This is a genomic window from Variovorax sp. ISS6, assembly GCF_056523145.1.
The window spans coordinates 3,841,159-4,061,888 of record NZ_JAWRZC010000001.1; the positions used below are offsets into that span (position 1 = coordinate 3,841,159).

Below are 220,730 nucleotides of genomic sequence, written 5' to 3' on the forward strand. Positions count from 1 at the left end.
GCGCCACCAAGGCTGACGTGTCCGACGCCGGTTCCCTCGACGCGCTCGTCGATGCGCTGCGCCGCCTGCCGGGCGTGGGCATCAAGTCGGCCTCGCGCATGGCCTTCCACCTGCTGCAGCACGACCGCGAGGGCGCGCAGCTGCTCGCGCGCGCCCTGCAGCAGGCGGCGGGTCAGGTGCGCCATTGCGAGCGCTGCAACACCTTCACCGAGATGCCGGTGTGCAATGTCTGCCTCGACGTGCGGCGCGACCCGACCAAGCTCTGCGTGGTCGAGACGCCGGCCGACCAGGCCGCGCTCGAGCGCACCAACGCCTTTCGCGGCTACTACTTCGTGCTGATGGGCAAGCTCAGCCCGCTCGACGGCATCGGTCCCAAGGACCTGGGCCTGCAGAAGCTGTTCGAGCGCGCGCTCGATGGCACGGTGGCCGAGGTGATCCTCGCGACCAACTTCACGGCCGAGGGCGAAGCCACGGCGCATGTCATCGGCGATGCGCTGCGCCAGCGCGGCCTCACCGTCACGCGGCTCGCGCGCGGCGTGCCCGCGGGCAGCGAGCTCGAGTACGTGGACCTCGGCACCATCGCGCACGCGCTGGTCGACCGGCGCTGATCCCGCGGCGGCCACCGCCGCCGCGCATCCAAGAGATTCCGGAGACACCATGACCCTGTCGCTGCTCACCGTCGCCTACTGGTGCGTCTTCATCGCCTGCGGCCTGCCGTACCTCGCGGCCTGGATCGCCAAGGCCGGCGCCTTCCGGCCCAGCGACAACGCGCAGCCGCGCGACTGGGCCGCCAGGCAGGCGGGCTGGCGCGCGCGCGCCAACGCCGCGCAGGCCAACAGCTTCGAGGGGCTGCCCTTCTTCATCGGCGCGGTGATCATCGCGCACCAGCTCGGCGCCGCGCAGCTGTGGATCGACCGCCTCGCGATCGCCTACGTGCTGCTGCGCGTGGCCTATCTCGCGCTCTACATTCAGGGCATTCCGGCGCTGCGCAGCGCGGTCTGGGCGGCCGCCTTCGTGGTCAATATCGCGATCCTGTTCCTCGCGAAATAGCGCGGCTGAGAGCGGCCTTTTTCACTCTGTGAGAGGCCTTCATGCTTACGTGAAAACCCGCACGGGATGACCCCGATGCAGCGACCCTGCGCGCGCCCCTAAGCTCGATTCAGTTTCGACGAATTCCAGAGCCACCAGACGCCGCCGCAGGCCACGTTCCATGCTTCACCGCCGCACCCTCATCTCCGCCTCGGCCATCGCCGCCGCCACCATCGCGTTGCCGCGGGTGTTCGCGCAGCCGAAGCTGGAGAAAACCAAGATCTCGATCGCGGTCGGCGGCAAGGCGGCGTTCTACTACCTGCCGCTCACCATCTCCGAGCAGCTCGGCTACTTCAAGGCCGAGGGGCTCGACGTCGAGATCTCCGACTTCGCGGGCGGCGCGCGCGCGCTGCAGGCGGTGGTCGGCGGCTCGGCCGACGTGTGCTCGGGTGCCTACGAGCACACCATCAACCTGCAGGCCAAGAACCAGTTCTTCCAGGCCTTCGTGCTGCAGGGCCGCGCGCCTCAGATCGCGATGGGCGTATCGACCAAGAACATGTCGAGCTATGCCGGCATCGCCGACCTCAAGGGCAAGAAGATCGGCGTCTCGGCGCCGGGCTCGTCGACCAACATGGTGGCCAACCTCGTGCTCTCGCGCGGCGGCCTCAAGGCCAGCGACGTGAGCTACATCGGCGTGGGCGTCGCCGCCGGCGCGCTCACCGCGCTGCGCTCGGGCCAGATCGACGCCATCAGCAACACCGACCCCGTGATGACCATGCTCGAGCAGAAGGGCGACGTGAAGATCATCAGCGACACCCGCACGCTCAAGGGCACGCAGCAGGTGTTCGGCGGGCCGATGCCGGCCGCCTGCCTCTATGCGCCGGTCGATTTCGTGCAGAAGAACCCCAACACCTGCCAGGCGCTGGCCAACGCGATCGTGCACGGCCTCAAGTGGCTGCAGACCGCGGGCCCGGGCGACATCATCAAGACCGTGCCCGAGACCTACCTGCTCGGCGACCGCGCGCTCTACCTCGCCTCGTTCGACAAGGTGCGCGAATCGATCGCGCCCGACGGCATCGTGCCGTCCGAGGGGCCCAAGACCGCGCTGGCCGCGATCGCGAGCTTCGATACTTCCGTCAAGGCCGACAAGATCGACCTCGCGAAAACCTACACCAACGATTTCGCACGGCGAGCGAAGGACAGGTTCAAGGCCTGACCTCGATGTCCCGCGACCCGGCTTCGGCCGGGTTTTTTCTGGGGGACGCTCTTCGCTCGACATTCAGTTCCGCCATGTCCGACCACGCACTCGAACTCCTCTCGATCAGCTGCATCTTCCATTCGAAGGACGACCCCGGCCAGCGCTACACCGCGGTGGCCGACACCACCTTGCGCGTGCGCGCCGGCGAGTTCGTGTCGGTGGTCGGTCCCACGGGCTGCGGCAAGTCGACCCTGCTCAACATCGGCGCGGGGCTGCTGCAGCCCTCGTCCGGCACGGTCAAGGTGTTCGGCCAGCCGCTTTCGGGCATCAACGCGCGCGCGGGCTACATGTTCCAGACCGAGGCGCTGATGCCCTGGCGCAGCGCCATCGACAACGTGATGGTCGGGCTGCAGTACCGCGGCGTGCCTGATGCCGAAGCGCGCCGCGAGGCCGAGGCCTGGCTCGCGCGCGTGGGCCTCGCGGGCTTCGGCGACCGCTATCCGCACCAGCTCTCGGGCGGCATGCGCAAGCGCGTGGCACTGGCGCAGACGCTGGTGCTCGATCCCGACATCATCCTGATGGACGAGCCCTTCAGCGCGCTCGACATCCAGACCCGGCAATTGATGGAGAACGAGGTGCTCGACCTGTGGAGCGCGAAGAAGAAGGCCGTGCTGTTCATCACCCATGACCTCGACGAAGCGATCGCGATGAGCGACCGCGTGGTGGTGCTCTCGGCCGGACCGGCGACTCATCCGATCGGCGAGTTCGAGATCGACCTGCCGCGCCCGCGCGACGTGGCCGAGGTGCGCACCCAGCCGCGCTTCGTCGAGCTGCACACCCAGATCTGGGAGGTGCTGCGCGACGAGGTGCTCAAGGGCTACGCGCAGCAACTGAAGAAGGCCGCATGATGTCGCGCCTGGCCCTCAACGAACGCAACGCGCGCTTCTGGCAGCTGGTGCTGCTGGTCGTGATCCTCGTGGGCTGGCACCTGGCCTCGCGCAACCAGCAGGTGGCCTTCTTCCTCGGCGAGCCGATCCAGGTGGCCGGGCGCATCTGGAGCTGGTTCCTGCCCTTCGAGGTGCCGGCCAACCCGCTGTTCCCCGACGGGCTCAAGGGCAATGCCGACATCTACCTGCACCTGGGCACCACGCTGCTCGAGACCGTGTTGGCCTTCGGCATCGGCACCGTGCTGGGCCTGGGCTGCGGCCTGTGGCTCGCGCTCGCGCCCACCGCGAGCCTGATCCTCGATCCCTACATCAAGGCCGCCAATTCGATGCCGCGCGTGATCCTCGCGCCGATCTTCGCGCTGTGGTTCGGCCTCGGCATCTGGAGCAAGGTGGCGCTGGCCGTCACGCTGGTGTTCTTCATCGTGTTCTTCAACGTCTACCAGGGCGTGCGCGAGGTGAGCCCGGTGGTGCTCGCCAATGCACGCATGCTGGGCGCCAACCAGCGCCAGCTGCTGCGCACCGTCTACCTGCCGAGCGCCACCAGCTGGGTGTTCTCGAGCCTGCACACCTCGGTGGGCCTGGCCTTCGTGGGCGCGGTGGTGGGCGAGTACCTGGGCTCGGCGCGCGGCGTCGGCTACCTGATCCTGCAGGCCGAGGGCACCTTCGACGTCAACACCGTGTTCGCGGGCATCGTGGTGCTGACGGCCTTCGCGCTCGCGCTCGATGCGCTGGTGGGCCTGATCGAGAAGCGGCTCATGAAGTGGCAGCCGCGCAGCGGCGAGACCGAGAAGCTCTGAACCGCGCGGCGGCCCGAGAACGAGCTCGGGTGCGCTCAGGCGTTCTTGCCGTGCGCCTCGGTGTTCACCTGCACCAGCGCGCGGCCCGCGAAGATGCCGCCGGCCATCTCGAGCACCACGCGCTCCGCGTCGCGCCGCCGCAGCTCGTCGATCACCTCGTCGGCCTCGGTGTCGGAGGCGCCGAGCGCCAGCACGCCCTGGCGGCCGAAGGCCATCGCCGATTCGAAGGTCTCGCGGATCTGGAAGTCGACGTTGAGCTTGCCGATCTCGAGCATGTGCTCGCGGTCGTAGGCGCGCACCAGCAGCTGCGCATGCGGGAACTCGGCCTTGAGCAGCTCGACGATGCGCGTGGTGGCGGCCTTGTCGTTGACGCAGACCATGATCACGCGCGCGCCGTGGGCGCCCGCGGCATGCAGCACGTCGGCGCGCGAGCCGTCGCCGTAGTAGACCTTGAAGCCGAACAGGGCGGCATCGCGGATCACCTGGGTGTCGGTGTCGATGATCGCGATCGAGGCACCGCGCGCCAGCGCGCCCTGCACCGCGATCTGTCCGAAGCGGCCGAAGCCGATCACCAGCACGTTGCCGACCAGGTCCTCGGCCTTGTCGATGCCGTCCATGGACTCGGCCGCGGCCGGCGCGAAGCGGCGGTGCGCGAGCACCACCAGCGGCGTGAGCGCCATCGAGAGCACCACCACCGCCGTCATGTTGGCGTTGACCACCGGGCTGATCACGCCCGCGGCGAGTGCGGAGGAGAACAGCACGAAGGCGAATTCGCCGCCCTGGGCCATCAGCACCGCGCGGTCGAGCGCGTCGGCGCGCGAGCTCTTCGCGAGCCGCGCCACCGCGTAGATGCACAGCGACTTCACCACCATCATCGACAGCACGCCGGCCAGGATCAGCTGCCAGTTGCGCGCCACCACCGCGAGGTCGAGCGACATGCCCACGCCGATGAAGAACAGCCCGAGCAGCAGGCCGCGGAAGGGCTCGATGTCGGCCTCGAGCTGGTGGCGGAAGGTGGATTCGGACAGCAGCACGCCCGCGATGAACGCGCCCATGGCCATCGAAAGGCCACCGAGTTGCATCAAGAGCGCCGCGCCCAGCACCACCAGCAGCGCGGCCGCGGTCATGACCTCGCGCGCCTTCGAGTTGGCGAGCACGCGGAACAGCGGGTTGAGCAGCCAGATGCCGGCCGCCACCAGCGCCGCGAGCGCGGCCAGCGCGATGCCCACGCCGATCCAGCGCGAGCCGGCCTCGACGGCGTGCTGCGTGGCGTCGGGCGGCGCGATGAAGGCCACGATGGCCAAGAGCGGCACGATCAGCAGGTCCTCGAACAGCAGCACGGCGACGATCTTCTGGCCGCGCGGCGCCGCGATGTCGCCGCGTTCGCCGAGCAGCTGCATCACGATGGCGGTGGAGGTCAGCACGAAGCCCATCGCGCAGACGAAGGACACGGCGAGCGGGAAGCCGAAGGCCATGCCCACGCCGGTCAGCAGGAAGCCGCAGACCACCACCTGCAGGCTGCCGAGGCCGAAGATGTCGCGCCGCATGCTCCACAGGTGCGAGGGCCGCATCTCGAGGCCGATCACGAACAGGAACATCACGACGCCGAGTTCGGCCGTGTGCAGGATGGTCTGGGGATCGGTGAACAGGCCGAAGCCGAACGGGCCGATGGCCAGCCCCGCGGCCAGGTAGCCGAGCACCGAGCCGAGCCCGATGCGCTTGAACAGCGGCACCGCGACCACCGCGGCCCCCAACAGCGTCACGACCTTGACGAGATCGCCCGCGCTTCCTTCCACTGCCATGGCATGGCCCTCCTGATTTATTCGTTCGTGGCCGGCGCCGCGAAAGGCGATGCACCGGCCCTGCCGCCGCCCGGGCGCTACTTCAGCGCTTCTTCTTCGAGGGCGTGCCGCCGCGCTTCTCGCGCACCACCTGCTTGCTCGAGGCGCTGGCCGGCACCTTGCTCACGTTGCTGCCGCGCTTGACCTGCGCGACCGGCCGTCCGCGCGGACCGGCACCGCTGCCGACGCGCGCGGCCGGGGCGGCGCGCACCGGCAGGTAGACCACCACGCTGATGCCGCGCTTGAAGGCATGGTTGGGCTTGACGTCGTTCCACTCGGCGACGCTCGCGGGCTTGAGGTTGTAGCGGCGCGCGATGCTCGCCACGTTGTCGCTGCGGCCGGCCTTGACGGTGGTACGGCGCGTGACGATCTCGGGCTGGAAGCTCAGGTGGCCGCTGTCGGCCACCACCGCCGCCACGTCCTCCTTGACGCGCGCGCCGCGCGGCACGATCAGCGTGGAGCCGGCCCTGATCAGCATGCGCGGCGGCACGTTGTTGAGCGCGCGCAGGTCCGACTCGCTCATGCCGGCGCGCTGGGCGGCGTCGGCCACCGTCATGGTGTTGGGCACGACCCAGGCGGTCCAGCTCGCGTACTGGCCCTGCGTGTAGGCGTCGAAGTTGCGCTGGAACACGGCGGCGTTGTCCCAGGGCAGCAGGATCTCGGAGGTGCCCGCGGCGATCAGCACCGGCTTGTGGGCCGCCGGGTTGAGCGCGCGGAAGTCCTCGATGCGCACGTCGGCGAGCTTGGCGGCCAGTTCCACGTCGAGGTCGCGCGTGAGCGGCACGGTCTGGAAGTAGGGGTGGTTGGCGATCACCGGCAGCTCGGCGTTGAAGGCCTGCGGGTTGGCCACGATGTTCTTCACCGCCTGCAGCTTGGGCACGTACATGCGGGTCTCGGCCGGCATCGTGAGGTCGCTGTAGGTGGTGGGCAGGCCCAGGCGCTGGTTCTTGGCGATGGCGCGGCTCACGCTGCCTTCGCCCCAGTTGTAGGCGGCCAGCGCGAGCTGCCAGTCGCCGAACATGTTGTAGAGCTTCTGCAGGTAGTCGAGCGCGGCGCGCGTGGAGGCCACCACGTCGCGGCGGTCGTCGCGGAAGATGTTCTGCTTGAGGTCGAAGTCGGTGCCGGTGGCCGGCATGAACTGCCACATGCCGGCGGCGCGCGCGCTCGACACGGCCTGCGGGTTGAAGGCGCTCTCGATGTAGGGCAGCAGCGCCAGCTCGGTGGGCATGTTGCGCCGCTCGAGCTCCTCGACGATGTGGAAGATGTACTTGTTCGAGCGCTCGGTCATGCGCTGGATGTAGTCGGGCCGGCTCGCATACCACTGCTCGCGGTCGCGCACGAGGTCGTTGTCGAGGTCGGGCATCTTGAAGCCGCGGCGGATGCGGTCCCACATGTCGGCCGGCGGGGCCAGCGTGACCACGCTCTGCGAGCGCGCCTCGCTGCTGGCGATGGGGGCGAGCTGGCCGCTGGGATAGATGGGCGCGGCGCGGCTGGCGGCGAGGGAGCCGGTGCCGCCGGCGGTGGGGGGAGAGGAGGGGGAGGAGGAAGACGAGGAGGAGGGGTTGCCGGTGCCCGCGCAGCCGGCGAGCAACAGGATGCCTGCGAGGCAGGCGGCAGCGGTGAGTTTCATCGGAAGTCGTTTTTCCATTGGCGCAGCGCGGCGAACACGTCGGCTTCGCCCGCGTCGGGGGACAGCTCGGCGTGCGCGCGCACCGCTCGAAGGACAGTGGCTTCGCGGCTGCGAAGAAAGGGGTTGATCCGGCGTTCGAGGGCCAGCTGCGACGGCAGCGTGGGCTCGCCCTGGGCGCGCAGGCTTTCGCAATGCGCCCGGTACTGAGTCAGGTCGGTGTTGCCGGGTTCCACCGCCTGGGCGAAGCGCAGGTTAGAAAGTGTGTACTCGTGGGCGCAGCAGACACGGGTGTCGCCGGGCAGCGCGGCGAGCGCGTCGAGCGAGGCCAGCATCTGCGCGGGCGTGCCCTCGAACAGGCGCCCGCATCCGCCCGAGAACAGGGTGTCGCCGCAGAACAGCAGCGGCGCGCGGCCCTCGGCCGCGGGCAGGAAGTAGGCGATGTGGCCGGCCGTGTGGCCCGGCACGTCGATCACCTCGAAGCGCAGGCCCAGCGCGTCGGCATGGTCGCCCTGCACCAGCGGTGCGTAGGGCTCGGGGATGCGCTCGTGCCCGGGACCCCACACCGCGGCGCCGGTGGCGGCGCGCAGCTCTGCCACGCCGCCCGTGTGATCGGCGTGATGGTGCGTGACTAGAATCGCGGCCAGTTGCAGCTTGCCGCTTGCCAGTGCGTCGAGCACCGGCCGGGCATCGCCCGGGTCCACCACGATCGCGTTGGACCCGTCCTGCAGCATCCAGATGTAGTTGTCGGCGAAGGCGGGCAGCGGAACGAGGGTCATGAGCGGTCAAATTATAGGTTTGCAGGAGTGGTTCGCGACCCCCCCCGGACGCTACCTTCTCGCCTGGGAACAAGCCCAGTTCGACCAGGCCGTGGCCGACGTTTTCGGCTACCACGCGCTGCAGCTCGGGGCGGCCCAGGTCGAGGGCCTGCGCGCCAACCGCATGCCGCACCGCTGGCTGGCGCTCGACGACCCGGCGCACCTGGCGCAGGCGCCGCAGGCCGTGCTGCTGGCCGATTTCGCGGCCCTGCCGTTCGCGGCCAACAGCCTGGACCTGGTGGTGCTGCCGCATGCGCTCGAGCTCAGCCCCGACCCGCACGCCACCCTGCGCGAGGTCGAGCGGGTGCTGGTGCCCGAGGGCCGGGTGGTGATCTGCGGGCTCAACCCGACCAGCCTCTGGGGCATGCGGCAGCGCCGCGCGCACCTGTACCGGCGCCTGGGTTTCGGCGAACTCTTCCTGCCCGAGGGCGGCGAGTTCATCGGCTACTGGCGCATGCGCGACTGGCTGCGCCTGTTGAGCTTCGAGGTCGAGTCGGGGCGCTTCGGCGTCTACCGGCCGGCCGCACGCAGCGAGGCCTGGCTCGAGCGCAGCCGCTGGATGGACGTGGCCGGCGAGCGCTGGTGGCCGATCTTCGGCGCGGCCTACTTCCTGGTGGCGGTCAAGCGCGTGCGCGGCATGCGCCTCTTGAGCCCCGAGTGGCGCCGCGCCAGCGCCCGCGCCACGGCGCCGGTGCCGATCGCGGGCAAGGTGCACCGGCAGGGACGCCGCGCCGACCGCGAATGACGTGAATATCGACAGTGAAGAAATGAAGGAACAGAGAGCTTGAACGAAGTCGTGATCTACACCGATGGTGCCTGCAAGGGCAATCCCGGCCCCGGGGGCTGGGGCGCCTGGCTCAAGTCGGGCCCCACCGAGAAGGAGCTGTTCGGCGGCGAGCTGAACACCACCAACAACCGCATGGAGCTCACGGCCGTGATCGAGGGCCTGGCCGCGCTCAAGCGGCCCTGCAAGGTCACGCTCTACCTCGACAGCCAGTACGTGCGCCAGGGCATCACCGAGTGGATCCGCGGCTGGAAGGCCAAGGGCTGGCTCACCTCGACCAAGCAGCCGGTGAAGAACGTCGAGCTCTGGCAGCGGCTGGACAAGCTGGTGCAGGAGGGCGGCCACGCCATCGAGTGGCGCTGGGTCAAGGGCCATTCGGGCGACCCGGGCAACGAGCGCGCCGACATGCTCGCCAACAAGGGCGTGGACAAGGCCCTCGGCCGCGGCTGAGCGCGCGGCGACTACGGGTCAGCCCTCAGAGGGAAGCGGGGCCCGCGCGCTAGAGTGCGCGGGCAAGCCTCGGCAAGGGCATGGATGTTGCTTGAGGCGTTGCGACGGCCATCGAGAGATGGTTTCCAACCCTTCGCTCGCAGCATGCACCTCGACTACTCCACCGACACGGTCGACGACGGCCAGCGCTTCGAATACTGGAGCGACGTGGTGTGCCAGCACCTGATTCCGGCCAAGAGCGTGGTGCCCGACCGCGAGCATTTCAACGCGCGCTTCCGGCTGCGCTCGCTCGGCAAGCTCGCGCTGGCCGAGATGTCCTCGCCGCGCCATGTCTGGGAGCGCGATGCCCAGCACCTGCGCAGCGGCCCCAACGAGGACTTCATGCTGAGCCTGATGGTGTCGGGCCACGGCGTGCTCTCGCAGTCGGGGCGGGAAGTGGTGCAGCGCAACGGCGACATCGTGCTCTACGACGCCGCGCGGCCCTTCAGCTTCGACCTCGCGCCCGAGTCCACGCTGCTGGTTCGCATTCCGCGCCGGCAACTGCTGTGCCGCTTTCCCGAGGCCCACAACCTCACGGCGATGCACCTGGCCGAGGGCCATCCCACGGCGCGGCTGCTCGGCCACATGATCCGCGAGGCGGCGAGCCTCGAGCTCTCGGGCAGCGAGGCCATGGAGGCCAGCCTCGCGGGCTCGATGCTCGACATGCTCTCGGCCGTGCTGCAGGTGCAGAGCGACGGCGCCGAGGCCGCGCTGTCCTCGCATGCCCAGCTCTACCAGCGCACGCGCGAGTACATCGCCGCGCACCTCGACGACTGCGAGCTCGACGTGGAGCAGATCGCCGCGGCGCAGCACGTGTCGGCGCGCACGCTGGCGCGCGTGTTCGCCGAATACGGCAGCACGCCGATCCAGCACCTGTGGAAGCAGCGGCTCGAGGCCAGCCACGCGGCGCTCAGCGAAGGCCGGGTGCGGCAGGTCACGCAGGCCGCGTTCCAGCACGGCTTCAGCGACCTCTCGCATTTCTGCCGCGTGTTCAAGAAGGCCTACGGCGTGACGCCGCAGACCCTGTTGCGCCGCCACTGAGCGCGGCACTCCGCGGCTGGCGGTTCCAGCCCATCGCGATGGCAGGCGCAGCCAAGCCGCGAACCGCGTCGTTGCCTATCGTGAAGCCAGCCCCCAGACGGGCGCTTCACGCAAGGAAACGACGATGCCTTCCCCCTCATCCGCCCCCTCCGATGCCCCGCCGGCGATCGACACCGCCGCGCTGGCGCGCTGCGCCGGCCTCGACCTGAGCCCCGAGCGGCTGGCCGCGGTCGATGCCGTGCTGCAGGCCTGGATTCCCGCCGCCAATGCGCTCAGCGCGCAGATGAGCGATCCCGCGCGGCAGGCGCTGATGCCGGTCACGGCTTTCACGCATGCGCACGAGCTGCCGGAGGAGGGCGCATGAACGACATCGCGAACCTGGGGCTGGCCGAAGCGGCGCGGCTGGTGCGCGCGCGCAAGGTCTCGCCGGTGGAACTGGTCGAGGCCTCGCTCGCGCGCATCCGCGCCCACGATGGCGTGCTCAGGTCCTTCATCACCGTGTTCGAGGAACAGGCGCTGCAGGTCGCGCGCGCGGCCGAGATGCTGTCGGCCGCGGGCCACGAGCTCGGCCCGCTGCATGGCGTGCCGCTGGCGCTCAAGGACAACGTCGCGCTGCGCGGCAGCCGCACCACGGCCGGCAGCAAGCTGCTGGCCGACTGGGTGCCCGAGGCCGACGCCACTGTCGCCACGCGGTTGCGCCAGGCCGGCGCGCTGTTCATCGGCAAGACCAACATGCACGAGTTCGCCTGGGGCGGCACTTCGGCCAACCCGCACTACGGCGCGGTGCGCAACCCCTGGGACACCGATCGCTTCCCGGCCGGCTCCAGCGGCGGCTCGGCCGTGGCGGTGGCCGCGCGCCTGTGCTTCGGCGCCATCGGCACCGACACCGGCGGCTCGATCCGGCTGCCCTCGGCCATCAACGGCATCGTCGGGCTGCGGCCCACCTATGGCCGGGTCAGCAACCACGGCGTGATCCCGCTGGCCTGGAGCATGGACACGGTGGGCCCGATGGCCCGCAGCGTGGAGGACTGCGCGCTGATGTTCGGCGCCATCGCGGGCTTCGATCCGAAGGACGCGGCCAGCGCGCCGCGCGCGGTGGACGACTACCTGCAGGACCTCGAGGGCGGCTGCCGCCACCTGCGCATCGGCATCGTGCCGGGCTACTTCTTCGAGCACCTGCAGGCGCCGGTGCACGACGCCGTGAAGGCCGCGATCGCGGCCTTCGTCGAACTGGGCGCGCAGGTGGTCGAGGTCGACATCGGCCACATCCACGGCAACATCTCGGCCCAGCTCACCATCGAGTCGGCCGAGCCCAGCACCTACCACCAGCGCAGCCTGCGCGAGCGGCCCGGCGACTACGGCGACGACGTGCGCACCCTGCTGGAGGCCGGCGAGATGCTGCTGGCCACCCACTACCTGCAGGCGCAACGCTACCGCGCGCTGCTGCGCGCCGAGTTCCTCGAGGCCTTCCGCCGGGTCGACGTGTTCGTCTGTCCCTCGCTGCCCTTCGCGGCCACGCGCATCGGCGAAACCAGCGTGGAGATCGAGCCGGGCCGGCCCGAGGACATGCTGTCCGCGATCATGCAGTTCACCGGCGTGGCCAGCCTCACGGGCCTGCCCTCGCTCAACGTGCCCTGCGGCTTCGATCCCGACGGCCTGCCGATCGGCATGCAGCTGATCGGCCGGCCCTTCGCCGAGGCCGCGCTGCTGCGCGCGGCCCATGCGTTCCAGCAGGCCACCGATTTCCACCGCCGCGCGCCCGCGCTGGTCTGAAAGCGCCAACCCACCCATCGACTGGCCGCGCCAGCACATCGCGATGGCGCTGCGAGCCAAGCCGCGAAGGCGGCGCTTCTATACCTTCGATGTCGGCGTCTTCCTACAGGCCGCCCCCTTTTCCATCCCCAACGAACGGAGCCTCCACACCATGCCGAACACCGATCTGCAATACCTCGAACTGCTCGAAGTCGGCCGCCTGATCCAGTCGAAGGAACTCTCGAGCGTCGAGGTCACGCAAGCCCAGCTCGATCGCATCGGGCAGGTCGACGGCGGCCTGCGCAGCTATGTGCGCGTGATGGCCGATTCGGCGCTGGCCGAGGCCAAACGCGCCGACGCCGAGATCGCGCGCGGCGAATCGCGCGGCCCGCTGCACGGCGTGCCGGTGGCGGTGAAGGACCTGTGCTGGACCGCGGGCGTGCCCACGGCCGCCGGCATGACGCTCTACCAGGACTTCGTGCCCGAGGTCGACGGCACCGTGGTGCGCAAGCTGCGCGAGGCCGGCGCGCCGATCCTCGGCAAGCTGCAGCTCACCGAGAGCGCCTATGCCGACCACCATCCGAGCGTGTCGCCGCCGGTCAACCCATGGAACGCGGCGCACTGGCCGGGCGTGTCCTCGAGCGGTTCGGGCGTGGCCACCGCGGCGGGCCTGTGCTACGGCTCGCTGGGCACCGACACGGGAGGATCGATCCGCTTTCCCTCGGCCGCCAACGGCCTCACGGGCCTGAAGCCGACCTGGGGCCGCGTGAGCCGCCATGGCGCCTTCGAGCTCGCCGCCACGCTCGACCACATCGGCCCGATGACGCGCAGCGCCGCCGATGCCGGCGCGATGCTCGGCGCCATCGCGGGCGCCGACGCGAACGATCCCACCGCCAGCCTGCTGCCGGTGCCCGACTACCTGGCCGACATCGGCCGGGGCCTGGCCGGGCTGCGCGTGGGCGTCGACCTGCGCTGGGCCACCGAGGGCGTGGACGCGCCGACGCGCGAGGTCTTCGATGCCGCGGTTGCCGCGGTGAAGACGCTGGGCGGCGAACTGCGCGAGGTGCGCTTTCCCGATCCGGCGCAGGCGCTGGCCGACTGGTTCCCGCTGTGCGGCATCGAGGCCGCGGTGGTGCACGAGAAGACCTATCCGGCGCGCAAGGAGATGTACGGCCCGGCCGTGGCCGGCCTGATCGAGCTGGGCCTGGCGCAAAGCGGCACCGACTACCAGAAGATCGTGCTGCACCGCCACGACTTCAGCGGCCGCGTGCGCGCGATGTTCGAGGACATCGACCTGCTGTTGATCCCGGCCACCGGCATCGCCTCGCCGACCATGGAGCGCATGGCGCAGATGGGTGTCGACGCCGAGCTGATGGCCGCGATGCTGCGCTACACCTGCCCTTTCGACATGACCGGCAGCCCCACGATCACGCTGCCCGGCGGCTTCACGCCCGCGGGCATGCCGGTGGCCTTCCAGTTCGTGTCGCGCCACTTCGACGAGGCGCTGCTGGTGCGCGCCGGCGCGGCCTTCCAGCAGCTCACCGACTGGCACCGCCGCCACCCCGCGCTGTGAGCGCCGCGGGCTTCCCATTCCTTCGTTCTCCCTCGTTCTTTTTCTCTTCCCTCGAAAGCACCACCATGACACTACGCAATGCGCTTCTCTCCCTGGGCTGCACGCTGGCGCTGGCCACCTCGGCGATGGCCGCCGATCCGCTGAAGATCGGCCTGATGGAAGACGTCTCGGGCGACCTCGCCGTGCTCGGCAAGCCCAAGCTCAACGGCTCGCTGCTGGCCGTGGAGGAGATCAACAAGGCCGGCGGCATCATGGGCCGGCAGATCGAGCTGATCCATCTCGATCCGCAGGGCGACAACGCGCGTTACCAGGAGTTCACGCGGCGCCTCCTGAGCAAGGACAAGGTCGACCTGCTGATCGGCGGCATCACCTCGGCCTCGCGCGAGGCGGTGCGCCCGATCGTCGACCGCACGCAGACGCCGTACTTCTATACCAACCAGTACGAGGGCGGCGTGTGCGACGCCAACATGATCAGCATGGGCGCGGTGCCCGAGCAGCAGTTCTCCACGCTGATCCCCTACATGGTCCAGACCTTCGGCAAGAAGGTCTACGTGGTGGCGGCCGACTACAACTTCGGCCAGATCTCCGCCGAGTGGAACCGCACCATCCTCAAGGACCTGGGCGGCACCGTGGTGGGCGAGGAGTTCATCCCGCTGGGCGTGTCGCAGTTCGCGCAGACGATCCAGAACATCCAGAAGGCCAAGCCCGACTGGCTGCTGATGCTCAACGTGGGCGCGGCGCAGGACTCCTTCTTCGAGCAGGCCGCGGCCGCCAAGCTGAACCTGCCGATGGGCTCGTCGGTGAAGGTGATGCTGGGCTTCGAGCACAAGCGCTTCGCGCCGCCCGCGCTCAACCGCATGCATGCCACGGCCAACTGGTTCGAGGAGATCGACACGCCCGCGGCCACCGAGTTCAAGAAGCGCTGGCATGCCAAGTTCCCGAACGAGCCCTACATCAACGACATGGGCTACAACGCCTACAACGCGCTCTACATGTACAAGACGCTGGTCGAGAAGGCCAAGTCGACCAAGCTGGCCGACCTGCGCAAGGTGATCGCCGCCGGCGACGCCTGCATCGAGGCCGCCGAGGGCAAGGTCTGCATCGATCCCAAGAGCCAGCACGTGTCGCACCAGATGCGGCTGATCTCGGTCGACGACAAGCATGCGGTGAAGGTGCTCAAGGACTACGGGACCATCCAGCCCTACTGGCTCGGCCAGATCGGCTGCGACCTGACGAAGAAGAACGACCGCAAGCAGTACACGCCCTCGGACCTGCCGAAGAAGTCCTGAGCGCGTTTGCAGCAGCCAGCCACTGACCGGGAGCCGCGGTGTTCGCCGAAATCTTCTCCTTCCTCTACCAGTTCGCCGACGTGTTCGCGTTCCTCATCCTCTCGGCGGCCGGCCTGGCCGTGGTGTTCGGGATGATGGGCGTGATCAACATGGCGCACGGCGAGTTCATCATGTGCGGCGCCTACGTCACCGTGGGCCTGGTGCACGGCGGGCTGCCGCTGCCGCTCGCGCAGCTGTGCGGCACGCTCGCGGCCGGCCTGATCGGCATGGCCGTGGAGTGGAGCCTGGTGCGCAAGCTCTACAAGCGGCCGCTCGACTCGCTGCTCGCCACCTTCGGCCTGAGCCTGATCGTCACGCAGGGCATGCTGCTGGTGTTCGGCTCCACGCTCGCGGGCGTGGGCACGCCCGAAGGCAGCTTCAGCGTGGGCGGCTACAGCTTCTCGGTCTACCGGCTGGTGCTGTTCGCGGCCGCGGTGGCGGTGCTCGGCGGCATCTACCTGGTCTTCATGCGCACCCGCTTCGGCGTGCATGCGCGCGCCACCATGCAGAACGCCTCGATCGCGCAGGCCACCGGCGTGCGCGTGGGCCGCGTGTACGCGCTGAGCTTCGGCATCGGCGCCGGTCTCGCGGGGCTGTGCGGCGCGCTCTATGCGCCGACCATGACCCTGATCCCGACCATGGGCGCGGCCTTCCTGGTCGAGAGCTTCGTCACGGTGGTGGTGGGCGGCGCCAACGTGCTGCTGGGCACCGCGCCGGCCGGCATCCTGCTCGCGGTCATCCGCACCGGCCTCAACGGCTGGGGCGGCCAGATCGTGGGCCAGATCGGAATGCTGCTGGCGGTGATCGTGGTGATCCGCATCCTGCCCGAAGGGGTGTCGGGCTGGCTGGCCCGGCGCACCCGCTGAACGGCGTCTTCCCCTGCACGGAGTCCTTCTCGCATGTTCCAACTCATCAACGGGCCGCAGACGCTGGGCGCCAGCCGCGTCTTCTGGCTTCCCTTCCTCGCCGTGCTGGTCCTGGTGCTCGCGTACCCGGCCGTCGCCGATTCCTACGACGTCGGCAACATGGCGTACCTGCTGACCTGGACCTTCATGGCCATGGGCCTGTGCCTGGTCTGGGGCTACGGCGGCATGCTGTCCTTCGGCCAGACCTTCTTCTTCGGCGTGGCCGGCTACGGCTACGGCGTGCTGGCCACCAACCTGGGCGGCGAGTCGGGCACCACCTTCCTCGCGCTGGCGCTGGCCCTCGGCCTGGCCGCGCTGGCGGCGGCGGTGCTCGGCTACTTCATGATCTGGGGCCGCGTGGGCGGCGTGTTCTTCGGCATCGTCACCTTGTCGGCCACGCTGGTGCTGGCCTTCTTCCTCGGCCAGACGGCCGGGCCCGAATGGCACATCGGCAACGCGCGGCTCAACGGCTTCAACGGCATGAAGGACATGGCGCCGCTGAACATCCCGTGGTTCGGCGGCGAGCCGCTGTTCTTCGAGGGCGTGGCGCTGTACTACCTGGTGGTGGCGCTGATCCTCGTGGTCTACCTGGGCCTGCGCATCCTGCTGAACTCGCGCTTCGGCAACGTGGTGGTGGCGGTGCGCGAGGACCCGCAGCGCGCCGAGCTGCTCGGCTACGACGTGCGCAAGTACCAGCTCGCCACCTTCGTGATCGGCTCCGCGCTGGCGGGCCTGAGCGGCGTGCTCTACACCTCCTGGGGCCAGTTCATCACGCCCGCGAGCATCGGCCTGCCGGCCGCGGCGATGCCGATCGTCTGGGTCGCGTTCTCGGGCCGTGGCGACATCACGGCCACGCTGGTCGGTTCCTTCCTCGTGCTCTGGGCCTTCCAGGCGCTGACGGTCTACAGCCAGCAGGCGGCGCTGCTGCTGATGGGCGCGATGCTGCTGTGCACCGTGATGGTGGCGCCGCAGGGCTTCGTGATCGGCGTGGCGAACGTGGCGCGGCGGCTGTTCGCGCGGCGCGGCGCAACCAAGGCCGCGGCGCCGTCGAAGCTGCCCGAAGCCACGACCGCGGAGGTGCGCGCATGAGCGAGGTCTTGTTGCAGACCCACGGCCTGTCGAAGCGCTTCGGCGGCCACGCGGCCGTGTCGGAGGTCGACCTCTCGGTGCGCCGCGGCGAGATCCATTGCCTGATCGGGCCCAACGGCGCGGGCAAGAGCACGCTGTTCAAGCTGATCGTCGGCACCCACGAAGCGAGCGAGGGCCGCATCGAGTTCCAGGGCCGCGAGGTGACGGACGAGCGGCCCTATCAGCGCGTGCAGCAGGGCATGAGCATCAAGATGCAGGCGCCCAGCGTGTTCCGCGAACTGCCGGTGCGGCAGAACATCCACATCGCGCTGCAGCACCATGCGCGGCTGGCCGAGCTGCGGCGCGAGGAGGACCGGCTGCTCGAGCTGCTGGACCTCGCGGCCGATGCCGACAAGCCCGCGGGCGAGCTGGCCCACGGCCAGCAGCAGTGGCTGGAGATCGGCATGGCGCTGGCGCTCAAGCCGGTGCTGCTGCTGATGGACGAGCCCACGGCCGGGCTGTCGCCCGAGGAGACCTTCAAGACCGGCGAGCTGATCCAGAAGCTCAATGCCGAGGGCATGACGGTGCTGGTGGTCGAGCACGACATGGCCTTCATCCGCCAGATCGCGCAGCGCGTGACCGTGCTGCACTTCGGCAAGGTGTTCGCCGAGGGCTCGATCGCCGAGGTGATCGCCGATCCGCGCGTGGCCGAGATCTACCTGGGGAAGACGCATGAACACCACTGAGACCGTGCTCGAGATCCGCGGCCTGCAGGCCGGCTATGGCGCCACGCCGATCCTCCAGGGCGTCGACCTGGCGGTGGGCAAGGGCGAGATCGTGGCGCTGATCGGGCGCAACGGCGTGGGCAAGACCACCACCATGCGCTGCCTCATGGGCCTCTTGCGCACGCGCGGCGGCGGCATCCGCTTCCTGGGGCGCGACATCGAGACCCTGGCCAGCGATGCGCGCGCTCGGCTGGGCATCGGCTATGTGCCGCAGGGGCGCGAGGTGTTCCCGCGCATGACGGTGGCCGAGAACCTGATGGTGGGCGAGCTGATCGGCGGCCCGCGCGGCCGCAAGCAGCCCGAGCTGGTCTACCAGTACTTCCCGCGCCTGGCCGAGCGGCGCGACCAGCTCGCGGGCACCATGTCGGGCGGCGAGCAGCAGCAGCTCGCCATCGGCCGCGCGCTGGTGGGCAACCCGGCGCTGATGCTGCTCGACGAACCCTCGGAGGGCATCCAGCCCTCGATCGTGCAGCTGATCTGCGACGTGCTGCGCGCCATCCGGCGCGACCTCGGCACCACCATCCTGTTCGTCGAGCAGAACCTCGACACCATCCTCGACGTGGGCGAGCGCGCCTACGTGATGGAGAAGGGCCGCATCGTCGGGCGCATCGAGCCCGGCGCCATGAACGCGCAGGCGGTGCGCGAGCACCTCTCGCTGTGAAGCAACCAAGAAGGAGACCCAATCCATGAGCTGGCTCGAACGATCGATCATGCAGACGCGCGGCGAGGGCCGTGCGCGCAGCGTCGCCACCCACGAACTCACCGAGGCGAAGCAGGGCACCTACCACTTCACCATCGGTCCCTACACCCAGCCCGTGCTGACGGTGAAGCCCGGCGACCGCATCGTGGTCGAGACGCGCGATGCCTTCGACGGCAAGGTCAAGACCGAGCAGGACCTGCCCTCGAAGGTGCTGACCATGCCCTTCGTCAATCCGCAGAACGGCCCGATCATGGTCGAGGGCGCCGAGCCCGGCGACGCGATCGCGGTGCACATCGAATCGATGGCGCCGCGCGGGCCCAACCCGCGCGGCACCTGCTGCATGATCCCGGACTTCGGCGCGCTGAGCGGCACCGCCTTCACCGCGCTGCTGAACCAGCCGCTGCCCGAGACCGTGCGCAAGATCGATGTGGACGAGGAGGGCGTGTACTGGAGCAAGCGCGTCACGCTGCCGTACCGCCCGCACATCGGCACCCTGAGCTGCTCGCCCGAGCTCGATTCCATCAACAGCCTCACGCCCGACCAGCACGGCGGCAACATGGACCTGCCCGACATGGGCCCGGGCAGCATCACCTACCTGCCGGTGCGCACGCCGGGCGGGCGGCTGTTCATCGGCGACGCCCATGCCTGCCAGGGCGACGGCGAGGTCTGCGGCACCGCGGTCGAGTACCCGAGCCTCACGACCATCCGCGTCGACCTGATCAAGGGCTGGAAGCTCGAGTGGCCGCGGCTGGAGACCGAGGCCATGATCATGGCCATCGGCAGCGCCCGCCCGCTCGAGGACGCCACCCGCATCGCCTACAAGGAACTGGTGCTGTGGATGGAGGCCGAGTACGGCTACGACCGCTGGGACGCCTACATGATGCTGAGCCAGTGCGGCAAGGTGCGGCTGGGCAACTTCGTGGATCCGAAGTACACGGTGGGGGCGGGGATCTCGAAGGAGTATCTGGCGCCCTGAGTCCCCTCAGGCCGCGGGCCTGGCGCGCCGCCTCGGCGCCATCGTCGCGGCCGCGCGCCGCACCGCCTCGGCGAACTCGGCCAGGATCGGCGGGCGCTCCATGCCGTCGCGGCGGAAGAACAGCCCGAAGGACGGCAGGCTCACCTTCGGCGCGATGGCGAGCCGGCGCACGCCGCCGCGCGCGATCTCGTCGATCGCATGCTCCAGCCGCACCGCGCACAGCAGCGACGGATCGCGCCGCAGCACCGCGCCGACCGTCACCGACGACAGGGCCTCGACGACCGGCATCGGCGGCGTCGCGCCATCGTTGAGGAAGGCCGTCATGAAGGCCTGCCGCACCAGCGTTTCGCGCGGCGGCAGCACCCAGGAAGACTGGGCCAGGTCGGCCCAGCGCAGCTTGCGCCGGGCGCCGTCGTCGTTGCCGGCGTAAGCGGTGGATGCGAGCACGCAGAGTTCGTCCTCGAGCAACACCACGGGCTCGAGCCGCGGCGCGATGTCGCTCGCGGACAGCTCGGGCGTGATGGCGCCGAAGACGCAGTCGAGCTCGCCCTCGAGCAGCCGCTCGATCAGTTCGTGGACGCGGCCCTCGCGCAGCAGCACGGCGGCGCCCGGCAGCCGCCGGCGCAGCTCGGCGATGGCGGCGGGGATGGTGGCGGTGACGGAGGGCGCGCCGACCCGCAGCACCGCCGCGGCGCCGCCCTGCAGCGCGTCGACGTCCTCGGTGGCACGCGAGAGTTCGTTGAGCACCGCCCGCGCGCGGAACACCGCGCTCGCGCCCAGCGCGTTGGCGTGAATGCCCTGGTGGCTGCGCTCGAACAGCCGCGCGCCGAAGCAGCCCTCGATCTCGCCGAGCATCTTGCTGATCGCGGGCTGGCTCAGGTGCAGCCGCGCCGCCGCGCCGCGCATGGTGGCGGTCTCGGAGAGCGCGGCGAGCAGTTCGAGGTGCCTCAGGCGAAGCTTGCGCACGAGATGGTGGGTCTTGGCGTCCATGGGCGGTCCCGGTGTCGGAGGCGATAGCTGATCGTGATCGCTCCCTCACGATTATCGAATTTTCAAGAATAGGGGAAGGGGATAAGGTCCGGGCCGATGAATACCGAGACAACGACAGAGACAACCGGTCCGGCGGCACCGCTTTCGGGCGTACGCGTGATCGACATGGGACAGTACATCGCCGGCCCGGGCGCGGCGATGGTGCTGGCCGAGCTGGGCGCCGAGGTGGTGAAGATCGAGCCGATCGCGGGCGACCAGGCGCGCCACATCGGGCGCTACGGCGAGTCGATGATCCGGGCCTACAGCCGCGGCAAGCGCTCGATCGCGCTCGACCTCAAGAGCGAGGCCGGGTGCGCGGTCGCGTGGCGGCTGATCGAGGGCAGCGACGTGCTGATCCAGAACCTGCGCCCGGGCGCGGTGGAAGCCCTGGGCTTCGGGCCGGAGCCGGTGCGCGAGCGCTTCCCGAGGCTGATCTACCTCTCGATCTCGGGCTTCGGCAACCGCGGGCCCTCGAGCGCGCGTCCCGGCTACGACGTGGCCGCGCAGGCCGAGAGCGGGCTGATGTCGGTGACGGGCGAGCCGGACCGGCTGCCGCAGAAGGTGGGCGTGCCGGTCATCGACGCGGCCGCGGGGCACCTGGGCGCGCAGGCGGTGCTGGCGGCGCTCTATGGGCGCACGCGCACCGGCCGGGGCGAGACGCTGCGCACCTCGCTGCTCGAGGTGGCGCTGCACCTGCAGGCCACCACCTGGTGCGACTACCTGGGCGGCGCGCCCGAGCCGACGCGCATCGGCGACGGCCAGCCGAACAACGCGCCGGCCGCGGAGGTGGTGCCCACGCGCGACGGACACATCGTGCTGTCGGCCTATGCGGACGAGCACTGGGCGCGCTTCTGCCGCGTCGTGGGGCGCGAGGCGCTCGCGGACGATCCGCGCTTTCGCAGCAACGCCCTGCGCGTGCGGCATCGCACCGAACTGCGCGCGGTGCTGCGCGAATGCCTGTCCGCGTTCACGAGCGAGGAGTGCGTGGCGCTGCTGAGCCGCAACCAGATCGTCGTCGGCGCGGTGCGCAGCTACCGGCAGGTGCTCGACAGCGAGGACGTGCGGGCCAGCGGCATGCTGGTCGACGCGGTCGCGGCCGACGGCAGCCGCTACCCCTCGCTGGCGCTGCCCTACAGCCTGGGCGAGGCGCCGCGCGCCCGGCCGCGCGCCGCGTCCGCCTGTGGCGAGGACACCGACGAGGTGCTGGGCGCGTTGGGCTTCGGCGCGCAGGAAATCGCCCAACTGCGCCGCGATGGCGCCGTGGCCTGAGCGCCGGATGAGAGAGGAAAACGCCATGGACACGTTCACGCAAGAAGGCGAAGCCGCCGTCGTCCAGACGCTGCCGCTGTTCGAGATGATGCGCATGCGCGCCGCGACCACCGCGCGCCGCCATCCGCGGCTGGGCTTCGCCGCGACGGAGCCCGGCACCGGGATGCGCTGGGTCAACCAGTTCACCCACACGCACCGCCGCCTGGGGCCGGAGGACCGGGAGGTGGTGAGCCCGAACAACGACACCGTCTACAGCAACGCCTGGCTCGACCTCCGCGAGGGGCCGGTGGTCATCGAGTCGCCCGACATGGGCGAGCGCTACTGGACGCTGGGGCTGCTCGATGCCTGGACCAACCCCTTCGCCTACGTGGGGCGGCGCACCACCGGCAACCGGGCGCAGCGCACGCTGGTCCATGGGCCGGGCTGGCGCGGCACCGTGCCCGCGGGCATCACGCACACGATCCGCGCGGCCGGCGACGACGTCTGGCTGATCGGCCGCATCCTGGTGGAGGACGACGGCGCCGATGCCGAGCGCGTGCGCGCGCTGCAGGCGGGCTTGCGGCTCGTGCGCCTCGATGGCGCCGACGCGGCGATGCGCGTGGACACCGTGCTCGACGGCCGCGACACGCGCATTCCCGCGCCCGACCTGTATCGCCAGGTCGTGGACGCCGCGCTGCGGCGCAATCCCGTGCCCGAGGGCGAGCGGCTCGCATGGCCGCCCGCGGCCGGTGCGCTCGAGGCCGCGCTGCCGGCCGTCTACGAAGGCCTGCGCAACGCCGGCCAGCCGCACGACCTGGGCGGCGGCTGGGCCATCCCGGTCATGGTGCGCACGCACTGGGGCGACGATCTGCTGACGCGCTCCCGCATCGCGCGCAACTTCATCGGTGCGCTCGGCATCGACGAGGCGATGTACCCGACGGCGGAGGTCGACGCGCGGGGCGAGCCGCTCGATGGCTCGCGGCGCTACGAGCTGCGCTTCGCGCCGGGCCGGGCCCCGAAGGTGGGCGCCTTCTGGTCGCTCACGATGTACCGTCGCAGCGACTGCCTGTTCGTGGCCAACCCGATCGCGCGCTACTCGATCGGCGACCGCACGCCGGGCCTGCGCCACGAGGCCGACGGTAGCCTCGCGATCCGGCTGCAGGCCGACGATCCGGGGTCGGGCGCGAACTGGCTGCCCGCGCCGCGCGACGAGCGCTTCTATGTCGTGCTGCGGCTCTACCAGCCGCATGCCGACCATCTGGCGCTGCGCTTCGACTATCCGCCGATCCGACAGGCCTGAGACGCGACGAACGAACACACTTAGAAAAATGGAGACGACACGCATGACGACCCTGAACCGCCGCCATCTTCTCGCCGCGGCCGCCGGCCTGGCGCTGCCCTGGAGCGCGCCGGCTTTCGCGCAGGCCTGGCCCGCGCGGCCGATCCGCATGATCTCGCCCTACGGCGCGGGCGGCTCCAACGACATCCTCACGCGCGTGCTCGGCGACTTCCTCGGACGCCGGCTGGGCCAGGGCATCGTGGTCGAGAACAAGGCGGGCGCGGGCACGCGCATCGCCAACGACTTCGTGGCCAAGGCGCCGCCCGACGGCTACACGCTGCTGCATGCGGCCGCGCCGATCGCCATCGGCGAGGCGCTGTACAAGGACCTGCCGTACGACGTGCACAGGAGCTTCGCCGCCATCGCCAGCACCGCGATCGCCCCGCTGTTCCTGGTGGTCAATGCCCAGGCGCCATATCGCACGCTGGCGGAATTCGTGAAGCATGCGAAGGCGCAGCCCGGTGGCGCCACCTTCGGCTCGCCGGGCGCGGGCTCCGCGCCGCACCTGACGGCCGAGCTGCTGCTGCGCGCCGCGGGCGCCAAGGGCGTGGTGGTGCAGTACCGCGGCGACGCACCGGCCTACACCGAGCTGCTGGCCGGGCGCATCGACGCCACGCTGACCGCCATCTCGACCGCGGTGCCGCACATCCAGGCCGGCAAGCTGCGGGTGCTGGGCGTGGCCAACGAGGAGCGTTCGCCGCTGTACCCCGATGCGCCCACGCTGCGCGAACAGGGCCTGCCCTCGGTCGTGGGCTACGGCTGGTACGGCATGCTGGCGCCCGCGGGCACGCCGGCGGCGGTGGTCGAGCGGCTCAATGCCGAGATCAACGCCGCCGTGGCCGACGCGGACGTGCGCCGCAAGGCCGAGGCCGCGGGACTGCAACTGCGTGGCGGCAGCGCCGCCGAGTTCAGCGCGTTCATCGGCAGCGAGACGCGCAAGTGGGCCCAGATCATCAAGGCCGCGAACATCACGGCCGAGTGAGCTAGACCACGCCGTCGAACATCATCACGTCGACCTCGTCGCCCGCCGCCACCGGGCCCTGGTCGTGGTGCAGCACCACGAGCCCGTTGGCCTCGACCATCGAACTGAGCACGCCCGAGCCCTGGTTGCCCGCCACCCGCACCTCGGGCAGCGCGCCGGGCACCGACTGCACGAAGCCGCGCTGGTACTCGGTGCGGCCCGGCTTCTTGCGGATCGGCCCGAGGCTGCGCGCGCGCAGCAGCGGCGGGTGCGCGGCGGCCGCGGCATGGCAGCCCATCATGCGCAGCAGCGCGGGCCGCACGAAGGCGAGGAAGGTGACCATCACGGCCACGGGATTGCCGGGCAGGCCGAACAGCACGGCCGCTTCGTGGCCCTGGGGCTCGCGCGGGATCAGGCCCACGGCCATCGGCCGGCCCGGGCGCATCGCGACGCGCCAGAAGGCGATGTCGCCGAGCTGCTGCATCACGTCGCGCGTGTGGTCGGCCGCGCCGGCGCTGACGCCGCCGCTGGTGACGATGGCATCGGCCTCGCGCGCCGCGCGCTGCACGGCGGCCGCCAGCGAGGCGGGATCGTCGCGCACCAGGCCGAGGTCGATGACCTCGCAGCCCAGCCGCTCGAGCAGGGCGGTGACGGTGTAGCGGTTGCTGTCGTAGACCGCGCCCTCGCGCGGCGCGTCGCCGACCTCGAGGATCTCGTCGCCGGTCGACAGGCAGGCCACGCGCAGCCGCCGCAGCACCGGCACGCCGGTCAGGCCCAGGCTCGCGACCATGCCGAGCGCGGCCGGCGACAGCCGCTGGCCGCGGCGCAGCGCGGGCTGGCCCTGCATCAGGTCCTCGCCCGTGAGGCGCCGGTTGTCGCCGCGGCGCACCACGCGCGCGGGGAAGCTCAGGCGATCGTCCTCGACGCGGCAGAACTCCTGCGGGATCACGGTGTCGAGCCCGGCGGGCATGACGGCGCCGGTCATGATGCGCACCGCGTCGCCCGCGGCCAGCGCGCCGCGCCAGGTGGCACCGGCCAGCGCGGTACCGACGATGCGCAGCGAGACCGAGGCATCACTGGGCGCGTCGTCGCGCAGCAGCGCGCCGTCGAAGGCGAAGCCGTCCATGGCGGAGTTGTCGTGCGGCGGCACGCTGACGGGCGAGACGATGTCCTCGGCCAGCACCCGGCCGAGCGCCTGGCGCAGGCCGAGCTGCTCGCGCTGGGCGACGACGGCGCCCTCGACCAGCCGCTCGATGAAGCCGCGCACGCCGTCGACGCCGAGGTCCTGGGGGTCGTGGCAGGCGAGGCCGGCGGCGATGTCGGCGATGCGGCCCATCGGTGCGCTCATCCGCCGATGTAGCTCATCTCGACGCGGCGCTGCGCCTGGGCGCCGCCGTCGTCGGGGCCGCGCAGCGCGCGCAATTCCGAGTAGCGGTCGGCGCGGCCCTGCCAGACATGGCCGATGGCCGAGGCGATCTCCTCGTCGCTGGCGCCGCCGCGCAGCAGCGGGCGCAGGTCGTGGCCGGCGCTCGCGAACAGGCACAGGTAGAGCTTGCCTTCGGTCGACAGCCGCGCGCGGCTGCAGTCGCGGCAGAAGGCCTGCGTGACGCTGCTGATGACGCCGATCTCGCCGCGGCCGTCGGCATAGGCCCAGCGCTGGGCGGTCTCGCCGGCCACGCTGGCCTCGAGCGGGCGCAGCGGGAATTCGGCGCCGATGCGCGCGACCACCTCGGCCGAGGGCAGCACCTCGTCCATGCGCCAGCCGTTGGTGGCGCCGACGTCCATGTACTCGATGAAGCGCAGCACGACCCGGCCGTCGAGCCGGTCGCGGAAGTGGCGCGCCATCGGCAGGATCTCCTGCTCGTTGGTGCCGCGCTTGACCACCATGTTGACCTTGATCGGGCCCAGGCCCGCGGCATGCGCGGCCTCGATGCCGGCGAGCACGTCGGCGACGGGAAAGTCGACGTCGTTCATGTGGCGGAACACGGCGTCGTCGAGGCTGTCGAGGCTCACGGTCACGCGCTGCAGGCCGGCGGCCTTGAGCGCGGCGGCCTTGCGCTTGAGCAGCGAGCCGTTGGTGGTGAGGGTGAGCTCGAGCGGATCGCCCGCGGGCGTGCGCAGCGCGGCCAGTTGCTCGATCAGGCCCTCGATGTTCTTGCGCAGCAGCGGCTCGCCGCCGGTCAGCCGGATCTTGCGCACGCCGTGCGCGGCGAACTGGCGCGCCAGCCGCGTGATCTCCTCGAAGCTCAGCAGCGCGCTGTGCGGCAGGTACTGGTAGTCCTTGTCGAACACGTCCTTCGGCATGCAGTAGCTGCAGCGGAAGTTGCAGCGGTCGGTCACGCTGATGCGCAGGTCGGTCAGCGGCCGGCCCAGGCGGTCGTGCAGCGCGCCGGTGGCGGGCAGCGCGATCCCGGGCACGGCGAGGGCCGCGCGCTGGCGGCCGATCTCGGCGATCGGGATGACGGTGCTGTGGCTGCTGCGGGTGTTCATGGGGCGGAAGCTCCGATTTTGCGCCATGGGCCAAGGGCCCGTGCCGCGCAGGCTACTGGATCGCGCCGCCGCGGACCTTGCCCGCGGTCAAGCTTCGGCGATTCGGGGCCGGTTCAGCCGCGGCAGAGCTTGAGGTTGGTGCGGGTGGCGCGCACCACGGGCAGGTAGATCTCGGCGTCGGCCGGCGGGTACTCCTCCTGGATCTTCTCGTCGCTCTTGCCCGCGCTCTCGGCCAGCGGCGCCAGGGTCCGCAGGCAGGCGGCGCGGTCGCCGAGCTTGTACTGGGTCAGCGCGAGGTCGTTGCGCATCCAGCCCTTGCTGATCCAGTCCAGGGTCTTGTCGCATTCGGTGAGCACCGGCGCCAGCGTGGTGAGGGCGGCGGCGTAGTCGCGCGCGTCGTAGCGGCGCTTGAAGCCCTGGCGCGAGGCGGCCACGGCCTTGTCGGTGCAGGCCGGGGCCGGGCGGGTGTAGGTGCCCTCGAAGGTGGCGCGGGCGCCGCAGCTGTCGCGGCACTGGTCGGCGCCGTTGGTGCCGACCTTGACGGTGCCGCCGTCGACGCTGAAGTTCACCACGCAACTCGAGTCGTCGAGCTTCGCCGTGCCGCGCGCCAGCGTGCCGTCGAGGGCACAGGTGTGGGCGTTGGCGCCGATGGTCGTGATGTCGAAGTGGCCGTTGGGCTTGATGCGCAGCGCACCGTTGCCGCCCTGGTAGATGTATTCGCCGGGCGGCGGCGAGGCGAACTCGGCGCGGGCGAGGCCGGCGGCGGCGAGCGCGAGCACGGGAAGGAGGCGGACGAAGGGCAGGGGGCGTGGAGCGTTCATCGGGCGTTCTTTGCGCAGGCGGCGACGGCCCGGCCAGTGTATCGGCCGCGCCCCGCCTGGCGGGTTCTCGCCATTCCCATACAGCCTGTCTGGACATGGACAATGCGAACAATTATCATTTGTACGCCTGAGTACGTAGCGAATGGACGACGCAAAGGGCTTCTTTCAACCAGGAGCTTTGTCATCGTGCCCTACGTTCTTCCCGCCTTGCCCTATGCCTTCGACGCGCTCGAGCCCCATATCGACGCGCAGACGATGGAAATCCACCACGGCAAGCACCACCAGACCTACGTCAACAACCTCAATGCCGCGCTGAAGGACACGCCGCACGAAGGCCAGCCGGTCGAGGCGCTGATCGCCGGCGTCGAGCAACTGCCCGAGGCCCTGCGCGCGCCGGTGCGCAACAACGGCGGCGGCCACGCCAACCACGGCCTGTTCTGGACCGTGATGGCGCCCGTGGGCCAGGGCGGCGGCGGTGCACCCGAAGGCGAGCTCGCCAAGGCCATCGATGCCGACCTCGGCGGCTTCGAGGCCTTCAAGGAAGCCTTCACCAAGGCCGCGCTCACGCGCTTCGGCAGCGGCTGGGCCTGGCTCACGGTCACGCCCGCCGGCAAGCTCGCGGTGGAGAGCAGCGGCAACCAGGACAGCCCGCTGATGCGCGGCATCGGCTCGGGCAACGTGCCGATCCTCGGGCTCGACGTGTGGGAGCATGCCTACTACCTCAAGTACCAGAACCGCCGCCCCGAATACATCGCGGCCTTCTACAACGTCGTGAACTGGGCCGAGGTGGCCCGTCGCCATGCCGCGGCGCTGCGCGGCGGAAATTCCGGCGCATGAACCCCGACAGCTCCGAGCAACCGGCCGCGGCCCCCGCCATGCACGGTCCGCGTCCCGCCCGCAGCGCGCGCGAATGGCTCGGGCTGGCGATCGTGGCGGCCGGCGCGGTCGTCGTCGTGGCGCACTTCTGGCGTTTCGTGACCGCCGACCCGGTGGTCTGGAACGCGTTCCTCGGCGGCTCGGTGGCGGCCTTCGCCACGGCGCTGGGCACCACGCCGGTGATCTTCTCGCAGCGCCTGCCCGACCGCGTGCAGGACACGCTGTTCGGCTTCGGCGCCGGCGTGATGCTCGCGGCCTGCGCCTTCTCGCTGATCATTCCGGGCCTCGCGGCGGCCAAGTCGATCGGCGTCTTCGGCGGCGGCGACTGGGCCGCCGGCGGCGTGATCGGCGGCGCGATCCTGCTCGGCGGCATCGCGCTGATGGTGATGGACCGCGTGCTGCCGCACGAGCATTTCATCAAGGGTCGCGAAGGGCAGGCGGCGCGCCAGATCCGGCGCACCTGGCTGTTCGTTTTCGCGATCGCGCTGCACAACGTGCCCGAGGGGCTGGCAATCGGCGTCGGCTACGCGGCCAACAATGGGCTGCGCGCCGACGCGCTGGCCACCGGCATCGCGATCCAGGACGTGCCCGAGGGCCTGGTGGTGGCGGTGGCGCTGCTGGCCGCGGGCTACAGCCGCAGCTTCGCCGTGCTGATCGGCATGGCCTCGGGCCTGGTCGAGCCGTTGGGTGCGGTGCTCGGCGCGGCCGTGGTCGGCCATTCGGCGATGCTGCTGCCCTGGGGCCTGGGCTTCGCGGCGGGCGCGATGCTGTTCGTGATCAGCCACGAGATCATTCCGGAGTCGCACCGCAAGGGGCACGAGGCCTTCGCCACCGGCGGGCTGATGGTCGGCTTCGTGCTGATGATGCTGCTCGACACGGCGCTGGGCTGAGCCGCTTCGGCGCGCAAGAAAAAAACGCGGCGGGCCTGGCGGTCCGCCGCGTTTTTTCCTGAAGGGAGGCGATCTCAGCCGTGCTTCACCGCCACCGTCTTCAGCGTGGTGAAGCCGTACAGCGCCTCGAAGCCCTTCTCGCGGCCATAGCCCGAGGACTTGACGCCGCCGAAGGGCAGCTCGACGCCGCCGCCGGCGCCGTAGTTGTTGATGAACACCTGGCCGCTGCGCACGCGCCTGGCCATGCGGAACTGGCGCGCGCCGTTCTCGGTCCAGATGCCGGCGACCAGGCCGAACTGGGTGGCGTTGGCGAGCGCCACCGCTTCGTCTTCATCGGCGAAGGCCATGGCGGCGAGCACCGGGCCGAACACTTCCTCCTGCGCGAGGCGGTGGGTCACCGGCACGTCGCGCAGCAGCGTGGGCGCCTGGTAGAAGCCGGTCTCGGGCGCTTCGTCGACCACGATGCCCTGCGCCACCATCGGGATGCCGGCCACCTGCGCGTCGCTCAGAAAGTCCCACACGCGCTGCTGCTGGGTCTGTCGGATCAGCGGGCCGACATCGAGGTCCATCGCGGCCGGGCCCACGCGCAGTGCCTCGAAGGCATGGCCCAGGCGTTCGAGCAGCGGTTCGTAGATGGCCTGCTCGACCAGCACGCGCGAGCCGGCCGAGCAGGTCTGGCCGGCGTTCTGCACGATGGCGTTGATCAGCACCGGGATCGCGGCGTCGAGGTTGGCGTCGGCGAAGATGATCTGCGGGCTCTTGCCGCCGAGCTCGAGCGTGACCGGGCAATGGCGCTCGGCCGCCACCTGCTGGATCAAGGTGCCGATCTTCGGGCTGCCGGTGAAGCTGATGTGGTCGATGCCCTCGTGGCGCGCGAGCGCGTCGCCCACCTCGTGGCCGTAGCCCGTGACGATGTTGAGCGCGCCGGCCGGGAAGCCCACCTCGGCCGCGAGTTGCGCCACGCGGATCAGCGACAGACAGGCGTCCTCGGCCGGCTTGACCACGCAGACGTTGCCGGCCGCGAGCGCGCCGCCCACGCTGCGCCCGAAGATCTGCATCGGGTAGTTCCAGGGGATCACGTGGCCGGTCACGCCGTGCGGCTCGCGCCAGGTGAAGACGCTGTAGCCGTCCTGGTAGGGGATGGTCTCGCCGTGCAGCTTGTCGCAGGCGCCGGCATAGAACTCGAAGTAGCGCACCAGCGCGAGCGCATCGGCGCGCGCCTGCTTCACGGGCTTGCCGCAGTCGCGTTGCTCGATGGCCGCGAGCTCGTCGACGTGTTCGGCGATCTTCTGCGAGAGCTTGAACAGCAGCCGGCCGCGGTCGGCCGCGCTGACCTTGTGCCACACGCCCTCGAAGCAGTCGCGCGCGGCGCGCACCGCGCTGTCGATGTCGGCGGCATTGCTGCGCTGGATTTCGTCGTAGGGCTGGCCGTCGGAAGGGTCGATGACGGGGAGGGTGCGGCCGGAGGCCGAGGGAACGTCGGCGTTGGCGATGAAGTTGAGCTGCATGGGCCGGGATTCTGCGCGAAGCGGCGAAACCCCGCGCGGCGGTCAGCGCCCGGCCGCGGCCCTGGGCAGCGCCTTCACCGCATCGAGCATGCGCTCGACATGCTTGTCGGGATTGAGGTTCTGGTAGTAGGAGGCGACCTTGCCGTCGGGCGCGATCACGTACGACAGCCGGTTGGCGAAGTCGGGCCGGGTCTGCATCACCGCGTCGAAGGACTGGATCACGCTCTTCGACTCGTCGGAAGCCACCGGAAAGCGGCTCTGGCAGGACTTGACCGAGAACTTCGACAGCGTGTCGATGTCGTCGGCCGAGACGCCGATCACCGTCGCGCCCAGGGCCGCGAACTGGTCGATGGCCTCGGCGAAGGCATGGGCCTCGATCGAGCACTCGTTCGAGTCGGCGGCCGGAAAGAAGTACAGCACCACCGGGCCCTTGGCGAGCGCATCGGCCAGCGAGTAGCGGAAGGTCTTGCCGCCGAGCGCCGCGGTGGCGGTGAAGCGGGGCGCGGGGTCGCCGATGTCGAGCGCGGCGTGGGCGGGTGCGCAGAGTGCCGCCGCGGCCAGGGTGAGGGTTCCGAATGCCGCGCGCGAGAAGGTCGGAAGTTGCATGGCGGTGTGCTCCGGTCGCTGTGGGGGCGGATTCTAGGACGATGCCGCCGCCGAAACCGGCGCGGCGTGCGCGCCGTACCCGCTGCAGGGGCCGCGCTCGAAAAGAGGGAAGATGCGGCCCCGGGAGCGCGCTCATCGCGCCGATGGTGGGGAAGGACGGAAGAAATGACGAATGCCTGGATCCGGCGCGCGCTGCGCCTCGTGTACGCCCTCGGCGTGGCCGCGGCGCTCGCCGCCTGCGGTGCGCTGCCGCCCGCGCGCGAACGGCCCGCCGAGCATGCCGCGGCCTTCGATCCCTCGACCCGGCTGGCGAGGATCGCCGAGGCCTCGACGCCGCCCGGCGAGCACTCGGGCTTCCGGCTGATGCCGCTGGGCGTGTATTCGCTCGACGCGCGCATCCAGCTCGCGCAGCGGGCCCAGCGTTCGCTCGTGGTGCAGTACTACCAGCTCGAGAACGACGCCACCGGCCGGCTGCTGCTGCGTTCGCTGCGCGAGGCGGCCGCGCGCGGCGTGCAGGTGCGCCTGCTGGTCGACGACCTCTACACCATGAAGAGCCAGCAACTGCTGCTGGCGCTGGCCGCCGTGCCCAACGTGCAGGTGCGGCTGTTCAACCCCTTCTGCTGCGGGCGCGGCGGCGGGTTGCTGTCGCGCTTCGCGGCCTCGCCGCTGGAGATCGCGCGGCTCAACCACCGCATGCACAACAAGCTGTTCATCGCCGATGGCGCGATGGCCGTGGTGGGCGGGCGCAACATCGCCGACGAGTACTTCGTGCTCAGCGAGGCGCAGAACTTCATCGACATGGACGCGCTGGTGGTCGGCAAGGTGGTGCCGCAGCTCGAATCGATCTTCGACACCTACTGGAACAGCCGGCAGGTCTGGCCCGTGGCCGAGATCGTGACGGGCGAGGGCGGCCGGGCGCCGGCGGCCGCCGATTTCGACGCCTGGATCGGCATGGCCGCGCCGCCGCCGAAGATCGTGCTGCCGCCGGTCGACATCCTCGGCTACGGGCCGATCGCCGAGGAACTCGACGCGGGCCGCATGGGCCTCCTGTGGGGCGAGGCGCGCGCCATCGCCGATCCGCCGACCAAGCCGACCACCATGACCGCCGAGGAGGCCATCGCCACCAGCGTGACGATGAAGGTCTGGACCCTGATGCTCGACGCGCAGAGCGAGGTCGACCTGACCTCGCCCTACCTGGTGCCGGGCGAGCGCGGCATGGCGGCCTTCGAGGAGCTCACGAAGCGCAAGGTCAAGCTCACGCTGCTGACCAACTCGCTGGCCGCCAACGACGAACCGCTGGTGCACACCGGCTACGTGCGCTACCGCGAGCGGCTGCTGCGCAGCGGTGCCGACGTCTACGAGCTGAGCCCCAAGCGCACCAGCGCGGGCGAGCGCTTCGGCATGTTCGGCAAGTCGCTGGGCCGGCTGCATGCCAAGACCGCGGCCATCGACAAGCGCCGCATCTTCATCGGCTCGATGAACCTCGACCCGCGCTCGGCCAGCCAGAACACCGAGATGGGCGTGGTGGCCGACAGCCCGCAGCTCGCGCGCGAGATGCTGCGCGTGATCAACATCAGCAAGCTGCAGAACTCCTACCGGCTGCGGCTGGCCAAGGGCACGGGCACCCTGGAATGGCTCACGACCGATGGCGAGAAGGAGCTGATCCTGACCGCCGAGCCCGAGTCGGATTTCTTCCAGCGCTTCTACAACATGCTGATCGCCCCGATCGTGCCCGAGATGCTGCTGTAGCCTCGGGGGATGGCGCAGACCTTCACGTCCCTTTCCGCCCCGCAGGTGATGCTGTGGGGGCTGCTGTTCTTCGGCGGCATCTACCTCGGCTTCGGCGCGCTCAATGCCCTGCTGACCCGGCGCGTGCTGCCGGCGCTGGGCATCGGCCGGGTGCTCGACCCGCGGCCGCTGCAGCCCGGGCAACTGCGGCGCGAGCTCACGCAATCGGGCATCTCGGTGCTGATCTTCGGGCTCGGCATGGTGTTTCCCTGGGGGCTGCTGCAGCTGGGCTGGGCGCGGCTCGATCCCGATGCGGGCTGGCGCCAGGTCGTGGCCGAGATCGTGGTGCTCGCGCTGTGGAACGACGTGCACTTCTGGCTCAACCACCGGCTGCTGCACACGCGCTGGCTGCGGCGCTTCCACGGGCCCCACCACCGCTCGTTCGTGACCACGCCCTGGGCCACCTACAGCTTCCATCCGCTGGAGGCCGCGATGCTCGGCAACGTGATCCTGCTGCCGATGGTGCTGCACGACTTCAGCTTCTGGTCGCTGGCCTCGGTGCCGGTGTTCAGCCTGTTCTTCAACAGCGTCGGGCATTCGAACTACGACTTCTTCCCGCGCGTGTCGTACAGCCACTGGTTCGCGGCCAGCCGCCGCCATCACCTGCACCACGCCTGCCACAACGGCAACTACGGCTTCCAGTTCACCTTCATGGACCGGCTGTTCGGCACCCGCATCGCGGCCGACGCGGCCGAGCCGCTGTTCCGGGGCTTTCGCGACAGGCAGCGCGGCCGTGCGGCCACGCACGATGGCAGGCCGGCCTGAGATGCCGCGGCTGCGTCACTGGCGCGACTGGCAGAGCCTGTTCTATCTGGCGGCCTTGCCGGCGCTCGCCGCCTGGCAATGGGTGCATGGGTTCAGCCTCTGGCTCTATGCGCCGATGCTGTTCCTCACGCTCGGCGTCGGCGTGATCCACCACAACCACGTGCACCTGCGCATGTGGCGCGGCCGGCGCATGAACCGGTTGACCGACTTCTGGATCACGCTGCTGCAGGGCCATCCGACCTTCGTGTTCTGGCCCGCGCACGTGGCCAACCATCACCGCCATCGCCATGGCCCGAAGGACGTGGCGCGCACCTACCGCTTCGGCGGCGACACCAACCACCTGCGCGGCTACCTGCTGCATCCGTTCCAGGCGGTGTGGGTGCTGTTCCCGCTGTTCATGGCGTGGCTGGGGCGGCTGTATCGCCATCGGCGCGGGGCCTGGCGCTACTGCATGGCGCAGTACGCGCTGTGGCTCGCGAGCTGGGCCGCGCTGCTCGCGCTCGACTGGCGCAAGGCGCTGGTGTTCGTGATCCTGCCGCAACTGCACGGCCTGCACTGGCTGCTGGCCACCAATTACCTGCAGCACGCGCATGCCGACGGCCGCCGGCCCGCACGGGGGGCGCGCGGCGATACCCCGGGTACTCCGCTGAACTACGCGCGCAATTTCGAGGGCTGGGTCAATCCGCTGCTGTTCAACATCGGGCTCCACACGGCGCACCACGAGAATCCGCATGCCCATTGGTCCGAGCTCACGCATCTGCATCGCACGCATTACCGCGCGCGCGTCGATCCGTCGCTCAACGAGGGCGGGCTGGTGCCGTACATGGCGCGCGTGTTCGTGCTCGGCGCGCTCTGGCCGCGATGGCGCAGCCGACCGCTGATGCCGGGCGATTCCTTCACTTCCTGACACATGCCAGTTCCCTTCCAACGCGTCTACCTCGAAAGCGCCGGCTACTTCATGCCGGGCGACCCCGTGCCCAACGAGCGCATGGACGACTTCATCGCGCCGCTCAACCGGATGTCCGAGCGCATCAAGCGCCGCATCCTGGCCGAGAACGGCATCCGCACGCGCCACTACGCGATCGATGCCGAAGGCGCGACGCGCCACACCAACGCGCAGATGGCGGCCGGCGCGATCCGCGACTGCCTGCGCCGCGGCGGCGCCGAGCTGTCGCGCGTGTCGCTCTTGGCCAGCGGCTCCTCGGGCGGCGACACGCTGATGCCCGGCTTCGCCAACATGATCCAGGGCGAGCTCGCCGCAGCGCCGATGGAAACGCTCGCGGTGCACGGCATCTGCGCGGCCGGCGTGTCGGCGATCCAGGCCGCGGCGCAGGGCATCGAGCTGGGCGCGCACCGCTCGGCGCTCGCGGTGGCCAGCGAGATGCCCTCGCGGCTGTTCAAGCGCTCGCGCTTCGCGGCGCGCGGCTACGAGACCGACTTCGACTCGCACTTCCTGCGCTGGATGCTGTCGGACGGCGCCGGGGCGCTGCTGCTGTCCGATGGCGCGCCCGCGCTGGCCGGCTCGCCGGGCCTGCGGCTGCGCCTGAAGTGGGTGCACCAGCGCTCGTTCTCGGGCGACTACCCGGTCTGCATGCAGCTGGGCCTGACCGAGGACCGCGCGCGCGGCCACCTCGACTTCGCCTCCTGGTCCGAGGCCGAGGCGGCCGGCGCGCTGTCGCTGCGCCAGGACATCCGGCTGCTGCCGCACCTGTTCGACATCGGCATCCACGAGTACGCGGGGCTGGTGCGCGACGGCTGGCTCGATCCGAAGCGCGTCGACCATTTCCTGTGCCACTACTCGTCGGAGAAGTTCATCCCGGTGGTCGAGGACCTGATGGCCAAGGCCGAGCTGTCGATCCCGCGCGAGCGCTGGTGGAGCAACCTCGCGTGGCGCGGCAACACCGGGGCGGCGTCGATCCTGGTGATGCTGGCCGAGTTCCTCCACACGCGAGCGCTGAAGCCCGGCGAGCAGGTCTTCTGCTACGTGCCGGAGTCGGGGCGCTTCATGGCGGCCTACATGCTGTTCGAGGTGGAAGCGGTGGAGGCGTCGCCCGTGACGGTGGCGCCGCGCGCCGCTGCAGCCACGGCCGACGACGAGCTCGTGATCGCGCCGCCGCACGACCCGGCCGCCGCGCCCGAGGGCCTGGGCGCGCTGCTGACCGAACTGGCCGCCATCTGGCACGACTACCGCTCGCGCGTCTGGCGCACGCCGCTCGTGCGGCAGATCCGCGAGCGCCGCTTCGCCGTGCCCGACTACCTGAACTGGATGGAGCAGTGGGTGCCGCAGGTGCGCGAAGGCAGCCTCTGGATGCGCGAGGGCGCGGCCTCGCTGAGCGAGCCGTACCAGGCGCTGTCGTCGTTGATCGGCGTGCACGCGGGCGAGGAGCAGAACGACTTCCAGATCCTGTTCAGCGACTACCGCAAGGCCGGCGGCACGGTCGAGCGCATCGAGGACCTGCGCCGCAACCCGGGCGGCGAGGCGCTCAACGCCTACCTGCATGCACTGGCCGCCACGCGCGACCCGATCGGCCTGCTGGGCGCGATCTACATCATCGAGGGCACGGGCCAGCGCATCGTGCCGGCGCTGCTGCCGCTGCTCAAGGCCAGCCTGCGGCTGCCGCCCGATGCCTTCCGCTTCCTCGAATACCACGGCCACAACGACGAGAACCACCTGAACCGCTGGCTGCTCGCGGTCGAGATGGTGATGGCCGTCGAGGGCCAGGCGCGCGCCGCGCGCCAGATCGCCGACACGGCGCGCCATACGGCCGCCCTCTACCTGATGCAGTTCCAGCACATCACCGAGCGGATTTCCCATGCGAACGCCTGAATTCCTGGCCCGCGGGCACGACGAGCGCGATCCCAGCCCCTGGCTGGCGCTCTACCTCGACCAGAGCACGCCGCTGCCCGACGAGGTCAAGGCGGCCTGGCTCGCCGATTCGAGCTCGGGCTCGCGGCAGTACCTGCTGCCGTTCCTGCGGCCGATCGCGCGCGCCACCATCATCCTGATCCAGGTCGTGAAGGTGTTCGTGCCGCGCAACTGGTCGCACTCGCGGCTGCTGCACCGCATCCTGGCCTGGGGGCTCCAGCATTTCGTGTCGCCCGAGGCCAACTGGCTGATCCTGCGGCACTTCCACCTGGGCTCGCAGGTGCTGGCCTTCATCGGGCGCAATTCGCCGGCGCCGGTCGCCACTTCGCCGCTGGAGCCGCCGGACATCGAGGCGCTGAAGGACGACATGTTCCTCAAGCACGACCTCAACCTGTTCAATTTCGTGATCCGGCTGAACCAGGCGCTGCGCGACCGCGGGCTGGCGCTGGGCAAGGCGGAGGCACCCGATTTCTCGATGATCCGGGAGCCCGCGTTGCGGCTGGAAGACATGCCGCGCGGCCGCCTCAACTTCCTGGACCTGCAAAGCGCCATCGAGCTGTTCACGCCGCTCTACCAGCTGATGCTGACCGACAACGACTTCTGGCGCGCCGCCAACTCGCTGCAACTGGATGAAACCATCGGCATCTATGCCGCCACCATCCTCGCGGCGCCCGAGCACCTGATCCTGGTCAACAACAAGCACCCGCTGGTGCCGTTGTCGACCCTGCGGGCCGGGCACCGGCTGGTGATCCACGGGCTCTCGACCGAGATGCTGCACAGCCTGCTGCAGCGCATGAAGGCCGCAAGGCACGGCGAAGGCGGCGAATCCGGCTTCGTCCCGGCCGGGGAAGGGGCTTCGGCCGACACCCCGCCACTTGCATAGGGGTATGCTGTCCCCAGATGCAGACCATGAACACGACCCACACTCCGTCCCCCAAGACCGATCTGTCGGTGACCCATGTGCTGGCCCAGTTGCTCGAGCGGCTGGATCACAGCAAGGTGCCCGTCGGTGCCGAGCAGTACCGCTCGGTGGTCGCGCACCTGGTGCACGAGTTCGAAGACGTCGAATCGGGCGCCGACCTCAGTCGCCTGCTCGACGCCTATCCGGCCGCCGCCGAGGTGTACGAGAACCTCAACTACCAGCACGCCGGCCTGTGCCGCTCCGCGCTCGACGCCTCGCTGGCGGCCGAGACCCGCGCCAGGGAAGCGATCGCGCGCGCCATGCGCCGCCCCGAACCGAAGAAGAAGGAAGAAACCGATGGCCAAGGCTGAGGTGAAGACTGCCGTCCTGGAAGACGGCCTGCGCTACAAGTCGAAGACGCCGGGGTCCCCGTTCCGCGCCTCCGCGTCGTTCAGCGGCGCCACCATGTCGTGCTTCATGTGCGGCAAGCACCGCGTGCGCTCGCAACTGCGCACCCGCCAGGTGCTCGGCAAATCCCAGACCGTCTGCGCGCCGTCCTGCAAGGCGCTCGACGAGGCGCTGGAAGCCGCCGCGGCCGCGCCGTCGTCGCCCGAATGACGCAACGCCCGCAAGGGCGTTATTCGGCGCGTCTCGTCTAGCACGGCGGGGCGACGCCTTGGCGACATGCCCGTGCGGGCATCGCGTCGTGCGACTTCCATGATGGCCGCAATAGTTATACAGTTAGAAACAATTGATGCATGTAATTGCATTGGTAAAAAAGTTCTAATTTCAGGCCGACATCAGATGATTTGCAGCAAGGCAATGGGTGCTTTTGGCGTAGTGCGGCCGTCCGCGCGCGCAAAAGGAAGCTGCCGTGGCTAAACCGCGTCACGTCGTCATGCAGGTGGTCAAGCGGTCCTCGGGCAGCGCGTCGCACCATGTGGAATTCGTGATGGACGACAACTTCGCCGAGCGCCTGCGGCAGTTGCGTTCGCTGGTGCCGCCGCTGGGCAGCCTCAACAAGCAGCGCGACCTGGTCATCGACAAGGTGCGGGTGCGGCTGCCCAACGCCATCTGGCGCTCGGGCCATGGCACCGACAGCAGCGTGGACGGTTCCTGCATCGTGATCGCGGCCGAGGGCTCGTTCAACTGCGGCGGCAAGGACCGCCTGACGCGCGAGAAACTGGTGACCTACAACTTCTCGATCGCGCGCCTGGTCGAGCTGCACGGGGAGCGCCCCGAGGGCGAGACCTTCTACATCCGCGACGGCACCTTTGCCAACGACGAGCCGGCCGAGTCGCCGGCCGGCCGCTGGGTGGCCTCGATGCATGAGCTCGAGGCCGTGATGCGCGTGCCCGATGCGCCCTCGGACTTCGACACCCTGCACGAGGTGCCGCTGCGCGTCGATCCGCAGCAACAGGCGAGCGGCACGGTGCCGCAGCACCGCACCAGCTTCTTCTGAAGGGCCGCGCTCAGGCCGCGGCGGCTTCCGGCTGCGCCGCGGCCGCGCCGACCGGCACGTAGGCCGCGCGGTTGTCCACGAGCCAGCGCTCCGACAGGCTGCTGTCCTGCTGGGCGGGATGGAAATCGGCGCGCAGGTAGCGGCGCCACATCGCGTAGTTGCCGCGCAGCAGCCCGTCGCGCGCGAGCAGGATGCGCGCGGCGCTCTTCCAGGTCGACCACTTCCACAGCTGCTTCTCGTGCCGCAGGTTGGCCAGCGTCTGGTGCATCAGGTCGCCGAGGAACATCAGCGTGACGCGGCGGAACCAGCGCGTGCGCCATTCGTCGGAGCCGCCCGCAGCCCGGTAGACGTCGAAGGCCACGCTCTTGTGCTCGAGCTCCTCGGCGCTGTGCCACAGCCACATCGTGCGCAGCCGGGGCTCGGCGCCGTCGAGGATCTGCGGATGCGCGAGCAGCCACTCGGCGAACATGGCGGTGAAGTGCTCGGTGGCGGCCGTCACCGCGAGCGCATGGCGCGGGTCGGCGCCTTCCATCAGCGACAGCCGCTTGCTCGCGCGCTCGGTCCAGCGGTCGACCAGGCCCTGCTTCTCGAGGTGGGCGTTGAACAGCGAATGGATGCGCCGGTGCGTCGCTTCCTGGCCGATGAAGCCGCGCACCTCGGCGCGGTACTTGTCCTGCGTCTCGGGCGGCAGGGTGGCGACGGCGTCGCGCACCGCGTCGATGAAGAACTGCTCGCCGAAGGGAAAACTCATCGACAGGGCGTTGAAGAAGGCGGTGGAGAATGCATCGCCGCCGCACCAGTCGCGGGCAAACGGGGCCTGGAGATCGATCAGAAGGCGGCGGACGACGAGTTCGGTGCTCATGAAGACAATCCTCGTGAATCCGGAATGGTGGTGGCAAGGGGTGTGGTACAGATGCGTACCGCAATGCCTGCATGGTGCCTCCGGGTGCTTGGTACTGTCAAGTACCAGCGCGTAGGAAAATGTTCCGTTCATGAGTGCCGTCACCGACAACACCTCCCAGACTCCGGCCGAATCGCGCAACGAGCACTACCACCGGCTGCTCGAGGGCATGGCCCGCGCGGTGGCCGCCAAGGGCTACGCCGACACCACCATTGCCGACATCGTGCGCGAGGCCGCGGTGTCGCGCCGCACCTTCTACGAGCATTTCGCGACCAAGACCGAATGCCTGATCGCGCTCTACGAGGCAGCCAGCCACCTGGCGCTGCAGGCGGTCAGCGAGGCTTTCGACCCGGTGCAGCCCTGGCATGCCCAGGTGGAGCGCGCGATCACGGCCTATTTCGACTATCTGGCGCAGGACCCGGTGCTGCTGCGCACGCTGTTCGTCGAGATCCTGGGCCTGGGCATGCCGGGGCTGGTGGCGCGGCGCCGGGTCAACGACGAGATCGCGAACTTCATCCAGGCCGCGATCAACAGCAGCGGCACGACCGGCCCGGGCCCGCAGGCGCACCTGACGAGCGAGATGGCGATGACGGTGGTCGGCGGCATCAACGAGCTGGTGCTGCAGGCCATCGAGCAGGAGCGCGCGGGCGACCTGCGCGAGCTGGTCGCGCCGGCCACCCGGCTGGTGCGCGCGGTGGCGGCGGAGAGCCAGCGCTAGGCGGGTGCCGCGCGCCGCGGCGTCGCCCCGAACCACAGCGCCAGCAGGCCCGCGATCAGCAAGGCCAGCAGCACGCCCAGGTGCGGCAGCACGTCGTGCAGCGGCGCGCCCATCTGGTTGAGCCGCAGCGAGGCCTGGATGCCGGCCGTGCTCGGGAACAGCCAGCGCAGGGCCTGCAGCGGGGCGGGCAGGGCCTCGACCGGCCACGAGAAGCCCGACAGAAAAGCCATCGGCAGGGCCGTGAACAGCAGCACCTGCAGCGCCCGTTCGCGGTCGCGGAACCAGCAGCCCAGCAGCAGGCCCAACGTGCAGATCGCGGGCACGTAGAAGGCCAGCAGCATCAGCGCGCCGAAGGGGTTGCCGCCGCGCGGGTAGTCCTGCAGGAAGAACACCCAGCCGAAATAGAAAATCCCGCTGAGCACGCCGAAGCCCGACAGCGCCGCCAGCCGGCCCAGCCAGGCGCTCATCGAGGCGCGCAGCCGCCGCGCCTCGGCCCAGGTGCCGGCCAGCATGGCGGTGCCCATCAGCAGCGTCTGCTGCAGGATCAGCAGCGCCACTGCCGGCACCACGTAGCTGCCGTAGCCCTCGGTGGGATTGAACAGCGCCACCAGTTGCGTGACCAGCGGGCTGCGGCTGCGCGCCGCCTGCACGGCGCTCTGGCCGCCGGCCTGCAGCTTGCGGATCTCGACCCCGGCCGAGACCGTGCCCACCGCTTCCGAGAAGCCGTAGAGCACCGCCTTGTTGAGCAGCGCATAGGCGCCGTTGCCCTCGATGCTCACCACCGCCGGCAGTCCGCGCAGCACGCTGCGCTTGAGGTCGGCCGGCAGCAATGCATAGCCCTCGATCTCGCCGCGCCACAGGGCCTGCTGCGCCTCGTGCACATCGGCCGTGACCAGGCGCACGTCCAGCCGCGGATTGGCCATCGCGAAGCGCGCGATCTGGCGCGACAGACCGGTGTGGTCCTGGTCGACCACCGCCACCGGTACCCGGGTCACGGCCTGCGTGCCATAGGGCCAGGGGTAGAAGAAGCCGTAGATGATCGGCGCCAGCAGCATGATCAGCAGCACGCCCTTGTCGCGCAGCACGGCCAGCGCGGTGTCGCTCCAGGCGGCGCCGAAGCGGGCGAGGGCGCGGTGGTGGTCCATCAGCGGCCGCCCCACGAATCGGGCGCGCGCGCCGCGCGGCCCAGCGCGGTGGCCGTCGCGGCCAGCAGCACGGCGGTGCCGACCACCATCCACAGCGGCGTCGCGGCCGAATAGGCCAGCGGCGCGCCCATCTGCAGTTGCTCCATCTGCACGCGGACGTAGTGGGTGTAGGGCAGCAGCGCGGCCCACAGCTGCGCCAGCGCGGGCATGGCCACCAGCGGGAAACCCACGCCGCCGAACGCGAAGGCCGGCGCGGTGATGAAGCCGGTGGCCGACAGCGCGGTGCGCAGCGAGCGCGTGAGCGCCGCGACGAAGCCGCCGAGCGCGATCGACAGCGCGAGGAACACCACCAGCGCGAACAGCGTCCAGCCGAGCGAGCCCACCGGATGCCAGCCACGCCCGGCCGTGATCCACAGCATGGCGGCGATGCCGACCAGCGACAGGCTCGCGAACGGCAGCGCGAGCTTGCCCGCGAGTGCGGCCAGCGCCTCGTGCCAGCGCGGCGCGGCGCCGAGCCAGCCGCCGATGCTGCGGTCGCGCAGCTCGCGGCCCACGGCCCAGGCGCCTGCGGTCATCGCGAGGATGTGCAGCAGCGCCGGGATCAGCGCGGCGCCGAGGAACTGCTCGTAGTCGCCCGAGGTGTTGAACAGCGCGACGGTGCCGGCCTTCAGCGGCTCCATGGTCGCGCGCGCGGCGATCATCGATTCGCCGCGCTTGTTGCGCACCGCGAGCTCGACCCCGCCCGAGACCGTGGCGACCACCGTGCGCACGTCGCGCTGGATCAGGCTCGAATGGGTGCCGAGCTGGGCGTTGTGCAGCAGCACGACCTGGCCTGCTCGGCCCTGCTTGACCTCGCGGTTGAGATCGCGCGGCAGCTGCACCGCGGCATCGACCGCGCCGCTGGTGAGCGCGCGCGCCATCGCGCCTTCGTCGTCGAAGCGCTGCACCACGCGCAGGCCCGGCGTGGCATCGAGGAAGCGCACGATCTGGCGCGACAGCGCCGAGCGGTCCTGGTCGAGCACGCCGATCGGCAAGCGCTCGGGCAGGCCGGCCGAGAAGATCCACCAGATCAGGAGCACCGCGAGCAGCGGCACCCAGGTGATCATTGCGAGGTCCCAGGGCCGCGCGCGCAGCAGCGCGAACTCGCGCCGTGCGCTGGCGGTGGAGAAGCCGCGAAGGCTCATGTGCTAGTCGACCAGCACGCTCATGCCGGGCCGCGCGCCCTCGATCGGCTGCAGCGGCCGCGCCCGGACCTCGAAGGTGCGCACGTCGAAGCCGGCGCCGCCGCGGGTGGCGCGCCAGGTCGCGAAGTCGGGCAGCACGCCGCTGTAGTAGACCTTGAAGCGCGCCGTGCGCCGGTCCTCGGCCAGCGCGGGCAGGCGGGCCTCGAACTCGCTGCCCATCGCGAAGCGCGGCAGCCGGTCCTCGCGCACGTTGAGCACCACCCACTGTTCGGCCAGGTCGACCACCGTGACCACCGCCACGCCCTGCGGCGAGAGTTCGCCAACCTTGGCGAGCACCTTCGCCACCTCGCCGGCCACCGGGCTGCGCAGCTCGGTCTCGGCCTTGGCGGCTTCCGCTTCCGCGACCACGCCTGCGACCTGGCGCGCCTGCGCGCTGGCCGCGGCCTGGTCCTCGGGACGCGCGCCGGCGCGCGCCATGTCGTACTGCGCCCTGGCGGCGATCGCCGCGTCGCGCGAGGCCTTCCAGTTGGCCTCGGCCTCGTCGCGCTTCTGGTCGGCCACCAGGCCTTCGCGCGCGAGGCCGTCGACGCGACGGAACGAGGTCTGCGCGAGCTGGGCCGCGGTCTCGGCGCGCTGCCATTGCATGCGCGCCATCTCGATCTCCTGCGGCCGTGCACCGTTCTGCGCCTTCTGGGCCACGGCCTGCGCGGCCTGCTCGGCGGCGGTGGCCTGCGCGAGCTTGGCGCGCACCTCGGGGCTGTCCATGCGCACCAGCACCGCGCCGGCCTGGATGCGGTCGCCTTCCTTCACCAGCACCTCGGCCACGCGCGCCGTCACCTTGCCGGCCACGTCGGTCTCGCGCGCCTCCATCTGGCCCTGGAACACCTCGGGCGCGGGCCGCGAGGCGCGCCAGAAGCCCCAGGCCAGCAGCGCCAGCACGAGCAGCGCGGCCAGGATCGCGATCAGTTTGCGGGTCTTGGCACTCATCATTCAGTTCACCTTCACGTCGGCACGCGCGATGTAGTCGGAAAAGCGGTCGGACAAGCCCGCGCTCTCGAGCAGCTGGGCCAGCGCCTGCACGTACTCGTTGGCGGCCTGTGCGCGCTCGGTCAGCACCTTGGCCTGGTTGGTCTCGGCGTCGATCAGGTCGAGCGTGGTGCTGGTGCCTTCGCGCAGGCCCGAGGTGCGCAGCTTCAGCACCTCGCGCGCCAGTTCCACCGAGGCCTGCATCTCGAGGTACTGGCGGCGCGCGTTGTCGAGCGCGCGCCAGTTGCGTTCCACCAGCAGCGAGATGTCGCTGCGCGCCTGCGCGCCGGTGCGTTCGGCCTGCTCGACCTGCTTTTGCGACGCGGCCGAGAGCGCATCGCGGTCGACCGAGTCGTACAGGGTCCAGCGCACACCCAGGCCCGCGACCCAGTCGGCATTGCCGCTCTTGAGCTGGCGCGTGCCGAAGGCGATCACCTGCGGGCGGCGCAGCGCTTCCTCGCCCTCGTGCAATTGCTCGGCCTGCAATTTCTTGGCCGCGACCTTCTCGAGGCCCGGGTGGCGGTTGAGCGCCGAATCGATGAACCAGCCCAGCGGCTCGACCGGCGCGCTGATCACGAACAGCGGCGTCTGCGGCGCCACGCGGCCCTCGGCGCGCACCGTGCGCGCCAGTGCCACGGCCGCGAGCGCGGCGTCGTTCTCGGCCTTGCGTGCGTTGCGGCGCGCCTCCTCGTAGGCCGCGCCGGCCTGCAGCCGTTCGACGCGCGAGATCACGCCGGCCGCGAGCATCTTCTGCGCCGCCGCGTCGTGTTGCGCGATGGTGCGCTCGGCCTGCGCGCGCAACTGCGCCGCGCGCTGCGCGAGCTGGGCGCCGAAGTAGCGCTGCACCAGCAGCGTGTCGACCTCGTGGCTGGCCTGTTCGGCATCGGCCTCGGCCTCGCGCGTCTGCGCCGAGACGAAGCCGCGCACCGCGTCGGTGGCGCCGCCCAGGTAGATCGGCCAGACCGCCGACACCGAGGCGTTGGAGCCGGTGTCGTGCCGGTTCAGGGTGTAGCTGTTGGGCAGTTGCGGTATCGGCACGCGCGCGATGAAGCTCTGGATCGAGGGCGGCAGCGCCTGCCCGATCTGGCCGAGCTTCTGGTTGAGCGGATCGAGGTCGAGGTTCAGGTTGGCGTTGTACGCATAGGCCAGGCCCGACACGCTGACCACCGGGCCGCCCAGCCGCTTGAGGCCATCGCTCTGCAGCTGCTTGGCCTCGACTGCGGCGCGCGCGGCGGCCAGCTTGTCGGAGCGGTCGAGCATGCGGGCGCGCGCGGCGTCGAAGCTCAGGGAGGTGACGTCGTCGGCTGGCGAAGGCGCCTGTGCGAAGGCCGTGCCGCCGGTGGCCGCGAGCAGCAGCGGCGCCAGGGCCTGGACGAGGGCGTTGCGAAGGTGAAGGTGTGTCATCGGATTCGAAATGCCTGGCGCGCAAGCGTAGCGGGCCGGCGCGGCCCGGTCACGCGAAACGTGGCGCGCGCACCTCGCTTCGATGGGGTGCGTTTTCCGGCGCGCAAGAAAAACGGGGCGACGCCGATGCAGCGTCGCCCCGTGCGGAATGGCGTTTCAGTCGGGCGCGAGCCTCAGGACTTCACCTTCACCTCGACGCGCCGCGCCTCGCCCGCGGGGCCGTCGGCCTGGGTCTGCTCGGGCTTGGCGAGCTCGATCTTGTCCTCGGGCGCGCCCGCGGCCTTGAGCGCATCGCCGACCGCCATCGCGCGCTGCTTGGCGAGCTCGGCGTTCTTCGCGGCGTCGCCGGTGGCGTCGTGGTAGCCGCTCACCAGCACCGTGTTGCCGCTCTGCACCGCCTTGATCACGTCGGCCAGTGCCTCCCTGGCATTGGGCGCGACCTCGGCGCTGCCGGTGGCGAAGTAGAACTTGACCACGCCGTTCTCGACCTTGACCGCGGCGGCTTCGGCCGCGGTCACCGCGCCCGAGGCCACGGCACCGGCCGGTGTGCTGACCGCGGCCGGTGCCATGGCGGCGACCGGTGCCGGGGGCGGCACGGCGGCCGTCGCATCGCCGGCATGGAACTTCACCACCAGCGGCACGATGAGCAGGGCCACGATGTTGATGATCTTGATCAGCGGGTTCACGGCCGGGCCGGCCGTGTCCTTGTAGGGGTCGCCCACGGTGTCGCCGGTGACGGCGGCCTTGTGCGTGTCGCTGCCCTTGCCGCCGAAGTGGCCGTCCTCGATGTACTTCTTGGCGTTGTCCCAGGCACCGCCGCCGGTGCACATGGAGATGGCGACGAACAGGCCCGTGACGATGGTGCCCATCAACAGGCCGCCGAGTGCCTTCGGACCGAGCAGCAGGCCGACCACGATCGGCACCAGCACCGGCAGCAGCGAGGGGATCATCATCTCCTTGATGGCCGCGCCGGTCAGCATGCCCACGGCCTTGCCGTACTCGGGCTTGGCGGTGCCTTCCATGATGCCGGGGATGTCGCGGAACTGCCGGCGCACTTCCTCGACCACCGAGCCCGCCGCGCGGCCCACGGCCTCCATCGCCATGGCGCCGAACAGGTAGGGGATCAGGCCGCCGATGAACAGGCCGACGATCACCATCGGGTCGCTGAGGTTGAAGCTGATGTTCAGGCCGAAGCTCTCGAGCTTGTGCGTGTAGTCGGCGAACAGCACCAGCGCCGCGAGGCCGGCCGAACCGATGGCATAGCCCTTGGTCACGGCCTTGGTGGTGTTGCCCACAGCGTCCAGCGGGTCGGTGATGTCGCGCACGCTCGCGGGCAGCTCGCTCATCTCGGCGATGCCGCCGGCGTTGTCGGTGATGGGGCCGTAGGCGTCCAGCGCCACCACGATGCCGGCCATGCTGAGCATGGAGGTCGCGGCCACCGCGATGCCGAACAGGCCGGCCAGCGCGTACGAGGCCAGGATGGCGATGCACACGAAGATCACCGGCCAGGCCGTCGAGCGCATCGACACGCCGAGGCCCGCGATGATGTTGGTGCCGTGGCCCGTGGTCGAGGCCTGCGCGATGTGCTGCACCGGCTTGTATTGTGTGCCCGTGTAGTACTCGGTGATCCACACCAGCGCCGCCGTCAGCGCCAGGCCCACGAAGCAGGCGCCGAACAGCTTGAGCTGGCTGCCGCCGGCGCCGAGCGCGTTGTCGGGGATGAGCCAGCTGGTGACGAACCAGAAAGCGATCAGCGACAGGATGCCCGCCACCGCCAGGCCCTTGTAGAGCGCCGGCATCACGTTGGTCATGCCCGGCGAGGCCTTGACGAAGAAGCAGCCGATGATCGACGCGACGATCGACACGCCGCCCAGCGCCAGCGGATAGAGCACCGCGTTGACCGGCGCCGCCGTGACCATCAGCGCGCCGAGCACCATGGTCGCGATCAGCGTCACCGCGTAGGTCTCGAACAGGTCGGCCGCCATGCCGGCGCAGTCGCCGACGTTGTCGCCCACGTTGTCGGCGATCACCGCGGGGTTGCGCGGATCGTCCTCGGGGATGCCGGCCTCGACCTTGCCCACCAGGTCGGCGCCGACGTCGGCGCCCTTGGTGAAGATGCCGCCACCGAGGCGCGCGAAGATCGAGATCAGCGAGGAGCCGAAGGCGAAGCCGATCAGCGGATTGAGCAGCGCCGCCAGCGCATGGTTGCCGCTCGGCAGGCCCCTGGAGGCCAGGAACCAGTAGAAGATCGAGACGCCCAGCAAGCCCAGCCCGACCACCAGCATGCCGGTGATGGCGCCGCCTCGGAAGGCCACGTCGAGTGCCGGCCCGATGCCTTGGGTGGCGGCCTGCGCGGTGCGCACGTTGGCGCGCACCGAGACGTTCATGCCGATGAAGCCGCAGGCGCCCGAGAGCACCGCGCCGACCACGAAGCCGACCGCGGTCGTGAGGTCGAGGAAGAGGGCGATCAGGATCGCGAGCACCACGCCCACGATGGCGATGGTGCGGTACTGCTTGGCCAGGTAGGCCGCCGCGCCCTGCTGGATCGCCGCCGCGATCTCCTGCATGCGCGCGTTGCCCGCGTCCTTGGCGAGGATCCAACTTCGGGCCCAGATGCCGTAGGCCACGGCAACGAGGCCGCAGACGATGGCGAGGATGAGGGGGGTGTTGCCATTCATGCGTTGCTTCTCCATTCGTTCGTTGTGACGTGGAGACGGAAAGCGCGAGGATCCGTTGCGTGCAACGCGCGGGAGTCGAGATTTCCGCCGCGTTGCTTCCTCGAAGCTCGCTGCATCCCGGGGAGCCGGGGTGCGGAGCCGATTGGCCAACGGCTGCAATTTACAGGCAAAAACGAAATCGCGTGCGACGGGTCCATGACACGGAAAGTAAACTTCGGGTTTGTCCGCATCCCTCTCATACTTTTCAACTACTCGATAACGACATGGCCTTCGACAAAGTTTCCCCCGGCAAGAACGTTCCCGACGACTTCAACGTCGTGATCGAAATCCCGATGAACGCCGACCCGATCAAGTACGAGGTCGACAAGGAATCGGGCGCGATCTTCGTCGACCGCTTCATGACCACGGCCATGTACTACCCGGCCAACTACGGCTACGTGCCGCAGACCCTGTCGGGCGACGGCGACCCGGTCGACGTGCTGGTGATCGCGCCGTACCCGCTGCTGCCGGGCGTGGTCGTGCCCTGCCGCCCGCTGGGCATCCTGATGATGGAAGACGAAGCCGGCGTGGACGGCAAGGTGCTGGCCGTGCCGACCGACAAGGTGCTGCCGATCTACAGTCACTGGAAATCGGTGGACGACGTGAACCCGATGCGCCTGAAGGCCATCAGCCACTTCTTCGAGCACTACAAGGACCTCGAGGCCGGCAAGTGGGTCAAGGTGCTGGGCTGGGAAGGCATCGACGCCGCCCGCAAGGAAATCCTCGACGGCATCGCCGCGTACAAGAAGTGATGCGGTAGGCGCGTGTCGGTCGCTCCGGGGCAGTCACTCCTGCTCGAACGGCGACCGGCGCGCATCGCGCACGAAGGTGCCGGCCGTCGACGGGCTCGTGCATTCCGCGGCGCCCGCGGGCGTGTCGGTCACCACGATGCGGTCGGTGCCGAATTGCAGGGTGCGGGTGCAACGCCCGCCGAACGGCACCACCAGCCGCTGCCGCTCGTCGAGCCGGCCACGGCCTTGCAGCAGCATGTTGCCGCGCGCATCGGGGCAGATGTAGAGCTCGATGTCGAGCCCGCCGTCGTCCGATGGCGTCACGTCCAGGAAGCGCCCGTCTTTCGGACAGCGGCCCTCCACGTAGCGGCCGGTCCAGTGCAGCAGCGGCTCCGCCAGGTAGCGGATGCGCCGCTCGTAGTCCTCCCGCAGGCATTTCACGTCGGCCTTGCAGTGCCGGTTGCGCACCGCGAGCCAGTCGCGCTGGTCGCGCTTCAGGTAGGCGGCCCATTGGCCGGCATCGGGTGTCGCAAGCTGCTTGCGATAGAGGTCGGCCATGCTCTCGTCCTGCAGCGAGAGCGCTGGCGTGGCGCAGATGGTCTTCTCGGTCGGGTTCGAGGCCTTGGCGCAGTCGAAGCTGGCGGCATGGGCCGGGACGCAGGCGAGGGCCGCGAGGCCCAGGGCCATCGCCCATGGGAAGAAGGGGCGGATCGATGCGGGCATGCGGTGCTCTCCTGCGCGCCGGGCTTGCGCGATGGCCGCATGCTCGTTCCCGCGCCGACCGCTGTCGATCTGCCGAACGGCAGGGCCGGCTATGCCCTTGGTCGGAGCCTCGGGCTCGACCTCAGCCGCGGGCCGCGTCGCCGGCCAGCCGCATCCATTCGCGGTTGACCGAGCGGGCGTGCGAGTTCCAGTGGCGCGCGGCCTGCTGGAGCTCGTCCCACTGGCGCTGCGCGGCGGCGCCGTCGCCCTGCTGCGCGAGCCAGGCCACGTAGCGCGCCCGCGCCTCGACGGTGTTGTAGAGGCTCAGGGTCGATTCGAAAGCCTGGCGCGCCTCGTCGTTGCGGCCCTCGGCGGCCAGGGCGCGGGCCACCAGCAGCGCGACCTCGTCCTTGCGGTAGTCGTCGCGGGTCGAGCGCAGGCTTTGCAGCGCCTGCATCGCTTCGCTGCCCGCGCCGGGACCGCCCGCGGCCAGCAGCGCGCTCGCGAGGCCGAACTGCAGCTCGGGATCGGAGGCCAGCGGGCCCTTGAGCGCATCGCGGTAGTGCCCGACCGCCTCGCCGGCCTGGCCGCGGTCGAGTGCGGCCTTGGCGAGGCGCAGCTTGTTCTGCGCCGTGGGCGCGAGGTCGTAGGCCTGCTCGGCCGCGCGGTACTCGCGCTCGGGATCGATGAAGCCGATGGCCGCGCTCGCGACCTTGCCCGCGGTGCGCTGCATGCGCGAGGCGGGCAGGTACTCGACCACGAAGTAGACGATGCTGCCCAGCAGCGGAAAGCTGAACAGGATCAGCAGCCAGTACATCTGCTTGCCGTGGCGCATCGCGTGCACCGCGAAGAACAGCGCGATCAGGATGTGCAGACCCAGGCCGACGAATGGCATGACTTTTTCCCCTTGTTGTTGGCGATCTGCCGGGGTTTATAGCAGCCGTGTTTGGCCGTGGCCTGACGCGGGCCCACCGTCGCTTTCAGGCGGCCTTGAACGGGCTGCGCTCGCCCAGGTGGTCCATGTAGTTCTCGATGCCCTCGCCCTCGCGCTCGAGGAAGCGCTCGACCGCGTCGGCGAAGGCCGGATGCGCGAGCCAGTGGGCGCTGGTGGTCTTCACGGGCATCAGGGCGCGCGCCATCTTGTGCTCGCCCTGCGCACCGCCCTCGAAGCGCTGCACGCCGTGCGCGATGCACCAGGCCAGCGGCTGGTAGTAGCAGGCCTCGAAGTGCAGGCAGTCGACGCGCTCGACCGCGCCCCAGTAGCGACCGTAGGCCACGAGCGGCCGACCGGTGCCATCGTCGGTGGCCAGCGCGATCAGGCTGGCGGCGATCGGTTTGCCCTCCCGCTCGGCGACGAACAGCAGCCAGGCCTCGGGCAGCGTGTCGGCCATGCGATGGAAGAAGTCGCGCGTGAGGTAGGGCGGGTTGCCGTGCTCGCGGTAGGTGCGCGCGTAGCAGCGGTAGAAGAAGTCCCAGTCGGCGCGCGTGATGTCGGTCCCGCGCGACCAGCGGAAGCTCACGCCGGCATCGGCGACCTTGCGGCGTTCCTGGCGGATCTTCTTGCGCTTGTCGTGCGAGAGGCTCGCGAGGAAGGCCTCGAAGTCCGCGTAGCCGGGCGCCGGGTTCTGCCAATGGAACTGCACCGTGTGCCGCAGCATCAGCCCGGCCTCGGTACAGGCCTCGATGTCGGCCTCGGCACCGAACAGCAGGTGCAGCGACGACAGCTCGCTCTCCTTGCACCAGGCCACCAGCGCCTGGGCCAGCAGCGCGCGGCCGGCCGCGTCGCGCGCGAGCAGGCGCGCGCCGGGCACGGGCGTGAACGGCACTGCGACCGTCGCCTTCGGGTAGTAGGCCAGGCCGTGCTGCTGGTAGGCGTTGGCCCAGGCCCAGTCGAACACGTACTCGCCATAGGAATGGTCCTTGACGTAGACCGGGCAGGCGGCCTCGAGTGTGTCGCCGCGCCAGAGGGTGAAGAACTGGGCCGTCCATCCGCTCTCGGGCGTGGCGCTGCCGCTCTCGTGCAGCGCGGCCAGGTACTCGTGGCGCATGAAGGGCGAGGGTTCGGCCTGCGCGGCGAGCAGCGCGTTCCAGGCCTGCGGGCTCACGTCCGACGGCGACGCGACAACCCGAATGACATAATCGTTCAAGCCTGTTTCTTCCTTCCGTATGACGCTCAAGCTCGCCATCGCGCAACTCAATTTCGTGGTGGGCGATCTCCCCGGCAATGCCCGAAAAATCGTGGCGGCCGCGCGCGAGGCCCATGCCCAGGGCGCTCGCCTTCTGCTGACGCCCGAACTCTCGATCGCCGGCTACGCGGCCGAGGACCTGTTCCTGCGGCCGGCCTTCACCGAAGCTTGCGATGATGCCGTGAAAGGCATCGCCGCCGCTCTGGCCGACCTCAAAGACATGGTCGTGGTGGTGGGGCATCCGAGCGGCGGCAGCCTGCGCGGGCGCTCCGTGTCGGTGCAGTTGCGCCACAACGCGGCCAGCGTGCTCAAGGAAGGCCGCATCCTCCAGACCTACGCCAAGCGCGAGCTGCCCAACTACCAGGTGTTCGACGAGCGCCGCTACTTCGCGCCGGGGCAGGGCACCTGCGTGTTCGAGGCCGGCGGCGTGTCGGTCGGCCTGCTGATCTGCGAGGACGCCTGGTTCGACGCGCCGGCCGAGCTGGCACGCGCCGCCGGCGCCGAGGTGCTGGCCGTCATCAATGCCTCGCCCTACCACGTGGGCAAGGAGGGCGAGCGCGTGGCGCGCATGGCCGATCGCGCGCGCGCCGTGGGGCTGCCGCTGGTCTATGCCCACCTCGTGGGCGGGCAGGACGAGGTGGTGTTCGACGGCGCCTCCTTCGCGCTGCAGGCCGATGGCGCGCTCGCCATGCAGGCGCCGGGCTTCGAGGAGAAGCTGGTGCTGGCCGAGCTCGAGCGTGCACCGTCGCAGGGCGTGCGCTTCCTGCCCGAGCCCATCGCCGCGCCGCGCGACGCCGAGGCCCGGCTCTGGGATGCGCTGGTGCTCGGCGTGCGCGACTACGTCGGCAAGAATGGCTTTCCGGGCGCGATCCTCGGGCTGTCGGGCGGCATCGACTCGGCGCTGGTGCTCGCGATCGCGGTCGATGCGCTCGGCAAGGACAAGGTGCGCGCGGTGATGATGCCCTCGCCCTACACGGCCGACATCAGCTGGATCGATGCGCGCGACATGGCGGGGCGCCTGGGCGTGCGCTACGACGAGATCTCGATCCGCCACACCTTCGAATCGTTCAAGGCGGCGCTGGCCCCCGAGTTCGCGGGCCGGCCCGAGGACACGGCCGAAGAGAACATCCAGGCCCGCATCCGCGGCACGCTGCTGATGGGGTTGTCGAACAAGTTCGGCTCGATCGTTCTCACCACGGGCAACAAGAGCGAGATGGCCACCGGCTACTGCACGCTCTACGGCGACATGGCGGGCGGCTTCGCGGTCATCAAGGACCTGTTGAAGACGACCGTGTTCGCGCTCGCGCGCTGGCGCAATGCCCACGATCCCTATGGCACCGGCACCGAGCCGATCCCCGAGCGCATCATCACGCGGCCCCCGAGCGCCGAGCTGCGGCCCGACCAGACCGACCAGGACAGCCTGCCGCCCTACGACATCCTCGACGCGATCCTGGCACGCTACATGCAGGACGACGAGGGCATCGACGAGATCATTGCCGGGGGCTACGACCGCGCGGTGGTCGAGCGGGTGGCACGGCTCATCAAGATCAACGAATACAAGCGGCGCCAGGCGCCGGTAGGCATCCGGGTGACGCACCGCAGTTTTGGCAAGGATTGGCGTTACCCTATCACCAGCAAATTCAACGAAACCGCCGGAGCACGCAAACCATGAAGCAGATCACCGCCATCGTCAAACCCTTCAAGCTCGAGGACGTACGCGAGGCCCTGGCCGAAGTGGGCGTCACCGGACTCACCGTGACCGAGGTCAAGGGCTTCGGCCGCCAGAAGGGCCACACCGAGCTGTACCGCGGCGCCGAGTACGTGGTCGACTTCCTGCCGAAGATGAAGGTCGAGGTCGTCGTCAACGAGGGCGACGTCGAGCGCTGCATCGAGGCCATCGTGAATTCGGCGCGCACCGGCAAGATCGGCGACGGCAAGATCTTCGTCACGGCCGTCGAGCGCATCGTGCGCATCCGCACCGGCGAAGAGAACGAGAACGCGGTCTGAGCTGAACCGCAGGGGCCGGCGCTCGCCGGCCTTTCACAAGAGGTTCAGAGGTTCTCGGCCAGCCGGTCGTCGCGCGGATGGCGCGGCACCTCGGCACGCAGCGCCGCGAGCAGCGGCTCGGCCTCGGTGCCGGTGCGCACCAGGCTCATCTGCCAGTCGCCCATCAGGCCGTCGCGCACGCTCTGGGCAAGGAATTCCAGCAGCTTGTCGTAGTAGCCCGCGCTGTTGAGGATGCCGACCGGCTTATCGTGGTAGCCGAGCTGGCGCCAGGTCCAGATCTCGAACAGCTCCTCGAAGGTGCCGATGCCGCCGGCCATGGCCAGGAAGGCGTCGGCGCGCTCGCCCATCATCGCCTTGCGCTCGTGCATGGTGTCGACCACGTGCAGCTCGTCGCACAGCGGGTTGGCCAGTTCCTTGTCGACAAGCGCCTTGGGGATGATGCCGACCACGCGTCCGCCCGCGGCGCGCGTGGCCTCGGCCACTGTGCCCATCAGGCCGGTGCGGCCGCCGCCATAGACCAGCTGGCCACGCTGCTGGCCGATCCAGCGGCCTACCGCCGTGGCGGCTTCGGTGAACTCGGGACGCTCGCCGGGGCGCGAGCCGCAATACACGCAGATCGAAAATTCAGGGGTCATCCCCCGATCATGCCTCGCGCGGCGGGCCCGCTCATGACACGAAGCGCGTCCACAAGGCGGCGGCCCAGATGCAGGTGCACAGCGACAGCGACAGCAGCACCGCGGCGCTGCCCATGTCCTTGGCGCGCTTGGAGAGGTCGTGCCATTCGGGGCCGATGCGGTCGATGGCCGCTTCCACGGCCGTGTTGAGCAGTTCGACGATCATCACCAGCACCGCGCTGCCCGCGAGCAGGGCGATCTCGACCCAGCTGCGGCCGAGCCAGAAGGCGGCGGGGATCATGACCATCGACAGGATGGCCTCCTGCCGGAAGGCCGGCTCGCCCCAGCCGGCGCGCAGGCCGTGCAGCGAGATCAGCGTGGCGTGCCAGACGCGATCGAAGCCCTTGCGGGCCTTCTGCGGATTGACGGCGGGATCGGGAAGTTCGGGCAGGGCGCTCATCGGCGGCTCATGGGCTTGGAGGTGACGAGCCGGGTGCCGGCCCAGGCGTCGTGCCAGAACTGGCGTTGCGGATGGAAGCGCGCCAGCAGCGCCCAGATGGCCACCCAGCCGAAGACGAGCACCGTGACTTCGGGGCCCGACAGTTTGAAGGGTGCGATGGCGGCGAGCGGCGGCAGGAACCAGATCCAGCTCAGCAGGTAGCGCGCGAGCGCGCGGCGCTGAGTGACCGGGTGGCCGTGCGTGTCGACGATGCGGATGTTCCAGGTCTTCATCGCCAGCGTCTGGCCCTTGGCCCAGAACCAGACGAAGTAGACGCCGAACACGATGAAGAGGAAGGCCTGGAGCAGGTGGCGCCGCTCGTCCATGGCGTCGCGCATCTGGCCCAGCGTGCTGAAGAGCCAGCCCGAGACGAACACCACCGCGAACAGCAGCATGCCTTCGTAGAGCCAGCAGGCCATGCGGCGCCAGAGTCCCGGGGCTTGTGCGATGGAAAGGGAAGCGTCAGATGCGGCAGGGGCAGGCGAATCCGACTCCGAAATTTCGGAAGGGCTGGAAACCATCGAGACCTTGGGTCAGGGGGCGGGCGATTGATCGACCGCGCGCCCCGCGGAAGTGGAAGACGGTGTGGAGGATACCGAAGTCGACGGACCGGACGGTGAAGTGTACGGAGACGGCACCTGGGCTTCGGCCGGCACCGGCTGAGGCGTATAGGTGGCAGGGGGCGCGACGGAAGGCGCTGCGGGTGCGGTGGTGGCCGTCGCGGTTGCGGCGGTACCGGGCACGGTCGCCGGCGGATTCGCGACGACGGCTGCCGCCGGCACGATGGCTGGGGTTGCGGGCGCCGCGGGTGGCGCGAGCTGGATGCGGGGCGTGTGCTGGCCGGCCGAAGTGACGGCCGGAACGGCGACGAGCTTCTGCGAGGACACCGGCCGCACCGGGATGGCTGCGCCCTTGGGCTTGGCCGGCGCGCGTTCGGCGAGCTTGCGCTTTTCCTCTTCGCTCAGCGCCTGGTACTGCTCCCACTTGGCCTTGCGTTCGTCGGCCGGCACGCGCTTGACCTCGGCGAAATTCAGCCGGGCCTGGACGCGTTGCTGGTTGCTGAGCGCGGCCCATTCGATCATGCGGCTGCGCAGCGTGATCTGGTCCTCGGCCGGCAGCGAGGCGTAGTTGCGCGACAGCGCGAGCCACTTGCGCTTCTGGCCGACGTTGAGCGTGTTCCAGTGCGGAGCCAGCGGTTGCAGCGCTTGTTGCTGCTCGGCGGTGAGCTCGGCCCACAGCGGCTTGGTGAGCTGCGCCGGCTTGGCGGCGGCGGACGCGGCCATGGTGCCGGTGGTCGTTGCCTTGGGCGTATCGGCGCGGACCGCTTCCGAGCGCACGGGCGTGGTCTGCGCGACCGCGATCGTCAGTCCCAGCGCCGCGGCGGCCACGATGCCGGCCCCGGCGAAGCGAGCCGCCACGCCTTGCGACCACGAGCGCGAGGAGCGGGGCGAAATCGCGGGGGGCTGGGTGCGGCGTGGCATTCGGGTGATCGGTCGGAGGGAGGCGTGGGGGAGGAGCAGGAGGAGCCAGGACGGAAGCGGCAAGGCCGCTTGCCGTCAATCGGAGGCGCCGTCGGACTTGAGGAACTGCGCGAAGCCCGGGTCGGTGTAGGCGGCTGGCGGCAGGTCGCCGGTGAGCAGTGCGGAATCGACCTCGGCCAACTCGCTGGCGCGGTCCTCGTCCTGCATCACGCTGATGGTGATCAGGCCGGCCACCAGTGCCACGAGCGGCACCACGGTGCCGATTCGGGTCCACCAGCCCCAGCCACCGCCGCCCAGGACGGCGGTGCTGCCCGACTGCACCACCGCGGGCGCCGCACGCAGCTGCGGTGCCTGCTTGCGCTGGGCCACGGCTTGCGCACGCGCCACGCGCAGGCGTTCGCCGATGTCGTGCGGCAACGCTTGGTTGCCCGCCGACAGGCGCGCGGCCACGCGTTGACCGAACTCGTTTTCGGCGATGGAAGAAAGAGGAACCTTAGTATTCATAGCGAAATTCCCTTGGCTTTGAGCGCCTTGCTCAGAGCGTGGACGGCGCGCGAGCAATGGGTTTTGACGCTGCCCTCGGAGCAGCCCATGGCGGCGGCCGTCTCAGCGACGTCCATTTCTTCCCAGTAACGCATCAGGAAAGCCTCGCGTTGACGGCCCGGCAATGCCGCGATCTGTTCTTCGATCTCATGCAGGACCTGTGCCCGGCGCGTGGTGTCCTCGGCGCTCTCGGTCTCTCTGGAGTCGGTCTCGGAGGCGAAGTTCTCGAGCAGGTCGAAATCGCCGTCGTCGTCGATGGCCTCGAAGTCGCTGAGGTTCGAGAACAGCGCGCGGCGGGTCTTCTGGCGGCGGAACCAGTCGAGCGTGCAATTCGAAAGAATGCGCTGGAACAGCATCGGCAGCTCGGCGACGGGCTTGTCGCCGTAGTGCTGGGCCAGCTTCATCATGCTGTCCTGCACGATGTCGAGCGCCGCTTCCTCGTCTCGCACGTGATAGACCGACCGCTTGAAAGCGCGTCGTTCGACGCTTTTCAGGAAATCGGAGAGTTCTTGTTCGGTGGCCAAGCGTCAGAGGGGCGCCGGGCGCCGCGTGGGAATGGATGTCGGGCGGGAATGCCTCGTTGTTGGCCGCGAATTATGCCCGCCGCTCCTGACGAATCGTGTTGCGGGGCGATACGGGCTCGGCGGAAGGCCGCGTCGGTGTCATAATCGCGGTCGCAAGTCAAAAGGCAAACGGGTCACGGTCCGGCGGAACAATCAGTCCGCCCATGGCTTTGGCCTCAAGTCCTGGCGCGGCCCCACAAGGGTTGGCAAGGGGCACCCAAGGTTTTTCGTTCCCGAAAAAACTCCAAAGGTTGATCATGGAAATCTCGAAGGCGGAACTCGCTTCCGCAGCAGCCGCGTCCTCCGGCGCCGGCAATCACTCGCAAGAACTCATGGGCGCCGAAGTGCTGGTCAAGGCACTGCAGGCCGAAGGCGTCCAGTACGTCTGGGGCTACCCCGGCGGCGCGGTTCTCTACATCTACGACGCGTTCTACAAGCAGGACACCATCCAGCACGTGCTGGTGCGCCACGAGCAGGCGGCGGTCCACGCGGCCGACGGCTATGCGCGCGCCACCGGCGAGGTGGGGGTGGCGCTGGTCACCTCGGGCCCGGGCCTGACGAATGCGGTCACGGGCATCGCCACGGCCTACATGGACTCGATCCCGATGGTGATCATCTCGGGCCAGGTCCCCACGGCGGCGATCGGCCTGGATGCCTTCCAGGAATGCGACACGGTCGGCATCACGCGCCCGATCGTCAAGCACAACTTCCTCGTCAAGGATCCGAAGGACCTGGCGATGACGATGAAGAAGGCCTTCCACATCGCACGCAGCGGCCGTCCGGGCCCGGTGGTGGTGGACGTGCCCAAGGATGTCTCGTTCAAGAAGGTGGCCTACGCCGGCTACCCCGAGAAGGTCGAGATGCGCTCGTACAACCCGGTGCGCAAGGGCCACGGCGGCCAGATCCGCAAGGCGCTGCAGCTGCTGCTGAACGCCAAGCGCCCCTACATCTACACCGGTGGCGGCGTACTGCTGGGCAATGCCACCAACGAACTGCGCACGCTGGTCGACATGCTCGGCTACCCGGTCACCAACACGCTGATGGGCCTGGGCGCCTATCCGGCGAGCGACCGCAAGTTCCTCGGCATGCTGGGCATGCACGGCACCATCGAGGCCAACAACGCGATGCAGAACTGCGACGTGCTGCTGGCCGTGGGCGCGCGCTTCGACGACCGCGTGATCGGCAACCCGAAGCACTTCGCGCAGAACGAACGCAAGATCATCCACGTCGACATCGACCCCTCGAGCATCTCCAAGCGCGTGAAGGTCGACATCCCGATCGTGGGCGACGTGAAGGACGTGCTCACCGAGCTGATCTCGATGATCCGCGAGAGCACGACCAAGCCCGACGCCGGCGCGCTCGCCAACTGGTGGAAGACCATCGAGGGCTGGCGCGATCGCGACTGCCTCAAGTACGACCGGGGCAACAAGGACGTGATCAAGCCGCAGTTCGTCGTCGAGACGCTGTGGAACATGACCAAGGACACGGACACCTACATCACGTCCGACGTCGGCCAGCACCAGATGTGGGCCGCGCAGTACTACCGTTTCGACGAGCCGCGCCGCTGGATCAACTCGGGCGGCCTGGGCACCATGGGCGTGGGCATCCCCTACGCCATGGGCATCAAGCTCGCGAAGCCCGATGCGGAAGTGTTCACCATCACGGGCGAAGGCTCGGTGCAGATGTGCATCCAGGAACTGTCGACCTGCCTGCAGTACAACACGCCGATCAAGATCTGCTCGCTGAACAACCGCTACCTCGGCATGGTGCGCCAGTGGCAGGAGATCGAGTACTCCGGCCGCTACAGCCACAGCTACATGGATGCGCTGCCCAACTTCGTGAAGCTCGCCGAGGCCTATGGCCACGTCGGCATGCTGATCGAGCGTCCCCAGGACGTGGAGCCCGCGCTGCGCGAGGCACGCAAGCTCAAGGATCGCACCGTGTTCATGGATTTCCGCACCGACCCCACCGAGAACGTGTTCCCGATGGTCAAGGCCGGAATGGGCATCACCGAGATGCTGCTGGGCTCCGAGGATCTTCTGATCCGCGGCCCGTTTTCGACCGTTCGTTTCTCAACCTTTCACTGACGAATCTATTGCCCGCCGAGCCCGCGCATTACCGTGCGCGGGGGAGGGCGGCGAAAGCGAAAGCTTCCGCGCTGGCGAAAAGAGGAGTCACGCACACATGAAACACATCATTGCCGTTCTGCTGGAAAACGAGCCTGGCGCTCTTTCCCGCGTGGTGGGCCTGTTCTCGGCCCGTGGCTACAACATCGAATCGCTGACCGTCGCGCCCACCGAGGATGCGAGTCTGTCGCGCATGACCATCGTCACCGCCGGTTCGGACGACGTGATCGAGCAGATCACCAAGCACCTGAACCGCCTGATCGAGGTGGTCAAGGTGGTCGACCTGACCGAAGGCGCCTACACCGAGCGCGAGCTCATGATGGTGAAGGTGCGCGCGGTGGGCAAGGAGCGCGAGGAGATGATGCGCATGGCCGAGATCTTCCGCGGCCGCATCATCGACGTCACCGACAAGAGCTACACCATCGAGCTCACGGGCGACCATGGCAAGAACGACGCCTTCCTCGAGGCGATCGATCGCAGCGCCATCCTCGAGACCGTGCGCACCGGCGCCAGCGGCATCGGGCGCGGCGAACGCATCCTGCGGGTCTGACCCGATGAAAACGGAGCTCGGTCGCCGTCCGTTCGGGCCGAGCTTGTCGAAGCCTCCGCGCGAGCGGGGACTGCATTGAGCCCTTCGACAGGCTCAGGACGAACGGCACAACACACTGCAACTCGCATATCTATCTGGAGAACATCATGAAGGTTTATTACGACAAGGACGCGGACCTGAGCCTGATCAAGGGCAAGACGGTGGCCATCATCGGCTACGGCTCGCAAGGCCACGCGCACGCGCAGAACCTCAACGACAGCGGCGTCAAGGTCGTGGTCGGCCTGCGCAAGGGTGGCGCTTCGTGGGACAAGGTCGGCAAGGCCGGCCTCCAGGTCGCCGAAGTGGCCGATGCCGTGAAGTCCGCCGACGTCGTCATGATCCTGCTGCCCGACGAGCAGATCGCCAACGTCTACAAGAACGATGTCGCGCCGAACATCAAGGAAGGCGCTTCGCTGGTCTTCGCGCATGGCTTCAACGTGCACTACGGCTTCGTGCAGCCGCGCGCCGACCTCGACGTGTGGATGGTCGCTCCCAAGGCCCCGGGCCACACCGTGCGCAGCACCTACACGCAAGGCGGTGGCGTGCCCCACCTCGTGGCCGTGCACCAGGACAAGACCGGCAAGGCGCGTGACCTCGCGCTGAGCTACGCCACCGCCAACGGCGGCGGCAAGGCCGGCATCATCGAGACCAACTTCCGCGAAGAAACCGAGACCGACCTGTTCGGCGAACAAGCGGTGCTGTGCGGCGGTACGGTGGAGCTGATCAAGGCTGGTTTCGAGACGCTGGTGGAAGCCGGCTACGCGCCCGAAATGGCGTACTTCGAATGCCTGCACGAACTGAAGCTGATCGTCGACCTGATCTATGAAGGCGGCATCGCCAACATGAACTACTCGATCTCGAACAACGCCGAATACGGCGAGTACGTCACCGGCCCGCGCATCGTGACCGACGAGACCAAGAAGGTCATGAAGCAAGTGCTGCGCGACATCCAGACCGGCGAATACGCCAAGAGCTTCGTGCTCGAAGCCGCCGCAGGCCAGCCCGCGCTGATCAGCCGCCGTCGCCTGAATGCCGAGCATCAGATCGAAGTCGTCGGCGAGAAGCTGCGCGCGATGATGCCCTGGATCAAGAAGAACAAGCTGGTCGACCAGACCCGCAACTGATCTCCAGGCGAGCAGGGCGCTCCGGTGCCCGATTCCCCCAGGGCCACCCTCGCGGTGGCCCTTTTGCTTGGAGGGCGGGCGTGCCCCTGAACTACACTTCCGGGGATGCGACCCAGTGACCGAATTGCTATCGAAGAGATAGCTGAGCCGACAATGCCCATGAGGGACGGAGACCTATCCAATGCATGACGACACCGTCCCCGACGAGGTCCAGCCGCGCAAGCGGCGAAAGGGCATCTACGTCCTGCCGAACCTGTTCACGCTGGCCGCGCTGTTCGGCGGCTTCTATTCGGTCGTGATGGCGATGAACGCGCGCTTCGACCTCGCCGCGCTGGGCGTCTTCGCGGCCATGGTGCTCGACAGCCTCGACGGCCGCGTGGCGCGCATGACCAACACGCAGAGCGCGTTCGGCGAGCAGATGGACTCGCTGTCCGACATGGTCTCGTTCGGCGCCGCGCCCGCGCTGATCGCCTACGAGTGGTCGCTCAAGGGCCTGGGCCGGTGGGGCTGGATTGCCGCCTTCGTGTATTGCGCCTGCGCGGCGCTGCGGCTCGCGCGCTTCAACGTCAACACCGGCGTGGTCGACAAGCGCTGGTTCCAGGGCCTGCCGTCGCCCGCGGCCGCGGCGCTGGTGGCCGGTTTCATCTGGCTCATGACCGAATGGGGCAAGCGCGGCGGCGAGGTGCTGTACCTCTCGTGGACCCAGATCACCTGGATCACCTTCGCCTTCACGCTCTATGCGGGCCTCACGATGGTGACCAACGCGCCGTTCTACAGCTTCAAGGACGTGCAGATGAAGAAGAGCGTGCCTTTCGCCGTGATCGTGCTGATCGCGCTCGGCATCGCGGTCATCAACATCCATCCGCCGACGGTGCTGTTCGGCCTGTTCGTGGTCTACGGCCTGAGCGGCTACGTGGTCTATGCATGGCGCAAGGCCAAGGGGCAGCAGACCAGCGTGATCAGCACCTCGACCGAGGAACCCGACGAGCGCGGATTGCACAACTGAGACAGGCATTGCTGCACCGTCTTCACAAAGCCGCGAAGGCTGTGCTAAATTCGCAACCCTCATGACGAAGATGATTTCGCTGCTGGCCCTACTAGCTCTCCCTCACGGGCGGAGACGGTAGCGCACGCGCAAATCCATCACCACGGCCCGTTCGCACCAGCAACGGGCCGTTTTGTTTTTGGGGTTGCTGGTTGATCACCAACCATCACAGCAGAGAAATCGACATGTTGAAGCAACCTCAAGCCAAATACCGTGCCTTCGCGCCCATCGGTCTCAAGGACCGCACCTGGCCCGATGCCGTGCTGACCAAGGCGCCGATCTGGCTGTCGACCGATCTGCGCGACGGCAACCAGGCCCTGGTCGAGCCGATGGACATCACGCGCAAGATGCGCATGTTCGAGACCCTGGTCGCCATCGGCTTCAAGGAGATCGAGGTCGGCTTTCCCTCCGCGTCGCAGGTCGAGTTCGATTTCGTGCGCAAGCTCATCGAGGAAGACCGCATTCCCGACGACGTGACGATCCAGGTGCTGACGCAGGCGCGCGACCACCTGATCGCCCGCACCTTTGAGGCCCTGCAGGGCGCCCCGCGCGCCATCGTCCATCTCTACAACGCCGTGGCGCCCGTGATGCGCCGCGTGGTGCTCGGCATGGACGAGGACGGCATCGTCGAGCTCGCCGCCTCGCATGCGCGCATGTTCAACGAGATGGCCGCGAAACAGCCGAACACGCGCTGGACCTTCCAGTACTCGCCCGAGATGTTCTCGGGCACCGACCTCGCGTTCTCCAAGCGCGTGGTCGATGCGGTCACCGCGGTCTGGGCGCCGACGCCCGAGCGCAAGTGCATCGTCAACCTGCCGTCGACGGTCGAACACTCCACGCCGAACATCTTTGCCGACATGATCGAGTGGATGCACCGCAACCTCGCGCGCCGCGATGCGATCGTGCTCTCGGTGCATCCGCACAACGACCGCGGCACCGGCACCGCCGCCGGCGAGTTCGCGCTGATGGCCGGCGCCGACCGCATCGAAGGCTGCCTGTTCGGCAACGGCGAGCGCACCGGCAACCTCGACCTCGTCAACGTGGCGCTGAACCTCTACACGCAGGGCGTCTCGCCAGAGCTCGACTTCTCGAACATCGACGAGATCTGCGCCACGGTCGAGCACTGCAACCAGATTCCCGTGCATCCGCGCCATCCCTACGTGGGCGACCTGGTCTACACCTCGTTCTCGGGCTCGCACCAGGATGCGATCAAGAAGGCCTTCTCGGCGCGCAAGGACGGCGACATCTGGGACATGCCCTACCTCCCGATCGATCCGAAGGACGTCGGCCGCAGCTACGAGGCCGTGATCCGCGTCAACAGCCAGTCGGGCAAGGGCGGCATCGCCTACCTGCTCGAGAGCGAGTACGGCATCGAGATGCCGCGCCGCCTGCAGATGGAGTTCAGCCAGACGGTGCAGCGCGTGATGGACGTCGCGGGCAAGGAGCTCACGGCTGCGGACCTGTGGCAGCTGTTCGTGCGCGAGTACGGCATCGAGTCGGTACAGGCGCTCCAGCACCGTGTGCTGCAGGAGGAGGGCAAGGGCGGCGCCAACGCCTCGGTGCTCCTGCGCGGCGACCTGGCCTGGAACGGCGAGACCGTGGCCATCGAAGGCCGCGGCAACGGCCCCATCGATGCCTTCACGCACGCGCTGAGCGCCGCGACCGGCCATGCGGTGCGTGTCATCGACTACCACCAGCATGCGATCGGCGCCGGTGCCGATGCCAAGGCCGTGGCCTACCTGGAGCTGCGCGTGGACGAATCGCGCACGCTGTTCGGCGTGGGCATCGACGAGGACACCATCGCCGCGTCGCTGAAGGCGATCGTCTCGGGCGTGGAGCGCGCCAGGGGCAATGGCGCGCACAGCGCACAATCGGAGACCGCGACCGTCTGAACCCCATCCCGCCCGATGCGCCAGGTGGCCAGAAACGAAGGAGAACCACGATGACCGACCAACTCATAATTTTCGACACCACCTTGCGCGACGGCGAACAGTCGCCCGGCGCCTCGATGACGCGCGACGAGAAGATGCGCATCGCCAAGCAGCTCGAGCGGCTGCGGGTCGACGTCATCGAGGCCGGCTTCCCGGCCAGCTCGAATGGCGACTTCGAGGCAGTGAAGGCGATCGCCAACGCGATCAAGGACTCGACGGTGTGCGGCCTCTCGCGCGCCAACGACCGCGACATCGCGCGCGCCGCCGAAGCGCTCAAGGGCGCGGCGCGCGGCCGCATCCACACCTTCATCGCGACCTCGCCGCTGCACATGGAGAAGAAGCTGCGCATGTCGCCCGACGAGGTGCACGAGCAGGCCCGGCTCGCCGTGCGCTTCGCGCGCAACCAGGTGGCCGACGTGGAGTTCAGCCCCGAGGACGGCTACCGCAGCGATCCCGACTTCCTGTGCCGCGTGCTCGAGACCGTGATCGCCGAGGGCGCGACCACCATCAACGTGCCCGACACCGTGGGCTACGCGATCCCCGAGCTCTACGGCAACTTCATCAAGACGCTGCGCGAGCGCATTCCCAACAGCGACAAGGCGATCTGGTCGGTGCATTGCCACAACGACCTCGGCATGGCGGTGGCGAACTCGCTGGCCGGCGTGAAGATCGGCGGCGCGCGCCAGGTCGAATGCACCATCAACGGCCTCGGCGAGCGCGCAGGCAACTGCTCGCTCGAGGAGATCGTGATGGCCGTGAAGACCCGCAAGGACTACTTCGGCCTCGCGCTGAACATCGACACCCAGCACATCGTGGCCGCGAGCCGCATGGTCAGCCAGACCACCGGCTTCGTGGTGCAGCCCAACAAGGCCGTGGTGGGCGCCAATGCCTTCGCGCATGCCTCGGGCATCCACCAGGACGGCGTGCTCAAGGCGCGCGACACCTACGAGATCATGCGGGCCGAGGACGTGGGCTGGAGCGCCAACAAGATCGTGCTGGGCAAGCTCAGCGGCCGCAACGCCTTCAAGCAGCGGCTGCAGGAACTCGGCGTGACCATGGAGAGCGAGGGCGAGATCAACGCCGCCTTCCTGCGCTTCAAGGAGCTGGCCGACCGCAAGTCCGAAATTTTCGACGAGGACATCCTCGCGCTTGTCAGCGCGGAGGAGGGTGCGAACGTTGGCGAACAGTTTGCTTTCGTTTCTCTCGCTCAGCACAGCGAAACCGGCGAACGCCCCCAGGCGAAGGTCGTCTTCACCGTCCATGGCAAGGAAGTCACGGGCGAGTCGGACGGCAATGGCCCGGTCGATGCTTCCCTCAAGGCCATCGAATCGCACGTCAAGAGCGGCGCCGAGATGGTTCTTTACTCGGTCAATGCCATCAGTGGCTCGACGGAAAGCCAGGGAGAAGTTACAGTCCGGTTACAAAACGCGGGGCGGGTGGTCAACGGCGTCGGGGCGGATCCCGACATCGTTGTGGCGTCGGCAAAGGCTTATTTGAGTGCGCTCAACAAGTTACAGAGCCAAGCTGAGAGAGTGGCGGCACAAGGTTAGGTTTTCGGGCGATCCTTGGTATTCGAATGAAGAAAAGGATGCAAGTAGCTGATATTGCGTGCCTTTTTTGATTTCGATACACTGCGGTCCTCATTCCTGCCGCTGGAGATTTTGTACATGCCCGAAGCCCGTCTCCACCGCGTTTCAAGCCTTCGCACCCTCGCCGTCGCGTTCTGCGCGACGGCTTTTTTGTTGTCCGGCGCCCATGCCGCCAAGAAAGAAAAGGCCGCCCCTGCCAAGACGGCGGCCGTCTCGAAGAAAGCCCGCGGCGCCGCGCCGGTCGAGGTGAAGCGCAATGCCGCGTCGTCCAAGGTTGCCAAGCGTGGCGGCCGTGAAGACAAGGCCGACAAGGTGGTCCGCGGTGGCCGCAACGTGGTGGCCACCCTGCAGAAGAAGAACGGCAAGACCGTGGTGGCCGTGCAGCGCCGCTCGGTGGTCCGTGTCGAGGCGCCGCCGCGCCAGTCCTTCGGCCAGATGGCCGGCCTGCATACCACCGACGACGCGCTCGAGCTCAAGTCGAGCGTCGCGCTGGTGGTCGACCAGGACACGCACGAGGTGCTGTTCAGCAAGAACGACCACGCCGTGCTGCCGATCGCCTCGCTCACCAAGCTCATGACCGGCCTGCTGATCAGCGAGGCCAAGCTGCCGAACGAAGAGCTCATCACCATCACCCAGGACGACGTCGACACCGAGAAGCGCAGCAGCTCGCGCCTGACGGTCGGCACCACGCTCACGCGCGGCGAACTGCTGCACCTGGCGCTGATGTCGAGCGAGAACCGCGCCGCCCACGCGCTGGGCCGCACCTATCCCGGCGGCCTGAGCACCTTCGTGAGCATCATGAACGCCAAGGCGCGCATGCTCGGCATGAAGGACACGCGCTACGTCGAGCCCACCGGCCTGTCGAGCCGCAACCAGTCGAGCGCGCAGGACCTGGCGCTGCTGGTGAACGCCGCCTACGCCGACGCCACCGTGCGTTCGCTGTCCACCTCGCCCGAGTACCAGGTCGAGGTCGGCCGCCGCACCTTGCAGTTCAACACCACCAACCGCCTCGTGAAGAGCCCCGACTGGGACATCGGCGTGCAGAAGACCGGCTACATCTCCGAAGCCGGCCAGTGCCTGGTGATGCAGGCCCGGGTCGCGGGCCGCAAGCTGATCATGGTGTTCCTCGATTCGGCCGGCAAGTTCAGCCGCATCGCCGACGCCGAGCGCGTGCGCCGCTGGGTCGAGGCCACGCATGCGGTTCCGGGTTCGCCGGCCGCCTCGCGCGCCGTGGCGTACCAGATCGCGGGCTGAGCGGGCCCGCCCAAAGACGAAAGCCGGCGGTTGCCGGCTTTTTTCATGGGGGACGCGAGGAGCGGTCAAGGCCCCTGGAAAGCGCCAGGCGCTTCTCAGGCGCCCTCGGTGGAGGCCGACCCCGGCGCGGCCGCTACGGCCCCGCCAGCGGGCGCCACGCCCTGCTTGAAGCCCAGTGCCTCCGAGATCTCGTTTGCGGTCGCCTGCAGTTTCGGCAGCCAGCCTTCGTCGAGCCGGTCGGCCGGTGCCGAGATCGACAGCCCCGCGACCAGCTTGCCCTGGTCGTCGTAGATGCCGGCGGCCATGCAGCGCACGCCGAGTTCGAGCTCCTCGTTGTCGCGCGCGATGCCGTACTGGCGCGCCTTCGACAGCTCGCGCTCGAGCGCCGGCAACTGCGTGATGCTGTTGCGCGTGTGGCCGGCCAGTCCGGTGCGGGTGGCGTAGCTGCGCACCCGCTGCGGATCGTCCGCGGCCAGGAACAGCTTGCCGGTGGAGGTCAGGTGCAGCGCGGCGCGGCCGCCGATGGCGCGCACCACCTGCATCCCCGAGCGCTCGCTGTAGGAGCGCTCGATGTACACGATCTCGTCGCCCTGGCGCATGCTGAGGTTGACCGGCTGCTGCGTGAGCTTGTGCAGCTCGCGCATCGGGCCCAGCGCGGCGTCGCGCACGTTGAGCCGGCCCTTGACCAGGTTGCCGAGCTCCAGCAGGCGCATGCCGAGCCGGTAGCTGCCGGCCTCGGGACGGTCGACGAAGCGGCCGACCGCGAGGTCGTTGAGGATGCGGTGGGTGGTGGAGGGATGAAGCCCCGTCTTTTCGCTGATTTCCTTCAGGGAAATGGCTTCTTCGCGCGAGGCCAGCACGTCGATCAGCGCGAACATGCGTTCGATGACCTGGATGACGGGGGTGGCCGGAATGTCTGAATGGTTTTTTCTCATGGCGCTGTGCGGTGAAGACCGGGCGCCATTTTATCTTGTGAAATCGCTGGCGCGCTGCCAGCGGCCGTCGATCAGCAATTCGTGGGGCGCGAAGCGCGCCTTGTAGTTCATCTTCGGGCTGTGTTCGATCCAGTAGCCCAGGTAGACGTGGGGCAGGCCGAGCTTGCGCGCCTGCTCGATCTGCCAGAGCACGCTGTAGGTGCCGTAGGCCATGCCGTCCTCGGGCTCGTAGAAGGTGTAGACGGCCGAGATGCCGTCGTTGAGCACGTCGAGGATCGACACCATCTTGAGCGCGCCCGCGCTGCCATCGGGCAGGGTCTCGCGGAACTCGACCAGCCGCGAGTTCACGCGGCTTTGCAGCAGGAACTGGGTGTACTGGTCGATGCTGTCGTGGTCCATGCCGCCGCCCGCGTGGCGGCCGTTCTGGTAGCGCAGGTAGAGCTGGTAGTGCTCGGGCACGAAGCACAGCTTGAGCACGCGGGCCTGCAGGTCGGCGTGCTGCTTGACCGCCCGGCGCTGGCTGCGCGAGGCCTTGAAGGCATTGGCCAGCACCCGCAGCGGCACGCAGGCGCGGCAGCCGTCGCAGTACGGGCGGTAGGTGAACATGCCGCTGCGCCGGAAGCCGCTGAGCACCAGGTCGGAGTACGCGTCGTTGTGGATCAGGTGGCTGGGAGTGGCCACCTGCGAGCGGGCCTGGCGGTCCGGCAGGTAGCTGCAGGGATAGGGCGCGGTCGCGTAGAACTGCAGCGTGTGGAGCGGGAGATCCTTGAGGTGCGTCACGTCGGGTGAGAAGGTCGCGCGGACAGGAGTTCGGACCAGTATACGGGCTCGAAACGCCACGCGGGGCCCGTCGCTTCCCGGGCCCGGGCCACGTGCTCGACGAAGCGCGCGCGCGGCATTTCGTGCGCGCCCAGGCTCGCGAGGTGGGTCGTGTTCTGCTGGCAGTCGATCATCCGCACGCCGAAGCGCCGGCACAGGCACACCAGCGCCGCCAGCGCGATCTTCGAGGCATCGGGGCGGCGCGTGAACATCGATTCGCCGAACACGGCGCCGCCGATCGCGACGCAGTAGAGCCCGCCCGCGAGCTCGCCGTCGATCCAGGTCTCGACGCTGTGGGCGTGTCCGGCCCGGTGCAATTCGGTATAGGCGGCGACCATGTCGGGCACGATCCAGGTGCCCGACTGGCCCGGGCGGGCCGAGCCGGAGCAGGCCCGGATGACGGCCGCGAAGTCGTGGTCGATGCGGATCTCGCAGCCCGGCGCCTGCGCGAAGCGCGCCAGCGTCTTGCGCAGCGAGCGGTGGAGCCGGAAATCGGCCACCTGCAGCACCATGCGCGGATCGGGGCTCCACCACAGGATCGGCTGGTCCTCGCTGAACCAGGGGAAGACGCAGCGGCCGTAGGCGCGCAAGAGAGTATCGACATCGAGCGAGCCGCCGGCGGCCAGCAGGCCGGGCACGGGATCGGCGATTCCCCACGCTGTCGAGGGGTCGGGCAGGGCATCGCCGGGTTCGAGCCAGGGCAGTTGTCGCATGGCCGTAGGTATACACGGCTTGCGCGGCGCATCTTCGTATCGGGGGCGAAAAACCGGGCCAACCCGCCGCCGCGTCCCCCTGGTGGCGCCCCTTTCTGGTGCCCTCGCAATGCACTCGTCCAAAGGCGCACACGTTTGCCCAAGCTCACATATAGTGCGGAGCTTCCTTCGAAGAAGCACCCCATGACGGTCCCAGCGCGCCAGCGTTGTGCGCGGGCCCGGTACAAGAGGACCACGTTGACCACAGACCCCAACCCCATGCGTTTCGGCAGCGGCCAGGCCGTGCGCCGGCTCGAAGACCAGAGTCTTCTCTCAGGTGCCGGCCGCTACACGGACGACGTGTCCCTGCCGAACCAGTCCCACCTGGTCTTCCTGCGCTCCCCGTACCCCCACGCGCGCCTCGTCTCGGTCGACACCTCGGCCGCGCTCGCGCTGCCGGGGGTGCTCGCCGTGATCACCGGCGCCGACCTGGCCGCGGCCGGCGTCAAGCCGATGCCCGGCGCCGCCGGCTTCAAGCGTGCCGACGGGGGCGACAGCGCCAGCCCCGCGCGCCATGCCATCGCGCACGAACGCGTGCGCTTCGTCGGCGAGGCCGTGGCCGTGGTGGTGGCCGACACCGTGCAGCAGGCGCGCGACGCGGCCGAAGCCGTGATGGTCGAGTACGAGGAGCTGCCGATGGTGGTCGACCTCGCGGCCGCCACCGCCGAAGGCGCGCCCCAGCTGTGCGAAGCGGCGAGCGGCAACGTCGCGGCCGAGATGCGCCACGGCAGCAGCGAGGCCGCCACGGCCGCCTTCGCCAAGGCCGCCCACGTGGTGGCGCTCGACGTGGTCAACCAGCGCGTGGTGGCACTGACCATCGAGCCGCGCTCGGTGCTCGCGGCGCCCGATGCCGACACCGGCCGTCTCACGATCCGCATGAGCACCCAGATGCCCTCGGGCGTGCGCGATTCGATCTGCGCCGCCATCGGCCTGGCCAAGGACAAGGTCCGCGTGGTGGTCGGCGACGTCGGCGGCGGCTTCGGCATGAAGACCGGGGCCTACCCCGAGGACATCGCGGTGGCCTTCGCGGCGCTGCAGGTGAAGCGCCCCGTGAAGTGGGTGGCCGACCGCAGCGAGGAATTCCTCTCGAGCGCCCATGGCCGCGACATCGAGGCCAAGGCCGAGCTCGCGCTCGATGCCAAGGGACGCATCCTCGCGCTGCGCATCAAGACGCTGGCCAACGTCGGCGCCTATGCCACCGGCACCGGCGTCGCGATCCAGCTGCTGATCGGCCCCTGGGTGCAGACCAGCGTCTACGACATCCAGACCATCGACTTCCACTTCAAGGCGGTGCTCACCAACACCGCGCCCACCGGCGCCTACCGCGGCGCCGGCCGGCCCGAGGCGATCTTCACCATCGAGCGGCTGATGGACGAGGCCGCGCGCCAGACCGGCATCGACCGCATCGAGCTGCGCCGGCGCAACTTCATCCGCCCCGAGCAGATGCCGTACAAGAACCCGATGGCGCAGACCTACGACACCGGCAAGTTCGAGTCGGTGATGGACCAGGCGCTGGGCCTGGCCGACTGGAACGGCTTCGAGGCCCGCGCGGCCGAATCGGCGCGCAACGGCCGCCATCGCGGCCTGGGCATCGCCACATTCCTCGAGTGGACCGGCGGCAACGTGTTCGAGGAACGCGTCACCGTCTCGGTGCAGGCCGACGGCGTGATCGAGGTGTTCTCGGCCGTCAATGCCATGGGGCAGGGCATCGCCACCTCGCTGGCCCAGCTCGCGGTCGACGCCTTCGGCGTGCCGATCGAGAAGGTGCGCGTGGTGCTCGGCGACACCGACCGCGGCGACGGCTTCGGCAGCGCGGGTTCGCGTTCGCTGTTCACCGGCGGCTCGGCGGTGCGCATCGGCGCCGAACGCACCATCGACAAGGCGCGCGAACTCGCGGCCCAGGAATTCGAGGTGGCGATCGACGACGTGACCTACAGCCGCGGCGCCTTCGCCGTGATCGGCACCGACCTCGAGCTCGACCTGTTCACGCTCGCGGGCAAGCAGCCCGAGCGCGAGATCTTCGTCGACTCCACCAGCACCGTGGCCGGCCCGACCTGGCCCAACGGCTGCCACATCTGCGAGATCGAGATCGATCCGCCCACCGGCGAGATCAGCGTGGTGGCCTACAGCTCGGTCAACGACGTGGGCCGCGTGGTCAACCCGATGATCGTGCGCGGCCAGCTCGAGGGCGGCGCGGTGCAGGGCATCGGCCAGGCGCTCTACGAGCAGGTGGTGTACGACCACGAGACCGGCCAGCCCGTCACCGGCAGCCTGATGGACTACGCCGCGCCGCGCGCCGACATCGTCAGCACCATGTTTCACATGGAGATGGACGAATCGACGCCATGCAAGAACAACCCGCTGGGCGTCAAGGGCGTGGGCGAGCTGGGCACCATCGGTGCCACGCCGGCCATCGTCAATGCCGTGGCCGACGCCTTCGCGCGCAACGGCCATGCCGCCCGCGCGCCGCGCCTGCACATGCCGCTGAGCCCCTCGCGCGTGTGGCAGGCGATGCAGACGGTCGACTGAGGGCCCGCCGCACGGCCGGTACTGCGGAAGAACCACCATGCTCGTGGTCACCGAACTGCAGACCGAGCCGATCCGGGTCTCGAGCTACCGCTGCGACGCGGGTCCCGATGCCCCGCCTTTCGCCGAGATGCACGAGGGCCATTCGGTCTCGTACGTGCGCAAGGGCAGCTTCGGCTACCGCACGCGCGGCCATGCCTACGAACTCGTGGCCGGCTCGGTGCTCATCGGCGCGCCGGGCGACGAATACGTCTGCACCCACGACCACCACCTCTGCGGCGACGAGTGCCTGGCCTTCCACCTCTCGCCGGGCTTCGTCGAGCTGATCGGCGGCGGGCGCGGCACCTGGCAGGCCGGCGGCCTGCCGCCGCTGCCCGGGCTGATGGTGCTCGGCGAACTCGCGCAGGCCGCGGTCGAGGGGCGCAGCGACCTCGGCCTCGACGAGGTCGGCATGCAGTTCGCCCATCGCTTCGTCGACCTCGTGGAAGGGCGCGATGCGCCGCGGCCCGGAGCGGCCCCCGCGCGCGACCGGCGCCGCGCCGTCGATGCCGCGATGTGGATCGCCGAGGGTTCGCACGAGGACATCGGCCTCGAGCAGGCCGCGGCCGAGGCCGGGCTCAGCGCCTTCCATTTCCTGCGGCTGTTCTCTCAGGTGCTGGGCGTGACGCCGCACCAGTACCTGGTGCGCTCGCGCCTGCGCCATGCGGCGCGCCTGCTCGCCGACGGCGACCGTCCCGTGACCGAGATCGCGCTCGACGTGGGCTTTGCCGACCTCAGCAATTTCGTGCGCACCTTCCGGCGCGCCGCCGGTGTCTCGCCGGGCGACTTCCGCCGTGCCGCGCGCGGCGACCGCAAGATTCTCCAAGACCGCCTCGCGGCCTTGCTCGACGATGAACGCCTGATCCATTCATCGACCAGGAAGCCATCGCCATGCACCACGCCATCGAACTCGAACTGACAGTCCCGGCCCGCGCGGGCCGCCATCCCTGAGCGCGAAGGAGCCCGCCATGGCCACCATCCACCGGGAATTCGAACTCGCCGCGAGCGCGGCGCAGGTCTGGGACGCGCTGCGCGACTTCCGTGCCGTGCACGAGCGGCTCGCGCCGGGCTTCCTCACGGCCTGCCGCATCGACGAGGAGGGCGCGCGCGTCCTCGACTTCTCCAACGGCAGCGTGGCGCGCGAGCTGCCGGTGTCGATCGACGAGTCGCTGCGCCGCATCGCCTACACCGTCACGGGCAGCCGCATGCGGCATCACCATGCGTCGGCGCAGGTGTTCGACGCGGGCGAAGGGCGCTCGCGCTTCGTCTGGATCACCGACGTGCTGCCCGACGAACTCGCGCCCCACATCGCAGGCATGATGGACGAGGGCGCGGCCGCGATGAAGAAGAAGCTCGAGGCCGAGGCTCAGAAGTCCTCGAGCGGCAGCCCGACGTAGTTCTCGGCCAGCGAGGTCGAGGCCGCGTGCGAATGCACGAGGTAGTCGAGTTCGGCCTCCTGGATCTTCTGGCCGAAGGCACCGGTCTCGGGGAAGCGGTGCATCAGCGAGGTGAACCACCACGAGAAGCGCTCGGCCTTCCAGACCCGGCGCAGGCACAGGTCGGAATAGCGGTCGAGCGCCGAGGCCGAGCGCTCGCGGTAGAAGATCTCGAAGGCGCGCGACAGGTAGCCCACGTCGGCGGTCGCGAGGTTCAGCCCCTTGGCGCCGGTCGGCGGCACGATGTGCGCCGCGTCGCCGGCCAGGAACAGCGAACCGAAGCGCATCGGCTCGGCCACGAAGCTGCGCAGCGGCGCGATGCTCTTCTCGAGCGCTGGGCCGGTCACCAGCCGCTCGCGCGCTTCCGGGTCGAGGCGCGCGCGCAGCTCGTTCCAGAAGGCCTCGTCGCTCCAGTTCTCCACCCGTTCCTCGGTCGGCACCTGCACGTAGTAGCGGCTGCGCGTGGCGCTGCGCATGCTGCACAGCGCGAAGCCGCGCTCGGTGTTGGCGTAGATCAGCTCGTGCGACACCGGCGGCACGTCGGCCAGTACGCCGAGCCAGCCGAAGGGGTAGACCTTCTCGTAGGTCTGGATCGCATCGGCCGGCACGCTCGCGCGGCTCACGCCGTGGTAGCCGTCGCAGCCGGCGATGAAGTCGCACTCGATCTCGTGCGTCCGGCCGTCCTTCTCGTAGCGCACGCGCGGCGAGCGCGAATCGAAGTCGTGCAGGCTCACGTTGGCCGCGCTGTAAATGGTGGCCAGGCCCTCGGCCGCGCGCGCTTCCATCAGGTCGCGCGTCACCTCGGTCTGGCCGTACACCGTGACCTGCTTGCCGCCCGTGAGGCCGTGCATGTCGATGCGGTGGCGCGCGCCCTTGAACAGCAGCTCGATGCCCCCGTGCGGCAGGCCCTCGGCCTTGGCGCGGGCGTCGACGCCGGCACGCTCCAGCAGGTCCATCGTGACCTGCTCGAGCACGCCCGCGCGGATGCGCCCGAGCACGTAGTCGCCGCTCTGGCGTTCGACGATGACGTTGTCGATGCCGGCCTTGAACAGAAGCTGGCCGAGCAGAAGGCCGGCCGGGCCGGCGCCGATGATCGCTACCTGGGTGCGCATGTCGTTGTCTCCGAGAAGTTCCGCGAAGCGTAGGGCGCGCGCGCCGCCCTGGCATGCCGGGCGATGCGGCTGTGTGCGATCATGCGAATGGCTGCGCGATGATCGCGCAACTTCCCGCTTCGCCTCACTCATGACCATCGCCAGAGCCGACTTCATCGAGGGCATCGCCAAGGGAATGGCGGTGCTCGAAAGTTTCGACACCGAGCGCCAGCGCCTCAACGCCACCCTGGCGGCCGAACGCGCCGGCCTCACGCGCGCAGCGGCGCGCCGGCACCTGCTGACCCTGGCGCACCTGGGCTATCTCGAGACCGACGGCAGCTACTTCTGGATGGCGCCCAAGGTGCTGCGCTTCTCGGGCAGCTACCTGGCCTCGTCGCGCCTGCCGCGCGCGCTGCAGCCCACGCTGAACCGGCTCGCGGCGCAGACCGGCGAATCCTTCTCGGCCGTGGTGCTCGACGGCGAGGAGGTGGTGATCGTGGCGCGCAGCGGCAGCTACGGCACGCCCACGCGCGTGCTGGCCTATGGCCTGCACCTGGGCGCGCGGCTGCCGGCCCATGCCACCTCCACCGGCCGCGTGCTGCTGGCCGCGCTGCCGCCGGCCGAGTTCACGCGCTGGCTCACGGGCCGCCACCTGGCGCGACTCACGCCGCAGACCACCACCCAGGCGCGCGCGCTGCGCCAGCTGGTGACGCGCGCGCGCAAGGAAGACCATTGCTTCGCGAGCGAGGAGCACGAGCTCGGCGTGCAGGCGCTGGCCGTGCCGCTGCGCGACATGCAGGGCCACACGGTGGCCGCGCTCAACGTGGTGCTGTCGGGCGCGCGCTACCAGGAGGAGGCCGTGCGGCGCGACATGCTGCCGCTGCTGTTCGAGGCCGCGCGCGAGGTGCGCGCGCTGCTTTGAACTTCGCCCGATCCGGCCGCCTCGAACCTCGAAACCAGAACTCCAGGAACCCGCCATGCGACTGCTGCTCCTCGAAGACGACGTGATGATCGGCGAAGCCGTGCTCGACCTGCTGCGGGCCGAGCAGTACGCGGTCGACTGGGTCAAGGACGGCGACAGCGCCGAGTCGGCGCTGCGCACCCAGGACTACGACCTGGTGCTGCTCGACCTCGGCGTGCCGCGGCGCGACGGCCTGGAGGTGCTGCGCAACCTGCGTGCGCGCAAGCAGCGCATGCCGGTGCTGATCGCCACCGCGCGCGACTCGATCCAGCAGCGCATCGAGGGCCTGGATGCCGGCGCCGACGACTACGTGCTCAAGCCCTACGACCTCGACGAGCTGCTGGCGCGCATCCGCGCGCTGCTGCGCCGCGCGGCCGGGCGCGCCGAGCCGGTCTACGAACACATGGGCGTGAGCATCAATCCCGCCACCCGCGAGGTCAGCGTGGCCGGCCAGCCCGTGGTGCTGTCGGCGCGCGAATGGGCCGTGCTCGAGCCGCTGCTGGCGCGGCCCGGCATGGTGCTCTCGCGCGCGCAGCTCGAGGAGAAGCTCTACAGCTGGAAGGACGAGATCAGCAGCAACGCGGTCGAGGTCTACGTGCACGGCCTGCGCAAGAAGCTCGGCGCGGAGCTGATCCGCAACGTGCGCGGCGTTGGCTACATGGTGCCGAAGGCGTGAGCGGCATGAGCGGCGTGATGGGACTGATCGCGCGCATGACCGGCTCGCTGCGCGCGCGCCTCTTGTGGTTTCTGCTCGCGGCCATCGTGCTGGCGGCCGGCGCGCAGGCGCTGGTGGCCTACCGCACCGTGCTCAAGGAGGCCGACGAGATCTTCGACTACCACATGCAGCAGATGGCGCTCTCGTTGCGCGCAGGCCTGCCGCCCAGCGCGGCGGTGGGCGGCCTCGGCGGCGCCGAGCAGAACTTCGATTTCGTGGTGCAGGTCTGGACCGCCGACGGCGTGCGCATCTTCGAGTCGGCCGACCAGGCCGCGCTGCCGCAGCTCGCGGTACTGGGCTTCGCCGACGTGCGCGCGCGCGGCACCACCTACCGCGTGTTCTCGATGCAGACGCGCGGGCTGGTGATCCAGGTGGCGCAGGACATGGCGGCGCGCCAGCACATGGCCGGCACCCTGGCGCTGCGCACCGTCGCGCCGGTGGCGCTGATGGCGCCGCTCCTGATGCTGGTCGTGTGGTGGGTGGTGAGCCGCTCGCTCGCGCCGGTGGCGCGCGTGCGCACCCAGGTGGCCTCGCGCCAGGCCGACGATCTCTCGCCCGTGAGCGAGGAGAAGCTGCCCGACGAGGTACGGCCGCTGGTGCAGGAGCTCAACCTGCTGTTCGACCGCGTGCGGCAGGCCTTCGAGGCGCAGAAGCACTTCGTGGCCGACGCGGCGCACGAGCTGCGCTCGCCGCTGGCCGCACTCAAGCTGCAGGTGCAGGGCCTGCAGCGCGCCAGCGACGACGGCGCGCGCGAGCTCGCCATCGGCCGATTGGTGGCGGGCATCGACCGCGCGACGCGGCTGGTCGAGCAGATGCTCGCGCTCGCGCGCCACGAGGCCAGCATGGCCGCGGGCGCGCCGCCCGAGCCGGTGGTGCTCGCGGAGGTGGCGCGGCTGGCCGTGTCGGATGCCGTGGCCGCGGCCCAGGCGCGGCGCATCGACATCGGCATCGCGCGCGCCGACGAGGGCGCCACGGTGAAGGGTCAGTCCGAGGCGCTGCGCATGCTGCTGCGCAACCTGCTCGAGAACGCCGTGAAGTACACGCCCGAGGAAGGCCGCGTCGACATCGCGATCGCGCGCCTGGACGACGCGGTCGAGCTCAGCGTCGACGACAGCGGCCCGGGCCTGCCGCCCACCGAGCGCGAGCGCGTGCTCGACCGCTTCTACCGCTCGGGCGAGCCGCAGGCGCCGGGCAGCGGACTCGGCCTCTCGATCGTCAAGTCGATCGCCGAGCTGCATGGCGCGAGCGTGGCGCTCGATGCCTCGCCGAGCCTGGGCGGGCTGCGCGTGGTGGTGCGCTTTCCGACGCGGGCCTGAGGGGTCGTCGCCGGAATTTCCCTTTAAGCGGCGCTTAAGTCAGCGCAACGACATTCCTTCCATCGCATCAGCGTCACGACGCAATGAAAGGAACCGATCCATGAACACCCGACTGACTTCGCCCCGTGCCCTGGTCCTGGCCCTGGCCACCGCGGGCGTGATCGGCGCCGTCGGCGCCGGCGCCTACACCAGCGCGCGCGCCGTGGGCACGCCCACCAACGCCACCGCGACCGCACCGGCCGCCATGGTCACGCTGCCCGACTTCTCGACCATCACCGCGCGCGACGGCGCGGCCGTGGTCAACATCAGCGTCACCGGCACCATGAAGGCCTCGGACGACGAGCAGGCCGCGCAGATCCAGGGCATCGATCCCGATGACCCGATGTTCCAGTTCTTCCGCCGCTTCCAGGGGCAGATGAACCCGCGCGGCCAGCAGCAGCGCGACGTGCCGGTGCGCGCCCAGGGCTCGGGCTTCATCGTCGACGCCAACGGCATCATCCTGACGAACGCCCACGTGGTGAAGGACGCGAAGGAAGTCACCGTCAAGCTCACCGACCGCCGCGAGTACCGCGCCAAGGTGCTCGGCGCCGATGCCAAGACCGACATCGCGGTGCTCAAGATCGACGCCAGGAACCTGCCGGTGCTCGCGCTGGGCAACACCAAGGACCTGAAGGTCGGCGAATGGGTGCTGGCCATCGGTTCGCCCTTCGGTTTCGAGAACACCGTGACGGCCGGCGTGGTCAGCGCCAAGGGCCGCACGCTGCCCGACGACAGCTACGTGCCCTTCATCCAGACCGACGTGGCCGTGAACCCCGGCAACTCGGGCGGCCCGCTGCTCAACACGCGCGGCGAGGTGGTCGGCATCAACTCGCAGATCTACAGCCGCAGCGGCGGCTACCAGGGCGTGTCGTTCTCGATCCCGATCGACGTGGCGGTGCAGGTCAAGGACCAGATCGTCGCCACCGGCAAGGCCGTGCACGGCCGCCTCGGCGTGGCGGTGCAGGAGGTGAACCAGGCCTTCGCCGATTCCTTCAAGCTCGACAAGCCCGAGGGCGCGCTGGTCTCGAACATCGAGAAGGGCGGCCCCGGCGACAAGGCGGGCCTGAAGGCCGGCGACGTGATCCGCAAGGTCGGCGACCAGCCCATCGTGTCCTCGGGCGACCTGCCCGCGGTGATCGGCCAGCAGGCGCCCGGCACCAAGGTCACGCTCGAGGTGTGGCGCCAGGGCGAACGCCAGGAGCTGACGGCGAAGCTCGGCGATGCCAGCGACAAGCCGGCCCAGGTCGCGAAGGCCGACAAGGCCACCGGCCAGGGCAAGCTGGGCCTGGCGCTGCGGCCGCTGCAGCCCGACGAGAAGCGCGAGGCCTCGGTGGAGACCGGCCTGCTGATCGAGGACGCGGCCGGCCCGTCGGCGATGGCCGGCGTGCAGGCCGGCGACGTGCTGCTGGCGATCAACGGCACGCCCGCCAAGACCGTGGAGCAGGTGCGCGAGGTGGTCGCGAAGGCCGACAAGTCGGTGGCGCTGCTGATCCAGCGCGGCGACGACAAGATCTTCGTGCCGGTGCGCATCGGCTGACAGCCCCGGGCCGGACCCCGACGCGCGACGACCGATGAAGCCGCCGCACCGACGGTCTTCGGCCCCGCAGGCCGAGCACCTCGACCCTGCCGACAGCGCCGCCAACGGGCTGTCGGCCCACATCCTGCCGACCTCCGCCACCATGATCGGCGTGTGCATGACCGTGATGTCCATCGGGCACCTCGGTCCGCGCGACGATCTGCGGCTGGTGATCGATCGGCTGCTCGCGGTCGACGCGCTGGTCTTCCTGGCCAGCGCGTTGCTGTCGTTCATCTCGATGCGCATGCGGCGCTCGGGCGCGCGGCTCGAGGCCTGGGGCGAGGTGGTGTTCATCGCGGGCCTGGCGCTGCTGGCGCTCGGTGCCGTGGCGCTGACCTTCGCGCTGCGCTGAACCCGGTGGCCGCGTTCAGTGCCGCGGGCAGTCGAGCGCGCCCGGCCACTCGAGCGTGATGCGCGTGCCGCCGGCGGCGTTCTCCCGCGCCTCTGCCGGCTCCATCACCAGCCGCGCGCCGATGCTCAGCGCGCGCGCCCGCATGTTCGCGAGGCCATGCCCCGTGGCCTTCGGTGCGGCGTCCGCGGGCCGCGGGCCGATGCCGTCGTCCGTCAGCACGATGCGCACGTGCGGGGGCTGCGCCTCGGCCTGCCAGCGCGCATGCAGCACGATGCGCGTCGCGCGCGCATGCTTGAGCACGTTGGTGAAGGCCTCGAGCAGGATGCGCTGCAACTGCAGCGCGGCCTGGGCCGAGAACGGCGCCACCGGCGGTATCACGCCCACGTCCCACTCGAGCGCGATGCCGGCCGCGTCCAGCCGCGGCTGCAGCCGGTAGCGCAGGGTGGCGAGCACGGTCGCGAGGTCGTCGTGCGTGGGCTGCAGCGAGTCGACCGCCATGCGCATCTCGTCGAGCGCGAGCTTCACGTGCTCCTCGACCACGGCGCGGTCTGGCGCTGGCTGGGTCACGACGTTGAGCAGGCCCACGAGCTGCGAGCCGACGCCGTCGTGGATCTCGCGCATGATGCGCTGGCGCTCGAGCAGCACGGCCTGTTCCTGCTGCTGCAGCCGCAGCGCGTCGAAGGCCACGCGCAGCTGTCCCTCGCGCTCGGCCACCCGCTCGGCCAGGGTGGCGTTGAGCGCGCCGTAGTCGGCCACCGTGCGGCTGTAGCGGTCGACCACCAGGCCCGCGAGGATCAGCACGAAGAAGAACATCGCGCGCGGCGTCTGCGAGGTGTCGGAGCCGCCGAAGAAGCCCATGCGCATCAGCAGCAGGTCGTACATGCCCGCGAGGATCGCGAGCACGCCCGCCAGCAGCAGCACCATGGCGATCGGCCGGCGCTCCACCCAGGCGCTGCGCGCCACCACCGGCAGGCAGGCCACGCCGGTGAGGTTCAGCAGCACCAGCCCGGCGGTCCACAGCGCCGGCCAGGCCAGCGCGAAGGCCGCGATGGCGCTCGCCATCGCGATACCCATAGCCGCGTAGAGCGCGCGCACCAGCCCCACCGAACCGCGCTGCAGCGCCAGCAGCACGAAGCGCGTGATGAGCCCGATGTGCAGCGCATAGCAGACCGCGACCACCACGCCCCAGAGCGGCCAGGGCAGGTTCATGTCGGGCCGCACCCGGTCGATGTTGTGCGGCAGGCCCGAGAGCGCGGCGAGCGCGAAGCAGCCGTAGAGCGCATGGCGCTGGCGCAGCCAGAGCGCGCCCGACAGGCAGCCCATCAGCGCGAGGACGGCCGCGTTGACGATCACCGAGGTGTGGCGCCAGCGCTGGTAGCCGCGGTAGCGCGGCAGCAGCTCGCGCTCGGTGCCGTACTGCAGCGTGGCCAAAGCCGCGCCGCGCTGGCGTTGCACGGTGGTGCGGATCACCAGTTCCTGCGCGGCGCCGGTGCGCTGCAGCGACGCGGCCACCGGCACGAAGGGCGTGCCCTTGGTGTCGTAGGACGGATCGCCGAGCGTGCCGAAGCCCGCGAGCGGCGTGCCGTTGAACTCGATTGCGACCTGGTTGCCCACGCCCGCGAACAGCAGCGCGGCCGGTTCGCTCGCGGGCGCCGCCGCGGCGGGAAGGGCGATGCGGTAGGTGGCCTTGCCGCCGCGGCCCGGAAAGGCATGGTCCCAGCGGAACGGCAACTGCACTTGGCGTTCCTCGGCGGGCAGGCCGTCGGGTTCGAGGCGGGCCTCGGCGCTGGTGACGGTGTAGGGCGTGGCGGTGCTGCTGGCGATGGCCGGGCCTGCGATCAACAGCAGCGCGGCGACCAGGGCGAACAGGAAGCGCAGATCGGAAGAAGAGGCGGTGGCAGGCTGCTCAGGGCAGCCAGCCCAGGTTGCGCGCCTCGAACACGGCTTCGGACTTGTTGTGGACATCCAGCTTGCCGTAGATATTGCGGATATGGGTTTGAACGGTCGAAGCCGAGACTCCCATCCGCGCGCCGACTTCGGCATAGGTGAAACCACGGGAGACGAGGTCCAGCACCTCCGATTCGCGCGGCGACAGCCGCACCGGCGGCGTGCGAGGGAGTGCCGAGGATGCCATGGCCGAGCCGATCGTGTCCTGGGCCAGCCCGACCAGCGCGGCGGCGCCGGCAGGCACGGGGGCGTCGGTGCGGGCCTGCCAGCGGCGCAGCAGCTGCCGCGCGATCACCGGCGACATCGGCGAGCCGCCCGCGCGCAGGTGGCGGATGTGGGCCGCGAGGTCGCGCTCGGTGCCATCCTTGAGCAGGTAGCCGCTGGCGCCGGCCTCGAAGGCGCGCAGCATGTTGGCTTCGTCGCCGAAGATCGACAGCACCATCACCGCGCAGGCGGGCTGCATGCCGCGGCAGCGGTCGATGACCTGCAGCCCCGGGATGTCGGGCAGGCCCAGGTCGACCAGCAGCACGTCGACCGGGTTGTCCTCGAGCCAGGCCAGCAGCTCGGTCGCGGTCGAGGCGCAATGGGCCAGGATCAGCGAGGGGTCGGCATCGATCACGCGGGCGAGGCGCTCGCGCATGCCGGTGTCGTCCTCGACCAGCGCGACCTGCGTGGTCGAGAGAAGGGGAGCGGCTTCGGTGTCGATGGCCATGGCGCGGGGCTGCGGTCCTCGGGTGGGCGGACCCGCAGCGTAGGGGCCGGCGCGCGCCGTGCCCATCCTATATACGTGGGAGGGGCGCGGGCCGCGCGTTCAGGCGGCCGACATGCGCGCCAGCCGCGACGCCACGCGCTGCAGGTGCGCGCCGAGCTCGGGCGGCGACTCGACCTCGAAGTCGTGCCCCAGGCAGCCGAGCCAGACCGCCAGCGCATCGAGCGAATTGGCCGCGGTCTGGATGCGCGTGCGGTCGGGCGCCACGGCCTCGGGCACGCCGCCGACCCACGACAACTGGCCGTCGAGCGCGGCCACGGGCGCATGCACCAGCACGCGCGCATGGTGCAGGTAGGGCGAGATCTGCAGCGCGTGCTGCATGTAGGCCGCGATGTCGCCGTGCGGCAGTCGCCGCGGCGTGAAGCGCGCGCCGGTGGGCTCGGGGTCGACGATGCGGTCGAGCCGGAAGGTGCGCCAGTCCTCGCGGTCCGTGTCCCAGGCCAGCAGGTACCAGCGCTGGCCGGTCTGTACCACGCGGTGCGGCTCCACGCGGCGGCTGCTGACCACCTCGTGGTGGTCGCGGTAGCCGAAGCGCAGCAGCGCGCGGTCGGCGCAGGCCTCGGCGAACAGCGACACCGCCTTGAGCCGGATGTCCGAGCGCTTCTGCAGCACCGGCACCACGGTGGCGCGCAGCTTGTCGAGCCGGCGGCGCAGTCGCGGCGGCATCAGCTGCTCGAGCTTGGCCAGCGCGCGCATCGAGGCGTTCTCGATGTCGTTGCCGCCGTCGCTGGAGGCCGGGCCCACGCCCAGGCCGACCGCCACCGCGATCGCTTCCTCGTCCTCGAGCAGGAGCGGCGGCAGGCTGTTGCCCGCGCCCAGTCGGTAGCCGCCGGCGACGCCCGAGGTGGAATCGACCGTGTAGCCGAGGCTGCGCAGCCGGTCGACGTCGCGGCGCAGGGTGCGCTCGGTGATCTCGAGGCGGCGCGCGAGCTCGGCGCCGGTCCAGGCGCGCTGGGCCTGGAACAGCGACAACAGGCGGATGAGGCGGGCGGAGGCGGAGAGCATGGAAGCGATGATGCCTGCGATCGAGGACAGGATCTGTCCGCAATGGACCTTAGTCTTCGGGCCTTCCAACACCTCAGACCCCAGGAGAAAAGCCCATGCTCAAGACCTACAACGGCAGCTGCCACTGCGGCAAGGTTCGCTTCCAGGCCGATATCGACCTCGCGGCCGGCACCGGCCGCTGCAACTGCTCGATCTGCGCCAAGGCGCGCAACTGGGGGGCGATCGTGCGGCCCGAGGCCTTCCGGATGGTCAGTGGCGAGGAGGAGCTGTCGAGCTACCAGTTCGGCTCGTACAGCACGCACCACCTGTTCTGCCGCCATTGCGGCGTGCGGCCCTTCGGCCGCGGCGACGTGGCCGAGGTCGGTGGCAAGTACGTCAGCATCAATGTCAGCTGCCTCGACGACGCCACGCCCGACGAACTGGTGGCCGCGCCCGTGATGTACATGGACGGGCGCAACAACAACTGGTTCAACCCGCCCGCCGAGACGCGGCATCTCTGAAAGACGGGCGATAAAAAGCCCCGCGGCCTGGCGGCGGCGGGGCTGCTCGTCTCTCGCCGCGCTTACTTGCGGCGACGCGCCGGCTGCTCGGCCGGCACATAGGTCTGCGACGGTGCCGCGCCGCCATCCACGCCGAGGCGGCCACCGCCACCCAGGCCCTGGCCGCGCACGGTCTGCGCCTTGTAGTTGCGCAGCGAACGGACCATCTGGTTGAAGGCGTCCATGAAGGCCGCCGCGATCACCTTGCCTTGCGGGGTGCGCGTGTAGCCGCCGATGCCACCGGCTGCGCGGCCGCCGGCGAGGTCGGCGAAGCCGCCGAAGTCGGTCTTCGAGGCGCTGCCTTCCGCCGCCGCGACCTGCACGCCCGAGCGGTTGTCGATCAGGGTCAGCAGCGCCGAGGCTTCCTTGGTCTGCAGGTTCGCGCCCAGGTTCGCGATCGCACGGCCGCGGCCACCGCCGACCAGTCCGCCGAGCGCGCCGCCGAGGCCGCCCGCGTCGCTGTTGCTGAACACGATCTCGGGCGACAGGCCGTAGTCCGACGCGACCATCTGGCCGCGGCCGAAGTTGCTGCCGCCACGCATCTCGCCCGACTGCTGCAGCGCGCGCTCGCGCGTCATCGCGTTCATGCCGGCCGCGCCGCGCTCGACCACCACGAAGCAGTTCGATTGCTGCACCAGCAGGCGCAGCAGGTTGGCGGTGGGCGGCAGCTTGTATTCGCCGGTCAGCACCGTGTACCAGCCGGCATTCACGTTCTCGATCAGCGAGACGGTGCCCAGCGGCGAGTCGCAGCGCTCGAGCGCGCTGCTTTCGCCCGAGGTGGCGGCGCCGGCCGCGCTGCCCGTGGCGACGGTCTTGGCCGATTGGCTGCCCATCTGCATGTCCATGGTCTGGCAACCCGAGAGGGCCAGCAGGCCGGCCAGTGCGCTTGCGAGAGAAAGTTTGGAAAAAGCCATGTCCCGATCTATCAAGTGAAACAACACGGCGCCCGCGCGGCAGGCGCCCCTATCGAACAGCCGAAGGTGGGACCGCGTGGCCAATACGAGCTCCCGATTCGATACCGCGTCGCAAGCGACCGCGCGACGATACGGACCGGTCACCCGGTACGCCAGTGTCGAAAGTCATGTGCGCATGCGCGTCGTCCGCGGTGCGGAGTCCGGCATGGCCTGGGATGGAAAACGGCTCCTCGACCTCGGCTCGAACGGGGGCTCTTGGAAGGTGGCCCATCTTCGAAACGCGCCGCCTGGTGCGCTGCGCGAACGGCAAGGCCCGGGGGCTTGCGCGACGCGCCGGCCGGCGTAGCGAGGCGCGATTATCCATCCGGAAATCTTCAGAAAAGATGAGCGCGACGACGGTGTTCTCACCGAGCGCTTCGAGTGAAAACCTTCATCTTATTTTTGACGCCCAGTTAACATTTCATCGTTGGCGGAGGGTTGTGGCGCGTGATGGATCTCACGCGGCTCGCAGTCGGCTGGCGTTGTTTTGCTTTTTTTCCTCACTTCCAGAATCAGGAGTTTTCAGATGGCAACCACCAAGAAGAACGTCGTTGGAGAAGCGGCAGCCGAACTCACGCGCCAGCAGGTGCAGCAAGCCCTGGCGATCGCGGGCGCGGCGGAATTCAGCGGCTCGACCGACCCGGCCTTCGTCGGCTCCGTGCTCGTGGCGCTGGCCATCAACACCAGCTCGGTCAGCGCGACCATCGACAACGCGAAGACCCGCCGCGATGCGACTGGCGGCGGCGTGACGGCGCACTGATCGAACGGCCGGAAAACGAAAGGCCGGCAAGCGCGATGCCTGCCGGCCTGGGTGGATCGGGTGTGGACGCGAGCCCGATGACGCCTGGTCTTCGCGATGCCGCGGTTCAGCGCACGGCCCGCCTCATCGCATCGTCATTCGCAGCGAAACAGCACGCCGCTCTCGGCCGGTGCCTTGCCGAGCCAGCGCGGGCTCTGGCTCTTGTTGTCGCAGTAGATCTGTGCCTGCGTGTAGGTGGTGGCGCGCAGAACGCCTTCGCGGAACTGCATCACTTCGTTCGGGGGCGTCGAGCAGCCGGCGATGGCCAGCGCGCAGGGGATCGACAGGAGGGCCAGGAGGGACGGTGCATGCCAGTTCATCGCACGATTCTCCGACATTCCCGTGTCTGCCAAGACATGCACCTTCGCGCCCGACGCTTCATCCCTGATTGGCCGCGGCCGCCGCACCCGGGTACAGGTATCTGAAGTAGGGGCCCGAGCTGCCGAACAGTCTTGCCGCGAGCTGCACCGGATCTTCGGCGCTGTGCTTCTCGTAGAGCACCGGTCCCCAGATGATGAAGCCGTCGATGCTGAGCGTGGCGGGCGCGGGCTCGATCGCCTTCCAGGCATGGGCGAATTTCGAGATCCAGGCGAGGGCGTCGGTCAGCGCGTAGTTGGGCACGACCACCGGTTGTTCGATGCGGGGCATGGCGGTACTCCTGGGTTGAGAAGACTGTACAAATATACAGTAAACTACGGCCCATGGCAGGCGCGCGGCGCACCACTTTCCATTCTCCTTGACGGGTTGCCCGTCCCTTTGATGCTTGACTGCAAGAAGGCTTGAGCCCGGTCCGATGCCGGGCTTTTTTTTGTTTGACGATGACTCCAGCCCGGTACTTCGCTGGACTGCGCCGTAGCTCGATGAAGCAGGTTTATCAAGGACTTACGCGCGTCCATCATATGCCGGTGCTTTCTGAAACTTGACCCGGTTTTCCCTCGCGCCGCTCCTATCTGGCTCTTGGAATTCGGGTCGTTCCAAGGAGTCATCATGGCGAAGATCAAGCTCACCAAGACCGCCGTAGAGTCGGCGCAACCCCAGGCCAAGGACATCGAACTACGGGATACCGTGGTGCCGGGTTTCCTCTGCAAGATTACCCCGAAGGGCCGTCGGGTGTTCATGCTCCAGTACCGCACGAACTCCGGGCAGCCCCGCAAGCCCTCGCTGGGCCTGTTCGGGGAACTGACCGTGGAGCAGGCCCGCGTCATGGCGCAGGACTGGCTGGCCGAGGTTCGCCGAGGCGGCGACCCCGGCGGCGCCAAGGCCGAGGCGCGCAAGGCGCCCACGGTCGAAGCGCTGTGCAAGAAGTTCATGGAGGACTACTCCAAGAAGCGCAACAAGCCGAGCACGCAGCGCGGCTATCAGGCCGTCATCGACCGCTGCATCGTCCCGCTGATCGGCCGCAAGAAGGTGCAGGACGTGAAGCGGCCCGACATTGCCGGGCTGATGGAGAAACTGGCCTACAAGCCCGCCGAGGCGAACAACGCCTTCGGCGTGCTGCGCAAGATGTTCAACCTGGCCGAAGTGTGGGGCTACCGCCCGGACGGCACGAACCCGTGCCGCCACGTCCCGATGTACCCGCCCGGCGAGGAAACCCGGCTCATCGTGGACGACGAACTGGCGCTGATCTTCCGCCAGTTGGAGAAGCTGGAGGCGGAAGGACTGGAGAACTACGTCATCCCGCTGGCGATTCGCCTGCAATTCGAGTTCGCCGGCCGCCGCTCCGAAATCTGCATGCTTGAATGGGATTGGGTCGATCTGGAGAACCGGCGCGTGGTCTGGCCCGACAGCAAGACCGGCGGCCTCTCCAAGCCCATGAGCGCGGAAGCCTATCGACTGTTCTCGACGGCACCGCGCCGAGAAGGTTGCCCCTACGTCCTGCCTTCGCCCAACGACCCGACCAAGCACCTGACCTTTGGCGAGCACTATGGCGGATGGTGCCGGGTGCTCAAGGCAGCCGGCGTCCCACACGTCGGCACGCACGGCATCCGCCACCGCTCCACGACCGACATTGCCAATTCGGGAGTGCCGACCAAGGTAGGCATGAAGCTGACGGGCCACAAGACCGTGGCGATGTTCATGCACTACGTCCACACCGAGGACAAGCCGGTGCGGGATGCTGCCGAACTGGTGGCGAGTCGGCGGCAGGCCATCACGGGCGCGCGGCGCCCTGCGGAGGCCACGGCATGAGCAAGAGGACGCTTTCGGTGGCGCCCCCCGCTGCCTTGGCGGCCGACTATCCCCGTTCCGCAATTTCCGAGACAGTGTCTGGGAAATTCGGCCTCGCCGAGCTGGCCAAGGTCTTCACGCTGCCGTGGTCGGCCTATGCGCTGCTGATTTCGGTCAAGGATGCCCGCGGATCGGTGGCCGGCATCCCGTCCAGTCGGCTCCGATTGTCGTGCCGGCGTCACGACAATCGGGCGGGCCATCCCTTCTATCTAGGTGCTACACCGGAGACTGGAAAAGTATGCCCGTTTCGGGTATAGTTTGGAGGTCGAAATGACGGTCATCCTCAAGCGCAAGGACTTTGCACGCTGGCAGTCGGGCGAGAAGCTGTCCGATGCCGCGTTGTGCAAGGCGGTTCAGGAGATGGAAAGCGGTCTGATCGACGCGGACTTGGGCGGCTCCCTCTACAAGAAGCGGGTGGCCCGCCCCGGTGGTGGTAAAAGCGGCGGCTACCGCACACTGGTATCGGCCAGGATCGGCAGCCGCTACGTGTTCCTGCATGGGTTCCCGAAGAACGACAAGGCGAACATCACGCAGGACGAGAAGAAGGCGCTGCAATTCGCCGGCAAAGCGTTCTTGCAACTGTCCGGGGAAACGTTATCGAAGGCGTTGCAGTCGGGCGTGTTATTGGAGGTGCATTGTGAGCAAGATCATTGAATCCCTGCGTGACGACCTGGCCACGCTTCATGAAGTGGGTGCGATCAGCAAGGTGACGATGCGCGAGTTCGACGCGATCTGCCCGCCGCCAGTGCGGGAGTTTGGCGCCGAGGACATTAGGCGCCTACGGGAGACGCTGAAATTCAGCCAGCCGGTGTTCGCGCATCACCTGCACACCTCGGCCTCGACCGTGCGCAAGTGGGAGCAAGGTGAAACCCGACCCGCTGGCCCGGCGCTGAAGCTGCTCAACATCATCGCCGACAAGGGGCTCCGGGCGATCCTTTGATTGATCTGCGTTTTCTGCCATAACCACCTAATTTCAGTTACGATCTTTTACGCTATCAAAACGTCGATGGAGGTGACAGATGGCAGAGAAAAGGAACGTGTTTATCAGCCATGTCCATAAGGACGATCATGGGCTCCAAAAGCTCAAAGATCTGCTGGCTCCGAAAGGGATGGATGTAAGGGACTCCTCCATCCATACAGGAAAGTTCAACAACGCCACGGATGAGCATTACATCAAGACGCAGATTCTGGCCCCAGCGATAAACTGGGCGGGCGTATTTATTTGCTACGTCTCACCCCAGACGAAAGATAGCGACTGGGTGACCTGGGAAATCGAATATGCAGCCAAGCAAGGCAAACGTATTGTTGGCATCTGGGAGCATGGTGAGAAGGAATGCGACATTCCTGAGGCACTGAAAGAATACGCCGATGCCTTGGTCGGCTGGAATGGTGACTCAATCATTGATGCGATCAACGGAAAAGATACATGGGAAAAACCCGACGGTGGCGCCTGTGATCCGGTTCCTCTGAAAAGGCATCCCTGCTGATGGCACGTGTCCACTCCTACGTGGTGCGGTACGACAGTGGTTTCGCACCCAATCCCTTTTACGAATACTGCACGCTTGCAACCTGCAAGCCAAATATCCGCAAGGGCGCTGACATCGGTGATTGGGTGGTAGGCAGTGGCAGCAATGATCGAAGTGTTCGGCGAGGCGGGTATCTGGTTTATGCGATGCAAGTCACCGAAACGATGACATTTGATGAATATGGGGCAGATCCACGGTTTGAATCTAAAAAGCCCTATCGCAACGGTAGTCGGAAGCAAAGTTGCGGGGACAATATCTACTTCAGAGCCGCACCAGCGGCCGTCTGGCAGCAACGAGATTCCTTTCACTCTCGCCCCGATGGTTCACTTAATCCTGATCACGTCACTCGCGACACGGGTGTAAACAGGGTTCTCATCAGCAATGACTTCGTGTACTTCGGAGGAGAGGGGCCGGAGTTCCCGGAAGAGCTAAAAGACCAGCAAGGCCGGTCTCTATGCAAAACAGGAATAGGTCTAACTACTTTTGACGATCCAAAACTGATTGCGAACATAGAGCAATGGGTTCGTAGCTTTGGGCTGAATGGATATCAGGGCGCTCCATTCGAATGGCTGACGCTTCGGAGGTAACCGATGCACAAGGAAGGTTCTCTGCTGCTTTCGGACTACGCTTCGGAAATTGCAGCTACGGATGTACTCAGTCCAACCGATTTCAATCCTGTCCTTCAAGGGCTTTATGGGGAAGTCGGTGGAATAATGTCTACTGTCAAAAAACATGTCCGGGAAAAATCTGCGTACCCTGGTTTCAGAAGGGCGGCGGAAGAAGAATTCGGTGATACGCTTTGGTATTTGGCTGCGATCTGCCGGCGCATGCAAGCTCCACTTGAAGATATCTTTGCCGAGGCGGCGAATCACGGGAACTTCAAGAACATAGGGGCAGCAAGCGACATAGCCGAAGGTGCATTCGCTTACATCGCCATGCCTGTGGCGGCCCCTGCGTCGTTGGACATTACCTTGGTACGCTTGGGGCAGGCGGCCGCAGCTCTGCTGGGAAGTGGGCCTGCGCGCAATGACGTGGTCACCTTCGCGCGAGCCTATCTCGATGCAATCCATGCCGCAGAGTTGGCGTTCTCGGACGTAGCGCGGGGGAACCTCCGGAAAGCTAGGGGTGCATTCTTGGAGCCACAGGCGGTTGACCTGATTGGCCTTGATTTCGATAGCGAGTTTGGAATAGAAGAGCAGCTCCCTAGAGAGTTCAAGATCCGAGTCAATCAACGCGGTAGCGGCAAAAGCTATCTCCAATGGAATGGCGTATTCATAGGTGATCCCCTGACCGACAACATCGCTGACCGAGATGGCTACCGATTTCATGATGTTTTCCATTTTGCATATGCAGCCATCTTGCATTGGTCACCTGTAATACGGGCATTGATCAAGCACAAGCGAAAGAGCCAGTCCAAATATGATGAAGAGCAAGACAGCGGCCGGGCAATCGTCGTTGAGGAAGGGCTTACGGCATGGATTTTCTCTAGAGCCAAGGAATTAAACTATTTTGAGAATCAAGAAAAGGTTTCCCTTGGGATTCTCAAAACCATTGAAGAGTTTGTGAGTGGCTATGAGGTTGAGAAGTGCCCGCTAAAGCTTTGGGAAAAAGCCATCATGGACGGATATTCCGTATTCCGTCAAATCAAGAAAAATCAAGGCGGCTGGATCATCGGCAACCGAAAAGAACGCACCCTACAATATATGCCGCTTGAGTCTTAAGAATGAAAATCCACCCCTTTGTTGAATCAGTTTCCTCGCTGCAATTTGAGGACTGCTTCAATCCTTATTCTGATCGCTGTGAAGTTCATGATCGTCGAGACGCGCCCCGCCGCCGCGCCGCCGCACTTTCCGCATTATTGCGTCGCGCTTCAGAGGAGCCTGTAGATGCGATTTGGATCGGTCGAGATTTGGGGTATCGCGGAGGCCGCCGAACTGGGTTGGCCCTGACTGACGATGTTCACATGAGCCAACATGCCAAACGTTGGAATGTCGATCTGGCTCCAGAACGGCCCACAGTCGGCAATGCCGTAGCCGAGCGAACCGCTGCGGTTATATGGGGAATGCTAGAGCACATTGATGCTCGCATCTTTCTCTGGAATGTTTTCCCACTTCACCCTCATGAATCAGGGGATCCGTTCACCAACCGGCAACACAACGCCCGTGAAAGGCGAGCCGGCGAAGAGCTACTACAACAGCTCATCGTTCTGCTTCGTCCCTCGCGCATCGTCGCCATCGGCAACGATGCTGCCGCAGCCGCTCATCGAATCACGGATAGCGTGCCTGTTATCTGCGTGAGGCATCCGAGCTATGGCGGACAGACGCAGTTTCAAGGGCAAATCTCTGAACTGTATGGACATCCAATGAAGACTGGATCGCTGTTCTGACGAATTGCTCCAGCATTTTAGCGAGCGGATACCGCCCCTTCTATCCAACTCGCCAGGTTTTCACTGATGCAGCGACTGAAAGAGGCTCTGACGCTGGTGGAGGTGCGCACACTGGATCACGTCGTTGTGGCCGGGCAGGAAACAACTTCATTTGCAGAGCGAGGGCTATTGTGAACCGAGGGGGCTGCACAGGCGGCCCCATTTTTTTATTCGCTCCATCAAGCTTACTGAACGCAGTTACTGCAAAATTTCCCGGCTAATCCACAGGCAGAAGCTTTCGACGAAATAAGCTGGAATAGGTTCGGTCGCGTGAAAAAATTGGATCATATTCTCCCTGTTGATAAATTATTTTGGCGGCGGCCCCTGTTGTTGAAAGCGGGAGCACTGTAGCTTTGGGATGGTGTTCGACGAACAATTTATGCTCCTCATAGATCCCCTCCATGCCGCCGACGAACACCGCTGCGCTGAAACGGCGGCTTTCGATCATTGCTTGCCTCATGGCCGTCAAACTGGCTTCTCTGTTGCCATCAACCGCTGGCACCATATGCACGTCGACGAACTCCGCTAGCTCAGGAGGCAATCGACCCTCAAAAAGCTTACTTTGGTAAATCGCCACCCTGTTGCGGTCAAGGTTTGCCTCGCGGGAAAAGAGAGCCAATAGCGGCGTTATCGCCGGATGGCCGCCGCACGTGATTCGTCCAATCGGCAACACTACTTCAACCAAAGCCTTGATTGCTTCCCGTATAGCAAGAACATCGGCGGTGTCGAAAAATACCCGATTGCGATCAGGCAAAGGCACGCTGGCAGATAGAAATATATCTATCATGCGGTGAGCTCCTTCAGAAGTTGTGGCGCCTTCGACATTTGCACGGCCCGGATCGGCAAATACGAGTCAAGCCAATCTAGGTGAGAGAGCCACGTTCTCAGTACACCTCTATTGTCGTAAATCACCCATATTTCTCTCGTCTCAACAGTGGGGTTGGTAATGGCTTCGAACACTTCGTTGATGCGATCAGCGGTTGGTATTCCCACTGCCGGTACGATCGCCAGCGTTCGATTGGACTCGGTTTTGAGAGAAATCCAGCCTTCAATCTGAACACTTGGATCAAGTCCCTCGTCGCGGGCGGCGTCGCAAAAGTTATCGACCAAATATCGGTGGCGGGCGGCAATTGCTGGTGCGCGTAGCCGTTCGACCTCGTCGCAAATTCTCGTCACCAATCCCTTCGTGGCCCAACGCCCCCGCATTGGAATAAATCCAAAGAAGTCCCGACGCCTAAGCTTCATGAAGTGGCTGAAGGACGATGCAGGGTCTTCCTTTTGCCCCGGCCATAGTAGGTGCAAGATTTGCACATTGGTCGCGTTTGCGCGCGCCAATTCTTCAGCCGTCCAACGACCTTCTCTGAAGCCAGGTGTGTCGATCAGCACCACGACATCGGAATCCGACATCCTGTGCCAGAGTTGTGATTGGAAATCTGCGGCTGGAGGCACTGACCTCACGTCGATGAAAACGTCAAAGCCACGAGCATCGAGCGCATCGTACAACCGATCGGCCAGCGGCTGAGACCCTGTTCGTTTGTAACTGATGAAAAGTCGTCGCTCACGTCGCAACAGCCTAAATGTCTCAAGGACTAGCGTAACGAGGCGGGTGATGCCTTCATCGTTGGTGCCCAATACAATAGCATTGACATGTCTGAGCTGCGGCGGAATTTCTGCATGAACCTGGGACAAATCCGAAACGACCGGAGCGATAACGATCGAGTCATCAATCAACTCCGTCACAAGTGCGGTATCGGCAGTGCTTTCCGACGAGCCGAAAAATACTGCCATCACCGGCGATTTTAAGCTGCGGTTAGAGGCGTTGGCATCGCTGAGAAACGTAATTGCGTTGCTCGGAATCCCGAGCCCCTGAAGCGCCAGATCAACGCTACGGCGGAGGCGAGTGTCATGCCCATGGACCGCACCCAGCAGGATAAGCTGGTAGGGTGATCTCATGCTTGAGTTCTCGCTCATCGGCCAGCCATTCCCGCAGCAGTTTCAATCCATCCGCCAATATTTTTCCTGCCATCCTGGCCTATGAAATCGTAACTCAGGCAGTGATTTGACAGTTGGACTACGCTATTCGTTTTTGGTGCTGTGAACCACAGATCACCCTCAGGAATCGCAAGCGTGTAATCTGCGTAGGCCACCCACTTTCCGTCCTTCCACTCGGCGAGATATATGCCGCGATCGGTTCTATAAAGTCCCATCTGCGCCAATGGATCAGCACCCTTTGTAGATGTCGCTTTGTCTTTATTCTGGACACCGTGAATGAAAACGGTTAGCAAGCCGTTTCCCTTGATAACACTGCGAGCAATTTCGTAGCGCACCCATCGCCGTGACCATGTATGGGTTCCAGCAAGGACACAAGTTACCGAAGTATTCTCCAACCCCTTGCGGAGAAAAGTCTTTAGTGCATCGTCACTCTCTTTTTTCGATGCCTCAAACACGCTGCTGTCAAAGAAGCCCCGGCTTTCCTCATCGGATTCCTTCACAACCCAACTGTTGCGGACATTCCAGGCGCGCCATACATCAGGCTCATAGTGAAAAGAAAAGAATGTTCTGCGTGGCATTTTGACTCCATCTATTACACTAAACCCAGGCAAATTTGGATGTAGGTGACCCGCATCCTCCACAGCAAACGACACCTCGCAGGATGCAATTCAGATATTGCCGGTTCATCGTGCCTTTATAGCGTCGCTGACCCAAGTTTCAATATTCGACTTGATGTAGTCATACACATTGGTGCTGGTGGTGTATGGCGGATCGTAGACTTTACCCGTGACAGCTTCTCCATCAACGGTGAGGCCTGTAAACGGATTAGATCCTTTCGACGACTGATTTCCGTCTGAGTCTTTCAGATTGTGGACATGGATGGCGAGTACACCCAGCCCGTCCTTCCAGGCTTTCTTTATCTCGTGTTTGACCCAGCGGCGGCTGGCAGTCTTCTCGCCCACAAGTACGACAAGGCATTCTTTGCCTTTCATGTTGTCGGCGATCCATTTTTTGATGGCATCATCGCCTGCTTTCTTGATTTCTTCCCATTTGTTCGAATCCAGTAGAGGCTGTTTTTCGATAGCTCCGATTTGCCGAACTTGCGACACGCGCCAACTATCCTGTTTATAGTGAAAGCTCAGAAAGCATTTATTCGCCATGACTTATCTCCATTTGTCGTTGGTGCTTCGATGAAGCAAATCTCGAATTGAGGATTGCGATAGTTATTTAACTGAAGTCGTAATTAATCGCTGGCTTGAAATACTTTCTTGTAAATTTCCTTACAAATGATAGCTGAAAGTGTGCGCCTGCGTCTCCGCTTCGCGGACCGCGCTGCTCCAGGTTCGCTATTCGCTCATCCCTGACGGGACTGGCATTCGCCAGCCTTCCACATCCCTGACGCCTCCGGCCCGGCTTCCAGCTTCGGGCCTGCGCGCTTCGCTTGCGTGCGGTCAGCACAAAGGGATGGCCGTTGCCTTGTCCAGCCGTCTCCCCTGACTTCATCACCTTACCCGCGACCGTAGCCCGCTCCCGTGTGCCGTCAAGGCGCGCAGGGCCGTGTCCTCGGCTGCGCCTGCGGGCCGCACCAACCCTGCGCTTGTCTCCTTGACGGCCCCCGTCCGCGCGCTCCTTTGGCCGCGGGCGATGAACTCAGGAAAGACGGTGGCAACAGGGCCAACCGGGTTCCTCGTGCCGACCGCACCGAACAGCCGAAAGGCTGGGCTCCGAATCTAGGAATCCGGTGTGCGGTTTGAACAGCAAACCCTTTTCGTCAGGAGAAATGCAATGCAACTCGCATCCCGATTCGCTTCCCGTTCCCCGTCGCTGCGCAGCGATTACCCGCTGTCCGATGACCAAATCCGCCGTGTGGCCCCGTCCATCTTCGCGGACGCGCCGCACGAAAGCCGTTCCGAACGGTACGCCTATATCCCCACCGCCGCCGTGCTGGCGGAACTACGCAAGGAAGGGTTTGAACCCTTCATGGCAGCGCAAACCCGCGTGCGCCACGACGACCGCCGCGACTACACCAAACACATGCTGCGCCTGCGCCACGCCAGCCAGATCAACGGCGCGGAGGCTAACGAAATCGTGCTGCTGAACTCGCATGACGGCACGAGCAGCTATCAGATGCTGGCCGGAATGTTCCGGTTCGTGTGCAGCAATGGCCTTGTCTGCGGCGACACGGTGGCGGACGTGCGCGTGCCCCACAAAGGCGACGTGGCCGGTTCCGTCATCGAAGGCGCTTACGAAGTCTTGCGCGGCTTCGACCGCGTGCAGGAATCCCGCGATTCCATGCGCGCCATCACCTTGAACGATGGCGAATCCGAAGTGTTCGCCCGCGCCGCGCTGGCCCTCAAGTACGACGACCCCGACAAGCCCGCGCCCATCACGGAATCGCAAATCCTGATGCCGCGCCGCTTTGATGACCGCCGCCCGGACTTGTGGAGCGTGTTCAACCGCACGCAAGAGAACCTGACCCAAGGCGGCCTGCGCGGGCGCAGCGCCAACGGACGCCGCCAGCAAACCCGCCCGGTACAGGGCATCGACCAGAACATCCGCCTCAACCGTGCGCTTTGGCTGCTGGCCGATGGCATGCGCCAGTTGAAAGCCTGAACCCCCACGCGGCAGGGGCAGGCAGCAGCCCTTGCCGCTTCTCTCGCTGCTGCATCCCTAACCGCAAGGAGTTATCACCATGAACGCCGTTACCCAAACCGAAACCCGCGCCATCGAAACTGCCGCGCCGCTGGAAGTGGCCGACCCGAGCAAGAACCTGATTTTGGTTCCACTCTCGCAGTTGCTGCCGCGCCGCTCCAAGCGCAACGCACGCAAGACCCCGCGCCTGTCCATTCCCGAACTGGCCGCGAGCATCGCCCGCATCGGCCTGCTGCAAAATCTCGTCGTCATCCTCGCCGCCGATGGCGAGCAGTACGAAGTGGTGGCCGGCGACCGCCGACTGACCGCGTTGAAGCTGCTGGCGAAGAAGAAGCGCATCCCTGCCGACTACGAAGTGGCGTGCCTGCTGGTGCCCGATGCTTCGGCCCGTACCGTCAGCCTCGCGGAAAACCTGCTGCGCGAGCAGATGCACCCGGCCGACCAGTTCGAGGCGTTCGCCGCACTGGTCAAGGAAGGCCGCCCCATCGAAGACATTGCCGCCGACTTCGGCGTGACCCCGCTGGTGGTGCAGCGCCGTCTCAAACTCGCCAACGTCTCGCCGCGCCTGCTGGCCGACTACCGCGCCGGAGCCGTCACCCTGGAACAGTTGATGGCCCTGACCATCACCGACGACCACGCCGCGCAGGAAAGCGCGTTCTACGGTGCGCCAGAATGGCAGCGTGGCGCGTCCGCGCTGCGCGAACGCCTGACCGAACGCGAAATCGACGCCACGCATCCGCTGGTGCGCTTCGCCGGGCTGGACGCCTACACGGCGGCGGGCGGCGGCATCCGCCGCGACCTGTTCGCGGAAGGCGATGCCGGAACCTACCTGACCGACGCCACGCTGCTGGAAACGCTGGTGCGCGGCAAGCTGGATGCGCTGGCTGGGGACGTGCGCGCCGAGGGTTGGGCGTGGGTCGAAGCCGTGCCGCACATGAGCTACGCCGAGCGGCAGGCGTTCCAGAACGCACCGCGCCAGCGCCGCGAACCGAGCGCCCGCGAAGCCCGCCGCATCGCCTCGCTGCAAACCCGCCTCGACAAGATCGACACCGAACTGGAAGAAGCCTACGACGCCGAGGACGAGGACAAGACCGAAGCGCTGGAACCGCGCCGCGAACAGGTTGCCGGGGAACTGCAAGCCGTGGAGGAAGCCTTGCAGGGCTACGCCCCGGATGTGCGCGCCGTGGCCGGCGCCATCGTCACCCTCGACCGCAGCGGCGAAGCCGTGATTCATCGCGGGCTGCTGCGCGAGGCAGAAGCCAAGGCGCTGCGCACGCTGGAACGCTTGCGGCAGGGTTTCGGCAGCGCGGAAGGCGAGGCCGGGAACGACGACGAAGGCGAGGACACCGAGCAGCCCAAGGCCGCGAGCCTGTCCGACCGGCTGGCGCAGCGGTTGAGCGCGCACCGCACCGCCGCGCTGCAAATCGAAGTCGCCCGGCATCCGCAAGTCGCGCTGGCCGCGCTGGTGCATGGCATGGTGCAGAGCGTCTTGCAGGACAACCACTACGGCCACGACTTGCCGCTGGGCGTGAGCCTGAAAGTGCAAGACCGGCTGGAAGGCATGGCCCCCGACTGGCCCGAGTCGCCCGCCGCCGTCGCCCAGCGCGAGTTGCAGCAGGTCGCGGGCGAAGCGCTGCCGCAGGACAGCGCCGAACTGTTCGTCGCGCTGCTGGCGATGGAGCAAGGCGAACTGGTGCGGCTGCTGGCGGTATGCGTAGCGGCGACCGTGGACGTGGTGACGCCTCGCGCCACTGCGCACCAGCCGGGCGCGGAACTGGCGCAGGCTGTGGGGCTGGACATGGCCGCATGGTGGCAGCCCACCGCAGACGGGTATTTCCAGCATGTGCCGAAGGCCGCGATTCTGGAAGCCGTGGGCGAGTTCGCACCGTCGCACGCTGCACGGCTGGCGAAGTTGAAGAAGGCCGACATTGCCAGCGAAGCGGAACGGCTGGCCGATGGTACGGGCTGGATGCCCGCCATCTTCCGCACCGAAAGCCCGCAACAGGACGCGCAGGCCGTGGCAGTGGATGCGGGCGCCGAAGCGCCGGAGGAAGTCGCCGCCGTGGCGGATGAGCTGCCGCAGGCCGAGGCACTGGCCGCGTGATCCTGCACCGCAGATAGCGCCCCGGTTCCGGCCGGGGCGCTTCACGCCAAGGATTCCTATCATGAGCCGCAACACCACGGACCGCCCGCGCATGGCGGCGATCTATGCCCCCGGTACGGTACGCGCCCGCCGCTGGCACGGCGATGGCGACGTGCGCGGCTACCGTCCGCCGCGTGGCTGGACGGCCCGCGCCGACCTGACCGACCTACATCCCATTACCGGCCACACCTTGCCGCGTGCCGCGTGGTGGATTGTCGAAACCAAGGAATAACGAGCAGCACCGGCCCCAAGCCGTTCCGCCTTGGGGCCGGTGGTCAAAAATCCGGGGCGTCGGTGGCCGCGCCCGGTTCCAACGTCGAAGTCAAAATCGCCCCGTTGCCGCCTTCGTCCAGGCGGCAACGGGGCGGACGTGCAAGTGCCTTGCACGCGACACGTCCATCGGTGCCCGCTGGCGCGGGCAAGGTTTCGATGGCGCCCCGCCGCAATGGGCGGGGCTTGTAGGGCTACGCCCCGGCTTGCTGCGGCAGGTTGTGCGATAGCGTGCCGTCCCCGACGCTGGCGATTCGCGCCTGTACGTCACGAAGGGCGATTCACCGACACGCCACCCGGCCTCGCTATGGAGCATCCACACCACGCCTCAAGCATGTGGTCGCGCGCTGCGGCAGGGGCGCTCTGGCCTTGTCGTCGGGGCTTTGACCTGGTTCGCGTCAGGGCGCAAGCCGGTGCAGCCGTCACGCGGGGATGCCGAGTCGGCCATGTCTCCTTTCGGGGGCGGGCGGCCCGTGCGTCCTTGGCTTGTCGTGAATCCTGGCGAGGGAACGGCTACGCCTTGGGCTTCATGGCCGCAACCTTCCAGCGAAAACAATTTCCCCGCCGCTGCGCGGCTTCCTCGCGCGGCAAATTCTTTTCGCTTCCAGGTTCTCCACGGTGTTGCGACCGCTGCGCGGTGCGGCCAGCCCATCCCCCGCCGGCCGGATCACAACAAGGACGCACTGGCGCGACCTTGTTCAACCCGAAAGGAGAAACATCATGGCTAACATCGGCACCTTCACCGCAGAGAAAGACGGCTTCACCGGCCAGCTCCGCACCCTGACCCTGAACGTCAAGGTCAAGCTGGTTCCCAACGACAAGGGCGACAGCGAGAACGCCCCCGACTTCCACCTTCAGGCGGCCGGCCACGAGATCGGCGCGGCGTGGAAGAAGACCAGTGAGGCCGGGCGCGAGTACCTGTCCGTGAGCATCGACGACCCTTCGTTCCCGGCGACGGTCTATGCCCGCCTGATCGAGAACGAGGACGGCACGCACGACCTGATCTGGTCGCGCAGCAAGCCCAAGGCAGCCTGACGGCCGCCCACCGCGCCCCGTCCATTGCGGCGGGGCGCCGTGCTGCTGGCGCAGCACGTCACGCACGCGCCTACGGCGTGTCGCGTTCCTTCAACACCGCCTCCAGCTCCTGGCGCACCTGCGCCAGAAGCTGATCGGCCCTGCGCGTGCTGTCGCCGGCATAGGCCAGCGTCAGCAACGTGAGCGGATGCACGTCCATGACCTCGCACAGCTCGGTCAGCTTGTGCATGGTCGGGCTCTTCAGGTCGCGCTCCAGCAAACTCAGGTAGGTACGGCTGGACACGTCGGAGAACGCTTCCTGGCTCAAGCCGCGCGCTTTCCTGACCGTCCGTATTGCTGTCGCCAATGAGTCTTTCGCCGCCACCTATGGTTTTCCTTAGAAAACCAAGATGACAGCCGATTGCGCACTATAGGGCTACAAACTATAGTGCGCATTTGGTGTCGTTGATTTCCGTATTCGTGCCTTTGCAGAAATCCGCATGGGCGGATTCCGACAGAATCTGGGAACCGCATCTGTGTCTTTCCTGGCCTGCGCAATTCCGCTTCCGCGTTTCCGTGCATGTACGGATTCGATGGCTTGCGCCTTCGTGCTTTCCCGCCAAAGCACGCATCCGCTTCGGCGGTTCCGCGCTTCGGTGGAAAATCGTATCCGTGCATCCTCGGATGCGTGGGGATTCGGGCCATGACCCAGCCGCTCGTCACCGCTGAACAGCGGGCGCAACTGCTCGCCGTCGGCGCGGCACGCGCCGCTGGCCGAAGCATCGACCCAATGCCGGCGGTGCGACTGTTCACCCCCGACGCGCACGCCACCTGGCTGCTGGCCGCGCTCGACCCGGCCGATGGCGATACGGCATGGGGGCTGATCGACCTGGGAATAGGCATGCCCGGCCTGGGCCATGTGAAGCTGTCCGATCTGGCGTCCATCGTCGGGCCGCACAAGCAACCTGTGATGCGCGATCGCTACTTCCAGCCCGTGCGGCGGCTGTCGGAGTACCTGCGGCTGGCCGAGGAAAACGGTTCGATCACCGACTGAGCAGTCCCAGCCAACGACGGCGCATTCTGACTATTTCAGTCTTACCCAAGACCTGATTGGTCTGAATCCGCACTCTTGCACCGAAGCGGTGCGCTTCTGATGCAAACAGTCATGATCTATGGCGCGGGCTGCTGCACGGTGCTCCATGCTGCGCACCATTTTTGTGGCGCGCAACCGTCGCATTCAGACGATTTCCGCAATGCCCTGGAGCCAATCGGTCTTGACACCGCAGTTACAGAGTACCCCGATTTCGATGACGACTTGATGGCGACTCGATAGCTCCCGCACAGCGGAATCCGTGGCGACGTTCCTGCTGAATGACAGGAGGCTGCGTCATGGCTGACCCGAGCGCCGAACACTGGTATCCGACCGCCGCGTATCTCTACATGCTGCACCTCGACGGCCCCGCGCTGGCGTGGGAATACCTGCGTCGCCACCCCGACTACCGCCGCGACTGGCTGCGCCGCCGCCGCCGGCCAGAGGCCGCCGCGCGCTGGGGACTGCGCCTGCTGGAAGATCCCGCCCTGGATGCGCGCGACGCGCACCCGGCCTGGTTCCCCGATCACGATGCGGTAGTGCAGCTCTACCCGGACGCCGACCCGCCGCCCGACGCGGTGGCTTTCGCGTTCTGGTGCCTTCCCGGCCAGAAGCACCTGATCCACGACGGCAAGCGCCTGGTGCTGCTGACACGCTGGCTGGGCTGCTGCCTGCGGCTGGTGATCGCTCCCGGCCTGGCCGACGGCATGGCTTACGCCTATGCCATTCGCGCCTGCGCCGCATCCTGCGGACGCTATCAGGCGCTGGCGGCCGAACTGGACAAGCTGGCCGCCGCTGGCGATGCAGCGCCAGCGGGAACGGCACGGTCGCGGCCGGCACCCGCTGCGCTGCTGGAGTTGAACACGCTCCAGGCGCTCGACGGCACCCTCGCGGGCGCGTCCCTGCGCGACGTGGCCGAAGGGCTGTTCGGCGTCGATGCTGTCGCCGCCGACTGGTACGCCGATAGCGCCTTGCGCGCCCGCGTGCGGCGACTGGTGCACCGGGGCGATGCGCTGATGCGCGGCGGCTATCGCCGCCTGGCACAGCTTCCGCCCGTTGCACAGGGACGCGCTGCATCCCCTGCAAAACGTCCCTGAGCAGGAAGCCTTGCTTTCTTGAAAGTGCCTCTATCCGGCCGCGTGGTGTGGCCGGGCTTGATGGAGGTACATCCCATGCGACCCGCTCCCTTGCGGCCTGCCGCCGCTGCTGTCGCTGCGCCCGTGCAGCCCCAACGCTACCTGACCAACGACGAAGCCGCCGAATACCTGCGTCTGTCGCCGCGCACGCTGGAGAAACAGCGCGTGATCGGCGGCGGCCCGAAGTTCCGCAAGTTCGGCCGCCGCGTCATGTACGCGGTGGCCGACCTCGATGCCTGGGCCGACCAGCGCAGCTACGAGGCCACGTCCGACCCGGAATATGCCGAGCGTCACGCGGGCGACTACCGTGATGGCCGCTGATCGTCGGCTCGCCGGTGGCCATCGTCATGTCCAGCCCATCGCTGCCGTCGGGGCAGCGATCGCAGCAGCGGGAACAGCTCGACCTGTTCCGCGCGCTGCCGGGCGACGGCATGGCGCCGCGCGACAGCCAGGACTTGATGGCCTTTCCGTTCTTCTCGCTGGCGAAGTCGCGGCGCACGGCGCCGATCGACTTCCGCAGCGGGAACATCACCATCCGCGTGGAAGGCACGGCCGAGCACGGCATCGCCACGATATGGGATGCCGACGTGTTGATTTGGGCGGCCTCGCAGATCGTGGAGGCGCGCGACGCAGGCATTCGCCCGTCGCGCTGGATACACGCCACGCCCTACGAAATCCTGCGCTTCATCGGGCGCGGCACGTCCTTGAACGACTACCAGCGCCTGAAAGCCGCGCTCGACCGGCTGCAATCGACCAGCGTGGCGACTTCCATCCGCGAAACCACCGGGAGGCGCTTGCACCGCTTTTCGTGGGTGAACGAATGGCGCGAGCTGGCCGACGCCAGCGGCACGCCGCTGGGCATCGAGCTGATCCTGCCGGACTGGTTCTATGCCGGCGTGCTCGATGCCGCCCTGGTGTTGACCATCGACCCGGCCTATTTCCGCTTGAAAGGTGGCATCGAACGCTGGCTGTATCGCCTGGTGCGCAAGCACGGCGGGCGGCAGGAACACGGCTGGCAATTCGACTTCCGGCATCTGCACCGCAAGTCCGGCAGCGCGGCGCGCTTCTCGGACTTCGCCTACGACCTGCGCGTGCTGGTCGCGCGGCAGTCGCTGCCCGGCTACGTCCTGGGCATCGAGTCGATGCCGGACGAGAAGCTGGAACTGCTGACCTTCCGGCCCGTGCCGTTCACGGCACGGGGATAACTGCGGGAAAAGCTGTGGACGGCCTCGTGCTATCAGGAGTGCCGGGTATCGTGCTATCGGGAGTACGCCTATCGTGCTATCAGGAGTACGAAAACGCCGCAAAGCCAGTAACGGCGCGGGTTTGCGACCCCTCTAACTTACCTAACTATAAATCTCTAACTTTTAGTAGAAACGCGTCGTTTCGGTGGACAACCACGAAACGGCACGGCCAGGCCGGCTTTCCAGCAGGGAGGGCCGCGCCATGATCTTCGCGTTTCTCAACCAGAAAGGCGGCGTCGGCAAGACCACACTCGCTACCCACATCGCGGGCGAGCTGGCGATGCGCGGGCTGCACGTCATCCTGCTGGACGCCGACCCGCAGGGTTCTTCGCTGGACTGGACGCAGCGCAGAAGCCAGCAGGGCTTGCCACGGCTGTTCAGCGCCGTGGGCCTCGCCCGCGAAACGCTGCATCAGGAAGCGCCGGAGCTGGCCCGCCGCGCCGATCACATCATCATCGACGGCCCGCCGCGCATCGCCGCCCTGGCGCGTTCCGCGCTGCTGGCGGCCGAGCGCGTGCTGATTCCCGTGCAGCCCAGCCCGTATGACCTTTGGGCCAGCGCCGAGATGGTGGCGCTGATCCGCGAGGCGCAGGTCTTTCGGCCTGCGCTGCGCGCGGCCTTCGTCATCAATCGGCGCGTCAGCACCACCGTGATCGGGCGCGAAGCGCGCCAGGCGCTTGCTGACCAGCCGCTTCCTGCGCTGCGCGCGGAAGTGCATCAGCGCATCGTGTTCGCCGACAGCGTGGCCGCTGGCCGGCTTGCACGCGAGACGGCACCGGACAGCGCCGCCACCCGCGAAATCACCGCACTGGCGGACGAACTGCTGCGGTGGCCGACATGACAGCGAAGCCGCCACCGAACAGCAAACGCACGGCCAAGCGCGTCGGCATCGGCGCGCGTCCGCCCGCGAATCCGCACGCCGAGGCGTGGATTCGCCAGGGCGACGCCGATGCGCTGAACAAGGGCGACCTCTACACGGCACGCCTGACCCTCGACATCACGCCCGCCATGCGGGCGCGCATCAAGGTTTCCGCCTTCACGCAAGGCGTGACCGTAGCCGACCTGCTGCGCGGCCTGCTGGAGCGGGAGTTTCCAGAACACCGCAGGGAGAACACGCCATGACTGCATCCGCTTCGTCTGCTCCCGCGCCTGTTGCCTTCGCGGCTACGGCTGAGCTCGCAGTACCTTTCGACCAGCCTGCCGGCGCGCCGCTGACGCGCGTGGCGCTGGCCTACATCGAACCGCGCTTCAAGCTCTACCTGCGCTTCGGTGAACCTGCGCGCACGCACCAGCTCGACCGCTGGCGTCGCTGCGCGGTGTTCCTGCCAGGCGCCATGTTGTGCCTTATCCGCTGGCAGGCCAACGACTACGGCACCGTTCGCTGGCAGCTCATGGTGATGCAGGCTTGTACGCCGCTCGATGCGGCACAGCGCATCCCCGGCGTGCAGCCCGGCGCACGCCTGCTGCTGCACGCCGAGGGCGAGAACCAGGTGCGCGCCGTGCTGGAGCGCATCGACGCCATCGAGGCGCTGGACATCGCCCCCGCCGCTGTCTCGCCCGCGTACTGGCGCACGCTCGCCAACCGGCTCGCTGCCCGCCTGCCGCTGCCCGAATACACCGCCGAGCGGCACGCCGCCTGGCTGACCGCGAGGGCACTGCCATGACCGCCGTTTCCACTGCCGGCACCGCGCCGCGTCCTCGCTCGCGCCTGCGCGCTCGTATCGTGCTGACGGGTCTGTCCGCCTGCGGCCTCGCTGCGCTGGCCTGGGCGTCCTTCGTGCATCCGCTGCCGCGCCTGATCTACAACCCATCCGACAGCGTGGCGGTCGGCTGGTATCGCGTCGATCCGCTGGGCGACGGCACCGACTCGCTGCCGCGTTCTTTCTCCGTCGGCAGCATCGTCCTGACCACGCTGCCGCCAGACGCCGCCGCGCTGGCCGCGCAGCGCGGCTACCTGCCGGCGCGCGTGCCGCTGCTCAAGCGCGTGGGCGCAGTCGCGCCGCAGGAGGTGTGCATCACTGGCCGCATCGTCCGCATCGACGGCGTGCCTGCGGCCGCCGTGCTGCCTGCCGACCGCTGGGGCCGGCCGCTGCCATCCTGGCAGCAATGCCGTCGCCTTGAACCCGGCGAACTGTTCCTGCTCAGTGTGACCAACCCGGCGTCGTTCGATAGCAGGTACTTCGGGCCGATCAATGCGGGCGCCGTGATCGGCATCGCGCATCCGGTCTGGCTGGAATCTCGCCCATGATGGCCTTCGATTCGCTGCACGTCGCCGTGCATCTCATCGTGCCATCGGGCGTGTCGTTCTGCTGCTCGTCGCCGTGTCGTCGCGCATGCAGTGCGGGTGCATTCGCACCGCACTTCGCGCTGCCTTCGGCGCAGCCGTCCAACGTGCAGGCGTCTTGCCTCGAACGCGCCCGGCCTGTGGCCGTCGCCGCGTTCGCCGGCGCGCTGGCCGCTCGCGCAGCAGCGCCGCCGGGCCGCCGCTGCCCGGAGCGCCAGCGAGGGGCAAAGGCGGAAGGCAAGACAAAAGGACGCGGCACCGGGCCGCGTCGAAAGCCAGTCTGCACATGGGGGTGGCGCGGCACGCAGCGGCTTCGCCACCGTGCCGCTTGGGGCGCGAGGCCCGCGCCAATGCAGGCATGTCCGCGTGCTTCGCACGACCGGACACGCCAGAGCTTGCAGGGAGCGCAGCCATGACCGACCGCCGCGACGATGATTTCCGCATCCGCCCGAGCGCCCCAAAGAACCGGGGCCAGGGCTTCGTCTCCAAGGTGCTCAAGCAGGCAGGCAAGGCCAGCAGCGGCAAGTCCACTGTGCGCCGTCTTGGCACTGCGAGCGGCACCGGGAGGGGCACCGGCCAGCGGCCCGGCTCGCGCCTGGGGCGCGGCCACACGGCGGCGCGCTTCGCCGGAGCGAAGCTCACGCCCATGTCGCGGCGCGTGACCATCAAGACGCTGCTGGTCAACCAGCGCCAAGCCAGCCCGCAGTCGCTCGCCAAGCACCTGCGCTACATCGAGCGCGACGGTGTGGGCCGCGATGGCGAGCCGGGCCAAGCCTATGGGCCGCAGACCGATGCTGCCGACCTCGACGCCTTCAAGGAACACTGCGCCGACGACCGACACCATTTCCGCTTCATCCTCTCGCCCGAGGATGGCGCGGAACTGGAAGACCTGCGCACCTACACGCGGCACCTCATGGGCCGCATGGAGGCCGACCTGGGCACGGGCCTCGATTGGGTGGCCGTCACTCACTGGAACACCGACAACCCGCACACGCACATCGTCGTGCGCGGGCGCGATGACACCGGCAAAGACCTCATCATCGCGGGCGACTACATCGCCGATGGCTTCCGCCATCGCGCCGCCGAACTGGCGACCGAATGGCTGGGGCCGCGCACCGAACTGGAGATCCAGCAGACTTTGCAGCGCGAGGTCGAGCAAGAGCGATGGACGAGCCTCGACCGCACGCTGCAACGTGAGGCCGGCGATGATGGCCGAGTGCATGTCGAACGCCTCAACGAACCGCGGTTGCAACGTCAGCGCCTGCTGCTGATCGGCCGCCTGCAACGCTTGCAGCGCCTTGGCCTGGCCGACGAGCTGCGGCCGGGCACCTTGGCCTTCCATGCCGACGCCGAGAAGACCTTGCGTGCCCTGGGCGAGCGTGGCGACATCATCCGCACCATGCAGCGGGCCATGCGTGGCGAGCCGCGCGAGTTGGCGGTGTTCGAGCCGGGGGACGATGGCCGAACCATCGTCGGTCGCGTGGCCGCGAAGGGGCTGGCCGACGAGCTGCGCGACCGGGGCTATCTGGTCATCGACGGCGTGGACGGCAAAGCCCATTACGTCGCGCTCAATGCCCGCGACGAACTGGCGAACTATCCGACCGGCGCGGTGGTGGAGGTGAAGGGATCGGCTGACGTGCGCGCTGCCGACAAGAACATCACCGCACTGGCGAGCGGCGGCCTATACCGCACCGACCATCACCTGGCCGTTGCGCAGGGTCAAGCCGTGCCCGGCCGCGATCCGCAGGAAGTCGTCGCGGCCCACGTCCGCCGGCTGGAAGCCCTGCGCCGCGCAGGCATCGTGGAGCGCGTGGCCGAGGGGCTATGGAAGGTGCCGGACGACCTGGCCGAACAGGGCCGCCGCTATGACGCACAGCGCCTGGGCGGCGTGGCCGTGGAACTGAAATCGCACCTGCCCATCGAGCGGCAGGCCCGCGTGATCGGAGCCACCTGGCTCGACCAGCAACTGATCGCTGGTGGCTCGGGCTTGGGCGACCTGGGTTTTGGTGGCGAGGCCAGACAGGCGATGCAGCAACGCGCCGACTTTCTGGCCGAACAGGGGCTGGCCGAGCGGCACGGGCAGCGTGTGATCCTCGCGCGCAACCTGCTGGGCACGCTGCGCAACCAGGACCTGGCGCAGGTCGCCAAAGACATTGCGGCCGACACCGGCTTAGAGCATCGCCCGGTGGCCGACGGGCAGCGCGTGGCTGGCATCTACCGGCGCTCCGTCATGCTCGCCAGTGGGCGCTACGCGATGCTCGATGACGGCATGGGGTTCTCACTGGTGCCGTGGAAACCCGTGATCGAACAACGCTTGGGGCAGCAACTTGCCGCCACGGTGCGCGGCGGCGGGGTGTCGTGGGAGATTGGGCGGCAGCGTGGGCCGTCAATCAGCTAGTGCTAACCCATGTATTTCGCTTTGTTTGAAAGCCTCGGTCAATTCCGAGCGAGCGGACTGCCAATGTGACTTCAACTCACGTATCGCGTTGCATCCATGTTCAGTCAGAATAATCTCGACAACTCTGCGGTCATGCGTGCGATCCATGCGCTCTTGTGCTGCTCTTTGGAGCATGCCCTTGTTTTCAAGACGGTCCAATAGCCTTGTCACAGAGGCTGAGTCGACTGCCAGACTGCGGGCCAAAGTGCTAGGCGTACATGCTGGAGTGGCTGAAATATGGTGTAGCGCCATCACCTGCACAGCGGTCAAACCGAACGGAGCAGCCACGCGATTCAGCACTTGATTCCTTGCTGTGCAAAGCCGCGTGATGGCCGTAGAAAGCTCCATCACCCGAAGGGCGTCGTCTGATTTCTCCGTGCCGATTGACCCATTCGGCATCATGACCGGGAACGCTTATTGGGCGAGTCCTCGCCGCAACCATAGGCACGCATGAATGTCATTACGGCTGCATTCGCCCACTGGTCAATCTGCGCCGAGGAAGGCGCGGCATCCGGATGAGTCAGGCACTGAAGCTGGGGTTCACCCCGAACCAGGTTGATGAACAGACTGGCGGCCGTCTCGCGGCCAATCTCGCCAAGATCGACCTCGCCGGATGCTGCCGCATTGGCCAGTTGTTCGGCCACCATCGCCGTCATGACCTGCGGGCCGGCCAGATAGAACGTCCGTGCGAGCTGGGGAAAGCGTGGGCCTTCGGCGATCACGACGCGGAAGACAGCCAGCCCGCCCGGAGACAGCACGATGTTCAAGTAGGCCCGAGCCAACAGGGTCAACGTTTCTCGCAGCTTCCCCGGGCGGAACTCGATGCCCTGCACCGTGTTCGTGAACGCTGCACATTCGGCTTCGATTACCGCGGTGAAGAGTGCTTCCTTGTTCGCGTAGTGCGCGTAAACCGTGGACTTGGACACGCCAGCCTCGCGCTGGATCATGTCGGTTGTTGCCGCGCTGAACCCATGGGTCAGGAAGACGTTTCGCGCAGCGCGCAGAACGGTGAGAGCCTTGGCGTTCAGCTCGCCGCTGCTCGGCGGCGGGGCGGTCATGACTTGGTTGGTTCGTCGCATCTGCTTGGGTCGGAAGTTTTGACACGGTGGCCAGGATTCTATATAGTACCAAACCGCTCGGTACGCATCAACCTAACCATTCGTCTCACAGGCATCTGCACCTAAGCAGGTTTCTTGTGAGCCGTCGGCTTAACTTTTATCGTAAATCACACCGAGCGGTTCGGTACTATTCGCGCATTGGATAAACCTTCATGACGTCACAACCGCTGCTCTCACAACTGCTGCGACAAGCAGGCACGGCGCTCTGCACGATCTCACTGGTCGGCTGTGCGGTGGGTCCTGACTTCGTGAAACCCGACGACAGGCTTGCAGCCGTTCAACTGTCGCCCAGGGCGGATTACGCGCAGGCTCAGGAAACATCCGCTGCGAACTTCCCATCGTCATGGTGGACGCTGTTCAACGATGACGTGTTAGCGGATCTGCAAGCCCGTGCGCAGGCGGGCAACCTGAACCTGCAGATCGCTTCCGAGCGCATTGAGCAAAGCCGGGCGCAGTTGGGGATTGCTTCCTCGCTGCTGCTGCCCAGCGTGGGCGCATCGGCAGGCTATTCCCGCGAGGCCCTCAGCGAGCACGGCAAGTTTGCCGCGTTGGGTGCACCGACGAGCGCGAGCGATTTCTGGCAGTTGGGATTCGACGCCAGTTGGGAACTCGATCTGTGGGGCCGCGCGCGGCGATCGCGCGAAGGCGCCGCAGCCGCCTTCGAGGCCACTGTGTATGAGCGCGAGGCGGCACGGGTGGCCTTGTCCGCCGAAGTGGCCCGCACCTACCTCCAATTGCGAGGAACGCAGGCGCAACTGGACATCACCCGGCAGAACCTGGAGGTCGCCGATCGCACCCTGCGCCTTGCCGAAAGCCGTGAGCGCAACGGTGTCGCCACGCGCTTTGAAACCGCTTCGGCGCGCGCGCAACTGGCAACGGTGGAGGCGCTGGTGCCAGAACTGGTCCAGCGCCGCAACACGCTGATGAACGCCTTGGCACTGCTGCAGGGGGAGGAGCCGCGCGCCCTCGATGCGCAGTTGCTTGAGGCGATGCCCTTGCCTTCGCTTCCTTCCAATGTGCCGGTGGGCCTGCCCTCCGAATTGGCGCACAGGCGGCCGGACATACAGCGCGCCGAAGCCCAGCTCCATGCCGCGACGGCGGCCATCGGCGTCGCCAAGGCCGATTTCTACCCGCGGATCGGCTTGCGGGGAAGAGTCGGCGTCGAGGCCTTCGAGTTCAACGACCTCGACAGTTGGGATTCCCGGTTCTTCTCCGTTGGCCCGACAGTCTATCTCCCGATCTTTCAGGGCGGTCGTTTGAAGCAGCGCCTGGCGCTGAACGAGGCACGGCAAAGAACAGCCGCCATTGCCTATCGGCAGACGGTGCTGCAAGCCTGGCATGAAGTGGACAACGCCCTGGACGCCTGGGCAGCCCAGCAGCACCGACATGCCGAATTGCTGGTTTCGTATGAACAGAACAAGCAGGCGCTGCATGCTGCCGAGCGCGGCTATCAGGAAGGCGCTGCCGACTACCTGAATGTCCTGGCCGCGCAGCGTGGCGTCCTTGCCAGCCAGACCAGCCTCAATGCCAGCGCCACCAACGCCGCGCTCACCCTGGTCAATCTCTACAAGTCGCTGGGCGGTGGCTGGGACCCTGACGCACTCACATCCGACCGGCAGGCCGGCGGCGATGCGCCCCTGACGACCACTGCGTCGTCTGCCACCTCGCCATCAAAGGCCGGCCAATGAGTGCCGCAGCGTTGCAGCCGACAGCGGCGCCACCCGCACCCGCTGCTGCGGTAGCCCCTCCGAAGCGGGCGATCGCCGGGCTGGTCGGCATCCTCATCGCGGCCATGATGGCCGGACTGAACAACCGCGTGGGCGCGTTGGCGCTGGCGGACGTGCGTGGCGCGCTGGGCTTCGGCCTGGACGACGCCTCCTGGCTCACGACCGTCTATAGCGCCGGCGAAGTGATCGCCATGCCGTTTGCGGCATGGTTCGCCATCACGCTCTCAGTGCGCCGCTTCGAGCTGTGGATGATCGGCGCATGCACCTTGCTGGCGGTGTGCATTCCCTTCATCCATGACCTCGATCTGCTGCTGGCCATGCGCTTCCTGCAAGGCATCGCCAGCGGCACGATGATTCCCGTGCTGATGATGGCGGCGTTGAAGTTCCTGCCACCCCACATACGGCTGCACGGACTGGCGCTGTATGCACTGACGGCCACCTTCGCCCCCAACCTCTCGATCTGGCTGGCGGGGCAATGGACGGATGGCCTGTTCGATTGGCGCTGGGTGTACTGGCAAATCCTTCCGCTCGCGGCCATTGCCGCCTTGTTGATCGGATGGGGCCTGCCGAAAGACCCGATCCAGACAGACCGCTTCCCGCAGGCCAACTGGCCGGGCATGGCTTTCGGCATGCCGGCATTTGCCCTGATTACCGTCGCCCTGGATCAGGGCGTGCGGCTGGACTGGTTCAACTCCCCCCTCATCGTCGTCTCATTGGTGGCCGGGCTGACGCTGCTGGCGGCCTATCTGCTGACGGAGTGGTATCACCCGGCGCCGTTCATCAAATTGCAGATGCTCAGCCGCCGCAACCTGGCGTTGGGCTTCACCTTGTTCATCTGCCTTCTGGTCGTGCTGACCTCTGGCGTGATGTTGCCGATGACCTATCTCGGGCCGCTCCAAAGCTACCGACCGCTTCAGATGGCACCAATCGGGCTCATCGTCGCGCTGCCTCAACTGGTCCTGGGTTCCGTGGTGGCGCTGTTCCTGTACCGGAAATGGGTCGATGCCCGATTCGTGTTCGCGGGCGGCCTGCTGCTGATCGCCCTGGCGTGCTTCTTTGGTGCGCAATTGACTTCCGATTGGAACCGCGACCAGTTCGTTATGACGCAGACGCTGCAAGCCTTTGGCCAGCCCATGGCTGTCGTCTCGATGCTGTTCCTGTGTACCAGCGTCGTACATCCCAGCGAAGGCCCGTATGTGTCGGGGAACATCAACACGCTGCGCGCCCTGGGGTCGGTACTCGGGGGCGCGGTGGTTGGGCAACTCGTGACCGTGAGACAGCGGTTCCACGCGGAAATGCTGCTGGACCACGCTGCGTTGGTAGGCAACTCCGTCCCGCTTGCTCCGGAGCCCGCTCAACTGATGGGAATCATCGGCCAGCAGGCGCTGGTGCTGTCAGTCGCGGATGCCTATCGCGTACTCGGCGTTCTGGCGCTGGTGATGGTCCCCTTCGTATTGCGGCTGACCTGCATTCCCGCCCCCGACTTGCAGGCCGCTGCTCCTCAATCCAAACCTTTGCCCCAAGGATAGTTTCACCATGGCCATGCCGAAGAAAGCCAAGATTACCAGTGCCGTGCTGCTGCTCGCAGTCGCAGTGGGCTGTGTCATTTATCTGAATCGTCCCGAGTCCAGCGCATCGACCCAATCTACGGACGATGCCTACGTCCAAGCCGATTTCACCCTCGTCGCGCCGCAGGTGTCCGGCGTGATCGGAAAGGTACTGGTCGAAGAAAACCAGCCAGTGAAGGCTGGGGATTTGCTCGTCGCCATCGACGACCGGGATTTCATCGTTGCGGTGAACACGGCAAAGGCACAGGTCGCCGCTGCCGAGGCCAGTGTCGAGGGGCTTGCCGCGCGTGTGGTGCAGCAGGAAACCGCGATACGTCAGGCGCAGGCGGCCGTTGCGGTGGACGATGCAGAACTCAAATTGGCAGAGGCCAACCAGAAACGCTACCGGAACCTGGCCTCCGATGGATCAGGTTCGATCCAGGCACAGCAACAGGCCGAGGCGCAGTTGGCCATTCGGCTGGCCAGCCGGGACAAGAATCGCGCGGGCCTGCAAGCGGCGCGGCAGCAGACGGACATCCTGAAAGCCGATCTTGAAAAGGCCAAGGCTGCGCTTTCTCAAGCGCAAGCCGCACAGGCCGCAGCGGAGTTGAAGCTCTCCTATACCCAAATCACGGCGCCCATCAGTGGCGTGATCGGCCAGAAGTCAGTGCGCGTCGGATCGTTCGTGAATGCCGGCAAACCATTGGCGGCCGTCGTTCCGCTGGATGCGGTCTACATCACGGCCAACTTCCGCGAAACGCAGTTGGCGCGCGTGCGGCCTGGGCAGCCGGTGGACATCAAGGTGGATGCCTTGCCGGGTACCGAGTTGAAGGGAACCGTGGAGAGCCTGGGGCCGGCCAGTGGCGTCAGCTATTCGGCCGTCGCGCCACACAACGCCACGGGCAACTTCACCAAGATCGTCCAGCGCCTGCCTGTGCGTATTCGCATCGACTCCGACCAGCCTGATGCGGCGAATCTGCGCGTCGGTATGTCCGTAACGCCGAAGATCCGCATCGGCGACTAGGTCATCACTCCAACATGAGGAGCCACACAAATGAGGCAATACCTTTATCGCGTAACTCTGGAGCAATTGACGGATTCACATGGCGTCCCCAGTGAACGCAAGCCTCTGCAGTTTAAGGTTGGGAATCATGACGACATCATCTCTGTCGTGACGTGGATTCGCAGCAGAGGTGATTTCAGCAGCCAGGCAGATGCGGCGGCATTTGCGGTTGGCCTGAAGCTGTTTGGCGGAGCCATCCTGGCGAACAAAGACAACCCGCTTCTATTTTCATTCCTGCCGCAGCTATATCAGTTTGTCAAGGATTTGAAAGCAGGATCAACCGACAGCCAAAGAAAAGACTGATTGTTCTCTTTGCGAAATGGGATGTGAATCGCCATGGAGCTTCGTCACCTTCGATACTTCCTGGCCGTGGCCGAAGAACTCCGTTTCGCTCGTGCGGCGGAGAAGCTGCATATTGAACAATCGCCGCTGTCGCGGGCCATCAAGGAACTGGAGGAAGAACTCGGTGTGGCGCTGTTTGCCCGTACCACGCGCAGTACGCGGCTAACCCATGCCGGAACATTGTTCTTGGAGCATGTGCGTCGCGTGTTTGCCGCCTTGGAACAAGCGCGTGATAGCGTGAAAGCGGCAGCTAATGGCTTTCATGGACAATTGCGAGTGGCCTTGTCGGATGGCATTACACCGTCGCGCTTGCCGACCTTGTTGGCGTTATGTCGTCAGGAAGAACCCGAGGTCGAAATCCGCTTCTTCGAGGTGCCGCTGTCGCAGCAGATTAAAGGGTTGCACGATGATCTATACGACGTGGGGTTTGCTCAGTCCGACGAGGTGGGCGATGGCATCGTCGCGTTGCCAGCTTGGAGTGATGCGCTAATGGTGGCGGTCCCCGCTCGCCATCCTCTACTGGCCCACAAGCGTATCCCCTTGGACGAACTGCTGCGCTATCCGCTGGTTTTGTGCGATCCGCAAGTGTGTGAAGGCCATGCCAAACACGTGGAACGAGTGCTGCGTCGTGCTGACATGGAACCGTTGATCGCAGAGCGAGTTGCCACATGCGATCTGATGATGGCGCTGGTATCAGCCGGCTTCGCGCTCGGGCTGGCGGGCGCTGCGCATATTTCCGCCAGCCGTGAACCGGGAGTGGTAGCGCGGCCACTTGCGTCGCGTGTACCTCCGCTGACGACTTACTTGCTTCGTCTTGACGGTGATCCGTCCGACGAACTTGCACGGTTCATCGAACGGGTACAGACAATTGAAACGCCGGAGACTCCCAGGCCCATCCGAGGCCGCAGTTCTGATCCACCGGAGGAATTGATGCCATGAAGAAAATCATTCCGTTCTTGCTCGTGACCGCCTTGTCTGCTTGCGGCCAATCCGAGGCACCTCAGAAGGCCGCCGATTCGGAGACGAATATTCCGACGGTGGAAGAGCTGGCGGCCAACCCTGACCAGCTTAAAGGACTGCGCCAACAGTGCAAGACCGATCGCCCCAAGCTGGGCGACATGCTGTGCAACCGGGTGGCCGAAGCCACGCGCAAGCGATTCTATGGCGACGGCGAAACGCCCTATACACCGCCGAAAGAGTCGCCAAAGTTCTGATTGTTGGCCGCTCGCCGATTCGCCTTCACTTTTTTTTCGACACGCCGCAATGCGCTCGCGCTTGCGGCGTTTTTCTTTGGTTCGCCGTCGCACTCATTCTGTCTTTTTGCTCGACCTTTCTTCTGAAAACGGTCTTTGACCGGCACTGACCCGGCACCGATCCTGACGCCTGCGGCACGCCTTTGTGCCGCTCTTTCCATGAGGAATCAGCTCAGGAGAAATCGGAGGCCAGGTCATGCAAGGGACGAACGTGCTGTTCGGTCAGATCGCCGTGGTATTCGGCATCGTGATCGCCGGCGTGTGGGGCGCCACACAATGGACAGCAGCGGCCCTTGGCTACCAACTACGCCTTGGCTCGCCCTGGTTTGATTTCTTCGGCACGCCGGTCTATCACCCGTGGCGGCTGTTCGAGTGGTGGTTCTTCTTCGACGCCTACGCGCCGCGCGTGTTCGACACCGGCGGCGCCATCGCGGGCGGCAGCGGTCTTGTTGCCGTGCTGGTGGCGATTGGCATGTCGATCTGGCGCTCGCGGCAATCGCGCCTGGTCACGACCTACGGCTCGGCCCGCTGGGCGAACGCGGATGACATTCGCAAGGCCGGCCTCACACAGCCGGCCGGCGTGTTCCTCGGCCAGCACGATCGCCAGTACCTGCGTCACGAAGGCCCGGAACACGTCCTGACCTTCGCGCCCACGCGCTCGGGCAAAGGTGTCGGCCTGGTGGTGCCGACGCTGCTGTCCTGGCCGGCCTCGGCCGTCATCCATGACATCAAGGGCGAGAACTGGCAGATCACCGCCGGCTGGCGCAGCCGATTCAGCCATTGCCTTCTGTTCAACCCGACCGATGCGAAGTCGGCGGCATACAACCCGCTGCTGGAGGTGCGGCGTGGCGCGCATGAAGTGCGCGACGTGCAGAACATCGCGGACATTCTGGTCGATCCCGAAGGCGCGTTGGAGAAGCGAAACCATTGGGAAAAGACCTCGCACGCGCTGCTGGTCGGGGCCATCCTGCATGTGCTCTACGCCGGCGAGGACAAGACGCTGCGCGGCGTCGCCAACTTTCTCTCCGATCCGGCCAGCCCGTTCGAGCTGACCTTGCACCGGATGATGACCACGCCGCACCTCGGCGACGGGCCGCATCCGGTCGTCGCATCGGCGGCGCGTGAAGTCCTCAACAAGAGCGACAACGAACGCTCGGGCGTGCTGTCCACGGCCATGTCGTTCCTCGGCCTTTACCGCGATCCCACGGTGGCCGAAGTCACCTCGCGCTGCGACTGGCGCATCGCCGACCTGATCGCTGCGGAACATCCGGTGTCGCTGTATCTGGTGGTGCCGCCTTCGGACATTTCGCGGACGAAGCCCCTCATTCGCCTGATCCTCAACCAGATCGGGCGGCGGCTCACCGAATCGCTCGACGGTTCCGATGGCATCGCGCGCCGCCACAAGCTGCTGTTGATGCTCGACGAGTTCCCGGCGCTGGGGCGCCTGGACTTCTTCGAGACGGCGCTGGCCTTCATGGCGGGCTACGGCATCCGCAGCTTCCTCATCGCGCAGTCGCTCAACCAGATCGACAAGGCGTATGGGCAAAACCACTCCATCCTCGACAACTGCCATGTGCGCGTGACGTTCGCCACGAACGACGAGCGCACCGCCAAGCGGATTTCCGAGACGCTGGGCACGGCCACCGAGCTGCGCGCGCAGCGCAACTATGCCGGCCACCGGCTCGCGCCGTGGCTAGACCACCTGATGGTGTCGCGCCAGGAAACCGCGCGCCCGCTGCTGACGCCGGGCGAAGTCATGCAGCTTCCACCTGACGAGGCCGTGGTGATGGTGTCCAGCGTGGCACCGATCAAGGCCAAGAAGCTGCGCTACTACGCGGACGCCAATTTCAAGCGTCGCGTGCTGCCACCGCCCGCGCTGGCGGATGGGCAGTACGCCGACGCGCCGCCATTGCGGCCCGACGACTGGAGCGGGTTGGCGATTCCCGCCGTGCCCACCGCACCCGCCGCGGCATCCGCTGATGGCCTGGGTTCCGCCGATGACGGTGGCCCACGCCGTCAGCCCGAACTCTCCGAAACCGTCGCCTACGACCCCGAGCTTGCCGCGCCTGCGGCCGACCTTGGGCTGCTCGATGACGACGACGACCTGCCGCTTCCCCTTCCTCGCCAGTTCGATCCAGCCATGCAGCGCACGGCCCGGCTGGCTTCCCTCGACCCCAACGACGGAATCGAGCTATGAGCCAATATCGCCTGAATCTCTTTATCCAGCCGGAGCACGCCAAGCGCCTGGACGAGCTGGCCGCCAAGAAAGGCGTGTCCAAGTCGTCCATCGTCGCGGCGGCGCTCGCATCGTGGCTGTCGCCCGATGCCGCCGACCAGCGCGAAGCGGCTATCGCCAAGCGGCTGGATCGCCTGTCGCGCCAGGCCGAGCGTATGGAGCGCGACCAGAACATCCAGATCGAAACGCTGGCGCTGTTCATTCGCTACTACCTCACGGTCAGCGCGCCAGTCCCCGAGGCGCACCAAGAGGCCGCCCGCGCCCAGGGCAAAGCTCGCTTCGAGCAGTTCGTTGAACAGTTGGGTCGGCACCTGCTGCGCGGGCGCAGCCTGGTGCGCGACGTGGTGGAGGAACTGCATCCCGACCCAATGCGGATGGAAGACGCGGCGGCAGCCGCGCAAGCGCAGGAGCGTGCGTCATGAGCGCCGTTCCACAGTCCATGAGCGCCACGTCGCTCGACCGCCGCATCCAGATGCTGCGCACGGCGATGGGGCCGCTGATCGCCGCTGCGCTCGAAGACCCGGACGTGGTGGAGGTGATGCTGAATCCCGATCGCACCCTTTGGGTGGATCGGCTTTCCAGTGGGCGCGCGCCGATGGGCGTGGAACTGCCCGAGGCGGACGGCGAGCGAATCATCCGCCTGGTCGCGGCCCACGTCGGCGCAGAAGTCCATCGCGGCCAGCCGCTGCTGTCCGCCGAGTTGCCCGAAACGGGCGAACGCTTCGAGGGCATCTTGCCACCGGCAGCGCCGGGGCCGGCCTTCGCGCTGCGCAAGCGCGCCATCGGCGTGATTCCGCTGGAGCGGTACGTCATCGACGGGATGATGACCAGCGCGCAAGCGGGCTTTCTCGTTCGCGCCGTGCGCGAGCGGCAGAACGTGCTGATCGCCGGCGCCACCAGCAGCGGCAAGACCACGCTCGCCAATGCGTTGCTCGCCGAAATCGCCGCCACCGGCGACCGCGTGCTGGTGCTCGAAGACACGGTGGAACTGCAATGCGCAGCCCGCGACCACGTTCCGCTGCGCACCCGCGCAGGCGTGGTGTCGATGACCGAACTGGTGCGCTCGTCCATGCGCCTGCGGCCTGATCGCGTCGTCGTTGGCGAAGTGCGCGGCGCCGAGGCACTGGATCTGATCAAGGTGTGGGGCACAGGCCATCCGGGCGGTATCGCCACGATCCATGCCGGCTCCGCGCTCGGCGCGCTGCTGCGCCTGGAGCAACTGATTCTCGAAGTGGCGGTGAACCCTCCCCGTGCGCTGATCGCCGAGGCGGTCAACGTAGTGATTCACATCGCCGGACGCGGGCGCAAGCGCCGCATCGAGAACATCGCCCGCGTCGTCGGCTTCGACGGCGTGGGCTACCAATTGGCGGACGCGCTGGAAACGCCGTTTCCCGAGCTGCCGCCACGTCCCGATGCCGCCCCCGCTGCGGCGACTTCCCCATCGCCTGACTCACTTGGAGAACTGCCATGACGCAGATGATCGTTCCTGCTTTCCGTTTTTCTGCAAATCCGGCTTTGCGTCTTGCGCGGCTGCGCTGCCTGGCCCGCCCTGCGGCGCAAGGGCTGCTGCTGGCCGCGCTGCTGTTGTTCCTGGCCGGAACCGCGCAGGCCGCCGGTTCCTCGATGCCGTGGGAAGGCCCGCTGCAATCCATCCTCGAATCCATCCAGGGGCCGGTGGCGCGCATCGTCGCGGTCATCATCATCATCGCCACCGGCCTTGCGCTGGCCTTCGGCGACACCTCCGGCGGATTCCGCAAGCTGATCCAGATCGTCTTCGGCCTGTCCATCGCCTTCGCGGCTTCGAGCTTCTTCCTGTCGTTCTTCAGCTTCTCCGGCGGGGCCGTCGTATGAGTGCCCCGGACACCTTCGCGGACGGCTTCGAGGTGCCGCTGCATCGCTCGCTGACCGAGCCGATTCTGCTTGGCGGTGCGCCGCGCACCGTGGCGATCGCCAACGGCACGCTGGCCGCCGCCGTCGGGCTGGGCCTGCAACTGTGGATTCCCGGCGTGGTGCTCTGGATCGTCGGCCATTCGCTGGCGGTGTGGGGTGCGCGCGTCGATCCGCAGTTCATGCAGGTCTTCGCCCGGCACATCAAGCACCGCTCGCTGCTGGACGTGTGAGGGGAGGACGCCGCGATGCTGAACCTCGCCGAATACCGCCAGCGCCCGGCCTTGCTTGCCGACTGGCTGCCCTGGGCCGGACTGGTCGCGCCGGGCGTCGTCTTGAACAAGGACGGCAGTTTCCAGCGCACGGCCCGGTTTCGCGGGCCTGACCTCGACAGCGCGACGCAAGGCGAGCTGATCGCCACGTCAGCGCGGTTGAACAACGCGCTGCGCCGCATGGGATCGGGCTGGGCGCTATTCATCGAAGCCGAGCGCCGGCCTGCGGCCGATTATCCGCACTCGGAGTTTCCCGAGCCGCTTTCGTGGGTGGTGGAGGAAGAACGCCGGGCCGCCTTCGAGGAATCGGGCAATCACTTCGAGAGCGGCTATCACCTGACGCTGCTTTACCTGCCGCCGGAAGAATCCCGCGCCCGTGCAGCCAAGATGCTCTACGAGAACACGCCGACGAATGGCGTGGACTGGCGCGAGCGGCTGCAAGCCTTCGTCGCGGAGACGGATCGCGTCTTTGACCTGCTCGACGGCGTGATGCCGGAAATTGACTGGCTCGATGACGCGCAGACGCTGACCTACCTGCACGCGACCATCTCGACGCGGCGCTATCGCGTGGGCGTGCCCGAAGTGCCGTTCCACATCGACGCGCTGCTGACCGATTCCGCGCTGGTCGGCGGCCTGGCGCCCATGCTGGGCGACCAGCACCTGCGGCTGGTGTCGGTGCGGGGCTTCCCGACCTCGACCTGGCCGGGGATTCTGGACGACCTCAACCGCCTCGGTTTTGCGTACCGCTGGAGCACGCGCTTTCTCTGCCTCGACAAAGCCGAGGCGGAAAAAGAACTTTCCCGCCTGCGCCGCCAGTGGTTCGCCAAGCGCAAGAACGTCATCGCGCTGCTGCGCGAAACGATCTTCCAGCAGGAAAGCCCGCTGGTCGATACCGACGCCAACAACAAGGCCGCCGATGCCGACGCCGCCTTGCAGGAGTTGGGCAGCGATCAAGTCGCCTTCGGCTATCTGACGGCGACCGTCACCGTCATGGACGAGGACGCCGCCGTCGCAGACGAGAAGCTGCGCATGGTGGAGCGCGTCATCCAGGGTCGGGGCTTCGTCACCATCCCTGAAACGCTCAATGCCGTGGATGCCTGGCTGTCCTCGCTCCCCGGCAATGCTTACGCCAACGTGCGCCAGCCCATCGTCTCGACGCTGAATCTGGCGCACATGATGCCGGTGTCGGCGGTATGGGCCGGGCCGGAGAAGAACGAACACCTCGACGGCCCCCCGCTGATCGTGACACGCACCGACGGCGCCACGCCGTTCCGGCTGGTGACGCACATCGGCGACGTGGGCCATACGCTGGTCGCGGGGCCGACCGGCATGGGCAAGTCGGTCTTGCTCGCCACGCTGGCGATGCAATTTCGCCGCTATCGCGGCTCGCGCATCTTCGCCTTCGACATGGGCCGCTCCATGCGGGCCGCCATCCTCGGCCTGGGCGGCGAACACTACGACCTGGGCACGGATGGCGAAATCGCCTTCCAGCCACTCGCGCGCATCGACCGTGAGGGCTACCGCACCTGGGCCGCCGAATGGATCGAAGGCCGCTTGCTGCACGAAGGCGTGGCGATCGGCCCCGACGAGAAGGCGGCTATCTGGTCGGCGCTGGGAAGTCTCGCCGGTGCGCCGGTGGAGCAGCGCACGATGACGGGACTTTCCGTGCTGCTGCAATCGAACACGCTGCGACAAGCGCTGTCGCCCTATGTGCTGGGTGGCGCCCACGGCAAGCTGCTGGACGCCGACCACGACCGGCTGGGCATGGCCGACGTGCAGTGCTTCGAGATGGAGGAGCTGATGCACAGCAAGGCCGCCGTCATGGCCGTGCTGCATTACCTCTTTGCGCGTTTCGATGAACGCTTCGACGGGGCGCCCACGCTGCTGATCCTTGATGAAGCGTGGCTGTTCCTCGATGACCCGGTGTTTGCCGCGCGTATCCGCCAGTGGCTCAAGACACTGCGCAAGAAGAACGTCAGCGTCATCTTCGCCACGCAGAGCCTCGCCGACATCAAGGATTCGAGCATCGCGCCCGCGATCATCGAGAGCTGCGCGAGTCGGATTTTCTTGCCCAACCCGCAGGCCACCGAGCCGCAGATTCGCACGATCTACGAGGGCTTCGGCCTCAACAGGCGGCAGATCGAGATCGTCGCCACCGCGCAGCCCAAGCGCGACTACTACTACCAATCCCGCCTCGGCAACCGCCTGTTCGAACTCGACCTGGGGCCGGCGGCTCTGGCGTTTGCGGGCGCTTCCACGCCGCAAGACCAGCGCGACATAGACCGCGTGCTGCTGGACGCCGGCGTGCCCGGCTTCGCGGGCGCCTGGCTGCGCCATCGCGGCCTCGATTGGGCGGCCGACCTGCTGCCCTCGTTCCCCGGCCTCGCGCCGGGTTCCCTCGCTGACCAACCTCTGGAGAACCTGCCATGAATAAGCGCCTTATCGCCGCCGCCATCGCGGCCATGCTTTGCACCGCCACCGCCCATGCGCAATGGGTCGTGGTCGATCCCACGAACCTCGTGCAGAACACGCTGACCGCGATCCGCACGTTGCAACAGATCAACAACCAGATCCAGCAGCTTCAGAACGAAGCGCAGATGTTGATGAACCAGGCGCGCAACCTCGCCAGCCTGCCGTCCAGCGTGGTGAACCAGTTGCGCGCCAATTTGGCGACGACCGAGCGGCTAATCGCCCAGGCGCGCGGCCTGGCCTACGACGTGACGAATCTGGATCGGGAGTTCGCGCGCCTGTATCCCGAGCAGTACGCCGCCACCGTCAGCGGCGACCAGATGTACCGCGACGCGCAGGAGCGTTGGAGGAACACGCTCCACGGCTTGCAGACCACCATGCAGATGCAAGCGCAGGTATCGCAGAACCTGGGCGAAGACGAAAGCGTGCTGGCCGACCTCGTGGGCAAGAGCCAGTCGGCCGAAGGCGCGTTGCAGGCGATGCAGGCCATGAACCAGTTGCTGGCTTTGCAGGCCAAGCAGTCGATCCAGTCGCAGCGGCTCCAGATCACGCAAGACCGGGCCGCCTCGCTGGAGCTGGCGCGGCAGGCGGCGGCCACCGAACGCGCCCGCGAGGTGCGGCGGCGCTTCCTGGGTGAAGGCACGCCGTACACGCCGCAGCGCGTGGACTTCTACGGCAACTGACGGAGGCCGCCATGCGATGCGTCCTCGCCCTGTCGGTTTCGCTGCTTGTGGCGCTGCTGGCCGCTTGCAGCGAGCAGCCGACCGACAACCTTGCCGATGCCCTGACCGCCGATCCCGTGCGGCTCAAGGCATTGCGCGCGCAATGCGCGGCCGACCGGCAGGCCACGGGCGAGGACGCTTGCCGCGCCGCCGCCGAAGCCTTCCGGCGGCGCTTCTTCTCCGGCCAGGCCGGGCCGGATGAGTACCAGACGCTGGCCGACCTGCCGCCGATCCCGCCAAGTTTCGATGCACCGGCCGAATCGGACGACGGCAGCGAATCGCCGGCCGCATCCGATCAAGAGGACGCGCCATGAATGACGTGACCATCATCGACCGCTTCCTCAGTATCTTCGCCGCCTACATCGACTCGGGTTTCGGGCTGTTGCAGGGCGAAGTGGCCTTCCTCACCGCAACGCTGATCGTCATCGACATGACGATCGCCGGACTGTATTGGGCGATGAGCCACGCCACCGGCCAGGGCGAGGACGTCATCGCCAAGCTGCTGCGCAAGGTGCTCTACGTCGGTGCCTTCGCCTACATCATCGGCAACTTCAACTGGCTGGCCGGCATCGTGTTCCGCTCCTTCGCCGGGCTGGGCATCACCGCCACCGGCTCGGCCATCACGATGGAGAACTTCTTGCAGCCGGGCCGGCTGGCGAAAACCGGCATCGACGCAGGAGCGCCGATTCTGGAGCAAGTCGGCGAGATGGCCGGCTTCCCCGAGGTGTTCGTCAATCTTGACGCCATCACGGTGATGTTCCTCGCCTGGCTGATTGTGGTCTTGAGCTTCTTCGTGCTGGCGATCCAGCTATTCATCACGTTGATCGAGTTCAAGCTGACCACGCTCGCAGGCTTCGTGCTGGTGCCTTTCGCGCTCTGGAATAAGACGAGCTTCTTGGCGGAAAAGGTGCTTGGCAACGTGGTGTCGTCTGGCGTCAAGGTCTTGGTGCTGGCTGTCATCGTCGGCATCGGTTCGGGCGTGTTCGCGGAGTTCCAAGTCCATCCCGCCGAGCCTTCCATCGACCATGCGCTGGTCATCATGCTGGCCTCGCTCACCTTGCTGGCGCTCGGGATCTTCGGCCCCGGTATCGCCACGGGCCTGGTGTCCGGTGCGCCGCAACTCGGCGCGGGCGCGATGGCCGGGGCCGCTGTCGGCGCCGCCGGCACGGCCGTTGCCGTCGGCGCTGCCGCGACGGGCGTAGGCGGCGCCGTCATGGCCGGGGCGCGCATGGCGCCTGCCGCCGCCAAGCTCGCTGGCAGCGGCGCGCGTGCTGCCGCCTCGACGGCCAGCAGCGCACGCTCGGCGTTTCAGGCCGGTTCCGCCGCCGCAGGCGGTGGCGCGAAGGGCGCGATGGCCGGCTTGGGCAACGTCGCCAAGACCGGCGCGCAGTCCGCCGGGCGCGGCATCGCATCCCGTGCTTCCGCTGCTGGGCAACGCATGGCAGCTCCCTTCCGCTCTGGTTGGAACGGCCAGGCGGCTGACGGCGACTCGGCAGCCGGAGCATCCGGCCAGGCCGCCGCAGGCGAGGCCACGTCCGGCGCAGCCAATACACAGCCCGCTTGGGCCAAGCGGCTGCATCGCCGCCAGCAACTCACCCATGCCGCGACCACCACCGCCCATGCGCTGCGCGGCGGCGACGGCGGCGGCTCCGGCCAGGGGCCGAGCCTGCGCGATTCCGATTCATAAGGAGAACTGACAATGCGATTCAAGAAACCGCAGGTGCGCTATGCCGACACGCCGCAGCCTGCCACGCCGTACCAAGCTGCCGGCCAGGTATGGGACGAGCGTATCGGCTCGCCGCGCGTGCAGGCGAAGAACTGGCGGCTGATGGCCTTCGGTTGCCTGACACTCGCGCTGCTGATGGCTGGCGGCCTGGTGTGGCGCTCGGCGCAGTCCATCGTGACGCCCTACGTGGTGGAGGTGGACAGCGCGGGCCAGGTGCGCGCCGTCGGCGAAGCCGCCACGCCTTACCGGCCCAACGATGCGCAGACCGCGCACCACATTGCGCGCTTCGTGACGCTGGTGCGCTCGCTGTCCATCGACCCCATCGTCGTCCGCCAAAACTGGCTGGACGCCTACGACTATACGACCGACAAGGGCGCAGCCGTGCTCAACGACTACGCGCGGGTCAACGACCCATTCGCACGCATCGGCAGGGAGTCGGTGACAGTGCAGATCGCCAGCGTCGTGCGCGCCAGCGACACGTCTTTCAACGTGCGCTGGACGGAACGCCGCTACGTCAACGGCGCCGCGGCTGGCCTAGAGCGGTGGACGGCCGTGGTGTCCATCGTGCTCCAGCCGCCGCGCACCGAAGAACGCCTGCGCAAGAACCCCCTGGGCATCTACGTCAACGGCTTGTCGTGGAGCCGAGAACTGGATTCTTCCGAAGGAGCCAAGCCATGAACCTGTCTTTCCGTATTTACGTTTCCGTGCTGATGCTTGCGGCCCTGGCGGGCTGCGCCACGCAGGGCAAACCGCCGCCGGTGATTTCGCTCGATGAGCCGGTGCAGGCTCAGCCGCTGCCCGAGCCGCCCGCGCCGGTGGAGGTGGTGGCCGTACCCGAGGTGTTGCCGATGCCGGCGCAGTTGAAGCCAGCGCCCGAAGCAGAAGACGCCAAACCCACGCCGGAACCGGCCGACGAGAAGGTGCGCGTCTCGCGCGCCAATGCCGAGGCCCGCGTCGCACCCACGCGCGAGGGCTACGTCAACGCGATTCAAGTCTGGCCCTTCACCGATGGCGCGCTGTATCAGGTCTATGCCGCCGTGGGTCGCGTGACCGTGATTTCGCTCCAGCCGGGCGAAGAACTGGTGACGGTAGCCGCCGGCGATACCGTGCGCTGGATCGTGGGTGACACGTCCAGCGGCAGCGGCGCCGAGTTGCGCGTGAACGTGCTGGTCAAGCCGATTCGCTCGAGCCTCAAGACCAACCTCGTCATCACTACCAGCCGCCGCACCTATTTGCTTGAGCTGACCTCGACGGAAAAGACGTGGATGGCGTCGGCGTCATGGGAGTACCCGCGCGACCGGATGCTGGCATTGCAGCGCCAGGCGCAGGCGGCCAGTGCCGCCGCCCCGGTCGATACCGGACTGTCGCTGGAGAAGCTGCGGTTCCGCTACGCGATCAGCGGCAGCAATCCGCCGTGGAAGCCGCTGCGCGCCTTCGATGACGGCGAGAAGGTCTATATCCAGTTTCCGCCGGGCATCGCGCAAGGCGAGCTGCCACCGCTGTTCGTCATCGGCGCGCAGGGCGATGGACAACTGGTGAACTACCGCTTCCGCTCGCCGTACTACATCGTGGATCGGCTGTTCGGCGCGGCCGAACTGCGCCTGGGCAGTGACAAGGGCGACGTGGTGCGAATCGAGCGCACGGACGGCGTTGCGCGGAGGAACTGACCATGAGCCAAGACGACGCCCCTGACCTTGCCACGCCGCAGGCGGGCAAGGTAGCGCCCGAGGCGGTGGCGCTGCGCGCCCAGCCGCGCCCGGTCACGCGCCTGAATCGGCGCACGCTGGCCATCCTTGCCGGCGGCCTGTCGGTCGCCGTGTTCGGGGCCACGATCTGGTCATTGCAGCCGCAGCGGCGCGGAGCCAGCGAGCAGGCCGAGCTTTACAACGTCGATCGCGTGTCGAAGTCCGAAGGGCTGGACGCGCTGCCAACCGATTACTCGAAGCTGCCGGCCTTGCCGCCCGCCGCACCCGAACTGGGGCCGCCACTACCGGGCGATCTTGGCCCGGCCATCGTGAACTCGCAGCAGCCGGTGACACCGGCCTATACGCCTCCGGGTCACGATCCCGAGGATGCCTTGCGCAAGGAAGCTGATGCGGCGGCGGCTTCGTCGGTGTTCTTCCGCTCGGGCGGCCAAGGCCAGGCCGCCGCCACGGTGGCGCAGGCGGCGCCGGGGGTGCCTGGCGCTGCCAGCGCGCTCGCGGCCTTCGACCCACTCGCTGCCGGGCCGGCCTCTGTGGCTGCACAGCCAGCCGATCCGACCGCCGTGCAGAACCGGCAAGACCAGAAAGAGGCATTCCTGAAAGGCGGCTCTACGGAAACCCGCAATTCCGGCAACCTGGCGCTGCCGGCATCGCCTTATCAGGTGATGGCGAGCACGGTGATCGCCGGCGCGCTGGTGACAGGTATCAAGTCGGACTTGCCGGGCGACGTGATCGCCACGGTGACAGAGCCGGTCTATGACACGGCCACGGGCAAGTTCCTGCTGATCCCGCAGGGATCGCGCATCCTCGGGCGCTACAACAGCCAGGTCAGCTACGGGCAGAGCCGCGTGCAGGTGGTGTGGAACCGGATCATCCTGCCCGATACGTCCTCGCTGACGCTCGACAACCTCGTGGGCACCGACCCGGCCGGCTACGCCGGCCTGGAAGACGACGTGGACTGGCATTGGGATCGCATCGTCGCCGGTGCTGTGCTGACGACGCTGCTGGGCGTTGGCGCCGAGCTGGCCGCGCCGGAGAACCGCCAGGACGGCAACCGCATCGTCATCGCCGGACGCGACAGCGCACAGGACAGCATCAATCAGGTCGGCCAGGAGATGACCCGGCGCAACATGAACATCCAACCCACGCTGACCAGCCGGCCCGGCCTGCCGGTGCGGATCATCGTCAACCGGGATCTTGTGCTGCGGCCGTACCAGCCGCTGTTCTTCAACCGGGGGGCTTCGCAATGAGCACGACCAAGAAGCTGCGGCTCGGGCCGCTGCCCAAGACCGAAAGCGTCAAGCTGACCTTCGCCTGTCCGGCCAGCCTGAAAGCCGACCTCGATCGCTACGCCGCGCTGCACGCGCAGGCGTATGGCGAGGCGGTAGATGCCATGACGCTGATCCCGCACATGCTGGAAGCCTTCATGGCGGGAGACAGGGGATTCAGGAAGGGCACGGCCACGCGGAGCGCGCCATCGAAGCCGGCATGATGGTGTCGTACATCGCCCGCCGCATCCATCGAACGCGCAGCCCCAAGGCTGCGCGTTCTTCGTTCTGGATGCCGCCAAGCCTCTTGGGCTATGATGATGCGGCAGGCCCGCCGTTCCTCGGCAATCAAGCACGACACAGTGCGATGCGGCTTCCCCTCCCGACGCTCTTATGTGGCTCCTAGCCCACGAAGCCGCAGTGCTGCAAAGCGGCCCCGAAAAGAGCTAACCTACTGCCCCACATACGGTTTCAAGCCCTTCGTGATTTACACGAAAGACTTGACACCGGCACTTTTTTGTCCGCGCGATTCGTCGATCGCGTCGTCTTCGCGCTGCATGCGGGCGATGAAGAAAGAGCGGATGCGATGCGTGCGATCGGCCATCGATCGTGTTGCCGCATTCGTTCTTCGGCACGCGTTTGCAGGTCGATGCGCGAGCACAAAGGAAAATGCCCCGCTACCTTGTGAGTAGCGGGGCATCCAGTAGCCTTGCGGCTTGTTTTTGGCTCCTCGACCTGGGCTCGAACCAGGGACCTACGGATTAACAGTCCGGCGCTCTACCGACTGAGCTATCGAGGAACAAGCCTCAGATTATAGCGTCGTTTTTGAGGGTCTGGCAAACCGACGCAACTTTTCGCTAAAAAAGTTCAGAGCGCGATGCTCACGCCCAGTCGCAGCGTGCGCGGCGCGCCCGGGAACAGGTAGACGTGGCTGAACTGGTAGGGCGATTCCTTCCAGTAGCGGCGATCGAAGACGTTGTCGACGGCCAGCGACCAACTGGTGTTCACGCCGTTGAGCCTGGTGTCGTAGCGCAGCACCGCATCGAGGCGCGTCCACGACGGCAGTCGGATCGAACCATCGGGCAGCACGTTGCGCCGGCCTTCGTACGACAGCTGTCCCGCGATCTCGAGGCCCGCCACCGCGGGCACGCGGTAGGCGACCTGCGCGCGCAGCACCTGCTTGGGCACGTTGGTCGGCGACTGTCCGTTGAGCGCGGGATCGGCCGTGCTGCCGCGGCGCTTCGCGTCGATGACCGACACGCTGCCGCCGAGGCGCCACGGTCCCTGGTTCCATTGCGCACCGGCCTCGAGTCCGCGATGCACGGCGCGGCCGTCGTTGCGCACCGTGCACGATTCGCCGCAGGCATCGAGGTTGGTCAGCGGCCGCGAGATGTCGAACCACGCGAGCTGCCAGTTGAAGGCCTCGTTGCCGCCCTTGAGGCCCAGCTCCCATTGGCGCGACGCGAGCGCCGCGAGCGCCTGCCCCGCATTGCCGTAGAGGTCGGGGCGGTTCGGCACCACCTGCGACTCCACGCCCTTGCCCCAGCTCGCATAGGCCAGCAGCTCGGGCCGCAGCACGTAGCTCACGGCCACCCACGGCGTGGTTACGTTTTGCTTGTAGCCGGTCGGGTTCGAGCCGTCGTTGCCGATGCTGCTGCGGTCGAGCCGCGTGTGGCGCACGCCGACCCAGGTGGTGAAGCGCTCGTTCCAGCGGATCGCGTCCTGCAGGGTGAGCTCGGTCGAGCGCTCGTCGCGGTTGGTCTGCGGCGTGGTGGCGTCGGGCGCCGGCGGCACGAAGGAGGTCGCCCAGATGTTGCCGGTGCCCGCGTAGTTGTAGGCCTGGTTCTGGAAGCGGTTGCGCACGCGGCTTTGCAGCAGGCCGATGCCGAGCTCGTGCCGCACGCTGCCCGTCATCACGTTGCCCTTGAGGTTGAGGCTGCCCGCGGTCTGCGTGCGGCGCTCGTTCTCGCTGCGGAAATCGTAGACGTCGAAGGTGCCGTCGCTGCAGTAACGGTCGTAGCTCTCCTCGGCGTTGCAGCCGAAGGCATAGGCCAGGCGGTCGTCGGTGCGCAGCCGTTGCCGGCCGAGCTGCGCGCTCCAGCGCCAGTCGGCGTTGATGGCCTGGCTGAAGCGCAAGGTACCGGTCAGCGCATCGAATTTCGAAGGCTGCGACCAGGGCTGGTTGTTGAGGTTGATGCGCGGATCGACCGGCGCCGGCAACCGGGCACCCAGCAGGCTGTAGCCGTTCTGGCTCGGCTGCGTCTTGCGGCTCTTCTCGATCTCGAACTCGAGCACCGAGTCGCGCGTGATGCGCCAGTCGGCCGCGAGCGAGAACAGGTTGCGGTTGCCGTCGAGGTCGTGCACCAGCGGCTTGAGGTTCTCGGCCGCGACGTTGATCCGGTAGCCGAACTCGCGCTGCGCGCCGAAGCGCCCGCCGAGGTCGACAGCGCCGAGCAGGCTGCCGCGGCTGGTGGTCTCGATGCGCACCGCGCGCAGGTCGTGCTCGGTCGGCCGCTTGACCACGTAGTTGACGAGCCCGCCCGGCGCACTGGTGCCGGCCTGGATGCCGCTGGTGCCGCGCAGGATCTCGACGCGCTCCTTGTTGTCGAGCGGGATCGAGGTCTCGGCGCTGATCGGCAGGCCCTCGCGCCGGTAGTTGAAGCGGTTGTCGAGCACGAAGCCGCGCACCGTGAGGTAGTCCCAGTAGCCGGCCGAGTTGTAGGCATCGGTCACCGATGCATCGAACTGCGTGAGGTCCGCGAGGCGGCGCGCACCGCTCGCGCGCAGCTGGTTGCTGTCGATCACGGTGGCCGACAGCGGCAGCTCGCGCAGCGGCACGTCGCCGAAGCCGCTGATCTCGGCCGGTGGCGCGAGCGTGGCGGGGTTCACGGTCACGGCCGGCAGCGCGGTGGTGTCCTGTGCCTGGGCGAAGGCCCCGTGAGCAGCGAGCAGGGCGGCCATTGCGCAGGCGATGGGGGTGCGGGAAAGAAGAAGAGAAGGATGCGTCATTCGGTCGGTGTTCAGGGCTTCGCAGCCGATGCGGTGCGGTGGGCGTCGATCGCTGCCATCCATTGCGCGGCCGTGCCCTCGGGGTCCTCGGCGGCGACCAGCGCGCGTACCACGGCGACGGAGCCGACGCCGGTGTCGAGCACCTCGGGCAGGCGCAGCGCGTCGATGCCGCCGATGCCCACCTGCGGATAGCCGCGCAGCAAGCGCGCGTAGGCCGCGAGACGCGCCACGCCCTGCGGCGCGGTCGCCATCCTCTTGAGCGTGGTCGGGTAGACCGCCCCCATCGCGATGTAGCTGGGGCCGACCGCGTCGGCGCGCACCATCTCGGCATAGCCGTGCGTGCTGACGCCCAGGCGCAGGCCGGCGGCGCGGATCCGTTGCAGCTCCTCGGGCGCGAGCGCATCGAGGTCTTCCTGGCCCAGGTGCACGCCGTAGGCGCGTGCCTCGATCGCCACGCGCCAGTGGTCGTTGATGAACAGCAGCGCGCCGGTGCCCTGCACGGCCTCGACGGCCGCGCGCACTTCGCGCGCGACGGCCGTCGCGTCGTCCGACTTGAAGCGCAGCTGCACCGTCGGCACGCCCGCGCGCGCCATGCGGCCGACCCAGGCCGCATCGGGCAGCACGGCATAGAGGCCGAGCTGCTCGGGGCAGGGCGCGAAGGCGTTGTCGCGCGCCGCCGGCGGAAATTCGCGCAGGCCGAAATCGGCGGGCGCGTCGGGCCAGCGCTGCGCATCGAAGCCGCCGAGGCGCTCGCTCTGCGCGCGCCACGCGCGTGCGATGCATTCGGCGTCGATGTCGATGAAGCCGAGCGCGCCGCAGGCCTGTCGCGCGCCGCGGTAGATGGCGTCGTCGGCGCTGTAGGCGATCGCGGTCGCGGGGGCCGAGGTGGCGGCACCGAAGCGCAGGCCATGCGCCGCGACGATCTCCTGCGCGACGCGCGCGCGGTCCGGTCGTTGTTCGTGGTTCATGCTGCCGCTCATCCCGCGTGATGCCAGAACGGCGTGCCCAGCACCGGCGTGCTCGCCTGCGCCGCATCCTGCGCGGCCATGGCGCCGGCGCGGCGCGCGGCCCGGCCCGCTTGCACCGCATCGGCGAAGGCGCCGGCCATCGCGACCGGGTCCTGCGCGAGCGCGACGGCGGTGTTCAGCAGCACGCCATCGAAGCCCCACTCCATCACCTGGCAGGCATGCGAGGGCAGGCCCAGTCCGGCGTCGACCAGCATCGGCACCTCGAGCCGGTCGCGCAGCACCTGCAGCGCATAGGGATTGACCGGCCCGCGGCCGGTGCCGATCGGCGCGGCCCACGGCATCACGGCCTGGCAGCCGATGTCGACCAGCCGCTGGCACAGCACCAGGTCCTCGGTGCAGTAGGGCAGCACCTTGAAGCCGTCGCGGATCAGCTGCGAGGCGGCATCGACCAGGTTCAGCGTGTCGGGCTGCAGCGTGTAGTCGTCGCCGATCAGCTCGAGCTTGATCCACGGCGTGTCGAACAGCTCGCGCGCCATCTGCGCGGTGGCGACCACTTCCTGCACGCTGTGGCAGCCCGCGGTGTTGGGCAGCACCGGCACCTCGAGCCGGCGCAGCAGTTCCCAGAAGCCGTTGCCGAGATCGCTGTTGCCCGAGCCCTGGTTGGCGGTCTGGCGCCGCAGCGAGGCCGTGAGCATCGCGGGCTTCGCGCGCTTCACGGCGGCCTCGAGCAGGTCGGGCGAGGGGTAGCGCGCGGTGCCCAGCAGCAGGCGGCTGTGGAAGGTCTCGCCGTAGAGCACCAGCGGATCGTTCGGGGTCGTGGTCATCGGTCTTGTCTCCATCAATGCGTTCAGCCGCCCGTCACCGGGCGGATCACCTCGACGCGGTCGTCGGGCCGCAGCGCGCGCGCGGCATAGGCCGAGCGCGGCACGAACTCGCGGTTCACGGCCACCGCGAAGGGCGGCGTGGCATTCAGCGCGGCGAGTGCGTCGGTCAGCGTGGCGTGCTCGGGCAGCGCGAAGGGCTTGTCGTTGATCAGGATGTTCATCGTCGTCATGGGGTCTCCAGGCCGAAGCCTTGCGCGAGCGGCGAGCGGCCCTGCGCGAGCCACTCCATCGCGGCGTCGAGCAGCGCGGGCGCGATCATGAAACCGTGGCGGTACAGGCCGTTGATCTGCAGCACGCGCGGCCGCGGCTGACGCAGCGCGGGCAGGTTGTCGGGCAGGGTGGGGCGGCACTGCGTCGCGATCTCGACGATGCGCGCCTCGGCGAAGCCGCTGTGCACTGCGTAGGCGGCACTGAGCAGCTCGAGCGTGGAGCGCACGCTCGCGGGCGACATGTCGTCCGATTCGATCTCGGTCGCGCCGATCACGAACAGGCCTTCGGGCTTGGGCGCGATGTAGAGCGGATAGCGCGGATGCACGAGCCGCGTGGGCCGCGCCAGCGTCACGTCGGGCGCATGCACGCGGATCACCTCGCCGCGCACGCCGCGCAGCGCGTTCCACTGCGGCCGGGCGCCGAGGCCGCGGCAGTCGATCAGCCAGTCGGGCTGGCCCGGCGAACCGGGCGCGAAGTCCTCGGGCGCGCGCGGCGATTGCCAGTGCAGCGTGACCTTGTCGTCGGCCTGCAGCGTCGCGAGCAGCGCGGCCAGCAGCGCGCGGTTGTCGAGCTGGCCTTCGCCCGGCAGGAACAGGCCGCTGGCGAAACGCCGGCCCAGCGAGGGCTCGAGCGCCTCGATGCCCGCGCCATCGAGCGTGCGCATCGGCGCCAGCTCGGGCACCTGCGTGCCGGTGTGGGCCAGCACGCGCGCGAGCCGCGCGGCCTCGTTCGCATCCTGCCGGTGCCACAGCACCAGCGTGCCTTCGCGCTGGAAGAACACCGGCCGCGCCAGCGGCGCGAGCAGCTCGGGCCAGCGCGACAGTGCGTGGTGGCCCATGCGCACCAGCGGCACCGGCGCCACCGCCGACTCGGCCAGCGGCGCGAGCATGGCCGCGGCCACGCGCGCCGCCGCGCCTTCGGCCTCGGCACTGCCGGCCTCGTGGAGGTCGACGCGGCAGCCGGCCCGCGCGAGCGTCACGGCCATCAGCCGGCCCATGAGGCCCGCGCCGAGGATCGCCACCGATCGGAAGGGCAGCTTCATCGCCATGCTCCTTGCACCTTCGAATCGCGTCGATAATTTTCGGCATGACCCAAGGACCCACCCAGCGCTATGCGCGCGTGCTCTCGATCGCAGGCTCCGACAGCGGCGGCGGTGCCGGCATCCAGGCCGATCTCAAGACCTTCGCGGCCCTCGGCTGCTACGGCATGACGGCCATCACCGCGCTCACCGCGCAGAACACGCTCGGCGTCACGGGCATCCACGGCGTGCCGCCGGCCTTCCTCAAGGCACAGATCCAGGCCGTGGTCGAGGACATCGGCGTCGACGCGGTCAAGCTCGGCATGCTGCATGCGCCCGAGGTGGTCGAGGTCGTGGCCTGGGCCATCGACCACTACCGCCTGCCGAACGTGGTGCTCGACCCCGTGATGGTCGCCACCAGCGGCGACCGCCTGATCGCGGCCGAGACGGTGCAGGTGCTGGTGCGCGAACTGTTCCCGCGCGCCGCGGTGATCACGCCCAACCTCGACGAGGCGGCCCTGCTGATCGGCCATGCGATCGACGGCATCGGCGCGCTCGACGGCGCGGCCGACGAGCTGCTGGGGCTCGGCGCGCGCGCCGTGTTGCTCAAGGGCGGCCACCTGCCAGGCAGCGAGGTGGTCGACGTGCTGCTGCAATCCAGTGGCGAGCGCACGCGCCTGGCCTCGCGCCGCATCGAGAGCCGCAACCTGCACGGCACCGGCTGCACGCTGTCGTCGGCCATCGCCGCGCACCTGGCACTGGGCGCGGCGCTGCCCGAGGCGGTGGAGCGCGCGCGCGCCTACATCCTCGGCGCGATGGCGGCCGCAGTCGACGTTCGGGTCGGCGCCGGTCATGGCCCGCTCAACCACGGCTTTGCGCCAGTGCCGACGCAGCGCCTGCCGCTGCGGGCTTCGGCCGGCTGAGCCAGGCCAGCGCGAAGGTCAGCGCCAGCGTCGGCAGCGCCGAGCCGAACTGTGGCGCCCATTTCGCGAGCGCGTGGTAGGCCGCGATGCCCGCGATCCAGATCAGCGCCGCCGCCAGGTCGACCTTGGGGCGGGCGCCGGCCGGCGCCACCGCGCGGCCGCCGCCCAGCCGCCCGAGGATCACGCCGTAGAGCGGCACGAACACCGAGCTCAGCAGCAACAGGAAGGGCTCGAGCGTGTGCATCGGCAGCACCAGCGCGAGCGCGATGCACAGCGCGGCCAGCAGCAGGCCCCAGCGCTTCACGCTCCAGCGCGGCAGCAGGCTGTGGGTGGAGACCGAGCCCGAATAGACGTCGCCATAGGCGTTGTCGAGCTCGTCGATCAGGATCAGTCCCAGCGCCACCAGCCCGCCCTGCGCCAGCAGCAGTGCCGTGACCAGGCTGGTGCCGGGCTCGGCCACGCTGACCACCATCACGCCCAGCGCATAGCACCAGATGTTGGCCAGCGCATAGCCGATCCAGGTACCGCTGAAGGCGCTGCCCAGCCCGCCGGCGCTGCGCTTGCCGTGCCGCGCATAGTCGGCCACCAGCGGCAGCCACGACACCGGCATCGCGATCACGAGGTCGAGGGCGCCGAACATGCCCATGCTGCCGTCGCCCGGGCGCGACCAGAAGGCATCGAAGCCCTTGGCATGCAACTGGGTTGCGAACTGCCAGCTGAGCCACAGCAGCGACAGCACCACCAGCGGCAGCCCGAAGCGGCTCACGAAGCGCCGCACCAGCTTCACCATCGAGCCCGCGAGCAGCGCCAGCAGCACCGCGCCCCACAGCAGCGTGGCCGCCACGCCGCCCCAGGCGCTGCCCAGCCATGGCCCGGCCACCGACTGGCCGATGGCCTGCGTGCCCTCGCGCATGATCACCAGCTCGAAGGTGGTCCAGCCCACCAGCTGCACGATGTTGAGCAGCACCGGCAGCCGCGCGAAGGCGCTGCCGTAGGTGGCATGCATCAGGCCCGCGCTGGCCAGGCCGCTCTCGCAGCCCAGGCGCGCGGTCCAGGCCAGCAGCGCGGCGCCGAGGCAGGAACCCAGCGCGATCGCGATCGCCGCGTCGCGCGTGCCCACGGCCGGCACCAGGTAGGCGCCGATCTGCATCACCAGCAGGCCCACGCCCAGGCTGAACCAGAGCGAGGCATGGTCGTGCCAGCCGAAGACGCGCTGCGACGCCGGCAGCGGCGTCAGCGCCTCGTTGGCGAGAGGATTCGATGTGTCGTCGTGTGCCATCCGTTTTGCTCCGGGCAAAAGGTTTGGCAGGTGGGCGAGGCTCCAGCGGCGCGGCTGGCACGCGAGAGAACGTGACAGGCCGCCGGACCAGCTTCCCTGCGCGAGGATTACCTCAATCAGGTTCAAAGGGACTTTCTCAGCCGGGTCGGCAAGCCGACCCAACACCCCTAGCGAAGCGCCATTTTAGTCCCGCCGGGCCGTGGGGGCTATGCGCGCGGCCGAAGACAATCCGCGCCACAACAAATGCAGGCGCATCCGAACGCGCCGAAAGGGAATGCATGACAGAAGCAACGCCGCCCCCGGGCTCCACGGATCCCGCCGCCAAAGCCTCGGCCGCCACGCGCATGAGGCGCTTCCGGGTCGACGTCGGCACCATCGTCTGCGCCGTCGCGCTGGTCCAGTCGCTGCTGCTGGTGGCGCTCGGCTACTGGGGCGCGCAGCGGCTGGTGTCGCGCGTCGGCGAGTCGGCGCACAAGGTGAGCCATGACCGCGTCGAGGACAACGTGCTGGCCTTCCTCGCCAAGACCCAGGCGGTGGTGCATGCCGTCGGCGATTCGCCGAGCCTGCATCCGCTGGGCGAGGACGGCGAGCGCAGTGCCGAGATGCTGTGGACCCTGCTCGAGGAAGCGACCGAGCTCGACAGCCTCGGCGTGGCCAGCGACGACGGCCATCTGCTGATGGCCGAGCGCTACCCGGTGTCGGCGATCCGCCAGGTGGTGCGCGATCCGGCCTTCAGCACCGAGACCTGGGCATACAAGCGCTCGGTCGACATCGAGGGCGGCGACCCGCGCCAGCGCTTCGCGACCATGCGCATCGAATCCTTCCGCAGCGACCACGACGCCACCGAGCGCGCCTGGTACCGCGAGGCGCTGGCACGGAAGGCGCCGGTGTGGACGCCGCCGTTCCGTTTCGACGACGGCGAGGAGCTCGGCGTGAGCTACGCCCAGCCGGCCGAGCGGCTCGACGGGGAAGGGCGGCACCTGCAGTCGCTGGTGGTGGTCGGCCACCTGTCGCTGGGCCACCTGTCGACGCTGGTGCGCCAGTTCGGCAGCCGCGGCCCGGGCCAGAGCGTGCTGCTGAGCGACGACCACCATGTGCTGGCGCGCAGCGACCATCCCGATCCGGTGCGCGAACTGCGCCTGCCCGAGGGCGGCGTGCTCGGCGCGGTGCATGCCCACATGCTGGCGCACGGCATCTCGGAGAACGTCGAGGACGAGAGCTTCGTGGTCACCCATGCGGGCGAGCGCTACCGGGTCGAGTCCTCGCGCATCGGCCCCACGGGCTGGGAACTGATCAGCTGGGAGCCCGAGGCCGAGCTGCTCGCCGGCCTCGAGCGCCTGGTGCGCTGGGGCCTGCTGCTGACCCTGGCCTTCCTGGCCTTCGCGCTCTTCATCTCGCTGCGGCTGTCGAAGCTGGTGACCGCGCCGATCGAGAACCTGTCGCAGACCGCGCGCCGCATCGGCCGGCTCGAGCTCGACGACCTGCCGCAGCAGCCCAGCCGCGTGCTCGAGATCCAGCACCTGAACCAGGCGCTCGACGACTCCGCGCGCAGCCTGCGGGCCTTCAGCAAGTTCGTGCCGGTGCACCTGATCCGCCAGCTCGTGGCCGAGGGCCATGCGCTGGCGCCCGGCGGCTCGCCGCGCCGCATCACGGCGATGTTCACCGACGTCGAGGGCTTCACGAGCATCGCCGAGTCGATGCCGGCCGACCTGCTGGTGCGCCAGCTCACCGAGTACTTCAACCTCGCGCAGCGCGTGTTCGCGCGCCATGGCGGCGTGGTCGACAAGTACATGGGCGACGGCATCATGGTGCTGTGGGGCGCGCCGCTCGAACTCCCCGATGCGGAGTACCGCGCCTGCCTCGCGGCGCTCGAGCTGCATGCCGAGATGGCCGAGCTCAATCGCCGCTGGCAGGCCGAGGGGCTGCAGCCCTTCCACACGCGCATCGGCATGCACACCGGGGTGGTGATCGCCGGCGTGCTCGGCTCGAGCGACCGGCTCTCCTACACCGCGCTCGGCGACGTGATCAACGCGGCAAGCCGCATCGAGGGCAGCAACAAGGAGCTGGGCACGCGCACGCTGATGTCCGACACCACCCATGCGGGGCTCGCGGGGCGGCTGCCCACGCGCCGCATCGAGGAGCAGGTGGCGCTGCGCGGCCGGCAGACGCGCATGGTGCTCCACGAACTGCTCGAGGAGAAAGAGGCACCCTAGAGATCGAGCACCAGCCGCGGCGAGCGCGCGCGCGAGCAGCAGGGCAGGAACTGGTCGTTGGCCGCCTGCTCGGCGGGCGTGAGAAACAGGTCGTGGTGCGCGACCTCGCCCTCGAGCACGCGCGTGAGGCAGGTGCCGCATACGCCCTGGGCGCAGGACACCGGGATCTCGATGCCCTCGGCCGCGAGCGCATCCACCACGCTGAGCGCGGCCGGCACGCGCACCACGCGGCCGCTGCTGCGCAGCTGCACCTCGAAGCTGCCGGCCTCTTCGACGGGCGGCAGCGTGCCCGCGAAGCATTCGAAATGCACGCGCCCCTCGGGCCAGCCGCGCGCGCGGGCCGTGGCGCGCACCGCTTCGATGAATCCGTTCGGCCCGCAGACGTAGAGCTGGCGCCCAGGCGCCGGTTCGCCGATGGTGGCGGCCAGGTCGATGCGCTGTGCGGGCGGGCCGTCGTCGTCGTGGAAGAACACCCGGTCGGCGAAGGCCGCCGCCCGCAGCCGCTCGCGGTAGGCCGCGCGCGCCGCGCTGCGGCTGCAGCAGTGCAGCGCGAAATCGCGACCCAGCGCGGCGAGCCGGTGCGCCATCGCGAGCAGCGGCGTGATGCCGATGCCGCCGGCCAGCAGCAGGCTGTGATCGGCCGCTTCATCGAGCGCGAACAGATTGCGCGGCGCGCCGACCTGCAGCAGCGTGCCTTCGGCCACCGCCTCGTGCAGCGCGCGCGAGCCGCCGCGCGATGCCGCCTCGCGCAGCACGCCGATCTCGTAGTGGCCGGGCGCCTGCGCGGGCGGGTTGCACAGCGAGTAGGGCCGCACCAGGCCGCCGGGCAGCAGCACCTCGATGTGCGCGCCGGCCTCGAAGGGCGGCAGCGCGCCGCCGTCGGCCGCCTCGAGCCGGAAGCCCGCGATGCCCTCGGCCTCGATCGTCTTGCGCGCGACGCGCACCGCGATGCGTTCGACGGCCGCGGTCATTCGCCCTGCAGGAAGTTGCCGGCCTCGAAGCGCACCGGCGGCGCGTCGGCGTCGAAGCTCACGCCGGCCGGGTCGCGGCCCTCGCGCAGCGCGTCGAGCTGGCGCTGCAGCAGCCGGCGCAGCATCACGATGCCGCGGTCGGAACTCGCCAGGTGCTCCTCCGAATGCGCGGTGATCGCGCCCTGGCTCACCTGTGCTTCGTAGTCGCCGGGAAAGCGGCGGTGCTCCTCCTCGCTGAGCTCCTCCCACAGCTTGCCGTTGAGGCGCGAGCGCACCCGCGCGAGATCGCCGGGCTGCTTCACCCGGCCCACGGTGTAGATGCGGAAGCTGTGGTCGTCGATCGGCAGCACCCAGCCGATCGACTCGACCCGGCCATAGGCCGCCACGCGCGGGTTCGGCACCACGCGCAGGGTCGGCAGCACCGGCCCGGCCACGCGGCGGAACACGCGGCCGTCCTCGAGCCGGCGGATCGAGGTGATCATCACGCCGGTCTCGGTGCTCTCGAAGTTCACCTCGGGCATCTGGCCCATCAGCGCCACGAACTGGGTGCCGCTGAAGCTGCCGTGCAGCACCGGCACGTGGAAGGGGTCGGCCACGTTCTCGTAGTGCTGCAGCCAGTTGCAGGGAATGATCCGCGGCCCGCCGCCGCCGATGCTGTTGTCGTCGGCCTCGAGCGTCTCGCCCTCGTCGAGCACCTCCAGGCAGTCGTAGCGCGGCAGCACCGGCTTCTTCTCGGCCGGGCCGAGGTAGGCCCAGACCAGGCCGTAGCGCTCCTCGACCGGGTACCAGGGCTGGCGCACGCGTCCGCGCGTGCGCGCGCCGTTCTCGGGCTCGCAGGGCTGGTCGACGCAGTGGCCCTGCACGTCGAACATCCAGCCGTGGTAGCAGCAGCGGATGCCGCCTTCCTCCACGCGGCCGTAGTAGAGCGAGGCGCCGCGGTGGGCGCAGCGCCAGTGCACCAGGCCGGGCCGGCCGGTCTTGTCGCGGAACAGGATCAGGTCCTCGCCGAGCACGCGCACCTGGCGCGGCGTGTCGCTGGCATCGGCGGCCAGCCCGATGGGATGCCAGTAGCGCCGCAGCAGCTCGCCCATCGGCGTGCCGGCGCCGACCTCGGTCAGCTCGGCCTTGTGGCTCGGCGGCTTGCGGCCGTAGGCGGTGCCGGTGTCGAAGGCGACCGGCTGCCATTCGGCCGTGGAAGAGGAGGAGGGAAGGACGGTGCTCATTCGGGGGTGACTCCTGCGGCCTTGATCAGGTCCGCGACACGGGGGAAATCGGCTTTCTGGCCGGCGCGGAACTCGGCCGGCGTGCTGCCCAGCGGCTCGAAGCCGTAGCCGGCCAGCCGCTCCTGCACGTCGGGCTGGCGCGTGACCGCCTGCAGCGCGGCGACCCATTCGTCGAGCACCGGCTGCGGCGTCTTCGCGGGCGCGTAGACGCCGATCCAGCTGTCGAGGTCGAAGCCCGCGAAGCCCTGCTCGGCGAAGGTCGGCACCTCGGGCATCGAGCGCACGCGGCGCCTTCCGGTGATGCCCAGCACCTTGATGCGGCCGGCCTGGGCCAGCCCGCGCGCGGTGGCCGGGTTGGCCCAGGCCACGCCCAGCGCCTCGCCGAACAGGTCGTTGTGCGCGGCCGCCTCGGCCTTGTAGGGCACGTGGATCAGGTCGATGCCGGCCTGGCGCGCGAGCAGCTCGCCGAACAGGTGGGCGTTCGAGCCGTTGCCCCAGGTGCCGTAGCTGATGCCGCGGTGCGCCTTGGCGTAGGCGACGAACTCGCGCACGTTCGAGAACGGCGCCGAGGCGCGCGCGATCAGCATCGGCCCGCCGGTCGCGAGCTGCGACAGCGGCTCGAAGTCCTTCACCGGGTCGTAGGGCAGGCGCGGCTGCAGCACCACGTTGTTGATGTGCGTGAGCGGCAGCGTCAGCAGCACCGTGTAGCCGTCGGGCGCCGCCTTGGCGACCGCGTCGGCGGCGATGGTGCCGCTGGCGCCGGGCCGGGGCTCGACGATCACCGGCTGGTTCCAGCGCGCCTTGAGCTTCTCGGCGTAGATGCGCGCGATCGAGTCCATCGGCCCGCCGCCCGAGCCGAAGGGGATGATGCGCACCACGCGGGTCGGGAAGTTGGGCGGACTCGCCTGCGCGAAGGCCGGGCCGGCGGCGCCGGCCATGACGGCGCCGAGAAGGCCGAGCGCGCGTCGGCGCGTCGGCTGGGGTCGCAACGGATTCATCGTGTCTCCAGGTCGTGCTGTACTTGTGGACCCGACGATAAGTACCGCCCGTGCCCCGGGCAATTCGAAGCTTTGGATATGAGATATGGCCCGACGTGATATCCGCAGCCTCGACGTCGGCATGCTGCGGACCTTCGATGCGCTGATGCGCGAGCGCAGCGTGTCGCGCGCGGCGACGCGCCTGTTCCTGAGCCAGCCCGCGGTGAGCGCCTCGCTCAACCGGCTGCGCGAGACCTTCGACGACCCGCTGTTCACGCGCACCGCGCACGGCGTGCAGCCCACCGCGCGCGCCACGGCGCTCGCGGGCCAGGTCGAGCGCGTGCTGGCCGACCTGTCGGCCATGCTCGAGCCCGACGACCGCTTCCAGCCCGAGCATTCGCAGCGCATCTTCCGCATCTCGGGCGGCGACTACGCGAGCCACCTGCTGCTGCCGCGGCTGGCCAACGAGCTCGTGGCCTGCGGTTCGCGCGTGCGGCTGTACTGGGAGACCAGCTCCTTCCTCACGCTGACCGAGCGGCTGCGCAAGGGCGATTTCGATGTCGCCGTGCTGCCGCGGCTGCAGCCGCCGAGCGACTGCGAATCGGCGCTGCTCTACGAGGACCGCTACGTGGTCGCGGTGCGCCGCGGCCATCCGACGATGGGCGAGGCCGCCTCGCTCGACGACTTCTGCGCCGCGCCGCACGTGTTCCTGGGCTATGGCAGCTCGGCGCTCGACGACCTGATCGACCAGGTGCTCGCGCGCCAGGGCCGCCAGCGCAGCATGAGCGTGGCCATGACCAGCTTCGGCCAGATCGTCGACCTGCTGGCGCAGACCGACCACGTGGCGGTGATGCCGCTGCGCGTGGCCGCGCGCTTCGACGCGCTGCTCGCGGTGCATCCGCTGCCCTTCGAGCTGCAGGGCTACCGCTCGGTCGTGTGCTGGAACCGGCGCTCGAATTCCGACGCCGGCGTGCTGTGGCTCAAGGACGCGCTGCTGCGCATCGGGCGCGAGGCCGATGCGGTGCCGATGCCCGTGCCTACGTCGGCCTGACGCGCCGCGCGAAGGCCTCGAGGCCGTCGATGGTCATCTGGACGTGGCGCTCGAAGCTGCTGTCCAGCGGCACCGTGCTGCCGTTGTCCCAGCGCACGATGAAGGCGCGGTTGGCCAGGAGCGGCAGGTTGCGCGAGAGCACCGGGTGGTCGAGCGGGCGGATGGTGTGGACGCGCTCGCGCAGCTCCTCGGCCCAGGTCTGCGTGTTGTCCGAGGGCAGCGGCGAGAACTCCATCGTGAGGAAGCCCAGCATCGCCGCGATCGTGCAGTTGTAGGCCTCGCGCAGCGGCTCGCCCTCGAAGCCGGCCTCGGTCAGCGCCGTGAGCACGCCCTCGACCAGCGCGGTCGGCAGGCTGCCGTTGGACACCAGCTGCGCACCCAGCAGCTGCGCGACGTTGGGATGGCGCCGCACGGCCGCGCGGCAGCGGCGGAACAGTTCGGCGATCCAGGCCTGCCAGCCCGGCGGCGCGGCATCGGCGGGCGGCGCCACGTCGGCCATGACCGCGGCCGCGACCTCGGCCAGCAGCGCCTCGCGCGAGCTCACGTGCCAGTGCACCGTGGCCGGATAGACGCCGAGCCGTGCCGCCACCTCGCGCAGGCTGAATGCGCCGAGGCCGGCCTCGTCGATCAGCGCCAGCGCGACCTCGGCGATCCGGCCCTTGGTCAGCGCGGCGCCGCCCGCGGGTCGGCCGGCGGTGCGGGGCGGGGGAGCGGCTTTCTTGCGCGCGGTGGTCATCGGGTGGGTGCCATTGTTCGGTCGGTGAATTGATTGTATAAACATCGAAAAATTGAGCATCGAACAATTAACGCTGAGCCAAGCGTCAATTCCAGCCGCACAACCCTTTCCAGGAGCCGCCATGCCCCTTGCCCCCATCGACCATGCCCTGGCCGAGGCGCACCGCCGTTTCACCGAGGCCAACCCCGCCAGCCGGCGCCAGTTCGAGGCCAATGCCGAGTCCATGCCCGGCGGCAACACGCGCTCGGTGCTGTTCTACGCGCCGTTCCCGCTGACCATCGCGCGCGGCGAGGGGGCCGCGCTGTGGGACGCCGACGGCCACCGCTATGCCGACTTCATCGCCGAGTACACGGCCGGCGTCTACGGCCACTCGGCGCCCGAGATCCGCGAGGCGGTGATCGAGGCGATGCAGGGAGGCGTCAACCTCACGGGCCACAACCTGCTCGAGGGCCGGCTGGCGCGGACCATCCGCGAGCGCTTCTCGCAGGTCGAGCGACTGCGCTTCACCAACTCGGGCACCGAGGCCAACCTGATGGCGCTCACGGCCGCGCTGCACTTCACGGGGCGGCGCCGCATCGTGGTGTTCTCGGGCGGCTACCACGGCGGCGTGCTGGGCTTCGGCGACCAGCCCTTGCCCACCACCGTGCCCTTCGATTTCCTGGTGCTGCCCTACAACGACGCCGAGACGGCGCGCGCGCGCATCGCCGAGCAGGCCTCGCAGATCGCGGCCGTGCTGGTCGAGCCGATGCAGGGCGCGGCCGGCTGCATCCCGGGGCAGCCCGATTTCCTGCGGGCACTGCGCGAGGCGGCCACGGCGGCCGGCGCGCTGCTGATCTTCGACGAGGTCATGACCTCGCGCCTGGGCCCGCGCGGGCTCGCCAACGAGCTGGGCATCCGCGCCGACCTCACGACCCTGGGCAAGTACATCGGCGGCGGCATGTCCTTCGGCGCCTTCGGCGGCCGCGCCGACGTGATGGCGCAGTTCGACCCACGCACCGGGGCGCTCGCGCACTCGGGCACCTTCAACAACAACGTGATGACCATGGCGGCCGGCCAGGCGGGCCTCACCCGGCTGTTCACGCCCGAGGCGGCCGGCGCGCTGGCCGAGCGCGGCGAGGCGATGCGCGCGCGGCTCAACGCGCTGGGCGCGAAGGAGGGCGTGGCGCTGCAGTTCACGGGCGTGGGCTCGCTGATGAACGCGCATTTTTTGCAGGGCGAGGTGCGGCGCGTGGCCGACCTCGCGGCGGTCGATGGGCGGCTGCGCCAGCTGCTGTTCTTGCACCTGCTGAACGCGGGCATCTACACCTCGCCGCGCGGCTTCGTGGTGCTGTCGCTGCCGCTGGGCGACGCCGACATCGAGCGCTACGTGGCCGCCATCGGCGGCTTCATCGCCGAGTACCGCGCGTTGTTGCCCGCGCGGGGCTGAGCGCGGCTCAGGCCTTGCCGGCCACGCCCAGCAGCTCGTGCAGCCGGGTGCTGGTGGTCGTGTACTGCAGCGGGATCGCCTTGCCGGGGAACACGATCGCCGCGGCGCCCCACGCGGCCAGCGTGGCCTCGTGGAAGCCGCAGACGATCAGCTTCTTCTTGCCCGGGTAGGTGTTGATGTCGCCGACCGCGAACACGCCGGTCTCGCGCGTCTGGTACTTCTCGGTGTCGACCGGCACCTGCTTGCGCTCGAGCTCGAAGCCCCAGTCGGCGATCGGCCCGAGGCGCGGCGAGATGCCCAGGCAGGCGACCAGCGCATCGAGCGGCAGCTCGACCGTGCTGGCATCGGGCGTGGCGATGCGCAGCACGTGGCCGTCGAAGCCGCTGGGCTGGCCGACCTGGAAACCCAGCCGGCCCTCGGCCACCAGCGCGCGCATCGCGGCCACCGTGGCCTCGTCGGCCTGGAAGCCGTCGCGCCGGTGCACCAGCGTGACCTGCCTGGCGATGGCGGTCAGCGTGATCGCGGTTTCGAGCGCCGTGTCGTCGCCGCCATTGACCACCACGGCCTGGCCCGCGAAGCGATCGAGCGAATCGGGGTGATAGAACAGCGACCGGCCCTCGAAGCGGCCGATGTCGTCCAGCGCGATGCGCTTGGGCACGAAGGCGCCGACGCCGGCCGCGATGAACACCGTCTTCGCGAGGAAGTGGCGGCCGGCCGAGGTGCCCAGCAGCAGCCGCTGGTCGGCCTGGCGCTCGAGCGTGGCGACCTGCTCGCCGAAATGGAAGACCGGCTCGAACGGTGCCACCTGCGCCAGCAGCGACTGCGCGAGCTCGCGCCCGCTGGTCACCGGGGTGCCGGGAATGTCGTAGATCGGCTTGTGACCGTACAGCGCCACGCACTGGCCGCCCGCGGCGGGCAGCGCATCGACGATGTGGCAGGAGATCTCGAGCAGGCCGAGCTGGAAGGCCTGGAACAGCCCCACCGGGCCGGCGCCGATGATCAGGGCGTCGGTCTCGATCGGGGCGGGGGAGGGGATCAGCGCACCAGCTCCGAGATCTTGCCCGTCTTGTCCTTCCACTCGTCGGCGTCGGGCAGCGCGGGCTTGCGCTTGGTGATGCTCTTCCAGCCGTCGGCCTGGGCCAGCTCGGCATTGAGCTTGATGAAGGCGATCTGGTCGGCCGGCAGGTCTTCCTCGGCGAAGATGGCGTTGGCCGGGCACTCGGGGATGCAGACCGCGCAGTCGATGCATTCGTCCGGGTCGATCACCAGCATGTTGGGACCTTCGCGGAAGCAGTCGACGGGGCAAACGTCCACGCAGTCGGTGTATTTGCAACGGATGCAGGCTTCGGAGACGACGTGGGTCATTTGGCGTTGTATGCGTTCTGTGGTCGGGAAAAACCCTTGATTTTAGGCCTTTGCGGCATTCGGCTGCACGAGGACGGCCGCGGAAGTGCGATGCGAGGCCGTATCGACCAGCACCAGCGAGCCCAGCGCGCGCGAGCGCGTGAACGGCAGCACCGCCAGCGGCTGCTGCAGCGCGAGCACCACGTCGCCGATGGCATTGGCCTCGAGCTGGGTCGCGGGCTCGGATTCGAGCGTCGTGATGTTGACCCGGTCGACGATGCGCGCGACCTTGGCCTTGACCCAGCGATGCCCCTGCAGCGCCCAGTAGACGCGGCCCGCGACCAGCGGCTCGTCGTCGAGCCAGGCCACGGTGGCGGTGATCTCGCGCACCGGCTCGAAGGCCTCGGGCGCCAGCAGCCAGTCGCCGCGCGACACGTCGACCTCGCGGTCGAGCACGATGCCGGCGCTGTGGCCCGCATGCACGGTCTTCGGCTGGCGCGCGTGGCTCAGCACCTGGGCCACGGTGGCGGTCTGGTTGCTCGGCAGCACGGTCACGCGCTGGCCCGGCTCGACATGGCCCGAGGCCACGCGGCCCCAGAACACGCGGCGGCCCTGCGAGGTATCGGCCGAGGACGAGAACTTCTCGACCCACTGCACCGGGAAGGCGAAGGGCACCGATTCGTCCTGCGCCGTCACCGGCAGCTGTTCGAGCAGCTCGAGCAGGCTCGGGCCCTCGTAGCCGACCCAGTCGGCATGGCGCGTGGCCACGTTCCAGCCCTTGAGCGCCGAGATCGGCACGATCGCGGCCACCTGCACGCCCGCGGCTTCGGCGAAGGCGTTGAGCGCGGCCGAGATGCGTTCGAAGGCCAGGCCGGCATCGGCAATGGCGTCGAGCTTGTTGACCGCGAACACGATCGACTGCACGCGCAGCAGGTGCGTCAGCAGCGTGTGGCGGCGCGTCTGCGGCAGCAGCTCGCGCTTGACCACGGTGCCGTCCTCCACCTCGGCGGCCCAGGCCAGCTTGGTGGCATCGACCAGCACCACGGCGGCGTCGGCGGCCGAGGCGGCCGTCACCATGTTGCGCGTGTACTGCTCGTGGCCCGGCGCGTCGCCGATGATGAACTTGCGCCTGGCGGTCGAGAAGTAGCGATAGGCCACGTCGATCGTGATGCCCTGTTCGCGCTCGGCCGACAGGCCGTCGGTCAGCAGCGCGAGGTCGGTCTCGCCGCCGCGCTGCACGCCAGCGAGCTGGTCCTGCAGCACGGTCTTGCTGTCGACCAGCAGGCGGCCGATCAGCGTGCTCTTGCCGTCGTCGACCGAGCCGCAGGTGATGAAGCGCAGCGCGGTGCCGGTGTCGGCTGTGATTTCGGGTTGAAGCGTGGTGGCGGTCATGGGTTTCTTTCGGGAGACACCGCGGAACCGGCTTTGCCGGGCCGCTGGTGTCGCCCCCTTGAGGGGGGAGTCGAGCTACACGAAGTGAGCGAGGGACGGGGGTGGGTCAGAAATAACCGTCTTTCTTGCGTTTTTCCATCGAAGCTTCGGAGGTCATGTCGTCCATCCGGGTGGCGCCGCGTTCGCTGACGTCGACCGACAGCGTTTCGAGCACCACGTCGCCCGCGTCGGCCGCGAGGCTCTCGACCGGGCAGGTGGTCGTGATGTCGCCCACGGTGCGGAAGCGCACGTCGCGCACCTGCACGGTTTCGCCGTCGCGCGGCGGGGTCAGTTCGGTCACCGGCACCAGCAGGCCGCGGCGCTCGACCACCTCGCGCTTGTGCGTGTAGTAGATCGAGGGCAGGCCGACGTGCTCGCGCTCGATGTACTGCCAGACGTCGAGTTCGGTCCAGTTCGAGATCGGGAACACGCGGAAGTGCTCGCCCGGTGCCAGGCGCGTGTTGAACAGGGTCCAGAGCTCGGGGCGCTGGTCCTTGGGTTGCCATTGGCCGAAGCTGTCGCGGTGCGAGAAGATGCGCTCCTTGGCGCGGGCCTTCTCCTCGTCGCGGCGCGCACCGCCGATCAGCGCGTCGAAGCGGAATTCCTCGATCGCCTCGAGCAGCGTCACCGACTGGTGCGCGTTGCGCGATTCGCCCGGGTGCGCGAGGCGCACCGTGCCGCGCTTCATCGAGTCCTCGACGCTGCGCACGATCAGCTCGGCGCCGAGTTCCTTCGCGCGCCGGTCGCGGTAGTCGGTCACTTCGGGGAAGTTGTGGCCGGTGTCGATCATCAGCAGCGGATAGGGCAGGCGGCCGACGCCGAAAGCCTTCTCGGCGCACTTCAGCAGCACCAGCGAATCCTTGCCGCCCGAGAACAGCAGCGCAGGGCGCTCGAAGGCCGCGGCCACTTCGCGCAGGATGAAGATGGTTTCTTCTTCCAGCGCATCGAGGTGCGTGTTGGACAGGTGCGCCGGCGGCAGCAGCAGTTCGGATTCGGTACGGGCGTTCATCGGGTGGGGCGCTGGAGGTTCAGTGTCGTGGAGCGTGCGTTCAATGCGAGAGGTGCAGGCCGCATTCGCGGTTGTCCTCGCCCTTGGTCGGGTCCACGTAGTCGAAGTTGTTCGGCAGGCCGTGCGCCTCGCAGTAGGTGTAGAGGTCCTTGGACGACCAGTGCAAGAGCGGCGCGACCTTGATCAGCCCGTCGGGGTTGATGCTGACCGGCTCCATCTGCGCGCGCACGGCCGTGTCGGTGGCGCGCAGCGCGGTGAACCAGACCTTGGGCGCCGTCTCGCGCAGGGCGCGTGCGAAGGGCTCGAGCTTCACTTCCTCGGTGAAGGCGGCGTGGCGCGGATCGTCGAGCGCCGGCGTCGGGCCGTCGACCGCCTCGCGGTGCGCGCGCGAGCGGCGCGGCAGGTAGATGTGCAGGTCCAGGCCCAGCTGCTTCGTCACCTCGTCGGCGAAGCGGTAGGTGGCCTCGGTGTTGTAGCCGTTGTCCATCCAGATCACCGGCACGTCGCGCTTGGCGCGCGTCACCATGTGCAGGATCACGGCCTCGAAGGGCCGGAAATTGGTGGTGACGATCGCGTTCTGGCCCAGGCCGATGGCCCAGTCCACCAGGCCTTCGGCGTTGCGGCCGAGTTCGGTGTTGATGCGTGCGAGGTCGATGCTCATGGATGAATCAAGCTTTGCTGGGAGTACTCAGTTGCCGGCCGCGAAGTGCGGCGCGGTCTGCACCGCGTCGCCCTGGTAGAAGGCCGAGAAGCGGTCGAACTGGCGCTGCGCGTCGGAGGCGTCCACGCCTTCCTTGAGCACGGCGCTCGAGAAACCGGTGCGTTCCATCTGCACCAGCTGGTCGATCAGCACGTCGCCGGTGGCGCGGATGTCGCCCTTGAAGCCCAGGCGGCGGCGCAGCAGGAAGGCCTGGCTGTAGGCGCGGCCGTCGGTGAACTTCGGGAAGTGCAGGTCGATGCGTTCGATGTCCGACAGGCAGACCTCGATCGCGAGCGGATCGGCGTCGTTCGCCAGCTGCAGCACTTTCGGGTCGCCGTCGTCCACGTGTTCCTCGGCCGCCAGGATGTTCAGGGTCTTGTTCATGCTGCTTCCTCCACCTTGAACCGCGCACCGTTGGCCGCGGCCTTGAACGGGTCGGGTCCGACGCGGCGCAGCGTGTCGATGAAGTTCTCGCCGTTCTCGCGCGTGTCGCGGTAGGTCGTGAGCACGGCCTCGATCACGCCCGGCACTTCGGCCGCCGAGAACGAGGGGCCGACCACCTTGCCGGCCTGCGGCGCGCCGCTGAGGGCCGAGCCGTCGGAGCCGCCGAGCGTGACCTGGTACCACTCCTTGCCGTCCTTGTCGACGCCCAGGATGCCGATGTGGCCGCTGTGGTGGTGACCGCAGGAGTTGATGCAGCCGCTGATGTGCAGGTCGATCTCGCCGATGTCGTCGAGCTCGTCGAGGTCCTGGTAGCGCTCGGTGATCGCCTCGGCGATCGGGATCGAGCGCGCATTGGCCAGCGCGCAGAAGTCGCCGCCGGGGCAGGCGATCATGTCGGTCAGCAGGTGCACGTTGGCGCTCGCGAAGCCGGCCGCGCGGGCGGCGAGCCACAGCGCATGCAGGTCTTCGGCGTGCACCCAGGGCAGCACCACGTTCTGGTCGTGCGTCACGCGGGCTTCGCCGGCCGAGAAGCGGTCGGCCAGTTGCGCGAGCGTGTCGAGCTGGTCGGCCGAGGCATCGCCGGGCGCCTGCTTCAGGCGCTTGAACGACAGCGTGACCGCGCGCAGGGCCGGGTTCTTGTGCGGTGCCACGTTGCGTGCGAGCCAGCGAGCGAACTGCACGTCGTCGGCGGCATGGGCGCGCAGCTCGGCGTCGGTCTTCTCGGCGCTCTGCAGCACGCGGGTGGCCAGTTCCGGCGGCACGAAGGAGGCGGCCACGCGGTCGAACTCCGCCTGCGTGATGGTGTGCGGCGCGCCGTCGTGCTCGAGGATCTGCTTGTACTCGGCATCGACGTCGTCGATGTAGCGCTGGCCTTCGGCCTTCACCAGGATCTTGATGCGCGCCTTGTAGATGTTGTCGCGGCGGCCATAGCGGTTGTAGACCCGGATCACGGCCTCGAGGTAGTTCATGATCTGCTGCCACGGCAGGAACTCGCGCAGCACCGTGCCCACGATCGGCGTGCGGCCCATGCCGCCGCCCACCTGCACGCGGAAGCCGATCTCGCCGGCCTCGTTCTTCACCAGCTTCAGGCCCACGTCGTGCCAGCCCGTGGCCGCGCGGTCCTCGTCGGCGCCGGTGATCGCGATCTTGAACTTGCGCGGCAGGAACGCGAACTCGGGATGCAGCGTGCTCCACTGGCGCATGATTTCGGCGTAGGGGCGCGGATCGGCCACCTCGTCGATCGCGATGCCGGCGCGTTCGTCGCTCGTGATGTTGCGGATGCAGTTGCCGCTGGTCTGGATGCCGTGCATGTCGACCGAGGCGAGCAGGTCCATCACGTCGGCCGACTTGGCGAGCGGGATCCAGTTGAACTGGACGTTCTGGCGGGTCGAGAAGTGGGCGTAGTGGGTGGGCAGCTTCTGGCTGCCGAGCTGGCCCTGGGTCTCGATGGCCTTCTTGTAGACCTCGGCCTCGGGCTCGTCGTACTCGCGGGCGATCTTCGCGAGCACGCGCAGCTGCCGGCTCGAGAGTTCGCCGTAGGGCACGGCCACGCGCAGCATCGGGGCGTAGCGCTGCACGTACCAGCCGTTCTGCAGGCGCAGGGGACGGAACTCGTCTTCGTGGAGGCGGCCCTTTTGCCAGCGCTCGAGCTGGTCGCGGAATTGGGCGGCTCGTTGATGAACGAACTGGCGGTCGAAGTCTGTGTATTGGTACATCGTGCGTGAGTCTTGTCTTGAAGTGCGGTGCGTCCAGCGCGCCAGCAAGAAGCCGGGATTCTGAAAGCGTGCCTTATGGAACCAAACTATTTTTTGGTTCGCGCCTTATGCGGATAAGCTTATTCGCCAGTGTTCATGCGGGTTTGCGGGCGGTTGGATGCTTATTCTGGATAAGGGCGGGTACGGGGGGAGGGGTGATTTTAGGAAGCCTTTGGGGTGGGGCTTGGGTTGGGGTTGTGTTCTGTTTTTAGGCTGTTGACCGGGTCTCGCCCCGGCGGGCGAGTCACTTTCTTTTGCTTCGCCAAAAGAAAGTAACCAAAGAAAAGGCGACCCACTGTCTGCGACCCTTCGCTTCGCTACGGGCAACCTGCGGTGCTCGCGTTTCGCGGGGTCTCGCAGAACTCGCTCCACTGCGTTCCGCTCAAACAGCTGCGAGCCCTTATCCGCGAAACGCTGCGCTCCTCGGCGCAGCCAGAGGGGTGGTTCGGGCCGTCGCTGCGCTCGGCCGAGCAAGCCCAACGGGCCTTCGCTTCGCTCGGCCCAGGTGGAAGAAGACCCAGGGCCTTCGCACTCACACCCCCCACACAAGGACGCGCCATGGCGCGTTGACCCTAGTCCCCTCTGGCTGTGCCGAGGAGCGCAGGAGAAAGCGGGATAAGGGCCGCAGCTGTCTGAGCGCAACGAAGTGGAGCGAGTTCTGCGGACCCCCGCTTTCTCCGAGCACCGCAGGTTGCCCGCAGCGAAGCGGAGGGACACAGACAGTGGGGTCGCCTTCTCTTTGGTTACTTTCTCTTGGCGAGACAAGAGAAAGTGACTCGCCCGCCGGGGCGAGACCCGGCCAACGGCCTAAGCAGAGAAAAGAAAGATCAAATCTCAGCGCAACATCGAAGACATCGCCGAGCAGCAGTTCAACATCCGAACAGCAGCCTCGACGTCAGGAGCCAAGAAACGCAGGGTTACTCCATCAACCCGCTCAAACGCCGGCCACTGGCAAAACAGATCCGCCAGCGCCGCAGTCTGCGCCCTCAAAGTCACAGTCTGCGGCCCTTCGAACACCAGCGGAAGAACCTTGGCCCGTGAAGACAGTGCAACTTGAACCCCAGCCCGAATCGCTTCACGAGCCCTCTCGGGCGACAAAGAAACCCCACTGGTATTCCCCGTAGCCTTCTTCGTCTCGACAAAGGTCGCGTGCGGAAAGAGCGGCCGGTTCTCCGCAATGAACACATCGTCCCCACTGCCCATAACCACCGGCACCCCATATTCCCCCGCCAACGCCCCATAAAGCCCAGCCTCACCCAGCTCCTGCCCACCGAGAGATACACCCGCAAAAGCAAAGCTGTTGATCGTGTGCGCCAGAATCCCGCGCCCTTGCGCCCGCGAGTGGTAGCCGACCATGCAGACAGCGTCGACGCCTTCTTCCACCCCCGCCACCATGCTCAGATAGCGCGGCTTCCCCTGCACCACGCGAGCCCGAGGATCGAGCACATCGGGCGGCATGTTGCGAAACCCTCCGTGCGAGTCGTTCACCAGCACCTCGTCGGCCCCCGCATCGAAGGCCCCCGCGATCGCCGCATTGGCTTCCTGCGCCATCAGCAGCCGGGCGCGTTCGTACTCAGGATTGCCTTGCCGCGTCTGCTCGGGGTGATAGACACCCGCCACGCCTTCGATATCGGTGGAGATCAGCACTTTCATGGGGGCACCCAGCAAGAAAAATCAAGAAAAGAGAGAAGGGGACAGCAGCTCGCCCAACGCTGCGCGGTGATTGCCATCGCGCCCGGTCACCGGCTCGGCCCGCCACAGCGCATGCAGGATCGCCTGCTCGGTCCCGTCGGCCGCCGCCTGGAACAGCCCGTCGAGCTGCGTCTCGTGCAGCATCGCCACGGTCGGCATCGCGCGTTCGGCGCGGTCGGGCACGGTGTAGGCGGTCGAGAAGGCCAGCACGATGTCGCCGCTGCCATGCCCGAAGACCGAGCCGGTACGCGCCAGCCCGGCCCCCGCGCGCAGCGCGAGCCGGCGCAGCTGGCGCGCATCGAGCGGCGCGTCGGTCGCGACCACGACGATGATCGAGCCCTTCTCGGGCTCTGGCGCCACGGCCCGTTCGGCCACGAGCGCGGCAAGGCGCTCGCCCACCGCATGCCCCGCCAGCCGCAGCTCGGGCTGCCGCCCATAGTTCGCGAGCACCAGCGTGCCCACCGTATGCGAAGCCTCGCCCACCGGCACGAGGCGCGAAGCACTGCCGATGCCGCCCTTGAGCTGGAAGCTCGACATGCCGCGTCCCGCGCCCACCGAACCCTGCGCGAAATTCGCGCCGGCATCGGCCAGCGCGCGCTGGTAGTCGGCCTCGCCCACGGCCAGCCGCTGGATGTCGTTGAGAAAGCCGTCGTTGCACTCGAACACCAGCGGATTCACGGTCGGCAGCGAGCGCCCGGTCTCGGGGTTGTGCGCGATGCAGTCGCGGATCTGCGCGCCGGCCACGGTGCCGACCGAGAAGGTGTTGGTCAGCGCGATCGGGGTCTCGAGCACGCCGAGCTCCTCGAGCTGCACGAGCCCGATGCTCTTGCCGAAGCCGTTGAGCACCACGGCGGCGGCCGGCACCTTGTCGCGGAACGGATCGCCGGCATGCGGGCGGATCACGGTCACGCCAGTCTGCACCGGGCCCTCGGCGAGCGTGCGGTGGCCCACGGTCACGCCGGCAACGTCGCTGATCGCGTCGCGCGGACCCGGGCGCAGGCCGCCGATGCGGGGCAGGGCGTTCGCGCTCATTGCCGGTCGATCTTCGGATCGAGCGCGTCGCGCAGGGCGTCGCCCAGCAGGTTGAAGGCCAGCACGGTGAAGAAGATCGCGAGGCTGGGGAACAGCGCCACGTGCGGCGAGGTCACCATGTCGGCGCGCGCCTCGCTGAGCATCGCGCCCCATTCGGGCGTGGGCGGCTGCGCGCCCATGCCGAGGAAGGACAGGCTGGCCGCGGTGATGATCGAGGTGCCCACGCGCATGGAGAAATACACCACGATCGAGGAGATGGTGCCGGGCAGGATGTGGCGCACGACGATGGTCCAGTCCGAGGCGCCGATGCTGCGCTCGGCCTCGATGTAGGTCTGCTGCTTGAGCACCAGCGTGTTGCCGCGCACCAGCCGCGCGAAGGCCGGCACGCTGAACACCGACACCGCCACCACCACGTTGGTCATGCTGCTGCCGAGGATCGCGACCACGCCCAGCGCCAGCAGGATGCCGGGGAAGGCGAACAGCACGTCCGAGATGCGCATCACGATGCGGTCCCACCAGCCTTCGTAGTAGCCCGCGAGCAGGCCGAAGGCGGTCCCCACGATGCCGCCGAGCAGCACCGAGACGAAGCCCGCCATCAGCGAGATGCGCGCACCCGCGAGGATGCGGCTGAAGATGTCGCGGCCCAGCGGGTCGACGCCGAACCAGTGCGTGGCCGAGGGGCCGCTGTTGAGCATGTCGTAGTCGAAGTAGTTCTCGGGATCGAAGGGCACGATCCACGGCGCGAACACGGCGACGAACACCAGCAGCAGCACGAACAGGGCGGCGACGATGCCCACGGGCTGCTTCTTGAAGCGGCGCCAGCATTCGCCCCAGGGGGTGCGGACCTTGCCCGCGGTCTGGACCGCGGCCACGGGCATGGCGGCGGGAAGGGTGGATTCGGCAGGCACGCCGGTGGCTTGGGTCATGGCGGCGGCCTCACTTGTAGCGGATGGTCGGGTTGATGAAGCCGTACAGCACATCGACCACGAGATTGATCAGGATGAACTCGAGCGAGAACAGCAGCACCAGCGTCTGGATCACCGGGTAGTCGCGCATCTGCACCGCGTCGACCAGCAGGCGGCCGAGGCCGGGCCAGTTGAACACCGCCTCGACCAGGATCGAGCCGCCGAGCAGGAAGCCGAACTGCAGGCCCATCATCGTGACCACCGGGATCAGCGCATTGCGCAGGCAGTGCTTGATGATCACGCTGCGCTCGCGCACGCCCTTGGCGCGCGCGGTGCGCACGAAGTCCTCCTGGATCACCTCGACGAACGAGGCGCGCGTGAAGCGCGCCATCACGGCGGCCACGGCCGCGCCCAGCGTGATCGAGGGCAGGATGTAGTGCTTCCAGGTGGCCGCGCCCACGGTGGGCAGCCAGCCGAGCTGCACCGAGAAGATCTGCATCAGCAGCATGCCGAGCGCGAAGGCCGGGAAGGAGATGCCCGATACCGCCAGCGTCATGCCGATGCGGTCGGGCCATTGGTTGCGGTACACGGCCGACACGATGCCGATGCCCATGCCGAAGATCACGGCCCACACCATGCTGGTGACGGTCAGCATCACCGTCGGGAAGAAGCGCTCGGCGATCTCGGTCGACACCGGCCGCCGCGTGCGGATCGAGGTGCCGAAGTCGCCCTGCAGCATGTGGGTGAAGAAGTTCGCGAACTGCTGCGGCAGCGGCTTGTCGAGTCCGAGCTCCGCGCGGACCATGGCCACGGTCTGCTCGTCGGCCTCCTGGCCGGCGGCAAGGCGCGCCGGGTCGCCGGGCAGCATGTGGACGAACAGGAACACCAGCACCGCCACGATGAGCAGCGTGGGGATCAGGCCCAACAGTCGTTTGAGGAAGTAGTTCAGCATGGGGAGCAGGGGCCGCGAACGGCCGGCGGCGGGGTGCCGCCGGCCATCGCGCGGTCAGTCAGGAAACGGAGAGACCCGCGATCAGTTCGCCACCGACATCGCGTCGATGTTGATGTTGGCGTCGGGCATCACGAACACGCCCGTCAGGCGCTTCGAATGCGCCGACAGGTTCTGTTCCGTCACCAGCGGCAGGCGCGGCAGGTCCTTGCGGATCTGTTCCTGCGCGGTCTTGTAGAGCGCGGCCTTCTCGGCCTCGTCCACCGACACCAGCGCCTTGGCCAGCGCGTTGTCGACCACCTCGCTCTTGTAGAACGACATGTTGTTGAGCTTCGGCGCCCACGACTCGGAGGCGAACAGCGGGCGCAGGCCCCAGTCGGCCTCGCCGGTCGACGAGGACCAGCCGGTGTAGTACAGGCGAACCTTGGCGGTCTTGGGATCGGGCCAGGCATCGACCTGCTCGGTGCGCTGGCCCACTTCGAGCGCCTGCACCTGCAGCTTGATGCCGACCTGCGCGAGCTGCTGCTGCACGAACTGGATGGTCTTCTGGCTGGTCGTGTTGTTGTAGGCGCTCCACAGCACCGACTCGAAGCCGTTCGGGTAGCCGGCCTCGGCCAGCAGTTCCTTGGCCTTCTTCACGTCGTAGGGCACGGGCGCCATCTTCTCGGCGTACTTCACGCCCTGGGGCATCACGCCCTGCGCGGGAATCGCATAGCCGCCGAAGGCCACCTTGGCCAGCGCCTCCTTGTTGATGGCGTAGCCGATGGCCTCGCGCACCTTCTGGTTGTCGTAGGGCTTCTGCAGCATGTTGAAGGCCAGGAAGCGCGTGATGATCGAGGGCGAGGCCACGACCTCGAGCTTGTCGCTCTTCTTCAGCAGCTCGGCCTGCTCGTAGGGGATCGGGAAGGCGAAGTCGGCCTCGCCGGTCTGCATCATCGCGGCGCGCGTGTTGTTCTCGAGCACCGGCTTCCATTGCACGGTGTCGACCTTCGGGAAGCCCTTCTTCCAGTAGCCGTCGAACTTCTTCGCTTTGACCGCCTCGGTCTGCTTCCATTCCACGAACTCGAAGGGGCCGGTGCCCACGGGGTGGAAGGCGATGTCCTTGTTGCCCCACTTCTTGAGCGCGGTCGGCGAGATCATCGCGGCCGAGGCATGGGCCAGCGAGTTGATGAAGGGGCCGAAGGGCTCCTTCAGCGTGATGCGCACGGTGGTCGGGTTCAGCGCCTCGACCTTGCCCACGCGGTTGAACTGGTTGTAGCGCAGCAGCTTGTTGTCCTGGTTCAGCACGCGCTCGAGCGTGAACTTCACGGCCTCGGCGTTGAAGTCGGTGCCGTCGTGGAACTTGACGCCGCTGCGCAGCTTGATGGTGTAGACCAGGCCGTCCTTCGAGACCTCGTAGCCCTCGGCCAGCACGTTCTGCACCTTCAGGTCCTTGTCGAACTGGAACAGGCCTTCGTAGAAGGTCTTGGTCACGGCCGTCGTGATGGTGGTGTTGGTGTTGTACGGGTCCAGCGTCTCGGGCTGATAGCCGATGGCCAGCACCACGTCTTTGGCGGCCAGGGCCGAGCCCGAGGCGGCGAGCGCGGCCAGGCCCAGCAGCGCGGATGCCCATCGCAGGGAGGAAGAGGATGGCTTCATGGGAAGAACTCCAGTCGATTCGTGAAAGAGAGGGAGGAACAAAAAAGCAGGGGGCCCTGCGACGGAAAAACGAAAGAGAAACTCGAAGGCGTCAGAAGGCGCCGCCGATGGCATGCCGCGCCACGAAATGGCCCGGCGCCACCTGCACCAGCGGCGGCACCTCGGGCTCGTCGCCCACGGCGCGGATCGGGCTCGGGATCTCGCCCTCGAGCAGCGCGCGCTGCTTGTGGCGGCGCGAGGGATCGGCCACCGGCACCGCCGCCATCAGCTTGCGCGTGTAGGCGTGCTGCGGCGCCTCGAACACCGCGCGGCGCGGGCCGATCTCCACGATCTGCCCGAGGTACATCACGGCCACGCGGTGGCTGATGCGCTCCACCACCGCCATGTCGTGCGAGATGAACAGGAAGGCCACGCCGAGCTCGCGCTGCAGGTCGAGCATCAGGTTGACGATCTGGGCCTGGATCGAGACGTCGAGCGCCGACACCGATTCGTCGGCCACCACCACCTTGGGGTTCAGTGCCAGGGCGCGCGCGATCGCGATGCGCTGGCGCTGGCCGCCCGAGAACTCGTGCGGATAGCGCTGCGCCGCCTCGGGTGGCAGGCCCACCTTCTGCAGCAGCCAGTCGACGCGCTGCTGCGCCTCGGCGCCCTTGGCGATGCCGTGGATCAACAGCGGCTCCATGATCGAGAAGCCCACCGTCACGCGCGGATCGAGCGAGGCGAAGGGGTCCTGGAAGATGAACTGGATATTGCGGCGCAGTGCCTGCAGCTCGCGCGTGGGCAGCTCGCGGATGTTCTGGCCGCCGAACTCGATCGCGCCGCTCTGGCTCTCGACCAGGCGCAGCAGCGAGCGGCCGGTGGTCGACTTGCCGCAGCCCGATTCGCCGACCAGCGCCAGCGTCTCGCCGGGGTAGAGGTCGAAGCTGATCTTCTCGACCGCGTGCACGCGCCGCTTCACGCGGCCGAAGACGCCGCTGCGCACGTCGAAGCGCGTGACCAGCTCGCGCACGCGCAGGATCGGGCCGGCCTCGGCGCGCACCGTGTCGTGCGGCTCGCTGTGGGTGCCGGGCTCGGCCTGCGCGCCGGTCTCGGTGCGCAGCAGCTCGAACTTGGCCGGCAGCTCGGTGCCCTGCATGGCGCCGAGCTTGGGCACGGCCGACAGCAGCGCGCGGGTGTAGGGGTGTTGCGGCGCGCCGAACACGGTGTCCGACGGGCCCGCCTCGACCTTGTCGCCGCGGTACATCACGAGCACGCGGTCGGCGATCTCGGCCACCACGCCCATGTCGTGCGTGATGAACAGCACGCCCATGCGCATCTCCTGCTGCAGCTCGCGGATCAGCTGGAGGATCTGGGCCTGGATCGTCACGTCGAGCGCGGTGGTCGGCTCATCGGCGATCAGCAGTTGCGGCTTGCACGACAGCGCCATCGCGATCATCACGCGCTGGCGCATGCCGCCCGAGAGCTGGTGCGGGAAGCGGTCGAGCACGTTGCGCGCCTCGGGGATGCGCACCAGCTCGAGCATGCGCAGCGCCTCGGCGCGCGCGGCCGCGTTGCTCTTGCCCTGGTGGATGCGGATGGCCTCGGCGATCTGGTCGCCCGCGGTGAACACCGGGTTCAGCGAGGTCATAGGCTCCTGGAAGATCATCGCGATGTCGGCGCCGCGGATGCCGCGCATCGTGTGGTCGCGCGCCTGGGCCAGGTCGAGCACCTCGCCGTTGCGGCGGCGGAACGCCATGCGGCCCTCGAGGATGCGGCCGCCGCCGTGCTCCACCAGGCGCATCAGCGCGAGCGAGGTCACGGACTTGCCCGAGCCCGATTCGCCCACCACCGCGAGCGTCTCGCCATGGTCGACGTGGAAGGACAGCTTCTTCACGGCATCGACCGTGCGCTCCGAGGTGGTGAAGCGAACGCTGAGATCGTCGACCGCGAGCACGCGGCCTTCCGGAAGGTTGGGCAGAGGGGGGAGGGAGGTCGCAGCGGACATGGCGGTCGAAAAGGGAAGCTGTGGCGTCAGGCGAAGATCGCCGTCTTCGGGGTCTCGCGGCCGCGCGCATGGGCGCGGTACATGCCTTCGGTGTTGAAGGGCAGCGCGAGGTTGCCGTGGCGGTCGACGGCGATCAGGCCGCCGGTGCCGCCGATGGCCGAGAGCGACTTCATCACCACCGTGTAGGCGGCGGCTTCGAGCGTGGCGCCGGCGTAGGCCATGCGCGCGCAGAGGTCGTGCGCGGCGGCGATGCGGATGAACATCTCGCCGCTGCCGGTGCACGAGACCGCGGCGGTGGCGTCGTCGGCATAGGTGCCGGCGCCGATCAGCGGCGAATCGCCGACGCGGCCCACGCGCTTGTTGGTCATGCCGCCGGTGGAGGTGGCGGCGGCCAGGTGGCCGTGCATGTCGAGCGCGACCGCGCCGACGGTGCCGAACTTGCGGTCCTCGTCGAGCGGGGCATGGGTCATGGCCGCGCCCTCGTGGTCGACCACCACGCGGCCGGTGTCGCGCACGCGGTGCAGCTGCTGGCGGCGCGCCTCGGTCGAGAAGTACGAGGGCTCGACCATCTCGAGCCCGCGCTCGCGCGCGAAGGCCTCGGCCCCGGCGCCGGCGAGCAGCACGTGCGCGCCGTCCTCGAGCACCGCGCGCGCCAGGCGCACCGGGCGGCGCACATGGCACACGCCCGCGACCGCGCCGGCGGCGAGCGTGGCGCCGTCCATCACCGCGGCGTCGAGCTCGTGGGTTTCGTCATGGGTGAAGACCGCGCCGTGGCCGGCGTTGAACAGCGGGCAGTCCTCGAGCAGCTCGACCGCGAGGCAGGTGGCGTCGAGCGCCGAGGCGCCCTGCAGCAGCGCAGCCTGGGCGGTGGCCACGATGTGGCGCAGCGCCTCGTGGTAGGCCGCTGCCTGTTCGGGCGTGGTGGTGCCCGCGCTGATGGTGCCGGCGCCGCCATGGATGGCGATCACGGGCACGCGCGGGGTGGAAGCGTTGTCGTTCTGGGTGGGGCTGTTCATCGGGAGGTCTTTTTCTTCGGGGTGCTGTCTGCGGGCGGCGTGGCCTGCGGGTTCGCGCCGTTCGCTCCATTCGTGCGTGGCCCGTTGCCCCCATGCAGCCACGGCCGCACCGCCTGCAGGATGCGGCCCGCCGACTGCACCGCGCCCGGCGCGCGCAGCGCCACGGCGCTGGTCAGCGCCTCGATCAGCGCGAGCACGCTGGTCTCGCAGTTGGGGCGGTAGCTGGTCTCGGTCTGGCAATAGAGCGCCACGTCGGCCAGCGGCGCCAGCGGCGAGCTCGGCCGGTCGGTCAGCGCGAGCACCGCGCAGCCCTGGCCGCGCGCGATCTGCGCCAGCGCGATGGTGTCGGTGAGGTAGCGCGGGAAGGTCACGCCGATGAACACGTCCTGCGGCCCCGCATGCATCAGCGTGCGCGCGGCATGGGTCACGCCGCTCACGCCCGAGAGCAGGCGCACGTCGCTGCAGCTGCTGTCCAGCCCGTGCTGCAGCAGGCCCGCGAGCCAGGCGCTGGCGCCGAAGCCGCCGATGTAGATCGAGCGTGCCTTGCCGATGCGTTCCACCGCCGCCTCGCAGGCCGCGTAGTCGAGCGACTGGCGCGTGGCGTCGATGTTGCGGCGGCTCTCCTCGAGCGCCGCGGCGAACACCTCCGACACCGTGGTCGGCCGCTCGAGGTTGCCGCGCAGCCGCTCGACCGGCGCCACCAGCGGCTCGAAGCCGCGCACCAGCTCGGCCCGGAAGGCCGGGTAGCCGTCGAAGTCGAGCGCGCGCGCGAAGCGGTTGGCCGTGGCCACCGACACGCCGGCCGCCGTGGCCAGCTCGTCGATCGGCAGCGTGGCCACCTGCAGCGGATGCTCGAGCACGTAGTCGGCCACCTGCCGGTGCGAGCGGGACAGCCGCGGCAGGGCCTGCGCGATGCGCTGGGCCACGGTGGTGCCTGGAGGGTCGACGTTGGTGCTCATGGGGTTCGGAAGGGCGCCGGAACGGTGCAAATTTGAAAACTGATTTACAAATATAAGTCAGTTAAGAAAATTTTCTGTCATTTTCGGCCGAGTTTGCAAGTTGCGGGCCAGTGCCGTGGGGAGATCGGGGCGGGTGAGGGCGGGCGCCGCGCGGGTGCTTTCCCCTCTGGGCGAGGGCGCGCGCGGGCACGGCCGCGAGCGCGGCCTCGGGGATTTCCCTAGGGTCGCGTCAGAACGCGGTCTTCGAGGCCGCCGAAGCCTGCTGCTCCAGCGATTGCGCGAGGAAGTCGACGAAGGCCCGCACCCGCGCCGCGAGCTGGTGGCGCTGCGGGTACACCGCGTAGATGTCGGCATCGGGCGTGTGGAAGGGGCGCAGCACCTGCACCAGCCGGCCGCTGCGCAGGTAGCGCGCGATGTCCCATTCGGCGCGCATCAGGATGCCGTGGCCCTCGAGCGCCCAGTTGACCGCGATCTCGCCGTCGTTGGTGGTCAGCGTGCCGCGCGTCTTCACGGCCTGCGTGCTCGCGCCCGCGCCGCGCCCGCTCGACAGCCGCCACAGGCCGTAGGCCTCCTCGCCCTGGCGGATGCCGATGCAGTTGTGGCGCGTGAGGTCGTTCGGCACCTTGGGCGTGCCGTGCTTCGCGAGGTAGGCCGGCGCCGCGCACAGCAGCCGCCGGTTGGCCGCGATGCGCCGCGCGATCACGCGCGCCTCGGGCGGCGCGCCGAAGCGCACGCAGACGTCGAACGAATCCTCGGTCAGCGGCGGCGGGTTCACCGACAGCTGCAGCTGCACCTCGACCTCGGGATGCCGGCGCACGAACTTCGAGATCAGCGGCGCCACGTGGCTGCGCCCGAAGCCCAGCGTGGCGTTGACGCGCAACAGGCCCTGCGGCACCGCCTTCGACACGCCGAGCTGCTCGCCCAGGCTCTCGATGTCGGCAAGGATGCGCCGCGCCTGCGCGAGGTAGAGCTCGCCCTCGGGCGTGAGCCCCATGCGCCGCGTGGTGCGGTTGACCAGGCTCACGCCGAGCCGCGATTCCATTTGCGCAAGGTGCTTGCTCACCGCGGCCGTCGTGATGCCGAGTTCGCGCGCCGCCGCGCTGAGGCTGCCGGCGCGTGCGAGCGCCGAGAAGAAGCCGAGGTCGGCCGGTTGGATCTCGTGGGCCATCGCGTTTTTCGCTGTTGACTTGAAGTTAACGATGGATTGACTTTAGGGGCGATCCGATCGCACGTCGAGTTCCTACAGTCGAAGCCGTTCCAACACTCCAGCGACGCAGCTACACCATGAAGACCTACAGGATCGCAACCATTCCCGGCGACGGCATCGGCAAGGAGGTGGTGCCGGCCGGGCGCGAGGTGCTCGAGGCACTGGCCGCCGGCGGCGAGCGCTTCGGCTTCGAGTTCGAGGACTTCGGCTGGGGCGGCGACTACTTCCGCGCCCACGGCGAGATGATGCCGGCCGACGGCCTCGACGCGCTGCGCGGCAAGGACGCGATCCTGTTCGGCTCGGCCGGCGATCCGCACATCCCCGATCACGTCACCCTGTGGGGCCTGCGCCTGAAGATCTGCCAGGGCTTCGACCAGTACGCCAACGTGCGGCCCACGCGCATCCTGCCCGGCATCGACGGCCCGCTCAAGCGCTGCGGCCCCGGCGACCTCGACTGGGTCATCGTGCGCGAGAACTCCGAGGGCGAGTACGCCGGTGTCGGCGGCCGCGTGCACCAGGGCCATGCGATCGAGGCCGCCACCGACGTCTCGATGATGACCCGCGCCGGCGTCGAGCGCATCATGCGCTTCGCCTTCTCGCTGGCCCGCTCGCGGCCGCGCCGCCAGCTCACCGTGATCACCAAGAGCAATGCCCAGCGCCATGCGATGGTGATGTGGGACGAGATCGCCGTGCAGGTGGCCAGGGAGTTCCCCGAGGTGCGATGGGACAAGGAACTGGTCGACGCCGCCACCGCGCGCATGGTCAACCGGCCGGCCTCGCTCGACACCATCGTCGCCACCAACCTGCATGCCGACATCCTCAGCGACCTGGCCGCCGCGCTCGCGGGCAGCCTGGGCATCGCACCCACCGGCAACATCGATCCCGAGCGCCGCTTCCCCTCGATGTTCGAGCCCATCCACGGCTCGGCCTTCGACATCATGGGCCAGGGCCTCGCCAACCCGGTCGGCACCTTCTGGTCGGTCGTGATGATGCTCGAGCACCTCGGCGAGCCCGAGGCCGCCGCGCGCCTGATGCGTGCCATCGAACAGGTCACGGCCGACACCTCGCTGCACACGCGCGACCTCGGCGGCAGCGCCACCACCGCCGACGTGACCCGCGCCGTCTGCGCGCTGCTGGCCCCGCTGCCCGAGCGCCAGGCCGCCTGAGTTTTCCGCCCCCGGAGCCGGAGAGGGCGTGCGCGCACGGCCGGCCATTGCCACGACAACAAAGGAGACAACCCGTGATCCAGCCCTTCGTCCGCCGCCGCGCGGCGCTGACCGCGCTCGCCGCCGCCTTCACCCTGGCCCTGGCCACCACGACCGCGGCCGCCCAGGCCTGGCCGGCCAAGCCCATCAACCTCGTCGTTCCCTTTCCGCCGGGCGGCAGCTCCGACGTGCTGGCGCGCTCGTTGAGCGACAAGCTCTCGCAGAGCCTGGGCCAGCCCGTGGTGGTCGAGAGCCGTCCCGGCGCCGGCGCCACGCTCGGCGCCGACTACGTCGCCAAGGCACGGCCCGACGGCTACACCCTGCTGATGGGCGCCGTGCACCACACCATCGCCACCAGCGTCTACCGCAAGCTGCCCTACGACTTCGAGAAGAGCTTCGCGCCCATCACCACCGTCGCGCTGGTGCCCAACGTGATGGTCGTCAACGCCAAATCGTCCGCGCGCGATGCGCAGGCGCTGATCGCCCAGGCCAAGGCCGCGCCGGCCAAGCTTTCGTACGGTTCGAACGGCAACGGCACCGTGCAGCACCTGATCGGCACCCAGCTCTCGGCCCTGTCGGGCATCGAGCTGCTGCACGTGCCCTACAAGGGCAGCGCACCGCTCACCACCGACCTGCTCGGCGGCCAGGTCGACATGTCCTTCGACACCCTGACGCCCGTGCTGCAGCACATCCGCGCCGGCAAGCTGCGCGCGCTGGCCGTGACCACCGCCAAGCGCTCGAGCAGCCTGCCCGAGGTGCCGACCCTGGCCGAGTCGGGCCTGAAGGATTTCGACCAGGGCACCTGGTTCGGCATCCTCGCGCCGGCGGGCACGCCGAAGGAGATCGTGGAGCGGCTCAACGCCGAGATGGTGAAGATCATCCAGTCGCCGGAGTTCAGGAAGCGCATGGAGGAGATTGGGGCGGAGCCGGTGGGGGATACGCCGGCGCAGATGGCGGCGCGGATTCGCAGTGACACCGCGAAGTATGCGAGGCTGGTGAAGGAGGCGAGGGTGGCGATCGATTGAAGCTTGCGAAAGCTTCGACGTCGGACCCAAGCAGCCGCTTCGCTCGCCTGAGCGTGACCCGTGTGATGGAAGCGCCGATCCCGAATCTAAGTGGCGCCATCATTGCGAATCGGTTCGAGCATGCTGCCATCGATGATGGCCTTGTCGATTGCGAGAGAGCCCGAGAGAAAGCCGAGAAGAGATCTACCTGGGCGGCGAGCTGGTCATGACCCATTGTCTTCGCGCCCTCGGATTTTCTCGAGACTAGAGACGCCATGTCCAGAAGGCCTATGTCTTACCGCATATGCCTTGCGATTCGTGCCGCGGTCGAGCGCAAAAATGACGCGCATGTTCGACTCGCGCATTCCCTCTCTGGACACGAGGAAGATGGCCTCTCCATAGGGAAACATCGCGCAACGAAGCGAATCCCAGACCCGCGCGCCGATCGCACCGATTGCCCGCCGCGGCACCTCGTCCGAATGACTTTGGTCATTTCGGCTTCGCTTTCATCGGCACTAAGATGCCCGCACCATGGCCCATGCCACACCACTGCCGCCGCATGCCGCGCCATTGCGCGGCGAGGCGGGCGCTGCCATACCGGTGCGGGGCATCCTGGTGGTCGACGACCATGAGCTGGTGCGCCTCGGCCTGCGTGCGCTGCTGCTGGCGGAGACGGCCAGCGTGCCGGTGTACGAGGCACGTTGCCTGGCCGACGCATTGCACCTGTACACGCTGCACGTGTCGTCGCATCACTTGGTGCTGCTCGATCTCGATCTGCCCGATTCGCAAGGACTGGACACGCTGGTGCGCTTCAAGCGCGCCTTTCCCTCGTCGCCCGTGATCGTGCTCTCGGGCAAGGACAGCCATGCGCTGATGCAGGGCGCGATGGCGCTCGGGGCCCAGGCCTTCCTGCCCAAGACCGGTCACCTCGGCGAGGTGCTGCGCTACGTGAGAGACAACGACCTGGTCGGTCTTCCGGCGCGGCCGTCGGCCGTGCCCGTCGATGCCCAGGCGCCGCCGGCCAGGGACGGGTTCCAGCCGCAGCTCAATGCGCGCCAGGTCGAGATCCTCGACTGGCTGCTGGCCGGCAAGTCGAACAAGGAGATCGCGCAGCTGGCGCACCTCACCGAGGGCACGGTCAAGAACCATGTGTCGACGCTGCTGCTGCTGTTCGGCATGCGCTCGCGGGCCCAGCTCATCAGCAGCCTGCGGTGAGTCTTCCGCGCCGGGCCGCCTTCGATGCGAGATGCCCGCATGCCGGCGATGAATGACGCGCATCCGCCCGAGCTGGCGCGGCGCGTGCTGCGCGAACAGGTGGCCGCGGTCCACGCCAATGCGCCGGCCGCCTATCTCGCGGACCTCCTCACGGCGCAGTCGCTGGGCATCGGCCTGTTCGTGGCCACGTGGCGCTGGCAGGTGCTGCTGTGGATGGCGCTGCACCTGGCATTGACGCTGCGGCGCGCCTACCGGCGCTACCGCCGCAGTCCCGACGCGGCCGAGCATCCCGAGTACTGGGCGCGCTTCAATGCACGCAACGTGCTGCTGCGTTCCTGCGTCTGGGGCCTGGCGCCCTGGCTGTGCGTGCCGCCGGGACGCAACCTCGGGCTCTGGGTCATGGTCATCGTCATGATGATGGGCGGCTGCGCCGGCGGCGCGCTGTCGCTGGCCGTGCTCAAGCGCAACATCCCGCGCTTCATCGTGCCCAGCATGGCGAGCCTGACGCTGGCGCTGGCCTGGCGCGGCGACACCGTGCATCTGTTCCTGGCCACCGGCTGCCTGCTGTACATGTGCGTGATGATCACCTTCGCGCTGCAGCACCATCGGCTGCTGACGGCCTCGCTGACCATGCGCTTCGAGAAGGAGGCGCTGGCCGAGCAGCTGAGCCGGCAGATCGCCGCGACTCAGCGCGCGAGCGAGGAGAAGACGCGCTTTCTCGCGGCGGCGAGCCACGACCTGCGCCAGCCGCTTCATGCCATCGCGCTGTTCGGCGCCGTGATCGAGAAGAAGCTCCAGGGCAGCGAGGAGTGGGACCATGCGGTGCGGCTGATGGACGCGGTCGGAACGCTCGGCGATTCGCTCGACACCCTGCTGGACATCTCGCGGCTCGATGCGGGCGAGGTGGCGCCGCGGATCCGGCCCGTGGAGCTCAACCCGCTGTTCCTCGCGCTCAACAACGTGTTCGCGGCGCAGGCGGCCGGCAGGGAGCTGCAGCTGCGCCTGCGTGCCACGCCCTGCTGGGTCTTGAGCGATCCGCAGCTGCTGCAGCGGCTGCTCTCCAATCTCGTGGACAACGCGCTGAAGTACACGCCGCGCGGTGGCGTGGTGGTGGCCGCGCGCGCACGCGGGCCGCTGGTGTGGATCGACGTGTGCGACACCGGCATCGGCATCGCGCCCGAGCACCTCGGCCGCATCTTCGACGAGTTCTACCAGGTCGACAATCCGGGGCGCGATCGCGCGCGCGGCCTGGGCATCGGCCTGTCGATCGTGCAGCGGCTCTCGCGCCTGCTGGCGCACCCGCTGCAGGTGCGCTCTCATCCGCGGCGCGGCAGCCGCTTCCGCATCGTGCTGGCGGCGGTGTCGGGTTCGGGCGTGGTGCCATCCATCGCGCGGCCCGACGCGGTGCTGCCGTTGCCGCGCCGCGTGCTCGTCGTCGACGACGAGGCACCGATCCGCCAGGCCGTCACCGGCCTGCTGCAGGCTCATCGCCTGGCCGTCGACGCGGTGGCCGACGAAGCCGGGGCCGAGGCCGTGCTGGTGCAGGCCGCGCAGGGCGGCAACCCGGTCGAGGTGCTGCTGTGCGACGTGCGGCTGGCCGATGGCGCCGACGGGCTGGCGGTGGCGCAGCGGCTGCGCGCGCGCTTCGGCCCCGGCTTGCAGGTGCTGCTGATCACCGGGGAGACCGCGCCGCAGCGGCAGCAGCAGATGCACGATGCCGGCCTGCAGGTGCTGCTCAAGCCGGTGGCCGCCGACCGGCTGCTGCAGGCCCTCGCATCGTTGGCGCGGCACGACAGGACGCACGCCGGCATGCACGGCTGAGCCTCTTTTTATTGCTGCAAGTCGATGACCTTCGACACTGGATTGCAGGCATTGCCGTCCCTACCGTGGAGGCCTTCTCATCCACTCGCTTGAAAGAAGGAAGGCCCCTCATGCATACCCGTCCTGCCATTTGCCCCGCGGCGCGAACCCCTGTCGCGCTGTTGATCGTGAGCCTCGTGCTGGCCGCCTGCGGCGGTGGCGGTGGAGGCGGCTTCGCCGGCTTCCCGGTCGCTCCCGCGCCCGCGCCGGCCGCGCAGACGCCTCCGCCGCCGCCCGCGCCGGCCGAAACCGCCCCCTCGATCACGACGCAGCCCTCGAACGCCACCGTGGGCCAGGGCGTGCCCGCCACCTTGAAGGTGCAGGCCGCGCGCGCCACGGCCTACCAGTGGCAGCGCAGCGTCGATGGCGGTGCGCGCTGGACCGATGTCGCCGGCGCCACCGGCGACAGCTTCACCACGGCCGCGAGCCAATTGGCCGACAGCGGCCAGCAACTGCGCGTGCGCGTGAGCGGCGCCGGTGGCAGCGTGACCAGCCGTGCCGCCACGCTGACGGTCAAGGCCTGGGTCGCCAACGTGCTGGCGACCACGGGCGTGAGCTACAGCAGTCCCTATCAACTCGCGCTGGATGCGAGCGGCGCGAAGCTCTACGTGGCCATGGGCGGCAACGGTTCCGTCTACAGGATCGACACCGCGAGCGGCAGCGGTGCCGAGGTGACGCCGGGCGCGACCCTGACTACGCCGTCCGGCCTGGCCCTTGCGGCCGATGGCACGCTCTACGTGAGCGACCAGCACCGCATCAGCAAGATCGCCGCCAATGCCACGACCGCCAGCACCTGGGTCGGCGGCGCCACGAGCGGCTATGCCGACAGCCCGGCCACCGTCATGTTCCACAACCCCACCGGCCTCGCGCTCGACAGCGGCGGCAACCTGTTCGTGGCGGACACCGAGAACAAGCGCGTGCGCAAGGTCGCGGCCGACGGCACCACGAGCACGCTCGCGGGAGACGGCACGCAGGCCTATCTCGACGGCGTGGGCACGGCCGCCCAGTTGGCCCGCCCGCAGGGCCTGGCGATCAGCCGCGACGGCAAGACGCTCTACGACACCGACACCGACAGTCCCTGCCTGCGCAAGATCGACATCGCCACCGCCACGGTGAGCACGCTGCTGGGCGATTGCGCCAACGGCAACGCGGGCGCCGGGGTCGTCGACGGCACGGCCGCCACGCCGGCCAAGCTCGGCTATTCCTACGGCGTGGCGGTCGATGTGCACGACAACGTGTTCCTCACCCATGCCTGGGATGGCGTGGTGCGCGTGGTCACGCCCGCGGGCGAGATCGGCACGCTGCGCGACGGCGCCGGCGCGGCGATCACGTTCAACTTTCCGATCGGCGTGGCGGTGGCCGGCGATGGGTCCGTCTACGTGGGAGCGACCAACGGCAACCAGATCTTCAAGCTCACGCTGGCACCCTGAGTGCATCCGCTCCATGCGCCGATGGTTCGAAACGGGGCTTCGGGTTGCATGGGGCGCGGTGGTTCGAAGCGATGGCGCCGGGACGATGAGAAATGACGCGCCGATCTCCTCGCATCGACGTCCCGGCCCGCGGCCATAGGCCATACGGCCGTGCAGCCAAATCGTCGGAGTTCCCGACAATGGCGCCGTCATTTCACGGAGTCATCGATGCGTCCGCGTTCCGTCCTCGCCTTCCTTCGGCTGCTGGCCGCGCCGGCATTCGCCGGGCTGCTGTTCCTCTCGACGCTCGCATCCGGGCAGGACCTTCCGGGCGCCAAGGACAACCCGCTGCTCAAGCGCTTCGCGGGCTCGACCATCGTCGGCTACGACTTCAAGCGCTTCGACGAATACCTGGTGCCGACGGGAACCTACAAGGGCTACGACACCACCTCGCGCAAGCGCAGCTGGGTCAGTTCCGTGCCGGTCGAAGGCGCTTTAACCCGCCTCTGGTACGAGTCGGCGGGCGACACCTCCACGGCCGAGCTGATCCGCAACTACCAGAACGAAGTGCAGGCGGCCGGTGGCGTCACGCTCTACGACTCGGGGCGCGACGAGAACTTCAAGAGCCGCTCCTGCTTCCTCTGCCCCTACAGCTGGAACGAGATCAAGACCAGCCGCAGCACCTACACCTTCTCGACCGCCGAGGTCGGGACCGCTCGCCTGGCCAGCTTCAAGATTCCGCGGCCGCAAGGCGATCTCTACGTGGTCGTCGAGGCCGTGCAATGGGCCAAGGACAGCAAGGACTACAAGGCGGTCAAGGGTGCCTACGCGGCGGTCGACATCATCGAGGTCGGGGCGATGAAGCAGAACATGGTGACCGTGAGCGCGGGCGACATGTCGAAGGCCATTGCAGCCACCGGGCGCGTGGCGCTCTACGGCATCCTGTTCGATACCGCCAAGGCCGACATCAAGCCCGATTCCAAGCCCGCGCTGGACGAGATCGCCAAGCTGCTCAAGGCCGAGCCGGCGCTCAAGCTGCGCGTGGTCGGGCACACGGACAACCAGGGCACGCTCGAGAGCAACATCGCGCTGTCGAAGCGGCGCGCGGAGGCGGTCAACGCGGCGCTCGTCGGTCAGTACGCGATCGCGGCCAACCGGCTCGGCGCCTACGGCGTGGCGGATCTCGCGCCGGTCGCCAGCAACGCGGCCGAGGACGGCCGCGCGAAGAACCGGCGCGTGGAGCTGGTGCCGCAGTAGGCGCGGCGCCGGTGGCCGCGTCACTCCTTGCGATCGAGGGCCAGCGACAGCGCGATTCCCAGCGCGAGACCGATGCCGATCCCCAGGCCGATCTCGTCGAGCAAGGCACCGATGCCCACGCCGGCCGCGAGCCCGGCGCCCACGCCGAATCCCTGCTTGGTTTTCATCGCTCCAGTCTAGGTGCGTGGGCCGTGCGCAGGTTCTACAGCTTGTAAGAACTGTGCAGGGGCCGGCCGCCTACCGCCGGGTCTCCTGGCTCAGCCATTCGCGCTGCGCCGCCAGCACCTCGTTCGCGGAGCGACCCAGCAACTGCGCATAGACCGAAGGCGCGGTCGCCCCCTCGGTGCTGATCAGGAGCACGCGCGACGAGGCATCGAGCCCGGCCTGCGCCTTCGCCGTCCCGGACCGCGCGAGCTGAAGCAATGCCGCCGCGCCCGCCGCGCCCGATTCCCCGCTCACCACCGGCAGGTCGCGCGCCGAGCCCTCGGCCAGCCGCCGCATCGCACCGACCGCTTCTTCATCCTCCAGCGTGAGGAAGAGATCGACCGAAGGCTCGAGAAAGCGCCAGGCCAGGGTCGAGGTCTCGCCGCAGGCCAGGCCGGCCATCACCGAATCGACGCTGCCGGTGGCCACTGCCGGCCGGCCTTCGATGGCGCTGCGCGTGAGGCAGTCGGCCTGGCGCGGTTCGGCGACGACGAGTACGGGACGGCGTTCGCCGAAGCGTTCCCAGAGGTAGCTCGCCACGCCGGCCGCGAGGCCGCCGACGCCGCCTTGCAGGACGACGTGGCTGAAGGGGCAGGCGCCGTCGGACTCGGCGGCGAGCTGTTCGAGCGCCTCGTCGACCATCGTGCCGTAGCCCTGCATCACGTCGCGTGGCACCTCTTCGTAGCCGGGGTAGGCGGTATCGGACACGACCTGCCAGCCATGCCGTTCGGCGAGCTGCGCGGCATGCGCGACCGAGGCGTCATAGTTGCCCTCGATGCGCACGATCTCGGCGCCGAAGTCGGCAATGGCCTGCTCTCGCTCGGTGCTCACGTGCCGGTGCAGCACGATCACGCAGCGCACGCCCACGCTGCTCGCCGCGGCGGCGAGCGCGCGGCCGTGGTTGCCGTCGGTGGCACTGATGACGACGAGTTCCTTCAACGCGTTCGCATGTTCGCCGCGCAGCACCGCGTCGGCGCGCCAATCGGAATGGCGCCGCAGCACCAGCCGCACCAGCGCGGCCGGTGCGCCGAGCGCCTTGAAGCTGCCGAGCGGCGAGCGCAGCGACTCGTCCTTGAGGAACACCTCGGCGACGCCGCAGGCCTGCGCGAGATCGGGCAGGCGGTGCAGCGGCGTGGGCTCGGGCGCGAGCAGCGACCAGCGCGAGAGCCACGCGCGCGTGGCGCGTGCCTCGTCGATGCTGAGGATGCGGTGCAGCGCCTCGGGGTAGGGCGCGCGCACGGCGCGGGCATTGCGGACCAGCATGTCGAGCTTTCGAAGGAGGGATTGGGGTTCAGCGCGGCAGCCGCATGCGCACCAGCTCGGCGAAGTAGCGCGCGCCGATCTCGAGCACTGCGTCGTTGAAGTCGTAGCCCGCGTTGTGCAGCGGCGTGCCGCCGGGCTGGCCGTCGGCACCGTTGCCGAGGAACACGAAGGCGCCGGGCACCACGCGCAGGAAGGCGCCGAAGTCCTCCGAGGCCATCATCGGCACGGTGTTCGCGTCCACGCGAGCGGCGCCGAGCACCGCGGTCGCGGCGGCCACGGCGTGCGGAACGCATTCGGGCCAGTTCATCGTGGGCTCGAACTCGTGCGTGTACGAGAACGCGCACTCGGCGCCATGCAGCCGGCAGATGCCTTCGCTGATCTCGCGCATGCGCCGCTCCAGCGTGGCCTGCACGGCGGGGTCGTAGCTGCGGGTATCGCCCTTGATGATCACGTTGGAGGGAATCGCGTTGCGGATGCCGTCGGTGATGAACTCGGTGCACGACACCACGGCCTGCGCGCCCGGGTCGAGGCTGCGCGAGACGATGGTCTGCAGCGCGAGCACGATCTCGGCGCCGATCACGATCGGGTCGATGCCCATGTGCGGCCGCGCCGCATGGGTGCCGCGGCCGCGCACGTGGATCGTGAAGTTGTCTTCGCTGGCCATGATGCCGCCCGCGCAGGTGGCGATGGTCCCGGCCGCGAGGCCCGGCATGTTGTGCAGGCCGTAGATCTCGTCGACCGGGAAGCGCTCGAACAGGCCGTCGGCCATCATCGCCTTGGCGCCGCGGCCATGCTCCTCGGCGGGCTGGAAGACGAAACGCACGGTGCCGTCGAAGTCACGGCGCTCGCGCAGCAGCCGCGCCGCGCCGAGCACGATCGACATGTGGCCGTCGTGGCCGCAGGCGTGCATCTTGCCCGGCGTGGCCGAGGCATGGGTACGGCCCGGCGCCGACTCGGCGATGTCGAGCGCATCCATCTCGGCGCGGATGCCGATCGTGCCGGGGCCTTCGCCCACGCGCAGGTTCGCCACCAGCCCGGTGCCGCCGATGCCCTCGTGCACCTCGAGGCCCAGCGCGCGCAGCGTGCGCGCGACGAAGGCCGAGGTGCGGTGCTCGGCGAAGCCGGTCTCGGGAATGGTGTGGAGGTAGCGACGCCAGCCCGAGAGCTCGGCATCGAGCGGCGCGTCGGCGGTCGGATCGGGGGCGGGGAGGGCGGAGGTCATGGGCAACAATGCTATGCCGCCGACCCCTGAATCTGCGCGCATTGAAGGGGGCGGCGACGCAATTCCATTCCACCCGCCGCGCCCCGTCGACCACGCCCATGCCCACGCCCCTCGATGCCTACGACCTCAAGCTGCTGGCGCTGGTGCAGCAGGACGCGCGCCTGCCGCAGGGCGAGCTGGGCCGGCAGGTGCACCTGTCGGCCGCGGCGGTCAACCGGCGCCTGAAGCGCATGGCCGACGAGGGCGTGATCGAGCGCCATGCGGCGATCGTCAATCCCGACGCGGTGGGCTGCGAGCTCACCGTGATCGTCGAGGTCGAGGTGGAGAGCGAGCGCGCCGATCTGCTCGATGCGATGAAGCGCGGCTTCCAGGCCTGCCCGCAGGTGCAGCAGTGCTACTACGTGGCGGGTGAATGCGACTTCGTGCTGATCTTCGCGGTGCGCGGCATGGCCGAGTACACGCGGCTCACGCGCGAACTGTTCTTCGAGAACAGCAACGTGAAGCGCTTCAAGACGCTGGTGGCCATGAGCCGGGTGAAGGTGGGGCTGACGGTGCCGGTGGACGAGGCCTCGCAGGGCACTGGCGCATGAGCCCGCGCCGGAGTCGGTCCGACCGGTGCGGTTGACGCTGGCCGATCCCGGGCGCAGCATCCCGCCTGGCACGACGTGTGCCGGGGAAGAAGAAGAGGAACCGCATGAGACAAGAAGGATGGTGCCGCGCGCTCGCGGCCGTGGGCGCTTGCGCGCTCGTCGTGACGATGGCGGCGTGCGGAGGAGGCGGGGGTGGCGGTGGTGGCGGCGGGCTCCCGCTGCTGCCCTCGAGCCCGGCGCCGGAGCCACCCGCCTCGCCGCCGCCGGCCGCCACCGGCCGCGTGGTCAGCGAGACGGTCAACGCGAAGAAGTACGGCGCGGAATATCGCATCGAGGTCTTTCTTCCGGCCGCCTACGACGCGGGCACCGAATCGCTGCCCACCATCTATGCGCTCGACGGCGACGCCACCAACGGCCTGCCCGAGACACGCTTCACGAACCTGAAGAACGTGCTGCTCAAGCGCGGCACCAAGGCCATCCTGGTCGGCATCGGCGGCACCGCGCGGCGCCAGCAGGACTACAACTTCCCGGGCGCCGACGGCTACCACGCCTTCCTCGCGACGGAGCTGGTTCCCTACCTCGAGTCGAAGTACCGCATGGATCCGAAGCGCCGCATGCTCACGGGCCTGTCGACCAGCGGCAACCTCGCCGCGACCGCGTTGTTCCTCGAGGCGCCGGACGCGCTGGTGTTCTCGTACTTCCTGTCCTTCGAGGCCGCCTTCTGGCAGCAGAAGGACCTCAACTTCGAACTCGAGCAGAAGATGTTCACCGCGCTGGCCGGCAGGTCGCTGCCGGTGACGATGGTGCTGGCGCGCTGCGAGAGCGGCTGCAACGGGCCGGGCGTGAGGGAGATGTACGACCGGCTCGCGGGCCGCAACTACAAGGACTTCAAGCTGATCTCGACGCTGTTCGACGCGACCCACGTCGGCACGGACGTGCTGGCCTTCGATGACGCGATGGCGAAGCTGCTGCCCTAGGCGGCTGCGCTCCGTGCGCCATGCACGGATTCCAAAGCCCGACTGCCGGCGGGGTTCTGCGCCCTCGGCCAACAATGGCGCCGATCCGCGGGCCAGTCGGCCCGCACCACCCTGGCCCGCGGGCCGAAGGAGCAGCATCTTGGAATACCGTCATCTGGGCCGATCGGGCCTCAAGGTCCCCGTCCTGAGCTTCGGCACCGGCACCTTCGGGGGCAAGGGCGAGTTCTTCCAGGCCTGGGGCAGCACCGACGTGGCCGAGGCCCGCAAGCTGATCGACATCTGCCTCGACGCGGGGGTCAACATGTTCGACAGCGCCGACATCTACTCGGGCGGCGCGGCCGAGTCGGTGCTCGGCGAGGCGATCAAGGGCCGGCCGCGCGACAAGCTGCTGATCTCGACCAAGGCCACCTTCCGCAGCGGCGAGGGCGCCAACGAGGTCGGCTCCTCGCGCTACCACCTGGTCGCCGCGGTCGACGCGGCCCTGAAGCGCCTGGGCACCGACTACATCGACCTGTTCCAGCTGCACGGCTTCGATGCCGCCACGCCGGTGGAAGAGACGCTCTCGACGCTCGACGACCTGGTGCGCGCCGGCAAGCTGCGCTACGTGGGCGCCTCCAACTTCTCGGGCTGGCACCTGATGAAGTCGCTGGGCGTGGCCGAGCGCTACGGCTATCCGCGCTACGTGGCGCACCAGGCCTACTACTCGCTGGTGGGCCGCGACTACGAATGGGAGCTGATGCCGCTGGCGCAGGACCAGGGCGTGGGCGCGGTGGTGTGGAGCCCGCTGGGCTGGGGCCGGCTCACCGGCAAGATCCGCCGCGGCCAGCCGCTGCCGGCCAACAGTCGCCTGCACGTCACGGCCGACATGGGCCCGCCGGTGCCCGACGAGCTGCTCTACCGCGTCGTCGATGCGCTCGAGAAGATCGCCGGCGAGACCGGCAAGACGGTGCCGCAGGTGGCGCTGAACTGGCTGCTGCAGCGCCCGACGGTGTCGAGCGTGGTGATCGGCGCGCGCGACGAGCAGCAGCTGCGCCAGAACCTCGGCGCGGTGGGCTGGAACCTCACGAAGGAGCAGGTGGCCGAGCTCGACGCGGCGAGCACGACGACGCTGGCCTATCCGTACTGGCACCAGCGCGGCTTCGCGGAGCGCAATCCGGCGCCGGTCTGATCGGGCTCAGCCCTTCTCGGGCGTCAGGCTCAGCACCCAGCGCTTGAAGTGCTCGAGCGCCCCCGAGGCCGGCCGGCCCTCGGGATAGGCGAAGTAGTAGCCCTGGCTCACGTCGAGGCTGCGGTCGATCGGGATCACGAGCTCGCCGGTGCGCAGCTCGTGCTGGATCAAGAGGCGCGGCGCCAGGCCCACGCCCATGCCGGCCGCGGTGGCGGCCGTCACCATGGTGAAGAGCTCGTAGCGCGGCCCGCGCGAGGCATGCACCGTGTAGTCCCAGCCCTGCTGCGCATACCAGTCGCGCCATGCATGGGCGCGCGTGCTCAGGTGCACGTGGCGGCAGCGCGCGAACGCGGCCTCGTCCCAGGGGCCGTTGGCATCGCGGAAGGCCGGGCTGCACACCGGCACCATCTCGCCCTCGGAGAAGATGCGCCCGCCGCGCGTGTCGGGCCAGAACTGGTCGCCGAAGTAGATCGCGGCGTCGTAGGCGTTCTCCTGGAACGAGAAGGGCTGCGAGCGCGCCGACAGGTTGACCGTGATGTTGGGATGCAGCCGGCTGAAATCGGGCAGGCGCGGAATCAGCCACTGGGTCGCGAAGGTGGGCACCACCGCCACCTCGAGCACGAAGCCCATGTCGTGGCCGGCGGCGATCTCCAGCGTGTCGCGCCGGATCTGGTCGAGGTGGCGGCGGATGCGCGCCGCGTACTCGCGGCCCACGTCGGTCAGCGTGAGCCGGCGCCGCACGCGCGAGAACAGCGCCACGCCGAGCCGCTGCTCGAGCATCGCCACCTGGCGGCCGACCGCGCTCTGCGTGAGCGCCAGTTCGCTCGCGGCGCGCGTGAAGCTGCCCAGCCGCGCCGAGGCCTCGAAGGCCTGCAGCGCGCCGAGGTTGGGTATGTCTTTTCTCATCTCGCCTGCTTGTCCTGGTGGGCCGATTCTGGCGCGGCCCGCTTTCCGTCAACCAAAGCATTCATCGCGTCGCCGATCCGGCGGTCTTCCTTCCGGGATCGCACAACGTCGTGCGCATTGAGCGTTTGTTGCGCCCGCCAGCGCGACTCTATTCTGCGTTCGGGCCTCCAGCGCGGCCCGCACGCACAAACACAAGGAGACTTTCGATGACCGCTTCGCGCGTATCGCCACGGCGCCATGCAGCCGCCTCGGCCTGCCTGCTGACCGGCGTCCTGGCCGGCGCCCTGGCGCTGCCGGCCTGGGCCCAGTCCGAGCAGACGGTGCTGATCGGCCATGCCGGCCCGCTCACGGGCGGCGCCGCCCACTGGGGCAAGGACAACGACAACGGCGCGCGGCTCGCGGTGGAAGACCTCAACAGGCAGAACCTGCTGATCGGCGGCAGGAAGATCAAGTTCGTGCTGCAGTCCGAGGACGACCAGGCCGATCCCAAGCAGGCGATGGTGGTCGCCAACAAGCTGGCCGACATGGGCGTGAAGGGCATCCTCGGCCACTTCAATTCGGGCGCCGCCATTCCCGCCTCGGCCGTCTACAGCCGCGCCGGCCTGCCCGACGTGTCGACCGCCACCAACCCGAGCTTCACGAAGCAGGGCTACGACAACGTGTTCCGCATCCTTGCGAGCGACGACGACGTGGGCATGGCGATCGCGAACTACACGGTGAAGGAGCTCAAGGCCACGAAGATCGCCGTGATCGACGACCGCACCGCCTACGGGCAGGGCGCGGCCGAGGTGTTCGCGCGCGGCGTCAAGGCGCTGGGCGGCACCATCGTCGCGCAGGAGTACGGCAGCGACAAGGCGACCGACTTCATGGCGATCCTCACCAGCATCAAGGCGAAGCAGCCCGAGGTCGTGTTCTACGGCGGCATGGACGCGCAGGGCGGGCTGATCGCGCGCCAGATGAAGCAGCTCGGCATCACGGCCAAGCTGCTTGGCACCGACGGCCTGTGCACCAACGAGGTCGCCAGGATCAGCGGCGGCGCGGTCGACGGGCTGCTCTACTGCACGCGCGGCGGCAAGGAGGTCGAGAAGACCACCAGGGGCGCCGAGTTCGAGCAGCGCTACAAGGCGCGCTTCGGCGTCGACGTGCTGACCTACGCGCCCTATCTCTACGACGCGATGATGGCGCTGGCCGCCGGCATGCGCGAGGCCAACTCGGTCGAGCCCGCGGCCTACCTGCCGGCGATGCGCAAGGTGAAGTTCGACGGCGTGACCGGCGCCATCGCCTTCGATGCCAAGGGCAACCTGCAGAAGCCCGACTTCACCGTCTTCACCTACAAGGACGGCAAGCGCGTGCGCGTCGCCGGTTCCTGAGGCGGCCCCGGTGCGCACGCTCGATGCGGCCGAGACGGCCGCGGCCTTGCCCTGGGGACCGCTGGTCGAGGCCATGCTGCGGATGTTCGAGCGCGAACGCCGCGGTGAGGCACGGGCCGCGCCGCGCACCGCGGTGCCGCTTGCGGCCGGCGGCACGATGCTGCTGATGCCCGCGGCCGACGCCGAGTTCGCCGCGCTCAAGACGGTGACCGTGCATGCGGGCAATGCGGCGCGCGGCCTGCCGGTGGTGCAGGGCGAGGTGGTGCTGCTCGATGCGGCCACCGGCACGCGGCTGCTCGCGCTCGACGGCAATGTGCTGACCGCGCGGCGCACGGCGGCCCTGTCGCTGGCCGGCGCGATGCGCGCGGGGCGCACGGGGGCGGAACACGTGCTGTTGATCGGCGCGGGCGTGCAGGCGCGCGCGCATGCCGAGGCGCTGGCCGAACTGTGGGGTGTGCGCCGGCTCGCGATCCATGCGCGCACCGCGGCCCATGCCGAGGACCTCGCGCGGCACATGCGTTCGCTGGGCGTCGAGGCGCAGGCGATCGCCGATCCGGACGCCGTCGCGCGCGAGGCCGACCTCGTCGTCGCCGCGACCAATGCGCTCGACCCCGTGGTGCCGCCGGACCTGCGCCCCGATGCCTGCGTGATCGCGATCGGCGCCTACCGCGCCGACATGGCAGAGGTGCCCACCGCGCTGGTGCGCCGCGGCAGCGTGTTTGTGGATACGCTGGAGGGCGCGCGCCGCGAGGCCGGCGACCTGATCCGCGCCGACGTCGATTGGCGCGCCGTGCAGGACTTCGCGCATGCGGTGCCCGCCGCGGCCGGCGCGCCGGTGCTGGTCAAGACCGTGGGCCATGCGCTGTGGGATCTGGCGGCGGCGCGGCTGGCGCATGACGAAGGAAGGTGACGATGACGAGCGGAGCGAAAGGCATTCCATGCGGCGTGTGGTGATCATCGGCGGCGGGGCCATCGGCTCGGCCATCGCCTATTTCCTGACCCGCGATCCGGCGCAGGAGCCCTTCGAGGTCACGGTGGTCGAGCGCGACTTCTCGTACAGCCAGGCTTCGTCGGCGCTGTCGGCCAGCTCGATCCGCCAGCAGTTCTCGACCGCCATCAACATCGAGATGTCACGCTACGGCATCGACTTCTTCCGCGGCCTGGGCCAGACGCTGCGCGTGGGCGACGAGGTGCCCGACATCGGCCTGGTCGAGCCCGGCTACCTGTACCTGGCCTCGGCGGTGGGCGAGCGCGTGCTGCGCGAGAACCATGCGTTGCAGAAGGCCCATGCGGTCGACGTGGCGCTGCTCGCGCCCGCGGAACTGAAAGCGCGCTTTCCGTGGCTCGGCGTGGAAGGCGTCGCGCTGGGATCGCTGGGCCTGTCGGGCGAGGGCTGGTACGACGGCTACAGCCTGCTGCAAGCCTTCCGCAGGAAGGCCGTGTCGCAGGGCGTGCGCTACGTGCAGGCGCAGGCCACCGGGCTGCAATGCGAAGGGCGCCTCGTGCGTGGCGTCGTGCTCGCCGACGGCCAGGCCCTGCCGGCCGACGTGGTCGTGAATGCCGCGGGCGCCTGGGCCGCGACGGTGGCGCGCTGGGCCGGCATCGAGCTGCCGGTGCGCGGCCGCCGGCGCAGCGTGTTCAGCTTCTCGTGTCCAGAGTCGCTGCCCGGCTGCCCGCTGCTGATCGACACCTCGGGCATCTGGCTGCGCCCCGAGGGCCGCCAGTTCATCTGCGGCTTCGCGCCGCCCGAGGACCAGGACCCCGACGACGCGCCGCTCGAGGTCGAGTACGAGGCTTTCGACGGTTTCATCTGGCCCGCGCTGGCCGAACGCGTGCCGGCCTTCGAGGCCATCCGCATGACCGGTGCCTGGGCCGGCTACTACGAGATGAACCTGTTCGACCACAACGCCATCCTCGGCCTGCACCCCGACTGCGACAACCTCTACTTCGCCAACGGCTTCTCGGGCCATGGCCTGCAGCAATGCCCGGCGGCGGGGCGCGGCGTGGCCGAGCTGATCCGCTTCGGCGGCTACCGCAGCCTCGACCTGTCGGCCGTGGGCTTCGAGCGCATCCTGCGCAACATGCCGCTCTTGGAGCGCAACGTCATCTAGGGGCAAACCTCGCGGGCGTAGGATGGCCCCCGAAAGGTGTCCCGACATGACCGCCAAGACATTGACCGACACGGCCGCAGCGCTGCTGGCCGCCGACAAGGGCCTGCTCGCGATGGACGAGAGCAACGCCACCTGCAACAAGCGCTTCGCCGCGCTCGGCATCCCGCAGACCGAGGCGGCGCGGCGCGACTGGCGCGAGCTGATCGTCACGGCGCCGGGGCTGTCCGACAGCATCGGCGGCGCGATCCTGTTCGACGAGACGCTGCGCCAGACCACCCACGCCGGCGTGCCCTTCGCGCAGGCCCTGGCCGCTGCGGGCATCGTGCCGGGCATCAAGGTCGATACCGGCGCCAAGCCGCTCGCGGGCCATCCGGGCGAGACCGTGACCGAGGGCCTCGACGGCCTGCGCGAACGGCTGGCCGAGTACGCGGGCCTGGGCGCGCGCTTCGCCAAGTGGCGCGGCGTCATCGCGATCGGCGCGGGCCTGCCCAGTAGCGCCTGCACCCACGTCAATGCCCATGCGCTCGCGCGCTATGCGGCGCTGTGCCAGGAAGCCGGGCTGGTACCCATCGTCGAGCCCGAGGTGCTGATGGACGGCGACCATTCGCTCGCGCGCTGCGCCGAGGTCACGCAAGAGGTGCTGCACCGCACCTTCGCCGAGCTGCGCGCGCAGGGCGTGCTGCTCGAGGGCATGCTGCTCAAGCCGAACATGGTGCTGCCGGCGCAGAACGCCGCCGTGCAGGACGACGTGGCCGCGGTGGCCGACGCCACGGTGCATTGCCTGCTGCGCAGCGTGCCCGCGGCGGTGCCGGGCGTGGCCTTCCTCTCGGGCGGGCAGTCGGCGCAGCTCGCGTCGGCGCGGCTCAATGCGATGAATGCCCGCTTCGGCGCGCGGCTGCCGTGGGCGCTGAGCTTCTCGTTCTCGCGCGCGGTGCAGCAGCCCGCGCTCGAGCTCTGGAAGGGCGACCCGGCCCGCGTGTCCGAGGCGCAGAAGGCCTTGGTGTTCCGCGCGCGCTGCAACCGGGCCGCGCGGCGCGGCACCTACGATGCGCGCAACGACGCGCCGCTGTAGGCCGCCCCCTCATTTCCCATCCCTTCAGAAAAAGAGACGAGACGCTTCATGGACTTCCAGGACCAGTACCGCCGCAAGCGCGCCAGCGCCGCCGATGCCGTGCGCCAGGTGCGCAACGGCGACATGATCATCGTGCCCACCGGCGTGGGCGAGCCGCCCGCGCTGCTCGAGGCGCTGTCCGAGCAGCGGCGCGATTTCCGCGACGTCAAGGTCGCGCAGATCCTCGCGATGCGCAAGTACGCCTACATCGATCCCGAGACGGTGGCGCACGTGCGCCATGTCGCGCTGTTCTTCGGCGGTGCCACGCGCGCGGGCGGGCAGGAGGGCTGGATCGATTTCCTGCCCAACTACTTCTCGGAGATCCCGGCGCAGATCGAGCGCGGCCAGATTCCGGCCGACGTGGTCTTCAGCATGGCCTCGCCGATGGACGCGCACGGCTACTTCGCGCTGAGCCTGGGGGCGGACTACACGATGGCCGCCGTGGCCAAGGCGCGCGCGGTGGTGCTCGAGGTCAACCCGAACGTGCCTTTCGCGCATGGCGCCTGCCATGTGCACGTGTCGCAGGTGGCGGCGCTGGTCGAGAGCGAGGCGCCGGTGCTCGAGGTGGGCCTGCCCAAGATCGGTCCGGTGCAGCAGGCGATCGGCAAGTACGTGGCCGAGCGCATCGACGACGGCTCGACCTTGCAGATCGGCTACGGCGGCATTCCCGACGCGGTGGTGATGCAGCTCACGGCCAAGCGCGACCTCGGCATCCACACCGAGATGATCGGCGACGGCATCCTCACGCTGGTGGAGAGCGGCGCCGTGACCAACCGGCGCAAGAACCACCTGCCGGGCAAGTCGATCGCGACCTTCGCGCTCGGTTCGAGCAAGCTCTACCGCTTCATGGACCGCAACCCGGCGCTCGAGATGCATCCGGTGAACTTCACCAACGACCCGGCGCTCGCGGGCCTCAACGACAACCTGGTCGCGATCAACGCCACCATGCAGATCGACCTGCTGGGCCAGTGCGGCTCCGAGAGCCTGGGCCATGCGCCGTACTCGGGCACGGGCGGGCAGTCGGACTTCGTGCGCGCGGCCAACCGTTCGCGCGGCGGCAAGGCCTTCATCGTGCTGCCCTCGACCGCCAAGGGCGACACCATCTCGCGCATCGTGCCCTCGCTGTCTCCCGGCACGCACGTGAGCACGAGCAAGAACGACATCGACTACGTGGTGACCGAGCATGGCGTGGCGCAACTGCGCGGCAAGTCGGCCAAGCAACGTGCGCGCGAGCTGATCGCGATCGCGCATCCGGACTTCCGCGCGGAGCTGGAAGAGCAGGCACAGCGGCTGAGGCTGCTGTGAGTTCGTTCTAGGAGTCCGCGCGCTCCAGAAAGTCCTGCAGCTCGCGCTGCGTGGGCAGCGTGCTCTGCGAGCCGAAGCCGCGCACCGCCAGCGCCGCCACCGCGCAGGCCAGCCGCATCGCGCGCGGGATGCCGAGCGCCCAGTGCACCGCCAGCGCCGCGGCGAAGGCATCGCCGGCACCGGTGGTGTCGATCACCGGCACGCGGAAGGCCGGCTGCTCGTGCAGCGTGCCCTGGGCATCGACGTGCGCCGCGCCTTCGCCGCCGCGCGTCACGACGATGCGGCCCGGCCATCTCGCCAGCAGCGCGCGCCAGTCGGACTCGCCGTCGCCGAAGCCCGCCATCAGCTCGTGCTCGTTGGCGAGGAACAGATGCACCCGCCGCGCCAGTTCGGGCGGGATCGCGCCCGCGGGGGAGGGCGTCAGCAGGAAGGGCTTGCCGTGGCGGTGGGCGAGCTCGGCCGCCTCGAGCGCGGCCGCCAGCGGAATGCCCAGCTCGGCCAGCACCAGGTCGCTGCGCGCGAACAGCGGTTCGGCCGTGCGCACGTGCGCGGCGCTGAGCCGGTGGTTGGCGCCCGGCACCACGGCGATGGCGCTCTCGCCCTGGCAGGCGAACACCGCCGCGGCGCCGGTGGGGGCGTCGGCCGTGGTGGCCACGTGGTCGGTGCGCACGCCCTCGGCGCGCAGGCGGCCCAGCAGCTCGCGGCCTTCCGCGTCGTCGCCGGTGCAGCCGACCAGCCAGGCCTCGGCGCCCAGGCGCGTGGCCGCCACGGCCTGGTCGGCGCCCTTGCCGCCGGACGCGCGGCGAAAGCTCTGCCCGCCCAGCGTCTCGCCGGTGCGCGGCAGGCAGGGTGCTTCGAACACGTAGTCCATGTTGATGCCGCCCACCACCAGCAAGCGAGTCATGGCTTGTCTTTTCCCCTTTGGCTGCGCCCCGCGGGGTCGCGAAGGCGCGGCAAGTATGCAGCATCAAATACGCACATAAACGGACATATATCGAGGGATTTCCCTGAGAATAATTTCGATATTGTTCGATTTGAAATGTTCGAATGAACAATAGAATTCGTTCGTTCTATCGAACAACCGAACGCCTGCCGGCTTCCGGCGCGCACCTTCCAGAGCATTCGAAAGGAGACAGGTCCATGAAGAAGTCGATCACCCGCTGCGTCGCAGCCGCCGTCCTCGCGCTGTGCGCGGGCCATGCATTCGCGCAGGACAAGCCGCTCAGGTCCATCGGCATCACGCTGGGCGACATGGCCAATCCGTTCTTCGTCGCGATCGGCCGCAGCGCCGAAGCCGAGGCCAGGAAGATCAATCCGGCGGTGAAGGTGACCACGGTCTCGAGCAAGTACGACCTCAACACGCAGGTCGACCAGATCGACAACTTCATCGCCAACAAGGTCGACGTGATCGTGCTGGGCGCGGCCGACTCCAAGGGGATCGCGCCGGCCGTGCGCAAGGCCCGCGCGGCGGGCGTGATCGTGGTGGCGGTGGACGTGACGGCCGAGGGCGCGGACGCCACCGTGATGTCCGACAACACGATGGCGGGCGCCGAGTCTTGCAAGTTCCTGGCCGAACGCATCGGCGGCAAGGGCAACTTCGTGATCGTGAACGGCCCGCCGGTGTCGTCGATCATGGACCGCGTGAAGGGCTGCAAGGAGACGCTGGCCAAGTACCCCGGCATCAAGCTGGTGTCGGACAACCAGGACGCCAAGGGCAGCCGCGACGGCGGGCTGGCCGCCATGGCCAACATCCTGACGGCGCAGCCGAAGATCGATGCGGTGTTCGGCATCAACGACCCGACGGCGATCGGCGCCGAGCTCGCGATCCGCCAGGCGCGCCGCACCGACATCAAGGTCACGGGCGGCGTCGACGGCTCGCCCGACGGCGAGGCGGCGCTCAAGGCCAAGGACTCGCTGTTCGTCGTCACGCCGGCGCAGGACCCGAACGAGATGGCCGCGGAGAGCGTGCGCGTGGCCTACGGCCTGCTCAACGGCCGCAAGCCCGCCAAGACCCTGAACCTGATGGCGACGCCGCTCACCACGCGCGACAACATCGCCGGCTACAAGGGCTGGGTGCGTTGAGCACGCAGGCCGCCATGGACGGGTTCGTGCTGGAGATGTCCGGGATCCACAAGCGCTTCGGCGCGACCCGGGCGCTGCACGACATGCGGCTGCAGGTGCGCCCCGGCGAGATCCACGCGCTGATGGGCGAGAACGGCGCGGGCAAGAGCACGCTGATGAAGATCCTCTCGGGCGTCTACCAGCCCGATGCCGGGCAGATCCGCGTGGCCGGCCAGCCGGTGGCCATCCGCAGTCCGGCCCATGGCCAGCGCGCGGGCATCAACCTGATCTACCAGGAGCTCGCCATCGCGCGGCACCTCACGGTGGCCGAGAACGTGTTCATGGGCAACGAGCCGCGCGCGGCGCTCTGGCTGGTCGACCGCGCGCGCATGCTGCGCGAGACCGAGCGCGTGCTGCAGCTGCTGGGCGCGCAGTTCGGCGCCGACTGGCCGGCCGGCCGGCTGTCGATCGCCGAGCAGCAGCAGGTCGAGATCGCGCGGGCGCTGGTGCACAAGGGCCGCATCCTGATCATGGACGAGCCGACCGCCGCGCTGTCGGACCGCGAGACGGCGCACCTGTTCCGCGTCATGCGGCGGCTGCGCGACGACGGCATCGCGATCATCTACATCAGCCACCGGATGGCCGAGGTCACGGCGCTGGCCGACCGCGTGACGGTGCTGCGAGACGGCTGCCACGTGGCCGACCTGGCGCGCGACCAGATCGACGAGCAGCGCATCGTGCAGATGATGGTCGGGCGCACGCTGACCGACTTCTACCAGCACCGCGGCCGGCGCCCGCCCGGGCGCGTGATGCTGGAGCTGCGCGACCTCAGCGGGCCGCGCAACCGGCCGAGCAGCCTGCGCGTGCACGCGGGCGAGGTGCTGGGCCTGGCCGGGCTGGTCGGGGCCGGGCGCTCCGAGCTGGCGCGGCTGGTGGTGGGCGCCGACGCGCGCACCGGCGGCACGATCCTGGTCGACGGCCAGCCGGTCGACGTGCGCCGTCCGCTCGACGCCATCCGCCTCGGCCTGGGCTACGTGCCCGAGGACCGCAAGGGGCAGGGCCTGTTCCTGCAGCTCAGCGCGCTGACCAACGTGGCGATCAACGTGCTGCCGCGGCATGCGGTCGCGGGCGTGCTGAACCACGGCGCGCTCGACCGCCTGACGCGCCGGGCCATCGCGCGGCTCAACGTGAAGATCGCGGGGCCGCAGGGCATCGTGGGCGCGCTGTCGGGCGGCAACCAGCAGAAGCTGCTGCTGGCGCGCTGGCTCGAGATCCAGCCGCGCGTGCTGATCCTCGACGAGCCCACGCGCGGCGTCGACGTCGGCGCCAAGAGCGAGATCTACCGGATCATCGGCGAGCTGTCCGAGGCCGGCGTGGCCGTGGTCGTGATCTCGAGCGAGCTGCCCGAGATCGTCGGCGTGTGCGACCGCGTGCTCGTGATGCGCGAAGGCGCCATCGCGGGCGAACTCGCGGGCGATCGCATCACCCAGGAAAACATCATCCAACTCGCAGTCAACGCTCCCGAGCCGGAGCGGCACATCGCATGAACGCCTCGACCGCAATCCACCCTTCCTCCTCTTCTTCGCCGCTCCAGGCCGTGGTCTTCGACATGGACGGGGTGCTGATCGACACCGAGATCGTCTGGCAGCGCGTGCGCGAGGACTTCGCGCAGAGCATCGGCGCGCGCTGGACCACCGAGGACCAGGAGTCGACCATGGGCACCAACACCGCGGCCTGGTCGCGCATCATGGTCGAGCGCCTGCGGCTGCACGAGCGCAACGGCATGGACGGGGCCGCGATCGCGCGCGAGATCGTGGGCCGCATGCTGGCGCAGTACCGGCGCCACCTGCCGCTGCGCGCCGGTGCCGTGGAGGCGGTGCGCATGGCCGCGCGCTCGCACGCGGTGGCGCTGGCCACGGGCTCGCCGGCCGAGCTCGCGCACCACGTGCTGCAGGCCAGCGGCCTGGCACCGCTGATGCAGGCCGTGGTCTGCGGCGACGACGTCGAGCACGGCAAGCCCGCGCCCGACATCTACCTGCTCGCGCTGTCGCGCCTGGGCATCGCGCCGCAGGCCGCGGTCGGCATCGAGGACAGCGCCAACGGCCTGCGCTCGCTCAAGGCCGCCGGCATGGCCGCGATCGCCGCGCCCGGGCCCGACTACCCGCTGTCGGCCGAGGCGCTCGCGCTGGCCGACCTGCGCATCGACACCATGGAAGCGCTGACGCCCGGGCTGCTGCAGCAGGCCCATGCCAACGCCACGCGCGCGCCGCGCTGATCCGCGCCGCACACCTCCACACCACCGAACCCTCGCCATGTCCAAGACACTCGTTTCCCCGGCGCTCCCGCCGGCATCCCCTCCGGGCGGCACGCCGGCGCGCGCCAGCCGCGCGACCGGCATCCTCCAGCGCCTGGGCATGCTGCCCGCGTTGCTGATCCTCTACCTCGTGTTCTGGGGCCTCACCGTCTACCTGTCGGGCGACGGCGGCTCGAACTTCGCGACCACCGCGAACACGATGAACATCCTGCGCCAGGTCTCGATCAACCTGGTGCTCGCGGCCGGCATGACCTTCGTGATCCTGACGGCGGGCATCGACCTGTCGGTGGGCTCGATGCTGGCCGTGTCCGCGGTGCTGGGCATGCTCACCTCGCTTACTTCGCACGCGGCGCTGTCGCTGCCGGTGTTCCTCGCTGCGGGCCTGCTGATGGGGCTGCTCAACGGCACCACGGTGGCGCTGCTGAAGATCAATCCCTTCATCGTGACGCTGGGCACCATGACCGCACTGCGCGGCGCCGCCTACCTGTTCGCCGACGGCACCACGGTGCTCAACAGCGAGATCCCTAGCTTCGGCTGGATCGGCAACGAGGACTTCCTGGGCCTGCCCTGGCTGGTGTGGATCGCCGCCGGCGTGACGCTGCTGTCGTGGGTCATCCTGCGCAAGACCATCCTCGGCCTGCACATCTACGCGGTGGGCGGCAACCCCGAGGCGGCGCGCCTCACGGGCATCGGCGTGGGCGGCGTGCTGCTGTTCGTCTATGCCATCAGCGGCCTGTTCTCGGGCCTGGCCGGCGCCATGTCGGCGAGCCGGCTGTTCGGCGCCAACGGCAACTGGGGCACCGGCTACGAGCTCGACGCGATCGCGGCGGTGGTGCTCGGCGGCACCAGCCTGATGGGCGGCGTGGGCTCGATCGGCGGCACGATCATCGGCGCGCTGATCATCGGCGTGATCAACAACGGCCTGACCATCCTCGGCGTCTCTTCGTTCTGGCAGTACGTGGCCAAGGGCGCGGTGATCCTGCTCGCGGTGATCATCGACAGATGGCGGCAGAAGCAATCGCAGCACTGAGCGCCATGACCTCCATCACCCCTGTCATCGGCGTCGACTTCGGCTCCGATTCCTGCCGCTGCGTGATCGCCGACGCCTTCACCGGCGAGGAACTCGCGAGCGCGGTGGCGGCCTTTCCGCGCTGGGCCGCCGGCCAGTACTGCGATCCGGTGCGGCGCATCTTCCGCCAGCATCCGCTGGACCATCTCGAGGCGCTGACCCAGGCGGTGCGCGGTGCGCTGTCGCAGGTGGCGCCCGCGGTGCGCGCCGGCGTGCGCGGCCTGTCGATCGCGACCACCGGCTCCACCTCGGCGCCGGTCGACGCCGACGGTCGCCCGCTGGCGCTGCAGCCGGCTTTCGCCGACAACCCGAACGCGATGTTCCTGATGTGGAAGGACCACAGCGCCACGCTCGAGGCCGAGCAGATCACCGCCACCGCGCGCGGCTGGGGCGGCGTCGACTACACGGCGCATATCGGCGGCGTGTATTCGGCCGAGTGGTACTGGGCCAACCTGCTGTGGGTGTTCCGGCACGACGCGCGGGTGCGCCAGGCCACCGCGAGCTGGGTCGAGCATTGCGACTGGCTGCCGGCCGAACTCACCGGCACCACCGCGCCCGCGCAGCTGCGGCGCAGCCGTTGCGCGGCCGGCCACAAGGCGATGTGGAACGAGCGCCACGGCGGCCTGCCGTCGCAGGCCTTCCTGAGCCGGCTCGACCCGCTGCTCGACGGCATCCGCGAGCGGCTCTACGAACGCACCTGGACCGCCGAGACGCCGATCGGCACGCTCACGCCCGCCTGGGCCGACCGGCTGGGCCTGCCCGGCGACGTGACGGTCGGCGTGGGCGCCTTCGATGCCCACATGGGCGCCGTCGGTGCCGGCATCCGCCATCACACGCTGGTCAAGATCATGGGCACCTCGACCTGCGACATCGTGCTGGCGCCGACCGAGGAACTCGGGGACCGCGTGGTCGAGGGCATCTGCGGCCAGGTCGACGGCTCGGTGATGGCCGGGGGCATCGGCCTGGAAGCCGGGCAGTCGGCCGTGGGCGATGCCTTCGCATGGTTCGCGCGCGTGCTCGAGTGGCCGCTGCAGGACGGCGAAGCGCGCGAGGCGCTGCGCGCCGAACTGCTGCCGCGGCTCGAGCGCGCCGCCGCGCTGGAGCCGCCGGGCGCGCACGGCGTGGCCGCGCTCGACTGGCTCAACGGGCGCCGCACGCCCTATGCCGACCAGACGCTGCACGGTGCGCTGTTCGGGCTGTCGCTGGGCAGCTCGGCGCCGCAGCTCTACCGCGCGCTGGTCGAGGCCACGGCCTTCGGCGCGAAGGCGATCGTCGACCGCTTCACCGAGTCGGGCGTGCGCATCGACGAGGTGCTCGCGATCGGCGGCGTGGCGCGCAAGTCGGCGCTGTTGATGCAGATCCAGGCCGACGTGTTCGACCAGCGCATCCGCGTGGCGAAGTCGGAGCAGGCGGTGGCGCTGGGCGCCGCCATGTGCGCGGCGGTCGCATGCGGGCTGCATGCCGACATTCCCGCCGCGCAGAGGGCCATGGCCTGCGGCTTCGACCAGGTCTACGAGCCGCGGCCCGCGGAGGCCGCGGCCTATCGTTTACTATTCCGGCGCTATCGCGAGATGGGCGCCTTGGTGCAAGGGATGAAGGAGAAGGTGGGCCATGACGCTGCATAGAGAACTCAAGCGCGAGGCCTACGAGGCCAACCTGGAAATCCCGAAGCAGGCGCTGGCGCTGTACACCTTCGGCAACGTGAGCGCCTTCGATGCCCGCCAGGGCGTCTTCGCGATCAAGCCCAGCGGCATGCCCTACGACCGGATGACGGCCGACGACATGGTGGTGGTCGATCTCGAGTCGCGCGTGGTCGAAGGCAGCCTGCGGCCCTCGAGCGATACGAAGACCCATGCGGTGCTCTACCGCGCCTTCGAAGGCATCGGCGGCGTCTGCCACACGCACTCGGTGCATGCGGTCGCCTGGGCCCAGGCGCGGCGCCCGATCCCCATCTACGGCACCACGCATGCGGACCACCTCACGGTGGCGGTGCCGGTCACCGAGGTCATCAGCGACGAGGCCGTGGCGCGCGACTACGAGGAGGAGACCGGCCTGCAGATCGTGCGGCGGATGCAGGGCATCTCGCCGCAGGAGGTCGAGATGATCGTGGTGTCGTGCCACGGGCCCTTCACCTGGGGCAAGAGCGCGATGAAATCCGTGTACAACGCACGCGTGCTCGAGGAACTGGCGCAGATGGCCTATCTCACGCAATCGATCGACCCCCAGGCGCGCGAGCTGCCGAGCGCCGTGATCCGCAAGCACTACGAACGCAAGCATGGCGCCGGCGCCTACTATGGGCAGGCCCGATAGACACACGAACCCGCGATGACCCGAAACGCTTCCCGTCCCACGCCCCAGGCCTTCGAGCCGCCGTCCGATCCGTCGCGGCAGGAGGCCCTGCAGGCGACGACGGCGGAGCACCGGCACATGCTGATCCTCAAGGTGCTGGCGCAGGAGGGCGCCTGCCGGGTCAGCGACATGGCGCGCCGCTTCACGCTGTCGGAGATGACGCTGCGGCGCGACCTGCAGGAGATGCACGACGCCGGCCTGCTCAAGCGGGTGCACGGCGGTGCGCTGCCGATCGGGCGCGACACCGAGTTCGGCGTGCGCATCCAGGAAGGCTCGTCGCAGAAGCAGCAGATCGGCACGGCGGCGGCCGGGCTGATCCAGGACGGCTGGTCGATCTACCTCGACGCCGGCACCACCTCGATGGAGGTGGCACGCGCGATCCAGCAGGGCCTGAAGAACGTGAAGCGGCTCGCGATCGTCACCAACGGCATCAACATCGCCGCCGAGCTGGTGGGCCGCACGCCCTACGACATCTACGCGATCGGCGGCGAGATCTACGCCGCCGGCGTGAGCGCGGTGGGCCCGATGACGCTGGCCCAGGTCGCGAACTTCCATTTCGACCTGTTCTTCATGGGCGCGCGCGGGGTCGATGCCGAGGTGGGCTGGACCAACACCAACCACCTCGAAACGCAAGTCAAGCACGCGGTGATGGAGCGCAGCCGGCAGGTGTGCGCGATCGTGGACAGCAACAAGTGGGGTCAGCGCGCGCTGGTCTCGGTGGTGCCCTTCGGCGCGGTGACGCACTGGGTCAGCGACGCGCGGCTGCCGCAGGCGGCGCGCGATGCGGCGTCGGCCCAGGGGGTGGAGCTGGTGATCGCGGGCGGCTGACCGAGGGCTCTCAACCGGCCTTCGCGGCCGCACTCACCAGCGCCGGCGCCGACCGATAGCTCTCGGGAAAGAGCTTCTTCAGGTCGTCGATCTTGGGCCAGTCGTTGACGACGATGTAGCCGTGGTCCGGGTGCTTGGTGAGGAAGTCCTGGTGGTAGTCCTCGGCGGCGTAGAAGGGCTTGCCCGTCTCGATGGTGGTGGCCAGCGGCTTGCCGAAGGTCTTGGCCTGGTTCAGCTGCGCGATGTAGGCCTTCGCGATGCGGGCCTGCTCGGCGTTCTCGGCGAACACGGTGGAGCGGTACTGGGTGCCGGTGTCGGGGCCCTGGCGGTTGAGTTCGGTCGGGTCGTGCGCGACCGAGAAATAGATCTGCAGCAGCTTGCCGTAGCTGATCTGCTTGGGGTCGTAGGTGATGCGCACCGATTCGGCATGGCCGGTGCGGCCCGAGCCGACCTCGTCGTACCTGGCGGTCTTGGCATCGCCGCCCGCATAGCCCGAGACGGCATTGCTCACGCCCTGCACGCGCTGGAACACGCCCTGCACGCCCCAGAAGCAGCCGCCCGCGAAGACGGCGGTTTCGGTCTTCGCGGCGGGTGGCGCCACGAGGTCGGCGGTGGGGGCGGGCACGCGGCGCGCGGGCTCGGCGGCGGAAGGCACGGCGTGCCAGATGGTGGCGGCGGCGACGATGGCGGCCGCCGAAAGTGCGAAGGTCTTCATGGAGTGCCTCGAGGGTGGGGGTGGCGGCGTCGACCGCGCAACCATGCCGTGCCGCGCGGCTTTCGTCAATGCGGAGCGAGGGTGGCCCGGCGGCGGTCGCGCCGGGGCCGCCCGTCGCGCCTTACTTTTTCATCTCGTCCTTGCCCATGGCGTCCTTCTTCATGGCGTCCTTGGCCATGCCGTCCTTCGCCATGTGGTCCTTCTTCATCGCGTCCTTGGACATGCCATCCTTGGCCATGGCGTCCTTCTTCATGCCGTCCTTGGCCATGGCATCCTTCGACATCGCATCCTTGGCCATCTCGTCGGCCGCGAAGGCGGTGGAGGCGGCACCGAAGGCCAGGCAGGTGGCGAGCAGGGTGGCGGTGAGCTTGTTCATATCGGTTCTCCTGAGTGAGTGGATTTCGTCTTCATCAAAAAATGGCGCGGTCCGCAAGGAACTCGGCCTCTCGCTTTCATCGGCAACCAGGTCGTCGCGGGCGACGGCTCAGCTCCCTCCGAACCAGTTGTAGCCCTGGTCTTCCCAGTAGCCACCTGAATAGGTATTGCTGACGAACAGCGCCTGGATGTGCTTGGGGTTCTTGTAGCCAAGCTTGGTCGGCATCCGCAGCTTCATCGGAAAGCCGTACTTCGGCGGCAGCACCTCGCCGTCGTAGGTCAGTGCCAGCAGGGTCTGCGGATGCAGCGCGGTGGCCATGTCGATGCTGGTGTAGTAGTCGTCGGCGCACTTGAAGCCGACGTAGCGCGCGGTGGTGTCGGCACCGACGTGGCGCAGAAAATCGGCGAAGCGCACGCCGCCCCAGCGACCGATGGCGCTCCAGCCCTCGACGCAGATATGGCGCGTGATCTGCTCGTGCTGCGGCATGGCACGCAGCTCGGGCAGGGTCCAGCGGCGCTTGTCGGCGACCAGTCCTGTGACCTCGAGGCGGTAGCTTTCCCCGTCGACCTCGCGGACCTCGTCCTCGCCGTAGTAGGCATTGAACGGAAAGGGCCGCGTGATCATCGAGGCGGGATAGGTCTCGGCGAGTTGCGTGGGGCTGAAGATCAGGCCCTGCACCCGGTCGTTGAAGCGCGAGATCTTCGAGAGCGCGGCCTCGACGTGGCTGTCGTCGCTGATGCTGCAGCCTGTGAGCAGCGACAGGCCACCCAGGGTCAGCGAGCGTTGCAGGAAGGCACGGCGTGCGGGGTGCTCCACCTTCTTCGCGATCAATGCTCGGGCTTCCTGCACCACGGCCTCGCTGTCGACGGTGGTCATCCTTGGGGCTTTGAAGATTCTCATGTCTGGCTTTGGTTGTGAAGAGCCACGAAATTCATTGGGCTCCCCGAGGCAAACGCCCAAGCACCATCGCAAGCAAGGTGCGAGGAACCAGCGCCACCATGACCAGATGCAGCGCGACGAAGGCAACAAGCGAAGCCATGCCGAAGAAGTGAATGCGCCGCGCGAACTCGTAGCCACCCAGCAGATCTCGCAGCACAGCAAACTGCACCGACTTCCAGAGCACCAGCCCCGACAGCACGATCAACACGATGTCGAGCATCACGAACAGGTAGGCCAGCCGCTGCACGTTGTTGTAGCGGCGCGGATCGGCATGCGAGAGCCGGCCCTTGAGGGCCGACAGCGCGTCGTGCCACACGCCGGCGGGCGTGACCGGAAAGAACTTGGCGGCCAGCCGTCCGCTCGCGATGTTGAGCGCCAGGTAGACGAAGCCGTTGAACACCAGCAGCCACATCGCCGCGAAGTGCCACTGCAAAGCGCCGCCGAGCCAGCCGCCGAGCGTGGCCCCGGACGGAAAGGTGAAGGGGAAGAAGGGCGCCGCGTTGTAGATGCGCCAGCCGCTCGTCACCAGCACCAGCACCGCTAGCGCATTGAGCCAGTGCGTGAGGCGCATCCACAGCGGGTGGATGGGACGGGTGTCCGGGGCGGCGAGGGCGGTGCTGTTCATGGAGCGAATTCTTGGCCGCACCCCCTGGCCGATTCATCACGCAAAGTTCAAAGAATCGTGATAACTCGGGAATCCGTATCGCGGGACAATTGGCGCCATGGACACCCCCAAACGCGTGCTGCTGGTCGAAGACGACGCCCACATCGCCGAATTGCTGCGCATGCACCTGCGCGACGAAGGCTATGCGGTGGTGCATGCGGCCGACGGCCATGCCGGCCTGCGCGAACTGGAGCGCGGCCAGTGGGACGCGCTGGTGCTCGACCTCATGCTGCCCGGCATCGACGGGCTCGAGATCTGCCGCCGCGCACGCGCCATGGCACGTTACACCCCGATCATCATCATCAGCGCGCGCTCGAGCGAGGTGCACCGCATCCTCGGCCTCGAGCTCGGCGCCGACGACTACCTGGCCAAGCCCTTCTCGGTGCTCGAGCTGGTGGCGCGCGTGAAGGCGCTGATCCGCCGCACCGATGCGCTGGCGCGCAATGCGCGGCTGGAGTCGGGCAGCCTCGCGCTCGGCAACCTCGAGATCGAGCCGCTCGCGCGCGAGGTGCGCGTGGACGGCAAGGCCATCGAGCTCACGCCGCGCGAGTTCGACCTGTTGTACTTCTTCGCGCGCCATCCCGGCAAGGTGTTCTCGCGGCTCGACCTGCTCAACCAGGTCTGGGGCTACCAGCATGACGGCTACGAGCACACCGTCAACACCCACATCAACCGGCTGCGCACCAAGGTCGAGGCCGATCCGGCCGCACCGCGTCGCATCCTCACCGTCTGGGGCCGCGGCTACAAGCTCGCGGCCGACGGCCAGGAGGAGGCCGGGTCATGATGGGCTGGGCCACCCTCTCGCGCCGGCTGTCGCTGGTGTTCGCGCTGCTGCTGCTGGTGTGCTGCGGCGCCTCGGCCTGGCTGCAGCTGCGCGCGAACGGGCGCCACGAGCAGGAGGTGGTGCAGCGGCTGTCGAGCGGGTTGGCCGCGCACATCGCCCAGAACGCCGAACTGATGCGCCCGGGCGGCCTCGACCCCGAGGCGGTGAAGCGGCTGTTCGACCAGTTGATGGCCGTGAACCCGAGCGTGGAGCTCTACGTGCTCGCGCCCGACGGCCGCATCGCGGCGCAGGCCGCGCCGCCGGGCCACCTCAAGCGCGACCGCGTCGACCTCGCGCCGGTGCGCCGCCTGCTCGCGGGCGAACCGATGCCGATCCTCGGCGAGGATCCGCGCAACCTGCAGGCGGCCAAGGTCTTCAGCGCCGCGCCGCTGCGCATGAACGGCCGCGAGGCGGGCTATGTCTACGTGGTGCTGCAGGGCGAGGACCACGATGCGCTGGCGGCCAACGTGGCGGCCGACAACGTGCTGCGCACCACCCTGTGGTCGATGGCGCTGGTGGCGCTGCTCGGGCTGGTGGCGGGCACGGCCGCGTCCTGGCTCATCACGCGGCCCCTGCGCGAACTCACGGCCGCGGTCCGGCGCTTCGAGACCGAGGGCATCGACGCGCTCGAGGGCCAGGCGCCCACGCTCGAGCGCATCGCGCGCGGCGGCGGCGAGATCGCCTTGCTCGCGCAGGCCTTCGCCCAGATGACGCGGCGCATCGCCGAGCAGTGGCGCGAGCTCACCCTGCAGGACCAGCAGCGGCGCGAGCTGTTCGCCAACGTCTCGCACGACCTGCGCACGCCGCTGACCTCGCTGCACGGCTACCTCGAGACCCTGCGCCTGAAGGCCGGCACGCTCGACGAGGAGGAGCGCCGGCGCTACCTCGACATCGCGCTCGACCAGAGCCGCAAGGTGGGACGGCTCGCGCAGGAGCTGTTCGAACTGGCGCGGCTCGAGTACGGCGTGGTCAAGCCCGAGAAGGAGCGCTTCGCGCTGGCCGACCTGGTGCAGGACGTGTTCCAGAAGTTCGAGCTCGCGGCCGAGTCGCGGCAGCAGAGGCTGCGTCCCGACATCGCGCCGGGCCTGCCGGTGGTGTCGGCCGACCTCGGGATGATCGAGCGCGTACTGACCAACCTGCTCGACAACGCGATCCGCCACACGCCGGCCGGCGGCGAGATCGTGGTGCAGCTGCGGGCGGCCACGGGCGACGAGGGCGCGGGCGTGACGGTGCAGGTCAGCGACACCGGGCCCGGCATTCCGCGCGAGCTGCAGCCCAGCCTGTTCACGCGCCCGGCCTTCACCGGCAGCGTGCGCAGCGACGGCTCGGGCGGCGGCGGGCTGGGGCTGGTGTTCGTGCAGCGCATCCTGCAGCTGCATGGCAGCGACATCCGGCTGGTGCCGCAGGCGGGTCGCGGCGCGGTGTTCCGCTTCCGGCTCTCGGGCGCCTGAGCACCGGGCGCATCGGTGCAAGCGCCGGTTGCGCGCGCGGCGGCCGATGCTACAAGCGGATGCGGGATGCAGGCACGTCGACCTGCACCCGACGATCCACCCAGGAGACACCGCCCATGCCCGACTTCCGCACCGTCGTCATCGACCAGGACCCGCAGCACCCGCGCATCGCGCGCCTCGTGCTCAACCGCCCCGAGAAGCTCAACGCCATCGCCGAGACCACGCCCACCGACATCCGCCACGCGGTGGAGTGGGCCCAGGCCGAGGACGAGGTGCACGTGATCGTGGTCGAGGGCGCGGGCCGCGCCTTCTGCGCCGGCTACGACCTCGGCGACTATGCCGAGGGCCACGGGCGCGAGGGGCAGGGCGAGCATCCGTGCCGGCAGGAGAAGACGCCCTGGGACCCGATGCTCGACTACGCCGCGATGAAGCGCAACACCGACGACTTCATGGCGCTGTGGCGCTGCACCAAGCCGACCATCGCCAAGGTGCATGGCTACGCGGTGGCCGGCGGCAGCGACATCGCGCTGTGCTGCGACCTGCTGGCCATGGCCGACGACGCGCGCATCGGCTACATGCCCACGCGCGTGTGGGGCTGCCCGACCACGGCCATGTGGACCTACCGGCTCGGCGCGCTGCGCGCCAAGCAATTGATGTTCACCGGCGACACCATCGACGGCGCGCAGGCGGCCGAATGGGGCCTCGCCAACTTCGCGGTGCCGGCCGAAGAACTCGACGCCGCCACGCTGAAGCTGGCGCTGCGCATCGCGGGCGTGCCGCGCTCGCACCTGATGATGCACAAGCTGGTGGTCAACCAGGTCTGGCACTCGATGGGCCTGGAGCAGAGCCAGATGTTCGCCACCGTGTTCGACGGCATCACGCGCCACAACCCCGAGGGCCTGTGGTTCCGCCGCCAGGCCGAGGCCGAGGGCTTCAAGAGCGCGGTGCAGTGGCGCGACAGCGGGCGCGACATCCCCGAAGGCGACGAGGCGAGGGCGCTGATCGCCGCGCTCGAGGCGAAGCTGGCCGCGCGCTCGTGATCGCGCGCGGCTGCGGCGATGGACGAGGGCGGGAGCGGGCCGAAGACCGCTCCCATCCCTTGCCGCTCAGGGCGGGCAGGGATGCGCGCCGGCCGCCACGGTGCGCGAGGCGACGCTCGTCTCGTCCACCGTGCCGAGCGGACGGGTGAACTTGCAGCCATAGGCCGGATCGGCCACCGTCGCCGCGGTCACCACGTCGTCGCCCGCAGGCTTCACGCCGTCGCGTTCCCACTTGATCATCGCGTCGAAGGCCTCGACCTGCTCGGCCTGCGTGAAGTCGCAATGGGTGATGCCGCGCACCGCGCGCTGCACCAGCCAGCCGCCGTTGCCCTTGGCCGCCACGCGCTTGTTGTAGATCTGTTCCATGCTGAAGGGCACGTAGAGGTCGCCGAGCGTGTGCAGGGTGACCACCGGGATCTTGAACTCGCCATTGGCCTTGGGAATCCAGCGCAGGCCGTCGCGGCGCAGGCGGTTGGCATCGGGCACGGCGGTGAGCTTGAGCACCGAGTTGTTGAGCGCCGTCGAGCCGGCCGCGTCGCCTTCGATGGTGTAGGTGAAGCGGTTGGTGTCGAGCGTGCTCTTGTTGAGGATGCCGTTCACCGTGCCGTCGCTGCCGAGCACGCCCCACACATAGGCGAAGGAGCCGCCCGACTTGAAGCCCAGGTCGAACATCGGCCGGGGTCCGCCGGTAAGGTTCTCGATCACCGAGGCGTACTTGGTGCCGGTGGGCGTGGTGGTGATGTTGGGGATCGGCGAGACCGTGAAGTCGGTGAACAGCGTGCCCGTGACCTGCGCCACGATGTCCGACCAGTTCACCGTCGGGTACTTCGGCAGCCCCGCCAGCGCCTGCGCCGTGACCTGCGCGCCCGCGAAGTAGTCGAACAGCTCGGTGTCGCCGACCACGCCGCACATCGGCACCGCGCCGTTGTAGCGCACCTTGTGGTTGGCCGTGGCATAAGCCTCGTCCTCGATCGCCGCGGCCGTGATGTGGCCGCCCATCGAGTGGCCGGTGATGTAGATCTTCGAGGGCGCGGCGAGCTCGCGGCCGTTGGCCTTGGCGATCTTGTTGAACTCCAGCGCCAGCGCGTTGGTGTCCTCCACGCCCACGCGCACGTCGTAGAAGTTCTTGCTGTAGCTCGAGGCGGCCCAGGCATAGCCGTTCTGGATCAGGTAGCGGCGGATCGAGGGATTGCTGACCGCGAGCACGTTGCCTTCGCCGGCATAGCCGTGCGCGTACATCACGAGCTTGCCGTTCCAGTTGGACGGCACCTCCACGCGGTAGGCCGCGCCGCCGAGCACGCCGGCCCAGCGGCTGGTGGTGGCGTTGTCGACCGTGTCGCCGGCCGCGGCCGCGAGCGCTGCGAAGGTGGTGGCCGTGGGGTCGGCCGGTGCGAACGAATTGCGGTCGTCCTGCGCGCGGCGCTCCTCGGGCGCAGGTGCCGGCGGCGGAGGCGGCGGGGCCGGCGGCGCGGGGGCGGGCGCGGGCGGCAGGATCGGGAACACCCCGCCACCGCCGCCTCCACCGCCGCAGGAAGCGGCGGCGATGCTGGCGGCGATGACGATGAGCTTGAGGCGCGCGGAATGCATGGTTCGTTGTCTCCGTTTTTCGAGGGGCGAGGAATGCCGTCCGCCACGGTCGCGGCGTGTGTCCAGTGGGCTGGCACGACCGTGCTTTTCTGCGGACCGGCGGCGCAGCGTAGAGGCGCCGCCCCTGTGGAAGGTGGGGGCTTTCCCGTAGCCGCTATCGCCTGCGCGACAGCGGGGCCCTCAGTTGCGCCGGCGCGTGACCGTCACCGTGGCCTCGAGGCCCTCGTAGGCCTCGGCCGGGCCGTACCAGCTGCCCGCGATCGGCGCGCCCTGGGCCGGGTCGCGCGTCACGCCGACGCGGATCAGCTGGCCGCTGCCCATGAGGTTGTTGGTCGGGTCGAACGCGACCCAGCCCGCGCCCGGCAGCCAGGCCTGCAGCCAGGCGTGCGTGGTGCCGGCGCCGGTCATGGCCTCGCCCTTGGCCTGCACCGTGCTGTCGAGCGCGGCGTCGTAGATGTAGCCCGAGACGAAGCGCGTGGCAATGCCCAGGCGGCGCACCGCTTCCATCATAAGCAGCGCGTAGTCGCGGCAGCTGCCGCTGCCCAGCGCCAGCGTTTCCAGCGGCGTCTGCGTGCCTTCCTCGTCGCGCGCCAGGTACTCGAGGCTCTGGCCGATGTGGGCGTTCATGCGCGTGAGCACCTCGCGCGTGCTGTTGGGCTCGTCGGTGTGCAGGAACTGGTGGGCCCAGCGGATCAGCGTGCCGTCGGGGTCGTCGTGGTGCGGGCGCAGGTAGTGCTCGAGGTCGAGCCGGTCCTGCACCGAATAGGCGAAGGGCAGGAACTCCGCGGCCGGGTCGATCGCGAGCTGGTCCTGCGCGGCCGCGGGCACGGTCTCGATGGTGAACGAGCAGACGATGCGCAGCTCGGTGGCCTCGCCCATCGGCTGCACCAGCGCCACCGAATTGGAATGCGGGTCCTGGATCAGCCGCGTGTGGGCCGCCGGGCTCACCTGCAGGTCGGTGGCCAGCACGCGCAGGTCGTGGCTGTCGCGTGGACGGAACATCACGCGATGCAGCCCGAAGCTGACCGGCTCGTTGTAGCGGTAGATCGTGGTGTGGCGGATGTCGTACTGGGTGCTGGGCATGCGCGCATTGTCTTGCGTTCGGACGCCGCGAACACGCCGGATTGCCGCATAATCCGCGCCCCCTCGGCCTTCGTGGCCGCACCGTTCGCCCATGGAGGACCATGTACGCATCGACTTTCATCTTCGCCACCCGCCAGTTCGACGACGCCTTCCACCGGCTCGACCAGGCGATCGCCGAAGCCGCCCGCGCGCTGCCCGGCTACCTGGGCGAGGAGAGCTGGGAGAACAGCGCCAGCGGGCTGGTGTCGAACGTCTACTACTGGCGCTCGCTCGAGGCGCTGCAGGCGCTGATGACGCATCCCTCGCACCTGCAGGCCAAGGCGGCGCAGGCGAACTGGCTCGATGGCTATCGGGTGGTGATCTCGGAGGTGGTGCGCAGCTACGGGGATGGGCGCATCGACCATCTGCTGCCGGTGCTGGACGCCGCGTAGCGGCCCTCAGGCCCGCGCGGTGCGCCGCGTATCGAGCGCCTTGGCCAGCGCCGCCGGCAGCGGCAACGGCTCGCCATGCCACTGCGCGGCCAGCAGTTCGGCGCACAGCGCGGCAAAGCTGAGCCCGCGCGAGCCGAGCGCCGTGCAGGCCCACAGGCCCTTGTCCTCGGGCGTATCGCCGAGCGGCCCGACCAGCGGCCGGCGGTCGCCCGAGGCGCAGCGCACGCCGACCCAGGGCTGGGCCTCGCCGCGCGAGAAGGCCTGGTCGATCTGTTCGGCGCTGGCCGGATGCAGCCGGGCGGCGCGTTCGCGCACGGCCTCGGCATCGGTGTCGCGCGGCGCCAGGTCATGGCTGTCGCGGTCGAAGGTGGCGCCGGCCAGCCACAGCGGCGCGCCGCCATCGGGTTCGGGCACGCCGGCGATCAGGTGGCCGTCGCCATTCACGGGCGCGGCGGGCAACGAGGCCGCGTCGCTGCGGCCGCAGGCCACCTGGCCGCGCACCGGCTGCAGCGGCAGGCGCGGCGCCAGCAGGCCCGAGCCATGGCCCATCGCGACCACCACGCGGTCGGCCTCGGCCAGCACGGCACCGTCCTCGGCCAGCAGCCGCCAGCCACCGGTGGCCGGATCGCGTTGCAGTCGCTCGACGCGGTAGCCAGCGCGGAACGCGATGCCGGGCTCGCGCAGCCAGGCTTCGACCAGCGCGCGCGGCCGCACCCAGGCGGCGCGCGCATGCCAGAGCGCGGGCGCGTCGTGCGGCAGGCCCGCGGCCGCGAGCTGCGCGGCGCTCGCGGGCCAGGATTCGTTGGGCCCGTCGGCCTGCCAGCCCGCGGGCACGCGCACATCGCCATCGGGCCGGCGCTCCAGCGTGCCGGTGCCGCGCCAGTCGCGGCCTTCTTCGAGGCGCTGCGCCAGTTCGTTCCAGGTGGCGCGGATGCCGGCGCGCGTGAGCCGCGAGAGCAGGGCGTCGTCGGGCGACACATGCGGCGCGAGCAGGCCCACGGGCAAGCCCGAGGCGCCTTCGGCCGGGCGCGCGGCGGCGTCGAGCACCTCGACCCGCCAGCCGCGCCGCGCGAGGCTGGCCGCCACGGCCGCGCCCGCGAGGCCGGCACCGATCACGGCGCAGCGGCCCGGCGTTGCGACGGTCTCGGGCAGCGGCTCGCGCCGGCGCACGGTCCAGGCCGGCGCGAAGCGCGCGCCCAGGCAGTCGCGCTTGGGCGGCAGGCCCGGGCGGCGTTCGAGCTGGAAGCCGTTCTGCGCCAGCGCATCGCGCACGGCGCGCGCATAGGTCCAGGTGCCGAGCAGGGTGCCCTGGCGCGCGAAGCGCGCGAGCGCCTTCAGCGTCTCGGGCGACCACATCTCGGGATTGCGCTGCGGGCTGAAGCCGTCGAGGTACAGGCTGTCGGCCTCGAAGCGCTGGGCGCGCAGCATGGGCTGCACCTCACCCACGCAGAGCGTGAGCAGCACCCGGCCGTCGTCGAAGGCCAGGCGGTGGAAGCCCGGCAGCAGGCCGTGCCAGCGCGCGGCCAGCTCGCGCGCGAGCGGCGCGAGTTCCTCATAGGCACCGGCGGCGCGCAGCAGGCTGTCGGCCGCGACAGGCCAGGCCTCGATCGAGACGAAGTGGAGCAGCCGCGGGCGTGCCGGATCGGCGCGCCACGCGGCCCAGGTCGCGAGGAAGTTGAGGCCCAGCCCGAAGCCGGTTTCGAGAATCCGCCACTGCGGCTGGCCGGCCCAGGCGGCCGGCAGGCCACAGCCGCCGAGGAAGACGTGGCGCGACTGCGCGAGCGCGCCGGCCTCCGTGTGATAGATGTCGCCGAAGCGTTCGCTGTGCGGTGTGCCGTCCGCGCGCCAGGCGACCGGTTCGGCCGTCACTGCAGGTGGTTGCGCGGCCTCAGGCCGATGGCGGGACGTAGCCCTGGGCGACGTCGGCGCCCTCGCCGAAGAAGTGCTTCTCCATCTGGCGTGCCAGGTACTGGCGGGCGCGCTGGTCGGCGAGGTTCAGGCGGTTCTCGTTCACCAGCATGGTCTGCTGCTTGAGCCAGGCGGCCCAGGCTTCCTTGCTGACGCTTTCCCAGATGCGCTTGCCGAGTTCGCCGGGGTAGGGGGGAAAGTCGAGGCCTTCGGCTTCCTTGCCGAGCTTGATGCACTGAACCATGCGAGCCATGTCGATTGCCTTTGGGTGGGGGAGCGCGGAACGCGGCTCTTAGTTGATTTAGCTATTTAGAACTGAAAACTTGGTCGTTCCAGTTCCTATATGTCGTATTGAGAATACGCAGCTTCATTGATATGCCATTCGAAGACAACACCATGAGCCTCCGCCGCGACTTTATCAAGCTTTCCCTCGGTGCCGGCGTGGCCGGCGCCATGGCCCTGTCGGCACTGCCGGCGTTCGCCCAGGGCAGCGCCGCCGGTCCGGTGACGCTGCTGAACGTCTCCTACGACCCCACGCGCGAGCTGTACGTGGACTACAACCAGGCCTTCGCCAAGTACTGGAAGGGCAAGACCGGCCAGGACGTGACGATCAAGCAGTCGCACGGCGGCTCGGGCAAGCAGGCCCGCTCGATCATCGACGGCATCGACGCCGACGTGGCCACGCTGGCGCTGGGCGGCGACGTCGACGCGCTGGTCACCCACGGCGGCCTGCTCAAGGCCGACTGGCAGAAGCGCCTGCCGCACAACTCGGCGCCCTACACCTCGACCATCGTGTTCCTGGTGAAGAAGGGCAACCCCAAGGGCCTCAAGGACTGGGACGACCTGGTCAAGCCCGGCGTGCAGGTGATCACCCCGAACCCCAAGACCTCGGGCGGCGCGCGCTGGAATTACCTCGCGGCCTGGGAATTCGCCAAGCGCAAGTACGGCGGCGATGCCAAGGCCAAGGAATACATCGGCAACCTGTTCAAGAACGTGCCCGTGCTCGACACCGGCGCGCGCGGCTCGACCATCACCTTCGTCCAGCGCGGCGTGGGCGACGTGTTGCTGGCCTGGGAGAACGAGGCCTTCCTGGCGCTGAAGGAATTCGGCCCCGAGAAGTTCGAGATCGTGGTGCCGTCGATCTCCATCCTGGCCGAGCCCACCGTGGCGGTGGTCGACAAGGTGGTCGACAAGAAGGGCACGCGCGCCGTGGCCGAGGAATACCTGAAGTACCTGTATTCCGACGAAGGCCAGGACATCGCGGGCCGCAACTTCTACCGCCCGACCTCGGACAAGGCGAAGGCCAAGTACGAGAAGCAGTTCCCCAAGCTGACGCTGGTGACCATCGACCAGGCCTTCGGCGGCTGGGCCAAGGCCGACAAGGACCACTTCGCCGACGGCGCCTCGTTCGACCAGATCTACACCGCCAAGCAGAAGTAAGCGCGGCATTCGCCCCGCTGCGACCGACCCCGATGGCGCCCGCTGCGGCGGATGCCAGGGACCGGTTCGCTTCGACCCTTCCGATACCGCCACCCGAAAGCCTTCCGTGTCCGTTCTCCTGATTGCCGGCAGCCCCTCGGCGCCCTCGCGCTCCACCGCCTTGCTCGACGCGGTGGCCGAGCGCCTGGCGCGGCGCCATGCGCAGATCGAACGGCTCGCGATCCGCGACCTGCCGGCGCAGGCGCTGCTGCTGGCGGACTGGAACCATCCGGCCATCGTGCAGGCCATCGCCCAGGTGACGCGGGCCCGCGCCATCGTGGTGGCCACGCCGGTCTACAAGGCCGCCTACAGCGGCGTGCTCAAGGTCTTCCTCGACCTGCTGGCGCAGAACGCGCTCAAGGGCAAGACGGTGCTGCCGCTGGCCACCGGCGGCAGCCCGCACCACATGCTCGCGCTCGACTACGCGCTGCGGCCCGTGCTGCAGTCGCTGTCGGCGCGCCACATCCTGCCGGGCGTCTACGCGAGCGATTCGCAGATCGCGCTGACGCCCGAGAACGCCTACCAGGTGCACAACGACCTGGAGGAGCGGCTCAACGAGGCCGTCGAGGTGCTGGCCACCGAGGGGCTGAAGCTGCCGGCGACACACGGCTTCGAGCCGGTGCCGTTCTCGCGCGTGCGATGTAGCGTCTGAAGCCGGCCGGCGCACGGCCCGGCCGCCACGACCGCTTCATCCCATTCCCGACCCTTCCGAACGCGGCGCTGTGCGCCGCGCGGGGATGGCTTCGCCTCCAGTTTCGATTCAGTCCAAGGACCACCCCGCATGAACCCCGTTGCCACCGAAGACTCCGTGCTCGACGTGCCGCCGCGCTCGCTCTGGCGCGCGCTGCGCGACCTCGCCGTCAGCATCGTCGTGGTCGCCGCGATCGCACTGATCGTGAGCTTCCTGTCCGCCACCTCCGCGCATGCGCAGGGCAAGGCCGGCGCCGCCAGGGAGCTGCGCATCGGCTACCAGAAGTCGGCCAGCCTGTTCGTGCTGCAGAAGGCGCAGGGCTCGCTCGAGAAGCGCCTCGCGCCGCTGGGCGTGGGCGTGAAGTGGGTCGAGTTCCCGGCCGGCCCGCAACTGCTCGAGGGCCTGAACGTCGGCGCCGTCGATGTCGGCTACGTGGGCGAGGCGCCGCCGATCTTCGCGCAGGCCGCGGGCGCCAGGTTCGTCTACTTCGGCTACGACCCGGCCGCGCCGCGCGCCGAGGCGATCCTGGTCACCAGGGATTCGCCGATCCAGTCGGTGGCCGACCTCAAGGGCCGGAAGGTCGCGCTCAACAAGGGCAGCAACGTGCACTACCTGCTCGTGAAGCAGCTCGAGAAGAACGGCCTGAAGTTCAGCGACATCCAGCCCGTGTACCTGGCACCGGCCGATGGCCGCGCCGCCTTCGAGAGCAAGAACGTCGACGCCTGGGTGATCTGGGATCCGTTCCAGGCCGCGGCCGAGAAAGCCACCGGCGCGCGCGTGCTCGCCGACGGCACGCCGGGCGTGGTCAGCAACTACCAGTACTACCTGGGCGAGCGCGGCTTCGTGAAGAACAACCCGAAGGTGATCGAGGCCCTGTTCGAGGACTCGGTGGCCCAGGGCATCTGGCTCAAGAAGAACCTGCGCCAGGCGGCCGAGCTGATCGCACCGCTGCAGGGCCTGCCGGTCGACGTGGTCGAGCTCGCGCTGCGCCGCTACGAGTTCAACGTGAAGCCGATCACGCCCGAGGTCGCCGCCGACCAGCAGCGCATCGCCGACACCTTCCACGCGCTCAAGCTGATTCCGAAGCCGATCAAGGTCGGCGACGCCGTCGTCGCGGCCCAGCCCTGAGCACCGGTCCCCTTCATCTTTCGCAAGCCACACCAGCCATGACCACCATCTCCCTCCCGCGCCGCCGCCTGCTGCAGGGCACCGCCGCCGCCATCGCGCTGCCTTCCGCCTTCGGTGCGCTGGCGCAGGCGCCCGCGCGCCAGTTCCGCATCGGCAACCAGAAGGGCCTGCTCAACATCCTCAAGGGCCGCGGCACGCTCGAGAAGCGCCTCGCGCCTTTGGGCGTGAGCCTCAAGTGGACCGAGTTCACGGCCGGCCCGGTGCAGCTCGAGGCGCTGAACGTCGGCTCGATCGACTTCGGCGACGTGGGCGAGGCCCCGCCGATCTTCGCGCAGGCCGCCGGCGCGCCGCTGGCCTACGTGGGCGCCACGGTGCCGCGTCCGCAGTCGGAAGCGGTGCTGGTGCCCAAGGGCTCGGCCATCAAGACGGTGGCCGAACTCAAGGGCAGGAAGATCGCGCTCAACAAGGGCTCGAACGTCCACTACTTCATCGTCAAGCTGTTCGAGAAGCATGGCCTGTCGTATGCCGACCTGAACCTGGTCTACCTGCCGCCGGCCGATGCGCGCGCGGCCTTCGAGAAGGGCTCGATCGACGCCTGGGTGATCTGGGACCCGTTCCTGGCCGCGGCCGAGAAGACGCTCGAGGCGCGCGTGCTGGCCGACGCCACCGGCGTGGTGGGCAACCGCGCCTACTACTTCTCCTCGCTCGACTACGCCGCGAAGAACGCCGACGTGGTGGCGATCGCGATCGAGGAACTCAACAAGGTCGACGCCTGGGGCTCGGCCAACCGCGGCGATCTCGCGAACGAGCTGGCCGCGCTGTGGGGCCTGCCCAAGCCGGTGGCCGACCTCACGGTGGCGCGCACCGCCTACGGCACCACGCCGATCACCAAGGCCATCCTCGGCGAGCAGCAGAAGATCGCCGACACCTTCTTCGACCTCAAGCTGATCCCGAAGAAGATCAACGTGCTCGAAGCCGCCACGGGGATCGCGTGATGCAGATCTTCTGGTTCCTGCCCACGCACGGCGACAGCCGCTACCTCGGCACCAGCGAAGGCGCGCGCCCGGTCGACCTCGACTACCTGCAGCAGATCGCGGGCGCGGCCGACCACCTCGGCTACGAGGGCGTGCTGATCCCGACCGGCCGCTCGTGCGAGGACCCGTGGGTGATCGCCTCGAGCCTGATCGGCGCGACGAAGAAGCTCAAGTTCCTGGTCGCGGTGCGGCCCGGCCTGCATCAGCCGAGCCTGGCCGCGCGCATGGCCGCGACCTTCGACCGGCTCTCGAACGGACGCCTGCTGGTGAACCTCGTGACCGGCGGCGACCAGGCCGAGCTCGAGGGCGACGGCGTCTACCTCGACCATGCCGCGCGCTACGAGCAGTCGGCCGAGTTCATCCGCATCTGGCGCGAGATCCTCGCGCGCAGCCACGACGGCCAGGCCTTCGACTACGAAGGCAAGCACCTGAGCGTGAAGGGCGCCAAGCTGCTCTATCCGCCGGTGCAGAAGCCGCATCCGCCGGTGTGGTTCGGCGGCTCGTCGGCCGCGGCCCATGAGCTCGCGGCCGAGCAGGTCGATGCCTATCTCACGTGGGGCGAACCGCCGGCCGAGGTGGCGAAGAAGCTCGCCGACGTGCGCGCGCGCGCCGAGCGCCAGGGCCGCCAGGTGCAGTTCGGCATCCGCCTGCACGTGATCGTGCGCGAGACCGAGGAAGCGGCCTGGAAAGCGGCCGAGGACCTGATCAGCCGCGTCGACGACGAGACCGTGATCCGCGCCCAGGCCGCCTTCGCGCGCATGGACTCCGAAGGCCAGCGCCGCATGGCCGCGCTGCATGCGGGCGGCGCCAGGCGCACGCGCGCCGAACTCGAGATCGCGCCCAACCTCTGGGCCGGCGTGGGGCTGGTGCGCGGCGGTGCCGGCACGGCGCTGGTCGGCGACGCGAAGACCGTGGCCGCGCGCATCGAGGAATACGCCGCGCTCGGGCTCGACCGCTTCATCCTCTCGGGCTACCCGCACCTCGAGGAGGCCTACCGCTTCGCCGAGCTGGTGTTCCCGCTGCTCTCGCGCAAGGCCAAGGCCCGGCTGGCCGGCGGCTCGCTGAGCGGGCCCTTCGGCGAGGTCGTCGCCAACCTCGACGCGCCTTCGCGCCTCGTCTCGCAAAGCTGAAGGACACGCCATGACGGAACAGGTTCAGGAACTGCCGGCGGTCGCGCCGGCCGAGGGCGCGGGCTCCGCGCTGCGGGGCTTCGGCCTCAATGTCGCCAGGCGACTGGTGCCGTGGCTGGTGCCCGTGGGGCTGATCGTGGTGTGGCAGATCGCGTCGTCGCTGGGCTGGCTCAGCACCCGCGTGCTGCCGGCGCCGGTCGACGTGGTGAAGGCCGCGTGGAACCTCACGGTGTCGGGCGAGCTGTGGACGCACGTGAAGGTCAGCGCGGGCCGCGCGCTCGCGGGGCTGGCCATCGGCGGCGGCGCCGGGCTGGCGCTGGGCCTGCTCACGGGCTCGGTGAAGTTCTTCGAGACGCTGCTCGATTCCACCATCCAGATGGTGCGCAACATCCCGGCGCTGGCGCTGATCCCGCTGGTGATCCTGTGGTTCGGCATCGACGAGTCGGCCAAGCTGTTCCTGATCTCGGTGTCGGTGTTCTTCCCGATCTACCTCAACACCTTCCACGGCATCCGCAACGTCGATCCGCAGCTGATCGAGATGGGCCGCACCTACGGCCTCACGCGCTGGCAGCTCTACCGCGAGGTGATCCTGCCGGGCGCGCTGTCCTCGATCCTGGTCGGCCTGCGCTTCTCGCTGGGCCTGATGTGGGTGATCCTGATCGTGGCCGAGACCATCTCGGCGCAGGCCGGCATCGGCTACCTGACGATGAACGCGCGCGAGTTCCTGCAGACCGACATCGTGCTGGTGGGCATCCTGCTGTACGCGCTGCTCGGCAAGCTGGCCGACCTGTTCGCGCGCGGCCTCGAGCAATGGTGGTTGCGCTGGCATCCGGGCTACCAGAAGAAGACGAAGTGAGGGCAGGGGAATGACGCACACGACCATCTCCCGCCGCCAGGCGATCGCAACGCTCGGCGCAGCCGGCGTGCTCGGCCTGGCCGGCACGCCCGCCGTCTTCGCGCAGGGCACGGCCGCGCGGCCCGCCACCGTGCGCCTGGGCTACCAGAAGTCCTCGACGCTGATCGCCGTGCTCAAGGCGCAGGGCGTGCTCGAGAAGCAGCTCGCGCCGCTCAACGCCACCCTGAGTTGGCACGAGTTCACCAGCGGCCTGCCACTGCTCGAGGCGCTGAACCTCGACAACCTCGACATCAGCGCCGACGTGGCCGACACCGTGCCGGTGTTCGCGCAGGCGGCCGGTGCCGAGCTGACCTTCATCGCGCAGGAAGCGCCGTCGCCCGCGGCGCAGGCGATCCTGGTGCGCGAGGACTCGCCGCTCAGGACCGTGGCCGATCTCAAGGGCAGGAAGGTCGGCTTCGCCAAGGCGGCCGGCGCGCACTACCTGCTGATCGCCGCGCTCGACAAGGCCGGCCTCTCGTTCAAGGACATAGCGCCCGCCTACCTGACGCCGGCCGACGGCCGTGCTGCGTTCGAGAAGGGCGCGATCGACGCCTGGGTGGTGTGGGACCCGTTCCTCGCCGCCGCGCAGCGCCAATCGAAGGTGCGCGTGCTGGCCGACGGCGCGGGCCTCGCGTCCTACCAGCGCTACTACCTCGCGAGCACCAAGTTCGCGAAGGCGCGGCCCGACGTGCTGCGCGTGGTCTATGCCGAGCTCGAGAAGACCGGCAGGTGGGTCAAGCAGAACCCCAGGGAGGCGGCCGCGCTGCTGTCGCCCGTGTGGGGCCTCGACGCCGCCACCATCGAGCAGGCCAACGGCCGCCGCAGCTATGCGGTGCGGCCGGTGGTGCCCGAGGTGCTCGGCGAGCAGCAGCGCATCGCCGATGCCTTCCTGGCCGAGAGGCTGCTGCCCAAGAAAATCAATGCGCTCGACGTGGCGCTGTTCAAGCCTGGAGCCTGAGATGAGTGCCGTCCTCGACCGACCGCAGAACGACGCGCCGCTGGCGATCCCCGGCGGTGTGCGCCTGGAAGTGCGCGGCCTGCACAAGCGCTACGGCGAACGCGAGGTGCTGCGCAACACGCAGCTCGCGATCGAGCCGGGCCAGTTCATCGCCATCGTGGGCCGCAGCGGCTGCGGCAAGAGCACGCTGCTGCGCCTGATCGCCGGCCTCGAGGACGCCTCGTCCGGCGCGCTCTACACCGACGGCAAGCCGGTCAGCGGCCTGCACGACGACACCCGGATCATGTTCCAGGAGGCGCGCCTGCTGCCCTGGCGCCGCGTGCTCGACAACGTGACGCTGGGCCTGTCGAAGGACGCCAGGGCGCGCGGCAAGGAAGTGCTGGCGCAGGTCGGCCTGGCAGACCGCGAGAACGAGTGGCCGGCACGCCTGTCGGGCGGCCAGCGCCAGCGCGTGGCCCTGGCGCGCGCGCTGGTGCACCACCCGCGGCTCTTGCTGCTCGACGAGCCGCTGGGCGCGCTCGACGCGCTCACGCGCATCGAGATGCACCGGCTGATCGAGAACCTGTGGCAGCGCCACCGCTTCACCGCGCTCCTGGTCACGCACGACGTGCAGGAAGCGGTGGCGCTGGCCGACCGCGTGATCCTGATCGAAGACGGGCGCATCGCGCTCGACGAGAACATCGCCCTGGCGCGTCCGCGCTCGCAGGGCGACCCGGCCTTCGCGGCCATCGAAAAACGCATCCTCGACAGGGTGCTGCAAAAGCCCGGGGCAACCGAAGAGGCTGAAAGCGGCGCCGAAGCAAGCTGGCTCGGCAAGCCCGCGCATGAACTGCGCTGGGCGATCTGAGCGTTCCTTCCTCCCATCTGAAAGGCTTCGCATGTCGCAACACTGGAAATTCGAGACCCTGTCGGTGCACGCCGGCTATTCGCCCGACCCGACCACGCGCGCCGTGGCGCCGCCGATCTACCAGACGGTGGCCTACGCCTTCGACAGCGCGCAGCACGGCGCCGACCTGTTCGACCTCAAGGTGCCGGGCAACATCTACACCCGCATCAACAACCCGACGCAGGACGTGCTCGAGCAGCGCATCGCCGCGCTCGAAGGCGGCATCGCCGCGCTGGCGCTGGCCTCGGGCCAGGCGGCCGTGACCTACGCGATCCAGACCATCGCGGAAGCCGGCGACAACATCATCAGCAGCACGGCGCTCTACGGCGGCACCTACAACCTGTTCGCCCACACGCTGCCGCAGTTCGGCATCACCACGCGCTTCGCCGACCACCGCGATCCGAAGAGCTTCGAGAAGCTGTTCGACGAGAAGACCAAGGCGGTGTTCGTCGAGTCGCTCGGCAACCCGGCCGGCAACGTGACCGACATCGCGGCCATCGCCGAGATCGCGCACCACCATGGCGTGCCGCTGATCGTCGACAACACCGTGCCCTCGCCGTACCTGAGCCGGCCGATCGAGCATGGCGCCGACATCGTGGTGCACTCGCTGACCAAGTACCTCGGCGGCCACGGCACCAGCATCGGCGGCGCGATCGTCGATTCGGGCAAGTTCCCGTGGGCGCAGCACAAGCAGCGCTTCAAGCGCCTGAACGAACCCGACGTGAGCTACCACGGCGTGGTCTACACCGACGCGCTCGGCCCGGCCGCCTACATCGGCCGCGCGCGCGTGGTGCCGCTGCGCAACACCGGCGCCGCGATCTCGCCGTTCAACGCCTTCCTGATCCTGCAGGGCATCGAGACGCTGTCGCTGCGCGTGGAGCGCATCAGCGACAACGCGCTGGCCGTGGCACGGCACCTGAAGGCGAACAAGTCGGTGAAGTGGGTCAACTACGCGGCGCTCGAGGACCATCCCGACCATGCGCTGGCGCGGAAGTACCTGGGCGGCAAGGCCAGCGGCGTGCTGACCTTCGGCATCGAGGGCGGCCGCGAGGCGGGCGCGAAGTTCCTCGACGCGCTCAAGCTGTTCACGCGCCTCGTCAACATCGGCGACGTGCGCTCGCTCGCCACCCATCCGGCCTCGACCACGCACCGCCAGCTCTCGCCCGAGGAACTCGCGCGCGCCGGCGTGAGCGAGGAGACCGTGCGCCTGTCGGTCGGCATCGAGCACATCGACGACCTGCGCGCCGACCTCGACCAGGCGCTGGCCGCGGCCGCTGCCTGAAGCCGCGCGAAAGCAGAACCATGACAACACTGCAATCCATTCCCGACGCCGCGCTCGACCAGCTGTTTCGCAAGGCGCGCACCGTGCATGCCTTCAAGCCGGTGCCCGTGAGCGACGAGACCATCCGCCAGCTCTACGAGCTGCTGAAGTGGGGCCCGACGGCCTACAACGCCCAGCCCGCTCGCTACGTGTTCGTGCGCAGCGAGGAGGCCAAGGCGAAGCTCAAGCCCGCGCTGTCGTCGGGCAACACCGCGCAGACGCTGGCCGCGGGCGTGACCGTGATCGTGGCGCACGACACGCGCTTCTACGACCACCTGCCGGTGCTGTTCCCGGCCTACGACGCCAAGCCCTTCTTCGAGAAGAGCGCCGAGGCGGCGCAGGCCACGGCGTTTCGCAACAGCAGCCTGCAGGGCGCCTACCTGATCCTCGCGGCGCGCGCGCTCGGCCTCGATGCCGGACCGCAGTCGGGCTTCAACGCCGAGCTGGTCGACAAGGCCTTCTTCCCCGACGGCCGCTGGCGCGCGAATTTTCTCGTCAACCTCGGCGTGGCCGACCACGCCGGCACCTTCGAGCGCGGGCCGCGGCTCGCGTTCGACGACGTGGCCGAGATCGCCTGAGAGTCACGTCCTTCCTTCACCGACCCATCCATCCACACCATCCAAGCAAAGGGAACCATCATGTCCATCCAGGCCATCAACGTGCGCAACCAGTTCAAGGGCAAGGTCCGCGAGATCATCCGCGGCGACGTCGTCTCCGAAGTCGATGTAGAGACCGCCTGGGGCATCGTGACCTCGGTCATCACCACGCGCTCGATCGACGAGCTGCAGCTCAAGGTCGGCTCCGACGTCGTCGCGCTGGTGAAGTCCACCGAAGTGTCGATCGCCAAGCTCTGAATCCCCTGGAGTGCGCGTGGCGCATTCCCCCTCGGCCCGGCGCCAGCGATGGCGCCGGGCTTTTTTTCAGTACTTGATCGTGATGCCGGCCTTCACGCCGTTGTTCTGCTTGCCGTCGGACTCGACGCCGGCCGAGAACGAGGTGTTGCCGCCGGTGCTGCCGCCCACCGAGTAGATCGGGCGCGAGCCCGAGGTGTCCATGCCGCCATAGGCCGTGGCGCCGCTCGGGCGCTGCACGCCGATGGTGGCGCCGAGGGTGTCGGCCGATTTCTCGGTGGGCGCGATCTTGGGCGCCACGTAGAGGATGGTGCCGTCGTCGGTCTTCACCGGGAGCTTGGGTTCGTCGGCCCAGGCGAGGGCGGCGGCGGTGCAGCCGGCGGCCAGGGCGAGGGTGGTCGAGAGGAATCTGCGCATGCGTCGGGGGAGGAGGTCGTCGGGGTTCAGGAGGTGGTCCTGCTGGCGCGCCAGGGCAGGCCCGTCAGGATATCGAAGGCGTGCTCGGTCTCGCCGATCCGGATCACGAAGACGTAATCGTTTGTCAGCCCCTGCTGGCGCGCGCCGAGCACCTTGTAACCGGCGCGTCCCGAGGGCACCTCGTAGGTGGGCCCGAACTCGGCGCCCAGCGCGATCAGCTCGCGCGTGGTCCAGGTCTTCAGCAACCGGCCGCCGAGGTAGAAGCCGAACGCGGCCTGCGGATCCGCGGACGAAGGCTCCAGTTCCCGGTCGAGCCGCATCAGCGCGACCTGGCCCGCGATGGGGCTCCATGCCAGCAGCAGGCGGCCCGGGTTGAACCAGGGATAGCGGTCGACGGCTTCGTCGCCGTTCCTGCGGACCCGGTAGACCGTGGTCATGCCGGCGTCGCCCGTGTCGGAGTCGGGTATGCATCGGGCATAGAAGACACCATCGGGGCCGGCCACGACGTAGGCGATGTTCGACATCGCGCGCGCGGCGAACGCGCCGCCGGGCAGCCCGGCGATGCCCGACAGCAGGGCCAGCGGGGCCAGTGGCCAGAGGGATCTGCGTTGCATGAAGGCACTCCCGAAGCGGTGGGGCGGCGACTCTAGCGCGGGTCGCGCGCGGTGGCTTCAGCTTTCCTTCAGCACCCCCGAATGAGGCTTAGAACGCTCGGTTGTTAGGAACCGACTTTTCAGTCGTTTGAGGATCGCGGGCCCGCTCCTACAGTGATGGTCATCGCCACCAGCGGCGCATGCATCCACACAGCAACGCACACCAGGAGCCCGCACACCATGTCCGTGGAAGTTGAAGACCTCGTCCTGCCCGAAGCGCTCGAGAAGGCGCGCGCCCATGCCGCCGAAGCCGGCTGGCCCCATGCGGGCGGCGTGACGCCGCCCGTGGCCTGGCAACTGGTGCAGCAAGGCAAGGCGGTGCTGGTCGACGTGCGTTCGGGCGAGGAACGCAAGTTCGTCGGCCACGTGCCCGGGAGCCTGCACGTGGCCTGGGCCACCGGCACCGCGCTCACGCGCAATCCGCGCTTCGTGCGCGAACTCGAGGCCAGGCTCGCGAAGGACGGCGGCAAGGATGCCGTGGTGCTGCTGCTGTGCCGCAGCGGCAAGCGCTCGGCGCTCGCGGCCGAGGCCGCCGCCAAGGCCGGCTTCTCGCAGGTCTACAACGTGCTCGAGGGCTTCGAGGGCGAGATCGACGCGCAGCAGCATCGCGGCGGCGCCGATGGCTGGCGCTTCCATGGCCTGCCCTGGGTGCAGGACTGATTTCTCCCCACGCACGGAAGGAAGAACGGCCCATGGCCCATTTCGAAGTCGCGGAGATCGTTGCCGCGCTGCATGCGGTGCGCAACGAATGGCGCGACCTGCAGCGTCGCTCGCGCGAACCCGGCGCGCGCGAGTTCCCCTCGCGCGACGCACTGGCCCATATCGTGGAATCGCTCAAGGGCGCGCTGTTTCCGATGCGGCTCGGCCCGCACGACCTGCGCCACGAGAGCGAGGATTTCTATGTCGGTCATACGCTCGACGCCGCCTTGCAGGCGCTGCTGTCGCAGGCGCGGCTCGAGCTGCATTTCAACGCGCGCCATGCACCGCGCAGCGCCAGCGAGATCGACGAGGCCGCCACCGCGGCGGTGCGCAGCTTCGCGAACCGCCTGCCCGAGCTGCGCCGGTTGCTCGACAGCGACGTGCTCGCGGCCTACCAGGGCGACCCGGCCGCGCGCAGCGTCGACGAGGTGCTGCTGTGCTATCCGGGCGTGCTCGCGATGATCCATCACCGGCTCGCGCACGAGCTCTACAGCCTCGACCTGCCGCTGCTGGCGCGCATCGTGGCCGAACTCGCGCACGGGCAGACCGGCATCGACATCCATCCGGGCGCGCGCATCGATGCCGGCTTCTTCATCGACCACGGCACCGGTGTCGTGATCGGCGAGACCGCGGTCATCGGCAAGCGCGTGCGGCTCTACCAGGCCGTGACGCTGGGCGCCAAGCGCTTTCCGACCGACACCGAGGGCAACCTGCAGAAGGGCCTGCCGCGCCATCCGGTGGTGGAGGACGACGTCGTGATCTACGCCGGCGCCACCATCCTCGGGCGCGTCACGCTCGGCAAGGGGGCCGTCATCGGCGGCAATGTCTGGATCACCGACGACGTGCCGCCGGGCGCGAGCGTCACGCAGGCCAGCCTGCAGAAGAACAACGCACCGAGGGGGTGAACACACCATGAATGCATTCGTCGAAGATTTCGGGGTGGCCGTGCGGCAGTTGCGCGAGGCCCATGGCTGGTCGCAGGAGCAGCTCGCGGAGCGCTCGGACCTCAACCGCTCCTACGTGGGCGAGGTGGAACGCGGCCGCGTGATCCCCTCGATCGTCACCGCGCACAAGCTCGCCACCGCGCTCGAGATCAACATCGTGCATCTGCTGTCGCGCTGCGAGCAGCTCGGCCAGTCGCGCCTGGCACGCCGGATCAACTTGGCGGCTATAGCCTGTTGAGGGGAAACCCTTGGCGCCGGGACACTCCCGCCGTCAGTCGCGTTCGTCCCTTTTCTTCATTCCCACGGCCTTTCGGAGTCGCCGGCACCGCTCGCGGTGACCCGGTGGGCCTGATCACATCGGAGCTTTCTTCATGACCGCAACCGTCGGTGGAACCACCGCGCTCGGCGACAACGCCGCCAGGCAGCTGGCCAATGCCACCAAGACCGTTCCCCAGCTCGAGACCATCAGCCCGCGCTGGCTCACGCACCTGCTGCAATGGGTGCCGGTGGAGGCGGGCATCTACCGCGTCAACAAGGTCAGGAACCCCGAGGCCATCAAGGTCACCTGCACCTCGCGCGAGGAAGAGAACCGGCTGCCGCGCACCTTCGTCGACTACGAGGAGAACCCGCGCGAGCACTACCTCAATGCCGTGAGCACCGTGCTCGACGTGCATACCCGCATCTCCGACCTCTACAGCAGCCCGCACGACCAGATCAAGGAACAGCTGCGCCTGACGATCGAGACGATCAAGGAGAACCAGGAGAGCGAGCTCATCAACAACCCCGACTACGGCCTGCTGGCCCAGGTCAGCGAAGAGCAGCGCATCTTCCCGCTGACCGGCGCGCCCACGCCCGACGACCTCGACGAGCTGCTGACCAAGGTCTGGAAGGAACCGGCCTTCTTCCTCACGCACCCGCTGGCGATCGCCGCCTTCGGCCGCGAAGCCACGCGCCGCGGCACGCCGCCGCCGACCGTGAGCCTGTTCGGCTCGCAGTTCATCACCTGGCGCGGCATTCCGCTGATCCCGTCGAACAAGGTGCCGGTGGCCGACGGCAAGAGCAAGATCCTGCTGCTGCGCGTGGGCGACAAGCGCCAGGGCGTGGTCGGCCTGTTCCAGCCGGGCCTCGCGGGCGAACAGAGCCCGGGCCTGTCGGTGCGCTTCATGGGCATCAACAACCATGCGATCGCGTCGTACCTGATCTCGCTGTACTGCTCGCTCGCGGTGCTGACCACCGATGCGCTGGCGGTGCTCGACGACGTCGAGATCGGCAAGTACCACGACTATCCCGACACCTACAAGTAAGCCGCGGTGAACACTCCCACGACTCCGGGCGAGGCGCCGTTCGATCCGGCGATCCTCGCGCGCATGGCGAGCGCGATGTTCGCGGCGCTGCCGGGCACGCCGCCGGCTTCGCTGCCGGGCGCGCAGTTCCCCGCCAACATCGCGCCGCCGGGTTCGCCGCTCGTGAGCCCGGCCGGCTTCGGGCCCGGCGTGCCGGGCACGCCGATCCCGCAGGGGCAGGTGCCGGGCACCAACCTGCTGCCGGCCTCGCCCACGCAACTGCCTTCGCTCGCCAACCGCGCGCCCGCGCTGCTGCCGCATGCGGTGGCCGGCAACGGCGTGCCCGACACGGTGCTGTCGGTGGCACCGGCCTTCGAGCCGCGCTCGGGCGGCCACGTGCTCGGCGTGCCGCCGGTGCAGCCCTCGCAGGCCGCATCGAGCGCCGCCTCGCCGTACTACTTCCTCGGCGGCAACCATGGCCAGCCGGCGGGTGCCGGCGGCTTCGCGGTGCACGATCCCTTCGCCGACCTCGCGGCGCTGGCCGTGTCGCGCGAGCCCGCCGCGCCACCGTCGGCACCGCCCGTGCCCGTCAACGGCCGCGACGCGCAGTTCTACTTCGTCGACGCGGTGCGGCTGCCCAGCGGCTTCGTCACGCCGGCCAAGGCCGATCCGCGCGGGCCCGAGGCGGTGCCGCTGGCCGGCAGCGGCCAGCATCCGCCGTTCGACGTCGACGCCGTGCGGCGCGACTTCCCGATCCTGCAGGAGCGCGTGAACGGCAAGCAGCTCGTGTGGTTCGACAACGCGGCCACCACGCACAAGCCGCAGTCGGTGATCGACCGCATCGCCTACTTCTACGCGCACGAGAACTCGAACATCCACCGCGCGGCGCACGAGCTGGCCGCGCGCGCCACCGACGCCTACGAAGGCGCGCGGGAGCGCGTGCGCAAGTTCATCAACGCGCCCGAGGTGGAAGAAGTGATCTTCGTGCGCGGCACCACCGAGGCCATCAACCTGGTGGCCAGGAGCTGGGGCGGCCAGCACGTGGGCGAGGGCGACGAGATCGTCGTCTCGAACCTCGAGCACCACGCCAACATCGTGCCGTGGCAGCAGCTCGCCGCCGCCAAGGGCGCGAAGCTGCGCGTGATCCCGGTCGACGACTCGGGCCAGGTGCTGCTCGACGAGTACCGCAAGCTGCTCAACGACCGTACGAAGATCGTCGCCGTCACGCAGGTCTCGAACGCGCTGGGCACCGTGGTGCCGGTGAAGGAGATCGTCGAGCTGGCGCACCGCGTGGGCGCGAAGGCGCTGGTCGACGGCGCGCAGTCGGTCTCGCACATGCGCGTGGACGTGCAGGACATCGGCGCCGACTTCTTCGTGTTCTCGGGCCACAAGGTGTTCGGCCCGACCGGCATCGGCGTGGTGTGGGGCAGGCGCGAGGTGCTCGAGGACATGCCGCCGTGGCAGGGCGGCGGCAACATGATCGCCGACGTGACCTTCGAGAAGACCGTGTTCCAGCCGATCCCGAACAAGTTCGAGGCCGGCACTGGCAACATCGCCGACGCGGTGGGCCTGGGCGCGGCGATCGATTACGTCGACAAGGTCGGCATCGAGAACATCGCGCGCTACGAGCACGACCTGCTGGTCTACGGCATGGCGCAGCTCGGCGCGATTCCAGGCGTGCGGCTGATCGGCACCGCGGCGGACAAGGCCAGCGTGATGTCCTTCGTGCTCGATGGCTACAGCACCGAGGAGGTGGGCCAGGCGCTCAACGAGGAAGGCATCGCGGTGCGCACCGGCCACCATTGCGCGCAGCCGATCCTGCGCCGCTTCGGCGTCGAGACCACGGTGCGGCCCTCGCTGGCCTTCTACAACACCTTCGACGAGATCGACCGGCTCGTGGCGGTGGTGCGGCGGCTCGCGGGCCGGCGGCGCACGGGCTAGTTCGACGACCCGAGGTGCAGCCTGAAGAAGGCCAGCACCTCGGCGTTGAAGGCCGCATGGAAGGCCGCGCGGTCGAAGTCCGGACCGTCGCGGCAGATCTCCGGGTTCGATGCGAGCTGCATGGCGGAGCAGGGCGCGAGAAAGCCGAAGTGGCCGGCCTTGTCGGCCACACGCCAGTCCGGGGCCGTCGGCAGGTGGCGCCGCACGGCCGCCACGTTGTCGGGCGTGACGCCATCGCCGCCATAAGCCGAGGCCCAGAGCTGCACCGGCACCTTCACCTGTTTCAGGCCCTCGGCATCGAACAGCGTGCTGAGCGGATCGGAGATCACCGCGGCCCGGATGCGTTCGTCGTGCGCCAGCGGTGCCGCGAGCAATGCGCGAAAGCGCTGCCGCATGGCCGTGCATTCCGGGCCCTGCGGCGCCGCGCTGCAGGGCGAGCCGGGCAGCGGCGGCAGCTTCTCGAAATCGGGCCGCGCGCCGATCAGCACCAGCCCCGTGTAGCCGCCGCGCGAGAAGCCGTAGAAGCCGACCTTGCCGGCCGCGAGCTTCGCATGCGAGGGCCAGCGCGCGAGCATGTGGTCGACCAGGCGGCGGATGTCGGTGGTGCGCGTCGCGAGCGCCACGATGCTGTCCTCGGGGCCGCCGCGGATGCGGAAGTTGTCGTCCGAGTGGTTGATCGCGGCGACGACGAAGCCCGCGTTCGCGAGGGCCTCGGCCGTGTCGTGGTGGCCGAGGAAGGAGCCGCCGTAGCCGTGCGACAACACCACCAGCGGCAGCCGGTCGCCCGCGATCGGGCAGTCGCGCACGCCGGGCAGCGTGTTGCGCTCGAGCTGGATCTGGCCGTCGGGTGCGGCGCAGGGCGTCCATACCGCGCCGCGCAGCGCAGGGCCGTCGGCATCGGCCGGTATCTCGAGGGTGCTGAAGCCGGCAGCCTGGGTGCAGGCCACCCACAGGCCGAGCGCGATCGGAAGAAGGAAGCGAAGAAGGTTCATGGCGGCAGTGAAAGCCGGGATCGGCCGGCGGGACGGATCGGAATCAGCAGGTCGGTGCGCAACGCTGCCGGCGCGACCTGGCGCGGCGAGTTCAGGTAGTGCTCGAGCGTGGGCCGGTCGTCGGGCTCGTAGCCGCTGCCGGGCAGCCAGCGTGCGTAGAGCGCGTAGACGGCGGCGTTGATGCGCGTGTAGGGCCCGGCGAGCGTGTGCACCGCGTAGAGGCCGCCCGGCATGTCGAAGGCCTCGATCTCCGCGTCGCCGGCCGGCCAGGGATCGGGCGAGGCCGCCGCCACGTAGTAGCGGAAATCCGGCCGCGCCTCGGGATTGCCGCAGGAGATGCCGAACCAGCCCGACACGCGGCGCGAACCCAGCCGGGCGCGTAGCCGCCGGTGCGTGTGCGGGATGGTGGAGGCCGGCCCGTGGTGGCGCAGCGCATGCACCGGCTGCGCCGGGCGCTCGACGATCCGCACGGCGGGCGGTGCCTCGTCGCTCCGGTTCCGTGCCACGGGCATCGCATCGAGCACTACCGCGTGCATCTGCTGCTGGAATTCGCGCGGCGATTGCCCGGTGAACTGGCCGAAGGCACGCGTGAAGGCCTGCGGGCTCTCATAGCCCACGGCCAGCGCCACGTCCGTGATGCTCTGGCCGCCGCGCGCCAGCAGCCGCGTGGCCATGGCGAGGCGCACGCGCCGCACCGTGGCGGCCACGGTCTCGCCCGCGATGCTCTGGTAGATGCGGTGGAAGTGGAAGGGCGAGAAATGCGCGAGCGCCGCCAGGTCCTCGAGCCGGTGGTCCGCCATCGGGTCGGCCACGATGGCCGCGACGGCGCGCGCCACGCGTTCGCGGTAGTCCTGTTCGGCGCGGGGTGCGGTCATGCCCCGCAGTGTGCCGCCGGGCGACGGCCGCCGCTTAGCCGACTTTGCGGAGTCCGCGACGCACAGGCTATGCTTTGCGGTCGTCGACAACGCAGCCCGCCCCTCGCATGTCCCAGTCTCCCGCCCCCGCTTCCGCCTCCCCGGCCACCGATGAATCC

The 220,730-nt window shown here is 68.7% G+C and carries 221 protein-coding genes, 1 tRNA gene, 1 pseudogene and 1 riboswitch (1 of these 224 running past the window's edge); of the genes and pseudogenes, 138 read left to right on the plus strand and 85 right to left on the minus strand.

Annotated elements, in window-relative coordinates:
* Positions 1-17 precede the first annotated feature (17 nt).
* The 5 genes from recR (at position 18) to AC1HIL_RS17820 (ending at position 3,971) form a co-directional block, all read left to right on the plus strand.
* Entirely contained in the window at positions 18-608 is a 591-nt protein-coding gene (gene recR, locus AC1HIL_RS17800; RefSeq protein WP_479672352.1) for a recombination mediator RecR, read from the plus strand.
* A 49-nt stretch (positions 609-657) separates the two neighbouring features.
* Positions 658-1,050: an MAPEG family protein gene (locus AC1HIL_RS17805; RefSeq protein ID WP_057594212.1), complete on the plus strand. Its 393-nt coding sequence runs from the start codon at positions 658-660 to the stop codon at positions 1,048-1,050.
* A gap of 160 nt (positions 1,051-1,210) precedes the next feature.
* A complete protein-coding gene (locus AC1HIL_RS17810) occupies positions 1,211-2,245 on the plus strand; it encodes an ABC transporter substrate-binding protein (protein ID WP_057594211.1) in 1,035 nt (344 codons plus the stop codon).
* 74 nt (positions 2,246-2,319) lie between these two features.
* On the plus strand, positions 2,320-3,135 hold the full coding sequence (locus tag AC1HIL_RS17815; RefSeq protein WP_057594210.1) for an ABC transporter ATP-binding protein: 816 nt from the start codon (positions 2,320-2,322) through the stop codon (positions 3,133-3,135).
* A complete protein-coding gene (locus AC1HIL_RS17820) occupies positions 3,132-3,971 on the plus strand; it encodes an ABC transporter permease (RefSeq protein WP_057594209.1) in 840 nt (279 codons plus the stop codon). Before AC1HIL_RS17815 ends, AC1HIL_RS17820 begins: the two co-directional genes overlap by 4 nt.
* 35 nt (positions 3,972-4,006) lie before the next feature.
* On the opposite strand, the gene AC1HIL_RS17825 is transcribed toward AC1HIL_RS17820, so the two are convergent.
* From AC1HIL_RS17825 to gloB, 3 genes are all read right to left on the minus strand, one after another.
* Positions 4,007-5,773 carry a monovalent cation:proton antiporter-2 (CPA2) family protein gene (locus tag AC1HIL_RS17825; protein ID WP_057594208.1) on the minus strand — a complete coding sequence of 589 codons (1,767 nt, stop codon included), beginning with the start codon at positions 5,771-5,773 and terminating at the stop codon, positions 4,007-4,009.
* A gap of 82 nt (positions 5,774-5,855) precedes the next feature.
* The gene (locus AC1HIL_RS17830) at positions 5,856-7,442 is read right to left on the minus strand and encodes a transglycosylase SLT domain-containing protein (protein ID WP_479672353.1); all 1,587 of its coding nucleotides are present in this window, start codon (positions 7,440-7,442) and stop codon (positions 5,856-5,858) included.
* Positions 7,439-8,218 (minus strand): hydroxyacylglutathione hydrolase, encoded by a 780-nt coding sequence (gloB, locus tag AC1HIL_RS17835; protein ID WP_422097231.1) that lies wholly within the window; start codon positions 8,216-8,218, stop codon positions 7,439-7,441. The genes AC1HIL_RS17830 and gloB overlap by 4 nt, the downstream gene beginning before the upstream one ends.
* On the opposite strand from gloB, the gene AC1HIL_RS17840 reads away from it, so the two are divergent.
* From AC1HIL_RS17840 to AC1HIL_RS17895, 12 genes are all read left to right on the plus strand, one after another.
* Positions 8,217-9,002, plus strand: a complete 786-nt coding sequence (locus AC1HIL_RS17840; RefSeq protein WP_261213878.1) for a class I SAM-dependent methyltransferase — start codon at positions 8,217-8,219, stop codon at positions 9,000-9,002. The genes gloB and AC1HIL_RS17840 overlap by 2 nt on opposite strands.
* 39 nt (positions 9,003-9,041) lie before the next feature.
* Complete coding sequence (gene rnhA / locus AC1HIL_RS17845; RefSeq protein ID WP_057594204.1) at positions 9,042-9,491, plus strand: ribonuclease HI; 450 nt, start codon at positions 9,042-9,044, stop codon at positions 9,489-9,491.
* A 144-nt stretch (positions 9,492-9,635) separates the two neighbouring features.
* Entirely contained in the window at positions 9,636-10,571 is a 936-nt protein-coding gene (locus AC1HIL_RS17850; RefSeq protein WP_064262248.1) for an AraC-like ligand-binding domain-containing protein, read from the plus strand.
* A 124-nt stretch (positions 10,572-10,695) separates the two neighbouring features.
* The gene (locus tag AC1HIL_RS17855) at positions 10,696-10,935 is read left to right on the plus strand and encodes a hypothetical protein (protein ID WP_093341346.1); all 240 of its coding nucleotides are present in this window, start codon (positions 10,696-10,698) and stop codon (positions 10,933-10,935) included.
* Positions 10,932-12,344: an amidase gene (locus AC1HIL_RS17860; protein WP_479672354.1), complete on the plus strand. Its 1,413-nt coding sequence runs from the start codon at positions 10,932-10,934 to the stop codon at positions 12,342-12,344. The genes AC1HIL_RS17855 and AC1HIL_RS17860 overlap by 4 nt, the downstream gene beginning before the upstream one ends.
* A gap of 151 nt (positions 12,345-12,495) precedes the next feature.
* The gene (locus tag AC1HIL_RS17865) at positions 12,496-13,896 is read left to right on the plus strand and encodes an amidase (protein ID WP_479672355.1); all 1,401 of its coding nucleotides are present in this window, start codon (positions 12,496-12,498) and stop codon (positions 13,894-13,896) included.
* A gap of 65 nt (positions 13,897-13,961) precedes the next feature.
* Positions 13,962-15,185, plus strand: a complete 1,224-nt coding sequence (locus AC1HIL_RS17870; protein ID WP_057592525.1) for an urea ABC transporter substrate-binding protein — start codon at positions 13,962-13,964, stop codon at positions 15,183-15,185.
* Between the two features lie 38 nt (positions 15,186-15,223).
* Positions 15,224-16,090, plus strand: coding sequence for an ABC transporter permease subunit (locus tag AC1HIL_RS17875; protein WP_057592524.1), 867 nt, complete (start codon positions 15,224-15,226; stop codon positions 16,088-16,090).
* A gap of 33 nt (positions 16,091-16,123) precedes the next feature.
* Complete coding sequence (locus AC1HIL_RS17880; protein WP_057592523.1) at positions 16,124-17,218, plus strand: branched-chain amino acid ABC transporter permease; 1,095 nt, start codon at positions 16,124-16,126, stop codon at positions 17,216-17,218.
* Positions 17,215-17,943, plus strand: coding sequence for an ABC transporter ATP-binding protein (locus tag AC1HIL_RS17885; RefSeq protein WP_057592522.1), 729 nt, complete (start codon positions 17,215-17,217; stop codon positions 17,941-17,943). Before AC1HIL_RS17880 ends, AC1HIL_RS17885 begins: the two co-directional genes overlap by 4 nt.
* On the plus strand, positions 17,930-18,643 hold the full coding sequence (locus AC1HIL_RS17890; protein WP_479672356.1) for an ABC transporter ATP-binding protein: 714 nt from the start codon (positions 17,930-17,932) through the stop codon (positions 18,641-18,643). Before AC1HIL_RS17885 ends, AC1HIL_RS17890 begins: the two co-directional genes overlap by 14 nt.
* Before the next feature lie 25 nt (positions 18,644-18,668).
* Positions 18,669-19,658 (plus strand): acetamidase/formamidase family protein, encoded by a 990-nt coding sequence (locus AC1HIL_RS17895; RefSeq protein WP_479672357.1) that lies wholly within the window; start codon positions 18,669-18,671, stop codon positions 19,656-19,658.
* A 6-nt stretch (positions 19,659-19,664) separates the two neighbouring features.
* Here the strand turns inward: AC1HIL_RS17895 and AC1HIL_RS17900 are convergent, their stop codons facing one another.
* Complete coding sequence (locus AC1HIL_RS17900; RefSeq protein ID WP_479672358.1) at positions 19,665-20,648, minus strand: LysR family transcriptional regulator; 984 nt, start codon at positions 20,646-20,648, stop codon at positions 19,665-19,667.
* A gap of 96 nt (positions 20,649-20,744) precedes the next feature.
* On the opposite strand from AC1HIL_RS17900, the gene AC1HIL_RS17905 reads away from it, so the two are divergent.
* The 3 genes from AC1HIL_RS17905 to AC1HIL_RS17915 are packed head-to-tail and all read left to right on the plus strand — an operon-like array spanning position 20,745 to position 24,256.
* The gene (locus AC1HIL_RS17905; RefSeq protein WP_479672359.1) at positions 20,745-21,956 is read left to right on the plus strand and encodes a CaiB/BaiF CoA transferase family protein; all 1,212 of its coding nucleotides are present in this window, start codon (positions 20,745-20,747) and stop codon (positions 21,954-21,956) included.
* A gap of 25 nt (positions 21,957-21,981) precedes the next feature.
* A complete protein-coding gene (locus AC1HIL_RS17910) occupies positions 21,982-23,235 on the plus strand; it encodes a DUF1254 domain-containing protein (RefSeq protein WP_479672360.1) in 1,254 nt (417 codons plus the stop codon).
* Between the two features lie 43 nt (positions 23,236-23,278).
* The gene (locus AC1HIL_RS17915) at positions 23,279-24,256 is read left to right on the plus strand and encodes a Bug family tripartite tricarboxylate transporter substrate binding protein (RefSeq protein WP_082321776.1); all 978 of its coding nucleotides are present in this window, start codon (positions 23,279-23,281) and stop codon (positions 24,254-24,256) included.
* Position 24,257: 1 nt separating this feature from the next.
* On the opposite strand, the gene moeA is transcribed toward AC1HIL_RS17915, so the two are convergent.
* The 3 genes from moeA to AC1HIL_RS17930 form a co-directional block, all read right to left on the minus strand.
* Positions 24,258-25,571: a molybdopterin molybdotransferase MoeA gene (gene moeA, locus AC1HIL_RS17920; RefSeq protein ID WP_479672498.1), complete on the minus strand. Its 1,314-nt coding sequence runs from the start codon at positions 25,569-25,571 to the stop codon at positions 24,258-24,260.
* 8 nt (positions 25,572-25,579) lie between these two features.
* On the minus strand, positions 25,580-26,725 hold the full coding sequence (moaA, locus tag AC1HIL_RS17925; protein WP_479672361.1) for a GTP 3',8-cyclase MoaA: 1,146 nt from the start codon (positions 26,723-26,725) through the stop codon (positions 25,580-25,582).
* A gap of 113 nt (positions 26,726-26,838) precedes the next feature.
* Positions 26,839-27,546, minus strand: coding sequence for a hypothetical protein (locus AC1HIL_RS17930; protein ID WP_479672362.1), 708 nt, complete (start codon positions 27,544-27,546; stop codon positions 26,839-26,841).
* Between the two features lie 186 nt (positions 27,547-27,732).
* On the opposite strand from AC1HIL_RS17930, the gene AC1HIL_RS17935 reads away from it, so the two are divergent.
* The gene (locus AC1HIL_RS17935) at positions 27,733-28,383 is read left to right on the plus strand and encodes a superoxide dismutase (protein WP_057592514.1); all 651 of its coding nucleotides are present in this window, start codon (positions 27,733-27,735) and stop codon (positions 28,381-28,383) included.
* A gap of 38 nt (positions 28,384-28,421) precedes the next feature.
* The gene (locus AC1HIL_RS17940; protein WP_057592532.1) at positions 28,422-29,312 is read left to right on the plus strand and encodes a ZIP family metal transporter; all 891 of its coding nucleotides are present in this window, start codon (positions 28,422-28,424) and stop codon (positions 29,310-29,312) included.
* A gap of 74 nt (positions 29,313-29,386) precedes the next feature.
* Here the strand turns inward: AC1HIL_RS17940 and AC1HIL_RS17945 are convergent, their stop codons facing one another.
* Both AC1HIL_RS17945 and AC1HIL_RS17950 read right to left on the minus strand, forming a co-directional pair.
* Positions 29,387-30,820, minus strand: coding sequence for an aldehyde dehydrogenase family protein (locus AC1HIL_RS17945; protein WP_057592513.1), 1,434 nt, complete (start codon positions 30,818-30,820; stop codon positions 29,387-29,389).
* Positions 30,821-30,862: 42 nt separating this feature from the next.
* Entirely contained in the window at positions 30,863-31,426 is a 564-nt protein-coding gene (locus tag AC1HIL_RS17950; protein WP_261213847.1) for a peroxiredoxin, read from the minus strand.
* Between the two features lie 165 nt (positions 31,427-31,591).
* Between AC1HIL_RS17950 and AC1HIL_RS17955 the strand changes: the two genes are divergently transcribed.
* From AC1HIL_RS17955 to AC1HIL_RS17990, 8 genes are all read left to right on the plus strand, one after another.
* Entirely contained in the window at positions 31,592-33,175 is a 1,584-nt protein-coding gene (locus AC1HIL_RS17955; protein WP_479672363.1) for a phospholipase D-like domain-containing protein, read from the plus strand.
* 9 nt (positions 33,176-33,184) lie between these two features.
* The gene (locus tag AC1HIL_RS17960) at positions 33,185-33,979 is read left to right on the plus strand and encodes a sterol desaturase family protein (protein ID WP_296789204.1); all 795 of its coding nucleotides are present in this window, start codon (positions 33,185-33,187) and stop codon (positions 33,977-33,979) included.
* Positions 33,963-34,886 carry a fatty acid desaturase gene (locus tag AC1HIL_RS17965; RefSeq protein WP_479672364.1) on the plus strand — a complete coding sequence of 308 codons (924 nt, stop codon included), beginning with the start codon at positions 33,963-33,965 and terminating at the stop codon, positions 34,884-34,886. Before AC1HIL_RS17960 ends, AC1HIL_RS17965 begins: the two co-directional genes overlap by 17 nt.
* Before the next feature lie 3 nt (positions 34,887-34,889).
* Positions 34,890-36,806, plus strand: coding sequence for an iron-containing redox enzyme family protein (locus tag AC1HIL_RS17970; protein WP_479672365.1), 1,917 nt, complete (start codon positions 34,890-34,892; stop codon positions 36,804-36,806).
* Positions 36,793-37,728 carry a DUF6999 family protein gene (locus AC1HIL_RS17975; protein ID WP_057592507.1) on the plus strand — a complete coding sequence of 312 codons (936 nt, stop codon included), beginning with the start codon at positions 36,793-36,795 and terminating at the stop codon, positions 37,726-37,728. The genes AC1HIL_RS17970 and AC1HIL_RS17975 overlap by 14 nt, the downstream gene beginning before the upstream one ends.
* Before the next feature lie 17 nt (positions 37,729-37,745).
* On the plus strand, positions 37,746-38,117 hold the full coding sequence (locus AC1HIL_RS17980; protein ID WP_057592506.1) for a hypothetical protein: 372 nt from the start codon (positions 37,746-37,748) through the stop codon (positions 38,115-38,117).
* Positions 38,104-38,364 carry a hypothetical protein gene (locus AC1HIL_RS17985; protein WP_057592505.1) on the plus strand — a complete coding sequence of 87 codons (261 nt, stop codon included), beginning with the start codon at positions 38,104-38,106 and terminating at the stop codon, positions 38,362-38,364. Before AC1HIL_RS17980 ends, AC1HIL_RS17985 begins: the two co-directional genes overlap by 14 nt.
* A 256-nt stretch (positions 38,365-38,620) precedes the next feature.
* A complete protein-coding gene (locus AC1HIL_RS17990) occupies positions 38,621-39,208 on the plus strand; it encodes a hypothetical protein (RefSeq protein ID WP_057592504.1) in 588 nt (195 codons plus the stop codon).
* Positions 39,209-39,218: 10 nt separating this feature from the next.
* Here AC1HIL_RS17990 and AC1HIL_RS17995 read toward each other — a convergent pair whose 3' ends face one another.
* Positions 39,219-40,070 (minus strand): metal-dependent hydrolase, encoded by an 852-nt coding sequence (locus AC1HIL_RS17995; protein ID WP_479672366.1) that lies wholly within the window; start codon positions 40,068-40,070, stop codon positions 39,219-39,221.
* A gap of 130 nt (positions 40,071-40,200) precedes the next feature.
* On the opposite strand from AC1HIL_RS17995, the gene AC1HIL_RS18000 reads away from it, so the two are divergent.
* Positions 40,201-40,827 (plus strand): TetR/AcrR family transcriptional regulator, encoded by a 627-nt coding sequence (locus tag AC1HIL_RS18000; RefSeq protein ID WP_261213832.1) that lies wholly within the window; start codon positions 40,201-40,203, stop codon positions 40,825-40,827.
* On the opposite strand, the gene AC1HIL_RS18005 is transcribed toward AC1HIL_RS18000, so the two are convergent.
* From AC1HIL_RS18005 to AC1HIL_RS18025, 5 genes are all read right to left on the minus strand, one after another.
* Positions 40,824-41,972: an ABC transporter permease gene (locus AC1HIL_RS18005; RefSeq protein WP_296725945.1), complete on the minus strand. Its 1,149-nt coding sequence runs from the start codon at positions 41,970-41,972 to the stop codon at positions 40,824-40,826. The two genes, AC1HIL_RS18000 and AC1HIL_RS18005, sit on opposite strands and share 4 nt — an antisense overlap.
* Positions 41,972-43,156 (minus strand): ABC transporter permease, encoded by a 1,185-nt coding sequence (locus AC1HIL_RS18010; RefSeq protein ID WP_479672367.1) that lies wholly within the window; start codon positions 43,154-43,156, stop codon positions 41,972-41,974. Before AC1HIL_RS18010 ends, AC1HIL_RS18005 begins: the two co-directional genes overlap by 1 nt.
* A gap of 3 nt (positions 43,157-43,159) precedes the next feature.
* Positions 43,160-44,146 carry an HlyD family secretion protein gene (locus AC1HIL_RS18015; RefSeq protein ID WP_479672368.1) on the minus strand — a complete coding sequence of 329 codons (987 nt, stop codon included), beginning with the start codon at positions 44,144-44,146 and terminating at the stop codon, positions 43,160-43,162.
* Positions 44,147-45,586, minus strand: coding sequence for a TolC family protein (locus tag AC1HIL_RS18020; RefSeq protein WP_479672369.1), 1,440 nt, complete (start codon positions 45,584-45,586; stop codon positions 44,147-44,149).
* A 173-nt stretch (positions 45,587-45,759) separates the two neighbouring features.
* Positions 45,760-48,264: a sodium-translocating pyrophosphatase gene (locus AC1HIL_RS18025; RefSeq protein ID WP_057592531.1), complete on the minus strand. Its 2,505-nt coding sequence runs from the start codon at positions 48,262-48,264 to the stop codon at positions 45,760-45,762.
* 263 nt (positions 48,265-48,527) lie between these two features.
* Between AC1HIL_RS18025 and ppa the strand changes: the two genes are divergently transcribed.
* Positions 48,528-49,055 (plus strand): inorganic diphosphatase, encoded by a 528-nt coding sequence (gene ppa / locus AC1HIL_RS18030; protein WP_057592497.1) that lies wholly within the window; start codon positions 48,528-48,530, stop codon positions 49,053-49,055.
* Positions 49,056-49,088: 33 nt separating this feature from the next.
* Here ppa and AC1HIL_RS18035 read toward each other — a convergent pair whose 3' ends face one another.
* From AC1HIL_RS18035 to AC1HIL_RS18045, 3 genes are all read right to left on the minus strand, one after another.
* Complete coding sequence (locus AC1HIL_RS18035) at positions 49,089-49,757, minus strand: lysozyme inhibitor LprI family protein (protein ID WP_479672370.1); 669 nt, start codon at positions 49,755-49,757, stop codon at positions 49,089-49,091.
* 121 nt (positions 49,758-49,878) lie between these two features.
* Complete coding sequence (locus AC1HIL_RS18040) at positions 49,879-50,631, minus strand: hypothetical protein (protein ID WP_203205660.1); 753 nt, start codon at positions 50,629-50,631, stop codon at positions 49,879-49,881.
* A gap of 85 nt (positions 50,632-50,716) precedes the next feature.
* Entirely contained in the window at positions 50,717-51,883 is a 1,167-nt protein-coding gene (locus AC1HIL_RS18045) for a GNAT family N-acetyltransferase (RefSeq protein WP_413763705.1), read from the minus strand.
* Positions 51,884-51,902: 19 nt separating this feature from the next.
* Here AC1HIL_RS18045 and AC1HIL_RS18050 point away from each other — a divergent pair, with 19 nt between their 5' ends.
* Positions 51,903-53,594: an NAD+ synthase gene (locus AC1HIL_RS18050; RefSeq protein WP_479672371.1), complete on the plus strand. Its 1,692-nt coding sequence runs from the start codon at positions 51,903-51,905 to the stop codon at positions 53,592-53,594.
* Positions 53,591-53,929 carry a P-II family nitrogen regulator gene (locus AC1HIL_RS18055; RefSeq protein ID WP_013540975.1) on the plus strand — a complete coding sequence of 113 codons (339 nt, stop codon included), beginning with the start codon at positions 53,591-53,593 and terminating at the stop codon, positions 53,927-53,929. The genes AC1HIL_RS18050 and AC1HIL_RS18055 overlap by 4 nt, the downstream gene beginning before the upstream one ends.
* Positions 53,930-53,973: 44 nt before the next feature.
* Here the strand turns inward: AC1HIL_RS18055 and AC1HIL_RS18060 are convergent, their stop codons facing one another.
* The 6 genes from AC1HIL_RS18060 to AC1HIL_RS18085 form a co-directional block, all read right to left on the minus strand.
* Positions 53,974-54,564 (minus strand): LOG family protein, encoded by a 591-nt coding sequence (locus AC1HIL_RS18060; RefSeq protein WP_057592492.1) that lies wholly within the window; start codon positions 54,562-54,564, stop codon positions 53,974-53,976.
* A gap of 31 nt (positions 54,565-54,595) precedes the next feature.
* Entirely contained in the window at positions 54,596-55,003 is a 408-nt protein-coding gene (locus AC1HIL_RS18065) for a diacylglycerol kinase (RefSeq protein WP_057592491.1), read from the minus strand.
* Positions 55,000-55,563, minus strand: a complete 564-nt coding sequence (locus AC1HIL_RS18070; protein ID WP_479672372.1) for an RDD family protein — start codon at positions 55,561-55,563, stop codon at positions 55,000-55,002. The genes AC1HIL_RS18065 and AC1HIL_RS18070 overlap by 4 nt, the downstream gene beginning before the upstream one ends.
* A gap of 12 nt (positions 55,564-55,575) precedes the next feature.
* On the minus strand, positions 55,576-56,523 hold the full coding sequence (locus tag AC1HIL_RS18075) for a DUF3106 domain-containing protein (protein WP_479672373.1): 948 nt from the start codon (positions 56,521-56,523) through the stop codon (positions 55,576-55,578).
* Between the two features lie 75 nt (positions 56,524-56,598).
* A complete protein-coding gene (locus AC1HIL_RS18080; protein WP_413763702.1) occupies positions 56,599-57,027 on the minus strand; it encodes a DUF3619 family protein in 429 nt (142 codons plus the stop codon).
* Positions 57,024-57,590, minus strand: a complete 567-nt coding sequence (locus AC1HIL_RS18085; RefSeq protein ID WP_057592487.1) for an RNA polymerase sigma factor — start codon at positions 57,588-57,590, stop codon at positions 57,024-57,026. Before AC1HIL_RS18085 ends, AC1HIL_RS18080 begins: the two co-directional genes overlap by 4 nt.
* Before the next feature lie 296 nt (positions 57,591-57,886).
* Here AC1HIL_RS18085 and AC1HIL_RS18090 point away from each other — a divergent pair, with 296 nt between their 5' ends.
* The 7 genes from AC1HIL_RS18090 to AC1HIL_RS18120 all read left to right on the plus strand — a co-directional run bounded on the left by AC1HIL_RS18090 (position 57,887) and on the right by AC1HIL_RS18120 (position 67,287).
* Positions 57,887-59,716 carry an acetolactate synthase 3 catalytic subunit gene (locus AC1HIL_RS18090; protein ID WP_479672770.1) on the plus strand — a complete coding sequence of 610 codons (1,830 nt, stop codon included), beginning with the start codon at positions 57,887-57,889 and terminating at the stop codon, positions 59,714-59,716.
* Positions 59,717-59,813: 97 nt separating this feature from the next.
* A complete protein-coding gene (gene ilvN / locus AC1HIL_RS18095) occupies positions 59,814-60,305 on the plus strand; it encodes an acetolactate synthase small subunit (protein WP_012747479.1) in 492 nt (163 codons plus the stop codon).
* 146 nt (positions 60,306-60,451) lie between these two features.
* On the plus strand, positions 60,452-61,468 hold the full coding sequence (gene ilvC, locus AC1HIL_RS18100; RefSeq protein ID WP_057592485.1) for a ketol-acid reductoisomerase: 1,017 nt from the start codon (positions 60,452-60,454) through the stop codon (positions 61,466-61,468).
* A gap of 181 nt (positions 61,469-61,649) precedes the next feature.
* Positions 61,650-62,474: a CDP-diacylglycerol--serine O-phosphatidyltransferase gene (gene pssA / locus AC1HIL_RS18105; protein ID WP_057592484.1), complete on the plus strand. Its 825-nt coding sequence runs from the start codon at positions 61,650-61,652 to the stop codon at positions 62,472-62,474.
* A 224-nt stretch (positions 62,475-62,698) separates the two neighbouring features.
* Positions 62,699-64,405, plus strand: a complete 1,707-nt coding sequence (gene leuA, locus AC1HIL_RS18110; RefSeq protein WP_479672374.1) for a 2-isopropylmalate synthase — start codon at positions 62,699-62,701, stop codon at positions 64,403-64,405.
* Positions 64,406-64,455: 50 nt separating this feature from the next.
* Entirely contained in the window at positions 64,456-65,994 is a 1,539-nt protein-coding gene (locus tag AC1HIL_RS18115) for a 2-isopropylmalate synthase (RefSeq protein WP_057592482.1), read from the plus strand.
* A gap of 117 nt (positions 65,995-66,111) precedes the next feature.
* Entirely contained in the window at positions 66,112-67,287 is a 1,176-nt protein-coding gene (locus AC1HIL_RS18120) for a serine hydrolase (protein WP_261213788.1), read from the plus strand.
* 95 nt (positions 67,288-67,382) lie between these two features.
* Here the strand turns inward: AC1HIL_RS18120 and AC1HIL_RS18125 are convergent, their stop codons facing one another.
* The 3 genes from AC1HIL_RS18125 to aat are packed head-to-tail and all read right to left on the minus strand — an operon-like array spanning position 67,383 to position 69,754.
* A complete protein-coding gene (locus AC1HIL_RS18125) occupies positions 67,383-68,222 on the minus strand; it encodes an IclR family transcriptional regulator (protein ID WP_057592480.1) in 840 nt (279 codons plus the stop codon).
* A 30-nt stretch (positions 68,223-68,252) separates the two neighbouring features.
* Positions 68,253-69,002, minus strand: a complete 750-nt coding sequence (locus AC1HIL_RS18130; protein WP_203205672.1) for an arginyltransferase — start codon at positions 69,000-69,002, stop codon at positions 68,253-68,255.
* Complete coding sequence (aat, locus tag AC1HIL_RS18135; RefSeq protein WP_479672375.1) at positions 68,999-69,754, minus strand: leucyl/phenylalanyl-tRNA--protein transferase; 756 nt, start codon at positions 69,752-69,754, stop codon at positions 68,999-69,001. Before aat ends, AC1HIL_RS18130 begins: the two co-directional genes overlap by 4 nt.
* A 258-nt stretch (positions 69,755-70,012) precedes the next feature.
* Here aat and AC1HIL_RS18140 point away from each other — a divergent pair, with 258 nt between their 5' ends.
* Genes AC1HIL_RS18140 through AC1HIL_RS18150 form a run of 3 tightly spaced genes read left to right on the plus strand, consistent with a single transcriptional unit; the run spans position 70,013 to position 73,755 of the window.
* Positions 70,013-72,322 (plus strand): xanthine dehydrogenase family protein molybdopterin-binding subunit, encoded by a 2,310-nt coding sequence (locus AC1HIL_RS18140; protein ID WP_064262247.1) that lies wholly within the window; start codon positions 70,013-70,015, stop codon positions 72,320-72,322.
* A gap of 37 nt (positions 72,323-72,359) precedes the next feature.
* Positions 72,360-73,277, plus strand: coding sequence for a helix-turn-helix transcriptional regulator (locus tag AC1HIL_RS18145; protein ID WP_479672376.1), 918 nt, complete (start codon positions 72,360-72,362; stop codon positions 73,275-73,277).
* 49 nt (positions 73,278-73,326) lie between these two features.
* The gene (locus AC1HIL_RS18150) at positions 73,327-73,755 is read left to right on the plus strand and encodes an SRPBCC family protein (protein ID WP_057592475.1); all 429 of its coding nucleotides are present in this window, start codon (positions 73,327-73,329) and stop codon (positions 73,753-73,755) included.
* Here the strand turns inward: AC1HIL_RS18150 and pobA are convergent.
* Positions 73,725-74,906, minus strand: a complete 1,182-nt coding sequence (gene pobA / locus AC1HIL_RS18155; protein WP_479672377.1) for a 4-hydroxybenzoate 3-monooxygenase — start codon at positions 74,904-74,906, stop codon at positions 73,725-73,727. The genes AC1HIL_RS18150 and pobA overlap by 31 nt on opposite strands.
* A 130-nt stretch (positions 74,907-75,036) precedes the next feature.
* Here pobA and AC1HIL_RS18160 point away from each other — a divergent pair, with 130 nt between their 5' ends.
* The 5 genes from AC1HIL_RS18160 (at position 75,037) to AC1HIL_RS18180 (ending at position 79,844) form a co-directional block, all read left to right on the plus strand.
* A complete protein-coding gene (locus AC1HIL_RS18160; protein ID WP_057592473.1) occupies positions 75,037-75,807 on the plus strand; it encodes an IclR family transcriptional regulator domain-containing protein in 771 nt (256 codons plus the stop codon).
* 55 nt (positions 75,808-75,862) lie between these two features.
* Entirely contained in the window at positions 75,863-76,522 is a 660-nt protein-coding gene (locus AC1HIL_RS18165; RefSeq protein WP_057592472.1) for a response regulator, read from the plus strand.
* 5 nt (positions 76,523-76,527) lie between these two features.
* Positions 76,528-77,877, plus strand: a complete 1,350-nt coding sequence (locus AC1HIL_RS18170; RefSeq protein ID WP_412179322.1) for an ATP-binding protein — start codon at positions 76,528-76,530, stop codon at positions 77,875-77,877.
* 100 nt (positions 77,878-77,977) lie between these two features.
* Positions 77,978-79,453: a DegQ family serine endoprotease gene (locus AC1HIL_RS18175; protein WP_057592471.1), complete on the plus strand. Its 1,476-nt coding sequence runs from the start codon at positions 77,978-77,980 to the stop codon at positions 79,451-79,453.
* Positions 79,454-79,487: 34 nt separating this feature from the next.
* Positions 79,488-79,844, plus strand: a complete 357-nt coding sequence (locus AC1HIL_RS18180; protein WP_057592470.1) for a hypothetical protein — start codon at positions 79,488-79,490, stop codon at positions 79,842-79,844.
* Between the two features lie 15 nt (positions 79,845-79,859).
* Here AC1HIL_RS18180 and AC1HIL_RS18185 read toward each other — a convergent pair whose 3' ends face one another.
* From AC1HIL_RS18185 to AC1HIL_RS18195, 3 genes are all read right to left on the minus strand, one after another.
* Positions 79,860-81,686 carry a sensor histidine kinase gene (locus AC1HIL_RS18185; RefSeq protein WP_412179321.1) on the minus strand — a complete coding sequence of 609 codons (1,827 nt, stop codon included), beginning with the start codon at positions 81,684-81,686 and terminating at the stop codon, positions 79,860-79,862.
* Positions 81,687-81,750: 64 nt separating this feature from the next.
* Positions 81,751-82,503: a response regulator gene (locus tag AC1HIL_RS18190; RefSeq protein WP_422097202.1), complete on the minus strand. Its 753-nt coding sequence runs from the start codon at positions 82,501-82,503 to the stop codon at positions 81,751-81,753.
* Positions 82,504-82,602: 99 nt separating this feature from the next.
* Positions 82,603-83,565, minus strand: a complete 963-nt coding sequence (locus AC1HIL_RS18195) for a helix-turn-helix transcriptional regulator (RefSeq protein ID WP_422097201.1) — start codon at positions 83,563-83,565, stop codon at positions 82,603-82,605.
* Between the two features lie 95 nt (positions 83,566-83,660).
* Here AC1HIL_RS18195 and AC1HIL_RS18200 point away from each other — a divergent pair, with 95 nt between their 5' ends.
* Positions 83,661-84,065 (plus strand): GFA family protein, encoded by a 405-nt coding sequence (locus tag AC1HIL_RS18200; protein WP_057592466.1) that lies wholly within the window; start codon positions 83,661-83,663, stop codon positions 84,063-84,065.
* Positions 84,066-84,127: 62 nt separating this feature from the next.
* Here the strand turns inward: AC1HIL_RS18200 and AC1HIL_RS18205 are convergent, their stop codons facing one another.
* On the minus strand, positions 84,128-85,018 hold the full coding sequence (locus AC1HIL_RS18205) for a peptidoglycan-binding protein (protein WP_057592465.1): 891 nt from the start codon (positions 85,016-85,018) through the stop codon (positions 84,128-84,130).
* A 565-nt stretch (positions 85,019-85,583) separates the two neighbouring features.
* On the opposite strand from AC1HIL_RS18205, the gene AC1HIL_RS18210 reads away from it, so the two are divergent.
* Positions 85,584-85,817, plus strand: coding sequence for a hypothetical protein (locus AC1HIL_RS18210; RefSeq protein ID WP_057598089.1), 234 nt, complete (start codon positions 85,584-85,586; stop codon positions 85,815-85,817).
* 134 nt (positions 85,818-85,951) lie between these two features.
* Here AC1HIL_RS18210 and AC1HIL_RS18215 read toward each other — a convergent pair whose 3' ends face one another.
* Together AC1HIL_RS18215 and AC1HIL_RS18220 are read right to left on the minus strand one after the other, a co-directional pair.
* Positions 85,952-86,176 carry a hypothetical protein gene (locus AC1HIL_RS18215; protein WP_057596660.1) on the minus strand — a complete coding sequence of 75 codons (225 nt, stop codon included), beginning with the start codon at positions 86,174-86,176 and terminating at the stop codon, positions 85,952-85,954.
* 58 nt (positions 86,177-86,234) lie between these two features.
* A complete protein-coding gene (locus AC1HIL_RS18220) occupies positions 86,235-86,504 on the minus strand; it encodes a hypothetical protein (RefSeq protein ID WP_057596661.1) in 270 nt (89 codons plus the stop codon).
* A 339-nt stretch (positions 86,505-86,843) separates the two neighbouring features.
* Between AC1HIL_RS18220 and AC1HIL_RS18225 the strand changes: the two genes are divergently transcribed.
* The 9 genes and pseudogenes from AC1HIL_RS18225 to AC1HIL_RS18265 all read left to right on the plus strand — a co-directional run.
* Entirely contained in the window at positions 86,844-88,043 is a 1,200-nt protein-coding gene (locus AC1HIL_RS18225; protein WP_028240170.1) for a tyrosine-type recombinase/integrase, read from the plus strand.
* A complete protein-coding gene (locus AC1HIL_RS18230; protein WP_033045758.1) occupies positions 88,040-88,339 on the plus strand; it encodes a hypothetical protein in 300 nt (99 codons plus the stop codon). The genes AC1HIL_RS18225 and AC1HIL_RS18230 overlap by 4 nt, the downstream gene beginning before the upstream one ends.
* A 13-nt stretch (positions 88,340-88,352) precedes the next feature.
* Positions 88,353-88,736 carry a type II toxin-antitoxin system RelE/ParE family toxin gene (locus tag AC1HIL_RS18235; RefSeq protein WP_028240169.1) on the plus strand — a complete coding sequence of 128 codons (384 nt, stop codon included), beginning with the start codon at positions 88,353-88,355 and terminating at the stop codon, positions 88,734-88,736.
* Positions 88,720-89,022 (plus strand): helix-turn-helix domain-containing protein, encoded by a 303-nt coding sequence (locus tag AC1HIL_RS18240; protein WP_028240168.1) that lies wholly within the window; start codon positions 88,720-88,722, stop codon positions 89,020-89,022. Before AC1HIL_RS18235 ends, AC1HIL_RS18240 begins: the two co-directional genes overlap by 17 nt.
* Positions 89,023-89,101: 79 nt before the next feature.
* The gene (locus AC1HIL_RS18245; protein WP_028240167.1) at positions 89,102-89,569 is read left to right on the plus strand and encodes a TIR domain-containing protein; all 468 of its coding nucleotides are present in this window, start codon (positions 89,102-89,104) and stop codon (positions 89,567-89,569) included.
* Positions 89,569-90,195 carry an Nmad2 family putative nucleotide modification protein gene (locus tag AC1HIL_RS18250; protein ID WP_479672378.1) on the plus strand — a complete coding sequence of 209 codons (627 nt, stop codon included), beginning with the start codon at positions 89,569-89,571 and terminating at the stop codon, positions 90,193-90,195. The genes AC1HIL_RS18245 and AC1HIL_RS18250 overlap by 1 nt, the downstream gene beginning before the upstream one ends.
* Before the next feature lie 3 nt (positions 90,196-90,198).
* Positions 90,199-91,329: a nucleoside triphosphate pyrophosphohydrolase family protein gene (locus AC1HIL_RS18255; protein ID WP_028240166.1), complete on the plus strand. Its 1,131-nt coding sequence runs from the start codon at positions 90,199-90,201 to the stop codon at positions 91,327-91,329.
* A gap of 2 nt (positions 91,330-91,331) precedes the next feature.
* Complete coding sequence (locus AC1HIL_RS18260; RefSeq protein ID WP_071534888.1) at positions 91,332-91,994, plus strand: uracil-DNA glycosylase; 663 nt, start codon at positions 91,332-91,334, stop codon at positions 91,992-91,994.
* A gap of 60 nt (positions 91,995-92,054) precedes the next feature.
* Positions 92,055-92,168 (plus strand): annotated as a pseudogene (locus AC1HIL_RS18265) (JAB domain-containing protein); the annotation flags it as partial.
* Between the two features lie 82 nt (positions 92,169-92,250).
* Here AC1HIL_RS18265 and AC1HIL_RS18270 read toward each other — a convergent pair.
* The 4 genes from AC1HIL_RS18270 to AC1HIL_RS18285 form a co-directional block, all read right to left on the minus strand.
* Positions 92,251-92,820: an SLOG domain-containing protein gene (locus AC1HIL_RS18270; protein WP_033041349.1), complete on the minus strand. Its 570-nt coding sequence runs from the start codon at positions 92,818-92,820 to the stop codon at positions 92,251-92,253.
* Positions 92,817-93,986, minus strand: a complete 1,170-nt coding sequence (locus AC1HIL_RS18275) for a toll/interleukin-1 receptor domain-containing protein (RefSeq protein WP_158407679.1) — start codon at positions 93,984-93,986, stop codon at positions 92,817-92,819. The genes AC1HIL_RS18270 and AC1HIL_RS18275 overlap by 4 nt, the downstream gene beginning before the upstream one ends.
* Positions 93,987-94,000: 14 nt before the next feature.
* A complete protein-coding gene (locus AC1HIL_RS18280; protein WP_033041352.1) occupies positions 94,001-94,603 on the minus strand; it encodes a TIR domain-containing protein in 603 nt (200 codons plus the stop codon).
* Positions 94,604-94,708: 105 nt separating this feature from the next.
* On the minus strand, positions 94,709-95,185 hold the full coding sequence (locus tag AC1HIL_RS18285; RefSeq protein WP_033041353.1) for a TIR domain-containing protein: 477 nt from the start codon (positions 95,183-95,185) through the stop codon (positions 94,709-94,711).
* A 625-nt stretch (positions 95,186-95,810) separates the two neighbouring features.
* On the opposite strand from AC1HIL_RS18285, the gene AC1HIL_RS18290 reads away from it, so the two are divergent.
* The 4 genes from AC1HIL_RS18290 (at position 95,811) to AC1HIL_RS18305 (ending at position 100,125) form a co-directional block, all read left to right on the plus strand.
* Positions 95,811-96,638: a DUF932 domain-containing protein gene (locus AC1HIL_RS18290; protein ID WP_028240164.1), complete on the plus strand. Its 828-nt coding sequence runs from the start codon at positions 95,811-95,813 to the stop codon at positions 96,636-96,638.
* 79 nt (positions 96,639-96,717) lie between these two features.
* Positions 96,718-98,781, plus strand: coding sequence for a ParB/RepB/Spo0J family partition protein (locus AC1HIL_RS18295; RefSeq protein ID WP_028240163.1), 2,064 nt, complete (start codon positions 96,718-96,720; stop codon positions 98,779-98,781).
* Positions 98,782-98,842: 61 nt separating this feature from the next.
* Positions 98,843-99,052, plus strand: coding sequence for a hypothetical protein (locus AC1HIL_RS18300; RefSeq protein WP_028240162.1), 210 nt, complete (start codon positions 98,843-98,845; stop codon positions 99,050-99,052).
* A gap of 758 nt (positions 99,053-99,810) precedes the next feature.
* The gene (locus tag AC1HIL_RS18305; RefSeq protein WP_014646114.1) at positions 99,811-100,125 is read left to right on the plus strand and encodes a DUF736 domain-containing protein; all 315 of its coding nucleotides are present in this window, start codon (positions 99,811-99,813) and stop codon (positions 100,123-100,125) included.
* Positions 100,126-100,195: 70 nt separating this feature from the next.
* Here AC1HIL_RS18305 and AC1HIL_RS18310 read toward each other — a convergent pair whose 3' ends face one another.
* Positions 100,196-100,489: a helix-turn-helix domain-containing protein gene (locus AC1HIL_RS18310; protein WP_015476703.1), complete on the minus strand. Its 294-nt coding sequence runs from the start codon at positions 100,487-100,489 to the stop codon at positions 100,196-100,198.
* Positions 100,490-100,807: 318 nt separating this feature from the next.
* Here AC1HIL_RS18310 and AC1HIL_RS18315 point away from each other — a divergent pair, with 318 nt between their 5' ends.
* The 9 genes from AC1HIL_RS18315 (at position 100,808) to AC1HIL_RS18355 (ending at position 108,256) form a co-directional block, all read left to right on the plus strand.
* Positions 100,808-101,158, plus strand: a complete 351-nt coding sequence (locus tag AC1HIL_RS18315) for a DUF2958 domain-containing protein (protein WP_015476702.1) — start codon at positions 100,808-100,810, stop codon at positions 101,156-101,158.
* Between the two features lie 335 nt (positions 101,159-101,493).
* Positions 101,494-102,291 carry a DUF2285 domain-containing protein gene (locus AC1HIL_RS18320; RefSeq protein ID WP_028240160.1) on the plus strand — a complete coding sequence of 266 codons (798 nt, stop codon included), beginning with the start codon at positions 101,494-101,496 and terminating at the stop codon, positions 102,289-102,291.
* 75 nt (positions 102,292-102,366) lie between these two features.
* On the plus strand, positions 102,367-102,651 hold the full coding sequence (locus AC1HIL_RS18325; protein WP_026069907.1) for a helix-turn-helix transcriptional regulator: 285 nt from the start codon (positions 102,367-102,369) through the stop codon (positions 102,649-102,651).
* Between the two features lie 26 nt (positions 102,652-102,677).
* Entirely contained in the window at positions 102,678-103,535 is an 858-nt protein-coding gene (locus AC1HIL_RS18330) for a replication initiator protein A (protein ID WP_156867395.1), read from the plus strand.
* A gap of 241 nt (positions 103,536-103,776) precedes the next feature.
* The gene (gene parA, locus AC1HIL_RS18335) at positions 103,777-104,415 is read left to right on the plus strand and encodes a ParA family partition ATPase (protein WP_068681381.1); all 639 of its coding nucleotides are present in this window, start codon (positions 103,777-103,779) and stop codon (positions 104,413-104,415) included.
* Entirely contained in the window at positions 104,412-104,696 is a 285-nt protein-coding gene (locus AC1HIL_RS18340; protein ID WP_043373393.1) for a hypothetical protein, read from the plus strand. Before parA ends, AC1HIL_RS18340 begins: the two co-directional genes overlap by 4 nt.
* Positions 104,693-105,238 carry a DUF2840 domain-containing protein gene (locus AC1HIL_RS18345; protein ID WP_043373725.1) on the plus strand — a complete coding sequence of 182 codons (546 nt, stop codon included), beginning with the start codon at positions 104,693-104,695 and terminating at the stop codon, positions 105,236-105,238. The genes AC1HIL_RS18340 and AC1HIL_RS18345 overlap by 4 nt, the downstream gene beginning before the upstream one ends.
* Positions 105,235-105,822, plus strand: a complete 588-nt coding sequence (locus AC1HIL_RS18350; protein ID WP_068681399.1) for a S26 family signal peptidase — start codon at positions 105,235-105,237, stop codon at positions 105,820-105,822. Before AC1HIL_RS18345 ends, AC1HIL_RS18350 begins: the two co-directional genes overlap by 4 nt.
* 448 nt (positions 105,823-106,270) lie before the next feature.
* Complete coding sequence (locus AC1HIL_RS18355) at positions 106,271-108,256, plus strand: relaxase/mobilization nuclease and DUF3363 domain-containing protein (RefSeq protein ID WP_043373731.1); 1,986 nt, start codon at positions 106,271-106,273, stop codon at positions 108,254-108,256.
* Here the strand turns inward: AC1HIL_RS18355 and AC1HIL_RS18360 are convergent.
* Together AC1HIL_RS18360 and AC1HIL_RS18365 are read right to left on the minus strand one after the other, a co-directional pair.
* On the minus strand, positions 108,245-108,697 hold the full coding sequence (locus AC1HIL_RS18360; RefSeq protein ID WP_197026306.1) for a MarR family winged helix-turn-helix transcriptional regulator: 453 nt from the start codon (positions 108,695-108,697) through the stop codon (positions 108,245-108,247). The two genes, AC1HIL_RS18355 and AC1HIL_RS18360, sit on opposite strands and share 12 nt — an antisense overlap.
* Positions 108,694-109,353, minus strand: a complete 660-nt coding sequence (locus tag AC1HIL_RS18365) for a TetR/AcrR family transcriptional regulator (RefSeq protein ID WP_005304557.1) — start codon at positions 109,351-109,353, stop codon at positions 108,694-108,696. The genes AC1HIL_RS18360 and AC1HIL_RS18365 overlap by 4 nt, the downstream gene beginning before the upstream one ends.
* Positions 109,354-109,565: 212 nt before the next feature.
* Between AC1HIL_RS18365 and AC1HIL_RS18370 the strand changes: the two genes are divergently transcribed.
* From AC1HIL_RS18370 to AC1HIL_RS18460, 19 genes are all read left to right on the plus strand, one after another.
* Entirely contained in the window at positions 109,566-111,101 is a 1,536-nt protein-coding gene (locus AC1HIL_RS18370; RefSeq protein ID WP_005304555.1) for an efflux transporter outer membrane subunit, read from the plus strand.
* Positions 111,098-112,669, plus strand: coding sequence for an MFS transporter (locus AC1HIL_RS18375; protein WP_005304552.1), 1,572 nt, complete (start codon positions 111,098-111,100; stop codon positions 112,667-112,669). Before AC1HIL_RS18370 ends, AC1HIL_RS18375 begins: the two co-directional genes overlap by 4 nt.
* A gap of 7 nt (positions 112,670-112,676) precedes the next feature.
* Positions 112,677-113,711 carry an HlyD family secretion protein gene (locus AC1HIL_RS18380; protein WP_005304549.1) on the plus strand — a complete coding sequence of 345 codons (1,035 nt, stop codon included), beginning with the start codon at positions 112,677-112,679 and terminating at the stop codon, positions 113,709-113,711.
* A 30-nt stretch (positions 113,712-113,741) separates the two neighbouring features.
* A complete protein-coding gene (locus AC1HIL_RS18385) occupies positions 113,742-114,053 on the plus strand; it encodes a DUF3861 domain-containing protein (RefSeq protein ID WP_005304546.1) in 312 nt (103 codons plus the stop codon).
* A gap of 33 nt (positions 114,054-114,086) precedes the next feature.
* Positions 114,087-115,031, plus strand: coding sequence for a LysR family transcriptional regulator (locus AC1HIL_RS18390; RefSeq protein WP_005304543.1), 945 nt, complete (start codon positions 114,087-114,089; stop codon positions 115,029-115,031).
* A complete protein-coding gene (locus AC1HIL_RS18395) occupies positions 115,028-115,306 on the plus strand; it encodes an EexN family lipoprotein (RefSeq protein WP_005304541.1) in 279 nt (92 codons plus the stop codon). The genes AC1HIL_RS18390 and AC1HIL_RS18395 overlap by 4 nt, the downstream gene beginning before the upstream one ends.
* A 235-nt stretch (positions 115,307-115,541) precedes the next feature.
* Positions 115,542-117,542 carry a conjugal transfer protein TraG gene (locus AC1HIL_RS18400; protein ID WP_043373736.1) on the plus strand — a complete coding sequence of 667 codons (2,001 nt, stop codon included), beginning with the start codon at positions 115,542-115,544 and terminating at the stop codon, positions 117,540-117,542.
* Positions 117,539-118,003, plus strand: coding sequence for a ribbon-helix-helix protein, CopG family (locus tag AC1HIL_RS18405; protein WP_005304534.1), 465 nt, complete (start codon positions 117,539-117,541; stop codon positions 118,001-118,003). The genes AC1HIL_RS18400 and AC1HIL_RS18405 overlap by 4 nt, the downstream gene beginning before the upstream one ends.
* Positions 118,000-119,052 carry a P-type conjugative transfer ATPase TrbB gene (trbB, locus tag AC1HIL_RS18410; protein WP_005304532.1) on the plus strand — a complete coding sequence of 351 codons (1,053 nt, stop codon included), beginning with the start codon at positions 118,000-118,002 and terminating at the stop codon, positions 119,050-119,052. The genes AC1HIL_RS18405 and trbB overlap by 4 nt, the downstream gene beginning before the upstream one ends.
* A complete protein-coding gene (locus tag AC1HIL_RS18415; protein WP_005304529.1) occupies positions 119,049-119,432 on the plus strand; it encodes a TrbC/VirB2 family type IV secretion system protein in 384 nt (127 codons plus the stop codon). Before trbB ends, AC1HIL_RS18415 begins: the two co-directional genes overlap by 4 nt.
* Complete coding sequence (locus tag AC1HIL_RS18420) at positions 119,429-119,701, plus strand: VirB3 family type IV secretion system protein (protein ID WP_068681373.1); 273 nt, start codon at positions 119,429-119,431, stop codon at positions 119,699-119,701. The genes AC1HIL_RS18415 and AC1HIL_RS18420 overlap by 4 nt, the downstream gene beginning before the upstream one ends.
* 15 nt (positions 119,702-119,716) lie before the next feature.
* Positions 119,717-122,170 carry a conjugal transfer protein TrbE gene (gene trbE / locus AC1HIL_RS18425; protein WP_102905524.1) on the plus strand — a complete coding sequence of 818 codons (2,454 nt, stop codon included), beginning with the start codon at positions 119,717-119,719 and terminating at the stop codon, positions 122,168-122,170.
* Entirely contained in the window at positions 122,167-122,892 is a 726-nt protein-coding gene (gene trbJ, locus AC1HIL_RS18430) for a P-type conjugative transfer protein TrbJ (RefSeq protein ID WP_028240148.1), read from the plus strand. The genes trbE and trbJ overlap by 4 nt, the downstream gene beginning before the upstream one ends.
* 11 nt (positions 122,893-122,903) lie before the next feature.
* Positions 122,904-123,245 (plus strand): hypothetical protein, encoded by a 342-nt coding sequence (locus tag AC1HIL_RS18435; RefSeq protein ID WP_028240147.1) that lies wholly within the window; start codon positions 122,904-122,906, stop codon positions 123,243-123,245.
* Positions 123,242-124,618 (plus strand): P-type conjugative transfer protein TrbL, encoded by a 1,377-nt coding sequence (trbL, locus tag AC1HIL_RS18440; RefSeq protein WP_028240146.1) that lies wholly within the window; start codon positions 123,242-123,244, stop codon positions 124,616-124,618. Before AC1HIL_RS18435 ends, trbL begins: the two co-directional genes overlap by 4 nt.
* 12 nt (positions 124,619-124,630) lie before the next feature.
* A complete protein-coding gene (trbF, locus tag AC1HIL_RS18445; RefSeq protein WP_028240145.1) occupies positions 124,631-125,335 on the plus strand; it encodes a conjugal transfer protein TrbF in 705 nt (234 codons plus the stop codon).
* A complete protein-coding gene (trbG, locus tag AC1HIL_RS18450) occupies positions 125,332-126,324 on the plus strand; it encodes a P-type conjugative transfer protein TrbG (RefSeq protein WP_028240144.1) in 993 nt (330 codons plus the stop codon). The genes trbF and trbG overlap by 4 nt, the downstream gene beginning before the upstream one ends.
* 2 nt (positions 126,325-126,326) lie before the next feature.
* Positions 126,327-127,610: a TraB/TrbI/VirB10 family type IV secretion system protein gene (locus AC1HIL_RS18455; RefSeq protein WP_028240143.1), complete on the plus strand. Its 1,284-nt coding sequence runs from the start codon at positions 126,327-126,329 to the stop codon at positions 127,608-127,610.
* Positions 127,607-127,852 carry a DUF2274 domain-containing protein gene (locus AC1HIL_RS18460; protein ID WP_028240142.1) on the plus strand — a complete coding sequence of 82 codons (246 nt, stop codon included), beginning with the start codon at positions 127,607-127,609 and terminating at the stop codon, positions 127,850-127,852. Before AC1HIL_RS18455 ends, AC1HIL_RS18460 begins: the two co-directional genes overlap by 4 nt.
* Before the next feature lie 499 nt (positions 127,853-128,351).
* On the opposite strand, the gene AC1HIL_RS18465 is transcribed toward AC1HIL_RS18460, so the two are convergent.
* From AC1HIL_RS18465 to AC1HIL_RS18490, 6 genes are all read right to left on the minus strand, one after another.
* Positions 128,352-128,427 (minus strand) — tRNA-Asn (locus tag AC1HIL_RS18465).
* 68 nt (positions 128,428-128,495) lie between these two features.
* Positions 128,496-130,589, minus strand: coding sequence for a TonB-dependent siderophore receptor (locus tag AC1HIL_RS18470; RefSeq protein ID WP_479672379.1), 2,094 nt, complete (start codon positions 130,587-130,589; stop codon positions 128,496-128,498).
* Between the two features lie 59 nt (positions 130,590-130,648).
* Positions 130,649-131,605, minus strand: coding sequence for a thiamine phosphate synthase (locus tag AC1HIL_RS18475; RefSeq protein ID WP_296725837.1), 957 nt, complete (start codon positions 131,603-131,605; stop codon positions 130,649-130,651).
* Positions 131,606-131,613: 8 nt separating this feature from the next.
* Complete coding sequence (locus tag AC1HIL_RS18480) at positions 131,614-132,429, minus strand: thiazole synthase (protein WP_479672380.1); 816 nt, start codon at positions 132,427-132,429, stop codon at positions 131,614-131,616.
* A 23-nt stretch (positions 132,430-132,452) separates the two neighbouring features.
* Complete coding sequence (gene thiS / locus AC1HIL_RS18485) at positions 132,453-132,650, minus strand: sulfur carrier protein ThiS (protein ID WP_057596681.1); 198 nt, start codon at positions 132,648-132,650, stop codon at positions 132,453-132,455.
* Positions 132,651-132,655: 5 nt separating this feature from the next.
* Positions 132,656-133,741, minus strand: coding sequence for an FAD-dependent oxidoreductase (locus AC1HIL_RS18490; RefSeq protein WP_057596682.1), 1,086 nt, complete (start codon positions 133,739-133,741; stop codon positions 132,656-132,658).
* A gap of 44 nt (positions 133,742-133,785) precedes the next feature.
* Here AC1HIL_RS18490 and thiD point away from each other — a divergent pair, with 44 nt between their 5' ends.
* Positions 133,786-134,640, plus strand: coding sequence for a bifunctional hydroxymethylpyrimidine kinase/phosphomethylpyrimidine kinase (gene thiD, locus AC1HIL_RS18495; RefSeq protein ID WP_479672381.1), 855 nt, complete (start codon positions 133,786-133,788; stop codon positions 134,638-134,640).
* On the opposite strand, the gene AC1HIL_RS18500 is transcribed toward thiD, so the two are convergent.
* Entirely contained in the window at positions 134,579-135,919 is a 1,341-nt protein-coding gene (locus AC1HIL_RS18500) for a purine-cytosine permease family protein (protein ID WP_479672382.1), read from the minus strand. The genes thiD and AC1HIL_RS18500 overlap by 62 nt on opposite strands.
* Before the next feature lie 76 nt (positions 135,920-135,995).
* Positions 135,996-136,098: riboswitch (TPP riboswitch) on the minus strand.
* A 165-nt stretch (positions 136,099-136,263) separates the two neighbouring features.
* On the opposite strand from AC1HIL_RS18500, the gene AC1HIL_RS18505 reads away from it, so the two are divergent.
* Positions 136,264-138,132 (plus strand): adenylate/guanylate cyclase domain-containing protein, encoded by a 1,869-nt coding sequence (locus tag AC1HIL_RS18505; protein WP_479672383.1) that lies wholly within the window; start codon positions 136,264-136,266, stop codon positions 138,130-138,132.
* On the opposite strand, the gene AC1HIL_RS18510 is transcribed toward AC1HIL_RS18505, so the two are convergent.
* The 3 genes from AC1HIL_RS18510 to AC1HIL_RS18520 are packed head-to-tail and all read right to left on the minus strand — an operon-like array spanning position 138,129 to position 141,324.
* On the minus strand, positions 138,129-139,103 hold the full coding sequence (locus AC1HIL_RS18510; protein ID WP_479672384.1) for a PDR/VanB family oxidoreductase: 975 nt from the start codon (positions 139,101-139,103) through the stop codon (positions 138,129-138,131). The genes AC1HIL_RS18505 and AC1HIL_RS18510 overlap by 4 nt on opposite strands.
* On the minus strand, positions 139,100-140,326 hold the full coding sequence (locus tag AC1HIL_RS18515; RefSeq protein WP_057596668.1) for an aromatic ring-hydroxylating dioxygenase subunit alpha: 1,227 nt from the start codon (positions 140,324-140,326) through the stop codon (positions 139,100-139,102). Before AC1HIL_RS18515 ends, AC1HIL_RS18510 begins: the two co-directional genes overlap by 4 nt.
* Positions 140,323-141,324 carry a Bug family tripartite tricarboxylate transporter substrate binding protein gene (locus AC1HIL_RS18520; RefSeq protein WP_261213749.1) on the minus strand — a complete coding sequence of 334 codons (1,002 nt, stop codon included), beginning with the start codon at positions 141,322-141,324 and terminating at the stop codon, positions 140,323-140,325. Before AC1HIL_RS18520 ends, AC1HIL_RS18515 begins: the two co-directional genes overlap by 4 nt.
* Positions 141,325-141,409: 85 nt before the next feature.
* Here AC1HIL_RS18520 and AC1HIL_RS18525 point away from each other — a divergent pair, with 85 nt between their 5' ends.
* The gene (locus AC1HIL_RS18525; RefSeq protein ID WP_057596670.1) at positions 141,410-142,354 is read left to right on the plus strand and encodes a LysR family transcriptional regulator; all 945 of its coding nucleotides are present in this window, start codon (positions 141,410-141,412) and stop codon (positions 142,352-142,354) included.
* Here the strand turns inward: AC1HIL_RS18525 and AC1HIL_RS18530 are convergent.
* Positions 142,341-143,090 (minus strand): TetR/AcrR family transcriptional regulator, encoded by a 750-nt coding sequence (locus AC1HIL_RS18530; RefSeq protein ID WP_479672385.1) that lies wholly within the window; start codon positions 143,088-143,090, stop codon positions 142,341-142,343. The two genes, AC1HIL_RS18525 and AC1HIL_RS18530, sit on opposite strands and share 14 nt — an antisense overlap.
* 121 nt (positions 143,091-143,211) lie before the next feature.
* On the opposite strand from AC1HIL_RS18530, the gene AC1HIL_RS18535 reads away from it, so the two are divergent.
* Positions 143,212-144,516, plus strand: a complete 1,305-nt coding sequence (locus AC1HIL_RS18535) for an aspartate aminotransferase family protein (protein WP_479672386.1) — start codon at positions 143,212-143,214, stop codon at positions 144,514-144,516.
* 7 nt (positions 144,517-144,523) lie between these two features.
* On the opposite strand, the gene AC1HIL_RS18540 is transcribed toward AC1HIL_RS18535, so the two are convergent.
* The 16 genes from AC1HIL_RS18540 to AC1HIL_RS18615 form a co-directional block, all read right to left on the minus strand.
* Positions 144,524-145,594 carry an NAD(P)/FAD-dependent oxidoreductase gene (locus tag AC1HIL_RS18540; RefSeq protein ID WP_479672387.1) on the minus strand — a complete coding sequence of 357 codons (1,071 nt, stop codon included), beginning with the start codon at positions 145,592-145,594 and terminating at the stop codon, positions 144,524-144,526.
* Complete coding sequence (fdxA, locus tag AC1HIL_RS18545) at positions 145,552-145,881, minus strand: ferredoxin FdxA (protein ID WP_057596674.1); 330 nt, start codon at positions 145,879-145,881, stop codon at positions 145,552-145,554. The genes AC1HIL_RS18540 and fdxA overlap by 43 nt, the downstream gene beginning before the upstream one ends.
* A 42-nt stretch (positions 145,882-145,923) precedes the next feature.
* Positions 145,924-147,252, minus strand: a complete 1,329-nt coding sequence (locus AC1HIL_RS18550) for a sulfate adenylyltransferase subunit 1 (RefSeq protein WP_479672388.1) — start codon at positions 147,250-147,252, stop codon at positions 145,924-145,926.
* Positions 147,253-147,358: 106 nt separating this feature from the next.
* Positions 147,359-148,300, minus strand: coding sequence for a sulfate adenylyltransferase subunit CysD (gene cysD / locus AC1HIL_RS18555; RefSeq protein WP_057596676.1), 942 nt, complete (start codon positions 148,298-148,300; stop codon positions 147,359-147,361).
* Between the two features lie 40 nt (positions 148,301-148,340).
* Entirely contained in the window at positions 148,341-148,961 is a 621-nt protein-coding gene (locus AC1HIL_RS18560; protein ID WP_093341456.1) for a phosphoadenosine phosphosulfate reductase domain-containing protein, read from the minus strand.
* A 27-nt stretch (positions 148,962-148,988) separates the two neighbouring features.
* Positions 148,989-149,384 (minus strand): DUF934 domain-containing protein, encoded by a 396-nt coding sequence (locus AC1HIL_RS18565; protein WP_057596678.1) that lies wholly within the window; start codon positions 149,382-149,384, stop codon positions 148,989-148,991.
* A complete protein-coding gene (locus tag AC1HIL_RS18570; protein ID WP_296725740.1) occupies positions 149,381-151,159 on the minus strand; it encodes a nitrite/sulfite reductase in 1,779 nt (592 codons plus the stop codon). The genes AC1HIL_RS18565 and AC1HIL_RS18570 overlap by 4 nt, the downstream gene beginning before the upstream one ends.
* Positions 151,160-152,032: 873 nt before the next feature.
* Positions 152,033-152,851 carry a M55 family metallopeptidase gene (locus AC1HIL_RS18575; RefSeq protein ID WP_208508414.1) on the minus strand — a complete coding sequence of 273 codons (819 nt, stop codon included), beginning with the start codon at positions 152,849-152,851 and terminating at the stop codon, positions 152,033-152,035.
* Positions 152,852-152,872: 21 nt separating this feature from the next.
* Positions 152,873-153,922 carry a DmpA family aminopeptidase gene (locus tag AC1HIL_RS18580; protein WP_479672389.1) on the minus strand — a complete coding sequence of 350 codons (1,050 nt, stop codon included), beginning with the start codon at positions 153,920-153,922 and terminating at the stop codon, positions 152,873-152,875.
* The gene (gene gsiD / locus AC1HIL_RS18585) at positions 153,919-154,848 is read right to left on the minus strand and encodes a glutathione ABC transporter permease GsiD (protein ID WP_057591103.1); all 930 of its coding nucleotides are present in this window, start codon (positions 154,846-154,848) and stop codon (positions 153,919-153,921) included. Before gsiD ends, AC1HIL_RS18580 begins: the two co-directional genes overlap by 4 nt.
* 10 nt (positions 154,849-154,858) lie before the next feature.
* The gene (gsiC, locus tag AC1HIL_RS18590) at positions 154,859-155,779 is read right to left on the minus strand and encodes a glutathione ABC transporter permease GsiC (protein ID WP_261205959.1); all 921 of its coding nucleotides are present in this window, start codon (positions 155,777-155,779) and stop codon (positions 154,859-154,861) included.
* Positions 155,780-155,860: 81 nt separating this feature from the next.
* Positions 155,861-157,414 (minus strand): glutathione ABC transporter substrate-binding protein GsiB, encoded by a 1,554-nt coding sequence (gene gsiB / locus AC1HIL_RS18595; RefSeq protein WP_057591101.1) that lies wholly within the window; start codon positions 157,412-157,414, stop codon positions 155,861-155,863.
* Between the two features lie 91 nt (positions 157,415-157,505).
* Positions 157,506-159,398, minus strand: a complete 1,893-nt coding sequence (locus tag AC1HIL_RS18600) for a dipeptide ABC transporter ATP-binding protein (protein WP_261205957.1) — start codon at positions 159,396-159,398, stop codon at positions 157,506-157,508.
* A 26-nt stretch (positions 159,399-159,424) separates the two neighbouring features.
* Entirely contained in the window at positions 159,425-160,414 is a 990-nt protein-coding gene (locus tag AC1HIL_RS18605; protein WP_057591099.1) for an isoaspartyl peptidase/L-asparaginase family protein, read from the minus strand.
* Entirely contained in the window at positions 160,411-161,373 is a 963-nt protein-coding gene (locus AC1HIL_RS18610; RefSeq protein ID WP_057591098.1) for a MurR/RpiR family transcriptional regulator, read from the minus strand. Before AC1HIL_RS18610 ends, AC1HIL_RS18605 begins: the two co-directional genes overlap by 4 nt.
* Before the next feature lie 229 nt (positions 161,374-161,602).
* Positions 161,603-162,541, minus strand: coding sequence for a LysR family transcriptional regulator (locus AC1HIL_RS18615; protein WP_296740018.1), 939 nt, complete (start codon positions 162,539-162,541; stop codon positions 161,603-161,605).
* A gap of 116 nt (positions 162,542-162,657) precedes the next feature.
* On the opposite strand from AC1HIL_RS18615, the gene AC1HIL_RS18620 reads away from it, so the two are divergent.
* The 6 genes from AC1HIL_RS18620 to AC1HIL_RS18645 all read left to right on the plus strand — a co-directional run bounded on the left by AC1HIL_RS18620 (position 162,658) and on the right by AC1HIL_RS18645 (position 170,530).
* Complete coding sequence (locus AC1HIL_RS18620; RefSeq protein WP_261205954.1) at positions 162,658-163,746, plus strand: tartrate dehydrogenase; 1,089 nt, start codon at positions 162,658-162,660, stop codon at positions 163,744-163,746.
* A gap of 74 nt (positions 163,747-163,820) precedes the next feature.
* Positions 163,821-164,810 (plus strand): tripartite tricarboxylate transporter substrate binding protein, encoded by a 990-nt coding sequence (locus AC1HIL_RS18625; protein WP_479672390.1) that lies wholly within the window; start codon positions 163,821-163,823, stop codon positions 164,808-164,810.
* 510 nt (positions 164,811-165,320) lie between these two features.
* Positions 165,321-166,004, plus strand: a complete 684-nt coding sequence (locus tag AC1HIL_RS18630; protein ID WP_479672391.1) for a response regulator transcription factor — start codon at positions 165,321-165,323, stop codon at positions 166,002-166,004.
* 48 nt (positions 166,005-166,052) lie between these two features.
* Entirely contained in the window at positions 166,053-167,825 is a 1,773-nt protein-coding gene (locus AC1HIL_RS18635; RefSeq protein WP_057591187.1) for an ATP-binding response regulator, read from the plus strand.
* A gap of 110 nt (positions 167,826-167,935) precedes the next feature.
* Positions 167,936-169,294 carry an NHL repeat-containing protein gene (locus AC1HIL_RS18640; protein WP_479672392.1) on the plus strand — a complete coding sequence of 453 codons (1,359 nt, stop codon included), beginning with the start codon at positions 167,936-167,938 and terminating at the stop codon, positions 169,292-169,294.
* Positions 169,295-169,501: 207 nt separating this feature from the next.
* Entirely contained in the window at positions 169,502-170,530 is a 1,029-nt protein-coding gene (locus AC1HIL_RS18645; RefSeq protein ID WP_479672393.1) for an OmpA family protein, read from the plus strand.
* Between the two features lie 20 nt (positions 170,531-170,550).
* On the opposite strand, the gene AC1HIL_RS18650 is transcribed toward AC1HIL_RS18645, so the two are convergent.
* The 3 genes from AC1HIL_RS18650 to AC1HIL_RS18660 all read right to left on the minus strand — a co-directional run bounded on the left by AC1HIL_RS18650 (position 170,551) and on the right by AC1HIL_RS18660 (position 173,219).
* Positions 170,551-170,697 carry a hypothetical protein gene (locus AC1HIL_RS18650; RefSeq protein ID WP_172705714.1) on the minus strand — a complete coding sequence of 49 codons (147 nt, stop codon included), beginning with the start codon at positions 170,695-170,697 and terminating at the stop codon, positions 170,551-170,553.
* Positions 170,698-170,767: 70 nt separating this feature from the next.
* The gene (locus tag AC1HIL_RS18655) at positions 170,768-171,997 is read right to left on the minus strand and encodes a diaminopropionate ammonia-lyase (RefSeq protein ID WP_479672394.1); all 1,230 of its coding nucleotides are present in this window, start codon (positions 171,995-171,997) and stop codon (positions 170,768-170,770) included.
* Positions 171,998-172,025: 28 nt separating this feature from the next.
* Positions 172,026-173,219, minus strand: coding sequence for a M20 aminoacylase family protein (locus tag AC1HIL_RS18660; protein WP_479672395.1), 1,194 nt, complete (start codon positions 173,217-173,219; stop codon positions 172,026-172,028).
* A 98-nt stretch (positions 173,220-173,317) separates the two neighbouring features.
* Here AC1HIL_RS18660 and AC1HIL_RS18665 point away from each other — a divergent pair, with 98 nt between their 5' ends.
* From AC1HIL_RS18665 to AC1HIL_RS18675, 3 genes are all read left to right on the plus strand, one after another.
* A complete protein-coding gene (locus tag AC1HIL_RS18665; RefSeq protein WP_057591089.1) occupies positions 173,318-173,809 on the plus strand; it encodes an Lrp/AsnC family transcriptional regulator in 492 nt (163 codons plus the stop codon).
* Between the two features lie 104 nt (positions 173,810-173,913).
* Complete coding sequence (locus AC1HIL_RS18670; protein WP_064262173.1) at positions 173,914-174,786, plus strand: alpha/beta hydrolase; 873 nt, start codon at positions 173,914-173,916, stop codon at positions 174,784-174,786.
* A gap of 139 nt (positions 174,787-174,925) precedes the next feature.
* Entirely contained in the window at positions 174,926-175,954 is a 1,029-nt protein-coding gene (locus tag AC1HIL_RS18675) for an aldo/keto reductase (RefSeq protein ID WP_057596714.1), read from the plus strand.
* A 6-nt stretch (positions 175,955-175,960) separates the two neighbouring features.
* On the opposite strand, the gene AC1HIL_RS18680 is transcribed toward AC1HIL_RS18675, so the two are convergent.
* Complete coding sequence (locus AC1HIL_RS18680) at positions 175,961-176,860, minus strand: LysR substrate-binding domain-containing protein (protein ID WP_057596715.1); 900 nt, start codon at positions 176,858-176,860, stop codon at positions 175,961-175,963.
* A gap of 206 nt (positions 176,861-177,066) precedes the next feature.
* Here AC1HIL_RS18680 and AC1HIL_RS18685 point away from each other — a divergent pair, with 206 nt between their 5' ends.
* Genes AC1HIL_RS18685 through AC1HIL_RS18705 form a run of 5 tightly spaced genes read left to right on the plus strand, consistent with a single transcriptional unit; the run spans position 177,067 to position 182,757 of the window.
* The gene (locus AC1HIL_RS18685; RefSeq protein WP_261205946.1) at positions 177,067-178,230 is read left to right on the plus strand and encodes a branched-chain amino acid ABC transporter substrate-binding protein; all 1,164 of its coding nucleotides are present in this window, start codon (positions 177,067-177,069) and stop codon (positions 178,228-178,230) included.
* A 10-nt stretch (positions 178,231-178,240) separates the two neighbouring features.
* Positions 178,241-179,140: a delta(1)-pyrroline-2-carboxylate reductase family protein gene (locus tag AC1HIL_RS18690; RefSeq protein WP_479672396.1), complete on the plus strand. Its 900-nt coding sequence runs from the start codon at positions 178,241-178,243 to the stop codon at positions 179,138-179,140.
* Between the two features lie 28 nt (positions 179,141-179,168).
* A complete protein-coding gene (locus AC1HIL_RS18695; protein ID WP_479672397.1) occupies positions 179,169-180,341 on the plus strand; it encodes an NAD(P)/FAD-dependent oxidoreductase in 1,173 nt (390 codons plus the stop codon).
* A 46-nt stretch (positions 180,342-180,387) separates the two neighbouring features.
* Positions 180,388-181,413, plus strand: a complete 1,026-nt coding sequence (locus AC1HIL_RS18700) for a class I fructose-bisphosphate aldolase (RefSeq protein ID WP_479672398.1) — start codon at positions 180,388-180,390, stop codon at positions 181,411-181,413.
* 48 nt (positions 181,414-181,461) lie between these two features.
* Entirely contained in the window at positions 181,462-182,757 is a 1,296-nt protein-coding gene (locus tag AC1HIL_RS18705) for an acetyl-CoA hydrolase/transferase family protein (RefSeq protein WP_395347633.1), read from the plus strand.
* 7 nt (positions 182,758-182,764) lie between these two features.
* On the opposite strand, the gene AC1HIL_RS18710 is transcribed toward AC1HIL_RS18705, so the two are convergent.
* A complete protein-coding gene (locus AC1HIL_RS18710) occupies positions 182,765-183,661 on the minus strand; it encodes a ribokinase (protein ID WP_479672399.1) in 897 nt (298 codons plus the stop codon).
* Between the two features lie 236 nt (positions 183,662-183,897).
* On the opposite strand from AC1HIL_RS18710, the gene AC1HIL_RS18715 reads away from it, so the two are divergent.
* From AC1HIL_RS18715 to AC1HIL_RS18745, 7 genes are read left to right on the plus strand one after another with little or no spacing between them, the layout of a single operon-like run.
* On the plus strand, positions 183,898-184,839 hold the full coding sequence (locus AC1HIL_RS18715; RefSeq protein ID WP_479672400.1) for an ABC transporter substrate-binding protein: 942 nt from the start codon (positions 183,898-183,900) through the stop codon (positions 184,837-184,839).
* A 35-nt stretch (positions 184,840-184,874) separates the two neighbouring features.
* The gene (locus AC1HIL_RS18720; RefSeq protein ID WP_413764550.1) at positions 184,875-186,365 is read left to right on the plus strand and encodes a sugar ABC transporter ATP-binding protein; all 1,491 of its coding nucleotides are present in this window, start codon (positions 184,875-184,877) and stop codon (positions 186,363-186,365) included.
* Complete coding sequence (locus tag AC1HIL_RS18725; protein ID WP_479672401.1) at positions 186,362-187,093, plus strand: HAD family hydrolase; 732 nt, start codon at positions 186,362-186,364, stop codon at positions 187,091-187,093. Before AC1HIL_RS18720 ends, AC1HIL_RS18725 begins: the two co-directional genes overlap by 4 nt.
* 37 nt (positions 187,094-187,130) lie before the next feature.
* Positions 187,131-188,162: an ABC transporter permease subunit gene (locus tag AC1HIL_RS18730; protein ID WP_057596723.1), complete on the plus strand. Its 1,032-nt coding sequence runs from the start codon at positions 187,131-187,133 to the stop codon at positions 188,160-188,162.
* A gap of 5 nt (positions 188,163-188,167) precedes the next feature.
* A complete protein-coding gene (locus AC1HIL_RS18735) occupies positions 188,168-189,826 on the plus strand; it encodes a ribulokinase (RefSeq protein ID WP_479672402.1) in 1,659 nt (552 codons plus the stop codon).
* Positions 189,813-190,511, plus strand: a complete 699-nt coding sequence (gene araD, locus AC1HIL_RS18740; protein ID WP_057596725.1) for an L-ribulose-5-phosphate 4-epimerase AraD — start codon at positions 189,813-189,815, stop codon at positions 190,509-190,511. Before AC1HIL_RS18735 ends, araD begins: the two co-directional genes overlap by 14 nt.
* A gap of 15 nt (positions 190,512-190,526) precedes the next feature.
* A complete protein-coding gene (locus AC1HIL_RS18745) occupies positions 190,527-191,378 on the plus strand; it encodes a DeoR/GlpR family DNA-binding transcription regulator (RefSeq protein WP_412179600.1) in 852 nt (283 codons plus the stop codon).
* A 10-nt stretch (positions 191,379-191,388) separates the two neighbouring features.
* On the opposite strand, the gene msrA is transcribed toward AC1HIL_RS18745, so the two are convergent.
* From msrA to AC1HIL_RS18765, 4 genes are all read right to left on the minus strand, one after another.
* Positions 191,389-192,093, minus strand: a complete 705-nt coding sequence (gene msrA, locus AC1HIL_RS18750) for a peptide-methionine (S)-S-oxide reductase MsrA (RefSeq protein WP_057596726.1) — start codon at positions 192,091-192,093, stop codon at positions 191,389-191,391.
* Positions 192,094-192,214: 121 nt separating this feature from the next.
* The gene (locus AC1HIL_RS18755) at positions 192,215-192,469 is read right to left on the minus strand and encodes a pentapeptide MXKDX repeat protein (protein WP_261205940.1); all 255 of its coding nucleotides are present in this window, start codon (positions 192,467-192,469) and stop codon (positions 192,215-192,217) included.
* 108 nt (positions 192,470-192,577) lie between these two features.
* A complete protein-coding gene (locus AC1HIL_RS18760; RefSeq protein ID WP_479672403.1) occupies positions 192,578-193,369 on the minus strand; it encodes a molybdopterin-dependent oxidoreductase in 792 nt (263 codons plus the stop codon).
* A 31-nt stretch (positions 193,370-193,400) separates the two neighbouring features.
* Positions 193,401-194,033, minus strand: coding sequence for a cytochrome b/b6 domain-containing protein (locus AC1HIL_RS18765; protein ID WP_479672404.1), 633 nt, complete (start codon positions 194,031-194,033; stop codon positions 193,401-193,403).
* 97 nt (positions 194,034-194,130) lie between these two features.
* On the opposite strand from AC1HIL_RS18765, the gene AC1HIL_RS18770 reads away from it, so the two are divergent.
* The 3 genes from AC1HIL_RS18770 to AC1HIL_RS18780 all read left to right on the plus strand — a co-directional run bounded on the left by AC1HIL_RS18770 (position 194,131) and on the right by AC1HIL_RS18780 (position 197,386).
* A complete protein-coding gene (locus AC1HIL_RS18770; protein WP_057596730.1) occupies positions 194,131-194,856 on the plus strand; it encodes a response regulator transcription factor in 726 nt (241 codons plus the stop codon).
* A complete protein-coding gene (locus AC1HIL_RS18775) occupies positions 194,853-196,346 on the plus strand; it encodes an ATP-binding protein (protein WP_082321634.1) in 1,494 nt (497 codons plus the stop codon). The genes AC1HIL_RS18770 and AC1HIL_RS18775 overlap by 4 nt, the downstream gene beginning before the upstream one ends.
* A gap of 116 nt (positions 196,347-196,462) precedes the next feature.
* On the plus strand, positions 196,463-197,386 hold the full coding sequence (locus tag AC1HIL_RS18780) for a crotonase/enoyl-CoA hydratase family protein (RefSeq protein ID WP_479672405.1): 924 nt from the start codon (positions 196,463-196,465) through the stop codon (positions 197,384-197,386).
* Positions 197,387-197,452: 66 nt separating this feature from the next.
* Here AC1HIL_RS18780 and AC1HIL_RS18785 read toward each other — a convergent pair whose 3' ends face one another.
* On the minus strand, positions 197,453-198,973 hold the full coding sequence (locus AC1HIL_RS18785) for an alpha/beta hydrolase family protein (RefSeq protein WP_479672406.1): 1,521 nt from the start codon (positions 198,971-198,973) through the stop codon (positions 197,453-197,455).
* A 180-nt stretch (positions 198,974-199,153) separates the two neighbouring features.
* The gene (locus AC1HIL_RS18790) at positions 199,154-200,056 is read right to left on the minus strand and encodes a transglutaminase family protein (RefSeq protein ID WP_057593395.1); all 903 of its coding nucleotides are present in this window, start codon (positions 200,054-200,056) and stop codon (positions 199,154-199,156) included.
* A 101-nt stretch (positions 200,057-200,157) separates the two neighbouring features.
* On the opposite strand from AC1HIL_RS18790, the gene AC1HIL_RS18795 reads away from it, so the two are divergent.
* Entirely contained in the window at positions 200,158-200,487 is a 330-nt protein-coding gene (locus tag AC1HIL_RS18795) for an antibiotic biosynthesis monooxygenase family protein (protein WP_479672407.1), read from the plus strand.
* Between the two features lie 6 nt (positions 200,488-200,493).
* Here the strand turns inward: AC1HIL_RS18795 and mnmC are convergent, their stop codons facing one another.
* Both mnmC and AC1HIL_RS18805 read right to left on the minus strand, forming a co-directional pair.
* Positions 200,494-202,356, minus strand: coding sequence for a bifunctional tRNA (5-methylaminomethyl-2-thiouridine)(34)-methyltransferase MnmC2/FAD-dependent 5-carboxymethylaminomethyl-2-thiouridine(34) oxidoreductase MnmC1 (mnmC, locus tag AC1HIL_RS18800; protein WP_479672408.1), 1,863 nt, complete (start codon positions 202,354-202,356; stop codon positions 200,494-200,496).
* Between the two features lie 19 nt (positions 202,357-202,375).
* Complete coding sequence (locus tag AC1HIL_RS18805; protein ID WP_057593392.1) at positions 202,376-202,648, minus strand: oxidative damage protection protein; 273 nt, start codon at positions 202,646-202,648, stop codon at positions 202,376-202,378.
* Positions 202,649-202,791: 143 nt separating this feature from the next.
* Between AC1HIL_RS18805 and AC1HIL_RS18810 the strand changes: the two genes are divergently transcribed.
* The 11 genes from AC1HIL_RS18810 (at position 202,792) to AC1HIL_RS18860 (ending at position 212,771) form a co-directional block, all read left to right on the plus strand.
* The gene (locus AC1HIL_RS18810) at positions 202,792-203,835 is read left to right on the plus strand and encodes a sulfate ABC transporter substrate-binding protein (RefSeq protein WP_057593402.1); all 1,044 of its coding nucleotides are present in this window, start codon (positions 202,792-202,794) and stop codon (positions 203,833-203,835) included.
* Between the two features lie 106 nt (positions 203,836-203,941).
* Positions 203,942-204,526, plus strand: coding sequence for an NADPH-dependent FMN reductase (gene ssuE / locus AC1HIL_RS18815; RefSeq protein WP_479672409.1), 585 nt, complete (start codon positions 203,942-203,944; stop codon positions 204,524-204,526).
* A gap of 129 nt (positions 204,527-204,655) precedes the next feature.
* Positions 204,656-205,693, plus strand: a complete 1,038-nt coding sequence (locus AC1HIL_RS18820) for a sulfonate ABC transporter substrate-binding protein (protein WP_479672410.1) — start codon at positions 204,656-204,658, stop codon at positions 205,691-205,693.
* 38 nt (positions 205,694-205,731) lie between these two features.
* Complete coding sequence (locus tag AC1HIL_RS18825) at positions 205,732-206,688, plus strand: sulfonate ABC transporter substrate-binding protein (protein WP_479672411.1); 957 nt, start codon at positions 205,732-205,734, stop codon at positions 206,686-206,688.
* Positions 206,688-207,857, plus strand: a complete 1,170-nt coding sequence (gene ssuD / locus AC1HIL_RS18830) for an FMNH2-dependent alkanesulfonate monooxygenase (RefSeq protein ID WP_093341529.1) — start codon at positions 206,688-206,690, stop codon at positions 207,855-207,857. The genes AC1HIL_RS18825 and ssuD overlap by 1 nt, the downstream gene beginning before the upstream one ends.
* 10 nt (positions 207,858-207,867) lie before the next feature.
* Positions 207,868-208,713, plus strand: a complete 846-nt coding sequence (gene ssuC / locus AC1HIL_RS18835) for an aliphatic sulfonate ABC transporter permease SsuC (protein WP_479672412.1) — start codon at positions 207,868-207,870, stop codon at positions 208,711-208,713.
* Positions 208,714-208,723: 10 nt separating this feature from the next.
* Positions 208,724-209,710: an aliphatic sulfonate ABC transporter substrate-binding protein gene (locus tag AC1HIL_RS18840; protein ID WP_479672413.1), complete on the plus strand. Its 987-nt coding sequence runs from the start codon at positions 208,724-208,726 to the stop codon at positions 209,708-209,710.
* 1 nt (position 209,711) lies between these two features.
* Positions 209,712-210,557, plus strand: a complete 846-nt coding sequence (locus AC1HIL_RS18845) for an ATP-binding cassette domain-containing protein (RefSeq protein ID WP_057593386.1) — start codon at positions 209,712-209,714, stop codon at positions 210,555-210,557.
* Between the two features lie 31 nt (positions 210,558-210,588).
* The gene (locus tag AC1HIL_RS18850; RefSeq protein ID WP_057593385.1) at positions 210,589-211,878 is read left to right on the plus strand and encodes an O-acetylhomoserine aminocarboxypropyltransferase/cysteine synthase family protein; all 1,290 of its coding nucleotides are present in this window, start codon (positions 210,589-210,591) and stop codon (positions 211,876-211,878) included.
* A 20-nt stretch (positions 211,879-211,898) separates the two neighbouring features.
* A complete protein-coding gene (locus tag AC1HIL_RS18855) occupies positions 211,899-212,495 on the plus strand; it encodes a malonic semialdehyde reductase (RefSeq protein ID WP_261205924.1) in 597 nt (198 codons plus the stop codon).
* A gap of 60 nt (positions 212,496-212,555) precedes the next feature.
* The gene (locus AC1HIL_RS18860) at positions 212,556-212,771 is read left to right on the plus strand and encodes a TOBE domain-containing protein (RefSeq protein ID WP_042579699.1); all 216 of its coding nucleotides are present in this window, start codon (positions 212,556-212,558) and stop codon (positions 212,769-212,771) included.
* Between the two features lie 66 nt (positions 212,772-212,837).
* On the opposite strand, the gene AC1HIL_RS18865 is transcribed toward AC1HIL_RS18860, so the two are convergent.
* Both AC1HIL_RS18865 and AC1HIL_RS18870 read right to left on the minus strand, forming a co-directional pair.
* The gene (locus AC1HIL_RS18865; protein ID WP_057593383.1) at positions 212,838-213,185 is read right to left on the minus strand and encodes a hypothetical protein; all 348 of its coding nucleotides are present in this window, start codon (positions 213,183-213,185) and stop codon (positions 212,838-212,840) included.
* A 26-nt stretch (positions 213,186-213,211) separates the two neighbouring features.
* A complete protein-coding gene (locus tag AC1HIL_RS18870) occupies positions 213,212-213,799 on the minus strand; it encodes a hypothetical protein (protein ID WP_479672414.1) in 588 nt (195 codons plus the stop codon).
* A 219-nt stretch (positions 213,800-214,018) separates the two neighbouring features.
* Between AC1HIL_RS18870 and AC1HIL_RS18875 the strand changes: the two genes are divergently transcribed.
* The 5 genes from AC1HIL_RS18875 (at position 214,019) to AC1HIL_RS18895 (ending at position 218,705) form a co-directional block, all read left to right on the plus strand.
* Positions 214,019-214,498, plus strand: a complete 480-nt coding sequence (locus AC1HIL_RS18875) for a rhodanese-like domain-containing protein (RefSeq protein WP_479672415.1) — start codon at positions 214,019-214,021, stop codon at positions 214,496-214,498.
* 32 nt (positions 214,499-214,530) lie between these two features.
* Complete coding sequence (gene epsC, locus AC1HIL_RS18880) at positions 214,531-215,442, plus strand: serine O-acetyltransferase EpsC (protein ID WP_261205920.1); 912 nt, start codon at positions 214,531-214,533, stop codon at positions 215,440-215,442.
* Positions 215,443-215,449: 7 nt separating this feature from the next.
* Positions 215,450-215,719 (plus strand): helix-turn-helix domain-containing protein, encoded by a 270-nt coding sequence (locus AC1HIL_RS18885; protein ID WP_057593379.1) that lies wholly within the window; start codon positions 215,450-215,452, stop codon positions 215,717-215,719.
* A gap of 133 nt (positions 215,720-215,852) precedes the next feature.
* Positions 215,853-216,785 (plus strand): family 2A encapsulin nanocompartment shell protein, encoded by a 933-nt coding sequence (locus AC1HIL_RS18890; RefSeq protein WP_479672416.1) that lies wholly within the window; start codon positions 215,853-215,855, stop codon positions 216,783-216,785.
* 63 nt (positions 216,786-216,848) lie between these two features.
* Positions 216,849-218,705 (plus strand): family 2A encapsulin nanocompartment cargo protein cysteine desulfurase, encoded by a 1,857-nt coding sequence (locus tag AC1HIL_RS18895; protein WP_479672499.1) that lies wholly within the window; start codon positions 216,849-216,851, stop codon positions 218,703-218,705.
* Here the strand turns inward: AC1HIL_RS18895 and AC1HIL_RS18900 are convergent.
* Positions 218,702-219,697: an alpha/beta hydrolase family protein gene (locus AC1HIL_RS18900; protein WP_479672417.1), complete on the minus strand. Its 996-nt coding sequence runs from the start codon at positions 219,695-219,697 to the stop codon at positions 218,702-218,704. The two genes, AC1HIL_RS18895 and AC1HIL_RS18900, sit on opposite strands and share 4 nt — an antisense overlap.
* Positions 219,694-220,572, minus strand: a complete 879-nt coding sequence (locus AC1HIL_RS18905; protein WP_479672418.1) for an AraC family transcriptional regulator — start codon at positions 220,570-220,572, stop codon at positions 219,694-219,696. Before AC1HIL_RS18905 ends, AC1HIL_RS18900 begins: the two co-directional genes overlap by 4 nt.
* 107 nt (positions 220,573-220,679) lie before the next feature.
* Between AC1HIL_RS18905 and AC1HIL_RS18910 the strand changes: the two genes are divergently transcribed.
* Positions 220,680-220,730, plus strand: partial view of an NAD(P)/FAD-dependent oxidoreductase gene (locus AC1HIL_RS18910; protein WP_479672419.1) — the 5' end (the start) only. Its footprint extends 1,308 nt past the window's final position; only the first 51 of its 1,359 coding nucleotides appear in the window; its start codon is at positions 220,680-220,682; the stop codon falls past the right edge of the window.

Coding starts and splice junctions, on each gene's coding strand:
- AC1HIL_RS17805 (WP_057594212.1), top strand. CDS start 658: ATGACCCTGTCGCTGCTCACCGTCGCCTACTGGTGCGTCTTCATCGCC.
- AC1HIL_RS17810 (WP_057594211.1), top strand. CDS start 1,211: ATGCTTCACCGCCGCACCCTCATCTCCGCCTCGGCCATCGCCGCCGCC.
- AC1HIL_RS17815 (WP_057594210.1), top strand. CDS start 2,320: ATGTCCGACCACGCACTCGAACTCCTCTCGATCAGCTGCATCTTCCAT.
- AC1HIL_RS17820 (WP_057594209.1), top strand. CDS start 3,132: ATGATGTCGCGCCTGGCCCTCAACGAACGCAACGCGCGCTTCTGGCAG.
- AC1HIL_RS17825 (WP_057594208.1), bottom strand. CDS start 5,773: ATGGCAGTGGAAGGAAGCGCGGGCGATCTCGTCAAGGTCGTGACGCTG.
- AC1HIL_RS17830 (WP_479672353.1), bottom strand. CDS start 7,442: ATGAAACTCACCGCTGCCGCCTGCCTCGCAGGCATCCTGTTGCTCGCC.
- AC1HIL_RS17840 (WP_261213878.1), top strand. CDS start 8,217: ATGAGCGGTCAAATTATAGGTTTGCAGGAGTGGTTCGCGACCCCCCCC.
- gloB (WP_422097231.1), bottom strand. CDS start 8,218: ATGACCCTCGTTCCGCTGCCCGCCTTCGCCGACAACTACATCTGGATG.
- AC1HIL_RS17850 (WP_064262248.1), top strand. CDS start 9,636: ATGCACCTCGACTACTCCACCGACACGGTCGACGACGGCCAGCGCTTC.
- AC1HIL_RS17855 (WP_093341346.1), top strand. CDS start 10,696: ATGCCTTCCCCCTCATCCGCCCCCTCCGATGCCCCGCCGGCGATCGAC.
- AC1HIL_RS17860 (WP_479672354.1), top strand. CDS start 10,932: ATGAACGACATCGCGAACCTGGGGCTGGCCGAAGCGGCGCGGCTGGTG.
- AC1HIL_RS17865 (WP_479672355.1), top strand. CDS start 12,496: ATGCCGAACACCGATCTGCAATACCTCGAACTGCTCGAAGTCGGCCGC.
- AC1HIL_RS17870 (WP_057592525.1), top strand. CDS start 13,962: ATGACACTACGCAATGCGCTTCTCTCCCTGGGCTGCACGCTGGCGCTG.
- AC1HIL_RS17880 (WP_057592523.1), top strand. CDS start 16,124: ATGTTCCAACTCATCAACGGGCCGCAGACGCTGGGCGCCAGCCGCGTC.
- AC1HIL_RS17885 (WP_057592522.1), top strand. CDS start 17,215: ATGAGCGAGGTCTTGTTGCAGACCCACGGCCTGTCGAAGCGCTTCGGC.
- AC1HIL_RS17890 (WP_479672356.1), top strand. CDS start 17,930: ATGAACACCACTGAGACCGTGCTCGAGATCCGCGGCCTGCAGGCCGGC.
- AC1HIL_RS17895 (WP_479672357.1), top strand. CDS start 18,669: ATGAGCTGGCTCGAACGATCGATCATGCAGACGCGCGGCGAGGGCCGT.
- AC1HIL_RS17900 (WP_479672358.1), bottom strand. CDS start 20,648: ATGGACGCCAAGACCCACCATCTCGTGCGCAAGCTTCGCCTGAGGCAC.
- AC1HIL_RS17905 (WP_479672359.1), top strand. CDS start 20,745: ATGAATACCGAGACAACGACAGAGACAACCGGTCCGGCGGCACCGCTT.
- AC1HIL_RS17910 (WP_479672360.1), top strand. CDS start 21,982: ATGGACACGTTCACGCAAGAAGGCGAAGCCGCCGTCGTCCAGACGCTG.
- AC1HIL_RS17915 (WP_082321776.1), top strand. CDS start 23,279: ATGACGACCCTGAACCGCCGCCATCTTCTCGCCGCGGCCGCCGGCCTG.
- moeA (WP_479672498.1), bottom strand. CDS start 25,571: ATGGGCCGCATCGCCGACATCGCCGCCGGCCTCGCCTGCCACGACCCC.
- moaA (WP_479672361.1), bottom strand. CDS start 26,725: ATGAACACCCGCAGCAGCCACAGCACCGTCATCCCGATCGCCGAGATC.
- AC1HIL_RS17930 (WP_479672362.1), bottom strand. CDS start 27,546: ATGAACGCTCCACGCCCCCTGCCCTTCGTCCGCCTCCTTCCCGTGCTC.
- AC1HIL_RS17940 (WP_057592532.1), top strand. CDS start 28,422: ATGCACGGTCCGCGTCCCGCCCGCAGCGCGCGCGAATGGCTCGGGCTG.
- AC1HIL_RS17945 (WP_057592513.1), bottom strand. CDS start 30,820: ATGCAGCTCAACTTCATCGCCAACGCCGACGTTCCCTCGGCCTCCGGC.
- AC1HIL_RS17950 (WP_261213847.1), bottom strand. CDS start 31,426: ATGCAACTTCCGACCTTCTCGCGCGCGGCATTCGGAACCCTCACCCTG.
- AC1HIL_RS17955 (WP_479672363.1), top strand. CDS start 31,592: ATGACGAATGCCTGGATCCGGCGCGCGCTGCGCCTCGTGTACGCCCTC.
- AC1HIL_RS17960 (WP_296789204.1), top strand. CDS start 33,185: ATGGCGCAGACCTTCACGTCCCTTTCCGCCCCGCAGGTGATGCTGTGG.
- AC1HIL_RS17965 (WP_479672364.1), top strand. CDS start 33,963: ATGGCAGGCCGGCCTGAGATGCCGCGGCTGCGTCACTGGCGCGACTGG.
- AC1HIL_RS17970 (WP_479672365.1), top strand. CDS start 34,890: ATGCCAGTTCCCTTCCAACGCGTCTACCTCGAAAGCGCCGGCTACTTC.
- AC1HIL_RS17975 (WP_057592507.1), top strand. CDS start 36,793: ATGCGAACGCCTGAATTCCTGGCCCGCGGGCACGACGAGCGCGATCCC.
- AC1HIL_RS17980 (WP_057592506.1), top strand. CDS start 37,746: ATGCAGACCATGAACACGACCCACACTCCGTCCCCCAAGACCGATCTG.
- AC1HIL_RS17985 (WP_057592505.1), top strand. CDS start 38,104: ATGGCCAAGGCTGAGGTGAAGACTGCCGTCCTGGAAGACGGCCTGCGC.
- AC1HIL_RS17995 (WP_479672366.1), bottom strand. CDS start 40,070: ATGAGCACCGAACTCGTCGTCCGCCGCCTTCTGATCGATCTCCAGGCC.
- AC1HIL_RS18000 (WP_261213832.1), top strand. CDS start 40,201: ATGAGTGCCGTCACCGACAACACCTCCCAGACTCCGGCCGAATCGCGC.
- AC1HIL_RS18005 (WP_296725945.1), bottom strand. CDS start 41,972: ATGGACCACCACCGCGCCCTCGCCCGCTTCGGCGCCGCCTGGAGCGAC.
- AC1HIL_RS18010 (WP_479672367.1), bottom strand. CDS start 43,156: ATGAGCCTTCGCGGCTTCTCCACCGCCAGCGCACGGCGCGAGTTCGCG.
- AC1HIL_RS18015 (WP_479672368.1), bottom strand. CDS start 44,146: ATGATGAGTGCCAAGACCCGCAAACTGATCGCGATCCTGGCCGCGCTG.
- AC1HIL_RS18020 (WP_479672369.1), bottom strand. CDS start 45,586: ATGACACACCTTCACCTTCGCAACGCCCTCGTCCAGGCCCTGGCGCCG.
- AC1HIL_RS18025 (WP_057592531.1), bottom strand. CDS start 48,264: ATGAATGGCAACACCCCCCTCATCCTCGCCATCGTCTGCGGCCTCGTT.
- ppa (WP_057592497.1), top strand. CDS start 48,528: ATGGCCTTCGACAAAGTTTCCCCCGGCAAGAACGTTCCCGACGACTTC.
- AC1HIL_RS18035 (WP_479672370.1), bottom strand. CDS start 49,757: ATGCCCGCATCGATCCGCCCCTTCTTCCCATGGGCGATGGCCCTGGGC.
- AC1HIL_RS18040 (WP_203205660.1), bottom strand. CDS start 50,631: ATGCCATTCGTCGGCCTGGGTCTGCACATCCTGATCGCGCTGTTCTTC.
- AC1HIL_RS18050 (WP_479672371.1), top strand. CDS start 51,903: ATGACGCTCAAGCTCGCCATCGCGCAACTCAATTTCGTGGTGGGCGAT.
- AC1HIL_RS18055 (WP_013540975.1), top strand. CDS start 53,591: ATGAAGCAGATCACCGCCATCGTCAAACCCTTCAAGCTCGAGGACGTA.
- AC1HIL_RS18060 (WP_057592492.1), bottom strand. CDS start 54,564: ATGACCCCTGAATTTTCGATCTGCGTGTATTGCGGCTCGCGCCCCGGC.
- AC1HIL_RS18065 (WP_057592491.1), bottom strand. CDS start 55,003: ATGAGCGCCCTGCCCGAACTTCCCGATCCCGCCGTCAATCCGCAGAAG.
- AC1HIL_RS18070 (WP_479672372.1), bottom strand. CDS start 55,563: ATGGTTTCCAGCCCTTCCGAAATTTCGGAGTCGGATTCGCCTGCCCCT.
- AC1HIL_RS18075 (WP_479672373.1), bottom strand. CDS start 56,523: ATGCCACGCCGCACCCAGCCCCCCGCGATTTCGCCCCGCTCCTCGCGC.
- AC1HIL_RS18080 (WP_413763702.1), bottom strand. CDS start 57,027: ATGAATACTAAGGTTCCTCTTTCTTCCATCGCCGAAAACGAGTTCGGT.
- AC1HIL_RS18090 (WP_479672770.1), top strand. CDS start 57,887: ATGGAAATCTCGAAGGCGGAACTCGCTTCCGCAGCAGCCGCGTCCTCC.
- ilvN (WP_012747479.1), top strand. CDS start 59,814: ATGAAACACATCATTGCCGTTCTGCTGGAAAACGAGCCTGGCGCTCTT.
- ilvC (WP_057592485.1), top strand. CDS start 60,452: ATGAAGGTTTATTACGACAAGGACGCGGACCTGAGCCTGATCAAGGGC.
- pssA (WP_057592484.1), top strand. CDS start 61,650: ATGCATGACGACACCGTCCCCGACGAGGTCCAGCCGCGCAAGCGGCGA.
- leuA (WP_479672374.1), top strand. CDS start 62,699: ATGTTGAAGCAACCTCAAGCCAAATACCGTGCCTTCGCGCCCATCGGT.
- AC1HIL_RS18115 (WP_057592482.1), top strand. CDS start 64,456: ATGACCGACCAACTCATAATTTTCGACACCACCTTGCGCGACGGCGAA.
- AC1HIL_RS18120 (WP_261213788.1), top strand. CDS start 66,112: ATGCCCGAAGCCCGTCTCCACCGCGTTTCAAGCCTTCGCACCCTCGCC.
- AC1HIL_RS18125 (WP_057592480.1), bottom strand. CDS start 68,222: ATGAGAAAAAACCATTCAGACATTCCGGCCACCCCCGTCATCCAGGTC.
- aat (WP_479672375.1), bottom strand. CDS start 69,754: ATGCGACAACTGCCCTGGCTCGAACCCGGCGATGCCCTGCCCGACCCC.
- AC1HIL_RS18140 (WP_064262247.1), top strand. CDS start 70,013: ATGCGTTTCGGCAGCGGCCAGGCCGTGCGCCGGCTCGAAGACCAGAGT.
- AC1HIL_RS18145 (WP_479672376.1), top strand. CDS start 72,360: ATGCTCGTGGTCACCGAACTGCAGACCGAGCCGATCCGGGTCTCGAGC.
- AC1HIL_RS18150 (WP_057592475.1), top strand. CDS start 73,327: ATGGCCACCATCCACCGGGAATTCGAACTCGCCGCGAGCGCGGCGCAG.
- pobA (WP_479672377.1), bottom strand. CDS start 74,906: ATGCGCACCCAGGTAGCGATCATCGGCGCCGGCCCGGCCGGCCTTCTG.
- AC1HIL_RS18160 (WP_057592473.1), top strand. CDS start 75,037: ATGACCATCGCCAGAGCCGACTTCATCGAGGGCATCGCCAAGGGAATG.
- AC1HIL_RS18165 (WP_057592472.1), top strand. CDS start 75,863: ATGCGACTGCTGCTCCTCGAAGACGACGTGATGATCGGCGAAGCCGTG.
- AC1HIL_RS18170 (WP_412179322.1), top strand. CDS start 76,528: ATGAGCGGCGTGATGGGACTGATCGCGCGCATGACCGGCTCGCTGCGC.
- AC1HIL_RS18175 (WP_057592471.1), top strand. CDS start 77,978: ATGAACACCCGACTGACTTCGCCCCGTGCCCTGGTCCTGGCCCTGGCC.
- AC1HIL_RS18180 (WP_057592470.1), top strand. CDS start 79,488: ATGAAGCCGCCGCACCGACGGTCTTCGGCCCCGCAGGCCGAGCACCTC.
- AC1HIL_RS18190 (WP_422097202.1), bottom strand. CDS start 82,503: ATGGCCATCGACACCGAAGCCGCTCCCCTTCTCTCGACCACGCAGGTC.
- AC1HIL_RS18195 (WP_422097201.1), bottom strand. CDS start 83,565: ATGCTCTCCGCCTCCGCCCGCCTCATCCGCCTGTTGTCGCTGTTCCAG.
- AC1HIL_RS18200 (WP_057592466.1), top strand. CDS start 83,661: ATGCTCAAGACCTACAACGGCAGCTGCCACTGCGGCAAGGTTCGCTTC.
- AC1HIL_RS18205 (WP_057592465.1), bottom strand. CDS start 85,018: ATGGCTTTTTCCAAACTTTCTCTCGCAAGCGCACTGGCCGGCCTGCTG.
- AC1HIL_RS18210 (WP_057598089.1), top strand. CDS start 85,584: ATGGCAACCACCAAGAAGAACGTCGTTGGAGAAGCGGCAGCCGAACTC.
- AC1HIL_RS18215 (WP_057596660.1), bottom strand. CDS start 86,176: ATGAACTGGCATGCACCGTCCCTCCTGGCCCTCCTGTCGATCCCCTGC.
- AC1HIL_RS18220 (WP_057596661.1), bottom strand. CDS start 86,504: ATGCCCCGCATCGAACAACCGGTGGTCGTGCCCAACTACGCGCTGACC.
- AC1HIL_RS18225 (WP_028240170.1), top strand. CDS start 86,844: ATGGCGAAGATCAAGCTCACCAAGACCGCCGTAGAGTCGGCGCAACCC.
- AC1HIL_RS18230 (WP_033045758.1), top strand. CDS start 88,040: ATGAGCAAGAGGACGCTTTCGGTGGCGCCCCCCGCTGCCTTGGCGGCC.
- AC1HIL_RS18235 (WP_028240169.1), top strand. CDS start 88,353: ATGACGGTCATCCTCAAGCGCAAGGACTTTGCACGCTGGCAGTCGGGC.
- AC1HIL_RS18245 (WP_028240167.1), top strand. CDS start 89,102: ATGGCAGAGAAAAGGAACGTGTTTATCAGCCATGTCCATAAGGACGAT.
- AC1HIL_RS18250 (WP_479672378.1), top strand. CDS start 89,569: ATGGCACGTGTCCACTCCTACGTGGTGCGGTACGACAGTGGTTTCGCA.
- AC1HIL_RS18255 (WP_028240166.1), top strand. CDS start 90,199: ATGCACAAGGAAGGTTCTCTGCTGCTTTCGGACTACGCTTCGGAAATT.
- AC1HIL_RS18260 (WP_071534888.1), top strand. CDS start 91,332: ATGAAAATCCACCCCTTTGTTGAATCAGTTTCCTCGCTGCAATTTGAG.
- AC1HIL_RS18270 (WP_033041349.1), bottom strand. CDS start 92,820: ATGATAGATATATTTCTATCTGCCAGCGTGCCTTTGCCTGATCGCAAT.
- AC1HIL_RS18275 (WP_158407679.1), bottom strand. CDS start 93,986: ATGAGATCACCCTACCAGCTTATCCTGCTGGGTGCGGTCCATGGGCAT.
- AC1HIL_RS18280 (WP_033041352.1), bottom strand. CDS start 94,603: ATGCCACGCAGAACATTCTTTTCTTTTCACTATGAGCCTGATGTATGG.
- AC1HIL_RS18285 (WP_033041353.1), bottom strand. CDS start 95,185: ATGGCGAATAAATGCTTTCTGAGCTTTCACTATAAACAGGATAGTTGG.
- AC1HIL_RS18290 (WP_028240164.1), top strand. CDS start 95,811: ATGCAACTCGCATCCCGATTCGCTTCCCGTTCCCCGTCGCTGCGCAGC.
- AC1HIL_RS18295 (WP_028240163.1), top strand. CDS start 96,718: ATGAACGCCGTTACCCAAACCGAAACCCGCGCCATCGAAACTGCCGCG.
- AC1HIL_RS18300 (WP_028240162.1), top strand. CDS start 98,843: ATGAGCCGCAACACCACGGACCGCCCGCGCATGGCGGCGATCTATGCC.
- AC1HIL_RS18305 (WP_014646114.1), top strand. CDS start 99,811: ATGGCTAACATCGGCACCTTCACCGCAGAGAAAGACGGCTTCACCGGC.
- AC1HIL_RS18315 (WP_015476702.1), top strand. CDS start 100,808: ATGACCCAGCCGCTCGTCACCGCTGAACAGCGGGCGCAACTGCTCGCC.
- AC1HIL_RS18320 (WP_028240160.1), top strand. CDS start 101,494: ATGGCTGACCCGAGCGCCGAACACTGGTATCCGACCGCCGCGTATCTC.
- AC1HIL_RS18325 (WP_026069907.1), top strand. CDS start 102,367: ATGCGACCCGCTCCCTTGCGGCCTGCCGCCGCTGCTGTCGCTGCGCCC.
- AC1HIL_RS18330 (WP_156867395.1), top strand. CDS start 102,678: ATGTCCAGCCCATCGCTGCCGTCGGGGCAGCGATCGCAGCAGCGGGAA.
- parA (WP_068681381.1), top strand. CDS start 103,777: ATGATCTTCGCGTTTCTCAACCAGAAAGGCGGCGTCGGCAAGACCACA.
- AC1HIL_RS18340 (WP_043373393.1), top strand. CDS start 104,412: ATGACAGCGAAGCCGCCACCGAACAGCAAACGCACGGCCAAGCGCGTC.
- AC1HIL_RS18345 (WP_043373725.1), top strand. CDS start 104,693: ATGACTGCATCCGCTTCGTCTGCTCCCGCGCCTGTTGCCTTCGCGGCT.
- AC1HIL_RS18350 (WP_068681399.1), top strand. CDS start 105,235: ATGACCGCCGTTTCCACTGCCGGCACCGCGCCGCGTCCTCGCTCGCGC.
- AC1HIL_RS18355 (WP_043373731.1), top strand. CDS start 106,271: ATGACCGACCGCCGCGACGATGATTTCCGCATCCGCCCGAGCGCCCCA.
- AC1HIL_RS18360 (WP_197026306.1), bottom strand. CDS start 108,697: ATGATGCCGAATGGGTCAATCGGCACGGAGAAATCAGACGACGCCCTT.
- AC1HIL_RS18365 (WP_005304557.1), bottom strand. CDS start 109,353: ATGACCGCCCCGCCGCCGAGCAGCGGCGAGCTGAACGCCAAGGCTCTC.
- AC1HIL_RS18370 (WP_005304555.1), top strand. CDS start 109,566: ATGACGTCACAACCGCTGCTCTCACAACTGCTGCGACAAGCAGGCACG.
- AC1HIL_RS18375 (WP_005304552.1), top strand. CDS start 111,098: ATGAGTGCCGCAGCGTTGCAGCCGACAGCGGCGCCACCCGCACCCGCT.
- AC1HIL_RS18380 (WP_005304549.1), top strand. CDS start 112,677: ATGGCCATGCCGAAGAAAGCCAAGATTACCAGTGCCGTGCTGCTGCTC.
- AC1HIL_RS18385 (WP_005304546.1), top strand. CDS start 113,742: ATGAGGCAATACCTTTATCGCGTAACTCTGGAGCAATTGACGGATTCA.
- AC1HIL_RS18390 (WP_005304543.1), top strand. CDS start 114,087: ATGGAGCTTCGTCACCTTCGATACTTCCTGGCCGTGGCCGAAGAACTC.
- AC1HIL_RS18395 (WP_005304541.1), top strand. CDS start 115,028: ATGAAGAAAATCATTCCGTTCTTGCTCGTGACCGCCTTGTCTGCTTGC.
- AC1HIL_RS18400 (WP_043373736.1), top strand. CDS start 115,542: ATGCAAGGGACGAACGTGCTGTTCGGTCAGATCGCCGTGGTATTCGGC.
- AC1HIL_RS18405 (WP_005304534.1), top strand. CDS start 117,539: ATGAGCCAATATCGCCTGAATCTCTTTATCCAGCCGGAGCACGCCAAG.
- trbB (WP_005304532.1), top strand. CDS start 118,000: ATGAGCGCCGTTCCACAGTCCATGAGCGCCACGTCGCTCGACCGCCGC.
- AC1HIL_RS18415 (WP_005304529.1), top strand. CDS start 119,049: ATGACGCAGATGATCGTTCCTGCTTTCCGTTTTTCTGCAAATCCGGCT.
- AC1HIL_RS18420 (WP_068681373.1), top strand. CDS start 119,429: ATGAGTGCCCCGGACACCTTCGCGGACGGCTTCGAGGTGCCGCTGCAT.
- trbE (WP_102905524.1), top strand. CDS start 119,717: ATGCTGAACCTCGCCGAATACCGCCAGCGCCCGGCCTTGCTTGCCGAC.
- trbJ (WP_028240148.1), top strand. CDS start 122,167: ATGAATAAGCGCCTTATCGCCGCCGCCATCGCGGCCATGCTTTGCACC.
- AC1HIL_RS18435 (WP_028240147.1), top strand. CDS start 122,904: ATGCGATGCGTCCTCGCCCTGTCGGTTTCGCTGCTTGTGGCGCTGCTG.
- trbL (WP_028240146.1), top strand. CDS start 123,242: ATGAATGACGTGACCATCATCGACCGCTTCCTCAGTATCTTCGCCGCC.
- trbF (WP_028240145.1), top strand. CDS start 124,631: ATGCGATTCAAGAAACCGCAGGTGCGCTATGCCGACACGCCGCAGCCT.
- trbG (WP_028240144.1), top strand. CDS start 125,332: ATGAACCTGTCTTTCCGTATTTACGTTTCCGTGCTGATGCTTGCGGCC.
- AC1HIL_RS18455 (WP_028240143.1), top strand. CDS start 126,327: ATGAGCCAAGACGACGCCCCTGACCTTGCCACGCCGCAGGCGGGCAAG.
- AC1HIL_RS18460 (WP_028240142.1), top strand. CDS start 127,607: ATGAGCACGACCAAGAAGCTGCGGCTCGGGCCGCTGCCCAAGACCGAA.
- AC1HIL_RS18470 (WP_479672379.1), bottom strand. CDS start 130,589: ATGGCCGCCCTGCTCGCTGCTCACGGGGCCTTCGCCCAGGCACAGGAC.
- AC1HIL_RS18475 (WP_296725837.1), bottom strand. CDS start 131,605: ATGAACCACGAACAACGACCGGACCGCGCGCGCGTCGCGCAGGAGATC.
- AC1HIL_RS18480 (WP_479672380.1), bottom strand. CDS start 132,429: ATGACCACGACCCCGAACGATCCGCTGGTGCTCTACGGCGAGACCTTC.
- thiS (WP_057596681.1), bottom strand. CDS start 132,650: ATGAACATCCTGATCAACGACAAGCCCTTCGCGCTGCCCGAGCACGCC.
- AC1HIL_RS18490 (WP_057596682.1), bottom strand. CDS start 133,741: ATGAAGCTGCCCTTCCGATCGGTGGCGATCCTCGGCGCGGGCCTCATG.
- thiD (WP_479672381.1), top strand. CDS start 133,786: ATGACCCAAGGACCCACCCAGCGCTATGCGCGCGTGCTCTCGATCGCA.
- AC1HIL_RS18500 (WP_479672382.1), bottom strand. CDS start 135,919: ATGGCACACGACGACACATCGAATCCTCTCGCCAACGAGGCGCTGACG.
- AC1HIL_RS18505 (WP_479672383.1), top strand. CDS start 136,264: ATGAGGCGCTTCCGGGTCGACGTCGGCACCATCGTCTGCGCCGTCGCG.
- AC1HIL_RS18510 (WP_479672384.1), bottom strand. CDS start 139,103: ATGACCGCGGCCGTCGAACGCATCGCGGTGCGCGTCGCGCGCAAGACG.
- AC1HIL_RS18515 (WP_057596668.1), bottom strand. CDS start 140,326: ATGAGCACCGTCCTTCCCTCCTCCTCTTCCACGGCCGAATGGCAGCCG.
- AC1HIL_RS18520 (WP_261213749.1), bottom strand. CDS start 141,324: ATGAATCCGTTGCGACCCCAGCCGACGCGCCGACGCGCGCTCGGCCTT.
- AC1HIL_RS18525 (WP_057596670.1), top strand. CDS start 141,410: ATGGCCCGACGTGATATCCGCAGCCTCGACGTCGGCATGCTGCGGACC.
- AC1HIL_RS18530 (WP_479672385.1), bottom strand. CDS start 143,090: ATGACCACCGCGCGCAAGAAAGCCGCTCCCCCGCCCCGCACCGCCGGC.
- AC1HIL_RS18535 (WP_479672386.1), top strand. CDS start 143,212: ATGCCCCTTGCCCCCATCGACCATGCCCTGGCCGAGGCGCACCGCCGT.
- fdxA (WP_057596674.1), bottom strand. CDS start 145,881: ATGACCCACGTCGTCTCCGAAGCCTGCATCCGTTGCAAATACACCGAC.
- AC1HIL_RS18550 (WP_479672388.1), bottom strand. CDS start 147,252: ATGACCGCCACCACGCTTCAACCCGAAATCACAGCCGACACCGGCACC.
- cysD (WP_057596676.1), bottom strand. CDS start 148,300: ATGAACGCCCGTACCGAATCCGAACTGCTGCTGCCGCCGGCGCACCTG.
- AC1HIL_RS18560 (WP_093341456.1), bottom strand. CDS start 148,961: ATGAGCATCGACCTCGCACGCATCAACACCGAACTCGGCCGCAACGCC.
- AC1HIL_RS18565 (WP_057596678.1), bottom strand. CDS start 149,384: ATGAACAAGACCCTGAACATCCTGGCGGCCGAGGAACACGTGGACGAC.
- AC1HIL_RS18570 (WP_296725740.1), bottom strand. CDS start 151,159: ATGTACCAATACACAGACTTCGACCGCCAGTTCGTTCATCAACGAGCC.
- AC1HIL_RS18575 (WP_208508414.1), bottom strand. CDS start 152,851: ATGAAAGTGCTGATCTCCACCGATATCGAAGGCGTGGCGGGTGTCTAT.
- AC1HIL_RS18580 (WP_479672389.1), bottom strand. CDS start 153,922: ATGAGCGCGAACGCCCTGCCCCGCATCGGCGGCCTGCGCCCGGGTCCG.
- gsiD (WP_057591103.1), bottom strand. CDS start 154,848: ATGACCCAAGCCACCGGCGTGCCTGCCGAATCCACCCTTCCCGCCGCC.
- gsiC (WP_261205959.1), bottom strand. CDS start 155,779: ATGCTGAACTACTTCCTCAAACGACTGTTGGGCCTGATCCCCACGCTG.
- gsiB (WP_057591101.1), bottom strand. CDS start 157,414: ATGAAGCCATCCTCTTCCTCCCTGCGATGGGCATCCGCGCTGCTGGGC.
- AC1HIL_RS18600 (WP_261205957.1), bottom strand. CDS start 159,398: ATGTCCGCTGCGACCTCCCTCCCCCCTCTGCCCAACCTTCCGGAAGGC.
- AC1HIL_RS18605 (WP_057591099.1), bottom strand. CDS start 160,414: ATGAACAGCCCCACCCAGAACGACAACGCTTCCACCCCGCGCGTGCCC.
- AC1HIL_RS18610 (WP_057591098.1), bottom strand. CDS start 161,373: ATGAGCACCAACGTCGACCCTCCAGGCACCACCGTGGCCCAGCGCATC.
- AC1HIL_RS18615 (WP_296740018.1), bottom strand. CDS start 162,541: ATGGCCCACGAGATCCAACCGGCCGACCTCGGCTTCTTCTCGGCGCTC.
- AC1HIL_RS18620 (WP_261205954.1), top strand. CDS start 162,658: ATGAAGACCTACAGGATCGCAACCATTCCCGGCGACGGCATCGGCAAG.
- AC1HIL_RS18630 (WP_479672391.1), top strand. CDS start 165,321: ATGGCCCATGCCACACCACTGCCGCCGCATGCCGCGCCATTGCGCGGC.
- AC1HIL_RS18635 (WP_057591187.1), top strand. CDS start 166,053: ATGAATGACGCGCATCCGCCCGAGCTGGCGCGGCGCGTGCTGCGCGAA.
- AC1HIL_RS18640 (WP_479672392.1), top strand. CDS start 167,936: ATGCATACCCGTCCTGCCATTTGCCCCGCGGCGCGAACCCCTGTCGCG.
- AC1HIL_RS18645 (WP_479672393.1), top strand. CDS start 169,502: ATGCGTCCGCGTTCCGTCCTCGCCTTCCTTCGGCTGCTGGCCGCGCCG.
- AC1HIL_RS18650 (WP_172705714.1), bottom strand. CDS start 170,697: ATGAAAACCAAGCAGGGATTCGGCGTGGGCGCCGGGCTCGCGGCCGGC.
- AC1HIL_RS18655 (WP_479672394.1), bottom strand. CDS start 171,997: ATGCTGGTCCGCAATGCCCGCGCCGTGCGCGCGCCCTACCCCGAGGCG.
- AC1HIL_RS18660 (WP_479672395.1), bottom strand. CDS start 173,219: ATGACCTCCGCCCTCCCCGCCCCCGATCCGACCGCCGACGCGCCGCTC.
- AC1HIL_RS18665 (WP_057591089.1), top strand. CDS start 173,318: ATGCCCACGCCCCTCGATGCCTACGACCTCAAGCTGCTGGCGCTGGTG.
- AC1HIL_RS18670 (WP_064262173.1), top strand. CDS start 173,914: ATGAGACAAGAAGGATGGTGCCGCGCGCTCGCGGCCGTGGGCGCTTGC.
- AC1HIL_RS18680 (WP_057596715.1), bottom strand. CDS start 176,860: ATGAGAAAAGACATACCCAACCTCGGCGCGCTGCAGGCCTTCGAGGCC.
- AC1HIL_RS18685 (WP_261205946.1), top strand. CDS start 177,067: ATGACCGCTTCGCGCGTATCGCCACGGCGCCATGCAGCCGCCTCGGCC.
- AC1HIL_RS18695 (WP_479672397.1), top strand. CDS start 179,169: ATGCGGCGTGTGGTGATCATCGGCGGCGGGGCCATCGGCTCGGCCATC.
- AC1HIL_RS18700 (WP_479672398.1), top strand. CDS start 180,388: ATGACCGCCAAGACATTGACCGACACGGCCGCAGCGCTGCTGGCCGCC.
- AC1HIL_RS18705 (WP_395347633.1), top strand. CDS start 181,462: ATGGACTTCCAGGACCAGTACCGCCGCAAGCGCGCCAGCGCCGCCGAT.
- AC1HIL_RS18710 (WP_479672399.1), bottom strand. CDS start 183,661: ATGACTCGCTTGCTGGTGGTGGGCGGCATCAACATGGACTACGTGTTC.
- AC1HIL_RS18715 (WP_479672400.1), top strand. CDS start 183,898: ATGAAGAAGTCGATCACCCGCTGCGTCGCAGCCGCCGTCCTCGCGCTG.
- AC1HIL_RS18720 (WP_413764550.1), top strand. CDS start 184,875: ATGTCCGGGATCCACAAGCGCTTCGGCGCGACCCGGGCGCTGCACGAC.
- AC1HIL_RS18725 (WP_479672401.1), top strand. CDS start 186,362: ATGAACGCCTCGACCGCAATCCACCCTTCCTCCTCTTCTTCGCCGCTC.
- AC1HIL_RS18730 (WP_057596723.1), top strand. CDS start 187,131: ATGTCCAAGACACTCGTTTCCCCGGCGCTCCCGCCGGCATCCCCTCCG.
- AC1HIL_RS18735 (WP_479672402.1), top strand. CDS start 188,168: ATGACCTCCATCACCCCTGTCATCGGCGTCGACTTCGGCTCCGATTCC.
- araD (WP_057596725.1), top strand. CDS start 189,813: ATGACGCTGCATAGAGAACTCAAGCGCGAGGCCTACGAGGCCAACCTG.
- AC1HIL_RS18745 (WP_412179600.1), top strand. CDS start 190,527: ATGACCCGAAACGCTTCCCGTCCCACGCCCCAGGCCTTCGAGCCGCCG.
- msrA (WP_057596726.1), bottom strand. CDS start 192,093: ATGAAGACCTTCGCACTTTCGGCGGCCGCCATCGTCGCCGCCGCCACC.
- AC1HIL_RS18755 (WP_261205940.1), bottom strand. CDS start 192,469: ATGAACAAGCTCACCGCCACCCTGCTCGCCACCTGCCTGGCCTTCGGT.
- AC1HIL_RS18760 (WP_479672403.1), bottom strand. CDS start 193,369: ATGAGAATCTTCAAAGCCCCAAGGATGACCACCGTCGACAGCGAGGCC.
- AC1HIL_RS18765 (WP_479672404.1), bottom strand. CDS start 194,033: ATGAACAGCACCGCCCTCGCCGCCCCGGACACCCGTCCCATCCACCCG.
- AC1HIL_RS18770 (WP_057596730.1), top strand. CDS start 194,131: ATGGACACCCCCAAACGCGTGCTGCTGGTCGAAGACGACGCCCACATC.
- AC1HIL_RS18775 (WP_082321634.1), top strand. CDS start 194,853: ATGATGGGCTGGGCCACCCTCTCGCGCCGGCTGTCGCTGGTGTTCGCG.
- AC1HIL_RS18780 (WP_479672405.1), top strand. CDS start 196,463: ATGCCCGACTTCCGCACCGTCGTCATCGACCAGGACCCGCAGCACCCG.
- AC1HIL_RS18785 (WP_479672406.1), bottom strand. CDS start 198,973: ATGCATTCCGCGCGCCTCAAGCTCATCGTCATCGCCGCCAGCATCGCC.
- AC1HIL_RS18790 (WP_057593395.1), bottom strand. CDS start 200,056: ATGCCCAGCACCCAGTACGACATCCGCCACACCACGATCTACCGCTAC.
- AC1HIL_RS18795 (WP_479672407.1), top strand. CDS start 200,158: ATGTACGCATCGACTTTCATCTTCGCCACCCGCCAGTTCGACGACGCC.
- AC1HIL_RS18805 (WP_057593392.1), bottom strand. CDS start 202,648: ATGGCTCGCATGGTTCAGTGCATCAAGCTCGGCAAGGAAGCCGAAGGC.
- AC1HIL_RS18810 (WP_057593402.1), top strand. CDS start 202,792: ATGAGCCTCCGCCGCGACTTTATCAAGCTTTCCCTCGGTGCCGGCGTG.
- AC1HIL_RS18820 (WP_479672410.1), top strand. CDS start 204,656: ATGAACCCCGTTGCCACCGAAGACTCCGTGCTCGACGTGCCGCCGCGC.
- AC1HIL_RS18825 (WP_479672411.1), top strand. CDS start 205,732: ATGACCACCATCTCCCTCCCGCGCCGCCGCCTGCTGCAGGGCACCGCC.
- ssuD (WP_093341529.1), top strand. CDS start 206,688: ATGCAGATCTTCTGGTTCCTGCCCACGCACGGCGACAGCCGCTACCTC.
- ssuC (WP_479672412.1), top strand. CDS start 207,868: ATGACGGAACAGGTTCAGGAACTGCCGGCGGTCGCGCCGGCCGAGGGC.
- AC1HIL_RS18840 (WP_479672413.1), top strand. CDS start 208,724: ATGACGCACACGACCATCTCCCGCCGCCAGGCGATCGCAACGCTCGGC.
- AC1HIL_RS18845 (WP_057593386.1), top strand. CDS start 209,712: ATGAGTGCCGTCCTCGACCGACCGCAGAACGACGCGCCGCTGGCGATC.
- AC1HIL_RS18850 (WP_057593385.1), top strand. CDS start 210,589: ATGTCGCAACACTGGAAATTCGAGACCCTGTCGGTGCACGCCGGCTAT.
- AC1HIL_RS18855 (WP_261205924.1), top strand. CDS start 211,899: ATGACAACACTGCAATCCATTCCCGACGCCGCGCTCGACCAGCTGTTT.
- AC1HIL_RS18860 (WP_042579699.1), top strand. CDS start 212,556: ATGTCCATCCAGGCCATCAACGTGCGCAACCAGTTCAAGGGCAAGGTC.
- AC1HIL_RS18865 (WP_057593383.1), bottom strand. CDS start 213,185: ATGCGCAGATTCCTCTCGACCACCCTCGCCCTGGCCGCCGGCTGCACC.
- AC1HIL_RS18870 (WP_479672414.1), bottom strand. CDS start 213,799: ATGCAACGCAGATCCCTCTGGCCACTGGCCCCGCTGGCCCTGCTGTCG.
- AC1HIL_RS18875 (WP_479672415.1), top strand. CDS start 214,019: ATGTCCGTGGAAGTTGAAGACCTCGTCCTGCCCGAAGCGCTCGAGAAG.
- epsC (WP_261205920.1), top strand. CDS start 214,531: ATGGCCCATTTCGAAGTCGCGGAGATCGTTGCCGCGCTGCATGCGGTG.
- AC1HIL_RS18885 (WP_057593379.1), top strand. CDS start 215,450: ATGAATGCATTCGTCGAAGATTTCGGGGTGGCCGTGCGGCAGTTGCGC.
- AC1HIL_RS18890 (WP_479672416.1), top strand. CDS start 215,853: ATGACCGCAACCGTCGGTGGAACCACCGCGCTCGGCGACAACGCCGCC.
- AC1HIL_RS18895 (WP_479672499.1), top strand. CDS start 216,849: ATGGCGAGCGCGATGTTCGCGGCGCTGCCGGGCACGCCGCCGGCTTCG.
- AC1HIL_RS18900 (WP_479672417.1), bottom strand. CDS start 219,697: ATGAACCTTCTTCGCTTCCTTCTTCCGATCGCGCTCGGCCTGTGGGTG.
- AC1HIL_RS18905 (WP_479672418.1), bottom strand. CDS start 220,572: ATGACCGCACCCCGCGCCGAACAGGACTACCGCGAACGCGTGGCGCGC.